The 230686-nt window shown below is 62.4% G+C and carries 212 protein-coding genes, 8 tRNA genes and 1 riboswitch (1 of these 221 cut by a window edge); of the genes, 134 read left to right on the plus strand and 86 right to left on the minus strand.

Features of this window, described 5'->3' with window-relative positions:
• Window positions 1-100 precede the first annotated feature (100 nt).
• Window positions 101-2017: a molecular chaperone HtpG gene (gene htpG, locus LZ012_RS08495; protein ID WP_275709692.1), complete on the plus strand. Its 1917-nt coding sequence runs from the start codon at window positions 101-103 to the stop codon at window positions 2015-2017.
• A 129-nt stretch (window positions 2018-2146) separates the two neighbouring features.
• Here htpG and LZ012_RS08500 read toward each other — a convergent pair whose 3' ends face one another.
• Entirely contained in the window at window positions 2147-2686 is a 540-nt protein-coding gene (locus tag LZ012_RS08500) for a YgjP-like metallopeptidase domain-containing protein (protein ID WP_275709695.1), read from the minus strand.
• Between the two features lie 109 nt (window positions 2687-2795).
• Here LZ012_RS08500 and LZ012_RS08505 point away from each other — a divergent pair, with 109 nt between their 5' ends.
• The 3 genes from LZ012_RS08505 to tfpB are packed head-to-tail and all read left to right on the plus strand — an operon-like array spanning window position 2796 to window position 5983.
• Window positions 2796-3965: an MFS transporter gene (locus LZ012_RS08505; protein ID WP_275709697.1), complete on the plus strand. Its 1170-nt coding sequence runs from the start codon at window positions 2796-2798 to the stop codon at window positions 3963-3965.
• Window positions 3962-4174 carry a DUF3820 family protein gene (locus LZ012_RS08510; RefSeq protein WP_275709699.1) on the plus strand — a complete coding sequence of 71 codons (213 nt, stop codon included), beginning with the start codon at window positions 3962-3964 and terminating at the stop codon, window positions 4172-4174. Before LZ012_RS08505 ends, LZ012_RS08510 begins: the two co-directional genes overlap by 4 nt.
• Before the next feature lie 24 nt (window positions 4175-4198).
• Window positions 4199-5983: a type IV pilus assembly ATPase TfpB gene (gene tfpB, locus LZ012_RS08515; protein ID WP_275709701.1), complete on the plus strand. Its 1785-nt coding sequence runs from the start codon at window positions 4199-4201 to the stop codon at window positions 5981-5983.
• Window positions 5984-6034: 51 nt separating this feature from the next.
• On the opposite strand, the gene LZ012_RS08520 is transcribed toward tfpB, so the two are convergent.
• From LZ012_RS08520 to nth, 3 genes are read right to left on the minus strand one after another with little or no spacing between them, the layout of a single operon-like run.
• A complete protein-coding gene (locus LZ012_RS08520; protein ID WP_275709703.1) occupies window positions 6035-6466 on the minus strand; it encodes a DUF1841 family protein in 432 nt (143 codons plus the stop codon).
• Window positions 6459-7475, minus strand: coding sequence for an FIST C-terminal domain-containing protein (locus LZ012_RS08525; protein WP_275709705.1), 1017 nt, complete (start codon window positions 7473-7475; stop codon window positions 6459-6461). Before LZ012_RS08525 ends, LZ012_RS08520 begins: the two co-directional genes overlap by 8 nt.
• Window positions 7472-8104, minus strand: coding sequence for an endonuclease III (gene nth, locus LZ012_RS08530; RefSeq protein WP_275709707.1), 633 nt, complete (start codon window positions 8102-8104; stop codon window positions 7472-7474). The genes LZ012_RS08525 and nth overlap by 4 nt, the downstream gene beginning before the upstream one ends.
• A gap of 92 nt (window positions 8105-8196) precedes the next feature.
• On the opposite strand from nth, the gene LZ012_RS08535 reads away from it, so the two are divergent.
• The gene (locus LZ012_RS08535) at window positions 8197-9597 is read left to right on the plus strand and encodes a sensor domain-containing diguanylate cyclase (RefSeq protein ID WP_275709709.1); all 1401 of its coding nucleotides are present in this window, start codon (window positions 8197-8199) and stop codon (window positions 9595-9597) included.
• Here LZ012_RS08535 and LZ012_RS08540 read toward each other — a convergent pair.
• The 8 genes from LZ012_RS08540 to LZ012_RS08575 form a co-directional block, all read right to left on the minus strand.
• On the minus strand, window positions 9586-10653 hold the full coding sequence (locus LZ012_RS08540) for an RNA methyltransferase (protein ID WP_275709711.1): 1068 nt from the start codon (window positions 10651-10653) through the stop codon (window positions 9586-9588). The two genes, LZ012_RS08535 and LZ012_RS08540, sit on opposite strands and share 12 nt — an antisense overlap.
• Before the next feature lie 41 nt (window positions 10654-10694).
• Window positions 10695-11387 (minus strand): electron transport complex subunit E, encoded by a 693-nt coding sequence (locus LZ012_RS08545; RefSeq protein ID WP_275709713.1) that lies wholly within the window; start codon window positions 11385-11387, stop codon window positions 10695-10697.
• Window positions 11388-11391: 4 nt separating this feature from the next.
• The gene (gene rsxG, locus LZ012_RS08550) at window positions 11392-12060 is read right to left on the minus strand and encodes an electron transport complex subunit RsxG (protein WP_275709715.1); all 669 of its coding nucleotides are present in this window, start codon (window positions 12058-12060) and stop codon (window positions 11392-11394) included.
• A 1-nt stretch (window position 12061) separates the two neighbouring features.
• Complete coding sequence (locus tag LZ012_RS08555; RefSeq protein WP_275709717.1) at window positions 12062-13078, minus strand: RnfABCDGE type electron transport complex subunit D; 1017 nt, start codon at window positions 13076-13078, stop codon at window positions 12062-12064.
• A 3-nt stretch (window positions 13079-13081) separates the two neighbouring features.
• A complete protein-coding gene (gene rsxC / locus LZ012_RS08560) occupies window positions 13082-14800 on the minus strand; it encodes an electron transport complex subunit RsxC (RefSeq protein ID WP_275709719.1) in 1719 nt (572 codons plus the stop codon).
• Complete coding sequence (gene rsxB, locus LZ012_RS08565; protein ID WP_275709722.1) at window positions 14800-15342, minus strand: electron transport complex subunit RsxB; 543 nt, start codon at window positions 15340-15342, stop codon at window positions 14800-14802. The genes rsxC and rsxB overlap by 1 nt, the downstream gene beginning before the upstream one ends.
• Window positions 15339-15923, minus strand: coding sequence for an electron transport complex subunit RsxA (rsxA, locus tag LZ012_RS08570; protein ID WP_275709724.1), 585 nt, complete (start codon window positions 15921-15923; stop codon window positions 15339-15341). Before rsxA ends, rsxB begins: the two co-directional genes overlap by 4 nt.
• Window positions 15924-15995: 72 nt before the next feature.
• Entirely contained in the window at window positions 15996-17024 is a 1029-nt protein-coding gene (locus tag LZ012_RS08575; protein ID WP_275709726.1) for a quinone-dependent dihydroorotate dehydrogenase, read from the minus strand.
• 236 nt (window positions 17025-17260) lie between these two features.
• On the opposite strand from LZ012_RS08575, the gene LZ012_RS08580 reads away from it, so the two are divergent.
• From LZ012_RS08580 to LZ012_RS08600, 5 genes are read left to right on the plus strand one after another with little or no spacing between them, the layout of a single operon-like run.
• Window positions 17261-18586 (plus strand): TolC family protein, encoded by a 1326-nt coding sequence (locus tag LZ012_RS08580; protein ID WP_275709728.1) that lies wholly within the window; start codon window positions 17261-17263, stop codon window positions 18584-18586.
• Window positions 18583-19806, plus strand: a complete 1224-nt coding sequence (locus tag LZ012_RS08585; RefSeq protein ID WP_275709730.1) for an efflux RND transporter periplasmic adaptor subunit — start codon at window positions 18583-18585, stop codon at window positions 19804-19806. Before LZ012_RS08580 ends, LZ012_RS08585 begins: the two co-directional genes overlap by 4 nt.
• Window positions 19806-20507 carry an ABC transporter ATP-binding protein gene (locus tag LZ012_RS08590; RefSeq protein ID WP_275709732.1) on the plus strand — a complete coding sequence of 234 codons (702 nt, stop codon included), beginning with the start codon at window positions 19806-19808 and terminating at the stop codon, window positions 20505-20507. The genes LZ012_RS08585 and LZ012_RS08590 overlap by 1 nt, the downstream gene beginning before the upstream one ends.
• A gap of 22 nt (window positions 20508-20529) precedes the next feature.
• Window positions 20530-21750, plus strand: a complete 1221-nt coding sequence (locus LZ012_RS08595; RefSeq protein WP_275709734.1) for an ABC transporter permease — start codon at window positions 20530-20532, stop codon at window positions 21748-21750.
• Window positions 21747-23003, plus strand: coding sequence for an FAD-dependent oxidoreductase (locus LZ012_RS08600; protein ID WP_275709736.1), 1257 nt, complete (start codon window positions 21747-21749; stop codon window positions 23001-23003). The genes LZ012_RS08595 and LZ012_RS08600 overlap by 4 nt, the downstream gene beginning before the upstream one ends.
• Before the next feature lie 41 nt (window positions 23004-23044).
• Here LZ012_RS08600 and LZ012_RS08605 read toward each other — a convergent pair whose 3' ends face one another.
• Together LZ012_RS08605 and LZ012_RS08610 are read right to left on the minus strand one after the other, a co-directional pair.
• On the minus strand, window positions 23045-23539 hold the full coding sequence (locus LZ012_RS08605) for a DUF411 domain-containing protein (RefSeq protein ID WP_275709738.1): 495 nt from the start codon (window positions 23537-23539) through the stop codon (window positions 23045-23047).
• On the minus strand, window positions 23533-24006 hold the full coding sequence (locus LZ012_RS08610) for an ankyrin repeat domain-containing protein (RefSeq protein WP_275709740.1): 474 nt from the start codon (window positions 24004-24006) through the stop codon (window positions 23533-23535). Before LZ012_RS08610 ends, LZ012_RS08605 begins: the two co-directional genes overlap by 7 nt.
• 176 nt (window positions 24007-24182) lie before the next feature.
• On the opposite strand from LZ012_RS08610, the gene LZ012_RS08615 reads away from it, so the two are divergent.
• Window positions 24183-24449 (plus strand): acylphosphatase, encoded by a 267-nt coding sequence (locus LZ012_RS08615; RefSeq protein WP_275709742.1) that lies wholly within the window; start codon window positions 24183-24185, stop codon window positions 24447-24449.
• 14 nt (window positions 24450-24463) lie between these two features.
• Here LZ012_RS08615 and LZ012_RS08620 read toward each other — a convergent pair whose 3' ends face one another.
• From LZ012_RS08620 to LZ012_RS08655, 8 genes are all read right to left on the minus strand, one after another.
• Window positions 24464-24913, minus strand: a complete 450-nt coding sequence (locus LZ012_RS08620) for a MaoC family dehydratase (RefSeq protein ID WP_275709744.1) — start codon at window positions 24911-24913, stop codon at window positions 24464-24466.
• 87 nt (window positions 24914-25000) lie between these two features.
• Window positions 25001-25969, minus strand: a complete 969-nt coding sequence (locus tag LZ012_RS08625; protein ID WP_275709746.1) for a CapA family protein — start codon at window positions 25967-25969, stop codon at window positions 25001-25003.
• A 5-nt stretch (window positions 25970-25974) separates the two neighbouring features.
• Window positions 25975-26370 (minus strand): hypothetical protein, encoded by a 396-nt coding sequence (locus LZ012_RS08630; RefSeq protein ID WP_275709748.1) that lies wholly within the window; start codon window positions 26368-26370, stop codon window positions 25975-25977.
• Window positions 26371-26374: 4 nt separating this feature from the next.
• On the minus strand, window positions 26375-27049 hold the full coding sequence (locus tag LZ012_RS08635) for a YbaY family lipoprotein (RefSeq protein ID WP_275709750.1): 675 nt from the start codon (window positions 27047-27049) through the stop codon (window positions 26375-26377).
• Window positions 27046-27789, minus strand: a complete 744-nt coding sequence (locus LZ012_RS08640; protein ID WP_275709752.1) for an arginyltransferase — start codon at window positions 27787-27789, stop codon at window positions 27046-27048. The genes LZ012_RS08635 and LZ012_RS08640 overlap by 4 nt, the downstream gene beginning before the upstream one ends.
• Before the next feature lie 2 nt (window positions 27790-27791).
• Window positions 27792-28496 carry a leucyl/phenylalanyl-tRNA--protein transferase gene (aat, locus tag LZ012_RS08645; RefSeq protein WP_275709754.1) on the minus strand — a complete coding sequence of 235 codons (705 nt, stop codon included), beginning with the start codon at window positions 28494-28496 and terminating at the stop codon, window positions 27792-27794.
• Window positions 28493-29575, minus strand: a complete 1083-nt coding sequence (locus LZ012_RS08650; RefSeq protein WP_275709756.1) for an ABC transporter ATP-binding protein — start codon at window positions 29573-29575, stop codon at window positions 28493-28495. Before LZ012_RS08650 ends, aat begins: the two co-directional genes overlap by 4 nt.
• 110 nt (window positions 29576-29685) lie before the next feature.
• Window positions 29686-30366, minus strand: a complete 681-nt coding sequence (locus LZ012_RS08655; RefSeq protein ID WP_275709758.1) for an alpha/beta hydrolase — start codon at window positions 30364-30366, stop codon at window positions 29686-29688.
• Window positions 30367-30694: 328 nt separating this feature from the next.
• On the opposite strand from LZ012_RS08655, the gene LZ012_RS08660 reads away from it, so the two are divergent.
• The gene (locus tag LZ012_RS08660; protein WP_275709760.1) at window positions 30695-32332 is read left to right on the plus strand and encodes an ABC transporter permease; all 1638 of its coding nucleotides are present in this window, start codon (window positions 30695-30697) and stop codon (window positions 32330-32332) included.
• An 11-nt stretch (window positions 32333-32343) separates the two neighbouring features.
• On the opposite strand, the gene LZ012_RS08665 is transcribed toward LZ012_RS08660, so the two are convergent.
• Window positions 32344-32907 carry an ankyrin repeat domain-containing protein gene (locus tag LZ012_RS08665; protein WP_275709762.1) on the minus strand — a complete coding sequence of 188 codons (564 nt, stop codon included), beginning with the start codon at window positions 32905-32907 and terminating at the stop codon, window positions 32344-32346.
• 184 nt (window positions 32908-33091) lie between these two features.
• Window positions 33092-33586 (minus strand): C40 family peptidase, encoded by a 495-nt coding sequence (locus LZ012_RS08670; protein ID WP_275709764.1) that lies wholly within the window; start codon window positions 33584-33586, stop codon window positions 33092-33094.
• Window positions 33587-33718: 132 nt separating this feature from the next.
• Here LZ012_RS08670 and LZ012_RS08675 point away from each other — a divergent pair, with 132 nt between their 5' ends.
• The 8 genes from LZ012_RS08675 to LZ012_RS08710 all read left to right on the plus strand — a co-directional run bounded on the left by LZ012_RS08675 (window position 33719) and on the right by LZ012_RS08710 (window position 42803).
• Entirely contained in the window at window positions 33719-34714 is a 996-nt protein-coding gene (locus LZ012_RS08675) for an oxidoreductase (protein WP_275709766.1), read from the plus strand.
• A 1-nt stretch (window position 34715) separates the two neighbouring features.
• Entirely contained in the window at window positions 34716-35831 is a 1116-nt protein-coding gene (locus LZ012_RS08680) for a GGDEF domain-containing response regulator (protein WP_275709768.1), read from the plus strand.
• A 47-nt stretch (window positions 35832-35878) separates the two neighbouring features.
• Window positions 35879-37771 carry a propionate--CoA ligase gene (locus LZ012_RS08685; protein WP_275709770.1) on the plus strand — a complete coding sequence of 631 codons (1893 nt, stop codon included), beginning with the start codon at window positions 35879-35881 and terminating at the stop codon, window positions 37769-37771.
• 132 nt (window positions 37772-37903) lie between these two features.
• Entirely contained in the window at window positions 37904-39406 is a 1503-nt protein-coding gene (gene ppx / locus LZ012_RS08690; protein WP_275709772.1) for an exopolyphosphatase, read from the plus strand.
• Entirely contained in the window at window positions 39403-40509 is a 1107-nt protein-coding gene (locus LZ012_RS08695; protein WP_275709774.1) for an ABC transporter permease, read from the plus strand. Before ppx ends, LZ012_RS08695 begins: the two co-directional genes overlap by 4 nt.
• Window positions 40506-41261 (plus strand): ABC transporter ATP-binding protein, encoded by a 756-nt coding sequence (locus LZ012_RS08700; RefSeq protein WP_275709776.1) that lies wholly within the window; start codon window positions 40506-40508, stop codon window positions 41259-41261. Before LZ012_RS08695 ends, LZ012_RS08700 begins: the two co-directional genes overlap by 4 nt.
• A 9-nt stretch (window positions 41262-41270) precedes the next feature.
• Window positions 41271-42197, plus strand: a complete 927-nt coding sequence (locus LZ012_RS08705; protein ID WP_275709778.1) for an MlaD family protein — start codon at window positions 41271-41273, stop codon at window positions 42195-42197.
• Entirely contained in the window at window positions 42198-42803 is a 606-nt protein-coding gene (locus LZ012_RS08710) for an ABC-type transport auxiliary lipoprotein family protein (protein WP_275709780.1), read from the plus strand. It begins immediately after the preceding gene.
• Here LZ012_RS08710 and LZ012_RS08715 read toward each other — a convergent pair.
• On the minus strand, window positions 42800-43423 hold the full coding sequence (locus LZ012_RS08715) for a TetR/AcrR family transcriptional regulator (RefSeq protein ID WP_275709782.1): 624 nt from the start codon (window positions 43421-43423) through the stop codon (window positions 42800-42802). The two genes, LZ012_RS08710 and LZ012_RS08715, sit on opposite strands and share 4 nt — an antisense overlap.
• 117 nt (window positions 43424-43540) lie before the next feature.
• Here LZ012_RS08715 and LZ012_RS08720 point away from each other — a divergent pair, with 117 nt between their 5' ends.
• The 10 genes from LZ012_RS08720 (at window position 43541) to dnaB (ending at window position 52543) form a co-directional block, all read left to right on the plus strand.
• The gene (locus tag LZ012_RS08720; RefSeq protein WP_275709784.1) at window positions 43541-44290 is read left to right on the plus strand and encodes an electron transfer flavoprotein subunit beta/FixA family protein; all 750 of its coding nucleotides are present in this window, start codon (window positions 43541-43543) and stop codon (window positions 44288-44290) included.
• Between the two features lie 2 nt (window positions 44291-44292).
• Complete coding sequence (locus LZ012_RS08725) at window positions 44293-45225, plus strand: electron transfer flavoprotein subunit alpha/FixB family protein (RefSeq protein WP_275709786.1); 933 nt, start codon at window positions 44293-44295, stop codon at window positions 45223-45225.
• Between the two features lie 36 nt (window positions 45226-45261).
• Window positions 45262-45927 (plus strand): energy-coupling factor ABC transporter permease, encoded by a 666-nt coding sequence (locus LZ012_RS08730; protein ID WP_275709788.1) that lies wholly within the window; start codon window positions 45262-45264, stop codon window positions 45925-45927.
• A 124-nt stretch (window positions 45928-46051) separates the two neighbouring features.
• On the plus strand, window positions 46052-47728 hold the full coding sequence (locus tag LZ012_RS08735; protein ID WP_275709790.1) for a type IV pilus assembly protein FimV: 1677 nt from the start codon (window positions 46052-46054) through the stop codon (window positions 47726-47728).
• A gap of 5 nt (window positions 47729-47733) precedes the next feature.
• Window positions 47734-49515 (plus strand): acyl-CoA dehydrogenase, encoded by a 1782-nt coding sequence (locus LZ012_RS08740; RefSeq protein ID WP_275709792.1) that lies wholly within the window; start codon window positions 47734-47736, stop codon window positions 49513-49515.
• A gap of 114 nt (window positions 49516-49629) precedes the next feature.
• Complete coding sequence (rpsF, locus tag LZ012_RS08745) at window positions 49630-50004, plus strand: 30S ribosomal protein S6 (protein ID WP_275709794.1); 375 nt, start codon at window positions 49630-49632, stop codon at window positions 50002-50004.
• Window positions 50005-50041: 37 nt separating this feature from the next.
• Complete coding sequence (gene priB, locus LZ012_RS08750) at window positions 50042-50356, plus strand: primosomal replication protein N (protein WP_275711750.1); 315 nt, start codon at window positions 50042-50044, stop codon at window positions 50354-50356.
• Window positions 50328-50603, plus strand: coding sequence for a 30S ribosomal protein S18 (rpsR, locus tag LZ012_RS08755; RefSeq protein ID WP_275709796.1), 276 nt, complete (start codon window positions 50328-50330; stop codon window positions 50601-50603). The genes priB and rpsR overlap by 29 nt, the downstream gene beginning before the upstream one ends.
• Before the next feature lie 18 nt (window positions 50604-50621).
• Entirely contained in the window at window positions 50622-51068 is a 447-nt protein-coding gene (gene rplI / locus LZ012_RS08760) for a 50S ribosomal protein L9 (protein ID WP_275709798.1), read from the plus strand.
• A gap of 65 nt (window positions 51069-51133) precedes the next feature.
• The gene (gene dnaB, locus LZ012_RS08765) at window positions 51134-52543 is read left to right on the plus strand and encodes a replicative DNA helicase (protein ID WP_275709800.1); all 1410 of its coding nucleotides are present in this window, start codon (window positions 51134-51136) and stop codon (window positions 52541-52543) included.
• 3 nt (window positions 52544-52546) lie between these two features.
• Here dnaB and LZ012_RS08770 read toward each other — a convergent pair whose 3' ends face one another.
• The 3 genes from LZ012_RS08770 to LZ012_RS08780 form a co-directional block, all read right to left on the minus strand.
• The gene (locus LZ012_RS08770; protein ID WP_275709802.1) at window positions 52547-53812 is read right to left on the minus strand and encodes a transglutaminase-like domain-containing protein; all 1266 of its coding nucleotides are present in this window, start codon (window positions 53810-53812) and stop codon (window positions 52547-52549) included.
• A gap of 83 nt (window positions 53813-53895) precedes the next feature.
• On the minus strand, window positions 53896-55320 hold the full coding sequence (locus LZ012_RS08775; protein WP_275709804.1) for a PhoH family protein: 1425 nt from the start codon (window positions 55318-55320) through the stop codon (window positions 53896-53898).
• Between the two features lie 28 nt (window positions 55321-55348).
• Window positions 55349-55804, minus strand: coding sequence for a peroxiredoxin (locus LZ012_RS08780; protein ID WP_275709806.1), 456 nt, complete (start codon window positions 55802-55804; stop codon window positions 55349-55351).
• A 77-nt stretch (window positions 55805-55881) separates the two neighbouring features.
• Here LZ012_RS08780 and LZ012_RS08785 point away from each other — a divergent pair, with 77 nt between their 5' ends.
• Together LZ012_RS08785 and LZ012_RS08790 are read left to right on the plus strand one after the other, a co-directional pair.
• Window positions 55882-58026, plus strand: a complete 2145-nt coding sequence (locus LZ012_RS08785) for an ABC transporter substrate-binding protein (RefSeq protein WP_275709808.1) — start codon at window positions 55882-55884, stop codon at window positions 58024-58026.
• Complete coding sequence (locus LZ012_RS08790) at window positions 58023-59198, plus strand: methyltransferase (protein ID WP_275709810.1); 1176 nt, start codon at window positions 58023-58025, stop codon at window positions 59196-59198. Before LZ012_RS08785 ends, LZ012_RS08790 begins: the two co-directional genes overlap by 4 nt.
• Here LZ012_RS08790 and LZ012_RS08795 read toward each other — a convergent pair.
• The 4 genes from LZ012_RS08795 to LZ012_RS08810 form a co-directional block, all read right to left on the minus strand.
• Entirely contained in the window at window positions 59176-59844 is a 669-nt protein-coding gene (locus LZ012_RS08795; RefSeq protein ID WP_275709812.1) for an HAD family hydrolase, read from the minus strand. The two genes, LZ012_RS08790 and LZ012_RS08795, sit on opposite strands and share 23 nt — an antisense overlap.
• Complete coding sequence (gene ubiG, locus LZ012_RS08800; protein ID WP_275709815.1) at window positions 59837-60535, minus strand: bifunctional 2-polyprenyl-6-hydroxyphenol methylase/3-demethylubiquinol 3-O-methyltransferase UbiG; 699 nt, start codon at window positions 60533-60535, stop codon at window positions 59837-59839. Before ubiG ends, LZ012_RS08795 begins: the two co-directional genes overlap by 8 nt.
• A gap of 70 nt (window positions 60536-60605) precedes the next feature.
• Entirely contained in the window at window positions 60606-61271 is a 666-nt protein-coding gene (locus LZ012_RS08805; RefSeq protein WP_275709816.1) for an OmpA family protein, read from the minus strand.
• A 56-nt stretch (window positions 61272-61327) separates the two neighbouring features.
• Window positions 61328-62662, minus strand: coding sequence for a TRZ/ATZ family hydrolase (locus LZ012_RS08810; protein ID WP_420839502.1), 1335 nt, complete (start codon window positions 62660-62662; stop codon window positions 61328-61330).
• Between the two features lie 98 nt (window positions 62663-62760).
• Between LZ012_RS08810 and gyrA the strand changes: the two genes are divergently transcribed.
• The 30 genes from gyrA to LZ012_RS08960 all read left to right on the plus strand — a co-directional run bounded on the left by gyrA (window position 62761) and on the right by LZ012_RS08960 (window position 96145).
• The gene (gene gyrA, locus LZ012_RS08815) at window positions 62761-65397 is read left to right on the plus strand and encodes a DNA gyrase subunit A (protein ID WP_275709818.1); all 2637 of its coding nucleotides are present in this window, start codon (window positions 62761-62763) and stop codon (window positions 65395-65397) included.
• Complete coding sequence (gene serC / locus LZ012_RS08820; RefSeq protein ID WP_275709821.1) at window positions 65397-66482, plus strand: 3-phosphoserine/phosphohydroxythreonine transaminase; 1086 nt, start codon at window positions 65397-65399, stop codon at window positions 66480-66482. Before gyrA ends, serC begins: the two co-directional genes overlap by 1 nt.
• 28 nt (window positions 66483-66510) lie before the next feature.
• Complete coding sequence (gene pheA / locus LZ012_RS08825) at window positions 66511-67590, plus strand: prephenate dehydratase (RefSeq protein ID WP_476728688.1); 1080 nt, start codon at window positions 66511-66513, stop codon at window positions 67588-67590.
• Between the two features lie 10 nt (window positions 67591-67600).
• Window positions 67601-68689 (plus strand): histidinol-phosphate transaminase, encoded by a 1089-nt coding sequence (hisC, locus tag LZ012_RS08830; RefSeq protein WP_275709825.1) that lies wholly within the window; start codon window positions 67601-67603, stop codon window positions 68687-68689.
• Window positions 68690-69571: a prephenate dehydrogenase gene (locus LZ012_RS08835; RefSeq protein ID WP_275709827.1), complete on the plus strand. Its 882-nt coding sequence runs from the start codon at window positions 68690-68692 to the stop codon at window positions 69569-69571.
• Window positions 69572-69612: 41 nt separating this feature from the next.
• A complete protein-coding gene (gene galE / locus LZ012_RS08840) occupies window positions 69613-70620 on the plus strand; it encodes a UDP-glucose 4-epimerase GalE (RefSeq protein WP_275709829.1) in 1008 nt (335 codons plus the stop codon).
• A 74-nt stretch (window positions 70621-70694) separates the two neighbouring features.
• Entirely contained in the window at window positions 70695-72116 is a 1422-nt protein-coding gene (locus tag LZ012_RS08845) for an oligosaccharide flippase family protein (protein ID WP_275709831.1), read from the plus strand.
• Window positions 72117-72141: 25 nt separating this feature from the next.
• Entirely contained in the window at window positions 72142-72837 is a 696-nt protein-coding gene (locus LZ012_RS08850; RefSeq protein WP_275709834.1) for a class I SAM-dependent methyltransferase, read from the plus strand.
• A gap of 19 nt (window positions 72838-72856) precedes the next feature.
• Complete coding sequence (locus LZ012_RS08855) at window positions 72857-73975, plus strand: glycosyltransferase family 4 protein (RefSeq protein ID WP_275709836.1); 1119 nt, start codon at window positions 72857-72859, stop codon at window positions 73973-73975.
• Between the two features lie 12 nt (window positions 73976-73987).
• Window positions 73988-75127 carry a glycosyltransferase gene (locus tag LZ012_RS08860; protein ID WP_275711752.1) on the plus strand — a complete coding sequence of 380 codons (1140 nt, stop codon included), beginning with the start codon at window positions 73988-73990 and terminating at the stop codon, window positions 75125-75127.
• On the plus strand, window positions 75115-77070 hold the full coding sequence (asnB, locus tag LZ012_RS08865) for an asparagine synthase (glutamine-hydrolyzing) (protein WP_275709838.1): 1956 nt from the start codon (window positions 75115-75117) through the stop codon (window positions 77068-77070). The genes LZ012_RS08860 and asnB overlap by 13 nt, the downstream gene beginning before the upstream one ends.
• A gap of 144 nt (window positions 77071-77214) precedes the next feature.
• The gene (locus LZ012_RS08870; RefSeq protein ID WP_275709840.1) at window positions 77215-78330 is read left to right on the plus strand and encodes a glycosyltransferase family 4 protein; all 1116 of its coding nucleotides are present in this window, start codon (window positions 77215-77217) and stop codon (window positions 78328-78330) included.
• A complete protein-coding gene (locus LZ012_RS08875) occupies window positions 78327-78935 on the plus strand; it encodes a sugar transferase (RefSeq protein ID WP_275709842.1) in 609 nt (202 codons plus the stop codon). Before LZ012_RS08870 ends, LZ012_RS08875 begins: the two co-directional genes overlap by 4 nt.
• Entirely contained in the window at window positions 78932-79591 is a 660-nt protein-coding gene (locus LZ012_RS08880; RefSeq protein ID WP_275709844.1) for an acetyltransferase, read from the plus strand. The genes LZ012_RS08875 and LZ012_RS08880 overlap by 4 nt, the downstream gene beginning before the upstream one ends.
• A gap of 4 nt (window positions 79592-79595) precedes the next feature.
• A complete protein-coding gene (locus LZ012_RS08885) occupies window positions 79596-80771 on the plus strand; it encodes a DegT/DnrJ/EryC1/StrS family aminotransferase (RefSeq protein ID WP_275709846.1) in 1176 nt (391 codons plus the stop codon).
• Window positions 80772-80817: 46 nt separating this feature from the next.
• On the plus strand, window positions 80818-82650 hold the full coding sequence (locus LZ012_RS08890; protein ID WP_275709848.1) for a polysaccharide biosynthesis protein: 1833 nt from the start codon (window positions 80818-80820) through the stop codon (window positions 82648-82650).
• 68 nt (window positions 82651-82718) lie between these two features.
• Window positions 82719-84650 (plus strand): bifunctional 3-phosphoshikimate 1-carboxyvinyltransferase/cytidylate kinase, encoded by a 1932-nt coding sequence (locus tag LZ012_RS08895; protein WP_275709850.1) that lies wholly within the window; start codon window positions 82719-82721, stop codon window positions 84648-84650.
• A 100-nt stretch (window positions 84651-84750) separates the two neighbouring features.
• Entirely contained in the window at window positions 84751-86430 is a 1680-nt protein-coding gene (gene rpsA, locus LZ012_RS08900) for a 30S ribosomal protein S1 (protein ID WP_275709852.1), read from the plus strand.
• 12 nt (window positions 86431-86442) lie between these two features.
• Complete coding sequence (locus LZ012_RS08905; protein ID WP_150430159.1) at window positions 86443-86727, plus strand: integration host factor subunit beta; 285 nt, start codon at window positions 86443-86445, stop codon at window positions 86725-86727.
• Window positions 86728-86797: 70 nt separating this feature from the next.
• Window positions 86798-87079 carry a LapA family protein gene (locus tag LZ012_RS08910; protein WP_275709854.1) on the plus strand — a complete coding sequence of 94 codons (282 nt, stop codon included), beginning with the start codon at window positions 86798-86800 and terminating at the stop codon, window positions 87077-87079.
• Window positions 87076-88248 (plus strand): lipopolysaccharide assembly protein LapB, encoded by a 1173-nt coding sequence (gene lapB, locus LZ012_RS08915; RefSeq protein WP_275709856.1) that lies wholly within the window; start codon window positions 87076-87078, stop codon window positions 88246-88248. The genes LZ012_RS08910 and lapB overlap by 4 nt, the downstream gene beginning before the upstream one ends.
• A gap of 8 nt (window positions 88249-88256) precedes the next feature.
• Window positions 88257-89576: a UDP-glucose dehydrogenase family protein gene (locus tag LZ012_RS08920; protein WP_275709858.1), complete on the plus strand. Its 1320-nt coding sequence runs from the start codon at window positions 88257-88259 to the stop codon at window positions 89574-89576.
• Between the two features lie 12 nt (window positions 89577-89588).
• Window positions 89589-90512, plus strand: a complete 924-nt coding sequence (gene rfaE1 / locus LZ012_RS08925) for a D-glycero-beta-D-manno-heptose-7-phosphate kinase (protein WP_275709860.1) — start codon at window positions 89589-89591, stop codon at window positions 90510-90512.
• 10 nt (window positions 90513-90522) lie between these two features.
• A complete protein-coding gene (rfaD, locus tag LZ012_RS08930; RefSeq protein WP_275709862.1) occupies window positions 90523-91521 on the plus strand; it encodes an ADP-glyceromanno-heptose 6-epimerase in 999 nt (332 codons plus the stop codon).
• Window positions 91514-92413, plus strand: a complete 900-nt coding sequence (cysM, locus tag LZ012_RS08935; protein ID WP_275709864.1) for a cysteine synthase CysM — start codon at window positions 91514-91516, stop codon at window positions 92411-92413. The genes rfaD and cysM overlap by 8 nt, the downstream gene beginning before the upstream one ends.
• Entirely contained in the window at window positions 92410-93195 is a 786-nt protein-coding gene (locus tag LZ012_RS08940) for a 3'-5' exonuclease (protein WP_275709866.1), read from the plus strand. Before cysM ends, LZ012_RS08940 begins: the two co-directional genes overlap by 4 nt.
• Before the next feature lie 62 nt (window positions 93196-93257).
• Window positions 93258-93794, plus strand: a complete 537-nt coding sequence (gene ppa / locus LZ012_RS08945; RefSeq protein WP_275709868.1) for an inorganic diphosphatase — start codon at window positions 93258-93260, stop codon at window positions 93792-93794.
• 9 nt (window positions 93795-93803) lie between these two features.
• Complete coding sequence (locus LZ012_RS08950; protein ID WP_275709870.1) at window positions 93804-95420, plus strand: NAD+ synthase; 1617 nt, start codon at window positions 93804-93806, stop codon at window positions 95418-95420.
• 23 nt (window positions 95421-95443) lie between these two features.
• Window positions 95444-95782 (plus strand): P-II family nitrogen regulator, encoded by a 339-nt coding sequence (locus LZ012_RS08955; RefSeq protein WP_275709872.1) that lies wholly within the window; start codon window positions 95444-95446, stop codon window positions 95780-95782.
• An 18-nt stretch (window positions 95783-95800) separates the two neighbouring features.
• Window positions 95801-96145 (plus strand): hypothetical protein, encoded by a 345-nt coding sequence (locus tag LZ012_RS08960; protein ID WP_275709874.1) that lies wholly within the window; start codon window positions 95801-95803, stop codon window positions 96143-96145.
• Between the two features lie 47 nt (window positions 96146-96192).
• Here the strand turns inward: LZ012_RS08960 and LZ012_RS08965 are convergent, their stop codons facing one another.
• Both LZ012_RS08965 and trxB read right to left on the minus strand, forming a co-directional pair.
• On the minus strand, window positions 96193-96771 hold the full coding sequence (locus LZ012_RS08965; RefSeq protein ID WP_275709876.1) for a Smr/MutS family protein: 579 nt from the start codon (window positions 96769-96771) through the stop codon (window positions 96193-96195).
• A gap of 179 nt (window positions 96772-96950) precedes the next feature.
• A complete protein-coding gene (gene trxB, locus LZ012_RS08970) occupies window positions 96951-97913 on the minus strand; it encodes a thioredoxin-disulfide reductase (RefSeq protein ID WP_275709878.1) in 963 nt (320 codons plus the stop codon).
• A gap of 129 nt (window positions 97914-98042) precedes the next feature.
• Here trxB and LZ012_RS08975 point away from each other — a divergent pair, with 129 nt between their 5' ends.
• The 3 genes from LZ012_RS08975 to lolA all read left to right on the plus strand — a co-directional run bounded on the left by LZ012_RS08975 (window position 98043) and on the right by lolA (window position 101698).
• A complete protein-coding gene (locus LZ012_RS08975; protein WP_275709880.1) occupies window positions 98043-98705 on the plus strand; it encodes a Crp/Fnr family transcriptional regulator in 663 nt (220 codons plus the stop codon).
• Between the two features lie 11 nt (window positions 98706-98716).
• Window positions 98717-101014: a DNA translocase FtsK gene (locus LZ012_RS08980; protein WP_275711753.1), complete on the plus strand. Its 2298-nt coding sequence runs from the start codon at window positions 98717-98719 to the stop codon at window positions 101012-101014.
• Window positions 101015-101077: 63 nt separating this feature from the next.
• Complete coding sequence (gene lolA / locus LZ012_RS08985) at window positions 101078-101698, plus strand: outer membrane lipoprotein periplasmic chaperone LolA (RefSeq protein WP_275709882.1); 621 nt, start codon at window positions 101078-101080, stop codon at window positions 101696-101698.
• Window positions 101699-101710: 12 nt separating this feature from the next.
• Here the strand turns inward: lolA and LZ012_RS08990 are convergent, their stop codons facing one another.
• The 3 genes from LZ012_RS08990 to LZ012_RS09000 form a co-directional block, all read right to left on the minus strand.
• Window positions 101711-102610, minus strand: a complete 900-nt coding sequence (locus LZ012_RS08990) for a dienelactone hydrolase family protein (protein ID WP_275709885.1) — start codon at window positions 102608-102610, stop codon at window positions 101711-101713.
• Window positions 102611-102743: 133 nt separating this feature from the next.
• Window positions 102744-103631: a class I SAM-dependent methyltransferase gene (locus LZ012_RS08995; protein ID WP_275709887.1), complete on the minus strand. Its 888-nt coding sequence runs from the start codon at window positions 103629-103631 to the stop codon at window positions 102744-102746.
• Between the two features lie 315 nt (window positions 103632-103946).
• Window positions 103947-104492: a DUF4256 domain-containing protein gene (locus LZ012_RS09000; protein WP_275709889.1), complete on the minus strand. Its 546-nt coding sequence runs from the start codon at window positions 104490-104492 to the stop codon at window positions 103947-103949.
• A gap of 240 nt (window positions 104493-104732) precedes the next feature.
• Here LZ012_RS09000 and LZ012_RS09005 point away from each other — a divergent pair, with 240 nt between their 5' ends.
• On the plus strand, window positions 104733-106049 hold the full coding sequence (locus LZ012_RS09005) for a replication-associated recombination protein A (protein WP_275709891.1): 1317 nt from the start codon (window positions 104733-104735) through the stop codon (window positions 106047-106049).
• A gap of 118 nt (window positions 106050-106167) precedes the next feature.
• Window positions 106168-106758 (plus strand): DUF4126 domain-containing protein, encoded by a 591-nt coding sequence (locus LZ012_RS09010; RefSeq protein WP_275709893.1) that lies wholly within the window; start codon window positions 106168-106170, stop codon window positions 106756-106758.
• Here the strand turns inward: LZ012_RS09010 and LZ012_RS09015 are convergent.
• The gene (locus LZ012_RS09015) at window positions 106655-108901 is read right to left on the minus strand and encodes a 4Fe-4S binding protein (RefSeq protein WP_275709895.1); all 2247 of its coding nucleotides are present in this window, start codon (window positions 108899-108901) and stop codon (window positions 106655-106657) included. The two genes, LZ012_RS09010 and LZ012_RS09015, sit on opposite strands and share 104 nt — an antisense overlap.
• A gap of 178 nt (window positions 108902-109079) precedes the next feature.
• On the opposite strand from LZ012_RS09015, the gene serS reads away from it, so the two are divergent.
• The gene (gene serS / locus LZ012_RS09020; protein ID WP_275709897.1) at window positions 109080-110363 is read left to right on the plus strand and encodes a serine--tRNA ligase; all 1284 of its coding nucleotides are present in this window, start codon (window positions 109080-109082) and stop codon (window positions 110361-110363) included.
• Window positions 110364-110430: 67 nt separating this feature from the next.
• On the opposite strand, the gene mltF is transcribed toward serS, so the two are convergent.
• Window positions 110431-111945, minus strand: coding sequence for a membrane-bound lytic murein transglycosylase MltF (mltF, locus tag LZ012_RS09025; protein ID WP_275709900.1), 1515 nt, complete (start codon window positions 111943-111945; stop codon window positions 110431-110433).
• Window positions 111946-111971: 26 nt separating this feature from the next.
• On the opposite strand from mltF, the gene LZ012_RS09030 reads away from it, so the two are divergent.
• A tRNA-Ser gene (locus LZ012_RS09030) sits at window positions 111972-112059 on the plus strand.
• Window positions 112060-112338: 279 nt separating this feature from the next.
• On the opposite strand, the gene bioB is transcribed toward LZ012_RS09030, so the two are convergent.
• From bioB to LZ012_RS09050, 4 genes are all read right to left on the minus strand, one after another.
• On the minus strand, window positions 112339-113313 hold the full coding sequence (gene bioB / locus LZ012_RS09035; RefSeq protein WP_275709903.1) for a biotin synthase BioB: 975 nt from the start codon (window positions 113311-113313) through the stop codon (window positions 112339-112341).
• A gap of 196 nt (window positions 113314-113509) precedes the next feature.
• On the minus strand, window positions 113510-113809 hold the full coding sequence (locus LZ012_RS09040; protein ID WP_275709906.1) for an EF-hand domain-containing protein: 300 nt from the start codon (window positions 113807-113809) through the stop codon (window positions 113510-113512).
• Window positions 113806-114231, minus strand: a complete 426-nt coding sequence (locus LZ012_RS09045; protein ID WP_275709909.1) for a bacteriohemerythrin — start codon at window positions 114229-114231, stop codon at window positions 113806-113808. Before LZ012_RS09045 ends, LZ012_RS09040 begins: the two co-directional genes overlap by 4 nt.
• Window positions 114232-114241: 10 nt before the next feature.
• Window positions 114242-114487, minus strand: coding sequence for a hypothetical protein (locus LZ012_RS09050; protein WP_275709911.1), 246 nt, complete (start codon window positions 114485-114487; stop codon window positions 114242-114244).
• 136 nt (window positions 114488-114623) lie between these two features.
• On the opposite strand from LZ012_RS09050, the gene LZ012_RS09055 reads away from it, so the two are divergent.
• The gene (locus LZ012_RS09055) at window positions 114624-116591 is read left to right on the plus strand and encodes an ATP-binding protein (protein WP_275709914.1); all 1968 of its coding nucleotides are present in this window, start codon (window positions 114624-114626) and stop codon (window positions 116589-116591) included.
• 83 nt (window positions 116592-116674) lie between these two features.
• Here the strand turns inward: LZ012_RS09055 and LZ012_RS09060 are convergent, their stop codons facing one another.
• Window positions 116675-118165 (minus strand): SPASM domain-containing protein, encoded by a 1491-nt coding sequence (locus LZ012_RS09060; protein ID WP_275709917.1) that lies wholly within the window; start codon window positions 118163-118165, stop codon window positions 116675-116677.
• Window positions 118166-118410: 245 nt separating this feature from the next.
• A complete protein-coding gene (locus tag LZ012_RS09065; RefSeq protein ID WP_275709919.1) occupies window positions 118411-118653 on the minus strand; it encodes a high-potential iron-sulfur protein in 243 nt (80 codons plus the stop codon).
• Window positions 118654-118893: 240 nt separating this feature from the next.
• Between LZ012_RS09065 and LZ012_RS09070 the strand changes: the two genes are divergently transcribed.
• On the plus strand, window positions 118894-121326 hold the full coding sequence (locus LZ012_RS09070) for an EAL domain-containing protein (RefSeq protein ID WP_275709921.1): 2433 nt from the start codon (window positions 118894-118896) through the stop codon (window positions 121324-121326).
• Window positions 121327-121356: 30 nt separating this feature from the next.
• On the opposite strand, the gene LZ012_RS09075 is transcribed toward LZ012_RS09070, so the two are convergent.
• The 3 genes from LZ012_RS09075 to LZ012_RS09085 are packed head-to-tail and all read right to left on the minus strand — an operon-like array spanning window position 121357 to window position 124573.
• Window positions 121357-121992 carry a c(7)-type cytochrome triheme domain-containing protein gene (locus LZ012_RS09075; protein WP_275709923.1) on the minus strand — a complete coding sequence of 212 codons (636 nt, stop codon included), beginning with the start codon at window positions 121990-121992 and terminating at the stop codon, window positions 121357-121359.
• Entirely contained in the window at window positions 121983-123020 is a 1038-nt protein-coding gene (locus tag LZ012_RS09080) for a response regulator (RefSeq protein WP_275709925.1), read from the minus strand. Before LZ012_RS09080 ends, LZ012_RS09075 begins: the two co-directional genes overlap by 10 nt.
• Window positions 123021-123037: 17 nt before the next feature.
• Complete coding sequence (locus LZ012_RS09085) at window positions 123038-124573, minus strand: sensor histidine kinase (protein ID WP_275709928.1); 1536 nt, start codon at window positions 124571-124573, stop codon at window positions 123038-123040.
• A 118-nt stretch (window positions 124574-124691) separates the two neighbouring features.
• Here LZ012_RS09085 and LZ012_RS09090 point away from each other — a divergent pair, with 118 nt between their 5' ends.
• Entirely contained in the window at window positions 124692-125567 is an 876-nt protein-coding gene (locus LZ012_RS09090) for a CHASE domain-containing protein (protein ID WP_275709930.1), read from the plus strand.
• On the opposite strand, the gene LZ012_RS09095 is transcribed toward LZ012_RS09090, so the two are convergent.
• From LZ012_RS09095 to LZ012_RS09105, 3 genes are all read right to left on the minus strand, one after another.
• Window positions 125547-129473 carry a sensor domain-containing protein gene (locus LZ012_RS09095; RefSeq protein ID WP_275709932.1) on the minus strand — a complete coding sequence of 1309 codons (3927 nt, stop codon included), beginning with the start codon at window positions 129471-129473 and terminating at the stop codon, window positions 125547-125549. The genes LZ012_RS09090 and LZ012_RS09095 overlap by 21 nt on opposite strands.
• Before the next feature lie 96 nt (window positions 129474-129569).
• Entirely contained in the window at window positions 129570-130553 is a 984-nt protein-coding gene (locus tag LZ012_RS09100) for a c-type cytochrome (protein WP_275709935.1), read from the minus strand.
• Between the two features lie 16 nt (window positions 130554-130569).
• The gene (locus LZ012_RS09105; protein WP_275709937.1) at window positions 130570-131601 is read right to left on the minus strand and encodes a cytochrome c; all 1032 of its coding nucleotides are present in this window, start codon (window positions 131599-131601) and stop codon (window positions 130570-130572) included.
• Between the two features lie 154 nt (window positions 131602-131755).
• Between LZ012_RS09105 and LZ012_RS09110 the strand changes: the two genes are divergently transcribed.
• The 26 genes from LZ012_RS09110 to LZ012_RS09235 all read left to right on the plus strand — a co-directional run bounded on the left by LZ012_RS09110 (window position 131756) and on the right by LZ012_RS09235 (window position 157443).
• Window positions 131756-132097 carry a c-type cytochrome gene (locus LZ012_RS09110; protein ID WP_275709939.1) on the plus strand — a complete coding sequence of 114 codons (342 nt, stop codon included), beginning with the start codon at window positions 131756-131758 and terminating at the stop codon, window positions 132095-132097.
• A 113-nt stretch (window positions 132098-132210) separates the two neighbouring features.
• On the plus strand, window positions 132211-132948 hold the full coding sequence (locus tag LZ012_RS09115) for a cytochrome c3 family protein (RefSeq protein ID WP_275709941.1): 738 nt from the start codon (window positions 132211-132213) through the stop codon (window positions 132946-132948).
• A gap of 19 nt (window positions 132949-132967) precedes the next feature.
• Window positions 132968-134083 carry an NHL repeat-containing protein gene (locus tag LZ012_RS09120; protein ID WP_275709943.1) on the plus strand — a complete coding sequence of 372 codons (1116 nt, stop codon included), beginning with the start codon at window positions 132968-132970 and terminating at the stop codon, window positions 134081-134083.
• 248 nt (window positions 134084-134331) lie between these two features.
• Window positions 134332-135210, plus strand: coding sequence for a cytochrome c3 family protein (locus LZ012_RS09125; RefSeq protein ID WP_275709945.1), 879 nt, complete (start codon window positions 134332-134334; stop codon window positions 135208-135210).
• Between the two features lie 86 nt (window positions 135211-135296).
• On the plus strand, window positions 135297-136352 hold the full coding sequence (locus tag LZ012_RS09130; protein ID WP_275709947.1) for a peptidylprolyl isomerase: 1056 nt from the start codon (window positions 135297-135299) through the stop codon (window positions 136350-136352).
• A gap of 68 nt (window positions 136353-136420) precedes the next feature.
• Complete coding sequence (locus LZ012_RS09135; protein ID WP_275709949.1) at window positions 136421-138757, plus strand: hypothetical protein; 2337 nt, start codon at window positions 136421-136423, stop codon at window positions 138755-138757.
• A gap of 54 nt (window positions 138758-138811) precedes the next feature.
• Window positions 138812-139228 carry a c(7)-type cytochrome triheme domain-containing protein gene (locus tag LZ012_RS09140; RefSeq protein ID WP_275709952.1) on the plus strand — a complete coding sequence of 139 codons (417 nt, stop codon included), beginning with the start codon at window positions 138812-138814 and terminating at the stop codon, window positions 139226-139228.
• 11 nt (window positions 139229-139239) lie between these two features.
• Window positions 139240-140268 (plus strand): c(7)-type cytochrome triheme domain-containing protein, encoded by a 1029-nt coding sequence (locus LZ012_RS09145; protein ID WP_275709954.1) that lies wholly within the window; start codon window positions 139240-139242, stop codon window positions 140266-140268.
• A 52-nt stretch (window positions 140269-140320) separates the two neighbouring features.
• The gene (locus tag LZ012_RS09150) at window positions 140321-141238 is read left to right on the plus strand and encodes a hypothetical protein (RefSeq protein WP_275709956.1); all 918 of its coding nucleotides are present in this window, start codon (window positions 140321-140323) and stop codon (window positions 141236-141238) included.
• Between the two features lie 52 nt (window positions 141239-141290).
• Entirely contained in the window at window positions 141291-141848 is a 558-nt protein-coding gene (locus LZ012_RS09155; RefSeq protein WP_275709958.1) for a c(7)-type cytochrome triheme domain-containing protein, read from the plus strand.
• Entirely contained in the window at window positions 141845-142243 is a 399-nt protein-coding gene (locus LZ012_RS09160) for a c(7)-type cytochrome triheme domain-containing protein (protein ID WP_275709960.1), read from the plus strand. Before LZ012_RS09155 ends, LZ012_RS09160 begins: the two co-directional genes overlap by 4 nt.
• Before the next feature lie 22 nt (window positions 142244-142265).
• The gene (locus LZ012_RS09165; protein WP_275709962.1) at window positions 142266-143207 is read left to right on the plus strand and encodes an NHL repeat-containing protein; all 942 of its coding nucleotides are present in this window, start codon (window positions 142266-142268) and stop codon (window positions 143205-143207) included.
• Window positions 143204-144286: a 6-bladed beta-propeller gene (locus tag LZ012_RS09170; RefSeq protein ID WP_275709964.1), complete on the plus strand. Its 1083-nt coding sequence runs from the start codon at window positions 143204-143206 to the stop codon at window positions 144284-144286. Before LZ012_RS09165 ends, LZ012_RS09170 begins: the two co-directional genes overlap by 4 nt.
• Window positions 144279-147047: a cytochrome c3 family protein gene (locus LZ012_RS09175; RefSeq protein ID WP_275709966.1), complete on the plus strand. Its 2769-nt coding sequence runs from the start codon at window positions 144279-144281 to the stop codon at window positions 147045-147047. The genes LZ012_RS09170 and LZ012_RS09175 overlap by 8 nt, the downstream gene beginning before the upstream one ends.
• Complete coding sequence (locus LZ012_RS09180) at window positions 147026-148027, plus strand: hypothetical protein (protein WP_275709968.1); 1002 nt, start codon at window positions 147026-147028, stop codon at window positions 148025-148027. The genes LZ012_RS09175 and LZ012_RS09180 overlap by 22 nt, the downstream gene beginning before the upstream one ends.
• Before the next feature lie 80 nt (window positions 148028-148107).
• Window positions 148108-148926: a cytochrome c biogenesis protein CcsA gene (gene ccsA / locus LZ012_RS09185; RefSeq protein ID WP_275709970.1), complete on the plus strand. Its 819-nt coding sequence runs from the start codon at window positions 148108-148110 to the stop codon at window positions 148924-148926.
• Between the two features lie 4 nt (window positions 148927-148930).
• Window positions 148931-150319, plus strand: a complete 1389-nt coding sequence (locus LZ012_RS09190; RefSeq protein WP_275709973.1) for a heme-copper oxidase family protein — start codon at window positions 148931-148933, stop codon at window positions 150317-150319.
• Entirely contained in the window at window positions 150320-150934 is a 615-nt protein-coding gene (locus LZ012_RS09195) for a tetratricopeptide repeat protein (RefSeq protein WP_275709976.1), read from the plus strand.
• A complete protein-coding gene (ccmC, locus tag LZ012_RS09200; protein ID WP_275709978.1) occupies window positions 150931-151665 on the plus strand; it encodes a heme ABC transporter permease CcmC in 735 nt (244 codons plus the stop codon). Before LZ012_RS09195 ends, ccmC begins: the two co-directional genes overlap by 4 nt.
• On the plus strand, window positions 151662-151847 hold the full coding sequence (gene ccmD / locus LZ012_RS09205) for a heme exporter protein CcmD (protein WP_275709980.1): 186 nt from the start codon (window positions 151662-151664) through the stop codon (window positions 151845-151847). Before ccmC ends, ccmD begins: the two co-directional genes overlap by 4 nt.
• Before the next feature lie 202 nt (window positions 151848-152049).
• Window positions 152050-154023: a heme lyase CcmF/NrfE family subunit gene (locus LZ012_RS09210; protein WP_275709982.1), complete on the plus strand. Its 1974-nt coding sequence runs from the start codon at window positions 152050-152052 to the stop codon at window positions 154021-154023.
• Between the two features lie 13 nt (window positions 154024-154036).
• Entirely contained in the window at window positions 154037-154564 is a 528-nt protein-coding gene (locus tag LZ012_RS09215) for a DsbE family thiol:disulfide interchange protein (RefSeq protein WP_275709984.1), read from the plus strand.
• On the plus strand, window positions 154557-155006 hold the full coding sequence (locus LZ012_RS09220) for a cytochrome c-type biogenesis protein (RefSeq protein ID WP_275709986.1): 450 nt from the start codon (window positions 154557-154559) through the stop codon (window positions 155004-155006). Before LZ012_RS09215 ends, LZ012_RS09220 begins: the two co-directional genes overlap by 8 nt.
• 15 nt (window positions 155007-155021) lie before the next feature.
• The gene (gene ccmI / locus LZ012_RS09225; RefSeq protein ID WP_275709988.1) at window positions 155022-156275 is read left to right on the plus strand and encodes a c-type cytochrome biogenesis protein CcmI; all 1254 of its coding nucleotides are present in this window, start codon (window positions 155022-155024) and stop codon (window positions 156273-156275) included.
• Window positions 156276-156341: 66 nt separating this feature from the next.
• Window positions 156342-156923 (plus strand): Tll0287-like domain-containing protein, encoded by a 582-nt coding sequence (locus LZ012_RS09230; protein WP_275709990.1) that lies wholly within the window; start codon window positions 156342-156344, stop codon window positions 156921-156923.
• 103 nt (window positions 156924-157026) lie between these two features.
• A complete protein-coding gene (locus LZ012_RS09235) occupies window positions 157027-157443 on the plus strand; it encodes a TlpA family protein disulfide reductase (RefSeq protein ID WP_275709992.1) in 417 nt (138 codons plus the stop codon).
• Window positions 157444-157452: 9 nt separating this feature from the next.
• On the opposite strand, the gene LZ012_RS09240 is transcribed toward LZ012_RS09235, so the two are convergent.
• Window positions 157453-158223, minus strand: a complete 771-nt coding sequence (locus LZ012_RS09240) for a tetratricopeptide repeat protein (RefSeq protein WP_275709995.1) — start codon at window positions 158221-158223, stop codon at window positions 157453-157455.
• Between LZ012_RS09240 and LZ012_RS09245 the strand changes: the two genes are divergently transcribed.
• The 6 genes from LZ012_RS09245 to LZ012_RS09270 are packed head-to-tail and all read left to right on the plus strand — an operon-like array spanning window position 158213 to window position 164341.
• Entirely contained in the window at window positions 158213-159619 is a 1407-nt protein-coding gene (locus tag LZ012_RS09245; protein WP_275709997.1) for a sensor histidine kinase, read from the plus strand. The genes LZ012_RS09240 and LZ012_RS09245 overlap by 11 nt on opposite strands.
• A 43-nt stretch (window positions 159620-159662) precedes the next feature.
• Complete coding sequence (locus tag LZ012_RS09250; protein ID WP_275709999.1) at window positions 159663-161027, plus strand: sigma-54-dependent transcriptional regulator; 1365 nt, start codon at window positions 159663-159665, stop codon at window positions 161025-161027.
• A gap of 22 nt (window positions 161028-161049) precedes the next feature.
• A complete protein-coding gene (locus tag LZ012_RS09255; RefSeq protein WP_275710002.1) occupies window positions 161050-161694 on the plus strand; it encodes a tetratricopeptide repeat protein in 645 nt (214 codons plus the stop codon).
• Between the two features lie 28 nt (window positions 161695-161722).
• Window positions 161723-162031 carry a c-type cytochrome gene (locus LZ012_RS09260; RefSeq protein ID WP_275710004.1) on the plus strand — a complete coding sequence of 103 codons (309 nt, stop codon included), beginning with the start codon at window positions 161723-161725 and terminating at the stop codon, window positions 162029-162031.
• Window positions 162028-163092 (plus strand): ligand-binding sensor domain-containing protein, encoded by a 1065-nt coding sequence (locus tag LZ012_RS09265; RefSeq protein WP_275710006.1) that lies wholly within the window; start codon window positions 162028-162030, stop codon window positions 163090-163092. Before LZ012_RS09260 ends, LZ012_RS09265 begins: the two co-directional genes overlap by 4 nt.
• A gap of 22 nt (window positions 163093-163114) precedes the next feature.
• The gene (locus tag LZ012_RS09270) at window positions 163115-164341 is read left to right on the plus strand and encodes a ligand-binding sensor domain-containing protein (protein WP_275710008.1); all 1227 of its coding nucleotides are present in this window, start codon (window positions 163115-163117) and stop codon (window positions 164339-164341) included.
• 39 nt (window positions 164342-164380) lie between these two features.
• Here the strand turns inward: LZ012_RS09270 and LZ012_RS09275 are convergent, their stop codons facing one another.
• The 3 genes from LZ012_RS09275 to LZ012_RS09285 all read right to left on the minus strand — a co-directional run bounded on the left by LZ012_RS09275 (window position 164381) and on the right by LZ012_RS09285 (window position 167486).
• Window positions 164381-165274 carry a hypothetical protein gene (locus LZ012_RS09275; protein ID WP_275710010.1) on the minus strand — a complete coding sequence of 298 codons (894 nt, stop codon included), beginning with the start codon at window positions 165272-165274 and terminating at the stop codon, window positions 164381-164383.
• 112 nt (window positions 165275-165386) lie between these two features.
• Window positions 165387-166424 carry a hypothetical protein gene (locus tag LZ012_RS09280; protein ID WP_275710012.1) on the minus strand — a complete coding sequence of 346 codons (1038 nt, stop codon included), beginning with the start codon at window positions 166422-166424 and terminating at the stop codon, window positions 165387-165389.
• A 12-nt stretch (window positions 166425-166436) separates the two neighbouring features.
• Complete coding sequence (locus LZ012_RS09285; protein WP_275710014.1) at window positions 166437-167486, minus strand: ABC transporter substrate-binding protein; 1050 nt, start codon at window positions 167484-167486, stop codon at window positions 166437-166439.
• 153 nt (window positions 167487-167639) lie between these two features.
• Here LZ012_RS09285 and LZ012_RS09290 point away from each other — a divergent pair, with 153 nt between their 5' ends.
• From LZ012_RS09290 to LZ012_RS09300, 3 genes are all read left to right on the plus strand, one after another.
• Window positions 167640-168617: an ABC transporter permease gene (locus tag LZ012_RS09290; RefSeq protein ID WP_275710016.1), complete on the plus strand. Its 978-nt coding sequence runs from the start codon at window positions 167640-167642 to the stop codon at window positions 168615-168617.
• Window positions 168617-170017 carry an ABC transporter permease gene (locus LZ012_RS09295; protein WP_275711754.1) on the plus strand — a complete coding sequence of 467 codons (1401 nt, stop codon included), beginning with the start codon at window positions 168617-168619 and terminating at the stop codon, window positions 170015-170017. The genes LZ012_RS09290 and LZ012_RS09295 overlap by 1 nt, the downstream gene beginning before the upstream one ends.
• 108 nt (window positions 170018-170125) lie before the next feature.
• Complete coding sequence (locus tag LZ012_RS09300) at window positions 170126-172099, plus strand: ABC transporter ATP-binding protein (RefSeq protein WP_275710018.1); 1974 nt, start codon at window positions 170126-170128, stop codon at window positions 172097-172099.
• A gap of 1 nt (window position 172100) precedes the next feature.
• Here LZ012_RS09300 and LZ012_RS09305 read toward each other — a convergent pair whose 3' ends face one another.
• The 8 genes from LZ012_RS09305 to gltX all read right to left on the minus strand — a co-directional run bounded on the left by LZ012_RS09305 (window position 172101) and on the right by gltX (window position 175814).
• Window positions 172101-173600: a transglycosylase SLT domain-containing protein gene (locus LZ012_RS09305; RefSeq protein ID WP_275710020.1), complete on the minus strand. Its 1500-nt coding sequence runs from the start codon at window positions 173598-173600 to the stop codon at window positions 172101-172103.
• A gap of 114 nt (window positions 173601-173714) precedes the next feature.
• A tRNA-Asp gene (locus tag LZ012_RS09310) sits at window positions 173715-173791 on the minus strand.
• A gap of 27 nt (window positions 173792-173818) precedes the next feature.
• A tRNA-Glu gene (locus tag LZ012_RS09315) sits at window positions 173819-173894 on the minus strand.
• 35 nt (window positions 173895-173929) lie between these two features.
• A tRNA-Ala gene (locus LZ012_RS09320) sits at window positions 173930-174005 on the minus strand.
• A gap of 71 nt (window positions 174006-174076) precedes the next feature.
• Window positions 174077-174153 (minus strand) — tRNA-Asp (locus tag LZ012_RS09325).
• A 27-nt stretch (window positions 174154-174180) separates the two neighbouring features.
• Window positions 174181-174256, minus strand: a tRNA-Glu gene (locus LZ012_RS09330).
• 23 nt (window positions 174257-174279) lie between these two features.
• Window positions 174280-174355: transfer RNA gene (locus LZ012_RS09335), tRNA-Ala, on the minus strand.
• A gap of 64 nt (window positions 174356-174419) precedes the next feature.
• Window positions 174420-175814, minus strand: a complete 1395-nt coding sequence (gene gltX, locus LZ012_RS09340; protein WP_275710022.1) for a glutamate--tRNA ligase — start codon at window positions 175812-175814, stop codon at window positions 174420-174422.
• 95 nt (window positions 175815-175909) lie between these two features.
• On the opposite strand from gltX, the gene LZ012_RS09345 reads away from it, so the two are divergent.
• A tRNA-Val gene (locus tag LZ012_RS09345) sits at window positions 175910-175984 on the plus strand.
• A gap of 93 nt (window positions 175985-176077) precedes the next feature.
• Here the strand turns inward: LZ012_RS09345 and LZ012_RS09350 are convergent.
• Entirely contained in the window at window positions 176078-177025 is a 948-nt protein-coding gene (locus LZ012_RS09350; RefSeq protein WP_275710024.1) for a LysR family transcriptional regulator, read from the minus strand.
• Between the two features lie 230 nt (window positions 177026-177255).
• On the opposite strand from LZ012_RS09350, the gene LZ012_RS09355 reads away from it, so the two are divergent.
• Complete coding sequence (locus LZ012_RS09355; RefSeq protein WP_275710026.1) at window positions 177256-178227, plus strand: aldo/keto reductase; 972 nt, start codon at window positions 177256-177258, stop codon at window positions 178225-178227.
• Window positions 178228-178337: 110 nt separating this feature from the next.
• Here LZ012_RS09355 and LZ012_RS09360 read toward each other — a convergent pair whose 3' ends face one another.
• The 5 genes from LZ012_RS09360 to benA form a co-directional block, all read right to left on the minus strand.
• Window positions 178338-179306, minus strand: coding sequence for an AraC family transcriptional regulator (locus tag LZ012_RS09360; RefSeq protein WP_275710028.1), 969 nt, complete (start codon window positions 179304-179306; stop codon window positions 178338-178340).
• A 268-nt stretch (window positions 179307-179574) separates the two neighbouring features.
• Window positions 179575-180351, minus strand: a complete 777-nt coding sequence (locus LZ012_RS09365; protein ID WP_275710030.1) for a 1,6-dihydroxycyclohexa-2,4-diene-1-carboxylate dehydrogenase — start codon at window positions 180349-180351, stop codon at window positions 179575-179577.
• A 20-nt stretch (window positions 180352-180371) separates the two neighbouring features.
• On the minus strand, window positions 180372-181382 hold the full coding sequence (gene benC / locus LZ012_RS09370) for a benzoate 1,2-dioxygenase electron transfer component BenC (protein ID WP_275710032.1): 1011 nt from the start codon (window positions 181380-181382) through the stop codon (window positions 180372-180374).
• A 78-nt stretch (window positions 181383-181460) separates the two neighbouring features.
• Entirely contained in the window at window positions 181461-181949 is a 489-nt protein-coding gene (gene benB, locus LZ012_RS09375; RefSeq protein WP_275710034.1) for a benzoate 1,2-dioxygenase small subunit, read from the minus strand.
• A 15-nt stretch (window positions 181950-181964) separates the two neighbouring features.
• Window positions 181965-183302: a benzoate 1,2-dioxygenase large subunit gene (gene benA / locus LZ012_RS09380; protein ID WP_275710036.1), complete on the minus strand. Its 1338-nt coding sequence runs from the start codon at window positions 183300-183302 to the stop codon at window positions 181965-181967.
• Window positions 183303-183550: 248 nt separating this feature from the next.
• Between benA and LZ012_RS09385 the strand changes: the two genes are divergently transcribed.
• From LZ012_RS09385 to LZ012_RS09470, 18 genes are all read left to right on the plus strand, one after another.
• A complete protein-coding gene (locus tag LZ012_RS09385; protein WP_275710039.1) occupies window positions 183551-187105 on the plus strand; it encodes an indolepyruvate ferredoxin oxidoreductase family protein in 3555 nt (1184 codons plus the stop codon).
• A gap of 17 nt (window positions 187106-187122) precedes the next feature.
• Window positions 187123-187452 (plus strand): 2Fe-2S iron-sulfur cluster-binding protein, encoded by a 330-nt coding sequence (locus LZ012_RS09390; protein ID WP_275710042.1) that lies wholly within the window; start codon window positions 187123-187125, stop codon window positions 187450-187452.
• A gap of 64 nt (window positions 187453-187516) precedes the next feature.
• Window positions 187517-188446, plus strand: coding sequence for a catechol 2,3-dioxygenase (locus LZ012_RS09395; RefSeq protein WP_275710045.1), 930 nt, complete (start codon window positions 187517-187519; stop codon window positions 188444-188446).
• A 55-nt stretch (window positions 188447-188501) separates the two neighbouring features.
• The gene (locus LZ012_RS09400; RefSeq protein ID WP_275710047.1) at window positions 188502-189962 is read left to right on the plus strand and encodes a 2-hydroxymuconic semialdehyde dehydrogenase; all 1461 of its coding nucleotides are present in this window, start codon (window positions 188502-188504) and stop codon (window positions 189960-189962) included.
• Window positions 189963-189990: 28 nt separating this feature from the next.
• On the plus strand, window positions 189991-190773 hold the full coding sequence (gene dmpE, locus LZ012_RS09405; RefSeq protein WP_275710050.1) for a 2-oxopent-4-enoate hydratase: 783 nt from the start codon (window positions 189991-189993) through the stop codon (window positions 190771-190773).
• Window positions 190774-190788: 15 nt separating this feature from the next.
• Entirely contained in the window at window positions 190789-191577 is a 789-nt protein-coding gene (gene dmpH, locus LZ012_RS09410; RefSeq protein ID WP_275710052.1) for a 2-oxo-3-hexenedioate decarboxylase, read from the plus strand.
• A 116-nt stretch (window positions 191578-191693) separates the two neighbouring features.
• The gene (locus LZ012_RS09415) at window positions 191694-192866 is read left to right on the plus strand and encodes an ABC transporter substrate-binding protein (protein ID WP_275710054.1); all 1173 of its coding nucleotides are present in this window, start codon (window positions 191694-191696) and stop codon (window positions 192864-192866) included.
• 73 nt (window positions 192867-192939) lie between these two features.
• Window positions 192940-193806 (plus strand): branched-chain amino acid ABC transporter permease, encoded by an 867-nt coding sequence (locus LZ012_RS09420; protein WP_275710056.1) that lies wholly within the window; start codon window positions 192940-192942, stop codon window positions 193804-193806.
• A 4-nt stretch (window positions 193807-193810) separates the two neighbouring features.
• Window positions 193811-194779, plus strand: coding sequence for a branched-chain amino acid ABC transporter permease (locus LZ012_RS09425; protein ID WP_275710058.1), 969 nt, complete (start codon window positions 193811-193813; stop codon window positions 194777-194779).
• Window positions 194772-195581: an ABC transporter ATP-binding protein gene (locus tag LZ012_RS09430; protein ID WP_275710061.1), complete on the plus strand. Its 810-nt coding sequence runs from the start codon at window positions 194772-194774 to the stop codon at window positions 195579-195581. The genes LZ012_RS09425 and LZ012_RS09430 overlap by 8 nt, the downstream gene beginning before the upstream one ends.
• Window positions 195574-196287 (plus strand): ABC transporter ATP-binding protein, encoded by a 714-nt coding sequence (locus LZ012_RS09435; RefSeq protein WP_275710063.1) that lies wholly within the window; start codon window positions 195574-195576, stop codon window positions 196285-196287. Before LZ012_RS09430 ends, LZ012_RS09435 begins: the two co-directional genes overlap by 8 nt.
• A 29-nt stretch (window positions 196288-196316) precedes the next feature.
• Window positions 196317-196886: a hemerythrin domain-containing protein gene (locus LZ012_RS09440; RefSeq protein WP_275710065.1), complete on the plus strand. Its 570-nt coding sequence runs from the start codon at window positions 196317-196319 to the stop codon at window positions 196884-196886.
• A gap of 34 nt (window positions 196887-196920) precedes the next feature.
• Complete coding sequence (locus LZ012_RS09445) at window positions 196921-197784, plus strand: DMT family transporter (RefSeq protein ID WP_275710067.1); 864 nt, start codon at window positions 196921-196923, stop codon at window positions 197782-197784.
• A 494-nt stretch (window positions 197785-198278) separates the two neighbouring features.
• Window positions 198279-198803 (plus strand): methyl-accepting chemotaxis protein, encoded by a 525-nt coding sequence (locus LZ012_RS19795; RefSeq protein WP_420839535.1) that lies wholly within the window; start codon window positions 198279-198281, stop codon window positions 198801-198803.
• A gap of 43 nt (window positions 198804-198846) precedes the next feature.
• On the plus strand, window positions 198847-199287 hold the full coding sequence (locus tag LZ012_RS09455) for a bacteriohemerythrin (protein WP_275710071.1): 441 nt from the start codon (window positions 198847-198849) through the stop codon (window positions 199285-199287).
• A 181-nt stretch (window positions 199288-199468) separates the two neighbouring features.
• A complete protein-coding gene (locus LZ012_RS09460; RefSeq protein ID WP_275710074.1) occupies window positions 199469-200707 on the plus strand; it encodes a benzoate/H(+) symporter BenE family transporter in 1239 nt (412 codons plus the stop codon).
• Between the two features lie 77 nt (window positions 200708-200784).
• Window positions 200785-200879, plus strand: a riboswitch (glycine riboswitch).
• A gap of 158 nt (window positions 200880-201037) precedes the next feature.
• Window positions 201038-201706, plus strand: a complete 669-nt coding sequence (locus LZ012_RS09465) for a trimeric intracellular cation channel family protein (RefSeq protein WP_275710076.1) — start codon at window positions 201038-201040, stop codon at window positions 201704-201706.
• A gap of 126 nt (window positions 201707-201832) precedes the next feature.
• Window positions 201833-204517, plus strand: coding sequence for a bifunctional acetate--CoA ligase family protein/GNAT family N-acetyltransferase (locus LZ012_RS09470; protein WP_275710078.1), 2685 nt, complete (start codon window positions 201833-201835; stop codon window positions 204515-204517).
• Between the two features lie 59 nt (window positions 204518-204576).
• Here the strand turns inward: LZ012_RS09470 and ccoG are convergent, their stop codons facing one another.
• On the minus strand, window positions 204577-205983 hold the full coding sequence (ccoG, locus tag LZ012_RS09475) for a cytochrome c oxidase accessory protein CcoG (RefSeq protein ID WP_275710080.1): 1407 nt from the start codon (window positions 205981-205983) through the stop codon (window positions 204577-204579).
• Between the two features lie 127 nt (window positions 205984-206110).
• Here ccoG and LZ012_RS09480 point away from each other — a divergent pair, with 127 nt between their 5' ends.
• Window positions 206111-206560: an RrF2 family transcriptional regulator gene (locus tag LZ012_RS09480; RefSeq protein ID WP_275710082.1), complete on the plus strand. Its 450-nt coding sequence runs from the start codon at window positions 206111-206113 to the stop codon at window positions 206558-206560.
• 12 nt (window positions 206561-206572) lie between these two features.
• Window positions 206573-206986 (plus strand): PAS domain-containing protein, encoded by a 414-nt coding sequence (locus LZ012_RS09485; RefSeq protein WP_275710084.1) that lies wholly within the window; start codon window positions 206573-206575, stop codon window positions 206984-206986.
• A 45-nt stretch (window positions 206987-207031) separates the two neighbouring features.
• Here LZ012_RS09485 and LZ012_RS09490 read toward each other — a convergent pair whose 3' ends face one another.
• The 3 genes from LZ012_RS09490 to LZ012_RS09500 form a co-directional block, all read right to left on the minus strand.
• Window positions 207032-207259, minus strand: a complete 228-nt coding sequence (locus LZ012_RS09490; protein ID WP_275711755.1) for a DUF3079 domain-containing protein — start codon at window positions 207257-207259, stop codon at window positions 207032-207034.
• A gap of 146 nt (window positions 207260-207405) precedes the next feature.
• Window positions 207406-208353: an AEC family transporter gene (locus LZ012_RS09495; protein ID WP_275710086.1), complete on the minus strand. Its 948-nt coding sequence runs from the start codon at window positions 208351-208353 to the stop codon at window positions 207406-207408.
• 10 nt (window positions 208354-208363) lie between these two features.
• Window positions 208364-209452, minus strand: coding sequence for a tartrate dehydrogenase (locus LZ012_RS09500; protein WP_275710088.1), 1089 nt, complete (start codon window positions 209450-209452; stop codon window positions 208364-208366).
• A gap of 104 nt (window positions 209453-209556) precedes the next feature.
• Between LZ012_RS09500 and LZ012_RS09505 the strand changes: the two genes are divergently transcribed.
• Window positions 209557-210468 carry a LysR family transcriptional regulator gene (locus LZ012_RS09505; protein ID WP_275710090.1) on the plus strand — a complete coding sequence of 304 codons (912 nt, stop codon included), beginning with the start codon at window positions 209557-209559 and terminating at the stop codon, window positions 210466-210468.
• Window positions 210469-210556: 88 nt separating this feature from the next.
• On the opposite strand, the gene LZ012_RS09510 is transcribed toward LZ012_RS09505, so the two are convergent.
• Complete coding sequence (locus tag LZ012_RS09510; protein ID WP_275710092.1) at window positions 210557-210991, minus strand: bacteriohemerythrin; 435 nt, start codon at window positions 210989-210991, stop codon at window positions 210557-210559.
• A gap of 262 nt (window positions 210992-211253) precedes the next feature.
• Here LZ012_RS09510 and LZ012_RS09515 point away from each other — a divergent pair, with 262 nt between their 5' ends.
• Window positions 211254-212093 (plus strand): mechanosensitive ion channel family protein, encoded by an 840-nt coding sequence (locus tag LZ012_RS09515; RefSeq protein WP_275710095.1) that lies wholly within the window; start codon window positions 211254-211256, stop codon window positions 212091-212093.
• On the opposite strand, the gene LZ012_RS09520 is transcribed toward LZ012_RS09515, so the two are convergent.
• The gene (locus tag LZ012_RS09520) at window positions 212090-214117 is read right to left on the minus strand and encodes a methyl-accepting chemotaxis protein (protein WP_275710097.1); all 2028 of its coding nucleotides are present in this window, start codon (window positions 214115-214117) and stop codon (window positions 212090-212092) included. The genes LZ012_RS09515 and LZ012_RS09520 overlap by 4 nt on opposite strands.
• 345 nt (window positions 214118-214462) lie before the next feature.
• On the opposite strand from LZ012_RS09520, the gene LZ012_RS09525 reads away from it, so the two are divergent.
• Complete coding sequence (locus LZ012_RS09525; RefSeq protein ID WP_275710099.1) at window positions 214463-216799, plus strand: penicillin-binding protein 1A; 2337 nt, start codon at window positions 214463-214465, stop codon at window positions 216797-216799.
• 103 nt (window positions 216800-216902) lie between these two features.
• Window positions 216903-219110 carry an OsmC domain/YcaO domain-containing protein gene (locus LZ012_RS09530; protein WP_275710101.1) on the plus strand — a complete coding sequence of 736 codons (2208 nt, stop codon included), beginning with the start codon at window positions 216903-216905 and terminating at the stop codon, window positions 219108-219110.
• A gap of 27 nt (window positions 219111-219137) precedes the next feature.
• On the opposite strand, the gene LZ012_RS09535 is transcribed toward LZ012_RS09530, so the two are convergent.
• The 6 genes from LZ012_RS09535 to LZ012_RS09560 all read right to left on the minus strand — a co-directional run bounded on the left by LZ012_RS09535 (window position 219138) and on the right by LZ012_RS09560 (window position 224723).
• Window positions 219138-220217: an ADP-ribosylglycohydrolase family protein gene (locus LZ012_RS09535; RefSeq protein WP_275710103.1), complete on the minus strand. Its 1080-nt coding sequence runs from the start codon at window positions 220215-220217 to the stop codon at window positions 219138-219140.
• 30 nt (window positions 220218-220247) lie between these two features.
• Complete coding sequence (yghU, locus tag LZ012_RS09540) at window positions 220248-221123, minus strand: glutathione-dependent disulfide-bond oxidoreductase (protein WP_275710106.1); 876 nt, start codon at window positions 221121-221123, stop codon at window positions 220248-220250.
• Window positions 221124-221163: 40 nt separating this feature from the next.
• Window positions 221164-221811 (minus strand): protocatechuate 3,4-dioxygenase, encoded by a 648-nt coding sequence (locus tag LZ012_RS09545; protein WP_275710108.1) that lies wholly within the window; start codon window positions 221809-221811, stop codon window positions 221164-221166.
• Between the two features lie 174 nt (window positions 221812-221985).
• On the minus strand, window positions 221986-222777 hold the full coding sequence (gene eutC, locus LZ012_RS09550; protein ID WP_275710110.1) for an ethanolamine ammonia-lyase subunit EutC: 792 nt from the start codon (window positions 222775-222777) through the stop codon (window positions 221986-221988).
• Between the two features lies 1 nt (window position 222778).
• Window positions 222779-224185 carry an ethanolamine ammonia-lyase subunit EutB gene (locus LZ012_RS09555; protein ID WP_275710112.1) on the minus strand — a complete coding sequence of 469 codons (1407 nt, stop codon included), beginning with the start codon at window positions 224183-224185 and terminating at the stop codon, window positions 222779-222781.
• A 100-nt stretch (window positions 224186-224285) separates the two neighbouring features.
• Window positions 224286-224723: a winged helix-turn-helix transcriptional regulator gene (locus tag LZ012_RS09560; protein WP_275710114.1), complete on the minus strand. Its 438-nt coding sequence runs from the start codon at window positions 224721-224723 to the stop codon at window positions 224286-224288.
• Between the two features lie 90 nt (window positions 224724-224813).
• Between LZ012_RS09560 and LZ012_RS09565 the strand changes: the two genes are divergently transcribed.
• Entirely contained in the window at window positions 224814-225665 is an 852-nt protein-coding gene (locus tag LZ012_RS09565) for an SDR family oxidoreductase (RefSeq protein ID WP_275710116.1), read from the plus strand.
• Window positions 225666-225748: 83 nt separating this feature from the next.
• Here the strand turns inward: LZ012_RS09565 and LZ012_RS09570 are convergent, their stop codons facing one another.
• The 5 genes from LZ012_RS09570 to LZ012_RS09590 all read right to left on the minus strand — a co-directional run.
• On the minus strand, window positions 225749-226408 hold the full coding sequence (locus LZ012_RS09570; RefSeq protein ID WP_275710118.1) for a DUF2894 domain-containing protein: 660 nt from the start codon (window positions 226406-226408) through the stop codon (window positions 225749-225751).
• Window positions 226401-227045: an OmpA family protein gene (locus LZ012_RS09575; RefSeq protein WP_275710120.1), complete on the minus strand. Its 645-nt coding sequence runs from the start codon at window positions 227043-227045 to the stop codon at window positions 226401-226403. Before LZ012_RS09575 ends, LZ012_RS09570 begins: the two co-directional genes overlap by 8 nt.
• A gap of 2 nt (window positions 227046-227047) precedes the next feature.
• On the minus strand, window positions 227048-229531 hold the full coding sequence (locus LZ012_RS09580; RefSeq protein ID WP_275710122.1) for a DUF802 domain-containing protein: 2484 nt from the start codon (window positions 229529-229531) through the stop codon (window positions 227048-227050).
• Complete coding sequence (locus tag LZ012_RS09585; protein WP_275710125.1) at window positions 229528-230304, minus strand: DUF3348 domain-containing protein; 777 nt, start codon at window positions 230302-230304, stop codon at window positions 229528-229530. The genes LZ012_RS09580 and LZ012_RS09585 overlap by 4 nt, the downstream gene beginning before the upstream one ends.
• Before the next feature lie 113 nt (window positions 230305-230417).
• Window positions 230418-230686 carry the end of a phytochelatin synthase family protein gene (locus tag LZ012_RS09590; RefSeq protein WP_275710127.1) on the minus strand. It continues 532 nt past the right edge of the window, so only the last 269 of its 801 coding nucleotides appear in the window; its start codon lies beyond the right edge, outside the window — the gene reads right to left on this strand; the stop codon is at window positions 230418-230420.

Below are 230686 nucleotides of genomic sequence, written 5' to 3' on the forward strand. Positions count from 1 at the left end.
TAAGTCGGAAAACTTGCAGACAAAATTAAGGCCTTGAATTCGAGGTGCTTGCCCCCATATCCAAACCTACGTTTTGTTTTGAATGATGGGAGTTTCACGCATGTCCGAGTCTGCAACCGCAAACCGCGAAACGCTCGGCTTCCAGACGGAAGTCAAGCAACTGCTGCACCTGATGATCCATTCCTTGTACAGCAACAAGGAAATCTTCTTGCGCGAACTGGTATCGAATGCCTCCGATGCCTGCGACAAGTTGCGCTTCGAGGCACTGAACAATGCGGCGCTCTACGGTGACGACTCGGAGTTGAAAATCCGTGTCGCCTTCGATAAGGCCGCCCGCACGGTGACCATTTCCGACAATGGCATCGGTCTGAGCCGTGATGAGGCGGTCGCCCACCTCGGAACCATTGCCAAGTCCGGTACCAAGGAATTCTTTTCCGCGCTGACCGGCGATCAGGCCAAGGACGCGCATTTGATCGGCCAGTTCGGCGTCGGCTTCTACTCGTCGTTTATCGTTGCCGACAAGGTGACGGTGATTTCCCGCCGGGCCGGGATCGAGTCAAACCAGGCGGTACGCTGGGAATCGGCCGGCGAGGGCGAATACACCGTCGAAATGGTCGAGAAGGCTGGGCGCGGCACCGATGTCATCCTGCATCTGCGTGACGGCGAGGACGATTTCCTGGGCGGCTGGAAGCTGAAGTCGATTATCCGCAAGTACTCCGACCATATCACCCTTCCCATCGTGATGAAGAAGGAGGAATGGAAGGACGGCGAGCAGGTCGAGACCGACGAAGACGAGACGGTCAATCAGGCCAATGCGCTGTGGGTGCGCAGCAAGTCGGATATCACCGACGAGCAATACACCGAGTTCTACAAGCACGTCGCCCACGACTTCGAAGATCCGCTGTGCTGGACCCACGCCCGCGTCGAAGGCAAGCAGGAATACACGCAGTTGCTCTACATTCCGGCCCGCGCGCCGTTCGACATGTGGGACCGCAACGCCCGCCACGGCATCAAGCTCTATGTACGCCGCGTCTTCATCATGGATGATGCCGAGCAGCTGATGCCGCTGTACCTGCGCTTTGTGCGCGGGGTGGTCGATTCGGCCGACCTGCCGCTCAACGTTTCGCGCGAGATACTGCAGCAGAGCAAGGATATCGACAACATTCGCAGCGGTTGTACGCGCAAGGTGTTGTCCATGCTGGAAGGTATTGCCAACAGCGATGAAGCGGCTGACAAGGAAAAGTACGCCAAATTCTGGGAAGCCTTCGGTGCCGTGCTCAAGGAAGGCGTTGGCGAGGACCACGCCAACAAGGACAAGATTGCCGGCTTGATCCGCTTCGCTTCGACACAGGGCGATGGCGACAAACAGGTTGTCTCGCTGGCCGACTACATCGCGCGCATGAAGGATGGCCAGGAGAAAATCTATTACGTGACGGCCGACAGCTTTAATGCGGCCAAGAACAGCCCGCATCTCGAAATCTTCAAGAAGAAGGGCATCGAGGTTCTGTTGCTGTCCGATCGCGTGGATGAGTGGGTGGTCGGCCACCTGACCGAATTCGAGGGCAAGCAGCTGCAATCCGTCGCCAAGGGCGGGCTTGATCTCGGCAAGCTGGAGGATGAAGCCGAGAAGCAGGAAGCCGAGAAGGCGGCGGACGAATACAAGGAATTGCTCGAGAAGGTAAAAACCGCGCTGGGTGACCGGGTCAAGGACGTGCGCGTGACCTATCGCCTGACCGATTCGCCGTCCTGTCTGGTTTCCGACGAGCACGATCCGTCCGGCAACCTGGCTCGCCTGCTGAAGGCGGCTGGCCAGAAGGCGCCGGACGTCAAACCGATTCTGGAAATCAATCCGCAGCATCCGGCGGTGATGCGCCTGAAGTACGAAGAGGCGCGCTTCGACGACTGGGCGGCTTTGCTGTTCGAGCAGGCAACCCTGGCTGAAGGCGGGCAGCTGGATGACCCGGCTGGCTTCGTCAAGCGTATCAACGATCTGATGATGGCTCTGTCGGTAAAATAAACCTGCCGTACCGTGGCCATGAATGAATTCGTGGCTATCGAAGGCCGCCTGCTTGGGCGGCCTTTTTTATGCATCTCGAAGGCGATGACTTCATTGTTATGAGGCCACGCTCCGTTGCCCTGCTGTAGCTTATTCGGCGCTGGACGCGGGCACGGCCCACAGTGTTTCGCCACCGGCGTCCAGATAGCTGAGATAAGACCGCAGATCGAATTCCAGCTGGAAATAGTCAGCTTCCATGTGCTGGCAGAGTTGGTAGAAGCTTTTGTTGTGCTCGGACTCTTTCAAGTGGGCCAATTCATGCACGACGATCATGCGCAGGAACTCGCCCGGCATGTCACGAAACAGGCCGGCGACGCGGATTTCTCGCTTGGCCTTGATCTTCCCGCCCTGTACCCGGCCGATCGTGCTGTGCGTGCCGAGGGCTTTTTGCAGCGTTTGCAACTTGCTGTCGTAGGCCACCTTGCTGACCACGGCGGTGTTTTTCAGATGGCGGCTGCGAAGGGTCTGGACGTAGTCGTACAGCGCCTTGTCGGTACGTATGTCATGTGCCTGCGGATACTTGCCGAGCAGGACGCCGGCCAGCTTCCCCTGGGTAATGGCGTAGCGCACCGAGTCGACCAGATGGGCCGGGTAGCCGGCGAGATAATTGGGTGGTGGGTTGGGGCGCATGCAAAGGTAGTGTGAGCGTATCCCCGAATTTTACCGAAGTGCCGCAGTGCTTGAGGAATTGGCGGGCTTAGACGGTATGCTTGCGATTTGCTCATTTCAACCTCGCATTATGCAGAATCCCGTTCCCGTCATTGTCATCGCTCAGCTGTTCGGTACCTCGTTATGGTTCTCGGCGAATAGCGCGGCTGATGATTTGATTCGTGCCTGGGGTATCGTTCCGGCCGACATCGGAACTTTGACCAATGCCGTTCAACTCGGCTTCATTCTCGGTACCTTGAGCTTCGCCATTTCCGGCCTGGCCGACCGCTTCCAGGCCAGCCGGATTTTCGCAGTCTGTGCCGTACTTGGAGCGGCTTGCAACGCGGCCTTTGCCGGCCTGGCCGATGGTCTGGCCTGGGCGGTGCCCCTGCGCTTTGCCGTCGGCTTCTGTCTGGCCGGTGTCTATCCGCTGGGGATGAAGCTGGTGGTCAGCTGGGTGCCGGAGCGGGCCGGAGCGGCGCTGGCCCAACTGGTCGGCATGCTGACCCTGGGAACCGCCTTGCCGCATGGCATCCGGCTGGCGGGGACCGGCTGGTCATGGCGGGCCACCATCCTGGTTTCCTCGGGGCTGGCGCTGCTGGCGGCCGTCATGATTTTCCGGCTGGGCGACGGTCCGCATCTCAAGCGTCGGCACGGCGCGCCACCGCTGCGTTTGGGGCGGGTCTTCCACGCCTTTTCGGTATGCGAGTTTCGCGCATCCGCACTCGGTTATTTCGGTCACCAGTGGGAGTTGTACGCCTTCTGGACGCTGACGCCGGCGCTGATCGTCCTCAGCGGCCTGGCGATACCGGGTAGCAGTGATCTCTCCGGCCTGGCCTTTGCCGTCATCGGCATCGGGGCGTTGGGTTGCCTCTTCGGAGGCTGGTGGAGCCAGCGCATCGGCAGCGCCCGGGTGGCCGCTACGGCACTGGCGCTTTCGGCCGCGTGCTGTGCCATATTTCCGTTTGCCGGCGAATGGACGCCGTGGGCCAAGATTCTGTTGCTGCTCGTCTGGGGCGCGACGGTAGTGGCGGACTCCCCGCATTTTTCAGCGCTGTCCGCCAAGGCCTGCGCTCCGGAGATCGTCGGCAGTGCCCTGGCCTTTCAGAACTCCATCGGTTTTGCTATCACGATGGTCTCGATCCAGCTGGGGACGGCCTGGATCGGCAACTGGGGAACCAACATCGCGTGGCTGCTGCTGCCTGGTCCGGTGTTGGGCCTGCTCGGGCTCTATCCCTTATGGCGAGGCGTGCGTCGATGAACCCCGACGATCTGCTCCTGCTGGTCACCCGCACGATGCCTTTCGGCAAGCACAAGGGCACGCTGATCGCCGATTTGCCGGGGAACTACCTGAACTGGTTTGCCCGTGAAGGTTTTCCGCCGGGGGAGATCGGCCGTTTGCTGGCCTTGATGCAGGAGATCGACCACAACGGCCTGTCCGATCTTCTGAAGCCGCTGCGGCGGCGCTAGTCAGCCGCATGCTATATTGCCGCGATGAATGACAGGAACGTAGGCGAACACCGCCTAACTCTCGCCGAGGTCGTCGACTGGATGGTCGAGGACGGCCTCGTCGGTCGCGAGGCGGCCGACGCCCTGAAGAGCGAGCGCCGTCTGCATGGCGGCAAGCTCCATCCGCTGATCGTTATTGCCGACCAGAAATGGAAGAGCGCCAAGGCGCCGGCCCGGCTTCTCAACCTGGACAACCTGACCGAATGGCTGGCCGGGCGGACGGGCCTCGATTACCTGCATATCGATCCGCTGAAGATCGATTTCACCGGCGTCGCCGAGGTGATGTCCAGCGCTTATGCGGCGCGTTTCGGCATCCTGCCGGTGCAGGTGACGACGCGGGAAGTGGTGATCGCCACGGCTGAGCCTTTCATCCGCGAATGGGTGGCCGAACTGCAGCACATCCTGCGCAAGGAAATCCGCCGGGTGATGGCCAACCCGGACGATATCGGCCGCTATCTGGTCGAATTCTTCAATCTGGCCAAGTCGGTCAAGAAGGCGGCGGCGCGCGGCGAGGTGACGAGCGGCCTGTCGAGCTTCGAACAACTGGTCGAACTGGGCAAGGGCAACCGGACCTTCGATGCCAATGACCAGCACATCGTCCATATCGTCGACTGGTTGTGGCAATACGCCTTCGACCAGCGCGCCTCGGACATCCATATCGAGCCGCGGCGCGATCTGGGCATCGTCCGTTTCCGCATCGACGGCGTGTTGCACCAGGTGTACCAGATTCCGATGGCAGTAATGAATGCCATGACCAGCCGAATCAAGCTGCTCGGCCGCATGGACGTCATCGAGAAGCGCCGGCCGCAGGATGGCCGGATCAAGACGCGGACGCCGACCGGACAGGAAGTCGAATTGCGGCTGTCGACCCTGCCGACGGCCTTCGGCGAAAAGCTGGTCATGCGCATTTTCGATCCGGAAGTGCTGGTTCGGGATTTCCGTTCGCTCGGCTTTTCCGATGACGACCAGTCGCGCTGGAAGCAGATGACCGCTTCGCCAAACGGCATCGTCCTGGTCACCGGCCCGACCGGTTCCGGCAAGACGACGACGCTGTACACCACGCTCAAGCAGCTGGCGACGCCGGAAGTCAATGTAAGCACCATCGAGGACCCGATCGAAATGGTCGAGTCGGCTTTCAACCAAATGCAGGTCAATCGCGCTATCGACCTCGGTTTCGCCGACGGTGTGCGCGCCTTGATGCGCCAGGACCCGGATATCGTGATGATCGGCGAAATCCGCGATCTGGAAACGGCGGAAATGGCCATCCAGGCAGCGTTGACCGGGCATTTAGTGTTGTCGACCTTGCACACCAACGATGCGCCATCGGCGATCACCCGCCTGCTCGACCTCGGTGTGCCGGCCTATCTGATCAACTCGACCCTGCTCGGGGTGATGGCCCAACGCCTGGTGCGGACGCTGTGCCCGCATTGCAAGAAGGCGACACCGATCACCGAGGACCAGCAGGCGGCCTGGCGTTCCCTGGTGGCGCCGTGGAAATCGGCCGAGCCGGTGCAGTTATGGCAGCCGGTCGGCTGCCTGGAATGCCGGATGACCGGCTACACCGGGCGGGTCGGCATCTATGAAGTGCTGCTCAATTCACCGGAAATCCGCCGGCAGATCAAGCCGGTCACCGAAATACCGAAGCTGCGCGAACAGGCTTTCCGCGAAGGGATGCGGCCCCTGCGTATTTCCGGGGCATTGAAGGTGGCACAGGGGCAAACCTCCCTTGAAGAAGTCATCAAGGTAGCGCCGCCTTCGGACGACGGCTAAAGGTAGTTGCTAGTTTCTAGTCATGAGTCGCTAGCCACTCATGACCAATAACTAAATCAGGCTGGCCTTGCGCCGTACGGCGTCCACATAGGCCATGGCGTCCATCGCCTGGCCGTTGCGCTGGGCCTGCCAGATCGTTTCGCCCAGGCATTCGAGCAGGACGTGCTCGGCGTCGTGCGGGTCCATGCGTGCCCGCAATTGCTCGAAAGCCAGGCGGATGCCGGGTGGCTGGTCGATACTGACCTGTTCGTGGATGGCCAGGTGCAACGACAAGTGAAGGAAGGGATTCATCTCGCCGCCTTCCGGCACCCAATCCCTGTTCACGGCCGAATCGGCATCGGCCAGCAGGACGTGGTATTCGGGATGGCGGGCGGCGATATCGGCGGCGGTGACTTCGGCACCGACCAGCGGCAGGCGGTCGATATGTTTTTTCCAGGCGTCGCAGAAGAAACGGCGCACCTGTTCGCGGGACGGATTAAACATGGGAGCTTTCGAAGAGCAGTGTCAGTACGGCATTGTGGTACAGGCGATTGTTCCCGGCAGCGGGAATGATCTGGCCGGTACCGTAGGCGCCGAGCAGCGGCGTATCGGGGAAAACCTCGCGGAAGACCTGCAGGTCGCGGTCGTCGTCGCCATAGAACAGCGGCCCGCGGCCGATACACGAGAACATCAGCGCAAAATCGGGGTGCGGATTGGTTAGGGCCAGGCTGTCCAAGGATTTGCGCGTCTGTTGTTCGGCCGTCAGCGGCTGGCGGATGGCCCAGGTGATCGAGTCGCCATTTTCCAGGCTATCGGCCAGCATCAGCGAGCCATCGCCATTGGCGGACAGGATGGCGATCCCCGGTTCGTCCGGGTGGCGCACCAGGGCGATCTGGTGGAGCGGGGGGTATTGCCGCAATTCGGCCGGCAGTGCGCGGTACAGGCTGTCGATGGCGCGGTGGCCGCCGACGCGGCCGAGTTCATAGCCGCGGCATTGGTCAACCGTCTGTGGATCACCGAGCAGACGCAGGCCGGTGGATATGGCCAGATGGGAACGCACCCCGGGAAGACGCAGTTCGGCGCAGCCGCTATCGGTAACCCGGCCGTGCGCCCAGGTGACGCCATCAGAATCGAGAAAGCCGGCGCGCCGGGTATCGGCTTGCCAGTCGAAGGGCAGCCGGCCGTGCGAGGAGAAGGAGAGCAGCGCTTCGTCCGCTCCTTCGGTCGATTCGCGCGAGGCCAGTATCATGGCCGCAGCGGCTGCCTGATCGAGTTGCCAGCCGCGTTCGGTAAACAGGCCGCTGGCCGTACTGCCGCACACCGACAGGCAACCGGCGGCGCGTGCCGCGGCGATGACGGCTGGTCGCGGATTGCGGGCGTAGTCGCGGCTCAGGAAGAGCAGGACATGGTCGGCGCGTGTCACGCCGGCATTAGCGAGCGCCTGGCGGATGGCCTCCTGAGCCAGTTCGGCCACCGGCCGCGGGCCGGTCACCAGGCTGCTCGCCGCTTTCATACGGTTTTGCCCTTGTAGGCGCACAGGTCGATGACGACGCAGCGCGCGCATTCCGGTTTGCGCGCCTTGCAGACATAGCGGCCGTGCAGAATCAGCCAGTGATGGGCATCCTTCTTGAATTCGTCCGGCGTGACACGGAGTAGTTTCTGCTCGACTTCGTTGACCGTCTTGCCGGGCGCCAGGCCCGTCCGGTTGCCGACCCGGAAGATATGGGTATCGACGGCGATGGTCGGGTGTCCGAAGGCCGTGTTGAGCACGACGTTGGCTGTCTTGCGGCCGACACCGGGCAGGGCTTCGAGGGCGGCGCGATCTTCGGGGACCTCGCCGCCATGATGTTCGACCAGCATGCGGCAGGTAGCGATCACGTTCTTGGCCTTGGTGCGGAACAGGCCGATGGTCTTGATGTAATCGATCAATCCTTCTTCACCGAGCGCAAGCATGATTTCCGGGGTCGGTGCGACCGGAAACAAGCGGGCGGTAGCCTTGTTTACCCCGACATCGGTGGCCTGAGCCGACAGAATGACGGCAATCAACAACTGGAATGGCGTCGAATAATGCAATTCGGTCGTTGGCGCGGGATTTGCTTCGCGTAAACGGGCGAAGAATTGCTCGACTTGGTTTTTTTTCACGTAAGGTTAGGGAAGATCATTGTTGTCTGCGGCCGCTTGCGCCACCATATCGGTAACTATAAATTCTACCTGACAGAGAAGGCAGTTTTTTCATGCAGCAATCCAGCGATATTGCGCTGACCCAATTGGTCGAGGGCAATCCGGTGGCGACGATCGTCATCGACGCGAACCATAGGGTGACGCACTGGAATCGTGCGTGTGCCGCGCTGACCGGTGTGCCGGCGGCCGAGATGATCGGCCGCTCGGAGCAATGGCGCGCTTTCTACGACTCGGCTCGGCCGCTGCTCGCCGACCTGGTGGTGGATGGTGTCGCCGAAGCTGCCATCGACCATTACTATCACGGCAAGTTTTCCCGTTCGGCCTTGGGCGAGGATTCCTACGAGGCGGAAGATTTCTTTCCCGCTTTTGGCGATGGCGGGCGCTGGCTGTTCTTTACCGCCGCGGCGCTGCGCAATGCCAAGGGTGAGGTGGTCGGCGCCATCGAGACTTTGCAGGACGTCACCGAGCGCTGGCGTGCCGAATCAGCCTTGCGCAACAAGGAAGTCTATCTCGCTCAGATCGTCGATGGTTCCCCGGTGCCGACCATGGTGATCGGCGCCCAGCATCGCGTCACCCACTGGAATCGTGCCTGCGAAGCGTTGACCGGCATGCTGGCCAAGGATGTCATCGGTACCGACGATCATTGGAAAAGTTTTTACGGCACCAAGCGCCCCTTGCTGGCGGACCTTATCATCGACCAGACCGGTGAAAAAAGCATCGATCGCCTGTATCACGGACGTTTTCGCGCCTCTTCGCTGATTCCCGGGGCCTACGAGGCCGAGGATTTCTTTCCACACGTCGGGGAGGGCGGACGTTGGTTGTTCTTTACCGCCGCTCCCTTGCGCAATGCCGAAGGCGAGGTGATCGGCGCCATCGAAACCCTGCAGGATGTGTCAGGGCGCCGGCGCGCCGAGGAGGCTCTGCGTGACAGCGAAGAGCGCTATCGACTGCTCAGCCAGACCGATTCGCTGACCGGCTTGTACAACTCGCGCCATCTGCAGGAGCAGTTGCCGGCCGAAATCGGGCGCGTGCGGCGTTATGCCCGGCCGCTCGCCCTGCTGGTTCTCGACTGCGACCGTTTCAAGTCGGTGAATGACCGCTATGGGCATCTCGGTGGTGACCGTGTGCTACAGAATTTGGCCCACTCCATTACGCAATGCCTGCGTTCTTCGGACGTCGCCTTCCGCTACGGCGGCGAGGAATTCGTCGTCATGTTGCCGGAAACCGATGCGCCTTCCGCGCTGGCCATCGCCGAACGCCTGCGTCTGCTGTTCGGTAGCCTGAAGACAGTGGCGCCGTCGGGAGAGGCGGTGCAGTGCACGGTCAGTATCGGGGTGGCGGTCTGTCGGCCTGAGGACGAGGAGTGGTCGCTGATACGGCGCGCCGACGAAGCCTGCTATCGGGCCAAGCAGGGCGGCAGAAACCGGGTGGTTCTGGCAGATTCAGGCAGCTGACGAGGGGCGCGCCGGGCTCTGCCTGAGCAAGACCTTCTCTCGTCGTCCGCCGGCTGCATCGAGATTACGGGCGCGTAGCTGTCCGCAGCCGCCATCGACATCCTGTCCCGCCGAATTGCGCACCGTGGTCCGGATGCCGCGGGCGTGCAGATATCGGGCCAGCGCCGTTACCCGTTCCGGGCTCGGTCGCCGATAGTCCAGCGCCGCGGTCGTGTTGTACGGAATCAGGTTCATCAGCGCATACTTGCCGGTGAGCAAGCGGACGATGCCGTCCATCTCTTCCTCGCTGTCATTGACGCCATCGATCAGGGTCCATTGATACTGGATCGGATAGCCGGTCGTCCGGGCGTAGGTCTCGGCCAGCTCGACCAGCTCGGCCGGTGCGATGACCGGCGCCTTGGGCAGCAGGGCGGTCCGCAGTTCGGGGCGGGTCGTGTGCAGCGATATGGCCAGGGCAGGGCGGACCCGTTCCTTAGGCAGACGCTCGAAGACGCGGCGATCGCCCACAGTCGAGAAAACCAGGTTCTTGTGCCCGATGCCGCCATAGGTACCCAGCGTGGCGATGGTTTCCAGCACGTTATCCATGTTGTGCGAAGGTTCGCCCATGCCCATGAAGACGACCCGGCTGACCTTGCGCCGGCGGCGAGCGAGAACGACCTGAGCGACCATCTCGCCGCTGTCGACCTGGCGCAGCAGGCCGTCGCGTCCGGTCATGCAGAACGTGCAACCGACCGCGCAGCCGACCTGGGTAGAGATGCACAGCCCGTCGCGAGGCAACAGAACGCTCTCGACCAACTGGCCATCGGCCAGTTCGACCAGCAGACGCGAGCCGTCGGTGCCCGTATGTTCGGAGCGCAGGCGGGCCAGGCCGTTCAGTTCAAGTTCGAGGGTGGGCAGGGCGTTGCGCAGGGCTAGCGGCAGGCAGTTTTCCGCCTGGTGGCGCCGGGCACCGCTGGTCAGCGGCTTGCCCTGTGTCCAGGCGCGCAATACGCGGTCGACGTGGCCGTCCTTGGCGCCGAGTGAACGCAAGGTCTGGCCGATCGCTTCGATGCGCATCCGGGTACTTTTCTCAGGCGCCCGTCGGGCGATAGTGAGGCTTAGTGGCAGCCGCCGGCGGCAATCGGGGCGGGCGGCGGCATCTGGGCGCGCTGGGCGGCGCGGGTGACGACCCAGTTGCGCCAGGCGACCAAACAGCCCAGGCAGATGAAGGCACCGGGCGGCAGGATGGCGACCAGGAAGCCCGGGTAGTCGGCCGGCAGAACCTGCAGCGCCGAGGTGCCGGGAATGACTAGTTCGATGCCGCCGAGCACGGTACCGGCGCCGATGAATTCGCGGATGCCGCCGAGCAGGCCGAGCGTCCAGATCATGCCGACACCCATCATGGCGCCGTCGAGGCCGGCGCCGAGGGGGCCGTTCTTGGCGGCGAAGGCTTCGATACGACCGAGCACCAGGCAGTTGGTGATGATCAGCGGAATGAAGATGCCCAGGACGTTGTACAAGTCGTGCATGTAGGCGTTCATGCCAAGGTCGATGACGGTAACCACGAAGGCGGCGACCAGGATGAAGACCGGGATGCGGATTTCGTAGGGAATCAGGTTGCGCAGGCAGGCGACCAAGAAATTGGAGAAGGCCATGACCAGCAGCGTGGCGAACGACAGCATAACGCCGTTGACCAGCGTCGTCGTGATGGCGAGCAGCGGGCACATGCCGAGAATCTGGACCAGACTGCTGTTCTGCTTCCAGACGCCGTTGAGGGAAATTTGTTTGATTTCGCTGAGCGTGATCAACATGGCTCTACTCCTTGGCGCCCTGCGGCGCGAACAGGCGTTCGCGATTTTCGGTCGCGAATTTCACGGCTTTGTACACGGCCTTGACGACGGCGCGCGGGGTGACGGTGGCGCCGGCAATCGAATCGAAGTGACCGCCATCCTTCTTGACCTTCCATTCGTTGGCGGTCGGCATCTTGTCCAGCGACAGGCCGTTGAATTGCATGATCCACGGATGGGCCTTGTTCTTGTCCTTCTTCGGCTCGATGTAATCGCCCAGCCCCGGGGTTTCCTTGTGCAGGGTGACGCGCACGCCGGCCACTTCGCCATTGGCGCGAATGGCCAGCAGCATGCGGATCTTGCCGGCATAGCCATCCGGCGCCACGGCTTCGAGCACGAGCGTCGACGCTTCGCCCTTGAGGCGGCCGCGATAGACGGTCGATTCGTCGTCCTGGCCCAGTTCCGGGGTGGCCGGGATGGTCAGGGTATCGGCCAGCAGGTCATTGTCGTACAGATCGCCGGGCAGGACCTCGTTGATCGTCCGCATTTTCTCTTCGGCCGCCGACGCGTCGATGGCCGGTTTGGTCATCGTGTAGACGATGGCCAGGGCGGCGGTGAAGGCGGCGACGAAAAACACCAGGATGATCGCGGTGCGCGTCGCCATGCTGGAGGCGGTGGGTTCCTTGATCGTCACCATGTCACTGGTCCTTCATGCCGAAAACTGGGGGCTGGGTGTACATGTCGATCAACGGGACACAGATGTTGAGAAGCAGGACGGCGAATGCGACGCCGTCGGGATAGCCGCCGAAGACGCGGATCAGGTAGGCGAGCAGGCCGATGCCGGCGGCGAAAACCAGTTTGCCGCGCGGCGTCGTGGCGCCGGTGACCGGGTCGGTCACGATGAAGAAGGCACCGAGCATGGCGCCGCCACTCAGCAGGTGGAACAGCGGGCTGGCATAGGCGTCCGGTTGCCACAGCCAGAGCGGTGCGGCGATCAGGGTCATGCCGACGATGAAGGCCGTCGGCATGTGCCAGGTGATGATGCGCTGCTGGATGAGCCACAGGCCGCCCACCAGGTAGCCGAGAGCAATCCATTCCCAGCCGCGGCCGCCGAGCAGGCCGAAGATTTCCGGGTTGGCGCGGATGCTGCCCACCGTCGCCGTATGCGAATCGCCGGCCAGCATCAGGGCCGTTTTCAGCGCGTCGAGCGGCGTTGCCGAGGTCAGGCCGTCCACCCGCGGCGCCAACCCGAAAATAACCTGCAGCTGGCTGGCGAAGTGACCGTCGGTCCCCGGCCATTGCGACATCAGGGCCGGGAAGGAGACGATGGAAATGGCGTAGGCGATCATCGCCGGGTTGAACGGGTTCTGGCCGAGGCCGCCGTACAGTTGCTTGGCGATGACGATGGCGAACAGGGTCGCCGTCACCGTCAGCCACCACGGCGCCAGTGGCGGGAAGGTCAGGGCGATCAGCCAGGCGGTGACGATGGCCGACAGATCGCTCAGGAACATGCCGACCGGGCGGCCGCGAACCTTCAGCATCACGGCTTCGGCGACCAGGGCGGTGACCGTGGTCAGAGCGATGTGCACCAGGATAGCCGGGCCGAACAGCCAGACATAGGCGGCGACGCCCGGCAGCAGGGCGAGCAGGACCTTGAGCATGACCCGCTGGACTGAGGCTTCCTTGAGCAGGTAGGGAGAGGTATTGAATTCCATGATTTAGCTGTTCTTCTCGCCATCCGGTGACGGCGTTTCCGCAGTCCCGAAAGCCTGGGCGTGACGGGCATCGATATCGGCGATTTCCTTCTCGACGGCCGGAGGCAGGTGATCCACATTCTTCGGCTGGGCCGCGGCGCGTTGGGCGCGAGCCCGTTCCATCGCGGCCTCGATCGTGGCTTTCTTGGCGGCTTCGGCGGCATCCGCCGGAGCAGGAGCGGACTCGGTGGCAGTGGCGTCGGCGGCGCTCGCCGCAGCCAGGGCTTCCGCTGCCTTCTTGGCCGCCTGGGCGGCTGCGGCCTTGGCCAGTTTTTCGGCCTTGTCGGCCTTCTCGCGCTCTTCGCGCACCTGCTTGAACTCGAAACGGCCCTTGGCGCTGTCGGCGGCCTGCTTGTCGCGTTCGCGCGCCCAGATTTCGCTCTTGGCGAAGCGGAAGTACTGGACCAGCGGGATGCGCGACGGACAGACGTAGGAACAGCAGCCGCATTCGATGCAGTCGAAGATGGCGTATTCCTGGGTCTTGCCGAAATTCTTGGCGCGCGAGAACCAGTACATCTCGAAGGGCTGCAGTTCGTGCGGGCAGGCACGGGCGCACTCGCCGCAGCGGATGCACGGCATTTCGGGCGGCTTGGGCGGGAACAGTTCGGGCGAATGGGCGATCAGGCAGTTGGTGGCCTTGACCACCGGTGCGGTCTGGTCGGGCACCAGGAAGCCCATCATCGGGCCGCCCATGATGATGCCGTCGGTGTTCGCCTTGGGTTGGCCGATGCGCAGCAGTTCATCCATCGGCGTGCCGATCAGCACTTCCCAGTTGCGCGGTTCGCCGACGTTGCCGGTGACCGTGACCAGCCGGGAAATCACCGGCTCGCCATAGGCGACGGCGCGCCACGCGGTATAGGCGGTGGCGACGTTGAAGCACTGGACGCCGAGGTCGGTCGAGCGCTTGGAGGCCGGGACTTCCTTGCCGGTCAGCACGCGGATCAGCTGCTTGGCACCGCCGGCCGGATAGCGGGTCGGCACGGCGATCACTTCGAATTCCTTGAAGGCGTCGCCCAGCGCCTTGACGGCGGCGGTCATGGCGGCGACGGCTTCCGGCTTGTTGTCCTCGATGCCGATCAGCACTTTTTTCGGCTTGAGCAGATCGCGGAAAACGCCGGCGCCGCGTACCACTTCCTCGGCGCGTTCGCGCATCAGCAGGTCGTCGCAGGTGATGTAGGGCTCGCATTCGGCGCCGTTGATGACCATTTCTTCCATGGGCACGGTCTTCGACGCGGTCAGCTTGCCATGGGTCGGGAAAACGGCACCGCCCAGGCCGACGACACCGGCCTCGCGGAGCAGCTCGCGTACGGCTTCCGGTTCGAGTGCTGCGTAATCGATGGGCTGGCGGTCGATCCAGCAATCCTCGCCATCCGGTTCGATGACCACGGCGGCGGCGGTCAGGCCGGACGGGTGGGCGGCCGGGTAGAGGCCGACCTCGATCACGGTACCGGAAGTCGGGGCATGGACGGCGGCGGAAATCCAGCCGTCGGCCTCGCCGATCTTCTGGCCCTTGAACACCTTGTCGCCGACGGCGACGATGGGCCGCGGCGTACCGCCGATGCTCTGGTGCAGCGGCACGGCTAGCCGGGAAGGCAGCGGCGCCGTGGCGATCGGCAAGGTGACGGACTGGACTTTATTGGTGGCCGGTTTGACGCCACCCTTGAACTTGAATAATTGCAGCATCAGGCAACTTTCCTGATTTCGGTAACCGGATATTTCCACTTCCAGTTATCCACGGTTTCCGGAACGGTGACCATGGAAATACATTCGACAGGGCAGGGCGGCAGGCAGAGTTCGCAGCCGGTGCACTGCTTTTCGATAATGACGTGTAGTTGCTTGGCGGCGCCGACGATGGCGTCGACCGGGCAGGCCTGGATGCACAGCGTGCAGCCGATGCAGGTGTTCTCATCGATGACTGCCACCTGCTTCGGCTTTTCCTCGGCGTCCAGCGGCTTGACTTCGCGGCCGAGCAGGTCGGCCAGCTTGCGCACGCCTTCTTCGCCGCCCGGCGGGCACAGGTTGATCTCGGCCTCGCCCTTGGCGATGGCTTCGGCATAGGGATGGCAGCCGGGGTAGCCGCATTGGCCGCATTGGGTCTGCGGCAGCAAACCTTCGATTTTCTCGACCAGCGGATTGCCGTGAACCTTGAACTTGATCGAGGCAAAGCCCAGGGCGGCACCGAGAACGATGGCCCCAAGGGCCATGATGGCAAGGGCGCTGATCATTGGTATTTGTCCAGTCCGGCGAAGCCCATGAAGGCCAGCGACATCAGGCCGCCGGTGACGAGCGCGATGGCGGTGCCCTTGAAGTAGGTCGGGATGTCGGCTCCTTCGATGCGTTCGCGGATGCCGGCAAACAGGATCAGGGCCAGCGAGAAGCCGACGGAGCTGCCGGCGCCGAAGAGCAGGGCTTCGACGAAGTTGTACTTGGCGCTTAGGGCCAGCAGCGGGACGCCGAGCACGGCGCAATTGGTGGTGATCAGCGGCAGGTAGATGCCCAGCGTCTGGTGCAGCATCGGGCTGGTCTTCTGGATGACCAGTTCGGTTAGCTGGACGAAGGCGGCGATGGTGACGATGAAGGCGATGATGCGCAGATACATCAGATCGAAGGGGGCCAGCAGGTAGTGGTCGATGATCCAGCTGGCGCCGGTCCCCACAGTGAGCACGAAGGTCGTGGCGGCTCCCATGCCGTAGGCCGTTTCCAGTTTCTTGGACACGCCCATGAAGGGGCACAGGCCGAGAATTCTGACCAACACCACGTTGTTGACCAGCACGGTGCCGATGAGGATAAAGATGTAGTGGCTCATAGTATTAACCAGCGTGAAGAGCGAATTATCGGGCTTTGTTGCAGTGCAAACAACCGCGCGCTGCTTATGGCTTTATTTGGTTTTCCGCATGACGTGGGCCAAGGTTTCCGCTACTTCGGCAACCAGGTCGGGGCCGCGATAGATGAAACCGCTGTAGAACTGCACCAGCCTGGCGCCGGCCCGGATCTTCTCGGCCGCGTCCTCGCCGCCCATGATGCCGCCGACGCCAATGATGGGCAGTTCGCCGGCCAGGGCGATGGAGAGCTTCTTCTGCACGGCGGTCGATTTCAGGAATACCGGCTTGCCGGACAGGCCGCCGGTTTCGGCGGCGTTGGCCATGCCCTCGACGCCTTCGCGCGACAGCGTGGTGTTGGTCGCGATCACCGCGTCGAAACGATGGCGGCGCAAGGCGTCGGCAATGGCGGTGATCTGCTCGTCGTCGAGATCGGGGGCGATCTTCAGGGCCATCGGCACGTATTTGCCGTGGTGGTCGGCCAGTTGCAGCTGTTTGGCTTTCAGTTGCGCCAGCAGGTCGTCGAGCGCCTCGTCCTTCTGCAGTTCGCGCAGGTTCTTGGTGTTCGGCGACGAGATATTGACGGTGACGTAGCTGGCGTCGTTATAGACCTTGTCGAGGCAGATCAGGTAATCGTCGGCCGCCTTCTCGATCGGTGTCGTGGCGTTTTTGCCGATATTGATGCCGAGGATGCCACCCTTCTTGGGAAATTCGGCGGCGCGGACGTTTTCCAGTAGCTTGTCGACGCCGGCGTTGTTGAACCCCATCCGGTTGATGATGCCCTGCGCTTCCGGGATGCGGAACAGGCGCGGCTTCGGGTTGCCATCCTGCGGGCGCGGCGTGATGGTGCCGATCTCGATGAAGCCGAAGCCCAGCTTGGCCAGGCCGTCGATATGGTCGCCGTTCTTGTCCAGACCGGCGGCAAGGCCGACCGGATTCGGGAACTTCAGGCCCATGACCTCGACCGGGCAGGGGGCGACCGGCTTGGCCATCAGGCAGGCGGCGCGGTCGATGCCCAGCATGCCGATACCGTGCGCAGTTTCGGCGTCGAGGGAGAAGAAAAATTTGCGGATGAGTGGATAGAGCATAACCCGGCATTTTACCGTATCGTCGCCATAATTCGGCTGAAAATCGCGGTATTAAACTGCCCGCATAACGATCATTGCGAAGTGATCCCCAGCGGAACTCGCCGATGGCCGAGTACAAGCTAATAAACAATCAGTAACAACTTTTTGCGGGCAGCGACGCTAAACTGCTGGCCATGCGAAATTTTGGCCGATTTTTACTGATCACCGTGGCGACATTGCCGGCTTGGGCCAGCGATTTGACTGATCCTTTCGCCACGGCTGACATGCTGCCGTTGAAGCCCTCGCCGAGCTTGATGGCGCGGGTGGGCGAGGCGCCTTGCGCCACCGCCCTGCCCGGAACGCCCTTGACCGCCGTCGATGCGGTCGACCTGATGCTGTGCAACCATCCGCAGACCCGTGAAGCCTGGGCGGCGGCCCGGGCGCAGGCGGCGCTGGTCGGGGTCGCCAAGGCTGGCTGGTTGCCGACCGTGACCGGAACGGCCAGTGCGACCCGTTTCGAATACCAGAACAACGCCTTCACCCGTGATACGGCGGCGATCACACTGTCCTGGCTGCTCTACGACTTCGGCCAGCGCTCGGCCAATGTCGAGAACGCCCAGCAATTGCTGAGTGCGGCGGCGGCAACCCAGGATGCGACGGTACAGACGCTGTTTCTCAGCGCCTTGCAAGCCTATTACTCGGCGCAGGCGACACAGGCGGCGGTGACCTCGGCGCTGGAGGCGGAGCGTTCGGCCCGCGAGAGTTTCCAGGCGGCCGAGGCGCGCTATAGCGTCGGCGTCGCCACACCGGCCGATCGCCTGCAGGCGCAGACCGCGCTGTCGCAAGCCGCGCTGAACCGCATTCGGGCCGAGGGCGATGCCCGCAATGCGCTGGGTACCCTGGCCAACGCGCTCGGTTTCGACGCCCAGCAGCGCATCGTGCTTGCCGAGCTGCCCGCATTGCCAGCCGGCATCAGTTTTCAGAAGGAAGTCGATGCGCTGATCGCTGACGCCGTCGTCCGGCGTCCGGATCTGCGGGCGGCTGAGGCGCAGCTCAAGGCGGCGCAGGCCAGCATCGATCTGGCCCGGGCCCAGGGCCGGCCGACCATTTCGCTGGGGGTCGGACCGACCTGGCAGGAATCGGCGGGAGTTACCCAGCAGGGGGCCACCTTCGGCCTGACCCTGAATGTGCCGATCTTTTCCGGTTTCGATACCACCTACCGCGTGCGCGCGGCCTCGGCGCAGGCCGACGTGCGTGCCGCGCAACGCGACCGTATCCGCAGCCAGGTGGCCCTCGATGTGTGGAAGGCCTACCAGAGCCTGACCACGGCCACGCAGAGCCTGCAGACGACAGCAGACCTGGTGGCCAGCGCCGAGCAGTCCGAACGGGTTGCGCTGGGCCGCTACAAGGCCGGCGTCGGCACCATCCTCGATGTATTGTCGGCCCAGTCGGCCCTGGCCAGCGCGCGTCTGCAACGCATCCAGGCCCAACTCGACTGGAACGTCTATCGCGCCACGCTGGCCCAGTCCGTCGGCGCACTCGATTACACGCTGCTGCAACCGGCAGCGCAAGGAAGACCATGAAACATCTCGGCAAGACTTTGATTGGCGCCGCCGTCGTCGCGGCCCTGGCAGGCGGCGGTTACTGGTATGTCCAGCAGCGCGCCGCGCAGAATCCGGAAACGCGCTACAAGTTCGCGTCCGCCGACAAGGGCGACGTCACGCAGACCGTGTCGGCCAACGGCACGCTGACCCCGCTGGTGCTGGTCAACGTCGGCACCCAGGTGTCGGGCACGGTGAAGAAGCTGTACGTCGATTTCAATTCCAAGGTCAGCGCCGGCCAGAAGCTGGTCGAACTCGATCAGTCGCTGCTGCAGACCGTGGCGCGGCAGAGCCGGGCGAACGTGGTGAATGTCCAGGCGTCCTACGACCTGGCCAAGGCCAGCGAGGCCCGGATGCGCGCCTTGCTCGACAAGGAGTACATCTCCCGTCAGGACTACGATCAGTCACTGCAGAACCTCAAGTCGGCGCAGGCCCAACTGGTGCAGGCCCGGGCGGCGGCCGACAAGGACGAAGTGAATCTCGGTTATTCGGTCATTACCTCGCCGGTTTCGGGCGTGGTGGTGGCGCGGCTGGTCGATATCGGGCAGACCGTGGCGGCCAGCTTCCAGACGCCGACGCTGATCCAGATCGCCCAGGACCTGACCAAGATGGCCATCGACACCAGCTTTGCCGAGGCCGACATCGGTAACATCAAGGAGGGCATGCCGGTGCGCTTCACCGTCGATGCCTTCCCAAATCGCAGTTTCCAGGGCGTCGTGCAGCAGATTCGCCTGAATCCAACCAACCAGCAGAACGTCGTCACCTACAACGTGCGCATCAACGTCGATAACCCGGAACTGATCCTGCTGCCGGGCATGACGGCCTATGTCAGCATCGGCGTGCAGAAGCGGCCGGGCGCCTTGCTGGTGCCCAATGCGGCACTGCGCTTCAAGCCGGCGGATGCGGGCAAGAAGGAAGGCGATGCCGGCAAGCCGGCGGCGGGCGGACCGGGCCAGGGCAACGGCGGGCCGGGCGGCGGAGCGCCGGGCGGTGGCAAGGGCAAGAAGCGCGACAGCCAGAGCGGCACGGTCTATGTGCTGGCCGGCGGCGAGATCAAGCCGGTCGCCGTGCAGATCGGCATCACCGACAACCGGAATACCGAAATCGTCAGCGGCGACCTGAAGGAAGGCGATCGCGTCGTTACCGGCGAAAATGCGTCGTCCGACAAGAAGCCGTCGTCGGTCGGCATGCGGATGTTCTGATGGCCGAGCCGGTAATCCGCGTCGTCGGCCTGGGCAAGTCCTATGAAACGGCGGCCGGCCTGTTTCCGGCGCTGAAAGGCGTCGATCTCGACATCCGGCCGGGCGAGTTCATCGCCATCATGGGGCCGTCGGGCTCGGGCAAGTCGACCTTCATGAATCTGCTCGGCTGCCTCGATACGCCGACGGTTGGCGACTATTTCCTGACCGGCGAAAACGTCGCGCAAATGGACAAGGACGCCCTTGCCCTGCTGCGCAACCGGACCCTGGGCTTCGTCTTCCAGGGCTTCAACTTGCTGCCGCGCATGAGCCTGCAGGACAACGTGGCGCTGCCCCTGGTCTATGCCGGTGCCGACCGCGAGACGCGGCGCGAAAAAGCCCGCGAACTGCTTGCCAAGGTGGGCCTCGGCAACTATGCCGACTCGCTGCCCAACCGCATTTCCGGCGGCCAGCAGCAGCGCGTGGCGATTGCCCGGGCGCTGGTCAACGAACCGCGCCTGATCCTCGCCGACGAGCCGACCGGCAACCTCGACAGCCACACCAGCGAGGAAATCATGCGCCTGTTCAAGGAACTGAACGCCGAGGGCATCACCATCGTGCTGGTCACCCACGAGCCCGATATCGCCGAACACTGCAAGCGCCAAGTGCGCTTCCGCGACGGGGTGATCGTCAGCGATACGTTGACAAGTGAGGCAGCGGCATGAGCAGGAAGCAGGGGGCAGCAGCATGATTCATCCGATGCTCGGCGAAGCCTGGTCGGCCATGGGGGCCAACCGCCTGCGCACGGCGCTGACCATGCTCGGCATGGTCATCGGCGTTGCCGCGGTGGTCATCATGATGGCTATCGGGCAGGGCGCCCAGTACGCCGTGCAGCAGACCATCAGTACCATGGGTTCCAACCTGTTCATTGTGCTTTCCGGTTCGTTTACCACGGCTGGCGTGCGCAGCGGCTCGGCTGGCGCGCCGACGCTCAACGTGGCGGATTCCGACGCCATCGGCGAACTCGATGGCGTGGTCAATGTGGCGCCGACCCATCAGGGCACGCGGCAACTGGTCTATGGCTCGCAGAACTGGAGCACGCAGGTGATCGGCACGACGCCGGCCTATCTCGATGCACGGGCCTGGAACATCGTCAACGGCGCCGGCTTTGGCGATTCAGATGTGCGTTCGGCGACGCGGGTGGCGATCATCGGCAAGACGGTAGCGGAAAACCTGTTCGGCGACGACGATCCGGTCGGCAAGACCATGCGCATCCAGCAGAACCCGTTCATCGTCATCGGCGTGCTCGGCAGCAAGGGGCAGAACCTCGACGGCCGCGACCAGGACGACACCGTGATCATTCCGCTCAGTACCGCCCAGCGCAAGGTATTCGGCACGCCCTTCCTGGGCTCGGTGCGCATGATCATGGTGCAGGCCGATTCGGCTGAAACCATGCAGCGTACGATGGATAACGTCACCGGCCTGCTGCGCCAGCGTCATCGCCTGCGCGAGGGTATGCCGGATGACTTCTTTATGCGCAACCTGTCGGCGGCGGCCGAGTCGGAAGCGGAAACGACGCGCACCATGTCCATCCTGCTCGGCGCCATCGCCTCCATTTCACTGCTCGTCGGCGGTATCGGCATCATGAACATCATGCTGGTGTCGGTCACCGAGCGGACCCGCGAAATCGGCATCCGCATGGCCATCGGCGCCCGCCAGAAGGACATCCTCAGCCAGTTCCTGCTCGAGGCGGTGATGATTTCCTTTGCCGGCTGCCTGCTCGGCCTGGTCCTCGGTCTCGGCATCGCGCTGGCGGTCAATGCCTTTACCGGCATGGTCATCGTCATTTCCGGCAGCTCGGCGCTGATCGCCTTTGCCGTGGCGGCCGGGGTCGGCATCTTCTTCGGCTGGTATCCGGCGCAGAAGGCGGCCCGGCTGGACCCCATCGAGGCCTTGCGCTACCAATGACCAATCGTCGCCATTTCCTGATCGCCGCCGGGTTGATGCCCTTGCTGCATCCGGCCTTTGCCGCCAACCGGCGCGTCGTCGTGGTCGGCGGCGGCTGGGGCGGGCTGGCCGCGGCCCGTCATCTGCGCCAACTGGCGCCCGAACTGGACGTCACGCTGGTCGACCGCCAGCCGGCCTTCATGTCCTTCGCCCTGAGCAACCGCTGGCTGGTTGAACCGGGGGCGGCGTCTTGGGCGCGCCACGATTACGCCCGGATCGCCCGCGACTTCGGCTACCGCTTCGTGCAGGCCGAGGTCGACGGTATCGACCTCGCGCAGCGCAGCGTGGCGACCAAGGCTGGCGCCTTGCCCTACGACTGGCTGGTCCTGGCGCCGGGCATACGCGAAGACTGGTCGGCCTGGCAGACGAACGATCCGCAGGCGCTAGCCGAAGTGCGCCGCCGCCATTCCGGCGCCATGGTGTCGGCGGCTGATCTGCCGGCGCTCAGGCAGCGCCTGACCAATTTCAAGGGCGGCGATCTGCTGATGACCATCCCGCCGGCGCCGTACCGCTGCCCGCCGGCGCCCTACGAGCGGGCGATGCTGATTGCCTGGTGGCTGCAGAAGCAGAAGATTCCGGGCAAGCTGGTCATCGTCGATCCCAATCCGATCATGCCGGCATTCCGCAACATCCTGCTCGACCGCTTCAAGGCGCAGGTCTCCTATTTCGACCACGCCAAGGTTCGCAGCATCGATCCGCTGCGCAAGACGGTCAGCACCGATATCGACGACATCCGTTTCGACGAGGCCTTGCTCTGCCCGCCGCAACAGGCCGCCGACCTGCTCTGGCAAGGCGGGCTGATCCGTCCAGAGGAAGGCGGCAAGCCCAGCGGCTGGGCCGCCCTCGGGCCGACCGATTTCCGCAGCGCGGCCGACGGGCGGGTTTTCGTCATTGGCGATGCGGCCGGACTGGTCTCCACGCAATTCGGCTACTTCCCGAAGACCGGCCAGGTCGCCTGCCGCATGGGGCAGGCGGTGGCCCGCCAGATCGCGGCGCAGGCCACCGGTCAGGCTCAAGCACCACTCCTGCCAGAGAGCGTCTGCCATGTGACGACCAGCGTCGATCCGCTGGAAAGCACGGGCATCGACACCACCTATAAAGACCGAGGTGACGGCTTCCTGGTACAGACCGTCAAGCAGACGCGCAACCCGAACCCGAACGGCGAGGATGCCGCCTGGGCCGAGGCCATGTATCGTGATTTTCTGCTGCCCTGAGCGGGCATCCGGGGCAATGCCGGGTGCTCGGTGGCGGGCGTTCAGTGCCGGGCGTAGACCGAGGTCTTGCCGTCCTTCTTGACGAGCAGGGTTTCGTAGAATTCGCGGCGAACCCGCGGCGCTACCTCGCTGTCCTTGTCGAGCATGGTGCAGGCAGTTTCGCAGGTCGGGCTGGAGAATTCGCGGCCCGGAGCGCCGAGCGGCAGGCCGGGCACGGCCAGACCCCGGGCCTTCGGCTTCTCGGCCAGCAATTCCTTGATCTGGTCGGCATGGACGTGGCCTTCGATGAAGTAGCCGGCGACCAGTCCGGTGGGGACAGCCTCGAGGTCCTTGGGAATTTTCAGGCGGCGCTTGACCGCTTCCATGTCGTCGGTCTGCGTCACCTTGACGGTAAAACCGTTCTGCCGCAGATGTTCCGTCCATTCGATGCAGGCCAGGCAGACGGTGGGCGTATACACCTCGATCACCGGCAGCGACTGGGCGACCGCCGCCTTGACGGCGAGCGCGGTGAGCAGCACGACGAAGCGCTTCAGCATGGCTTGCCGGCCTTGCAGCCCTTCAGGATCCACAGCGACAGGACACCGGCCGTTTCATCAGCCTTGACCTTGCGCGCCATCGAGCCGGCATCGCGGCCGTTGTCGGTCTTGGCCAGCGGATCGGCGCCGGCTTCGAGCAGTAGTTGCACATGCACCGGGCGGCTGGCGTAGGCGGCCATGTGCAGCGGCGTGGCGCCTTCGTTGTCGCGGGCGTTGGGGTCGGCCTTGGCGGCGATCAATGCCTTCAGGGCGCTGGTGTCGGGGTTCATGGCCGCCAGGTGCAGCGGTGTCGAACCGAGTTCGGTGCGTACGTCGCGCTGCTTGGGGTCGGCCTTGAGCAGCTTGCGCACATCGTCGCCGTTGCCGGTGCGGGCGGCATCGTGGATAGGACGATCGTAACTGGTCGTCTGGGCGCCGGCCGTCAGGCTCAGCAGGATGGCAAACAGGGCGGGAAACAGTCTTTTCATCGAGTGGCCTTTAGCGTCGAGAATCTCATTGTCCGGGCAGTGTATTCGACAATCCTTGATCTATGGCAGTTTCGCTGTTCTCTAATATAATGATTTCATTGCATAAATCCTGGCTTGGCGCGGCGTTTCCGGGGCGCCCGAGCCGGTTTTGAGAAAGGATAGCTATGGGCACCATCGTGCGTCATCTACTCATCGAAGGGCGGGTTCAGGGCGTGAGCTATCGCTGGTCCATGGTCGAGCAGGCCAACCTGCTTGGCGTCACCGGCTGGGTACGCAATCTCGCTAATGGCAGCGTCGAAGCCATGCTGGCCGGCGAAGAGGCGGCGGTCCTCAAGCTGATCGTCTGGGCTCAGCGTGGCCCGACACATGCCCAGGTCGATCGCGTCAATGTGACCCTCGGCGACGGCAGTTTCAGTGGCTTCGAGCAACGGCCCAACGCCTGAGTCCGCAAGCCTGCCTAACCCGGCCGGCGGCGTAGCAGGTGATTGACGATGAAACCCAGCACCACTTCGCCGCGCTGATTGACGGCGTGATATTTCAGGCGGGCGATGCCGCGGTCGGGCTTGGAGTTCGACGGCCGCACTTCCAGCACCTCGATCTCGCTGTGCAGCGTATCGCCCGGCCGCACCGGGGCCAGCCAGCGCAGTTCGTCGATGCCCGACGATCCCAGACTGGCCCCGGCAAGGATTCCGGACTGGATGAACAGGCGGAAGCAGATGGCCAGGCTCTGGAAGCCGCTGGCGATCAAGCCGCCGTACGGTGAATCGGCCGCCGCGTTGGCGTCGAGGTGAAAGGATTGCGGATCGTAGCGCCAGGCGAAGTCTATGATTTCCGCTTCGGTCAGGGTCAGGCCCGGGGTCTTGAAGCGCTGGCCGGGTGTGAGATCGTCGAGGTAACGGGTGTCCATGGGGGCTATCCGGAATGCAGAAGCGGAGATGTTGCCACAAGCTGCCGGCGGACACCGCCTATCCGCAGCCCTCGGGCTGGGCTGAAATCAGGGGTTGATGCACTGGGCGACGGTGACGTCGCCGCGACTGCCGCAGGGCGTGGCCTGACCGGGCATTGGGTAGGGCGTACCGTCCGGATCGATGTGCGCGGCGAGCGTTTCCCAGTGCTGTATGCCGTCGCGGTCGATGTGCAGGCGCAGCAGCCAGCCGCGGCGGCCGTCTTCGTAATCGAAGCCGTCGAAGACGAAGTTGCCGAGGCTGTACACGATCGGTTTGCCGTGGTAGATATCGGCCCCTTGTGTGACGTGCGGGTGGCTGCCGATGACGGCGCTGGCGCCTTCGTCGATCATGCGGCGGGCGAAGCTGCGTTGCCGGTCGTCGGGCTGCGTCGATGTTTCCCAACCCCAGTGCATGAAGGGGATGACGTGGTCGGCGCCGGCCCCCTTGGCGGCGCGGATGTCGGTAATGACCTGCTCGTCCTCGCTCCAGGCTATGCCCGGCGTCTGCGGCCCGGCTTCGAAGCGGCGCGGCTTGTATTCGTTGTAGCCGAGGATGGCGATCTTCAGGCCCTTTTGGGCTATCCATAGCGGGTGGTGGGCTTCGGCCAGATTGCCCCCGCCACCGAAGCGGGCGATGCCGGCAGCGTCGAGGTGCTGCGTAGTCTCGACGAAGGCGGCCTGGCCGTAGTCGCCGGAATGATTGTTGGCCAGCGATACGGCGTCGAAGCGGCCCTCAAGGATTTTCAGTGTCTCGGGCCGGGCGCGGAAGGACCAGACCTTGGAGGCTTGGGCTTTTCCCCCGGTGGCGACGGCGCATTCGAGGTTGCCGATGCGATAGTCAGCGGCGGCAAGAATGGAGGCAAAGGGGGCGAGCGGATCGCCGCCGGCCGCGATGACACGGCTGGGACCGTCGGCTAGCATGATGTCGCCGGCAAAGATCAGGGTCAGCGGTTCGCCGCCGATTGCGTTGTTGAGCCAGCCGGCGAGCAGGGCGGCGCACAGGGGTTTCGGGTTCATGGCCGTCAGGCGCCTCGCATCTCGCACCAGTATTGCAGTTCGCTTTCGTGCTTGGGTTCGTAGACACGCTGCAGGCCGGTGAAGCCATAGCGCCCGTGGTTGCTGACCGGGTAAGGATAGCTGGCATGCTGCACCGGGGTCGGTGCTTCACCGAACTCGGCATGGGCGTACACGTACAGGTTGATGCGGGCCAGATCGGCCGGTTCGCGCACGAAGATTATGCGGAACAGGAAGAAGGAACCGATGGCGGTCGGTGTGCCAGCGTAAGGCGAGGCGAGCGGGGCGCTTTCGATGACTTGCGTCTCGCCGCCGTAGGTCAGGTGGCAGGCCACCGTCTCGGCCAGCACGGGGGACGCCGCCGCCAGCGCAATGACCACGGCGGCAACGACCATAGCGCGCATGGCTTCAGCGCGCCGTCGGGCTGAAGGGCTTGAGAACGATCTCGGCCGGCACCGGCTGGCCATTGTGCAGCACCGGGTAAGGCTTGTCGCTGACCAGGCGCAGCTTGCCGCGATGATCGATACGGGCGCTGACGGTAGCGTTGGCCTGCTTGCCGAGCAGGTCGCGGTCGAGCGTGGTGGAGAACGGGATGGGTACCTGGGCGCCGTTCAGCTCGTAGCGTTGTTCGGCCAGCGTACGCCCGCCGGAGCGGACGCGGAGGGTCAGGATGGCGTCGGGGGGCAGGGCGATGCGCGCCGGGTAGGTGACGCTGCCGCTAATGTCGATGAAGCTGCTCGCCGCGGCGGGCGGGGCCGGCCGGGCAGCGGCTGGGGCGGGTGGCGGAGCGTTGCCGTGCAGACAGCGGCGCCGATTGCTCTTGCCGTCCTCGAAAATGGCTACGTCGTCCTGGGTGTGCAGGCGAATATCGCCCCGGCGGTAGAGCGTGCCCGCAGGCGACGGCACCATGGGCAGGACCATCGTCTCGTCGGCAAAGTGCAACGTCGCCTGCGGCCGGCCGTCGGCATCGGCGGTGAAGGAAATGTCGAGACGATTGCCGTTGTCGCAGGTGTAGGGCTGCCGATCCTCGGCGGCGTGGGCGGAAAGCGCACACAGCAGGGGTAGGAGATAGCGGATTTTCATTCTTGTTCGGTTTCGGGAAGCGTGACCCAGCGTCCGTCGATGAGACCTTCGATGGGCCGGAAAGCTGCTTTATAGGCCATCTTGCGGCTTTCGGCTATCCAGTAACCGAGATACAGGTAAGGCAGGCCGAGTGCCTTGGCCTGTGCGGCCTGCCACATGATGTTGTAGGTGCCGTAGCTGGTGGCCGGGACGTCGGGGTCATAGAAGGTGTAGACCGAGGACAGGCCGTCGTCGAGAACGTCGATCAGGCTAACCATGCGGATCGCCTGTTCGTCGCGGAATTCTATCAGCCGCGTATCGACGCGGCTTTGCAGCAGGAATTGGGCGTATTGCTCATGGCTGTCCTCGTCCATGCCGCCGCCGGGATGCCGGGATTGCTGGTAGCGGTTGTAGAGCGCGTAGTGTTCATCGAGGTACACCAGCGGCAGTTCGCGCGCCCGCAGGTCGGCATGCCGCTTCATGGCGCGGCGCTGGCTGCGGTTGGGCTGCAGATCGGCGACCGGCAGGCGCACCGGGACGCAGGCCTTGCAATTATCGCAATGGGGGCGGTAGGTGAAGATGCCGCTACGCCGGAAGCCGGCCCGGACCAGCGAACTGTAGATTTCGCCATCGATCAGGTGGGCTGGCGTGGCGACCTGTGAACGGGCCTCGCGATCGGGCAGGTAACTGCACGGATAGGGCGACGTCGCGTAATAGAGCAGCAGCGAGAAGGGTAGTTCGGCGTCGTCGGGCTGGGCCATGGCTAAGCCTCGGAGTCCGGCCGGTCGGTTGCCCACACGGTGCGCGGACTGTCCGTCGCGACCAGGGAGGAAAGGCGGGCCAGGAAGGACGCACGAGGAATCTGGCGGCCGCCGAGCGAGGCGAGGTGGTCGGTGTACATCTGGCAGTCAATCATCCCGAATCGGTTGGCGACAAGAAAACGAATCAAGTGGGCGAAGGCGACCTTCGATCCGTCCGTGCGCCGGGAAAACATCGACTCGCCGTAGAACATGCGACCGATCGCCAATCCATACAGACCGCCGACCAGTTCGCCATCTTCGTAGGTTTCGACCGAATGCGCCCAGCCGAGTTCATGCAGGCGGGTATAGGCGTCGTGCATTTCCGTGGTGATCCAGGTGCCGTTCTGGCCGGGGCGCGGCATCGCGGCGCAGGCGCCGATCACACCGCGAAAATCGGTGTCGAAGCGGACTTCGAAACGGTCGGAACGCACGACCTTGGCCAGCGAACGGGTCAGGCGGAATTCTTCGGGAAAGAGCACCATACGTGGATCGGGGCTGTACCACAGGGGATGCCCCTCGACGGTGCCCCACGGGAAGATGCCATGCCGGTAGGCGTCGAGTATCCGTTCCGGCAACAGACTGCCGCCGACGGCGAGCAGGCCGTCCATATCCTTGCGCGCCGATTCGACGGCCGGAAAGGGGTCGAACGGGCCAAGGAAGGGTATCACGCGTGGTCGTGATGCGGCTGTTTTTTGAAGGCGATAACGTGGTCGGCGTCGAGGCGGATGCCGATCTTCTCGCCGATGGCGTGGTTGTGGTGCGAGGGGACGAGCGATAGCACCTCGGCGCCGCTGGCTAGGCGCAGCGTGTACAGGATGTCGGCGCCGCGGAAAGCCTTGTGCAGCACTTCGGCCTGCAAGGCGCTTCGGTCGTCGTGCACCACGTCGTCCGGGCGGAGCAGGACATCGACGTCGCAGCCGTCGTCACAGTTGGCGCAGGTTTCGCTGCATTCGACCGGAATGTCGGAAATCAGGCGGCCGAGTTCCATCTCGACATTGGTGCCGCCGGCGACGACGCCCGGTAGCAGGACACCCTGGCCGATGAAGTCGGCGACGAAGCGGTTGGCCGGGCGGTGGTAGAGGTTGTACGGCACGTCCCACTGCTGGATGCGTCCTTCGTACATGATGCCGATTTCGTCGGCCATGGCGAAGGCTTCGTGCTGGTCGTGGGTGACCATGATCGCCGTCGACCCCTCGCGCTTCAGGATGTCGCGCACCTCGACCGAAAGCCGCTCGCGCAGGCCAACATCAAGGTTGGAGAAGGGTTCGTCGAGGAGGATCAGTTCGGGGCGGGGGGCCAGCGCCCGGGCCAGGGCGACGCGCTGCTGCTGGCCGCCGGATAGTTCGTGCGGGTACTTGCCGCCCTGGCCGTGCAGGCCGACGGTGGCCAGCAACTGGCGCACGCGCAGGTGGGCATCCTCGGCCGGCTTGCGGCCGAGTCCGAAAGCGACGTTCTGCTCGACGGTGAGGTGCGGGAACAGCGCGTAGTCCTGGAACACCATGCCGATGCGCCGCTTCTCGGGCGGCGTGGATAGGCCGGCCCGGCTGACCACTGCGCCGTGCAGCCGGATTTCGCCATCGGCGATATCCTCGAAGCCGGCAATGCAGCGCAACAGGGTGGTCTTGCCGCATCCGGACGGACCGAGCAGGCAGGCGATGCTGCCGGCTTCGAGTTGGAAGTCGACGCCGGCGACGACGGTGTGCTTGCCATAGCGCTGAACCACGCCATTGAGTTCAAGTTGAGCCATAGCGGACGATTATAGTTCGCATTAACGAATGGCGACTATTTGTGCCGCATGAATGGCGGTTCTGCACTATTTGAATCAAATGGTTAAGAGAGAATTGGCGAACACGAACCTCAGTCGTCTAACTGCTGCAAGCGGTCAGCGAGCCAGGCCCCGATGTCTTGAATCTCTTCCTGGCACACGGCGTGGGGCATAGCGTAGGCGTGCCATTCCGGGGCGAGGCCCAGCGTCTTCACCAGCGCGAGTGCTTGCTCGCCCAGTCCGAGGGAAACCACATCGTCGTCCGTGCCGTGGGCCACGAAGAGCGGCAGGTGATGATTCGCATCAGAGCGTTCGGCGGTGATCAGCTTCGGGCTGGGAATATAGGTCGACAGCGCAATCACCCCCGCCAACCGTTCCGGGTGGGTGAGGGCGCTCAGATACGCGACGGCGCCACCCTGGGAAAATCCGGCCAGAAAGACGCGATGGCTCGGGATGCCTCTGGCGGCTTCCCGGGCAATGAGCTGGCGCACGATTTTACGCGATTCCAGGAAGCCGGCCTCGTCGATCTCGCGGCTCTCTGGTGCGAGCGAGATGATGTCGTACCAGGCGCGCATGACATAGCCGCCGTTGCAGGTCACCGGACGATGCGGCGCGTTGGGAAAAATGAAACGGATGCCCGGCGCCGCGGGCAGGCCGAGCTCCGGAACGATGGGCTCGAAGTCCGTGCCGTCAGCCCCCAGGCCATGCATCCAGATGACGGCGACCGACGGCTGGGAAGCGGTTTCGACTTCAATAAGAGAGATTTCCGACATCGAGAACCTTTCAATTCTGTGCAAACAAATTCCCGGCACTTAGCGGGAATCGCCGACCCGTGTGGCGGTGGCTGGTGCTGCGCTGTTTTACTTCTCGAGATCAACGACGAATTCGGCCGTTTCCCGGCTTGCCTAGCCGAGCTGAAGGAACTGGAATGCTACTTCACCCTTGGATACTTGATACCCACGCGACAATGATGGCCCAGTAATCCATTGGGTTGTGCCATCCGGTAGGCGGCAATCCAGGTGGGCATAGCAAAATTCCAAAGGCTGAAAATCCTTGTCGATAGGGGGTGAGGCTGAGCGCGTATAATTCGCATTCACAAATATGCGCATTGCCTCTTCTTCCCCCCTGCTCATTGTCGGCTTCGTGGTCGCCCTGCTGGCCGGATTGCCGGTCGCCAGCGTCGGGCTCAATCTATTCGCCGGGGGAACCAGTGAAACCTGGGCGCATCTGTCCGCAACGGTACTCCCCGAGTACATCGCCAATTCGCTGTGGTTGTGCCTGGGCGTCGGTCTCGGCGTCGGCATCGTCGGCGTGACCACCGCCTGGCTGACCGCGATGCACGAATTCCCCGGTCGCCGTTTCTTCGAATGGGCCCTGGTCCTGCCGCTCGCCGTACCGGCCTATGTCATGGCCTACGTCTATACCGATTTCCTGCAATTCGTCGGCCCGGTGCAGACCTTCCTGCGCGATACCTTCGGCTGGGCGCACGGCGACTACTGGTTCCCGGATATCCGCACGCTGCCCGGGGCCGTCCTGATGTTCGTCTGCGTGCTGTATCCCTATGTTTATCTGCTGGCGCGGACAGCCTTCCTGGAGCGGGCGAGCGGCATGCTGGAAGCAGCGCGGACGATGGGTCTCGGGCCGTGGCGCGCCTTCTTCGCTGTTTCCCTGCCGCTGGCGCGGCCGGCCATCGTCGCCGGCGTCGCCCTGGCCTTGATGGAGACGCTGGCCGATTACGGCACGGTGGCCTATTTCGCGGTCAATACCTTCACCACCGGCATCTACCGCGCCTGGTTTTCGCTGGGCGACCGCATCGCCGCGGCGCAACTGGCCGCCATGCTGCTGGCTTTCGTGCTGTTCCTGCTGATGGCCGAGCGGGTTTCCCGCGGCCGGGCGCGCTATCACAATACCACTGGGCGCAATCGGCCGATGGCCGGCGCCCGCTTGTCCGGGCTGGCCGCCGGGCTGGCCGTGGTCGCTTGCCTGTTGCCCTTGCTGCTCGGCTTCCTGCTGCCGGCCGGCCTGCTGCTCAAGATGGCGCTGACCGAGGGCGACGCCCAGTTTGGCCAGCGTTTCCTGACCCTGTCCCGCAACAGCTTCGTGCTGGCAGGTGCGACGGCGGCCATCGGCGTGCTGCTTGCCCTGCTGCTGGCCTACGGTGCCCGCCTGGCAAAAACGCAGTTGGCCCATGCCCTGAACCGGCTGGTCGGCCTCGGCTATGCCGTACCGGGGGCGGTCATCGCCGTCGGCGTATTGATTCCGGTGACCCGCGTCGATAACTGGCTGGCTGGGCAATGGCAGCTGTGGTTCGGCCACAACCCGGGTTTGTTGCTGACCGGCGGTATCGCCGCGCTGATCTATGCCTACCTCGTCCGTTTCCTGGCGGTGGCTCTGCATACGGTTGAATCGAGCCTGGGCAAGATTACGCCGAGCATGGACGATGCGGCGCGCAGCATGGGCCTCGGGCAGGGCGAGACGATGCGCCGCGTGCATGTGCCGATGCTGCGCGGCAGCTTGCTGACCGCCGGTTTGCTGGTCTTCGTCGATGTGATGAAGGAATTGCCGGCCACCTTGGTCATGCGCCCTTTCAATTTCGATACCCTGGCCACCCAGGCCTATACCCTGGCCTCCGACGAACGGCTGGCTGAGGCCTCGACGGCTGCCCTGGCCATCGTTGTCGTCGGCTTGCTGCCCTTGGTCGCGCTGTCCCGGCAAATTTCGGCGGCTCGCCGGCAGTAGCCGGCCGGCGGTCACTTGGAGTCGGGGCGCGCCTTCCAGTCGATGGCGGGTACTTCGTCGTCTTCCAGAAAAAGCAGGTCGGCCGACAGCGCGTTCGTTTCGGTACCGAAGATGTCCAGCGCTTCGCTGTCGTTCGCTGCACTGCAGCGGAAGTTGGACGGGGTGAATTCGATCAGGTTGTCGGCTGGCTTGCCGGCCGGCGGGGCGCTCGGTTCGGGCTGCGCGCGGCTTGCCGGGACAAGTTCGGGGTCGACGGCCAGGCCGTCGGGAATGCTGGCCCCGTGCTGCAGCAGCAGACCGGCGATGTCCTGGTGGCCGCAGCGCAAAGCCAGGCGCAGGGCGGCGCCGGGGCCGTCGCTTGCCGCAACGTCGGGATTGGCCCCGTGCCGCAGCAGCTCGCGGACGACGGCCAGATCGCCCATGAAGCAGGCGGTGCGCAGCGGCAGGCCAGCGAAGCCGTGCATGTCCGCTTCATTGACATCCGCTCCCGCGGCCAGCGCCGCCAACACCTTGCCCGGTTGGGCGGTGCGGATGGCAGCAATCAGTTTGTTCGGGGAGGGGGCTTTGGCGGTCATGACTTGGCAATAACGAGTAGACCGCGAATTGTAGGCAAACGCCGTAGTTTTTTCGAGGCCTGCTTGCTGTGACCTACGCCGCAACGAGCGCGGCCTACCGGCCGCAATGGGCCATGCAAATGAGGATGGCTGTCGCCAATTGCTGCAGTCGGGCGTAAAAAAGCGGCTTCCGCCGCTTGATCGATCAGTTGCCTTCGAGAATCCGCCGGGCGCCGTTGTAGCGCTGCATCCAGTAACTGCTTTCCATGCTTTCGACCCGCACTTCGGCGCCGGTACGCGGTGCGTGCATGAAGTGGTTGTCGCCGAGATAAATGCCGACATGCGAGAAGGTGCGGCGCATGGTGTTGAAGAACACCAGATCACCCGGTTTGAGCTGACTGGCATCGATCTGCTGGCCAACTTCACTCATTTCCTTGGCCGTGCGCGGCAGGGAGGCGCCGATACTGTCCTTGAACACCAGGCGGACGAAACCGCTGCAATCGAGACCGCTGTCCTCGTTGTTGCCGCCGAAGCGATAACGGACGCCTACCAACTTGAGGCCTTGCAGAATGACATCCTGTGCGGCGTTGGTGTAACGTTCCAGAAAAGACGGTTGCTCGTCCTTGCGGACCTGCTCGGCGGCCGCGGATGCACCAATCCCGCCGGCGAGCAGCGAAACGGACAGGAGCAGGGAGGCCAATACTTTATGCATAGCCCTGAAATGTATTTGAAAAACGGTTGGCTGTAAAGGCGCGGTAAAAATTCACGGAGTACAGGCTTTGTTCATTCCGTAATTATGAATACAATTTATTTTCCAAGGAGCAGGAGAACTATGGATTCCTTCAAGGCACTGTTGATCGAAGAACGCGATGGCAAGGTGGTCAACGGCTTCGTTCGCCTGAACGAAAGCCAGTTGGATGCCGGCGACGTCACGATCCGCGTGGCCTATTCGAGCGTCAATTACAAGGATGCCCTGGCGGCGACCGGGGCCGGCAAGATCATTCGGCGTTTTCCTTGTGTCGGCGGCATCGACTTGTCCGGCACCGTCATCGCCAGCGGCGATACGCGCTTCAAGCCCGGCGATGCGGTCATCGCCACCAGCTTCGACATCGGCGTCGCCCACCATGGCGGTTATGCCGAAATCGCCCGCGTGCCGGGCGACTGGGTCGTTCCGTTGCCGGCCGGCTTGTCGCTGTACGACGCTATGGCCCTCGGTACGGCCGGCTTCACGGCGGCACTCGGCGTCGTGCGCATGGAAGAAAACGGCCTGCGTCCCGACAAGGGCCCGGTCATCGTGACCGGGGCGACGGGCGGCGTCGGCAGCCTGGCAGTTGACATGCTGGCCAAGGTCGGTTATCACGTCGTCGCGCTGACCGGCAAGGAAAGCGAAAGCGAGTATCTGCGCAGCCTGGGGGCGGCGGAGATCATGCTGCGCCAGAGTATCGACCTGACCAAGATCCGGCCGCTCGACCGCGGTCGGTGGGCCGGTGCGGTGGACAACCTGGGCGGTGACGTGCTGGCCTGGATCGCCAGTACCATGGAGCAGGGCGGAACAATCGCCAGTATCGGTCTCGCCGCCAGCCATAAGCTCAATACGACGGTCATGCCCTTCATCCTGCGCGGCGTGTCGCTGCTGGGCATCGATTCCGGCTATATTCGCGAGCCGTACCGCCGTGGCGTCTGGCAACGCCTGGCGACCGATCTGCGGCCGCCGCACTTGGCCGCGATGTCGCGCCGGATTGCCTTCGCTGACTTGCCGGCAATTTTTGACGAATACATCGCCGGGCATGCCAAGGGCCGCGTCGTAGTGGAAGTGGCCGGAGGCTGACATGGCCGACTTGCCCCACATTCTGGTCGTCGATGATTCGCGGGTGGTCAGGGTGTCGCTCATCAATCATCTCAAGAACCATTACGAGGTCCGGGAGGAGAGCGACGGCGAGGCTGCCTGGCAGACGCTGGTGGTCGACCATTCGATCAAGGCAGTAATTTCCGACCTGCAGATGCCCAAGCTGAACGGCTACGAATTGCTGGAGCGGGTGCGCACCTCCAAGCTCCGGCGTCTGCAGCAGCTGCCCTTCATCCTGGTTTCCGGCGAGGAAACCGAAGAGGAAAGGGCGAAAGCCAAGGAAATGGGGGTTTCCGATTTCGTCACCAAGGGGGCGGGCGTTACGGAACTGCTGACCCGCCTGAACAACCTGATGAGCTTGACCAGTGCCCAGGAGAACCTGGCGGCGGAGCGCGAGCATCTGGTTCAGGACCCGGCGAGCGGCCTGTTCACCCGCAAATATCTGGAACTGCAGATGGCCCAGGCGCTGTCGCATGCGGCCCGGCACCATCTGGACGTCAGCGTCATGGTCCTCGGGTTCGACGGTTTCGATGGGTTGTGTCAGCGTTTGGGCGCGCAGGTGGCCGAAGAGATCTGCAATCGATTCGCCAAGATGCTGGCCGGCAAGATGCGCCACGAGGACAGTCTGGGCCATTACGGCGTGGGGCAGTTCGCCATCGTCTCGCCGGGGACAGCGCCCGCTTTCTGCGCCACCTTCGCCCAGCGGGTGCGCGAAGCGGTCGAGGTGGCCAAGCTGACCATCCATGGTCAGACCGTGGCCCTGACCGTCAGTATCGGCCTGGCCAGCGTGCCAACCGACCAGGTAGCCACGGCGGCGGCCTTGCTCGACATGGCGGGCGAGCGCATGCGTATCGCCATGGGCAACGGCGGGAATCGTACCGAATCGGGCGGCATTCTGCCGGCGACGCGGCCGATATCGATCAATCATGCGCTGGAACTGCTGGGGGCCAATCGGCCTGAACCGGTCGTTCCGCATCTGCCGTCGCTGGGCGTGCGGCTGATGCCCTTGCTGCAATTGATGAATCAGGAATTGGGGTTGGATCTGCCCTTGGCAGAAATCGAACGCCGTTTGAGTGAACGGAAACCTCATAAAAACTAGTCCGTTCAGTATTTTGTAACGCAGGAAAATTTATTTAGAGGGACTTTATGGCGACGTACAAGGAGTTTCACCAGTATTCCATCGAAAAGCCGAACGAGTTCTGGACCGAACAGGCCCAGCTCATCGACTGGAAGGAGCCGTTCACCCAGGTGTGCGATTATTCCCGCCCGCCGTTTTCGAAGTGGTTTGTCGGGGGCAAAACCAATCTGTGCCATAACGCGGTTGACCGTCACGCGGCCAAGCGTCCGGACGCCAATGCGCTGATTTTCGTGTCGACCGAAACCGACGAGGAAAAGGTCTATAGCTTTGCCGAACTGCAGCGCGAAGTCGAACGCATGGCGGCGATCTACCAAAGCCTCGGCGTCAAGCGCGGCGATCGCGTGCTGATCTACATGCCGATGATCGCCCAGGCCTGCTTCGCCATCCTGGCCGCCACCCGTATCGGCGCCATCCACTCGGTGGTGTTCGGCGGTTTCGCTTCCGGCTCCCTGGCCACCCGTATCGACGACGCCAAGCCGGTGCTGATCGTTTCCTCCGATGCCGGCATGCGCGGCGGCAAGGCGGTTCCCTACAAGCACCTGCTCGACGAAGCCATCGAGCTGTCGGAAAACAAGCCGGCCAAGGTGCTGATGATCGACCGCGGCCTGGACAAGGGCTACAACAAGGTGGCCGGTCGTGACGTCGATTACGCCACGCTGCGCGCCCAGTTCATGGATGCCAAGGTGCCGTGCGAATGGATGGAATCCAACGAGCCGTCCTACATCCTGTACACCTCGGGCACGACCGGCAAGCCGAAGGGCGTGCAGCGCGATACCGGCGGTTACGCCGTGGCGCTGGCCTCGACCATGAAGCACATCTACTGCGGCGGCGAGGGTGAAACCTTCTTCTCGACCTCCGACATCGGCTGGGTGGTCGGCCACTCCTACATCATCTACGGCCCGCTGATCGCCGGCATGGCCACGATCATGTACGAAGGCACGCCGCTGCGTCCGGATGCCGGCATCTGGTGGCAGATCGTCGAGAAGTACAAGGTCAACGTCATGTTCTCGGCGCCGACCGCCGCCCGCGTCCTGAAGAAGCAGGACCCGGCCTACATGCACAAGTACGACCTGTCGTCGCTCAAGCACATCTTCATGGCCGGTGAGCCGCTCGACCAGCCGACGCACGAGTGGTTCATGGGCGAACTGGGCATTCCGGTCATCGACAACTACTGGCAGACCGAAACCGGCTGGCCGATGCTTGCTGCGCTGCCGGGTGTCGAGAAGACCCCGATCAAGTACGGCTCGCCGTCCTTTCCGGTGTACGGCTACAACCTGCAGATCTTCCGCGAGGATGGCTCGGTGTGCGGCCCCAACGAAAAGGGCATCGCCGCCGTCATCCCGCCGCTGCCGCCGGGCTGCCTGTCCACCGTCTGGGGCCAGGACGACCGCTTCGTTTCCACCTACTTCACGCTGTTCAAGGAGCCGCTGGTTTATTCCTCCTACGACTGGGCGATCAAGGACGAGGACGGCTACTTCACCATCCTCGGCCGTACCGACGACGTGATCAACGTTGCCGGCCACCGTCTGGGCACCCGTGAAATCGAGGAAGCGATCCAGGCCCATGCCGCCATCGCCGAAGTCGCCGTGGTCGGTGTCGAGGACAAGCTGAAGGGGCAGATGCCGATGGCCTTCGCCGTCGTCAAGGATGCTTCCAAGGTGGCGACGCCGGAAATGGTCAAGGCGCTGGAGAAGGAAGTGTTCGGCACGGTCGACAGCATCCTCGGCGCCATCGCTCGCCCGGCCCGCGTGCATTTCGTGACTGGTCTGCCGAAGACCCGTTCCGGCAAGATGCTGCGCCGTTCGCTGCAGGCGCTGGCCGAAGGCCGCGACCCGGGTGATCTGACCACCATCGAGGATCCATCTACGCTGGAGCAGATCAAGAACGCCCTGGCCGGCTGAGCTTCGCCGCCTGCGTTGCACAGAACCCGCCGATGCAAGTCGGCGGGTTTTTTTATTGCCGGACGGTAAGAATGGGGTCTCATGGTGGATGGTAGAATCCCCGGCAATCCTTGCTACCTGCCGTTTTTACCGATGATTTACGAGACCGTCGCTGCCGTCGACCTGGGGTCAAACAGTTTCCGTCTGCAAGTCGGGCGGGTGGTCGACGACCAGATTTACATCCTGGACTCGATGAAAGAGCCCGTGCGCCTGGCCTCCGGTCTGACGCCGGACAAGCGGCTCGATGCGGCGGCGCAGGACAGGGCGCTGGACGGGCTACGCCGTTTCGGCGAGCGCCTGCGCGGGCTGGATGGCGGGGCGGTGCGTGCCGTCGCCACCAACACTTTGCGCGTTGCCAAGAATGCTGGCGAATTTCTGCCGCTGGCCGAAGAGGCGCTCGGCTTTCCGATCGAAGTCATCGCCGGGCGCGAAGAAGCCCGCCTAATCTATATCGGCGCGTCGCATTCCCTACCCATGGCGGCCCACAAGCGGCTGGTCGTCGATATCGGCGGCGGGTCGACCGAGTTCATCATTGGCAAGCGCCACGAGCCGCAGTTGATGGAATCGCTTTATATGGGCTGCGTCAGCTACACGCTGCGCTTCTTCCCGGACCGGAAGATCGACCGCAAACGCCTGCGCGAGGCGCAGATTGCGGCAGCCAAGGAAATCGAACTGATCGCCCACGACTACCAGCGCATGGGCTGGAAGGAGGCGGTCGGCTCGTCGGGTTCGGCGCGGGCGATTGCCGATGTGCTGGAGCTAAACGGACTCAATCCGAACGGCGAAAGCGGCATTACGCGGGTCGGCCTCGACAAGCTGTGCGCCCTGCTCATCAAGGCCGGTTCGGCCGAGGCGCTGGACCTGCCGGGCATCAAGGGCGACCGCCTGCCGGTGTTCCCGGGCGGCGTCGCCATCATGTCGGCCATTTTCGAAGAGCTGGGCATCGAGCGGATGTCCTATGCCGACGGCGCGCTGCGCCTGGGCGTCCTCTACGATCTGCTCGGCCGCTTCCATCACCACGACATGCGCGACGCGACCGTCACGCAGTTTCGCCGCCGCTACCAGGTCGAGGGCGATCAGGTCGAACGGGTCGAAGCGACCGCGCTGTCGGCCTTGACACAAACCAATGGCGGCGCGCCCTCCGAAGCCGATGTCCAGTTCCTGTCCTGGGCCTGTCGCCTGCACGAGATCGGCATTTCGGTGGCGCACAATGCCTATCACAAGCATGGTGCCTACATCCTGACCTATGCCGACATGCCGGGCTTTTCGAAGAAGGATCAGGCGCGGCTGGCCATGTTGGTCCTCGGCCATCGCGGCAAGCTGGAGAAACTGGGCGGCATCCCGGCCACCGACAGTGCCTGGAACCTGATCTTCTGCCTGCGCCTGGCCGTCCTCCTGCATCGCACGCGCGATGATCGCGCCTTGCCGGCCTGGCGGGTGGAACGCACCGCCAACGGCTACCTGCTCGATCTCCCGGCCGACTGGCTGGCCGCCAATCCGTGGACGGCCGCGGCGTTCGGCGAGGAAGCCACGGTCTGGAAAGCCCTGGGCCGCGACTATCTCGTCAAGTCCAAACCGGCGAGGAAACTGGCGTGAGCGACGCTCCCCGCTTGCATGTCGAGTCGGGGAGGGTGGTCTTGTCCGGCGCCTGGACGCTGGCGGAAATGCTGCCCATGCTGGAGTCGTTGCAAGCCGGTTTGGCCGGCTTGTCTGCGGCCGAGCGACATTGGGATCTGGTGGCGCTGACCCGGCTCGATAGCGCCGCCGCCGTCCTGCTCTGGCGCACCTGGCACGGCGCCTGGCCGGCCAGGCTGGACATTGGCGACGTGCACCGTCAGGTCATTGCCCGGGTCGCCGAATTGCCGCAGGAAATGCCGCTGCTGCCCGTAGCCCGGGTGCATCTGCCGGAATTCCTCGGACGTTTGCTGCTCAAGGCCGCTGCCAACCTGCGCGGCATGATTGCCCTGTACGGCCAATTGCTGCTCGATTGCCGTTACCTGGCCAGTCATCCGCGCGACATTCCATGGCGCGAATTTACCGCCAACGTCTACAAGGCCGGCATGCTGGCCTTGCCGGTCACCGCCCTAGTCGGCTTTCTGATTGGGGTTACCATCAGCTACCTGTCGGCCCTGCAATTGAAGAGCTTCGGCGCCGATCTGTTCATCGTCAATATCCTCGGCATCTCGGTCATCCGCGAACTGGGGCCGGTACTGGTCGCTGTGTTGGTCGCCGGTCGCTCGGGATCGGCGATGACGGCGCAGATCGGCGTGATGCGGGTGACCGAGGAAATTGACGCCCTGTCGACGATGGGCATTTCGCGCAGCATACGTGTCGTGTTGCCCAAGGTGGTCGGGCTGACCGTGGCGATGCCGCTGCTGGTGCTATGGACGTCGGCGGTCGCCTTGCTCGGCGGCATGCTGGCGGCGCTGTTGCAGCTGGATTTGTCGCTGGTCTATTTCCTCGACAACCTGCCGCGGGCGGTGCCGGTCGCCAACCTGCTGATCGGCCTGGGCAAGGGCTTGGTTTTCGGGTTCGTCATCGCACTCGTCGCCTGCCATTTCGGCCTGCACGTGAAGCCCAATACCGAGAGCCTGTCGGCCAATACGACCAGTGCCGTGGTGACGGCGATCACCTCAGTCATTCTGGTCGATGCCATCTTCGCCATTTTCACCCGGCAGATTGGGGTGCCGCAGCTATGAGCCTGCCGCCGGTCATCGAGCTGGAAGGGGTATGCACCAGCTTTCGCGGCACTGCGGTGCATCGCGACCTGGCCTTGCGGATCGATGAAGGGCAGATCGTTGGCCTGCTCGGTGGTTCGGGCAGCGGCAAGACCACTTTGCTGCGCGAAATCCTCGGCCTGCACCGGCCGGATGCCGGTGTTGTCCGCCTGTTCGGCGTCGATCTGAACGAGCCGGACGTCCAGTTGCAGCGCAATCTGCGCCGCCGGCTCGGCATGCTGTTCCAGCACGGCGCCTTGTTCTCGGCCCTGTCCGTTTTCGACAACATCGCCTTCCCGTTGCGCGAATTGCGCTGTCTCGACGGCGACTGGATACGCCGCCTGGTGCATCTCAAGCTGGCGATGGTCGGCCTGGGTGCCGAGCACGGCAAGCTGATGCCGGCCGAGCTGTCCGGCGGTATGGTCAAGCGCGTCGCACTGGCCCGCGCCCTGGCGCTCGAACCCGAGTTGCTGCTGCTCGACGAGCCGACGGCCGGCCTCGACCCGGATCGCAGCCAGAATTTCGTCGAACTGATCGGCGATCTGCAGCGCGAGCTGGGCCTGACTGTGGTCATGGTCACCCACGACCTGAATACCCTGGCCGGGCTGGCCACGCACGTCGCTGTGCTGGCCGATCAGCACATCATGGCCTACGGGACGCGGGCCGAGATCATGACCGTCGATCATCCCTTCGTCACCGGGTTTTTTGGCGGAGATCGCCGGAAGCTGCTTTAATTGCCGAACATGGAAAACAAGTCGCATGCCTTCGCCGCCGGACTCTTCGCCTTGCTTCTCGGGCTGGCCGCGATCCTGGCCGTGTATTGGCTGGGGGGCGGTCGCGAAGAGGCGCATGACTACATCGTCGTCACCAAGCAGAACATCGGTGGCCTGAACCCGCAGGCGCAAGTGCGCTATCGCGGCATCCGGGTTGGCAAGGTCAGCGACATCCGGCTCGATCCGGACGATTACAGCAACATCCTGATCACCATTTCGGTGAACGACAACGTGCCCCTGACCACAGGAACGGTGGCCAAGCTCAATTACCAGGGGGTGACCGGGCTGGCTCACATCCTGTTGCTGGAAACCGGCAAGGACAGTTCGCCGCTCGAACCCAACGACGATGCGCCGCCGCGCATCACGATGATTCCGTCGCTGCTTGATGAGTTGGGCGAAACGGGGGCGGCCACGTTGAAGCAGGCGAGGCAGTTGATGATCAGCGCCAATGCCTTGCTCAACGAGGAAAACCGGGCGCATCTGACGGCCACTCTGGCCAATCTCGATAGCGCTTCGGCCAATTTGAAACCGGCGCTGGAAAACCTCAATGCCACGCTGGTCCAGGTCCGCAAGGTGCTCGACGATCGCAACGTCAAACACCTGTCGCAGGCGGCCGGTGAAGTCGGGCCGCTGCTGGCCGAATCGCGCGTCCTGATCGGCAAGATGCAGACGGCAACCGACAAGCTCGACCTCGCCATTGGCGATGCCTCGGCGGGCGGCACTTCGGCGCTGATGCCGCGGCTCAACGAACTGGCCCAGGATTTTTCGCTGACCTCGCGCCAGCTGAGCAGGGTCCTGCGCATTCTTGAAGATACGCCGCAGGGCCTGGTCTTCGGTGCGCCGTCGCAGGCACCGGGTCCGGGCGAGGCCGGCTTCAATCCGGCGGGAGGGCAGTGAATGCGCTGGCTGAGCGGGTTCCTGTGCTGTCTGCTTCTCGCCGGATGCTTTACCGCCGGCAAGCGTGGTGGCGATGCGTCGCCAATAATCTACGATTTCGGTCCGGCGCCGGCCAGCCTGCTGCCGGCACCGCGCAAGACGCCGCTGGCGCTCGAGGTCAGGGCGCCGCTATGGTTTGACAGCATGGGCATCGGTTACCGACTGGCCTATGTCGATGCGGCGCGCCTGCGCGAATACGCCAAGGCCCGCTGGGCCGGTCCGCCCGCCCAGTTGCTGCAGCAGCGCCTAGTGCAGCAGTTGGGGCTGTCGCCTTCGGGGCAGGGGCAGTCGCGTTGCCTGATGCGTATCGACATGACCGAATTCAGTCACATTTTCGCGGCGCCGGATCGCAGTCGCGGGGTGCTGCAGGGCCGAGTAGTGTTGCTCGACCGCGCGCGGCGCCAGCTGGCGGAATTGCCGGTCAATCTGGAAAAGCCGGCAGCATCGCCGGATGCCCGAGGCGGGGTGGGGGCTTTGACCGCTGCCGCCGATCAGCTGGCCGCCGATCTCGCGGGCTGGGAAAGACAGCTGGCCGGCAATACGGCGGCCGGGGGCTGTTTCAACTAGTTGGAGACGATGCGCTCGGCGATGCGCTGCTTGAGATTGGACAGATTATCGTCGAAATGCGTGTAGTGCATCAGCGACAGGCCGAAAACGCAGGCGTAGAGCAACAGGCTGCGGCTCTTGGCCTCGGCGTCCGACATGCCAGCGGCGACGAACAGCTTGCGCGTGCATTCCAGACGGTAGAGGTCGACTTCCTCGACCACTGCCGCGGCCTGCGGGTCATGCCGCGCCCAGTCGCGGACGGCCAGTTCGATCGACATCCCCTTGCGGTTGCGGCTGGCGCCGTAGACTTCGATGGCGTAGTGCAACTGGTTCCGTTCGTTGCCCGGGGTCACGGAAGTGGTTTTTTCGATGTCGCGAATGCGCCCGATTTTCCATTGTCCAAGTACGGCGTCGAGCAGCGCCTGCCGATCCTTGAAGTGCCAGTAGAAACTGCCCTTGGTGACGCCGCAGCGCTTGGCCAGCACTTCGACGCGCAGGCCGGTGACGCCTTCCTTGGCGAGGACGTCGATAGCCGCATCCACCCAGCGTTCCGGGTCGAGTTGGGTGCGCGCCGGCGTCGCCCGGCTACGGGCTTTGGCTGGCGAAGTTTTGATCGAGGACTTGACAGGTTTGTTTTCCATACGCTACCGTATGCTTTTCCATACGACACAGTATGGTCATTGTGCTGATTGAGTGGACGTCTGTCAAACAGGCGATTAGCTTGAACAATAATCTAACCGAGTTAAAGGAGAAGGCTTGTGAAGATTCTGGTTCCCGTGAAGCGGGTCGTTGATTACAACGTGAAGGTCCGGGTCAAGGCTGACGGATCGGGTGTCGATCTGGCCAACGTCAAGATGAGCATGAACCCGTTTGACGAAATCGCCGTCGAAGAGGCCGTTCGCCTGAAGGAAGCCGGCGTCGCCACCGAAGTCATCGCCGTCTCCTGCGGTGTCGCCGCCTGCCAGGAAACCCTGCGCACGGCCATGGCCATCGGCGCTGACCGTGGCATCCTGGTCGAAACCGACGCCGACCTCCAGCCGCTGGCCGTCGCCAAGCTCCTCAAGGCCCTGTGCGACAAGGAACAGCCGCAAGTCGTCATCTGCGGCAAGCAAGCCATCGACGACGATGCCAACCAGACCGGCCAGATGCTCGCCGCGCTGCAGAACTGGCCGCAAGCCACCTTCGCCTCCAAGGTCGTCATCGCCGACGGCAAGGCCACCGTCACCCGCGAAATCGACGGCGGTCTGGAAACCCTGGCCATCACCCTGCCGGCCGTGGTGTCCACCGACCTGCGCCTGAACGAACCGCGCTACGCCACGCTGCCCAATATCATGAAGGCCAAGAAGAAACCGCTCGACACCGTCAAGCCGGCCGATCTCGGCGTCGATGTCGCGCCGCGCCTGACCACGCTGAAAGTCAGCGAGCCGCCCAAGCGTAGCGCCGGCATCAAGGTGGCCGATGTGGCCGAACTGGTGAACAAACTCAAGAACGAAGCGAAGGTGATCTGATCATGACCATTCTCGTCATTGCCGAACACGACAACAACGCCCTTAAGGCGGCTACCCTGAACACCGTGGCTGCCGCCCAGAAGATCGGTGGCGAACTCCACGTCCTGGTCGCCGGTGCCAACTGTGCTGCCGCCGCCCAGCAAGCCGCTGGCCTGCAAGGTGTTGCCAAGGTCAAGGTGGCCGACGCCGCCCACTACGACGCGCAGACTGCCGAAAACCTGACCGCCCTGGTCGTTGCGAACGCCGGGGGCTACAGCCACATCCTGGCTCCGGCCACCACCTTCGGCAAGAACCTCGCCCCGCGCGTCGCGGCCTTGCTCGACGTTGCCCAGATTTCCGACATCATCGCCGTCGAAGCGGCAGACACCTTCGTTCGCCCGATCTACGCCGGCAACGCCCTGGCCACCGTCAAGAGTGCCGATGCCGTCAAGGTCATCACCGTGCGCACTACCGCCTTCGATCCGGTTGCTGCCGGTGGTTCCGCCGCTGTCGAAAGCATCGCCGCGACCGCCGATACCGCCCAGACCCAGCTCCAGAATCGCGAACTGACTAAGTCCGAGCGTCCGGAACTCGGTGCCGCCAAGATCATCGTCTCCGGTGGCCGTGGCCTGGGTAGCGGCGAGAACTACCACAAGCTGCTCGAACCGCTCGCCGACAAGCTCGGCGCCGCCCTCGGCGCCTCGCGTGCCGCGGTCGATGCCGGTTTCGTGCCGAACGACTACCAGGTCGGCCAGACCGGCAAGATCGTCGCGCCGCAGCTCTACATCGCCGTCGGCATCTCCGGTGCCATCCAGCATCTGGCCGGCATGAAGGAGTCCAAGGTCATTGTCGCTATCAACAAGGATCCGGATGCGCCGATCTTCCAGGTGGCGGATTATGGTCTGGTTGGCGATCTGTTCGAGGTGGTGCCGCAACTGGCAGGTTCCGTCGGCTGATGTCACAGAATCACGGGCTGGCACTAGAATAGCCCTGTGAATCTGACCGATACATTGCTGGGCGAAGGTTGGTACTGGGCGGCGTGGGCCGTCTGGTTGCCGCTCTTCGCCCGCAGCGTTTGGCGGGCGCCGTGGGCGCGGCTCAAGGATTCGGAGCAGTTGAATGTCTGGCTTGGCATGATCGTGCTACTGACCCTGATCTGGAGCCTGAAGGCGGGGATCAAGCCGGGGCTGGGCTTTCATCTGCTCGGCGCTACCGTATTCACGCTGAGCTTCGGGCCGGCGTTGGCCTTTATTGGACTATCGCTGGTGACGCTGGCGATCACGCTGGACGGCGCCGCCGGCCCCTTGGCCTATGCTCTGAACGCCATGCTGCTGGCCGGGGTAGGGGTGGTCCTGAGTCAAGGCTTCTTCCGCTTATTTTTCTTCATATTGCCGCGGCATTTTTTTGTTTACATCTTCATCAACGGCTTTCTCGGCAGCGCATTGACCATTATCGGCGTCGGCTTGGTGGCGAGCCTGCTGTTGGCAGCGGCCGGAGCTTATTCCTGGGATTACCTGGTCACCGACTATTTCCCCTATTTCCTGCTCCTCGGTTTTGCCGAAGCTTCGCTATCCGGAATGGTTATGACCCTTTTCGTGGTTTACCGGCCCCATTGGGTACTCACCTTCGACGACTCGCGCTATCTGGCAGGGAAATAAGGGCTACAATTTCGATACTTTCGTCATTGGGGAGCGCTTTTTGGATCGCGTGCTGGGCCGAGCTTCGATTTTGCTGTTGGTATTGCTTCTGTGCGGAAGCGCATCGGCTGTTGGCCTGGGCGAATTGCGCGGTCAACCGGTCCTCGGCGAAGGACTGCGCGTTGAGGTGATCCTCCTCGGCATGGAGCAGCAGCGTCTGGATGCGTCGTGCTTCCGTCTCGTGCAGCCAACCGCGACCGATGATCTGCCGTGGCTGCGCAAGGCCAGCCTGGGCGTGCGTCGAGGTGCCGAAACGGTGCTGGAAATCCGCTCCGAAGTCCCGTTGCGCGAACCGATCATGCAGATGCGAGTAGTGCTCGGTTGCGGCCATGAAATTTCCCGCGATTACGTGCTGATGGCCTCGCCGGCGCGCGTGGCGGCTGCACCGGCCGCTCCGGCGCGCCAGGACTACGTCGGCAGCGAGCCGCCGGCCAGCCCTGTTGAGCGGCGTCCGCCCCGCGTGCGGCCAGCCGCTCCGCCGGCTGCTGACGAGGCTCCGTTCCGCCTGGCGCCGCGCCGAACCGAAAAGCGCCGTGCCGCATCCGATATACCAGATCGGCTGCTCCTGTCCGGAGCCGATGGAGGGACGGTTGGCGAACCGTCCCTGCGCCTGGCCACCGAGTTGCTGAGCGCCACGGTCGCCAAGGAAACGCAGCGCGACATCCTGCGTCTCGAATACCGAATGCTGATGGCACTGCATGAGCAGGCGGCTTCGCAGATGGCGACGGCCGAAAAACTGCGCGACATGGAAGGGACGTTGGCCGAATTGCAGGCGCGCACCGCCGAATTTGCACAGCGCGTGGAAAAGGAAGCTTCGGCTCCGGCGCCAGCGCAGCCGGCTTCCCCCGCTCCGGTTGGGGTGGCGCCAGGCGAGGCGCCGGTGGCCTCGGCGGGCAATCCGCAGCCGAAACCTTTCCGGGTCAATGAGTCAGCCGGAGACACTGCGTGGAGCCTCTATGGCCTGGCGGCCGGCATGCTGTTCGGGCTTGCCGCCTGGTTCGGATGGCGCAGGTATCGCGAGGCCAGGGACGCCGATGCGGATAGCGATCCGTTCGCCGCGATCCCCGAAGTGCGCGTCGACCCGCAGCGGCATGACGAGTACGCCGGCGCGGGCGCGGTCGATCTGCATTTTGAACCCGCTGCGGCCATGCCGATGTCGGTCGATGTCGAACTCGACGATAAGGCTCTCCACCCGCCGCTCGAGTTCAATGTTCAGGAAAGCGCGCCACCGGTGTCGGCGCCGGATTCGGTGCTGTCGATCAGCACCACCACGCTGAGCGAGCAATCCGAGGTCAATCCCGTCATGGAACTGGCCGACATCATGCTGTCCTTCGGTCGGGTCAAGGGGGCGGCGCAGGCGCTGCAGGAGTTCATCGACCACAATCCCGAGGAAGCCCTGCTGCCGTGGATCCGCTTGATGGATGTCTATCGCATGGCCGGCATGCGCGCCGAATTCGAGAGCGTCGCCAGCAATCTTAACCAGCATTTCAACGTCGAAGTCCAGAACTGGGATGCGGAAGCCGTCCGGGCGCCGGGCGGCGAGGACACGGATGCCATAGCGCCGCGTCCGCAATCGCTCGAAGACATGCCGCGCCTGATGGGTGTCATTGCCGACCTGTGGGAGTCCGGCGATGTGGTCGGCTACTTGTACCAGTTGCTGCGCGATAACCGCGGCGGCCAACGCCAGGGCTTTGCCATGCCGGTGGTCGACGACATCCTGTTCCTGATTGAACTGAAAGAAACTGCCAACCGCATGGAGTAAGGCTGATGAGTGAATATGTTGCCCCGCTGAAGGATATCCGTTTTGCCATGCAGGAGCTGGCCGGCCTCGATCAGGTCGTGGCGCTGCCTGCGTGCGAGGAGGCCACGCCGGACGTGGTCGATGCCATCCTCGAGGAAGCCGCTCGGTTCGCCGGCGAAGTGCTGTCGCCGCTCAATCGCGTCGGCGATACGAATGGCGCCAAGTGGCAGGACAAGGCGGTCAAGACTTCGCCGGGCTTCAAGGAGGCCTATCGCCAGTTCGTGGACAACGGTTGGAACGGTCTCGGCTGCGATCCGGAATTCGGTGGGCAGGGTTTGCCTAAGCTGCTGTCCACGGCGGTCAGCGAAATGTGGAAGGCGGCCAACCATGCCTTCTCGCTGTGCCCGATGCTGACCCAGGGCGCCATTGAGGCGCTGATGATCGCCGGCACCGACGAACAGAAGGCGGCCTATCTGCCGAATCTGGTGTCCGGCGAATGGACCGGCACCATGAACCTGACCGAGCCGTCGGCCGGCTCCGACCTGGCCGCCGTCCGCTCGCGTGCCGAACCGGTCGGCGACGGCACCTACAAGATTTTCGGGCAGAAGATCTTCATCACCTACGGCGAGCACGACATGACGGACAACATCGTCCATCTCGTTCTCGCTCGCACGCCGAATGCGCTGGAAGGCGTCAAGGGCATCTCGCTGTTCGTCGTGCCCAAGTTCCTGCTCAAGGCCGACGGCACGCCGGGCGAACGCAACGATGTTTATTGCGTGTCGATCGAACACAAGCTGGGCATCCACGGTAGCCCGACGGCGGTGCTCGCCTTCGGCGACAACGGTGGTGCCATCGGCACGCTGGTCGGCGAGGAGAACCGCGGCCTGGAATACATGTTCATCATGATGAACGCAGCACGTTTCAACGTCGGCCTGGAAGGCCTCGGAGATGCCGAGCGCGCCTACCAGCGGGCCGTCGTCTATGCCAAGGAGCGCATCCAGGGGGGCGAACTGGGCGTCAAGGGCGGTCCGAAAGTGCCGATCATTAAGCATCCGGACGTGCGCCGTATGCTGATGTCCATGCGTTCGCGCATCGAAGCGATGCGGGCCTTGGCTTATGTTACGGCCGCTGCGCAGGACAATGCCCATGGCAACCCGGACGAAGCGGCGCGCAAGCAAGGCCAGGCGTTCGCCGACCTGATGATTCCGGTAATCAAAGGCTGGAGCACCGAAAGCGCCATCGACATCGCCTCCCTCGGCGTCCAGGTCCATGGCGGCATGGGCTTCATCGAGGAAACCGGCGCCGCCCAGCATCTGCGCGATGCCCGGATCACGGCCATCTACGAAGGTACGACCGCCATCCAGGCGAACGACCTGATCGGCCGCAAGATTGCCCGCGAGCAGGGCGCCACCATCAAGGCGGTGATCGCCGAGATGCGGGCCGGCGCCGCCAAGCTTGATGGCGAACTGGCCGGTATCGGAGCCCGCCAACAGGCCGGCATCGACGCCGTGGACAAGGCGGTCGACTGGATCGTCGCCAATTTCAAGGGCGATCCCAAGGCAACCCATGCCGGCGCCGTGCCCTTCCTCTTCCTGCTTGGCGTCGTGGCCGGCGGCTGGCAGATGGGGCGGGCGGCAGTCATCGCCCGGAGCAAGATTGCGGCAGGTGACGCGGACCCGTTCTGGGCGGCCAAGCTGACGACGACCCGCTTCTTCGCCGATCATTTCCTGACCCAAGCTGCCGGCCTGGCCGAGTCCGTGGTGGCCGGCGCGCCCGGTGCGCTGGAGATCGCCGACGACAGCTTCTGAAAATAAGTCGCTACTGTTCGATCGAAAGCCCGGGATTGTTGTTATAATCTTGGGCTTTTCAACCTTGCCCTACCGCAAACGCATGGCGGAGGGTTCATCCCAAAAGGAGTTTGCATGCGCCATTACGAAATCTGCTTTATCGTCCATCCGGACCAAAGCGAACAAGTGCCCGGCATGGTCGAGCGCTATCGCTCCATCGTAACCGCCAAGGGCGGTTCGATCCATCGTCTGGAAGACTGGGGTCGCCGTCAGCTGGCTTACCCGATCCAGAAGATCCACAAGGCCCACTACGTTCTGATGAACATCGAGTGCGACGGCGAGACGCTGAACGAACTCGAGCATTCGTTCAAGTTCAACGATGCCGTTCTGCGTCATCTGACCGTCAAGATGAAGGCTGCCGTGACCTCTCCGTCCCCGATGATGAAGGAAGAGAAGTCCAAGTCCCTGCTCGGTGGCGATGCTGCCCCGGTAGAACAGGCTGCTGCCTAAGCATATTGGTACGGGCTGACTGCTGAACTGCATCACCATCTCCGGGCAACTGGCCGAGCGCAAAGCCTTGCGCTACACGCCAGCCGGGATTCCGGTCAGTGAAGGACGTTTGCAACACAACTCCTCGCTGATCGAAAACGGTGCGCAGCGTCTGGTAGAAGTCGAAATTGCTGTCGTGGCCCTGGGCGACAACGCCCGCTGGCTGCAAGCTGCTCCGCTTGGCGGGCAACTCAAGGTGACAGGATTTCTCGCTGCCAGAGGACGCAACAGTCGGACACCCGTACTGCATGTGAATACACTCGAATATTTGGAAGGAAACGAAAATGGCTCGATTCTTCAAGAAGAAGGATGACGACAAGAAAAAGAAGCGCGGTGGCGGCCTGTTCAAGCGTCGCAAGTTCTGCCGCTTCACGGCTGAAAAGGTCGAACAGATTGACTACAAGGATGTTGAAGTCCTGAAGGAATACATCCAGGAAAACGCCAAGATCATGCCGGCTCGTCTGACCGGTACCAAGGCCGGCTATCAGCGCCAGCTGGGCAGCGCTATCAAGCGCGCCCGCTTCCTGGCCCTGCTGCCGTACACCGACAACCATCAATAATTCTCGGGGAGACGAAACATGCAAATCATTCTGCTCGAAAAGGTTGTCAACCTGGGTAACCTCGGCGATGTCGTCAAGGTCAAGGACGGCTACGCCCGTAACTTCCTGATTCCGCAACGCATGGCCAAGCGCGCCACGCCGGCTGCCATGGCCGAGTTCGAAGCTCGCCGCGCCGAACTGGAAAAGGCCGCCGCTGAAAAGCTGGCTGCTGCCCAGGCTGTTGCCGACAAGATGAACGGCACCGCCGTGACCGTTGCCCGCAAGGCCGGCATGGATGGCCGTCTGTTCGGTTCCGTCGGTAACGCCGACATCGCCGAAGCCCTGAAGGCTGCCGGTTTCGACGTCGACAAGGCTGCTGTCCGCATGCCGGAAGGCCCGCTCAAGGCGATCGGCGAGTTCCCGCTCGATGTCGCCCTGCACACCGACGTGCTGGCCAACATCACCGTGACCGTCGCTGCCGAGTAATTCGGTTTAGCTGTCACCAAAAAGGCCCCGCAGTTGCGGGGCCTTTTTAATTTAAACTGTCCGCCATGAATCAGCGCCCATTCAAACCCAAAGTCACCGACGCCACCCTGGACACCCTGCGGGTGCCGCCGCATTCCATCGAAGCCGAGCAATCGGTGCTTGGCGGCCTGCTGCTCGACAATCAGGCCTGGGACCGGATGGGCGATCTGGTCACCGATACCGATTTCTACCGCGACGAGCACCGGCGCATTTTCCGGCAGATCCGCAGCCTGCTCGAGCGGGCCAAGCCGGCCGACGTGGTGACGGTGGCCGAGGCGCTGGATGGCGCCGGCGAGGGCGACCAGACCGGCGGCCTGGCCTACCTCGGCGAGTTGGCGGCCAACACGCCGTCGGCGGCGAACATCAAGCGCTACGCCGAAATCGTCCGCGAGCGCGCCGTGCTGCGCCAACTGGTGGCAACGGCCGACGAGATCGCTGCCGATGCGCTGAACCCGCTCGGGCGCGATGCCGAAACCCTGCTCGACGAAGCCGAATCGAAGATTTTCAAGATTGCCGAAGCGGGGGCCGGGCACAACGAAGGTTTCGTGCATATCAATCCCTTGCTGACGCAGGTCGTCGAGCGCATCCAGGAATTGCACGACCGCGACAATCCGTCGGATATCACCGGCGTACCGACCGGCTTTCTCGATCTGGACCAGAAGACCTCGGGTTTTCAGCCGGGCGACCTGATTATCGTCGCCGGGCGCCCGTCGATGGGCAAGACGGCGTTTGCACTGAACATCGCCGAAAACGTGGCAGTCGATTCGGGCCTGCCGGTTGGCGTGTTCTCGATGGAAATGGGCGGCGCCCAATTGGCGACGCGTATGCTGGCCTCGATCGGCCGCCTGAATTCGCAGAGCCTGCGTACCGGCCGGATGAGCGACGACGAGTGGTCGAAGCTGTCATTCGCGCTCGGCAAGTTGCATGAGGCGCCGATCTACATCGACGAAACCGGCGGCCTGAGCCCGGCCAACCTGCGCGCCCGTGCTCGTCGCCTGGCCCGCCAGTACGGCGGCAAGCTCGGCCTGCTGGTCATCGACTACATCCAGCTCATGTCGGGTAACAAGCAGGGCGAGAACCGGGCGACCGAAGTGTCGGAAATTTCCCGTTCGATCAAGTCGCTGGCCAAGGAACTGCAGGTCCCCATCGTTGCCCTGTCCCAGCTGTCGCGTAAGGTCGAGGAGCGCACCGACAAGCGGCCGATGATGTCCGACTTGCGCGAATCGGGCGCTATCGAACAGGATGCCGACGTGATCCTGATGATGTACCGCGACGAGTACTACAACAAGGACAGCCAGGACAACAAAGGCATGGCCGAGGTCATCATCGGCAAGCAGCGTAACGGCCCGACCGGTACCGTGCGCCTGGCCTTCCTCGGCGAATACACGCGCTTCGAGAACCTCGCCAGCGGCGGGTTCGTCGATTCGCCCAACTGATCCTTACAGCACGACCTGGCGGGTCTTGATGGTGTATTGAGCAGCGTCATCGACGCTGCGGCCGCCGATTTCCATTTGCGGATGGAGCAGGAAGGGGATGGCCGAGTTCTTGCCGGGCAGGGTCACATCGGTACCCAGGTTGAAGGCGATCCAGTTCATTTCCCAGACACCGAACAATATCTTGCGCAGCGAGATCAGCTTGCTGTCGCGGTCGGATAGGACGTCCATGGCGATGGCCCGGCGCACGTCGCTGGGATCGACCGGAATCCAGCTGTAGCCGGGGACGTAGAATTCGGCCCGGACGTGCTGTCCACGCGTCACGTCGTCGCCCGGGATGCCGAGGCTGCGGAATAGGCGCGACGGGCCGGTACGCAGTCCATAGACGCAGCGGGCCGGAATGCCGATGGCGCGGCAGATGCTGACGAACAGCCCGTTGATGTCGGCCGATCGCCCGCCATACTGACCGCTGATCAATTGCCGGCGTACGTCGCCGGTGCCGCAGCCGGGCAGGGTGGGGTCGTAGGTGGTGTTGTCGACGACCCAGTCGTAGATGGCCTTGGCTTGCGCCACCGGGTCCTTGATGCGGCCCAGGATGCGTTCCCCGAGCTGGAAGGCGAGCCCGTCGTTGGGGATCAGCTGGGAGGCCTGCAGATTGCGGCGCAGGATGTCTTCGCGCTCCGGTGCAACGGTGCGCTTGGTGACGTCGAAATGGCGGTCGGCGGTGGTTACCAGCGTCGTCAGTTGCAAGCGGGCATCGCCGCCCTCCGGCCATTCGCAATGGAAAACCTCGAGATCGCCGTCCGGCAGGCGGCGCATGCTGAGATTGGCCGGGTTGCCGGTCCACGAGTGGCCAAGCGTGCGCTGATAGAGGGTGTCCTGATTCAGCGGCAGGGGCAGCCAGAAGCGGGTCGGGCCGTTTTTGCCCTTGAGGTTGACGGTGGTCGTGATTTCGTAGGTCCGCCACTCGTTGGGCGGCTCGGGCGCCTTGACCGGCGGCAGCCGCGAGGCGGTAGTTCCCTGCGGCGGGCGTTCGATGACAGGATCGTCGGCGGTGTGCACGACCGGCTGTTGCGGCTTGTACGACATGGCCGGTTTGCCGCGCACGCCGCGGCCGGCAGCCGGTTTTGCCGCGCGGGCGCCGGGTTTGGCCTTGGCTGCACCGGCCGGCTTGGCACCGGCGGCTGGTTTGGTTTGTTTTTTGGCGGCCCAGGCTTCGGAAGCAAACAGGGACAACGCGGCGGCTGACGCCAGAAAATCGCGACGTTTCAAAAGGCTCCTCCGGCGGAAACTATCCGTGGCTGAAACGAAAGGGCCGTGTCACTGACACGGCCCCTTTATTTGTGTGGAGCGGATTATAGCACTTCGGCCGCGTGGTCAGCCAGACGCGAGCGTTCGCCGCGTTGTAACGTGATGTGACCGGAGTGCGTCCAGCCCTTGAAGCGATCGACGACGTAGGTCAGGCCGGAACTGCCTTCAGTCAGGTAAGGCGTGTCGATCTGCGCGATATTGCCCAGGCAGATCACCTTGGTGCCGGGGCCGGCGCGGGTGACCAGGGTCTTCATCTGCTTCGGTGTCAGGTTCTGCGCTTCGTCGATGATCAGATACTTCTTCAGGAAGGTCCGGCCGCGCATGAAGTTGAGCGACTTGACCTTGATCTTGGAACGGACGATGTCGTTGGTCGCCGCCTTGCCCCAATCGCCGCCATAGGGGCTGCTGCTGTCGTCGGAATGGGTGAGGACTTCGAGGTTGTCCTCGAGGGCGCCCATCCACGGTGCCATCTTCTCTTCCTCGCTGCCGGGCAGGAAGCCGATATCCTCGCCGACCGGGACGGTGACGCGGGTCATGATGATTTCGGCGAAATGCTTGCTTTCCAGGGTCTGGGTCAGGCCGGCGGCCAGGGTCAGCAAGGTCTTGCCGGTGCCGGCCTGGCCGAGCAGGGTAACGAAGTCGATGTCTGGGTTCATCAGCAGGTTCATCGCGAAATTCTGTTCGCGGTTGCGCGCAGTGATGCCCCAGATGGCGTTCTTCGGGTGGGTGTAATCGATCAGCGTTTCCAGCACGGCGGTCTTGCCGGCGGTTTCCTTGACGATGGCGGCGAAGCCGTCGCTTTCCAGCCAGACGAATTCATTGACCAGCAGCTGCGGACAGAGCGGGCCGGTGACCTTGTAATAGGTCTTGCTCTCCTTCTTCCACGACTCCATGCCCTTGCTGTGCTTGTCCCAGAAATCCTCGGGCATCAGGCGGGTGCCGGAATAGAGGATGTCGGTGTCTTCCAGCACTTTGTCGTTGAAGTAGTCCTCGGCCAGCAGGTTGAGGGCGCGCGACTTGATGCGCATGTTGATGTCTTTCGACACCAGGATGACCGGGCGCTTAGGGAATTTCTTCTGCAGGTGGATGACCACCGACAGGATCTGGTTGTCGACCTTGGAGGTCGGCAGGCCCTGCGGCAATTCGCCGCTAATGGCCTCGGTCTGCAGGTAGAGGCGGCCGCTGGCCAGCTTGCTGGACGGGCCGTAGAGGTCGATGCCTTCGTCGATATCGACTTCGTCGTGGGCCAGCATTTCGTCCAGCATGCGCGAGGTCTGGCGGGCATTGCGGGCAATTTCGGTCATGCCCTTCTTGTGGTTGTCGAGTTCCTCCAGCGTCATGATCGGGATGAAAATATCGTGTTCCTCGAAGCGGAACAGGCTGCTGGGGTCGTGCATCAGCACGTTGGTGTCGAGAACGAAGATCTTGGTAACGGCGGGCTTCTTTGCGGCAGCGGGTTTGCGCGGCATGAGGGGGCCTTTGGTCAGGGGTTGGAAATCAGAGCGTTTTGACGAAATCGAGCACTTCCTGCACGTGGCCCGGCACCTTGACGCCCCGCCATTCGCGGCGCAGGACGCCCTGGCCGTCGATGACGAAGGTGCTGCGTTCGATGCCGCGTACCTGCTTGCCGTACATCATCTTCTGCTTGATGACGCCGAACAGGTTGCAGACGGCTTCGTCGGCATCGGAGCCGAGTTCGAAGGGGAAAGCCTGCTTGGCTTTGAAGTTCTCGTGCGATTTCAGGCTGTCGCGGGAGATGCCCAGCACGACGGCGTTGGCGGCCTGAAACTCGGCATGCAGGTCGCGGAAATTCTGGCCCTGCGTGGTACAGCCCGGTGTGCTGTCCTTGGGGTAGAAGTAGATGACGACGATTTTGCCGGCCTGGCCGGCCAGGCTGAAGGTGGTGCCGCTGGTGGCGGGGAGGGAGAAGTCGGGGATTTTTGTATCGAGCATGTTCTGCCTCTATGTTGTTGGTTTGAGCCATTGTGGGCAATGGGCAGGTGGGCGGTCAAGTTGTTACACTGCGGGTCATGCGAAAAATCTTGGCCTGCCTTGCTCTTGCCACAGCCTTGTCCGGATGCGGGCAGAGCTGGAACGATCCGTATCCGGCAGCCGATGCCGGACGGAATATCCTGTACACGGCATTTACCGAACGTCCCAAGCACCTCGATCCGGCCCAGTCCTACACCGAGGATGAGATCACCTTCACGGCGCAGATCTACCAGCCGCCGCTCCAGTACCACTACCTGAAACGCCCTTATGAGCTGATTCCAGCCACCCTTGAACAGGTGCCGGTTCCCCGCTTCTACGATGCCGCAGGGCGGGAGTTGGCGCACGATGCGCCGGTCGAGCAGATCGCCGAGAGCGTCTATGAACTGAAGCTGAAGCCGGGTATTAAATTCCAGCCGCACCCGGCTTTCGCTGTCGATGCGCAAGGCCAGCCGGAATACGTCGGTCCGGGCATCGCCGATGGCCGGCAGAAAGTCAGCGATTTTCCCAAGCTGGGCAGCCGCGAACTGAATGCCGACGACTACATCTACCAGATCAAACGCCTGGCCCATCCGCGCCTGCATTCGCCCATTTTCGGCATGATGGCGGACAAGATCGTCGGCCTCAAGGAACTGGGCGACAGCCTGCAGAAGGCCGCCAAGGACAAGCCGGCCGACGAGTGGCTCGACCTCGACGCCTTCGCCCTGACCGGGGTCGAGAAGGTCGATGTCCACACCTGGCGCATCCGCATCAAGGGCAAATACCCGCAATTCGCCTACTGGCTGGCCATGCCCTTCTTCGCGCCGGTGCCGCGCGAGGCCGACCGCTTCTTCGCCCAGCCCGGCATGGCAGCCAAGAACCTGACCCTCGACTGGTGGCCGGTCGGCACCGGGCCGTACATGCTGTCGGAAAACGATCCGAACCGGCGCATGGTGCTGTCGCGCAACCCGAATTTCCATGGCCAAGCCTATCCCTGCGAGGGCGAAGCGGGAGATCGCGAGGCCGGTCTGCTGGACGATTGCGGCAAGGCCCTGCCATTCATCGACCAAGCGGTGTTCACCCGTGAGAAGGAGGCGATTCCCTACTGGAACAAGTTCCTGCAGGGCTACTACGATGCCTCGGGGATTTCTTCGGACAGCTTCGACCAGGCGGTGCGCGTCAATGTCGGCGGCGACGTGGCGCTGACCGACGAAATGCGCGACAAGGGCATACGCTTGCTGACCTCGGTCAAGCCTTCGACTTTCTACATGGGTTTCAACCTGCTCGATCCAGTGATCGGCGGCCTGGGCGCCCGCGGAACCAAGCTGCGCCAGGCCATCTCCATCGCCATCGACGAGGAGGAGTTCATCTCCATTTTCCAGAACGGGCGCGGCATTGCGGCGCAGAGTCCGCTGCCGCCGGGCATCTTCGGCTACGAGCCGGGCGAGCTGGGCGTTAACGGCGTGGTCTACGACTGGGTCGATGGCAAGCCCCGGCGCAAGCCGATCGAGGCAGCCAAGAAGCTGGTGGCAGAAGCCGGGTATCCGAATGGTCGCGACGAAAAGAGCGGCGAACCGCTGGTCGTCTATCTCGACACCACCGGCGGCGGCATGGGCGAAAAGTCCCGCCTCGACTGGCTGACCCGCCAATTCGCCCGGATCGACATCCAGCTCGTCATCCGCTCGACCGACTTCAACCGTTTCCAGGACAAGCTGCGCAAGGGCAATGTCCAGCTCTATTACCTGGGCTGGAATGCCGATTACCCCGATCCGGAAAACTTCTTTTTCCTGCTGCACGGCGAAGAGTCGCGCGTCGCCCGGGGCGGCGAGAATTCGTCGAATTACGCCAATCCGGAATTCGATCGGCTGTTCACCAAAATGAAGAACATGGATAACACGCCGGAGCGGCTGAGCATCGTCCGTCAGATGAATCGCCTGCTGCAGCACGATGCGCCCTGGGTCTTCGGCCTGCATCCGAAAAGCTATACCCTCGGCCACCGCTGGCTGAAGAACCGCAAGCCCAACGACGTCGGCAACAACATCCTGAAATACCAGCGTATCGATGCGGCCGAACGTGCGGCAGCCCGCCGGGAATGGAACAAGCCGCTCCTCTGGCCGCTGGCGGTTGGCTTCCTGGTCATCGTGCTGGCCGTCGTCCCGGCCATGGTGGGCTATCGGCGCCGCGAGCGGCGGGCAGCCTTGCGGTGAATCTCTCTGATCGCCGGCAGCGCCTGGACGGGCTGCTCCAGTTCTTTCATCCGCTCTGGCACGCCCAGCCTTTCCGCGAGGCGCGGCCGGCATGGTGCGAGCAGTGGCCGGCCCTGGCCGCCGAATTGCTGGCCTTGCCGGATGATGCTGTCGCCCTGCTGAACAACGACAGTGCGGCAGCCTTGGCGCTGCTTGCAAGGCATCTCCCCGAGGTCGCCGACGTGCTGGCCTTGACCGAGGTTCCGGCGTATCCGGTAAGCGCCGCCCGAGATCACGGAACGCGTTGGGCCTGGGAGATTCCCGGGCGCAAGCAAAGCCAGATCGAAGCCTTCGCCTCGGCCAGCCGTCCGGGCGGCAGCAGCGTGCTCGACTGGTGCGGCGGCAAGGGGCACCTCGGGCGCCGGCTGGCGCTGGAGTGGGGGCTGCCGGTGCACACCCTGGAAATCGATACGGCCTTGTGCGACGAAGGCGAGAAGCTGGCGCACAAGGCGGCCGTCGATCAACGTTTCTGGCGTCGCGATGCGCTGGCGGTGGCCGACTGGCCCCGGGCGGGGCAGCATGCCATTGCGCTGCATGCCTGCGGGGATCTGCACCGCCGCTTGCTGACCCAGGGTTGCGCGGCCGGCGTCAGCCATTTCGATGTCGCCCCGTGCTGCTATTACCGCGGCGTGGACCAGACCTATGTCCCGCTCCACGACCAGGGCGGACTGACGCTGACCCGAGATGACCTGCGCCTGGCCGTTACCGAGACGGTTACCGCTTCACCGCGGCTGGCGCGGCAGCGGGATCGCGAAATGGCCTGGAAACTGGGGTTCGACGCCTTCCGCCGCGAAAAATCCGGCGCTGCCTACAAGACTTTCAAGCCGGTGCCGGCGGCCTGGTTTCGCCAGGGCTTCGGCGAGTTTCTACAGCAGATGTCGGTGCGCGAAGGCTTGCCGGCGGAGATGGCTGCACGGTCGGCGGAGCGGGCCGAAGCGCTGGGCTGGCAGCGTCAGGGCGAGGTCATGCGCCTGTCCATCGTCCGCCATGCCTTTCGGCGGGCGCTGGAAATCTGGCTGGTGCTCGATCTGGCCTGTTATCTGGAAAGCCGGGGATATACCGTGGATGTCGGTACTTTCTGCCCGCGCCAGCTGACGCCGCGCAATCTGCTTATTTCGGCGCGACGCGCGTAGCGATGTAGCGGGCCAGCTCGTCCGGGTGATCGATGATTAGGTCGGCGCCCCAAGTGTGCAGCGGGCCGCTGTCGCCAAGATAGCCGTAGCTGACGGCAACGGTCAGGCAGCCGGCGGCCTTGCCGGCGATGATGTCGCGCCGGTCGTCGCCGACGTACAGCGTGCGTTCGGGCTGGCAGTCGAGCAGCCGGCAGGCGTGCAGGATGGGTAGCGGCGAAGGCTTGGCCTCGGGCGTGGTGTCGCCGCTGACCACGCAAGTCGTGCGCGGGGCCAAACCCAGTTGGGCGACCAGCGGATCGGTGAAGCGCATCCGCTTGTTGGTGACGATGCCCCAGCCGAGTTGGTGTGCTTCCAGCGCGTCGAGTAGTTCCGGGATGCCGTCGAACAGGCGGGTCGCCTGGCACAGCCGCTCAAGATAAAGCTCTAGGAAGCGCTGCGAACGATGGGCATAGGTCGGGTGCGTGCTGTCGATATCGAAGCCGGCCTTGAGCAGGCCGCGCACGCCCTGGGAGGTGTAGGGGCGCAGGGTGTCGAGGGGTTTTGGCGCGTATCCTTCTTCCTGGAGCAGCACATTGACCGACTCACCCAGGTCGGGCGCCGTGTCGGCCAACGTGCCGTCGAGGTCGAAGAGGACGGCTTCAAGCATGGCGCACGGCGCGCATCAGGTAATTGACGCTGGTGTCCCGGCCCAGGCTGTATTGCCGGCTGAGCGGGTTGTAGCTCATGCCGACCAGTTCGGCCGGTTCCAGATTGGCCAGCTTGGCCCAGCGCGCCAGCTCGGAGGGCTTGATGAACTTGGCGTAGTCGTGCGTGCCCTTGGGCAGCATCTGCAGGACGTATTCTGCGCCGACCACCGCCAGCAGGTAGGACTTCGGATTGCGGTTCAGCGTCGACAGGAAGACCTGGCCGCCCGGCTTGACCAGTCGCGCACAGGCGGTGATCACGCTGGACGGATTGGGAACGTGTTCGAGCATCTCGAGGCAGGTCACGGCATCGAAGGCGCCGGGCATCTCGTCGGCCAGCTCCTCGACGGAAATCTTGCGGTAATCGACCTTCTGGCCGCTTTCCAGCAGATGCAGCTTGGCAACGCCCAGCGGCTTTTCCGACAGGTCGATACCCGTCACGTTGGCGCCGCGGACCGCCATGCCTTCGGAGAGCAGGCCGCCGCCGCAGCCGACATCGAGAATACGCTTGCCGGCCAGACTGATCGCGCTGTCGATCCAGTGCAGGCGGAGCGGGTTGATGTCGTGCAGCGGCTTGAATTCGCTGTTCGGGTCCCACCAGCGGTGGGCGAGTTCTCCAAATTTATCGAGTTCGGCTTGGTTGGCGTTTAGCATGATGTCGTGAAAGCTGAGAGAAAAGAAAAAGCCCTGCCGAGGCAGGGCTTTTCGCTGAAGCGTAGTCGGCTTACTTGGTGCCGATGACTTCGATGTCGACGCGACGATCCGGCTGCAGGCAGTCGATCAGGGCCTTGGTCTTGGCATTGCCCTTGCACTTGTCGCCGGTGACCGGCTGCTTCTCGCCCTTGCCTTCGGTGTAGACGCGGTTGGCTTCGATACCCTTGGCAACCAGGTATTCCTTGACGGCGGCAGCGCGCTTCTCGGACAGCTTCTGGTTGTAGGCATCGCCACCGAGGCGGTCGGTGTGGCCAACGGCCAGAATCACTTCCAGCTTGATGGCCTGGGCCTTGGAGACCAGCTCGTCGAGCTTCTGCTTGCCGGCCGGACGCAGGACAGCCTTGTTGAAGTCGAACAGGGCGTCGGCGGCGACGGTGATCTTTTCGCCGGACGGCTTGACGCCGGTGGCAGCCGGAGCGGCAGCAGCCGGAGCGGCAGCAGCGGCCGGGGCGCAAGCGGAAGCCGGCAGCAGGTCCTTGTCGCATTCGCAACCGGCCTTGTCGGCAGCGGCAGCGGCCGGGGTCCAGTAGCCATCGCGCCAGCACAGGCCGAAGCCGCTCTTGGCGACGACGTCACGGCCGTCGATCAGGTAAACGCGCTCTTGCGCAACAGCAGAGAAACCGATACCGGCCAGCAGGGCCAGAACCAGGGACTTCTTGGCGATGTTTTTGATCATTGTTTTCCCTCGTTGAAGAAAATGTCGGAAATCTTTTAACCCGTACGACAACCGAATCACGGCTGTTGGCGGAATTCCAAACTATTCTGCCATAGCGCTACAGCAGATTCCAAGTCATTTTGCGGGTGATTCGGTAAAGTTTTGTTGTCTACGCAACACTTTCCGGCCACCCACACATGCGTGATGTGCTCGCGGCCGGCCACATTGACAATGTGCGATACCGGATCGAAGCAGGGACGGGTTTCCAGGGGGCTCAGGCTGACGGCGCACAGGTCGGCATACTTGCCCGGCGTGATGGAGCCGATCTTGTCGGCCAATCCAAGTGCGCGGGCGGCGTCGAGCGTTGCCATGCGCAGGACTTCGCCGGCCGGAAGGGCTTGCGCATTGCCGCTGACACCCTTGGCCAGCAGGGCGGCCAGGCGCATTTCGGCAAACATGTCGAGGCGGTTGTTGCTGGCAGCGCCGTCGGTGCCGAAACCGACATTAATGCCCATCTGTCGCATTTTTGCCACGGGGGCAAAACCGCTGGCCAGTTTCAGGTTCGAGGTCGGGCAGTGGGCAATGTTGCTGCTCGTGGTGGCCAGCAATTCAAGGTCATCGTCATTTAGATGAACGGCATGCACGCCAATCAGGTTGGGGCCGAGCAGGCCGAGTTTGCGCAGCCGCTGCAGGGGGCGTTGCCCATGCTGTTGCAGGCTGTCTGCGATTTCCTGGGCGGTCTCGTGGATGTGGCAATGGATGGGCAGGTTAAGCTGCTCGGACAGTGTGAGGATGCGCTCGAAGGTTGCGTCAGACACGGTGTAGGGCGCATGCGGGGCGAGGCAGAACTCGATCAGCGGGTTGCCCAGCCAGTCCTGGCGGACGGCCAGGCCCTTGCTGATGTAATCGGCCGCGTCGCTGGCGTAGGGGGTGGGGAATTCCAGCGTGGTGATGCCCAGCGTGGCGCGCATGCCGAATTCGCTGGCGGCGCTGGCGGCGGCATCAGGATAGAAATACATGTCGTTGAAACAGGTGATGCCGCCCTTGAGCATCTCTGCGCAGGCCAGGCGGGTGCCGTCGTACACGAACTGCGGCGACATGTGGGTGCCTTCGATCGGCCAGATGTGCTTCTGCAGCCAGTCCATCAGCGGCAGGTCGTCGGCGATGCCGCGCATCAGGGTCATCGCGGCGTGGGTGTGCAGGTTGATCAGGCCGGGAATGAGGATGTGGCCCGGCAGTTTGACGTGCCGTGCCGGCGCGAACCGGGCGCGCGCCTCGCGGGTGGGCAGCACGGCGACGATACGCTCGTTGTGTACTGCGACGGCGTGGTTGTTCAGGGTGGTGTCCGAATCGACCGTGGCGATCCAGCGGGCTTCGATCAACAGGTCGATGGCTTCTGGTATTGTTGTCATGAAAAACGGGGTCTGTGCGTTGAGAGGGGCGTGTTAAAATAGCAAATTACGCTCGATTCAACCAACAAAGTGCCGCTTAGCCGGTGCGGATGTGAGACATGGACCAATTCGCCAAAGAAACATTGCCGATCAGCCTCGAAGACGAGATGCGGCGTTCCTATCTCGATTACGCGATGAGCGTGATCGTCGGCCGGGCGCTGCCGGATGCGCGCGACGGCCTGAAGCCGGTGCATCGCCGCGTGCTGTACGCGATGCACGAGCTGAACAACGACTGGAACAAGGCGTACAAGAAGTCGGCCCGTATCGTTGGCGACGTGATCGGTAAGTACCACCCGCACGGCGATACCGCGGTGTACGACACCATCGTCCGCATGGCGCAGGATTTCTCGCTGCGCTACATGCTGGTCGACGGCCAGGGCAACTTCGGATCGGTCGACGGCGACAACGCCGCCGCCATGCGTTACACCGAAGTGCGCATGGCCAAGATCGGCCATCAACTGCTGGAAGACCTGGACAAGGAAACGGTCGATTTCGGGCCCAACTACGACGGTTCAGAGCAGGAGCCGCTGGTCATGCCGGCGCGCATTCCGAACCTGTTGATCAACGGTTCGTCGGGTATCGCGGTCGGCATGGCGACCAATATTCCGCCGCACAACCTGAACGAAGTCATTGCCGGCTGCCTGGCCCTGCTGGAAAACCCGGCCATCAGCATCGAGGACCTGATCCGCTTCATCCCGGCGCCGGACTTTCCGACCGCCGGCCTGATCTACGGCGTGATGGGCGTGCGCGAGGGTTATCAGACAGGTCGCGGCCGCGTCGTGATGCGCGCCCGCACCCATTTCGAGGACATCGGCAAGGGCGATCGCCAGGCGCTGATCGTCGACGAAATCCCGTATCAGGTGAACAAGAAGTCGCTGATCGAGAAGATTGCCGAGCTGGTCAACGAGAAGAAGATCGAAGGCATCTCGGATATCCGCGACGAGTCCGACAAGTCGGGCATGCGTATCGTCATCGAACTGAAGCGCGGCGAGGTCGGCGAGGTCATCCTCAACAACCTGTACAAGCAGACGCAATTGCAGGATACCTTCGGCATGAACATGGTGGCACTGGTCGACGGCCAGCCGCGCCTGCTCAACCTGAAGCAGATGCTCGAATGCTTCCTGTCGCATCGCCGCGAAGTGGTGACCCGGCGCACCGTCTACGAACTGCGCAAGGCGCGCGAACGCGGCCACATCCTCGAAGGCCTGGCCGTCGCGCTGTCCAACGTCGATGAAATCATCACCCTGATCAAGGCGGCGCCGACGCCGCCGGACGCCAAGCGCAGCCTGATGGAGCGCACCTGGCGCAGCCCGGTGGTCGAGGAGATGCTGGTCCGTGCCGCCTCCGACGCCTCGCGCCCGGAAGGTCTGGCCCCCGAGTTCGGCCTGTCGGCCCAGGGCTATCGCCTCTCCGACGCCCAGGCACAAGCCATCCTCGAACTGCGCCTGCAGCGCCTGACCGGCCTCGAGCAGGACAAGATCGTCGGCGAGTACCGCGACGTGATGGCCAAGATTCTCGATCTGCTCGACATTCTGGCCAAGCCGGCCCGTATCACCGAAATCATCGTCGGCGAACTGACGGCCATCCGCGACCAGTTCGGCGACGAGCGCCGTTCTGAAATCGTGCTGCACACGCAGGAACTGGGCATCGAGGACTTCATCACGCCGATGGACATGGTCGTTACCCTGTCGCACGGCGGCTACGTCAAGGCCCAGCCGCTGGCCGACTACCGCGCCCAGCGCCGCGGCGGTCGCGGCAAGCAGGCGGCGGCGATCAAGGACGAGGATTTCGTCGATCACCTGTTCGTCGCCAACACGCACGACTACATCCTGTGCTTCTCGAACCGTGGCCGCTGCTACTGGCTCAAGGTTTACGAAGCGCCGCAGGGCAGCCGCAACAGCCGCGGCAAGCCGATCGTCAATCTCTTCCCGCTGGAAGAGGGCGAACGCATCAACGCCGTGCTGCCGGTCAAGGAATTCGCCGACGACAAATTCATCTTCATGGCCACCCGCGACGGCACGGTCAAGAAGACGCCGTTGTCCGATTTCTCCAACCCGCGCAAGGCCGGCATCATCGCCGTCGACTTGCTCGATGACGACTACCTGATCGGCGTCGAATTGACCACCGGCCAGAGCGACATCGTGCTGGTGTCCGACGCCGGCAAGGCGGTCTGGTTCGACGAAGAAGACGTTCGTCCGATGGGCCGCGGTGCCCGCGGTGTGCGCGGCATGAAGCTGCAGGAAGGGCAGACCGTCATTTCACTGCTCGTCGCCGAAAGCGACCAGCAGACCGTGCTGGTCGCCACCGAAAACGGCTTCGGCAAGCGCACCGTACTTGCCGACTTCCGCCACTCCGGCCGCGGCACGCAGGGCGTCAAAGCGATTGCCGACAGCGAGCGCAACGGTATCGTCATCGGCGCCAAGCTGGTCAATGACGAAGACGAAGTGATGCTGATCACCACCGGCGGCGTGCTGATCCGCACCCGCGTCGCGGAAATCCGCGGCATGGGCCGGGCGACGCAGGGCGTCACCTTGATTTCCCTCGACGACGGCGAGAAACTGGCCGGGCTGGAAAAGGTGGCCGAGTCGGTCGCCGAGGTGGAAGCTGAAGTTGAAGGTGGCGGCGTTGCATCCGATGCCGCCGATGCCGCACCGACCGACAATGCAGCCGACAACAACGAAGGTGGAGAGTCCTGATGAGCCGTATCTGGAATTTCAGCGCCGGTCCGGCTGCACTTCCCGAAGAAGTCCTTCAGCAGGCCCAGGCGGAACTGCTTGATTGGCACGGTGCCGGCTGCAGCGTGATGGAGATGAGCCATCGCGGCAAGGAGTTCATGTCCATCCTCGACCAGGCCGAAGCCGATCTGCGTGAATTGATGGGCATCCCCGAGCAGTACAAGGTGCTCTTCCTGCAGGGTGGGGCGACGCAGCAGTTCGCGCAGATTCCGATGAACCTGCTGGCCGGCCGCTCGGCCGACTACATCGTGACCGGCTCGTGGTCGAAAAAAGCTTTCAAGGAAGCACAGCGCGTCGGCAACGTGCGCTGCGCGGCGACCACCGAGAGCAGCGGCTTCACCCGCCTGCCGGTGGCCGAGGAAATCAGGCTCGACCCGTTCGCCGCCTACCTGCACGTGTGCACCAATGAGACCATCCACGGCGTCGAGATTCCCGCCCACCGCATCGCCGATACCGGCGTGCCGCTGGTCGTCGACATGTCGTCGCACATCCTGTCGCGGCCGGTCAATGTCGAGAAATTCGGCCTGATCTACGCCGGTGCCCAGAAGAATATCGGCCCTTCCGGCCTGACTCTGGTCATCGTTCACCGTGACCTGCTCGGCATGGCACCGCTGACCATCCCGACGGTCATGGATTATGCGGTGATGGCCGAAAACGGCTCGATGCTCAATACGCCGCCGACCTACGGCATCTACATTGCCGGCCTGGTCTTCCAGTGGCTGAAGCGCCAGGGCGGTCTGGAAGGCATGGCCGCGATCAACGACGCCAAGGCCCGCCTGTTGTACGACTGCATCGACCAGTCCGGCGGTTTTTACACCAACCCGGTCGATCCGGATTGCCGCTCGGCGATGAACGTGCCTTTCGTGCTGGCCGATGCGGAACTCGATGCCAAATTCCTGGCCGAATCCAAGGCGGCGGGTCTGGCTTCGCTGAAAGGCCACAAGTCGGTGGGCGGCATGCGCGCTTCGATCTACAACGCCGTACCGCTGGCCGGCGTGCAGGCGCTGGTCGATTTCATGAACGATTTCGCCAAACGCAACGGGTAAGCGCATGAGCGACCAGACACAAAACGACTTGCAGAAGGCGCTGTCCGGCGTGCGTGCCGACATCGACCGCATCGACGGCGAACTGCTCAAGCTGCTCAACGAGCGGGCGCGTTGCGCGCAGAAGGTCGGTGAGATCAAGGCCGAACACGGCGAGGCCGGGCATATCTACCGTCCGGAGCGTGAGGCGCAGGTGCTGCGCCGCCTGCAGGACACCAATCCAGGTCCCTTGCCCGGCGAGAACATCACCTTCTTCTTCCGCGAAGTGATGTCGGCCTGTCTGGCGCTCGAAGAGCCGCTGGGCATCGCTTTCCTCGGGCCGCTCGGCACTTTCTCGGAATCGGCGGCGACCAAGCATTTCGGCCACGCTGCCCGTCTGCTGCCGCAGGGCGCAATTGATGATGTTTTCCGTGAAGTCGAATCCGGTCACGCCCATTACGCCGTCGTTCCGGTCGAAAATTCGACCGAGGGGGCCGTCGGGCGCACCATGGATCTGCTGCTGTCGACGCCGCTGAAAATCTGCGGTGAGGTCGTGCTGCGCATCCACCAGAACCTGCTCTCCAACGAAACCGATTTCAGCAAGATCACCAAGGTCTATTCGCACGCCCAGTCGCTGGCGCAGTGCCATGAATGGCTGAACCGCATGCTGCCCAAGGCGCAGCGGATTTCGGTCGGCAGCAACGCCCAGGCCGCCCAGAAGGCGGCTGATGAGCCGGGTACGGCGGCCATCGCTGGCGAAGCGGCAGCGGCGCGCTATAGCCTGCCCAAGCTGGTCGAGAACATCGAGGACGAACCGAACAACACGACCCGCTTCCTGGTCCTCGGCAAGCACGACGCCGGCGCCTCGGGGCGCGACAAGACTTCGCTGATCATGTCGGCTCCCAACCGCACCGGCGCGCTGCATGAGTTGCTGCAGCCGCTGTCGCTGGCCGGCGTGTCGATGTGCCGTCTGGAGTCGCGCCCGGCGCGCAACGCCTTGTGGGAATACGTTTTCTACGTCGATATCGAAGGGCATCGCGACGAACCGGCCATCAAGGCCGCGCTCGACAAGTTGGCCGCTTCCGCCGCCTACCTGAAAATCCTCGGGTCCTACCCGGTCGCCGTCTATTGAGGAACGCTTCATGAGTCTTGCCGAGCAAGCCCTATCCTACGTCCGCGCCATTTCGCCCTATCAGCCGGGCAAGCCGATCACCGAACTGGCCCGCGAGATGGGCATTCCGGTCGACAGCATCGTCAAGCTGGCCTCCAACGAAAATCCGCTGGGCATGAGCCCGAAGGCGCGCGTGGCCGTGGAAAAGGCGATCAGCGGCGTCGAACGCTATCCTGACCAGTTCGACCTGATCGCCAAGGTCGCCAAACGCTGCGCAGTCGGCCAGAATCAGGTGGTTCTGGGCAACGGCTCGAACGACGTGCTCGACCTGATCGCCCGCGTTTTCCTGGCGCCGGGGCGTTCCGCCGTCTTTGCTCAGCATGCTTTCGCCGTTTATCCGCTGGCCACCTTGTCCACCGGTGCCGAGCTGATCGTCACGCCGGCCAAGAACTACGGTCATGACCTCGATGCCATGCGTGCCGCCATCCGCCCGGATACCCGCATTGTGTGGATCGCCAACCCGAACAACCCGACCGGCAATTTCCTGCCTTACGCCGAGGTGCGTGCCTTCCTCGAAAGCGTCCCTAAGGATGTGGTGGTCGTCCTCGACGAGGCCTACAACGAGTACATTCCGGCGGCCGAGCGCGTCGATACGGCTGGCTGGCTCAAGGATCTCCCGAATCTGCTGATCTGCCGCACCCTTTCCAAGATATATGGACTGGCCGGCCTGCGTATCGGCTACGGCCTGGCCTCGCCTGAGGTGGCCGATCTGATGAACCGGGTTCGCCAGCCGTTCAACGTCAATAACCTGGCTCTGGCCGGTGCGCTGGCGGCACTGGACGATCACGAATTCCTCAATGCCAGCTACGAACTAAACCGTCGCGGCATGGAGCAACTGGTCGCTGCCTTGAAACGACTGAATCTCGAATACATCCCGTCTTGCGGCAACTTCGTGACATTCCGCGCTGGCGATGCCGCTACGGTGAATCAGAAGCTGCTCAAGCAGGGTGTCATCGTCCGTCCGATCGGCGGTTACGGCTTGCCCGAATGGCTGCGTGTCACCATCGGCACCGAGGTGGAGAATGTCCGCTTCATCGAGGCCCTGGAAAAGGCTCTGTAAATGGACGCCGGTCTGCCCGAATTCGGCAAGGTTGTCATCTTCGGCACCGGCCTGATCGGCGGCTCGTTTGCGCTCGGCCTCAAGGAGGCGGGCGCGGTGGAAGAGGTGGTCGGTTTCGGTCGGACGCCGGCGACACTGCGCAAGGCGCAGGAACTCGGCGTGATCGACCGGGCCGGGATCAATCCGGCACACGAGATCGGTGACGCCGACATCGTTCTAGTGGCGACCCCGGTGGCCCAGATGCCGGAAATTTTCGAGCGCATCGCACCTTACCTCGGCCCTAACACCATCGTCACCGACGGCGGGTCGACCAAGGGCGATGTCGTTGCCGCCGCACGCGCTGCTTTCAGGGGGCATATCGGCAAGTTCGTCCCGGCACACCCGATTGCCGGCGCCGAAAACAGCGGGCCCGCTGCGGCGCGCTGGGATCTTTACCAGGGGAAGAAGGTCGTCGTCACGCCTCTGCAGGAAAACAACGATGACCGCCTCGACCGAATCAAGCGCGCCTGGTCGCTGTGCGGGGCGGACATCTATGAACTGACGCCGACAATGCACGACCGGGTGTTCGCTGCTGTCAGCCATCTGCCGCATCTGTTGTCCTTTGCGCTGGTACATGACCTCGCTGTGCGCGACGACGCCGACCTGTTCTTCACCTTCGCCGCCTCAGGATTCCGCGATTTCACGCGCATCGCCGCCAGTCATCCCGAAATGTGGCGGGATATCTGCCTGGCCAATCGTGAGGCGCTGCTGGGCGAACTCGACTCCTATCGGGCGCAGCTGGATCAACTCCGCGTTGCCCTCGCCAACAATGACGGCGATTCGCTCGAGCAGACCTTCAATATCGCGCGACAGGCGCGGCGCAATTGGGCGGGCGAGCAATGATGCCGCACTCTGCTCATGGCGCGGATAAAGGGGGGGCGTCGATGATTCTTGTTACCGGCGGGGCAGGCTACATCGGTTCCCATACCTGCGTCGAACTGCTCAACGCGGGACACGAAGTCGTTGTCTTCGACAACTTTTCGAACAGTCATCCGGAGGCCTTGAAGCGCGTCCAGACCATCACCGGCAAGACCTTGCAGCTTGTCAAAGGGGATATCCGCGATCAAGAGGCGTTGGAGGATACGATTCGCAGCTTCGGCTGCTCGTCGGTCATCCACTTTGCCGGTCTGAAGGCAGTTGGAGAATCGGTTGAAAAGCCGCTCGAGTACTACGACAACAATGTCGTCGGTACGCATCGTCTGCTGCGGGCCATGGGCAACTGCGGGGTCAAGACCCTGGTTTTCAGTTCATCGGCAACAGTCTATGGCGAACCTCAATTCCTGCCGCTGACCGAAGATCACCCGCTGTCGGCAACCAATCCGTACGGGCGCACCAAACTGGTCATCGAAGACATGCTGCGCGACCTGTATCATTCGGACCCCTCGTGGCAGATCGGCATCCTACGCTACTTCAATCCGGTAGGGGCGCATGAAAGCGGACTCATCGGCGAGGATCCGCAGGGTATTCCGAACAACTTGATGCCTTTCGTCGCACAGGTGGCTGTTGGGCGTCGGGAGTGTCTCAAGATTTGGGGGGGCGATTATCCGACGCCGGATGGTACAGGTGTGCGTGATTATATTCATGTCGTAGATTTGGCTGTTGGGCATTTAAAAGCGCTGCATTGTTTAAAGGCTTCGCAATGTTTTGAGGCTAATTTGGGAACTGGTAATGGCTATAGCGTGCTTGACGTAATAAAAGCTTTTAGAGCTGTTAGCGGCAGGGCAATTCCCTATCAACTTACTCAGCGCCGTGCAGGAGATGTAGCTGAGTGTTATGCAGCGACTGAGTATGCATCCAAACTTCTTGGTTGGCACGCTAAACGTAACCTAATGTCGATGTGTGCTGATGCATGGCGTTGGCAGCAAGCAAATCCCAATGGATTCAACGATTGAGTGCATTTAATATCAATGTAGAGACACTCCATTGTGAATTTTATTATTTCGTTGATCTTCAGGCATAGATTACTTTGCTGATTCGACACGGTTTCTACTACCTATTGGCTCGAGGAGGGCCAGGGGCGTTGAATTTTTGCGCTCTTATCATTTTCTCCCGTTTATTGTCGGTAGAAGAATATGGACTCTATTCAGTCGCTGTTGCGGCAATTGGACTGATCAACGTGTTAGCTTTTCAATGGCTTCAATTGGTGCTTGCACGTTTTTTACCAATAGCAGGTGAAGATGTTTTAGTTACCAAGGCCAATGTACTTGCCCTATTCGTGACCTTGTCGACTGTGGTTGGTATTCTTGCGATGGGGTTTGTGTTATTTGGCAATACCGATTTCTCGCCGGTATTTGGCATACTTGCGTTGCTGCTTGCATTATATATGTCTTGGACTGAAATGACATTGGCTACTATGTCAGTGCTGTTCCAGCATGGGCTGTATGGCAAGCTTCTTGGTTTGCGTAGTGCGGTCTCACTAATTGTTGGATGGGGGTTGGCTTATAATGGTTGGGGGGCAACGGCGCCAATGCTGGGGCTATTGGCAGGTTTCTTTTTTGCAGATCGAATATTTGGTATTCGAGTGTGGCGTGGAGTTCGTCTTCAATGGCCTGCTAAAGAGAAACTTCGGCAATATTCGTTCTATGGCTTACCTCTGGCGGCCACATTTGCACTGAATTGGGTTATTTCGAGTTCTGATCGTCTAATTATCGCAGCGATGCTGGGAGAGGCGACGACTGGAATCTATAGCGTTGGTTACGATCTTTCTCAGCAAACGCTTGGGTTAATATTTACCATTATTCACACGGCAGCTTATCCACTCTTGCTTAGGGCATTAGAAAATAAGGGTAAAGAAGCTGCCGTGCACCAATTGCGTAGCAATGGGGAGATGATTATTACTATTGCTATGGTTTCTTCGGCCACCTTTCTGGCAATTTCTTCTCCGATGGTAGATCTTCTGGTCGGTGACGAGTTTCGTCTTGGCGTCAAGGAATTGATGCCGCTTATTATCCCGGCCGCGGCAATGGCTGGGATGAAATCATTTTACTTTGACCTACCGTTTCATTTAGTCAAGCGTTCATCCTGGCTGGTTTCAATCGCGCTATTGACCGCATTTATCAATGTGGTTTTTAACTTCATTTTGATTCCTGAATACGGTATGGCGGGAGCTGCTTGGGCGACCTTGGTCGCCTATGCGGTTGCGACATTTGCTAGCGCCCTGTTCGCACCTAGATGTTTTCCCATGCCAGGCGTCGTCACGATACTAATGAAGTCCAGTATTTGCGCTGTTGCCGTCGGGCTGGGGGGCTACATAGCGCGAAGCATGGTGCAGGAGGTATTGCCTCAAATTTTTATGGGAATATTCGCGTCATTTGTGATTTTTGCGGTGTTTTCTGTTTTTTTTAATTTATTCGACGTGAGAAAAAGCGTAGTTAAATTATTCGCTTAAATACCGAATTGGGAAGGCACGACAAATGCAGCAAAAGAAAATATGGGATTATCTTCAGAGTGAAGGGGTGGCTGAGGATAGTTTTCCTGAAGCAAGACAGCGCTTTATGTTGAAGTACCTTGCTTCCGGACAAAATGTTCTCAATATCGGTGTTGGGAATGGCAGTCTAGAGCGCCTTGGTGCGAAAAAAGGTGTTTGTATGTATTCGCTTGATCCCAGCGAGGGTGCAATTGAGCGCTTGCGTAAGCAGTGTGCTGCGGGGGAACGGGCTAAGTGCGGATTGGCGCAAGATATTCCTTTCTCGTCAGATACTTTTGATGTTGTTGTAATGTCTGAGGTACTTGAGCATCTTAATGATTCGACACTTGCTGCTGCTTTGAGTGAGGTTGGTCGTGTCTTAAGACCTGGCGGATTTCTGCTGGCCTCCACTCCTTACCGAGAAATTCTTGATGGTAATCGAGCAGTTTGTCCTGATTGTGGTTCCGTCTTTCATCGCTATGGTCACGTTCAGAGTTTTGATAAAGAGGGTATGCGGGTATTGCTAACAGGCAATGGTTTTGAAGTTAAAAATCTATATGTAACTACCTTCTTAGACTGGCAACGTTCCGGGGTGAAAAATTTGCTGAAATCCATATTCCGTTGGCTAATGGCTAAGGCAGGTGAAGGGATTGCGGATCCACATCTGGTCGCAATTGCCTATAAGAGAAAAGTAAAACGCTAGTGGCATTGGAGTGGGAGGCGTGAATATTGTTTTCATGGTTAGCACCATGCATACTGGTGGCGCCGAGAGAGTAGCTGCAAATCTGGTCAATAACTGGAGCAAGCAGGGCCATCACGTAACTCTAGTGGCCACCTATTCTGGGCGCGGTGAGTGCCACTATGTGATTGAATCAGGCGTCAAAATGGTTTATCTCAGCGATCTAGTTGTGGAAGGACCATTTATTTACCTACGGCGTTTTATCGCATTACGTCGATTTATTATTGGCTGTAAGCCAGACATTGTTGTTTCATTTCTTCCAAACGTAAATGTGGCTGCTATTTTGGCATCTTTCGGTTTAAATATTCCTGTGGTTGTCTCTGAGCGAATTCATCCTCCACAGATGCCAATTGGTTGGTTTTGGGGGCTGTTGAGGCGGATTACCTATCCGCTTGCCAAGCAGGTTGTGGTACAAAGTCGGGAGACTCTTGGTTGGTTGAGAGCATCTATTCCCCGTGCAGAAGGTGTCATAATTCAGAATCCCATTGATTTTCCATTGATTTTTTCTGAGCCTGAGGTCGCGGTTGAAAAATACATTCCCCCAGGTAGAAAGATGCTGCTTGCTGTTGGACGCTTGGATCCCCAAAAACAATTCAAATGTTTGATCTCGGCCTTTGCTCGATTGGCAGATAAGTTTCCGGATTGGGTGCTCATTATTTTAGGTGAGGGCCATGAGCACGATTCTCTGGCCAAGCTTGTATTGAGTCTCGGCTTGGATAACCGGGTTTTTTTCCCTGGACGAGTTGGTAATGTTGGTTCCTGGTATCAGTCTGCTGATATATATGTCATGAGTTCGCGCTTTGAGGGATTTCCGAATACCCTTCTGGAAGCAATGGCATATGGTTGCCCTGTCGTAAGTTTTGATTGCGATACTGGGCCTCGCGATTTAATTATTGATGAGATTAATGGCTTATTGGTGAAGCCAGTGGGTGACGAAACAGCTCTGTTAGGTGCTCTTGATAGGTTGATGGGTGACTCAGGTCTACGCGTCCGTTTAGGAGAAGCCGCGACTGAGGTTCAGGGGGCCTTCAAACTTGAGAGAATTTCTGAGCAGTGGTTGGCATTGTTTCATCGACTAGTTTTGGTCACATCCAAGAGGTAGATTTTGCGTATTGTGTTCATAATCACCGGGTTGGCCACAGGTGGTGCTGAAGGCATGTTGTATAAGTTGCTATGCCATGTAGATAGGTCGCGCTTTGTTCCTTTCGTTGTTTCGTTAACATCAGAGGGGGAATATGGTTCCCGAATTGCTGCTCTTGATATTCAGGTGCATGCAATGCAGATGAGTCCGGGTTTACCAAATCCCGTGATTTTCCTAAAACTGGCTCATGTAATACATAGATTAAACCCCGATGTTGTTCAGTGTTGGATGTACCATGCCGATCTTCTTGGTGGGTTGGCAGCAAGATTTGCGGGAGTAAAGGCGATATCTTGGGGTATCCGGAATACTAATTTTTCCCGAGAGGTTACAAAGTTATCTACTCGCACGGTAATTCGGGCTTGCGCTTTCCTTTCGAATTGGCTACCCAAAAAGATTGTCACCTGTTCGGAACAGGCTCGCAGCGCTCATATAGCTATCGGTTATCGGGCCGATAAATTTGCTGTAGTTCCGAACGGTTTCGACTTATCCCAGTTTTGTCCGGATGCTTCCGCGCGGGCATCAGTTAGATCTGAGTTGGGTTTATTGTCTAGGCATAAAATTGTCGGTTTGGTGGCGCGTTACGATCCAATCAAAAACCATCTCGGATTTTTGGAGGCAGTGGAGCACATTCTTCAATGTGAGCCGGACGTTCATTTTGTGCTAGTTGGCCAAAATGTGGACTGGTCCAACAGCGTACTAACGGATGCTATCGAAAAACGTGGTTTGCGAGAGCGTTGCCATCTACTGGGGCGGCGAACGGATATTCCTCGCCTGATGGCCAGCTTTGATGTGCTTGCCTCTTCGTCAGTTGGAGAGGCATTTCCGAATGTTCTTGGCGAGGCAATGGCTTGTGGAGTTCTATGCGTGGTAACGGATGTTGGTGATTGTGCTGAGATTGTTGGCCAAACTGGGGTGGTAGCTCCAAATGGCGATATGGCGGGGCTGGCTGACGGCATAGTTCGGCTACTTGCTCTTTCCCCGGGTGAGCGCTCGGAACGAGGCGAGATAGCCCGTTTGCGCGTAAGTGCTAACTACGAGATTGGCAGCGTTACGCGTCGCTATGAATCTTATTTTGAATCGCTGTGTCCGGAGATCAATCGATGTGCGGTTTAACAGGCTTCTTTTCCGCTTCGAGCCGCTCCATTTCGGTAGACAGCCATGCAGTCCTTACTCGTATGGCGGAAACGATACTAAGTCGGGGCCCGGATGACCAAGGTATTTGGTTCGATTCTTCGTCGGGTATTGGGCTTGCGCATCGCCGCTTGTCCATCTTAGACCTTTCAGAAGCAGGCCACCAACCAATGGAGTCGGCATCTGGTCGTTTCGTCATCGCCTTTAATGGTGAGATATACAACCATCAAATGCTTCGGGACGAACTAGGTGCAAATGGGATGGCCCCCGCATGGAGAGGGCATTCAGATACTGAGACAATTCTTGCTGGATGCGAAAGTTGGGGGATTCGCCAAACGCTAGAGCGTTGCATCGGAATGTTTGCGTTTGCGCTTTGGGATAAGGTTACTCGTACCCTAACGCTAGCTCGTGACCGCTTGGGCGAGAAACCTCTTTACTACGGTTGGGTGGCAAACCGATCGGTGTTTCTCTTTGGCTCCGAATTAAAGGCATTGCGTGCCCACCCAGCCTTTGATGCTGAAATTGACAGGGGCGCCCTGGCGCTCTACATGCGGCATAACTACATTCCGGCCCCATATTCCATCTTTCGCGGCGTGCGTAAGCTATTACCCGGTACGCTGATAACGCTCGGGAATAACGCTGTGGAGCCGGTAGTGCAACCCTACTGGTCACTGGCCGAAGTGGCGCGCACAGGGGCTCGCTGTCCTTTCGTAGGGACGCCAGAGGATGCTGTAGACGAATTGGAGCGGTTGCTGAGGTCTGCCGTTCGCCAACAGATGGTGGCAGACGTTCCGCTTGGTGCATTTCTTTCAGGAGGTATTGATTCATCCACTGTTGTTGCATTGATGCAGGCTCAGTCCGTGCGGCCAGTTAAGACATTTACTATCGGCTTTGACGAGGGAGGGTACAACGAGGCTGTTCATGCTAAAGCGGTAGCACAACACCTTGGTACTGAGCATACCGAGTTGTACGTCACTCCCGCACAGGCGCTTGAGGTCATTCCGCGGTTGCCTGAACTCTATTGCGAGCCTTTTGCTGACTCGTCGCAGGTGCCGACTTTCCTAGTCTCCCAGTTGGCACGTCGCCACGTTACTGTTTCTCTTTCTGGTGATGCAGGGGACGAGCTTTTTGCTGGATACAACCGTTATGTTCTAGGGAATCGTCTTTGGGGAACGTTGTCTCGTTTGCCTAGAATTGCACGACGCGGAGCGGTTGGGATGATCAAGGCGCTCTCTCCTAGTGCTTGGAATACTTTGCTTCGGCCAGTCGAAACTTTGTTGCCTCGTTCTCTGCGGCAAACAAACATAGGCGATAAGTTGCACAAAGGGGCTGGTGTATTGGAGTCCCCACAACTGGAGCAGTTGTATCTTGGACTGGTAACCCATTGGTTGCCTTCAGATGTCGTGCTGAATACTGAAGAACCCCCAACATTTTTACAGGGAAACGTACCTGACGTCAGTGGGCTGGACGATATCCAAAAGATGATGGTGCTCGACGCGTTGAGCTATTTGCCAGACGATATCTTGACAAAGGTGGATCGGGCTGGAATGGGAGTTTCGCTAGAAGGTAGAGTCCCCTTTCTGGATCATCGTGTGGTTGAGTTTGCTTGGCGCTTACCTCAGTCTATGAAATTACGTGAGGGTGTTGGTAAGTGGGCGTTACGCCAAGTGCTATACAGACACGTGCCGCAAGCGCTGATCGATAGACCCAAAATGGGTTTTGGTATCCCGATTGATAGCTGGTTACGTGGTTCGTTACGTGACTGGGCAGAATCTCTTCTTGATGAAGGGCGCTTACGCAGAGAAGGATATTTCTCCCATGCCGCTGTGAGGGAGCGCTGGGAGGAGCATCTTTCTGGGAGGCGCAATTGGTCGTACCACTTGTGGGATGTCTTGATGTTCCAGGCTTGGCTGGAACGGCAGTAAGAATTTTGCTGTTTGTTGTTAGTGGCGTGCAAAGGCTTCTTTATGCCAGTCTGCTGAGCGTGGGTTGAGCATTGCCCCAGAAAACCTAACTGAATACCTTATTGTTGAAATGCCCTCCGATTTTGGGCATGGATTGAGTGCCGAATGAAGTTCCTTCTTATAGCAGGTTTCGCAGAATCGATACTTCAATTTAGAGGCCCATTGATTCTGTCGCTTCAAAAAAAGGGGCTCGAAGTCCATGTTGCTGCTCCTCAGCTGACATCCAATTCCCCTGTAGGCTCCAGATTGATGGAACTTGGGGTTGTCGTACACGATATTCCTTTACGCCGTACTGGAATGAATCCATTTGCCGACTTTTATGCACTATGGGGTTTGTTATGCCTCATGTGCGATATATCTCCGGACTATGTGATGTCATATACCGTTAAGCCGGTGATTTATGGATCGATTGCTGCATTTCTGACAAGGGTTCCTAGACGCTTTGCTCTCATTACTGGACTTGGGTATGCGTTCCAGGGTGAAGGCCAGCGTCGCTTACTACGACTTGTCGTGGAAGGTATGTATAGGCAAGCCTTGCGTTGTGTGAACCATGTATTCTTTCAGAATCCTGACGACGAGGCGCTTTTCCGCGCCCGAAGGATTCTGGCTGGCGAGCAAAAATCAGTTGTGGTAAATGGTTCAGGTATTGATATAGCCGAATTTTCGGTGGTTACCCCATCCGCGCAGCCAAATTTTTTGTTGATTGCACGCCTGTTGGGCGATAAGGGGGTGCGTGAATATGCGGGTGCCGCAGCAATTCTCAAGAGTAAATACCCTGGCTCGAAATTTGTTTTGGTTGGCTGGATTGATGACAATCCTGATGCCATTCGAAAAGAGGAACTGGAGCAGTGGGTGGCTGCAGGTACTTTGACGTACTTGGGGCGGATGAATGATGTACGGCCAGCCATTGCAGAGGCGGGAGTGTATGTCTTGCCGTCCTACCGTGAGGGAACGCCGCGTACGGTGCTCGAAGCTATGGCAATGGGTCGAGCTATCGTCACGACAGATGCACCGGGGTGTCGGGAAACGGTAGCTGAAGGAGAGAATGGTTTTTTGGTCCCGGTAAAGTCAGTGGATGGATTAGTTTCTGCCATGGAGAGATTTATTCTTGAGCCTAAGTTAGCGCTGGCTATGGGAAAGCGCTCACGAGAGATTGCTTGCGAAAAATTTGATGTGAATAAAGTTAATGCTGCAATGCTTGCTGAGATGGGTATTGCATGACTAAGCGCATGTTTGATTTTCTCGTGGCGCTTATTGCTTTACTTGTTTTTCTGCCGCTGTTGCTGGTCATTGCTTGGCAAGTGCGTCGCAATCTCGGTTCGCCTGTACTTTTCCGTCAGATTCGACCCGGTTGGCATGGGCATCAATTTCAGCTGATCAAGTTCCGTACGATGCGGGATGTGCAGGGGGAAGATGGTCGTCAGTTACACGATGCCGAGCGGCTGACGGCATTTGGGAACTTTTTGCGTTCAACAAGCCTTGATGAGTTGCCGGAACTGTGGAACGTATTGAAAGGGGAGATGAGCCTGGTCGGACCTCGTCCGTTGCTGATGGAATATCTTTCTCTTTATTCTCCCGAGCAGGCTCGACGGCATGAAGTGCGGCCGGGAGTTACCGGTTGGGCTCAGGTGAACGGCCGCAATGCCCTAAGTTGGGAAGATAAGTTCAGGCTGGATGTATGGTACGTCGAACACCGCTCCCTTTGGCTGGATTTGAAAATACTATTACTTACTGTGAAGAAGGTATTTGCCCGAGAGGGGATTAGTGCAGCGGGAGAGGCGACGATGCCCAAATTCACCGGCTCAAAATCTAGAGAAAAGAGATGATTCAACCTTTGTATGCTGTGTTTGGTGCAAGTGGCTGCGGCCGGGGTGTGATGCCGCTGGCGCGTGAGCAATTGCGGCAAACGGGGCTTCCCCCTGATCGACTTGTATTTGTTGACGACAATCCCGAGGTGCCAGTTGTGAATGGTCACCGTGTTATCAGTTATCAGGACTACCTCGAAATTTCTGCGAGCGAACGGTATGTCGCGTTGGCTGTCGCGAATAGTGCAATCAGGGAACGTCTGGCTTGGCGTTGTGCTGCGAATGGGGTGCGCCCATGGTCCGTAACTGCGGTCAATGCCATTGTTATGGATGACGTTCAAGTCGGCGAAGGGGCAATTCTCTGTCCCTTTGTCACGCTAACATCCAATATTCGTATTGGTCGGTATTTTCATGCCAATTTATACAGCTATGTCGAGCATGATTGTGTGATCGGCGACTTCGTTACGTTTGCACCTTCAGTAAGGTGCAACGGAAATATCGTTATAGAGGATCATGCCTATATTGGTGCAGGTGCGCTCATTAAGCAAGGCAAGCTAGGGAGGCCGCTGGTTATTGGTAGGGGGGCAACGATAGGTATGGGGGCAGTGGTAACGAAAGATGTAGCGCCAGGAGTGACTGTGGTTGGTAACCCGGCAAGGCCACTGACTAAGGATTGATGTAATGCTAAATACGCCGTTTTCTTCATGGCCGAATTTCACCGAGGAAGAAGCCAACGCGGCCCGTGACGTCATCTTGTCAAATCGGGTCAATTACTGGACTGGGGAGGAGTGCCGGAAATTTGAGAAAGAGTTTGCGGCGTGGAGCGGAGTGAGGTACGGGATTGCCTTGGCAAATGGCACGCTGGCATTGGATCTGGCGCTCAAGGCTATTGATATTGGTCCTGGTGATGAGGTGGTCGTGACACCGCGCACTTTTATTGCCTCCATCTCATGTGTGGTAAATGCAGGGGCTACACCGGTCTTTGCAGATGTGGACATGGATAGCGGTAACCTTTCAGGGCGCTCTGTTGAAGCTGTTTTGACGCAGAAGACAAAGGCTGTGATTTGCGTACACCTTGCGGGATGGCCGTGCGATATGGATTCAATCATGTCGTTGGCTGATAAATACGGGTTAAAGGTTATTGAGGACTGTGCGCAAGCCCATGGCGCTCGTTACCGGGGGCGTAGCGTTGGCAGCATTGGACACGTAGGCGCTTGGTCGTTCTGCCAGGACAAGATTATGACAACTGGCGGTGAAGGAGGGATGGTTACCACAAACGATCGGGCTTTGTGGTCCAAGATGTGGGCGTTCAAGGATCATGGTAAAAGTTGGGAAGCTGTATATGAACGCCAGCATCCACCAGGGTTTCGATGGCTTCACGAGACAATCGGTACGAATTTTCGAATGCTTGAGGTACAGGCAGCAATTGGAAGGATTCAGTTGCAACGAATGGAGGAGTGGCACACCGCTCGTCTTACAAATGCGAAAAGAATATGGGCTTGTGCGAGCCAATTGAAAGGGGTCCGGGTGCCACTGTTGCCAGAAGAGATCGAACACGGGGCCTACAAGTGTTACCTCTATATAGAGCCGGAAGTCCTACATCATGGATGGTGCCGGGACAGGATCATCAATGAAATTGTTGCTGAAGGTGTTCCTTGTTATTCGGGGTCATGTTCCGAGGTATATCTTGAGCGTGCATTTGACAACACGGGGTGGCGCCCTGCAGATCGTTTGCCGAATGCTCGTGCTTTGGGGGAAAACAGTCTGATGTTTCTGGTTCACCCTACATTACTTCCTGACGAAATAGATAAGACTTGCTCCGTACTTTCGAAAGTTATGCATCGGGCCGTGATCTGATTTCGTCCTGAATTTTCCTACCTTAGTTGCAGTTTTCCATTGGTTTATGAGCCTGAAGGTAAATCCTCGAATATTGGCAGCATTGGTGCACGATATGGTCGCTGCCCTGATTGCATGGATGCTGGCTTTTGCGCTACGTTTCAATTTCGATATTCCAGCGACTTTTCTAATTATTTCGCTGGATGCGCTAGTGTGGGTCTTGCCACTGTTCGCCTGTAGTTTTTATGTTTTCGGTCTGTATCGCGGCTTGTGGCGTTTCGCGAGTATTGCAGATCTTCAGCACCTTATCGCGGCAGTAGCGGTTGGTGCTTTGCTTACGACAGCTGCTGTCGCGTTTTTCCACTTGGGGTCGATTCCTCGGTCGGTTTTGGTACTCCATCCCTTGCTGCTGATCTTGGTTATGGGGGGAAGCCGCTTTGCGTATCGTAGCTGGAAAGAGCATCGCTTGTATGGCCCGGCAAAGCTGCGAGGTCAGCCTGTATTGATCGTTGGTGCTGGTGAAGCGGCCGACTCTTTGCTTAGAGAAATAAATAGGAGTGGGCAGTGGTATGCGGTAGCGATCTTGGATGGTAATCCGGGAAAGTCAGGGCGACGTTTGAGGGGCTTGCCCATCTTTTCACCCATTGAGGAAATGGGTGCTGTTGCAGATAGATTGGGGGCTAAACATGCCATTATTGCCATGCCGGACTCTCGTTCTGCAGAACGCCGTCGGGCTGCGGAACTCGCTTCAATGGCAGGACTGACCGTCATGACCGTCCCCTCGTACGACGACCTGCTGTCCGGACGGCTGTCGGTATCCAGCATCCGCAAAGTCGAACTGGAAGACCTGCTGGGCCGCGAAGCGGTGTCGCTGGACGATAACGGCGTACATGAGTTGCTGGGGGGTAATGTGGTTCTGGTGACCGGGGCCGGTGGTTCCATCGGTTCCGAGCTTTGTCGTCAGATTGCCCGTTTCAAGCCGTCGCGACTGGTGTTGGTCGATTCTTCCGAATTTGCGCTATACACCATAGGGGAGGAGTTGAGTGTCAGCCATACATCGCTGCATTGCCGGTCATGGGCTGCCGATGTCCGTGACAAGGAGCGGGTTGGGGAGATTTTTGCCCAAGAACAGCCGGTTGTCGTTTTCCATGCCGCTGCCTACAAGCATGTGCCCCTAATGGAAAGCGTCAATGCTTGGCAGGCCGTGCGTACCAATGCCTTGGGTACGCTCACCGTAGCCAGGGCGGCCCAGGAGGCGCAGGTTCGCAAATTCGTGCTGATCTCCACGGACAAGGCGGTCAATCCGACCAATGTCATGGGCGCCACCAAGCGGCTGGCCGAACGGCTTTGCCTGGCCGTCAACAATCGGGGCGTGACGCGTTTTGTGATTGTCCGTTTTGGCAACGTGCTGGGCAGCAACGGTAGCGTCATCCCGAAATTCCGCGAGCAGATTGCCCAGGGCGGCCCGGTGACCGTGACACATCCGGAGATCGTCCGTTATTTCATGACCATTCCGGAGGCTGCTCAATTGGTGCTGCAGGCTGGCCTGATGGGGCAGGGCGGCGAGATTTTTGTTCTGGAAATGGGCGATCCGGTCCGGATTGTCGATCTGGCACGCGACATGATCCGCCTTTCAGGATTTTCGGAGGACGAGGTGAAAATCGAATTCACCGGTCTGCGGCCGGGCGAGAAACTCTACGAAGAGTTGCTGGCTGACGATGAGGCTACGCTGCAGACACCTCATCCCAAGCTGCGGATAGCGCGGCTTTCGGATGAATTGCCGGGTTCCGAGTACGAGGAACTGCTGGGCTGGCTGCACTCGTCGATTCGTCCATCGCCTGAGGTGAAGTCCGGTTTGAAGAAATATGTGCCGGAATATGTCGCCGATTTGAGCAACTGAGGAAGTGGCGGGTTTCTGACTTGGCCGGACCCGGGTAAACTTCACGGTTTTTCAGCGGTTATCCGGACATGGATTTTCTCGATCTTCCCCAGTTGTCTTCTGCCGGCGGCAGCGTTCGCCTGCCCGGCTCGAAGAGTATTTCCAATCGCGTTCTGTTACTGGCTGCCCTGTCTGATGGGGTGACTGATGTTCGCGACCTGCTGGCTTCCGACGACACCGAGCGCATGCTCGATGCACTCAAGGCGCTGGGCCTCGGGGTTGCCCATCTCGGAGGGGAGAACTGGCGAATCACCGGGGGCGGCGGGCAGTTCCCCGTCAAACAGGCAGAACTCTTCCTCGGCAACGCCGGTACGGCTTTTCGTCCGCTGACTGCGGCTTTGGCGCTGGCCGGTGGCGATTACACGCTGAAGGGGGTTGCCCGCATGCACGAGCGCCCGATTGGCGATCTGGTCGATGGCTTGCGCCAGCTGGGGGCGGACATCACCTATCTCGGCAATGAGGGCTATCCGCCGCTGCATCTGATGCCCGCTACAATCCAGCCGGGTGGCGTGGTCCAGGTGCGTGGCGATGTCTCCAGCCAGTTTCTGACCGGTCTGCTGATGGCCTTGCCATTGACCGGGGAAACGGTGGTCGTCGAAGTAGTCGGCGAACTGATTTCCAAGCCCTACATCGAGATCACGCTGGCCACCATGGCCCGCTTCGGCGTCATCGTCGAACGCGACGGTTGGCAGCGTTTCACGATCATGGCGGGCAGCCGCTACGTTTCGCCGGGAACGATCTATGTCGAGGGTGATGCATCGTCCGCTTCCTATTTTCTTGCCCTCGGTGCCATTGGCGGCGGGCCGGTACGCGTCGAAGGCGTCGGTCAGGATTCGATCCAGGGCGACGTCAAATTCGCCGAGGCGCTGGCCAAAATGGGTGCCCATATCGAGATGGGGCCAAACTGGATGGAGGCGCGGGCGCCGGAGGGCGGGCTGGTCGCCGTCGATCTCGATTGCAACCACATTCCTGATGCGGCGATGACCCTGGCCACGGCGGCCTTGTTCGCCAAAGGTACGACGACCTTGCGCAATATCGCCAGCTGGCGGGTCAAGGAAACCGACCGCATCGCAGCGATGGCGATCGAATTGCGTAAGCTGGGCGCCGAAGTCGAAGAGGGGGCGGACTATATTCGCGTGACGCCAGCCGCCCTGCATCCGGCCGCCATCGACACCTACGACGATCATCGCATGGCGATGTGCTTCTCGTTGGCCGCATTCGGTACGCCGTTGCGCATCAATGATCCGAAGTGCGTTGCCAAGACATTCCCGGATTATTTTGAGCGTTTCGCTGCGGTGACGAAGGCGGCCCCGGTGATCGCCATCGACGGACCGTCGGCTTCCGGTAAAGGAACCGTGGCGGGGCGTGTTGCCCAGGCGCTGGGCTACGCCTATCTGGATTCTGGCGCCCTGTACCGCCTGACGGCCCTGGCCGCGAAGCAGGCCGGCGTCGATTGGGCTGACGAAAGCAGCGTTGCCAAACTGGCAGCGGTGCTCGACGTCGAGTTTTCCGGGAACGACATCCGCCTCAACGGTACCCTGGTTGGCGATGCCATCCGTACCGAGGAAATGTCGGCCGGAGCCTCGAAAGTAGCCGCCCTGCCGGCCGTGCGCGAGGCTCTGCTGTTCCGTCAGCGAGCCTTCAATACGCTGCCCGGCTTGGTGGGCGACGGGCGGGATATGGGCTCGGTGATCTTCCCGAAAGCACCGCTCAAGGTCTTCCTGACGGCAAGCGCCGAAGCGCGCGCTGAACGGCGCTATAAGCAGTTGATCGAAAAAGGATTCTCTGCTAATCTCCCGGACCTTCTAGCTGATCTGCAGCAACGTGACGCGCGCGATTCGCAGCGCAGCGTGGCGCCGCTCAGGCAGGAGGCTGATGCAAGGCTGCTCGACACCACGCATCTCACCATCGAACAGGCGGTGAATCAGGTGCTGGCGTGGAGCAGGGAAGTGTCGCTGTAACGGTGTTGCCGGCTGCAATGGTCGGCGCATTTTATTAACCTCAACCCGCTGCTTTTCGTACCGATCCTGGCTCGATTCGTGGCATGAAAGTCTGTCCGTAATGGAATCTTTTGCTCAACTTTTTGAAGAATCCCTGGCTCGCCAGGAAATGCGTCAAGGCGAAGTCATCACTGCCGAAGTGGTGGCCATCGATCACAACTTCGTCGTGGTCAATGCCGGCCTGAAATCGGAATCCTATGTTCCGCTCGAAGAATTCCTGAATGATCAGGGCGAGATCGAAGTCAAGGAAGGCGACTTCGTTCAAGTTGCCATCGAAATGCTGGAAGACGGCTACGGCGCCACGCGCCTGTCGCGCGATCGCGCCAAGCGCATCGCCGCCTGGAACTTCCTGGAGCAGGCCCTGAACGACAACACCCTGGTCACCGGCACCATCACCGGCAAGGTCAAGGGCGGCCTCACCGTCATGTCCAACGGCGTCCGTGCGTTCCTGCCGGGTTCCCTGGTCGACATGCGTCCGGTCAAGGACACCACCCCGTACGAAGGCAAGACCCTCGAATTCAAGGTCATCAAGCTGGATCGCAAGCGCAACAACGTCGTGATGTCCCGCCGTGCCGTGCTCGAAGCCACCGCTGACAAGGATCGCGAAAAGCTCCTCGAGAACCTCAAGGAGGGCACCACCGTCAAGGGTATCGTCAAGAACATCACCGACTACGGCGCATTCGTCGACCTGGGCGGCATCGATGGCCTGCTGCACATCACCGACCTGGCCTGGCGCCGTGTCCGTCACCCGAGCGAAGTGCTCAACGTTGGTGACGAAGTTACCGCCAAGATCCTCAAGTTCGACGCCGAGAAGAACCGCGTCTCCCTGGGTATGAAGCAACTGGGCGACGATCCGTGGGTTGGTATCGCCCGCCGTTACCCGGCCGGCACCCGCCTGTTCGGTAAGGTCACCAACCTGACCGACTACGGTTCCTTCGTCGAAATCGAACAAGGCATCGAAGGCCTGGTGCACGTTTCCGAAATGGACTGGACCAACAAGAACGTTCATCCGTCCAAGGTTGTTTCCCTGGGTGACGAAGTTGAAGTCATGATCCTGGAAATCGACGAAGAGCGTCGTCGTATCTCCCTGGGCATGAAGCAGTGCCTGCCGAATCCGTGGGACGACTTCGCCATGAACCACAAGAAGGGCGACAAGGTCCGTGGTGCCATCAAGTCGATCACCGACTTCGGTATCTTCATCGGCCTGCCTGGCGGCATCGATGGTCTGGTTCACCTGTCCGACCTGTCCTGGTCGGCGACCGGTGAAGAAGCCATCCGCAACTTCAAGAAGGGCGACGAAGTCGAGGCAGTCGTGCTCGGCATCGACGTCGAGAAGGAGCGTATCTCCCTGGGTATCAAGCAGCTCGAAGGCGACCCGTACACCAACTTCATCGCTACCCACGAGAAGAACAGCATCGTGCGCGCTACCGTCAAGACGGTGGATGCCCGCGGCGCCGTGCTGACCCTGGATGGTGAGAACGAAGGTTACCTGCGTGCTTCCGAGTTCTCGCGTGATCGTATCGACGACCTGTCGCAACACCTGAAGGTGGGCGATGAAGTTGAAGCCATGATCATCAACGTGGATCGCAAGACCCGTGGTATCAACCTGTCCATCAAGGCCAAGGACAATGCCGAACAGCACGAAGCAATGCAGAAGCTGGCTTCTGACTCTGCCTCCGCTGCTTCCGGTACGACCAACCTGGGTGCCCTGCTGAAGGCCAAGCTCAACCAACAAGGCTGATAAGGCACTAGCATGACCAAATCCGAGCTCATCGCCCGGCTCGCGGAGCGTTTTCCGCAGCTGGTAGCGAAGGATGCTGATTTCGCGGTCAAGATGATTCTCGATGCGATGTCCGAAGCGCTGGTGCGTGGGGATCGGATCGAGATCCGTGGATTCGGCAGTTTTGCGCTCAACTACCGGCCGCCGCGTGTTGGACGCAACCCCAAATCGGGGGAGAAGGTCAGCGTTCCGGCCAAATGGGTTCCCCATTTCAAGGCCGGAAAAGAGTTGCGCGAACGGGTCGATCAGATGATCTGACGCCGGGCTTGGCTCAATGTGGTAGATTCGGGGCGGTGAATGATTTCACTGCCCCTTTTTATTGAATGTCATGACAGCATTGACTTGGGCCCTGCGGCTCATCATTTTCGTGTTGCTGGTGGTTTTTGCCGCCCAGAACACCGATCCGGTCAGCCTGAGGCTGCTGCCCGGCAAAATCTGGCAGGCTCCGCTGATTCTCGCCTTGCTCGCTTTCTTTGTCGGCGGCGTAATCCTCGGGGCGCTGTCGCTGCTCGGCGTGCTCTTCCGGCAGCGGCGCGAAATCTCGCGCCTGAAGAAAGAAGCGACGCGTAAGGCGCCCGTAGCGAACGTCGAAGTGCCGCCTGCCGTATGAGCGAAATTGTCGATTACTGGCAGCTTTTGCTTATTCCGGTCTTTTTTGGCCTCGGTTGGGCAGCTGCCCGCGTCGATATGCGCCAGGTGGTGCATGAATCCCGGACATTGCCGCGTTCGTATTTCCAGGGCTTGAATTTCCTGCTCAACGAACAGCCGGACAAGGCGATCGACTCCTTCCTGGAAGTTGCCAAGGTCGATTCGCAAACCGTCGAACTGCATTTTGCGCTGGGCAATCTCTTTCGGCGGCGCGGCGAAACCGAACGTGCCATCCGCATGCACCAGAACCTGATCGACCTGCCTGATCTCGATGACAAGGTCCGCCTGCAGGCCCTGTCCGAGCTGGGTCAGGATTACCTGAAGGCAGGCTTGCTCGACCGCGCCGAGGAAATCTTCAACCGGCTGTTGGGTTCTTCGTTCGAAGAAGAGGCCAAGCGCAACCTGCTGGAAATCTATCAAGTCGAGAAGGAGTGGCTGAAAGCCGTCGAGATCGCCCGCGAGTTGCCGGATGTCGCCTCGCATCGCGAAATCGCGGAGTATTACTGCGAGTTGGCGGCCAACGAAATCATGCGTTCGCGTCCCGATGAGGCGCGCCAGTACCTCGATGTCGCCATGCAGGAAAATCGCAAGTGCGTACGGGCCAGCCTGTTGCAAGGCGATTTGCTGCTGCAGGAAGGTAAGCCGCTGGAGGCGATCGAGGCCTGGCAGCGCATCGAGCAGCAGGATCCGGCCTACTTGGCACTGGTCGCCCAGCGCTTGCTGGAAACCTATCGCAAGCTGGAGCGTGTAGCCGAAGGCATCGCCCTGTTGAGCGGTTACCTGGAGCGCTATCCGTCGCTCGACCTCCTCGAGGTGGTCTATCAGCTGGTGTTGGAAAGCGAAGGGACCGAAGCGGCCTATCGCCTAGTACGGGCTGAACTGCAGCGCAATCCGACCCTGCTCGGCCTCGAGAAACTGATGAGCGCACGCCTGCCGCTGGCGGCGCCGGAAGTCAGGCCGGACGTCGAACTGGCCAAGACCATTGTCCAGGGCTATACCAAGCGTCTGTCGCGCTATCGGTGCGATAATTGCGGTTTCAAGGCGCGCCAGTTCTATTGGCGCTGTCCGGCCTGTGGCGGCTGGGAAACCTATCCGCCGCGCCGCGGCGAAGAATTCGATCAATCCCTGTAGGAAGTCTTATGAAAATTACTGTTGTCGGTACCGGTTATGTCGGTCTGGTCAGTGGTACCTGTCTGGCCGAAGTGGGCAACGATGTCCTGTGTCTGGACGTCGATCCGGAAAAGATCCGCATCCTCGAGGAAGGCGGCATCCCGATCTACGAACCGGGCTTGCAGGACATGGTTCGCCGCAACGTTGCGGCCGGCCGCCTGCATTTTACGACCGATATCGAAAAGGCCGTCCAGCATGGCACCGTCCAGTTCATCGCGGTCGGCACCCCGCCCGATGAAGACGGTTCGGCCGACCTGCAGTATGTGCTGGGCGCCGCCCGCAACATCGGCCGCCTGATGACCGACTACAAGGTCGTCGTCGACAAGAGCACGGTGCCGGTCGGCACCGGTGCCAAGGTGCACGCCGCCATTGCCGACGAGCTGCAGAAGCGTGGCGTCAACACGCCGTACAGCGTCGTGTCGAATCCGGAGTTCCTCAAAGAAGGGGCTGCTGTCGAAGACTTCATGCGTCCCGACCGCATCGTCGTCGGTGCCGAGGACGAGCAGGCTATCCATCTGATGCGTGCCCTGTATGCGCCGTTCCAACGCAACCATGAGCGCCTGATCGTCACCGATATCAAGAGCGCCGAGCTGACCAAGTACGCCGCCAACGCCATGCTGGCGACGCGTATCAGCTTCATGAACGAACTGGCCAACCTGGCTGAAGTGCTCGGTGCCGACATCGAAATGGTTCGCCAGGGTATCGGTTCCGATCCGCGCATCGGCTACCACTTCCTGTACCCGGGCTGCGGCTACGGCGGCTCCTGCTTCCCCAAGGACGTCAAGGCGCTGATCAAGACCGCCCAGGACGATGCCGACATCAGCCTCAAGGTGCTGACCGCCGTCGAGGAAGCCAACGACGCGCAGAAGCACGTGCTGACCGGCAAGATCAAATCCCGTTTCGGCGACCTCAAGGGCAAGCACTTCGCCTTGTGGGGCCTGGCTTTCAAGCCGAATACCGACGACATGCGCGAAGCGCCGAGCCGCGAGCTGATCGCCGACCTGTTCGCCGCTGGTGCCACCGTCTCGGCCTACGATCCGGTCGCCATGCACGAGACGCAACGCATCTTCGGTGACGAGTCGCGTCTGAAATACGCCGACAGCCCGATGGGCGCGCTGGAAGGGGCCGATGCGCTGGTCATCGTGACCGAATGGAAGGAATTCCGCAGCCCGGATTTCGAAGCGATCAAGGCGACGCTGAAGAACCCGGTCATTTTCGATGGCCGCAACCTGTACGACCCGAAGTTCGTGCGCAATTCGGGCATCGACTATTTCGCCATCGGACGCTGAGAGACGGACAACATGCTGGAAAAGGTTTCGCAGGTTCGCCTGCTGGTCGTTGGCGATGTGATGCTGGACCGCTACTGGTTCGGCGACGTCAGCCGGATTTCGCCGGAAGCGCCGGTGCCGGTGGTCAAGGTCGAGCGCCAGGAAGAACGCCTGGGCGGCGCCGCCAACGTGGCGCGCAATGCCGCCTCGCTCGGCGCCACTACTGCGCTGCTGTCGGTCGTCGGCGACGACGACGCCGGCCGTTCCCTGGGGCGGCTGCTCGAAGACGGGCAGATCGATGCCGGCCTGCATGTCGACAAGGATATCGACACCATCGTCAAGCTGCGCGTCATCGGGCGCCAGCAGCAGTTGCTGCGCATCGATTTCGAAACGCCGCCGTCGCACGAAATCCTGCAGGCCAAGCTGGCCGATTTCGAGCGCCGGGTGGCCGATGCCGACGTGATCATCCTGTCCGACTACGGCAAGGGCGGCCTGACGCACATTTCCGACATGATCCGCATCGCCCGCGCCGCCGACAAGCTGGTGCTGGTCGATCCCAAGGGCGACGAGTGGGGCAAGTACGCCGGGGCCACGGTGATCACGCCGAACCGCTCGGAACTGAAGCAGGTGGTCGGCAGCTGGAAGAGCGAGGAAGAACTCGCCGCCAAGGCGCGCAAGCTGCGCGGCGAACTGGGGCTGGAAGCCTTGCTCGTCACCCGTAGCGAGGAGGGCATGACCCTGTTCGCCGACGAAGTCCATCATCAACCGGCCCTGGCGCGCGAGGTGTTCGACGTGTCGGGTGCCGGCGATACCGTCATCGCCACGCTGGCCGTCATGCTGGCCGCCGGCGCCGCCTGGGGCGAAGCCATCCGGGTCGCCAACATCGCAGCCGGCATCGTTGTCGGCAAACTGGGTACGGCGGTCGTTACCCGCCAGGAACTCATCGCCGCCCTGTAAGGAGAATTCCATGTACTACGTCGTTACCGGCGCAGCCGGCTTTATCGGCTCCAATATCGTCAAGGCCCTGAACGAGCGCGGCATCACCAATATCATCGCGGTCGACAACCTCACCAAGGCCGACAAGTTCAAGAACCTGATCGACTGCGAAATCGCCGATTATCTCGACAAGCACGATTTCATCGAGCGCATCCAGGCCGGCCATTACGACGGCGAAATCGAGGCCATCCTGCATGAAGGCGCCTGCTCCGACACCATGGAGACCGACGGTCGCTACATGATGGAGAATAACTACCGCTATTCGCTGATCCTGCTCGACTGGTGCCAAGACCAGGACGTGCAGTTCCTGTACGCCTCGTCGGCCGCCACCTACGGCGCCAGCAACGTGTTCAAGGAGGAGCGCCAGTACGAAGGTCCGCTCAACGTCTACGGCTATTCCAAGTTCCTGTTCGACCAGATCGTCCGTCAGCGCCTGGAAAAGAACCCGTCGTCGCAGATCGTCGGCTTCCGCTACTTCAACGTCTATGGTCCGCGTGAGACGCACAAGGGGCGCATGGCTTCGGTCGCCTTCCACAACTACAACCAGTTCAAGGCCGAAGGCAAGGTCAAGCTGTTCGAAGGCTCGCACGGCTACGAGAACGGTGGCCAGATGCGCGATTTCGTCTTCGTCGGCGATGTTGCCAAGGTCAATCTGTTCTTCCTCGATCACCCTGAGAAGTCCGGTATTTTCAACCTCGGCTCCGGTCGGGCGCAGAGCTTCAACGACGTCGCCGTCGCTGCCGCCAATGGCTGCCGTAAGGCCAAGGGCGAGCCCCCGTTGTCGCTGGCGGAACTGCGGGCACAGGGTTTGCTCGAATACATTGCTTTCCCTGAAGCGCTGAAGGGCAAGTACCAGGCCTTCACGCAGGGTGATCTGACCAAACTGCGCGAAGCCGGCTACGAAGCCCCGATGGCCACGGTGGAGGAAGGCGTCTCACAATATATCGAGTGGCTGCATCGCAATGTATAAAACCCTGCAGGATTTTGTCGGAAACACGCCGTTGGTCCGTCTGGTGCGCATTCCCGGCTCCGACAACGAGCGGCGCGGCAACGTCATCCTGGCCAAGCTGGAAGGCAACAACCCGGCCGGTTCGGTGAAGGACCGGCCGGCTCTGTCGATGATCATGCGCGCCGAGGCACGCGGCGACATCAAGCCGGGCGATACGCTAATCGAAGCGACCTCCGGCAATACCGGCATCGCACTGGCCATGGCGGCAGCGATGAAGGGCTACCGGATGATCCTGGTCATGCCCGAGAACCAGAGCGTCGAACGCCGCCAGAGCATGCGCGCTTTTGGCGCCGAGTTGGTGCTGACGCCCAAGGATGGCGGCATGGAACTGTGCCGCGACGTTGCCGAGAAAATGCGCAATGAAGGCCAGGGCATCATCCTCGACCAGTTCGGTAACCCGGACAATCCGCTGGCTCACTACGAAGGCACCGGCCCGGAAATCTGGCGCGATACCGAAGGCAAGATCACCCATTTCGTTTCCAGCATGGGAACGACCGGCACCATCATGGGCACCAGCCGCTTCCTGAAGGAAAAGAATCCGGCCATCCAGATCGTCGGCTGCCAGCCGGAAGAAGGCAGCCAGATTCCCGGCATCCGCAAGTGGCCGGAAGCCTACCTGCCGAAGATTTACGACAAGACCAATGTCGACCGCATCGAATATGTCAGCCAGGCCGATGCCGAGGCGATGACCCGCCGTCTGGCCATGGATGAGGGGATCTTCGCCGGCATTTCCTCGGGCGGCGCGCTGGCCGTGGCGCTGCGCCTGTCGCAGCAGCTGGATAATGCGGTGATCGTGTCGATCATTTGCGACCGCGGCGACCGTTACCTGTCGACAGGTGTTTTCCCGGCATGAAACCGGTTCTCGTCTTCGATATCGAGACCATTCCCGATGTGCCCGGCCTGCGCCGGCTCAACGACCTGCCAGGCGAACTGTCGGACGATGAGGTTGCCGAACTCGCCTTTCAGCAACGCCGTGCCCGCACCGGCAACGATTTCCTGCAACTGCATCTGCAGCGGGTGGTAACAATCTCATGCGTGCTGCGCACCAGCGAAGGGCTGAAGGTCTGGTCTCTGTCCGAGCCCGACCTCAGCGAGGGCGCCATCATCCAGCGCTTCTTCGACGGCATCGAGAAATTCACGCCGCAGATCGTGTCGTGGAACGGCGGCGGCTTCGACCTGCCGGTGCTGCACTACCGCGGCATGCTGCACGGCGTGTCGGCGCCGCGCTACTGGGACATGGGCGACGGCGACTATGCCGATTCCCGTGACTTCAAGTGGAACAACTACATCAGCCGCTACCACACCCGTCACCTCGACCTGATGGACCTGCTGGCGCTGTACAACGGCCGCGCCAATGCGCCGCTCGACGATCTGGCCAAGCTGTTCGGCTTTCCCGGCAAGCTCGGCATGGATGGCGGCAAGGTGTGGGAGGCCTGGCAGGCTGGACTGATTGCCGATATTCGCGACTATTGCGAAACCGATGTCATCAATACCTACCTGGTCTATAACCGCTTCCGGCGCCTGCGTGGCGAACTAACCGCCGAGGAGGAAGTGGCCGAAGGCGAGTTCGTCAAGGCACAACTGGCCAAGATCGGTGCGCCGCACTGGCAGGAGTTTCTCGCCGCCTGGGGCTGATGTCGGCCCGGGGCGGCGTTATAATCGCAAGTTCTCAAAACCTGAACGCAGAGAGATAAAACATGGCACTTAACAACGTTCCTTCCGGCAAGTCCCTCCCCGACGATTTCAACGTCATCATTGAAATCACCGCGCATTCCGATCCGATCAAGTACGAAGTGGACAAGGAATCCGGCGCCATCTTCGTCGACCGCTTCATGGGAACGGCCATGCACTATCCGTGCAACTATGGCTACATCAACAACACCATCGCCGGTGATGGCGACCCGGTCGACGTGCTGGTCGTCGCCCCGTTTGGCCTGCCGCCGGGCGTCGTCGTCCGTTGCCGCGCCATCGGTATGCTGGCCATGGAAGACGAAGGCGGCCAGGATGCCAAGCTGCTGGCCGTGCCGGTGCCGAAGCTGATCCAGACCTACAACGACGTCAAGACCTTTGAAGACGTTCCGCAGATCCTGCGCGACCAGATCAGCCACTTCTTCGAGCACTACAAGGATCTGGAAAAGGGCAAATGGGTCAAGGTGCTGGGCTGGCAAGGCATCGAAGCCGCCCACAAGGAAATCATGGAAGGCGTTGCCCGTTACGAGGCTCAGGCCAAGTAAGCGTTGCCCATGCTGCGTATCGCCGTTGCCCAGTTCAACGCTACCGTCGGTGACCTGACGGGCAACGTCGAACGCATCATCCAGTGCGCCGCCGCGGCCAAGGCCCGCGGCGCCCATGTGCTGCTGACGCCGGAGCTGGCGTTGTGCGGCTATCCGCCGGAAGACCTGTTGCTGCGCCCGGATTTTTACCGGGCGTGCAACCGGGCTCTCGACGACCTGGCTTCCCGCATCGACGGCATTGCCGTCATCGTCGGGCACCCGGAAGAACACGACGGCACCTGCCACAACGCGGCAACCATCATTGAAAACGGCCAGCGCACCGCGACCTATCGCAAGATGCGCCTGCCGAACTACGAAGTTTTCGACGAGAAGCGCTATTTCGAGCCGGGTAGCGAACCCTGCGTCGTCACGCTGAACGGCGTGCGCTGCGGCATCAACATCTGTGCCGACATCTGGGAAGAGGGCGCTGCCGAGCTTTCCCGGCAGGCTGGTGCCGAACTGCTGCTCGTCCTCAATGCCTCGCCGTGCCACCTAGACAAGACGCAGGAGCGGGTCCAGGTGCTGGCCGACAGGGTCGAGGCGACCGGTATCCCGGCTATCTATTGCAATCTGGTCGGTGGTCAGGATGAACTGGTTTTCGACGGCGACTCCTTCGCTCTCGATGCTGGTAAAAAGGTTTGTATGCGTTTGCCTCAGTTCGAGGAAGCGCTCGGCATTGCAGATTTCGAGGCCGGGCGCCTGACTTCGGACGACCTGTGCCACGAATTGCCGCTCGAGGCCGAGGCCTACAACGCGCTGGTTCTCGGAGTGCGCGACTACATCGGCAAGACCGGCTTCAAGGGTGCGATCATCGGTCTGTCCGGCGGCATCGACTCAGCCCTGACCCTGTGCGTCGCCGTTGATGCGCTGGGCGCCGACAAGGTGCATGCCGTCATGATGCCGTCGCCCTACACGGCACAGATGAGCCTCGACGACTCGCGCGAGATGATCCGCCAGCTGGGCTGTTCATACGACGAAATCGCCATTGCGCCGGCCATGGAAACCTACGCGGCCATGCTCGATCCACTGTTCGCCGGTCTGCCGGCCGATACGACCGAAGAGAATATCCAGGCCCGCATCCGCGGCAACATCCTGATGGCACTCTCCAACAAGACCGGCAAGCTGGTGCTGACCACCGGCAACAAGTCGGAAATGGCGGTTGGCTACTGCACGCTGTACGGCGACATGGCCGGCGGCTTCGCGGTGATCAAGGATGTTTACAAGACCCTGGTCTATCGCCTGTCGCGCTACCGCAATACGCTGTGCCAGGGCGACCCGGTGATTCCGGAAAACATCATCGTCCGGCCGCCGTCCGCCGAGCTGAAGCCGGACCAGAAGGACCAGGATTCGTTGCCTGAATACGAAGTACTGGATGCCATTGTCCGCGCCTACATGGAAGAGGATCGCAGCCCGCGGGAAATCATCGCTGCCGGACTGCCCGAGGCCGACGTTCGCCGCGTCGTCCGCCTGCTGCGCATTGCCGAGTACAAGCGCCGTCAGGCGCCGGTCGGCATCCGCATCACGCCGCGTGGCTTTGGCAAGGATTGGCGGTATCCTATTACCAACCGTTATGTCGACGAATTTTAAGAACTTGTAGAGAGGATCAACCCATGAAGAAAATCGAAGCCATCATCAAGCCGTTCAAGCTGGACGAGGTGCGCGAGGCCCTGTCGGAAATCGGTATCAGCGGCCTGACGGTGACCGAGGTCAAGGGCTTCGGTCGTCAGAAGGGTCATACCGAACTGTATCGCGGCGCCGAGTACGTCGTCGACTTCCTGCCCAAGATCAAGATCGAGATCGTCGTCAATACCGACCACGTCGATTCCGCCATCGAAGCCATCATCAAGGCGGCGCGCACGGGCAAGATCGGCGACGGCAAGATCTTCGTCATGCCGGTTGAGCAGGTCGTGCGTATCCGTACTGGTGAGACCAACGAATCGGCCATCTGACGGTCGGGGAAGAGGGCCATGGAAGAGTACACCGCAGCTGAAATTGCCGCCTGGCGAGAGCAACTGATGGGCCTGCTCGGCAGCGACGCGCAACACTATCCAAAACGCATCGAGGCCACCTTCCCGCGCATTCTCGGCAAAATCGTCAGTTTATGGGGCAAGCCCGACCTGGATGCCTATCTGGACGGACTGATGGTCTCCGACCGCCCCGGCCGCCAGGGTTTTCCTGGCGACGTGGCGATGGAGATTTTCCATCTGTCGACCATCCATGCCGGCCTGCACCTCTCCGATGAGGCTACTGGCACCGGCTGGGCCGGCATCCAGGATCCTGAACTCTATCGCAAGGCGCTGAAGAAGGAATAAGGCTGGTTTTTGTCCAGCAGGCAAAGGGGCGGCTCAGGCCGCCTTTTTCATTTTTTGGTGGCGCGCAGCAGGACGATCAGCGCCCCTTCGCCACCATCGTGCGGCCTGGCCTGGCAGTAGGCCAGTATTTCCTGGCGCTGGGCCAACCAGCCCCGCACCAGTTGGCGAAGGACTGACAGCTTTTGCGGTGATCCGTGCCCCTTGCCGTGGATGACCCGCACGCAACGCTGGCCGTGGTGCAGGCACTCGGCCAGGAAGGTGGCCAGTTGCTGCCGCGCGTCGTCCCGGTTCAGACCATGCAGGTCCAGTTCGGCCTGGATGACCCAGCGGCCGCGCCGCAGGTCGCGCAGGACGCTGGCGGCCAATCCGTCGCGCAGGTAATGCGGCTCATCGCCACCTTCGAGGCGATCCTGCAAGCCGATCTGGCCGTGCAGACTCTCGTGCAGGGCGGCACGCTCGTCGTTGATGAATTGCAGCGGGCGGGGCGGCGGCGTCGGGCCACCGAGTTGGGCACGGTTGGTGGAGGGGATGGGCTGCACGCCGGCCATCGCGGCGTGGAAAGCCTGTTGCTCCGGATCGCTATGAACGGGGCGGCTATCGCCGGCAGCATGCCAGTGTGCCGGCAAGGCTGCATCGTCGCGGTTTTTGTGTGCTACGGCCCCAGGAGTGGAAGCAGCCGGTTGAGGCGGCCTTGCGACTGCTGGCCGCGGCTTGGTGATCTCGACGCGGTTGACCGGCGGCAATGGCTGAACAGCGGCCACCGCCGCCCGGAAGGCGGCAAGGTCTTCCGCGTCGCTCAAGCCGGTCAGGCGTGGCCGAGGTTGTCCAGGTAGCGCTCGGCATCGAGCGCCGCCATACAACCGGTGCCGGCCGAGATGCAGGCCTGCTTGTAGATCTGGTCGGCGACGTCGCCCGCTGCGTAGACGCCCGGGATGCTGGTTTGCGTCGCATTGCCGGTGCGGCCGGCCTGGGTGATCAGGTAGCCGCCGTCCATTTCCAGTTGGCCGGCGAAGAGGTCGGTGTTCGGTTTGTGGCCGATGGCGATGAAGACGCCGTGCACGTCGAGGTTTTGCGTGGTGCCGTCCTGTGTGTTCTTGACGCGTAGGCCGGTGACGCCGGAGTCGTCGCCGAGCACTTCGTCCACGGCGTGGTTGTAGAGGATGCTGATCTTGCCGGCCTTTTCCTTCTCGAACAGCTTGTCCTGCATGATCTTCTCGGCGCGGAACTTGTCGCGGCGGTGGATCAGTGTCACATGGCTGGCAATATTGGCCAGGTACAGTGCTTCCTCGACGGCCGTGTCGCCACCGCCGACCACGGCCACCGGCTTGTTGCGGTAGAAGAAGCCGTCGCAGGTGGCACAGGCCGACACGCCCTTGCCCTGGAACTTTTCTTCGGAAGGCAGGCCCAGATACATGGCGGAGGCGCCGGTGGCGATGATGAGCGCGTCGCAGGTGTAGGTGCCGGCGTCGCCGATCAGCGTGAAGGGCTTTTCGGTCAGTTTGGCGGTATGGATGTGGTCGAAGACGATTTCAGTGTCGAAGCGGCGCGCATGGGCTTCGAAATTGGCCATCAGTTCGGGGCCCTGAATGCCGTCGGCGGCAGCCGGCCAGTTATCGACGTCGGTCGTGGTCATCAACTGGCCACCCTGGGCCATGCCGGTGATCAGCACCGGCTTGAGGTTGGCGCGGGCGGCATAGACGGCGGCGGTGTAGCCGGCCGGGCCGGAACCGAGGATGATGAGCGGAGTATGGCGGGCATTCTGGGACATGATGATCCTCTTGGGTGACTGATCCGAAAATTATAGCGTTGTCTGAGCTTTCAATTTTCCCGAAGTTCCTATGTAATTTGGGAATCAGGTTTATAATCATTTCGTAACTCTATGAACGGAAACTGATTTATGGTCGCTACTCCCGTCGGTTTTAGTCTGGTGGTCCTGCGCAACGTGGCGTTGTTTTCAGGACTGGATGACCTCGAACTGGAAAAGCTCTCCAAGGTGTCCGGTCGAAAACGGGTCGAGCGGGGTGCATTCGTTGTCCGGGCGGGCGAAAGCACGGATTCGCTCTATGTGCTGCTGGCCGGTCGGGCCAAAGTGACCAATACCGACGAAGACGGGCGGGAAATCATCCTGGCCTGGTTGGGGCCGGGCGAGTTCTTCGGCGAAATGGGCCTGATCGACGGTAGCCCGCGTTCGGCCAACGTCGTCGCCGCCGAGGCCTGCGAACTGCTGTTCCTGAGCAAGGACGCCTTCCAGCGTTGCCTGCAGGACAATTTCCAGGTTGCCCAGAAGTTGATGAAAACGCTGGTGCTGCGCCTGCGCGAGGCCGATCGGAAGATCGAAAGCCTGGCCTTGCTCGATGTTTATGGCAGGGTTGCCCGCTTGTTGCTGGATATGTCGGAAGTCGTCGAAGGACGGCGTGTGGTGAAGAAAAAGATGTCGAAACAGGATATGGCGAAAATGATAGGTGCGTCGCGCGAAATGGTCAGCAAGGTGATGCGCGATCTGGAATTGAGCGGTTATGTCCGCTACGAGGATGACCTGCTGATCATCCCGGGAGCTTGAGCATGGCCAGAATGGCGAGGGCAGCAACGGCGCCCAGTCCGCTTCCGGAGAAGATCGGTAATCTGCTGCAAGAGTCGCGCTGGTTGGGCGTTGGCGCGATTGCGTTGTTCCTGACTATGGCCTTGTGGGGCTTCAACAAGGCAGATCCGGGCTGGTCGCATGCGGTCGTTTCTTCGACCCTGCATAACCCGACCGGTCGGGCCGGCGCCTGGATCGCCGACCTGATGCTCTACCTGTTCGGGCTCTCCGCCTGGTGGTGGATCGTCCTGTTCGGCATGTTCGTGTGGTGGGGCGTGCGCAAATTCAATGCGCCGGAAGAGCACAAGCAGCATCCGCTGTTCATCGCCCTGATCGGCTTCACTTTCCTGCTGCTTGGCAGTTCGTCGCTCGAAGCCTTGCGTTTCTACTCCATGCACGCCCAGTTGCCGCTGGCGCCGGGGGGCATGCTCGGTGGCGAACTCGGGCGGCTGCTGGCCACCCAGTTGGGCTACACCGGTTCGACGCTGTGCCTGTTGGCGGCGATGGCCGCCGGCTGGAGCATCTTTTCCGGCATGTCCTGGCTGTGGGCTTTCGAGAAACTCGGTTTGCTGCTTGAAGCCTTCGTCGGCTTTTTCTACGGCCGTGTTGATACCTGGCGCGACCGCCAGATTGGCAAGGAAGTGGCGCAGCAGCGCGAAGTGGTGGTCGAGGAAGAAAAGCGCCGCGTCGAGCTGCACGAACCCATCATCATCGAAACGCCGGCACCGCCCGCCGTACCGGTGTCCAAGAAGGCCGAAGCCCGCGTCGAGCGCGAAAAGCAGGCCATGCTGTTCCCGGAAGCCATCGTCGGCGGCCAGTTGCCGCCGCTGCACCTGCTCGACCCGGCGCCGCCGGCCACCGAGACAGTCAGTGCCGAAACGCTGGAATACACCTCGCGCCTGATTGAGCGCAAGCTGGCCGACTTCGGCGTGCAGGTCAAGGTGCTGGCTGCCATGCCCGGTCCGGTCATCACCCGCTACGAAATCGAGCCGGCGGTTGGCGTCAAGGGCGCGCAGATCGTCAACCTGGCTCGGGACCTGGCGCGTGCGCTGGCCATGGTGTCGATCCGCGTCGTCGAAACGGTGCCCGGCAAGTCGTGCATGGCACTCGAACTGCCCAATCCCAAGCGGCAGACGGTCAAGCTGTCCGAGATCATCTCCAGCAAGCCGTACAACGACATGCACAGCCCGCTCACCGTCTGCCTCGGCAAGGACATCGGCGGCCTGCCGGTGGTCGCCGACCTGGCCAAGACGCCGCACCTGCTGGTCGCCGGTACCACCGGCTCCGGCAAGTCGGTGGGCGTCAATGCCATGATTCTGTCCATGCTCTACAAGTCCGAGCCGGACAACGTGCGCCTGATCATGGTCGACCCCAAGATGCTCGAACTGTCGATCTACGAAGGCATCCCGCACCTGCTGGCGCCGGTCGTCACCGACATGAAGCAGGCGGCCAACGCGTTGCACTGGTGCGTCACCGAGATGGAAAAGCGCTACAAGCTGATGTCGGCCATGGGGGTGCGCAACATTGCCGGCCTCAACACCAAGATCAAGGACGCCGAAAAGCGCGGCGAGCATATCCCCAATCCGCTGACCCTGACCCCGGAAACGCCGGAGCCGCTGAAGACCATGCCCTTCATCGTCGTCATCATCGACGAGCTGGCCGACCTGATGATGGTCGTCGGCAAGAAGGTCGAGGAGCAGATCGCCCGTCTGGCGCAGAAAGCCCGCGCCGCCGGCATCCACCTCGTTCTCGCCACGCAGCGCCCGAGCGTCGACGTGATTACCGGTCTGATCAAGGCCAACATCCCGACGCGCTTGTCCTTCCAGGTGTCGAGCAAGATCGACTCGCGCACCATTCTCGACCAGATGGGCGCCGAAGCGCTGCTCGGCCAGGGCGACATGCTCTACCTCGCGCCCGGTACCGGCTACCCGACCCGTGTGCACGGTGCCTTCGTTTCCGACGATGAGGTGCATCGCGTCGTTGAGCACCTGAAGGCGACCGGCGCCCCGGAATACGTCGAGGACATCCTGACCGGCGCCGGTGGCGACGACGAGGAGGGTGGCGAAGGCGGCGAGGGTGGCGGCGATGCCGAGAGCGACCCACTCTACGACCAGGCTGTCGATATCGTGCTGAAGAACCAGCGCGCCTCGATTTCGCTGGTTCAGCGCCACCTGCGCATCGGCTACAACCGCTCGGCGCGGCTCATCGAAGCCATGGAAAAGGCCGGCCTGGTCTCGGCCATGGACGGCCGTGGCGGGCGCGAAGTGCTGATGAAGAAGCCCGCCGAATAGGTGACTTGCAAACCGTTACACCCTGAAACATCGCGCCGGAAAACGGCGCGGTAAGCTACGCGCATGAATCTCACCCAAAGAATCCTGTCGGTCGCCGCTGTTGCCTTGTTCCCTGTCCTGTCCCATGCCGGCGCGGTCGATCAGTTGCACGACTTCCTCAAAAACACCAAGACGCTGAAGGCCGAATTCGCCCAGGCCGTCATCGCCAAGAGCGGGCGCAAGCCGCAGCAATCCTCCGGTGTCGTCGCCATCTCGCGCCCGGGCAAGCTGCGCTGGGAAATCCAGAAGCCCTATCCGCAACTGGTGGTCGGCGACGGCGAAAAAATCTGGATTCATGACCCGGAACTGCAGCAGGTCACCGTGCGCAAAGCCGGGCAGGCCATCGGCGGTTCGCCGGCGGCGCTGCTTTCCGGCAGCAACGAACTGGAAAAGAACTTCACCCTCAAGGACGTTGGCGAGGCCGAAGGCTTGAACTGGGTCGAGGCGACGCCCAAAGTCAGCGATAGCGGTTTCGAGCGGGTCCGCCTCGGCTTTTCCGGTGGTGACCTGAAGGCGATGGAACTGCTCGACAGCTTCGGCCAGACCACGCTGATCCGTTTTTCGAAGATGGAGCGTAATCCGTCGCTGCCGGCGACCACCTTCAAGTTCACGCCGCCGGCCGGTGCCGACGTGGTGGGCGAGTGAAGGGCTGACGCCTTATTGGCGGAGTGCGGAAACGCCTTCGCGGGGCGGCGGGAGCTGGAATCCGACATCCCGGAGAAAGGCTTCGAATGCCGGCTTCCATGAATCGGGATTGCCCGTAAAGATGCCGTGGCCGTTGTCCTTGTACGGCGGCAGTTGTACGAACTGCCCCTTCCCGCCGGCATCGACAAAGCCCTTGAACCACTTTCTGGGCAGTTCGGCACCCCAATAGCGATCGTTTTCGCTGTAAAGCCACAGCGTAGGGACCTTGGCGGCGGCACCATAGTCGCTGTACAAGGTTGCGAGACGGTGAGCGCTGCACGGGTTTTCCGGATGCTCGCTAGGATTGCCGCCGTCACCACCCGCGAAGTTCACAGCACCGATGAGCCCGGGCACGTCCAGTGTGGCAAGCGTGATCGAGGTCATGCCGCCGAACGACTGCCCGACCGCGATGCCGCGCGACAGATCGACATGAGGCAGGCCGGTGGCTGCTTCCAGGACGGCGATCGTCTGCTCGGCGGCCGCGGCGTAGACCGGAGCAAAATTTCGACTGTTGCAGCGGCCGGAATATTCGACGTCCAGCCCGCCGGACTCGCCGTAGCCGACGCGGGTGGGCACCAGCACCGCGAAACCGAGCCAGACGAAATACGCCGAGTTCTCGGCAAACCGTTGCCGCTTCATCTTGAAGAAATCCGTCTCGCTGGCCGGCCGACCATGATTCAACACCAGGTACGGCGCCTTTTCCCGCTGATCGTCCCGGAAGAGGGTGACCTTGATGGTCTGGTTGGCTTCCTGTCCGTAGATGGTTTTGACCCTGACCGGCACGTCGATAACTTCCTCCACCACGGCCGCATAGGACAGGGCGGATGCGCAAAGGCAGGCGAAACCCGCGACAGAGTAAGGGAGGCGGTTCATGCGTTCCTTGAAAACGAATTTACGGCACCACAAATACGAGATTCATGCCAACGTATTTGCGGTTGAATTGGCCGGAAGTGTATTCGAAATCGCCGTCGTGAAACCCAGGTGAACGGAAACAAGTACCAAGGGGCTACCTCGGCCCCGTGGCGGCCTCTGCCGGAAGTTGCTGGCTTCTGATGAAAACGTAGAAGCTTACATCGGCGAACCAGCGGCTGACGCGTCGCAGACCCAGAGCATAGAAACACCGGTGCAAGAAATCGCTGAGGCGGATCGAAAAGTTTTCGGAAAACAGCTTGTGGCCGGCAATGGCTACCGGCCCATAGCCCAAGCCGTCGAAATCAACAAGGGTATAGCCGCGCTCCGTTACGCCCTTGATCAGGCGGGCTGGCGCCTCGTAGATTTCGATGCGAAAGCCATCGTCTCCTACCGGAAGTCCGCTGGCCGGGCGGGAGGGCTGGATGGCCTGGGCGATGCGTTTCGCCACTGCACGCAGCGGCCGAAAAGGATGCTTGGTCAGTTGCAGCAGATCGAATATCTGATGGGTGTTCCGGTTGCGCACGCTGAGGATCAGCGTGCCGCCCGGCTTGAGCACCCGTCCGATTTCCTGCAAGGCGCGAGTCACTTCGTCGAAATATCCGAACATGCCGAGGCAGACCACCAGATCGAACTCGCCATCGGCGAATGGCAAGTCCAGGCAATTGGCTTGGCAATGCCGGCGCGCCGCCTCCGGAAAGCGCTTGAGCCGCTCGCGCGACAATTTGACCATGTCCGGCGAGGCATCGGCGGCGGTCACGCGATAGCCGAATTCCAGCAGTTTTTCACTGAGTACCCCGGCGCCGCAGCCGAGGTCGAGTAGGGCTGCGTCAGTATCGAAGTGGGAGCGGATGTAGGCCGCCGCATGATCCCGCCGCAAGCACATGTGGTGCTCGAAAAGCGTTGCCGGATGGCTATAGAGCTCGTTCCAGTAATTCGCTTTCTGCGAGAAAGTGAATAGTCCGTCGCCGGTTCGGTCGCTCATGGCCGCCATCTCCTCCGTCAATGTCCGAGGGCATTGTTCGCCTCGAGGATGTGGCGAGTCGGTGGCTAGCCTGCATCGGATGGACTACCTATGGCGGCCCAACTCGATCGGGTGGTTTGTGCTTCATTGGCGCATGCGTTTGATGGTTGAAGCTGATGGACTCAGCACAACTCGAGGCGGCGCGTTCTTTTGAAGAAATAAGTGGCTGGCTTGCCAGCCGGCTATGTAAGGCTGGTCATGTGGCATTGGGCGGTCTCGAAGGGCTGTCCCCAGTGGCCGAGAGTCAGGTATCACTGGCAGCCACTCGCGTGGTGCTCACACTGCAAGTAATCCGCGGAAACCTCTTGAAGCGTAGTACGACTGAGCGCCATTGTGATACACGAACACCTTGCCATAGCGTCTGTCGCAGAAGAGGGCTCCGCCGAGCGCTCTCACTTCAGACGGCGTTTTAACCCAGCTCGATGTCTTGGTATCAAAATGGCCTAGCTGTTGTAGCTCCCGGTATTGTTCCTCTGTTAGAAGATCGATCCCCATCGCGGCAGCCATTTCGACTGCGCTACTCTCCGGCCTGTTCTCCTTCCTGGACTCAAGCCCTTCACGGTCATAGCAGGTGCTCCTGCGGCCACTCGGACTCTCCACCGAGCAATCGCAGAAAATGTAGCGTCCCGTGTCTCCGTCCTGAGCAATGACATCAGGCTCGCCGCCGGTGGCCTCCATTTCCCGAAGTGATCTCAATGCATCGGAATTGCCTTCGAGCCGACTTCGGACATCGGCCCACGCGATTTCCTTGTGCCGATGCTGATTCTTTTCAAAGCGAACCTTCAGCGTCAGGAGAAGCTCTTCCCGTTCTTGCGTCTTCATGGTTGCCCTTTGGTATGCCTTTCTCAGATTTGGATAAAAATCTCCTGACATCGTCATGGCTACTTGGGTTCCCACATTACAGATCTCTGGACCTGTAATCGCTTGAATTGAATGTGCTCAACCGGGGTGGAGGAGGCGGTGGTTTCGCTTCTGGATCGTGTTTGATTTGGGCAGGGCGGAGCAGGGCGGTAAACTCACGACTTTGAGGATCAGGCCTTTGCTGCCGGACAGGAATTTCCATTGAGCGATTTGTTTTCCCCGAACTCCGTTGATCGTGCCGCCCCACTGGCCGAGCAGTTGCGCCCGCAGACGCCGGATGAGGTGATTGGGCAGCAGCACCTGCTCGGGCCGGGCAAGCCGCTACGTCTGGCTTTCGAGTCCGGGCAGCCGCATTCGATGATCCTGTGGGGGCCGCCGGGCGTCGGCAAGACGACGCTGGCGCGGATGATGGCGACGCAGTTCAACTGCGAGTTCATTGCGCTGTCGGCAGTCTTTTCCGGCATCAAGGAGGTGCGCGAGGCGGTGGCGCAGGCCGAGATGTGGCGGGGGCAGGGGCGGCGGACCATCCTGTTCGTCGATGAAATCCACCGCTTCAATAAGGCGCAGCAGGACGGCTTCCTGCCTTTTGTCGAGAGCGGGCTGTTCACTTTCATCGGCGCGACGACGGAAAATCCGTCGTTCGAAGTCAATTCGGCCTTGCTGTCTCGGGCTTCGGTCTATGTGCTGAAGTCGCTCGACGAGGCGGAGATGGGCGCCTTGTTCGACCGTGCCCGCGAGCGGGCGTTGGCCGATCTGGATTTCGACGACGAGGCCCGGACACGCCTGATCGGGTTGGCCGACGGCGACGCGCGGCGTCTGCTCAATCTGCTCGAACAGGTACGCACGGCAGCCCACGCGGCGAAGCACGCGGCGGTCGATGGCGCTTTCATTGAGGCGACCATGGCGCAGAATCTTCGCCGCTTCGACAAGGGCGGCGATGCTTTCTACGACCAGATCTCGGCCCTGCACAAGTCGGTGCGCGGTTCGAATCCGGATGGTGCGCTGTACTGGTTCTGCCGCATGCTCGACGGCGGCGCCGATCCGCGCTACCTGGCCCGGCGCATCGTACGCATGGCCTGGGAGGACATCGGGCTGGCCGACCCGCGCGCCATGCAGATTGCCAACGATGCGGCCAACACCTTCGAACGCCTCGGTTCGCCGGAGGGCGAACTGGCGCTGGGCCAGGCGGTGATCTATCTGGCCGTCGCCGCCAAGTCGAATGCCGGCTACATGGCCTACAACGCGGCGCGGGCCTTCGTGAAGCAGGATGGTTCGCGGGCGGTGCCGGTGCATCTGCGCAACGCACCGACCAAGTTGATGAAGGAACTGGGCTACGGCAAGGAATACCGCTACGCCCACGACGAGCCGGAAGCCTACGCGGCCGGCGAGACCTACCTGCCGGACGGCATGGCGGAGCCGCACTGGTACGAACCGACGCCGCGCGGGCTGGAAGGCAAGATCGGCGAAAAGCTGGCCCACCTGCGCGAGCTGGATCGCAAGGCGGGGAAAAAGGGGTGAGTTCTCACGGTCATTCCCACGTCCTGCCGGGGCTTTCTTCGGTCGTGGGTGGGAATCCGGGAATAACACTTGGGGTTTCATTGGATTCCCGCCGGCGCGGGAACGACGGCGGGTAGACGTGGACGCCCTGCAGACCATCGCGCTATCGGCCGGCCTGGCCTGGGCGAGCGGTTTGCGACTCTATCTGGTGGTTTTCCTGGCCGGCGTGCTCGGCCATTTCGGCTATCTGCAGTTGCCGTCCCCCTTGACCGTCCTGCAACACTCGCTGGTCATTGGAGTTGCCGGACTGATGGCATTGGCCGAGCTGGTGGCCGACAAGGTGCCGGTGTTCGATTCGTTGTGGGACAGTTTCCAGACGCTGATTCGCATCCCGGCCGGCGCGCTGCTCGCCGCCTTCGCGCTGGGTGAGGTCGATCCGGCATGGAGCGTGGCGGCCGGCTTGATCGGCGGGACGATCACGGCCGGCACCCACTTTGCCAAGGCCGGCAGCCGGCTGGCCATCAACTCGTCGCCGGAACCGTTTTCCAACTGGCTCGCCTCCTTTAGCGAAGATGGGCTGGTCGTCGGCGGGCTGTGGGCGATGCTGGCCGCCCCCTGGCTCTTTCTCAGTGTGCTGGCAATTTTTCTGATTCTGGCCGGCTACCTGCTGGTTCGCTTCTGGTCTTTGCTGAGCCGTCTTGGTCGGCCCGGACGACGCCGGTCGGGATGAAAATTTCCCCCTTCTTTTTGTAGATCAGCACCGGGCAGCGTTTGTTGTCGTGGTAGATGCCCACGCAATCGAGGCACTGGAAGCAGGCGTCGTAGCGGATTTCCCCCGTCGGCTCGATGGCGTCGTAGGCGCATTTGGCCTTGCAGCTCTGGCACGGCTTGCCGCAGACGTCGTAGCGCTTCAGCCAGGCGAAGCGGCGCAGGCGGCCGCCCAGCGACATGGCGCTGCCCAGCGGGCAGATGAAGCGGCAAAAGAACTTGTAGTAGAACGCTCCGGCCAGCAACAGCCCGGCAGCGTAGGCGACGAAGGGCCAACTGCGGTCGAAGCCGACGGTGATCGCCGTCTTGAACGGTTCGATCTCGTTCAGCGTCTCGCCTTGCCGGGGAAGCAGGAAGGCGGCACCGACCAGCAGGGCGAAGGTGACGTGGCGTCCCCATTCCAGTTTCTTGGCCAGCTTCTGCGGGATACGCAGGCGAGGCAGGCGCAGGCGGCGGGCGAGCAGGCCGATGAATTCCTGCAGGGCGCCGAACGGACACAGCCAGCCGCAGAAGGTGCCGCGCCCCCAGATGACGAAGCTGACCAGCGTGAAGGCGATGAGCAGCAGGGAAATCGGGTCGTACAGGTAGCTGGTGAGCCCCTGACCGGCTTTCAGCGATTTGATGGCGCCGGTGATCTGGACCATGGAGAGCTGACCCTGGGCATACCAGCCGAGGTAGAGCAGGGTGAAGGCCAGGAAGCCCAGGCGGAAGACTTTCAGCCGGCGGGGATTGACGGAAATCCAGCGCGGCCGGGCGAGGACGACGGTGAGCAGGACGAGGGCGGCGCCGATGATGGCGAGTTCCAGCCAACGCGCCTTCCACGCGAGCAGCCATTCCGGCGTCGGCTCCGGCGGGTAGGCGAAGAGGCGCTGCGGTGGGGCATAGGAAAGCTTGGCCTGCGTGTGGGTGAGGAGGGGCAGGATCATGCCCTTGGCGCGGGTGATGGTGAGCGCCAGTTCGAGCGGGCGGGCCGGGTCGAGGCCGGCTTCGGCATAGACCCCGAACAGGCGGGAGGCGTTGAGTTCGGGCGGGCCGGCAATGTCCTTGGGGTCGAAGCCCTGGTCGCGCAATTCGAGGAACAGGCCGTCCTGGGCCATGGTCAGGCGGGGCGACTGGGCGCCGGGCGTGAAATTGTCGTCAAGGATGGCATAGCGCCCGGCCGAGGCGATCCACCAAAGGTGGCGATTTTCGAAATTGCGTGCCATCGCCGCCTTGTACTGGCTGTCGCCAAGAATGGCGCGGCCGATGGTCGGCGCGTTCAGGTAGGCGATGTAGAGATCGACGAACACCTTGTCGGGCTTGGCCAGGGCTTCGTCATCGACGCCCGCCCCATCTGTGCCGGCGAACATCTTTTCAACGTCGGCATTGGTCAGCCGCAGGCGGCCGACCATGCCGTTCTTCAGCATCTCGGCAAAGGTGGTCGGGTCGTAGACGTCGGGCAGCACATGGGCGGCCGGCCCGCGTTGCTTGCGGTCGGCAAAGCCGAGCTTGGCGCGGGCCACTTCGAGGGCGGCACCGAGCACGCTCTGGTTGACGATGCGCACCGAGGCGGTGGCCTTGCTCACGCCGTCCAGCGTCGTCTGGAAGCCCTGGTTGGCCGACGGGCCGGTGCGGTTGCGCGCAGCGTCCAGCGCGATCAGGAATTGCTGCTTGATGTTGCGGCCGGCGTACTGGGTGATGAATTCGCGCAGCGGCGCCTCGCCCAGGCCGCCGAGAAAGACCGGTTCGTGCTGGCGCAGCAGTTCGACGCCGAGAAAGTTGCCCTTGCGGTCGATCGACACCAGGAAATTCATCGGCGTCCCCTCGAAGCCAGGGATGGGTGCCAGGTCGATGGATTCGAAAACGTAGCCGACCGGTCCGCCTTCCGGTTCGAGTTCGCTGGTCAGCGGCCAGGCCGGGATGTCGGAGAGCTTTTCCTGTACGTGCAGGGGCGGGCCGAAACGGCGCTCGATTTCCGGCTTGCTCAGCTGGCCGGCCCAAGTGGGCAGGCTGAGCAGGTTCAAGCCGATGAAAGCGGCCAGTGCAACGACGAGGTTCAGCAGGCGGGTGACGTGCGGGTTTGCCCGCAAGCATGCACACACCGCCGCTGGAAGCTTTGATTCCATGGGTGTCTCCGGGGTGCGCGGGCAACGCTGATTTATATTTATGGCAGGCATGTTACCCAAAATGCCAGGCAGTGACTACCGCCCGAGGCAGGCGGGCTCGATGCCTCGCGTATAATGCCGTTTTTTGCCGACCGGCCGGTTGCTCGCAGGCAGGCCCGGTCCGTTTTCAGGAAATTCCATGCTCGACATCCAACAACTCCGCACCAACCTCGACGCCGTGGCTGAAGGCCTTGCCAAGCGCGGCAAACCGATCGATTTCACCGAATTCAAGGCCATGGAAGCCGAGCGCAAGACGCTGCAGACCCGTACGCAGGATTTGCAGGCGCAGCGTAACACGCTATCCAAGCAGATCGGCATGCTCAAAGGCAAGGGCGAGGACGCTTCGGCGGTCATGGCCCAGGTCGGTGCCCTCGGCGACGAGCTGAAGGCTTCGGAAGCACGCTTGGGCGAACTGCTGGACAAGTTCAACGCCTTGCTGGCCACCCTGCCCAATGTGCCGGACGACAGCGTGCCGGTCGGCGCCGACGAAACCGCCAACGTCGAGCAGAAGCGCTGGGGTACCCCGAAGACCTTCGATTTCGCGGTCAAGGACCATACCGATATCGGCGAAGGTCTCGGCCAGCTCGATTTCGGCACGGCGGCCAAGATTTCCGGCGCCCGCTTCTCGCTGCTCAAGGGCGGCATCGCCCGCCTGCACCGGGCGCTCGCCCAGTTCATGCTCGACACGCATACCGAAAAGCACGGCTACACCGAGGTCTATGCCCCATACCTGGTCAATGCCGCCAGCCTGTTCGGCACCGGCCAGCTGCCCAAGTTCGAGGAAGACCTGTTCAAGGTGCTGCGCGGCGACCAGGACCCGCTGTACCTGATCCCGACCGCCGAAGTGCCGGTGACCAACATCGTGCGCGACGAAATCCTAGCCGCCGAGGCGCTGCCGCTCAAGCTGGTCTGCCATACGCCGTGCTTCCGTTCCGAAGCCGGTTCCGGCGGCCGCGACGTGCGCGGCATGATCCGCCAGCACCAGTTCGACAAGGTCGAGTTGGTGCAGATCGTCCATCCGGATATGTCGGCCGCCGCCCACGAGGAACTGACCTGCCACGCCGAAGCCATCCTCGAAGCGCTGGAACTGCCGTATCGCCGTGTCGCGCTGTGCTCGGGCGACATGGGCTTCTCCGCCGCCAAGACCTACGACCTCGAAGTCTGGCTGCCGGCACAGGACACCTACCGCGAGATTTCGTCCTGCTCCAACTTCGGCGCCTTCCAGGCCCGCCGCATGCAGGCCCGTTTCCGTAACGACAAGAACAAGCCCGAGCTGTGTCATACGCTGAACGGTTCCGGTCTCGCTGTCGGCCGTACGCTGGTGGCGATTCTGGAGAACAACCAGCAGGCTGATGGCAGCGTGGTCGTGCCGGCTGCTTTGCGCTCGTATATGGGCGGTCTGGAAGTTATCGTACCGCGCTGATGGGTTGCGCTTCCGCTGACTGAAATCTGAAAATGCCCGCCTGAAAAGGCGGGCATTTTTGTTTGTGTCAGCTGCTGCCGCCGGCGTCGATGGTCGGTAGCCGGAGCGGGCGGTTGTTCGACGCCTCTTCGGTTTCGCCGATGGCCTTGGCGTTCGCCAGGCGCCGGGCGTAGGCCTTGCGCCGCTCCTCGACTTCCATGACCAGGCGTTTCAGGCTTTCGGCGGCCTTGGGCGTCGGGCCGAAGGGGGCGGCGTTGCGCTGCAGGATGTCGTAGTAGCTGCGGATGTTCTCGACCAGGATGACCGCCTCGCCGCCGCGCGCCTTGCCGATCTTGAGCTGTTGGGCGATCTTCGGTTGCGACAGCATGGGCAGGATGCGCTTCATCTCGTACCACGCGTTGGGGTCGGCCTTTAGCTGGCGGGCGAGGGTCCGGGCGGCGTTGAAGTGGCCGGGGCCGATGTTGTAGGCGGCCAGGGCGAGCCAGGTGCGGTCCGGTTCCTCGGCGTCTTCGACCTGTTGTTCCTTGAGCAGGTTGATGTAGCGGGCGCCGGCCAGGATGCTTTCGCTCGGGTCGAGGCGGTTGCCGACCTGCAGGCGGTCGGCGGTGTCTTCGGTGAGCATCATGATGCCGCGCACGTTGGTGTAGCTGGTCGCGTTGGGGTCCCATTGCGACTCGTGATAGGCCACCGCGGCGATCAGGCGCCAGTCGATGCCGGTCAGCAACTGCGCGGCCTGGAAGTATTTGCGGAACTTGGGCAGGGTCGCTTCGATGGCGCCGAGGAACTTGACGATGTCGGCCTGTTCGAGGCGACGAACGTGGCCTAGGTAACGGTCTTCCAGGCGGGCCAGCGTGCCGTCGTGCTGCACGCGCTCGACAAAGGCATCGAGGCGGGCCTTCAGTTCGGCATTGGGATGCCGGCCCAGGGCCCAGACCACCGGCTGGCTGGCGCTCAAGGTCAGCGACGAGCGCAGGTTGGGCACATGCTGGTTCGCGAGGTCCTCCAGACTTTCGTCGAGCGCCACGTATTCGATGCGGCGGTCGCCCAGCTGTTCCAGCAATTCGAGGATGTCGGCGCCATTGAACTCGACGATTCTGATATCCGGGATTTCCTTCGCCAGCTTGCGTAGCGTGGCTGCCTGGCGCGAACCGGCCATTACATGCACGGTGTTGCCGCTCAATTGTGCCGTGCTGGTCAGTGGCAGGGTGGCTTCGTGCTGGAGCAGGATGTCGCGGGTCTGGAATATCGGCGGGGTGGTGGGCAGGGCCGGGCCGTTGCCGGGGGACAGCCAGGCGGCGGCCAGATGGTAGCGGCTTGCGGCGAGCTGCGATTCCAGGGTTTCCGGTTCGGCCACGACATACTTCACGCCGACGCCCAGTTCCTGGGCAAAAGCCTGCGTCAGGTCGTATTCGAGGCCGCCCGGGTTGCCGTTCTCGTCGCTGGTGTAGGTCAGCTGGCCGGGGCGGATGAGGACCACCAGGTCGTGCTGGGCGGGGGTGGGGAAGGGCAGGCGCGAGCCGTCCTCGCAGGCGGCGATAAAAAAAACGACGATTAGCAGTAACAGGCGTGCAATCCGGCGCATGTCTTGTGCTATTATTTCGCTCCCGCGGAGAGGTGGCAGAGTGGTCGAATGTACCTGATTCGAAATCAGGCGTACTGCAAGGTACCGTGGGTTCGAATCCCACCCTCTCCGCCAGGTCGAATCAAGCCCTGTTTTTCCTTGTCTTTCCAAGACTCGCGAACGACAGGGTTTTTTCGTTAACCACCTACGTAACCCCCGGCATTCCGGTCGCGCCGTTTGGCGCGGGGGTGGAATATCTCACAACTTTCCTGAATTGTCTGGGCGTTTGTCACGCCGGGGGCGCTGTCGTAGGCATGCCTTGGCCTGCCATTGGCTTCATGGCGACGGCTGGCAGCAGGAAGCGCGGGATGTAGGGCGCTTCCTGCCGGCATCGGTGATCCGGATCGGCCGGGCTTAGGCCGGGATCAGCCCCAAGCGCTGAAACAAGGCATCGTCTTCGGCGGGCGAATAGTTGCCGGTGGTCAGCAACTCGCTGCCATAGAAGATGGAATTAGCGCCGGCCAGGAAGCACAGGGCCTGGAGTTCGTCGCTCATTTCCTGGCGGCCGGCCGACAGCCGGACATAGGATTTCGGCATCAGTATCCGCGCCACGGCGATGGTGCGCACGAACTCGAAGCTGTCGAGCTTGGGCAGGTCGGCCAGCGGGCTGCCGGGAATGGCCACCAGATGGTTGATCGGAACCGACTCCGGGGGGCGGGGCATGTTGGCGAACTGGGCGAGCAGTCCGGCCCGATGGCGTTGCGTCTCGCCCATGCCGACAATACCGCCCGAGCAGATCTTGATGCCGGCGGCACGTACCTGGTCGAGGGTGTCCAGCCGGTCGGCGTAGCAATGCGTCGAGACGATTTCGGCGTAATGCTCGGGGGCGGTATCCAGATTGTGGTTGTAGAAGTCGAGGCCGGCTTCCTTCAGGCGCTCGGCTTGCCCCGGTTTGAGCATGCCCAGCGTCAGGCAGGTTTCCAGGCCGAGTGCCTTGACGGCATGCACCATCTCGAGCACGGCGTCGAGATCCTTGTCTTTCGGGTTTCGCCAGGCGGCCCCCATGCAGAAGCGCGAAGCGCCTTTTTCCTTGGCTTCATGGGCGGCGGCGAGAACCTGGGCCAGCGGCTTCAGCGGTTCGCGTTCGACGGCCGTGTTGTGGCGGGCGGATTGCGAGCAGTATTTGCAGTCTTCGGAACAGCCACCGGTCTTGATCGAAAACAGTGCCGAGCGTTGGACGTGATTGGCATCGAAATGAATGCGATGCACTAGCTGGGCTTGCCAGAGCAGGTCCATGAAGGGTTTCTCGAACAATTCCAGCGTTTCTTCGACGCTCCATTGCCGGCGGGACAGCGGGGCGACAGGAGCGGCACAGGTTTGGGTGTGCATCGTGGCAGGGCCTTTGTGGATGGATGGCGACAGGGCGGCTGCCGAACAGGTGCGCGCCGGTGTGGCCGGAGGTCAGTCGTTGCCAGGCCGGAGCCTGGCGCGTTAAGTCAGCCGGGCAGGCATTTGCCGAGCATGCCGCCGGACGCATGGCAAGTCGGTCGGGGAAGAGTTCAGCGCAGCGAAAGCCGCGGCGCCCTCATTTTTCCCAGCGATTGTGGCCAACGTATTCTTCCCAGCTCAAGAAGCCGTCGTGGTTGGTGTCGCGCTCGGAAAATTTTTCGGCCAGGTAGGGCGAGTCCTGTTCGACTTCGGACGGCGACAGACGGCCGTCCTTGTCCTTGTCGGCGGCGTTGAAGCGCTCCAGCGCCTTTTGCCGGGCCTGGCGGGCGACATCTCCCTTGCGGCCTTCCTGGTCGAGCTTGGGCACCATCGTCTGCGCCATGGCCGCATTGATCAGCGTCGCGCAGAGGAGGGCGCAGAGTCCGGCCCGGATCATGACGTCACCGCCGCTTTGGCCAGCAGGTAGGGCTTGTATTTCATGTCTTCGAACAGGATGTGATTGCGCCACCAGCGCGTCAGATAGCTGAACAATTCCTTGGCGGTGAGTACGCCTAGCGTTGCCCCGAAGCAGATTTCGGCGATGACTTCGGAAAAATGCATGTGTTCCTGGCGATGATTTTCCAGTTCGGCATAGTCGACTTCCGCCATCAGTTCCTCTTCGTGGCGGAAGTGATATTCCGTATAGGCGATGAGGGCGGAAAGGATGTTGGCGACCTCTTCGGAATTCAGATCGTCGGCTTGGTGGCTGTCCAATTGATTGATCAGATGCGCCAGGTGCTGGTGATGCATGTCCAGCGCATGGATGCCGACGCTATACGATTCGTTCCAGAATATCTTGGGGGCTTGTTGGTCTGTCATGTCGCCTTCCTTAACGGGATGCACCGGCGACATTCTCATTGTCGAGAGGCCTATTCCGCAAATCGGGACACTGATACCGATGATTCAAGGCTGCCATGGCACGCAGGGCGGCGGCGGCGCGCCCCAGGCTGCGTTCGCTGCCGCGCTGGTTGGCCGCGATGGTGGCGAGTTTTTCGGACAGTCGGCCGACTCCGGCGACGTAAGTGGCCAGGTGGTCGGCTTCGGTAAGGCAGGGAGAGAGAACAGCGTTGGTCATCGCGTGGCTTCGTTTTGTGGCTATGACCTTAGCCATAGCAAAACATAGACCACCCGATTTGACGACTCGGGAAAAATAAGGCCGATCTGGAAGCATGGTTTTAATGGCTCGGCGTGGGATTTGCTTGTGATCCTGCATGAATGCCTTGCCCGACCCGACCACCTTCCCGCCGACTCCGGATACTGTCCATGCGGCGGAAGAAACGTCACCCGCCTTGCTGCGCCAGCTCTACCTGAAAGTCCTGCTGGTGCCGGCCATTTGCCTGCTGCTCGGGGGGCTGGGCATTTTCTGGGTCGATCGACTGGAGGTGGCTCAGCGCAAGCAGGAGGCGCACGCCGCGGCATCGGTGCATGGGCACCTGCTCGAACAGCAGCTGACCCGCTCGCTGTCTGCCACCTACGCGCTGGCCGCCGTACTGCGCCAGGGCAATGGGCAGGTCGAGGATTTCGAAGCCCTGGCTGGCCAGATGCTGGACATGTATGGCGGAGTGAGTTCTCTGCAACTGGCGCCCAACGGCGTGATCCGCCATGTCGTTCCGCGGCGGGGGAATGAAGCGGCGCTCGGGCACAATCTGCTCGACGATCCGGAGCGCAACAAGGAGGCGTTTCTCGCCCTGAAGTCGCGGACCCTGACCCTGGCCGGGCCGTTCGAGCTGCGCCAGGGAGGGCAGGCCGTGGTCGGTCGCCTGCCGGTGTTTCTCGATGTCGGCAAGCCGGACGAGCATTTCTGGGGCTTTACCACGGCGCTGATCCGCATTCCCGACTTGCTGCGGGCCAGCGCCCTGTCCGGGGAGCGGGCGCAGGGCCTCGACTTCGTGTTGACCCGGCCGCTGCCGGGTACCGGCGAAGCGCAAACCATCTGGCAGTCCACGGCAGAACCCATGGTCGACCCGGTGAGCATCCCGGTACGCGTTCCCAATGGTGAATGGACCTTGAGCGCTGCGCGCAGTGGCGGTTGGCATATGCCGACGCTGATCCTGCTCGGGCTGGGGCTGGCCGTCATCGCCATCAGCACCTTGTCGGCGTTTCTCGCCTTTCATCTGCTGCACCAGCCGATGCTGCTGTCGCAGCAAGTCGCATCGCGTACGGCGGCGCTCAACCAGGCGAACGAAAGCCTGCAAACCGAAATCTTCCAGCATTGGCAGGCCGAACTTGCCTTGCGCGAAAGCGAACGCCAGCTCGAGCAGCGCGTGCAGGAGCGGACGCAGGAGCTGGAGCAGGCCAATGCCGCCCTGCAAGAGGAGCAGGCCGAGCAGAAACGTCTGATCGACAAGCTGGCCGATACCCGCAGCCAGCTGGTGCAATCGGAAATGATGGCGGCGGTCGGCCAGCTGGCGGCCGGGGTGGCGCACGAGATCAACAATCCGCTCGGGTTCATCGTTTCCAATATCGCGGTCATGCAGCGCTATGTCGAGTCGCTGCTCGACGCGCTGGGGCGCCAGGGCGATGTGCTGGCTCCGTGGCTGGCGGACGATCCCGAACTGTCCGAAAAGCTGAAGCTGGTCGAAGAGGAAATCGATCTGCCGTTCATTCGCGACGACTTTCCTCCCCTGATCCGCGATTCGCTGGACGGCCTGGCCCGGGTCAGACAGATCGTCCAGGACTTGCGCGAATTTTCATGCGTCGACCGCAAGGACTGGCAGGCGGTCGATCTGAACCGTTGCCTGCAGAGTACGCTGGCCATCATGGCCAACGATTTCGGCGAGCGGATATCGATTTTCTGCGATTTTGGCGAACTGCCGGCGGTGACCTGCAATGCCCCGCAGTTGAATCAGGTTTTCCGGAATCTGCTGCTCAATGCGGTCCAGGCCATCGCGGACCGCGGGGAAATCAGCCTGTCGACACGCTTGTCCGGCAATGCGGTGGAAATCGCCATTGCCGACAGCGGCCACGGCATTGCGCCGGAGAATCTGGATCGCGTGTTCGAACCCTTCTTTTCCACCCGCTGCGTCGGCCAGGGCATGGGACTCGGCCTGGCCGTCGCCTATCACCTGCTCAAGCGCCACGGTGGCAGCATTGCGGTCAGTAGCGAAGTCGGCAAGGGCTCGCGCTTCGTGCTCAGCCTGCCGATTGCCGGCGAGGCGGCGGAGGATATGGCTGCCTGAGGCTCCTTGAGGCCCTGTGAGGCGATGGCGCTGACCGGGCTGCCCGCTTTATCGGGCAAACCCGGGGCAACCCGGCGCTGGGTTCATTGGCTGTTCGGAGGGGTGTGGTGCGGGCAGATTTCGCAGAGCCGGCCGGCCTGTTCGCCGCGGGCGACGCGCTGGCGGACCATGCGGTACGCCTGTCCCTGCCAGGCATCGGTGAAACTGGTATGGGTCAGGTCGGCGGTAAAGGAATAGCCGGAATGATCCATGGCGCAGGCCACCAGATGTCCGTTGGTGCGTACGTGGGCTTCGATGAACGGTGACAGGCAGTGGCACTGGCCGCGTGCCGCGACATCCTTGGCCCTGATCCCGGGCGGCAGCAGGACTTCGTCGTAGGCGACGAGGCCGGGTAGGTGGTCGAGATCGTGGAAATAGGTCGCCATGGCATGGCTGGCGCGATGCGCCGTACTGGCCACCGAGATCTCGCAGCGCCGGCCGGTGGCGGCCTGGTACTGGTCGCGGAAGGCGACCAGGCGGCCGATTTCGCGGCGGAAGTAATCGGGGTCCGTGGCGCTGAGCTGCTGCGCCTGCGCCCGCCATTTGCCGCTGGCCTGGTTGAGGTAGATCACCAGATGTCCGATGCCTTCCTGCATGCATTGGCAGAGCAGGTTTTCCGGCGCGCTGAGCAAGTCGACCTGGAGAACAAGCTTGGTGAACTGGCATTGCGTCCGGGCGAAGCGGATGCCGCTGGGCAGCCAGGCGCATTGCGTGCTGTCGCCCAGGCTGGAGAGCACCAGCTGTCCGATGTGGTTATTGCTCAACTCCTTGGCCAGGCAGCGGAACAGGCCGCCGTCCATGGTTCCGCCGGGCTCGAATCCGGCACGCGCCGAACGCAGGGCGGTGGGCGTCGTGATGTCGAGCCGCACGGCCTGCGGCAGTGGCGGGCGTTCGGTGATGAACGGGACGAGTTTGAGTGAGGGCTCGCGATGCCGGTGTTCGGTCTTCGGTTTGTGCTGCTTCAGCGAAAAGATCTGGTTGATGGTCGCGTTCGGCTTGTGGGTGGCGGCGTCGACGCTGGCGTGGGAGACGTGGTGCGCCCACACGTCGTCGGCGCTATTGCTGTGGCCGAGCGCCATCTGGTCGCCCTTGGAAATCAGGTCGACGGCCTCGCCCAGGCTGACGCCGAGCAGCGGCGCCGCTTCCTGGGCGCGCAGGACCAGGTTGGTCCGCGACAGGAAGATCAGTTCCCGCGCCACGCCAAACGGAAAACCGGCCCGCTCGCCGTCGCGCGAGTCCATCAGCAGGCAGGCGATGAAGGTATTCAGGTCGCGGCTGTTCCACAGCGCCTGAATCTTGTGCAGCAGGTGCGGCATGCTTTCCAGGGCGGCGGTTGCGTCGATGGGCGCGTCGCTCTTGAGCTTGCGCGGCGGCGGCGCGTCATCGACAAAAGATGGATCGATGGTCGGCAGGGGAACATGGAAGCCCTGGCCGGTCACTGCGGGGCTGCCCGACGGCGACTGCACATCCGAAAGGGGGAGGGAAGTGGGTCGTTCGAACAAGGCATCCTCGAATCTGAGCACGTTGGATTTCACAAAAGTACTCCTTCACGCAGTGCCGCCAGGGATTTCCGAACCTTCGATGGTGCTGTGGTGCTGGTTGCGGTACTGCAAAGCATAGGGACGGCTGATTTACTTTTCGTGTCGACCGGCGGGTGTTCGGGTGCGGACATCAAACCCGGTCAGTCGGCAAAATTCCTGAAAATGGTAAAAATGTCTCCTTTTTCCCGATTCCGGTAGAACGAGGCGCTTCCCGCCCCGCTCCCGGAATGCGGCCCGCCTTACTTCTTGACCCAGGCGACGCAGTAGCCTTTCGGGGAAATCTCGGTGTCGCCCGGGAAAACCTTGCAGGCATTCGGTGCCACGAACTGGACGCAGCCGGAGCATTCCTTGTCACCTTCCGGCGAGTCCTTGTACTTCATGCTGGAACGCATGCCGTCGTTTTTGGCGGCCAGGGCGACGACGGGGATCATGGCGAGAGAAAGGCCACCGTACTTGAGCAGATTGCGGCGAGACGGATTCATGTTGTTTCAACTCCTTGGCTACCCCGCTTGGGGTGAAGATTAAATCGGTGCTTGTCGATCAACGCACCGCCGGCAGGCTGCGTCCGGGATCTGCATCCAGTCGGGCACAGCTACTGCTTCCTTTTTAGCAAGCAGCGGGCCAGCTGCCGCAAGGAGCTGGCACCTTGCTTGCCTAGGGATGGTAAAGAGTTGCATCATGGTCAAACCATGCCCATTCCTGCATAGAGCAGCAGCGATCGAATGAAAAGAACGAAAATCTGGGTTCGCCTGGTGATCTCCATATTGATCGCCGTCCTCGCCTCGGGCGCCGGCCTGATCCACTGGGCAACGCTGGAACAGAAGAACCTCGCCATCGAGCAGTCGAAGGATTTCGCCATGAGCGTGCATCAGATGACGCTGGCGGGGCTGACCGGGATGATGATCACCGGCACGGTCGGCCTGCGGACCATCTTCCTCGACCAGATCAAGGAAACGAACCATATCGAAGCGCTCAAGGTCATGCGCGGCGACGGGGTCATCAAGCAGTACGGGCTGGGCTTCGACGGTGAGTCGGCCAGCGATGCCCTGGAAACGCGCGTGCTGGTCACTGGCGACGCCTATTTCAACGTGATCCGCAACAAGGACGGCGAGGAACGCCTGAAGGCCATCATTCCGGTCAAGGCCGCCGAAAACTATCTGGGCAAGAACTGCCTGTTCTGCCACGAGGTCCCGGCCGGTACGGTGCTCGGCGCGGTCAGCATGGAGGTGTCACTGTCGCGGGCCGACGAAACCGCGCGCAGTTTCGGGCGGCGCGCCTTGCTGGTCGGGGCGCTGGTCTGCATCCCGCTGGCCGCTTTCATCTGGCTATTCATCTCGCGGCTGGTCACCCGGCCGCTCAAGGAAATGACCGACGGCCTGAACCGCGTTGCCGACGAGGACATCGAGCAGGCCAGGCCGCTGCCGGTGCTGCGCGCCGATGAAGTGGGCGACGCCACCACGGCCTTCAACCGCGTCATGGACAAGTCCGGGGAGCTGTTCCGGCAGCAGCGCATGGCGCGTATTGTTTTCGAGAATTCGCTGGAGGGCATCACCGTCACCGATGCCCAGTCGCGCATCCAGCTGGTCAACAAGGCCTTTGCCGATACCACCGGCTATTCGGCCGACGAAGTCATCGGCAAAACGCCGGGTATTCTCAAGTCCGGGAAACAAGGCGACGATTTCTACGCCGCCTTCTGGGCGGCCCTCCAGCGCGACGGCGAATGGCGCGGCGAAATCTGGAACAAGCGCAAGAACGGCTCGGTGTACGCCGAGTGGCTCAACGTCAGCGCCGTGCGCAACCGGGCCGGCGAAGTCGAGCACTACGTCGCCATTTTTTCCGACATCACCGAACGCAAGGAACGCGAGGAGGCCATTACCTTCCAGGCTTTCCACGATGCCCTGACCGGACTGCCCAACCGCCTGCTCTACAAGGACCGCCTGGACCAGGCGCTGTCGCAGGCCAAGCGGACGAAGGGACGGAAGCCGGTGGTGATGTTCCTCGATCTCGACAAGTTCAAGCAGATCAACGACCAGCTCGGGCATGACGTCGGCGATCTGCTGCTCAAGGAAGTCGCCGCCCGCCTGAAGGGCTGCGTGCGCTCGGCGGATACCGTTGCCCGCTTTGCCGGCGACGAATTCACCGTGCTGCTGCCCGAGGCGAGCGGTGTCGGAGATGCTCAGGTCGTGGCCGACAAGATACTCGCCGCCATGCAGGAGCCCATCAAGCTGGGCAGCGAGGAGCGGGTCGTGACGACCAGTATCGGGATCAGCCTTTTCCCGGACGATGGCCGCGATGGCGAAACCCTGATGAAGGCGGCTGATGCGGCCATGTACCAGGTCAAGCGCGCGGGGCGTGCCGGTTGCTGTTTCTTCACCGCCGACATGATCGATTCGCCCACCCGCCGGGCCGACCTGGAGGCCCGCCTGAAGGATGCCTTCATTAACCGCGAATTCGTGCTGCACTACCAGCCGATCATCGACCTGCAGACCGGCATCGTGCACGGCAAGGAAGCCCTGCTGCGCTGGCAGGACAGCTCCGGCCAGTTGCTGATGCCGGACGACTTCATTGGCCCGGCCGAAGAGGTCGGGCTGATGACCAAGCTGGGCGAGTGGGTGCTCGAAAAGGCCTGTATCCAGGCGCGCATGTGGCAGCTGGAGGAGCATCCGGTCCGCGTCGCCGTCAATCTGTCAGCGAGCGAGTTCAAGCGTCCCGATCTGGTTGCCGTGGTGCGTGATACCTTGCGCCGCGCCGGCCTGTCGCCCGCCTTGCTCGAACTGGAAGTGGCCGAATCGATCGTCATGCAGGACGCCGATTATTCGCGGCGGACCTTCCGCGGCCTGGCCGACCTCGGCGTGATGCTCAGCCTCGGTAATTTCGGCACCGGTTATCTCAGCCTCGGCTTGCTGCGCCACCTGCCGATCCACACCGTCAAGGTCGACCGTAGCCTGATCCGCGAACATCTGAACGAATCCGGCGACAAGCGGGTACTCGATGCCATTTTCGGACTGGCCAATGCGCTCGGCCTGAAGGCGGTCGCCGAGGGCCTGGAAAGCATAGACCAGCTGGTCCTGCTGCACAGTTACCCGTGCGACCGGGCACAGGGCTTTGCCATTGCCCGGCCCGAACCGGACAGCGAGCCGGGCCAGTCGGCATGACCGCTCACGTGCCGCTGTGCCGCCCCGCGCTCAGGGCGGCGGTGCTTTCGGGGGATTTTGCGGCTGGCTGTGGCAGCGGTCGCACGAGAAGAAGGTGACGAAAGCGACCCGATCATGGCACTTGCCGCAGAACTGGCCGCGGAAGATGTTGACCATGCGGATTTGCGAAGCGCCGGCCTTTGTCGGGAACGGATCGGGGTGGCAGTTGGCACAGGCCAGCCATTCGGTGTGCGAGCGGTGCGGGAATTTCACGAAGGGCATTTCCTTCGTGTTGCGCATCACGATATCGAGATCGAGGACCTCCATCTTGTCCTTGCCGTTCAGGCTGGCGCGCGGCTTGATCAGCCCCGTGTTGAGGGCCTTCATCCAGTCGGGAAAACCGTTGGCGTCGTAAGGCAGGTGGCGGGTCGCTTCGTCGATGCGTTGCAGGCGGTTGCGGTCCGGATTGTTGTCGTCGAGGAACTCGACGGTGTCGATGGCGCGGCGTGCCGGCGGAACTTCCCGTTCGCTATGGACGTAGGTCGGCGCCTCGTCCTCGGATTGAGGGACGGCGGCGCGCAGATGGGCGAGCTGCATGACGTAGCCGGCAGCTGGTGCGGGCGGACAGAACAGGTGGGCGGCGAGCAGCAGGCCGCCGAGTCGGGACAGGCGGATTTTCAGCTCCACAGCAGGCGGCGAAACAGCCTGCCGAGCGCGGAAGAGGCGGCCGATGCGGAGGCGCAGCCCTCCGTGTGGCCGGAGGGGGACCTGCCGGTCGCGACGGAGGCCGCTTCGGCGGCGTGCCGCGCGCAGCTCTCTTCGCAGGCCGGTACGGCGACCTGGTGGCGCTCGGCCAGTTGCGGGGCATTGAGCAGTTCGTTGCGCTTGGCGATGGCCGATTTGAGCGCGAGGCGTAGATTGCCGGCCTTGAGCGGCTTGGGAATGAAGCGATGGATCTGGCCCTCGTTGATCATGCGGCAGATCAGGTTGCTGTCTTCCGAGTCGGTAATGACCAGGCTGACGATCTGCGGATGCTTGCGCTTCAGCAGGCACAGCAGGTGGGTCAGGTCCATGGTGCCGAGCGTGCGCTCGGACAGGATGATGCCGATTTCCTCGTCCTCGAGCATCTTGAAGGCATCGACCGGGCTGGTCACATGAACGATCTGGGCCAGGTCGCCGGCGCTCATTTCGGTGACCGAATGGGTGGCTTCATCCTCGTCGAGCACCAGGATCTTCGGCAGGCGCTGGCCGGTGACTTCCGGATGCGTCGCCTTGGGCGGCGGCGGAGCCAGCTCCTGGCGGCGGGCGATGGCCGCGGCCTGGGCGACGATCAGCGGCAGTTCGACGACATCCCATGGCTTGCTGACGAAACGAAACACCTCGGATTCATTGACCGACTGGATCACCGCCTGCATGTCGGAGTAGCCGGTGAGCAGGATGCGCATGGCGCGCGGCGCCAGCACCTTGACCTGGCTGAGGAAATCGACACCGCTCATTTCCGGCATCCGGTGGTCGCTGATGACGACATCGAATTCGCCGCCGCTGACTAGTCCCAGCGCGTCCTCGGCGCTGTCCGCGGTGACCACCTGGAAATCCTTGCGCAACAGCCAGGACAGCGCGCGCAGGATGTTCGGCTCGTCATCGACGCAAAGGACGCGGCCCTTGAAACGGTCCGCGGAATGGGAGGGAGGTATGCTGAGTGTGCTGGCGTTCATGGCGATGGGTTCGGAGACTAGAGTGCCAGGATGGTGTCGGCCGCCTGGAAGGGAAGCTTGATGCAGAAGGTGCTGCCCTGACCGGGCTGGCTGCTGACCGTGATTCGGCCGCCGTGGTTGTCGATGATGTCGCGGGCGATGGACAGACCGAGCCCGGTACCGATGCCGCGCGGTTTGGTGGTGTAGAAGCTTTCGAATATGCGGGGCAGCACATCGGGCGAAATGCCGGTTCCGGTGTCGGCGATTTCAATGCCGATCTCGTTGGCTTCCGCCCAGCTGCGGACGACGATGCGCCCCTGTTCGGGGATGGCCTGCGCGGCGTTGGTGATCAGATTGAGGAATACCTGGTTCAGTTGCGACAGGTTGCATGGGAATTTTGGTAATTTGCCATATTTCTCAATTATCTGTATGCGCGGCGGAATCGAGCTGCGGGCGATGTAGATGACCGTTTTCAGTGCGGCATTGAGGTCGGCATCGGCCACCTTGCTGCGGTCGAGGCGGGTGAAGTCCCGCAGATTGCCGACCAGCTCGCGCATTTGCTCGAGGCCGGCGAGAACGTCCTCGAGCATCAGGATCAGGTCCTTGATCTCGTCGCCGCGAAAGGACAGCTGGCGGAGCGCCGCGCAGGAATGGCCGAGGTCGAGGGTGACCCGGCCCCGTTCGGGCGGCAGTTTCTTGACCAGTTCGCTCAGGCGGGCGGCCACCAGCAGGGGCGTGGCCAGCTCCTTCAGGTAGGAAATGGTCAGGTTGATGTTGCTGTGCGAAAAACCGATCGGCGTGTTGAGCTGGTGCGTGACACCGGCGACGAGTTGGCCCAGTTCGGCCATCTTTTCGGTTTGCGCGAGTTGCTGCTGGGCGCTCAGTTTTTCCTGCGATTGCTGCTGGATGATGTTCTGGGCGCGGCGAACGATGAGGTACAGGGCGCCGAAGAGCAGGGCGAGCGCGCCGCCGACCATCAGTGCGAGCTGAATCTCGGTACGCCGCAGTTCGGCCAGAAAGGGCGTGGCATCGGAATAGATTTCGAAGACGCCGGCCGGTGTGCCCCGATTGGCATCATATTGCGGGATGTAGCTCTGGATCAGGTCGCGATTCTCGACCTCTTGCTCGAAGGTGCTGAAGCGCGCCTTGTGCACCAGTTCGGTTCGCGTCTGCCCGGACATGGCGCCGACAAATCCGGGATTGCCGCTCTTGTCCTCGCCGATCTGCTCCAGTTCGGACGAATAGACGGTGCGGCCGGCCGGGTCGTAGACCTTGATCTTGTAGGTGGCGCTGCCACGCATCAGCGCCACGACATCGCCGTGAATTTCCCAGATACGGGAATTGTTTTTCAGATCCTGAGAGTCTTTTCCGTCGGACTCGTTCAGCAAGGCCGAAAAATGACGCCGCCACAGCGCGTTGGCAAACACCGTGCTGAGATTGGTGTTGCCGGCTTCCTGCTGCTGCAACATGCGGGAAAGCGCCATGTCGCGATAGTAGTAGCCCAAGGCTCCGCCGACCGCGACGAAAAAAACGAGGCTGGTCAGAGTAAAGTGACGGACAAGAGGAAAGGGCATCGGCAAATAAAAAAAATAAGAGAACTAAAAAATACGTCTTTAGTCATAGATAATGATATGCATCGTTTGTGCCAGTTTTTTGGCGATGCTGTTCAGCTGTCAGGCAAAGGGGGGCAACATGAGGTCCATACGGCTGCAGGCCTTTATTGCGGGGGGCATGCTTCTGCTGTTGCTGCTGCCCATCTGTGTCATGAAGAACATCGAGCATCAGCGGCGCTACGAGGCTCGGGATATTGCCCAGGCTTTTGCCTTTCGGCTCACGGCGCGTTTCAACGAGGCGGCCGGCGCGGTCTATCTGGTGTCGGTCGCCGTCGACCGTCGCTCGGGACAGATCAATCGATTCGATGAGGTGGCCGAAGAGTTGCTCGGCGAGTTTCCGCTGCTCAGGGCGCTGGAACTCGCTCCCGGCGGCGTGATCAGGCACGTTTACCCGATCCGCGGCAACGAGGTGATCATCGGGCACGACCTGCTGGTGGACAAGACCCGCAACCGCGAGGTGCATCTGGCGCATGCCCGCCGGCAGATGACCGTGGCCGGACCCCTGGCCCTGCGCCAGGGCGGTACCGGGGTGTTGGCGCGCTATCCGCTCTATCAGGCCGGCAGCGACGGCCGTCCGCGTTTCTGGGGCTTGTCGATCGGCGTCATCGATTATCCCGGCCTGATCCAGAGCGCCGGCGATTCGGAATTCGAGCGCCGGGGTTTCAATTATCAGATCTGCTGGATACCGATCGGCGAGACCCAGTGCAAGGAGGCGAGCGGCGAGCCGGTCGCCCTCGACGATCGGGCGATCAGCCTGAAGATCGGGCCGGCCCAGGCCGACTGGCGGCTGCTCGTGACGCGGCGCGACGGCTGGCTGTCCCGTTTTGAAATCCTGCTCATGCTGCTGGCCATGCTGCCGCCGGCCATCCTGCTCGGCCGCTGGGTGTGGCATACCGTCCGGGCGACGAGTGTGGCCGATGCCGATAGCAACAGCTCATCGGCGCCGGCCGGATAGATTGATCAGCTGGCTGCCGCTCGCGGTGGGAAGCTGCTCGGGGAGCGCATAGGCCGGGGTACGGGCGACCAGTTCCTCGAATTCGATGGCCGGGATGGGGCGCGAGAAGTAATAGCCCTGCAGGATGTCGACGCCGTTGTCGCGGAGCAGGGCGAGTTGCGCCGTATCCTCGACACCTTCGGCGATGATCTCGAAGCCCAGGGTATGGCCCATGGCGACGATGGCCTTGATGATGGCCTGGGCGTTCTGGTCGGCCGCCGCATTCATCACGAAGCTGCGGTCGATCTTCAGGGTATCGAGCGGGAAGCTGTTCAGGTAGCTCAGGCTGGAGTAGCCGGTACCGAAATCGTCGATCGATAGGCGGATGCCGAGATCCTTGAGCCGGTTCAAGGTGCGGATGCCGAGTTCGCTGTCGTGCATGATCGAGCTTTCGGTCAGCTCGATTTCCAGGTAGCGCGGGTCGCAGCCGGTTGCTTCGAGGATCTGGCGGATGTCGTTGACCAGGTTGTCGTCGGCCAACTGGACGGCGGACAGATTGACGGCGACGAACATGTCGCGGCCGGTCCGCTTGCGCCACAGCTTGTTTTCCAGGCAGGCCTTGCGCAACACCCATTTGCCGACATGGCGGATGAGCTGGGTGTCTTCGAGCAGTGGCACGAATACGCTCGGGCCGACGGCGCCCAGTTCTTCGTTGTGCCAGCGGAGCAGGGCTTCGGCGCCCTTGATCTCGCCGCTCCGGGCGCTGACCAGAGGCTGGAAGAAAACCGAGAATTCGCCGCGTTCCAGCGCATGGTGGAGCAGCGACTCGATACGCATGCGTTCGGCCGAACGGGCGTTCATTTCTGCCTGGAAGAAGCGGAAGGTGTTGCCGCCGTGTTCGATGGCCGAGTACATCGCCGAGTCGGCGCAGCTGACCAGGCCTTCGACGCTTTGCGCATCGTCCGGGAAGATGCTGATGCCGATGCTGGCCGACAGGTGGATTTCGTGCTCGTTGATGTGGATGGCCTTGCGCAGCCGGGTCTGGCAGACGACGGCAATGGCCGACGCGTCGCTGTTCGATTCGATGTGGTTCAGGATGATGGCAAACTCGTCGCCACCCAGCCGGCACAGCGTGTCGCCCGGCGTCAGGCTGCCCTTGAGGCGGGTCGCCACTTCGATCAGGATGCTGTCGCCGGCGTCGTGGCCCAGGCTGTCGTTGATCAGCTGGAAACGGTCGATGTCCAGGGTGAGCAGGGCAAGTTTGGAATGCCGGCCGGCATCCGCCGCGATGGCCCGTTCCAGCTGATCGTGGAAATGCGCCCGGTTGGGCAGGGCGGTCAGCGTGTCGAAATGCGACAGGAACTGGATGCGGTTCTCGATTTCCTTGCGATTGGTCAGGTCGGAGAACACCGCCACGTAGTTGCTGATCGAACCGTCGGGCTGGCGGACGACGCTGATGTTCAGCCATTCCGGATACAGTTCGCCATCCTTGCGCCGGTTTTCGATTTCGCCATGCCATTCGCCGGTCTTGTGCAGCGATTCCCACATCGACTTGTAGAACGCGCCGCCCTGGCGCCCGGAGCTGAGCAGGTTGGGATTCTGGCCGATTACTTCGCCCGGCGCGTATTGCGTGACGTTGGAGAAGGTCTTGTTGACCAGCAGGATGCGGTTGTTGGCATCGGTGATCATGATGCCTTCGGCGCTGTTCTCGAAGACCCGGGCGGCCAGTTCGAGCTGTTCGGCGGCGGCGCGTTTCTGGGCCTCGGCCTCGATCCGTTCGAGCGCCTGCGCGACGTTGTTGGCGAGGTCTTCCAGGAGCTGCTTTTCCTGGTTCGACAGGCCGTCTTCCTGGCCGTCGAGCAGGCCGATCCGGGCATCGGTGCCGTTCAGGTGGCCGATGGGCAGGATCGCGATGTTGTGCAGCTGGCGGCTGCGCAGCTGGTCCTGCAGGCCGATCTCCAGCGTATCGCCGTTGCCGTAGAACGCGGTGCCGGGCGTCGTTTCCGGCGGCAGTCCGGCCATGATGCCGCGCGCTAGAGCCTCGTCTTCCTCGCAGCGCTCGCACATCAGTGGCGGGACGCCGCTGCCCAGCTGTATCCACGACACCGGAAAATTGCCGCTGGAACAGAGCAGTTCGGTCACCTTGTCGAGCAGCAGCCGGGGTTCCTGCGTCCGGACGATGGCTTCATTGACGTCGCTGAGCACGGTCAGGAAGCGGTTCAGGCGGGCGACCTGCAATTCGACCTGCTTGCGCTCGGTAATGTCGAGCATGATGCCGACGATGCCGCCCTTGTCGCCGTCGGTCTGGTGGAAGACGGCCTTGTGGAACATCACGTCGCGCTCGCGCCCGGCGGCGTCCTTGACCACCGTTTCGTAAACCTGGCTGCCGCCCTTGGCCAGCAGCTCCATGTCGGCACGGTTGTACATGCGGGCCATGGCTGGCGCGGCGATGTCGAAAATGGTCTTGCCGGTGATTTCCTCGCGGGCGATGCCGATGTAGCGCTCGAAGGCATGGTTGACGCTGAGGTAGCGGCCTTTCGAATCCTTGAAGAAGAGCGGGCTGGGGATGGCGTCGACCAGTTGTTCGAGGAAGTGCAGGTGCTCGCGCAGACGCAGGTCGAGCTGTTCCTGCTCGGTGACGTCGCTGCCGAATTCGAGGATGTATTCCGGCTGCCGGTCCTCGCCGCGCAGCACCGTCTTGCGCACGCTGATCCAGCGCGGCGACTGTCCGGGCATCACGTATTGCTCGACCGGCAACTCGATCGGGTCGCCGGAGGCGAGAACTTCGCTGTCGGAATTGTTCAGCCGGGTGGCGAGATTGGGGTCGTAGATCTCATCGTTGGAGCGCCCGATCAGGGTGTGCCGGCTGCGCGACAACAAGTCTTCGCCGGAGCGGTTGATGCGGACGATGCGCCGGTCGCTGGCCCGTTTCAGGATGATCATGCCGGGAATGTGCTCGAAGATGCTGTCGAGCAGCCGGTGCGAGCGTTCAAGCATTTTCTCGGCTTCGAGACGGACCTCGATTTCGCGTTTCAAGGCATATTTCTCGTCCTCGAGAAGCTGGTTGGCGATGCGGATGCGTTGCTGCAGCACGGCCGGGCGCTTCTGGGCGAAAAGCACCAGCGAGAAGAGGGCGACGCTGGCCATCAGCAGGAAAATCAGGTCGCTGCCGATGGCCCGGGAGGCGCCTCGGGAGGCGATCTCGAAATGGAGCTGGGCTGTCCCGGGCAGATGGATTGTCTTGTGGGCGAGTTCGGCGACTCCGTCGTGCAGGGAGTCGAAGAGGAGGGTGCCGGCGTCGCTGCCGGCGGTCTGGTATTTGACCCGGATGGCGAAGGATTCCGAGGCCAGCTGGTTGAGCTGGGCGCTCTTGGCCAGGGCGGAAAAGGGCTGGCCGATGACGACGTAGCCCCAGAAGCGGGTGCGTCCCTCCGGCGAGCGATTGACCAGCGCCTGGGTGACGACGATCTGTTGATCATGGACGCTGACCACCGGATCGCCGAGCGGGACCGGCGCTTTCCAGGTTTCGCCGCTACCGGCTGACGGGATGGCGAACTGGCTCGGCGGCGCGTTGTGGGCGGCGATCAGCACCGGCCGGCCGCCTTCCGGCTTGATTTCCATGTGGGCGCTGGAGCCGATGATGCGCAGGATGTTCGACGAGGTGCGCGACAGCAGTTCGGCGTTGCCCTGGTCGAATCCGTCGGCCAGCACGGCGGTGGCGGTGACCGTCTGGTCGAGGGCGCGGGCCACCGAATTGGCCACCGCTTCGACGCGCAGCGTGGCCAGTTCGCGCGCGGCGCCGGCGGCATCTTCGCGCTGGATGTACAGGTTGAGCGCAACCGGTGCGGCAAAGCCCAGCGTGATCAAGGCTGCTGTCAGGTGGCTTGCTTCCTTGGCCCGGACAAGCAGGCGCTGCCATCCACTCATTGAATTCCCCCGAATGATTCCGGCATTTCCGGAAACTAGTCGGGAGTACTCAGCAAAAACAGCGCCAGCTCGTGCTGATGCCGGCTGGTTAAAGCCTCAGCGCTTGGCCGGTTCTTCCGCCACCGGATGCATGGCGCGGTTGATGTACGAAATGATGGCCTGGATGTCGCTCTCCTTGAGCACCGATTTCCATGCCGGCATCGACGTGTTGGGCAGCCCTTCGCGGATGGCGTGGGCCAGGGTGGAGCGGGTGGCGGTGCGCATGAAGGCCGGGTCGCGCAGGTTGCGCGGATGCGGCTCCATGAACTTGCCGATCCAGTTCTGGCCGCTGCCGTCGGCACCATGGCAGAAGGCGCAGTTGAGCTGGAACAGTTTTTCGCCCCGGCGTTCCTGCGGCTTCATGCCGGCCACCTTGGGCGGGATGTCATGCAGCGCGTAAGGGCTGGCGCTGGTCATGGCATCGATCTTCGGCGCCGGGGCGGCCAGCGAGAAATTGTTGCGCGGGTAGGACAACGGGCGGGAGTCCCAGGCGATGTCGTCGTCGGTCGGTGCACCGCGGTCATGGCAGCTGACGCAACTGGCCAAATAGAGCCGCTTGCCCTCCGATTCCCGTTCGCTCAAATTTTCCCAAGGTCGGGAAAGCGGAATCTCGCCTTTGGCAAAAGGAAAGGCGTCCTTGTAGCGTTCGTGGTCGGGCCAGCCGTTTTCGACGGTGTGGTAGCGGGTGTTCTCGGCCTTGCGGCGGACGAACTCGTCGACCACGAATTCGGCGACGGCGCGCATCTCCCGGTCGGAGATGATGCCGGCGAAGGGTTTCATCGCGGTCCCCGGCTTGCCGGCCTGAAGCACGGCGACGACGCGTTCGGCGGTGAGGGTGGCGGGATCGGCCTGCTGGAAATTGGTCGGTTTCGGCGCCAGGTAGGTGGCCGCCAAGGTCTGCCCATTTCCGGAATAGCCGTGACAGAAATAGCAGCGGAAATTGTAGACGGCGCGGCCTTCCTCGATCTGCGGGGAAGCGGCACCGGCCGGCCCCCACAGGGAGATGCCGGCCAGCAGGATGGTCAGTGAGCGAATGGACATGCGGCGGGGAAATGCGTTATTTGGCGGAGGCTCCACGTCCCTGGACGAAGCGGCGGAAGACGAATTCGCTGACGTCGGTCATTTCCTGGTCGCTCAGCACCTTGCTCCAGGCCGGCATTTCGGCACCCAGGCGGCCGTCGTGCACGGCGGTGTAGATGGCCGGACGATTGAAGGCCAGGCGGAAATTCTTGTCGATGAAATTGCGCGGCTTGGGATTGATGAAGTAGGCGCGCGGTCCCTTGCCGTCGCCCTTGGCGCCGTGGCAGGTGGCGCAATTGGCCATGTAGAACTTCTCGCCGCGGGCGGCGTCCCCGGTCAGGCCGTTGGCAAAGGGCATGCTCATGCCTTCGCCGGCCTGCTCGCCGCTGCGTCCGGCATGGGCGTTCGTTCCCGAAATGCCGCCGGTCGACGGCAGCATCAGGCCAGCCCGCACGTAATCGACGACCGCTTCGATGTCGGTAGCCGGCAGGCGATTGGCAAAAGCGGCCATGGCCGTGTTGGGGCGGCCCTGGGTAACGGCGTTGATCATGCGTTCGCGCGTCAGCTCGACGCGTGCCTGCGGCGTCGTGAAATCGCGGGCCGGGATCAGGCCCGCGGCACCGGCCGCGCCCTGGCCCCGTTCGCCATGGCAGACCATGCAGTTCTGGGCATAGACGACGCGGCCGCGCTGCAGTTTCGGATCGAGCGAAACCTGCATGAAGGTGCTGCGGATGTAGTCGGCCAGGGCGGCGATTTCCTTGTCTTCGAGCTGGGTTTTCCAGCCCATCATCGCCGTACCCGGTTTGCCGTGCGTGATGATGGTGATCATCGTGTCGCGGGTCAGTTCCGGGGCGCGCGTGAAGTCTTTGGGCGGCGGAACCAGGCTGTTCTTGGCGCGGCTGTTGCCGTCGCCGCGGTCGCCGTGGCAGACCGAACAGTAGTTGTGGTACAGCACGTCGGGCTTGGAGGCGCCGCCCTTCAGTGGACGCTCGCCGGCCGAAGCAGCGGGGGCGAGCGAAATGAGGAAGGCAAGTAGCAGTGTGCTGGCAAAAGGTAGGTGCCGAGTCATCGTGTCACGTTCTCCGAAGCGCTTGGATGGTAAATGGTTTGGTCGGGATTGACTAGCAATATTCAGGCCGGATTCGGCCCGATATGGCACGTCACTTGCTAGGTCCTAACGGAACGAATTTGTTGCCTCATATTCGATAACTGGCTGGGAATGCATGAATCAAACCGTGGTGCTCGCGATGGCGTTGACACTGTCCCTGTGCTGGGAGGTTCATGCCGCGGATGCGAAAAACCTGGCGATGGGTGCCAGCCAGCCGTTGAAGGGGCGAGAAGTCTATATGCAGTCGTGTGCGATGTGTCATAGCCCGGGGATTGGCGGTGCGCCACGGCCGGGCGTCAGTGAAGATTGGGCCGAACGGGCCAAGAAAGGACCTGCCGAATTGATGGTTTCCGTGTTGCGGGGCAAGGGGGCGATGCCGCCGAAAGGCGGAAACGCCTCGCTGAGCCGGGGTGAAGCCTATCTGGCTCTCGACTTCATGCTGAACGGAGATAAATAGTTTTCCAGACGGGCTGCCGGGCAAAGTACCCTCCCAAGTACTTTCATCACCTCCCTGAACGATTGTTCCGGTAGCCATTTGCCCGCAACCCGAGAAATCGGGTTGCGTTTTTTTTGGAGTACAGTCTGTCGCTACGTAGTGCCCTGTTGATGGTGCTCATGGTCGTTGGCCTGCTGCCTGATGGATATCTGCGGGCGGCAGACATACGAACGACCCCGCACAACCTTACGCGCCAGGGGGCCCAGGTCGAGCCTGAGGAGGTCTGCGTCTTCTGCCATACCCCGCAGCTGACGCCGAGCGACCTGTCGCGCAGCAATATCGCCATGCAGCCCATGTGGCAGCCGTCGCTGTCCAACCAGCATTCCTACGTGATGTACGACGATATCGGCCGCCTGCAGTTCGGCGACAAGCCGGCCGTCGGCTCGCAGTCCATCGCCTGCCTGTCCTGCCACGATGCCAACCAGGCCTTTTCGGTCCAGTCGGCCGAGACCGATCACCCCTTCGGCATTCCGTATCGCGGTTATTCCCGCGGCCGGGAACGCACCCCGGCGGAGCTGGCGGCCGGCGAAGGCATGCCGTCCCGGGCGGCGAAGGAACTGAAGGCGCTGGACGATTTCCGCCTGCCCAGCCGCGGCGTGGTCGATAACCGGACGGTATGGTGGGTTTCGGCATCGGGCGTGACGCCGTTCCGGACGCGGGCCGATCTGCCGCTCTATGCGCGCCCGGCCGCAAACGGCGAGATTCCTTTCGTCGAATGCAGCAGTTGCCACGACCCGCATATATCCACCCGTTTGTTTCTCCGGGTTGATAATGCCGGCAGCCGTTTGTGCCTGACGTGCCATGACAAGTAATTTTGAAAGAGGTGGGTAGATGAATACTCCATATCGAAAATTCGCAAATCTGGGAAAGATCTTTCTGGTTGCTGCGATTGCCGCCATCGCCGGCTGTGCGCCGGTGCAGGAACGTGCCGACGCCGACAAGCCCAGCTTGCTGATCTATCCGCCGCCGCCGGACGAGCCGCGCTACGCCTACGAACGGACGATCTACGGCAGCGCCGACGTGACGCCGCGAAAGAACGATGCTGCCTTGAAGCGCGCATTGACCGGCGAACTGGAGCGCTCCGAAGGCCTGGTCAAGCCGTATGCCGTGGCCGTGCATCGCGGCCGGATCTTCGTCAGCGATTCGGCGGACCGTTTCGTCAAGGTCTTCGATGTCCCCGAGGGGCGCTATTTCAAGATCGGCGACGACGAACTCGGCCCGCTGACCAAGCCGCTCGGCGTCGACGTCGATACCCAGGGCAACCTGTTCGTGGCGGACGGAACGGCCCGGGCGATCATGGTGTACAGCCGGGACGGCAAATTCCTGCGCAAGATCGGCGGACCCAATGTATTCGAGCGGCTGTCCAGCGTGACGGTCGATAGTCCGGGGCAGCGGGTGTTCGTCACCGATATCGGCGGCGTATCGTCGGACCAGCACAAGATCAAGGTTTTCGATTCGAACAACGGCACGCACCTGTTCGATCTCGGCAAGCGGGGCATCGGCCCCGGCGAGTTCAACCTGCCGCGCGACGTGGCCATCGGCATCAATGGCCAGATCTACGTCGTCGATGGCGGCAATTTCCGGGTCCAGGTTTTCGACCGGACGGGGCGTTTCCTCAGCAGCTTCGGCTCGGTGGGCAAGCAGATGGGCAACTTTGCCCGGCCCAAGGAGATCGCCACCGACGCGTCCGGCAATGTCTATGTGGTCGACGCGGCATTCGGCAACTTCCAGATATTCAATGCGGACGGCGACCTGCTGATGTTCATCGGCGAGCGTTCCGAGCGGGACGGGCCGGCGCACTACATGCTGCCGTCCGGTATCTACGTCGATGAGGACGGCCGTGTTTACATGGTCGACCAGTGGTTCAAGAAAATCGACGTCTTCCGGCCGCACGCGCTGGGTGCCGACACCGGTTTCCTCGCCAAGCGGGCCGCTCCGATCAAGTAGGCATGGCTCCACCATCCGCAGCGCGCTCTTCCCGGCGGTGAGAAGGTGCGCTTCCTAAGAACGGGAAATCCCCTTTTACGAAAGGGGATTATTTCGCGAAATTGGCCGATTTTTGCGTCCCGTGGTTTTGTAAGTGATTGATTGATATATCTACGATGTTCATGGCATGCCATGTGCTTTGAATTGATCGTCCGGGCCTTCTGGCTCGCAAAACTTGATCAATTTCTTAAAGGGTCGGGAGTCAAACTATGTTCAAGCACACCACGGAAAAGCGAAATCTTTCCGGGCGCGTTGCCAAGCTGATTGCGGTTGCCGCACTCGCGCTTGGTGCGGTCGGGGCGCACGCGGGTATTGCCAACACCAAGCACAACCTTGGCGCCAACAATGCCGTCAATGAAAACTACATGACGACGGGTACCACCGAAATCTGCGTTTTCTGCCATACGCCGCACGCCTCGAATACCAACGTCAAGGCGCCGCTGTGGAACAAACCGGTGGCTGCCGGCAGCACCTACACCACCTACACCACCGCCGTGTCGGCCACCATCGACGGCTCGGTCGACATGTCCGGCATCTCGCTGGCCTGCCTGTCCTGCCACGACGGCACGCAAGCCATGGACACCATGATCAACAAGCCGGGTTCGGGCGGTTACAACGCCGCGGGCTCGACCATCACCGGCGGCGCCTGGACCGGCACCCACCAGGATGGCACCGGCAAGATGATCAACACCGGTGAATTCATCGCCATGCTCGGCACCGACCTGACCAACGATCACCCGGTCGGTATCCAGTATTGCGGTGGCGGTGTCAGCACCGGCGGTGCCTCGACCACCGCTGCTTCGACCGGTAGCTGCCGCGACACTGACTTCGTCGCCCCGCAGAACGGCCTGATCGGTGGCGCCCGTACCTGGTGGGTGGATAACTCGGTCGGTGCCGCCGGTACCCGTCAGAAGACCGACATGATCCTCTACGCTCGTGCTCCGACCCTGACCGGCGATGCCACCTCCGGCATGTACCAGCCGTTCGTCGAATGCGCCAGCTGCCATGATCCCCACTCCGAAAACGCCACCTTCCTGCGTATTCCGAACACCCAGAGCGCAGTCTGTCTGACATGTCATAACAAGTAAGGGGCCGCGGTCTACCGCAAGTGTCCTTGCAAGCGGGCCGACACGCAGTGTGTTCGGCCCGTTTTTCTTTTCAGGAGAATGGTCCAGTGAAAACAACATCCCGAGCCAGCGTTTGCCATGTACTTGCCCTGATGGCCGGCTTGTCCGGCTTGCCCCTGGCATGGGCCCAGGCCGCCACCAACCCCGCTGCCACCCCGGAGGTCGAGCAGACCAAACCGGTAGCCGCCAAGGATCTGCACGATCGCGTCTTTGCCGTGATCAACGGGCGAGCGATTCCGACTTCCGACTATGAGGGCGCATTTACCGCCCTGATCCGTCAGCGGTTTTATCACGGCCAGATTCCGGAAAACGAACTGGCCGGTGTTCGCGAAGAGATCAAGAGCAAGCTGGTCCAGCGGGTCGTCCTGCTCGAAGAGGCCGAGCGCCGCAATATCACGCCGGAGCAGGCGCAGATCGACGAAGTCCTGGCTGGCTATGAAAAGCGCTACACCAACAGCCCGCAGTGGCAACAGAACCGCGAAATGCTGCTGCCCGGGCTGATCAAGCAGCTCTCCGAGCAGAGCCTGATCGCCCAGCTCGACAAGCAGGTGCGCGATGTGCCGCAACCGTCGGATGCCGAGGTGCGCGCCTTCTACGACAAGAATCGCAACCTCTTTACCGAACCTGAGAAAATCCGCTTGGCGGTGATCCTGCTGGCGGTCGATCCCTCATCTCCGGCGACGGCCTGGCAGGCGACTCGTGACGAGGCGCGGGCCATCTACGCCCGTCTGCAGAACGGCGCCGACTTCGAAGAGGCGGCCCGCCTGCACTCCAGCGTCTATGCCGAGAAGAGCGGCGATATGGGCTACCTGCATCGCGGCATGCTGCCGGAGAACATCCAGTCCAAGGTCGACCAGTTCGAACTCAACAAGGTCAACGAACCGATCGACACTCTGGAAGGGGTGGCGATCTTCCGCCTGGTCGATCGTCTCGCCGCGACGCCGCGGGATTTTGCCGATGTCGCGACGCGAGCACGAGATTTGCTGGTACGTGAACGTCAGGACGCCGCCTGGAAAGAACTGATCGACCGATTGGTCGCCAAGGCGGACGTCAAGTTCATGCATGCTGTCTCAACGGAGCAGCGTGAAGGTGCAAAAAAATAGTCAATTTGGTCGTCTAGAAGGTGGGAAAACCCGGTACTCGCGCGCGTCCGTCCGGTTCCAGAATCCTGTTGGCAGGTCTGGCCGGCGGGGCGTTGACCTTTTCCCCCTATAGCCTGGCGCTTGAAGGAGCCGGGCCGGAGGCGCTGCCGCCGGTGCGCGAGACCGTGATGGTCGGCGCCGTCCAGGCGGCGCTGGCCGATATCGGCCAGGGCGGCGAGGGCGGCGGTTTCCCGCTGCGCCGCAGCGACTTGCTGTCGGGTTTGCCGGCCGGGAGCAATCTCCAGCCGGTAATCGACGTTCCGGACGACGGCCTGCCGCTACGGATGACCTCGATGCTTGGCGCCGCGCGCCAGGAATGGCCGGCCGACGTCGAACTGCCGTTGCGGCTTAGCCAGATGGTGTCGACGCCGCAACCCGGCGCCAAGGAACCGCTGTGGATGACGGTGCCGGACCAGCCGGGACAACTTCGCCAATCGCGGGAACTCTCCTTGCCGCTGCCAGGGGCGGCGGGTATCGGCCAGCCGGCACGGGCCGGGCAAGCATTTCCCGGGAGCGGCACAGCGCCCATGGCCGCGGGCTCGGGCGCCACCGGGTCGCCTGCCTCTGGTGGTGGGCAGGGTAGTGGCCAAGGCACCTCCGACTCAAGCTCTTTTGGTGCCTTCGGCTGGGAAATCCCGCCCATCCGCTGGGGCGGCAGCCTCGGCTACGGCCTGCAGAAGACCACCACCAATACGGGGTATTCATCGACTTCCAACAACGTATTCGCCAATCTTTCGGCGTCCAGCTACATCTATGCGCCGTGGCTGGCCCGGGTCAGCGGCCGTATCGGCCTGACCACGACTTCGACGAGCAGCCAGAGCCCGGGGTTGTCAGGCGAGGACTCCAATCGCAGTGCCAACGTGGTCGGTGGCGGCGAAGTGAACATGTTCTCCAGCAGCCGCTATCCGTTCCGGGCCTATTTCGACCGTACGGATAGCCGGGCCAGCGGCACGATCGTCACCAACGATTACGTCAATAACCGCTACGGCATGAGCCAGAATTTCCGTTCGGAAGACGGTATCAGTGGCGGCAACGTTATTTTCGACCGCAGCGAGATCAATTCGTCCAACGGGCGCCGCGACGAGGTGACGGCGCTTTCCGGCGGCTATTCGACGCAGACCGGGATCGTCCAGAACACCCTCAACGGGCGCTACTCGCTGGGGCAGCGCAGCGGAACGGATGACCGCGTGCGCCTGATCGGCCTGAATTCGGCGCATATCGCCAACGTCAGCGACACCCTGAACCTCGGCGCGACGATGAACTACACCGATAGCGACATCCGCACGGCATCGGGATTCGGCGACTCCGCGACCAATCGCGGGCAATACCTGCAGCTCTATACCTACGGTTCCTGGCTGCCGGACTTCGAGGATCTCGACGACCTGCCGCTGACCTTGAACGGCGGCTTGCGCTATACCTCGCAGGAAAACCAGTTCGGCGGCGAAGGATTCTCCGCCCAGTCGATCGGCGGCAACCTGTCCGGCATGTATCGTTTCTCGAACAATCTGTCGATGTCGGCGAACGGCTCGATGAACCAGCTGACCCAGTCGAAGGGACCCAGCCAGACGCTGACCCAACTCGGCTCGTCGATCAACTACACCGGCAACCCTCTCACTTTTGGGAAATTTTCCTATAATTGGAATACGGGGGCCAACGCCAACTGGCAAAGTGCGGTCGCGACGACGCCGTCCAACACCATGACCAGCGGCCAGGCGAGTCATAACCTGTCGCGCATCTACACGCTGGGCGAGGGGCAAACCCTGGCCTTCAACGGTTCGCAGTCCCTCAACGTGGTCAACAGCGCACTGGTGGGCACCACGCAGTCCCTGACCCACACCGTTTCGGCCAATCTCGGGCTGAGCGCGGCCGAGCGTTTCTCCGGTTCGTTGAGCACCATGGTTTCCGATGTTCGGACCACCGGCTATCTCGAGCAGCACTATCAGGTGCTGAATGTCGGTTTCTTCGGCCAGGGGCAGCTTTCCCAGGTTTCGTCGGCCAATATCAACCTGATGTTCAACTGGTCCGATCAGAGCTTCAAGACCGTCGATTCCTTCGGTATCCCGGTCACCCAGAACGCCCAGCACATGACGCTCAACGGCTCGGCCGCCTACAGCCACATGCGCTTCGCCGGCGTCCGCGGCCTGCGCTACACCCTGAACTTCGCGGCCGACACCCGTCTGCGCGACGACCGTCTCTACGGCAACGTCAATGGCGAGGTCGATCGCGCCCGCTTCGCGCTGACCAATCGCCTCGAATATCGCATCGGTTTGCTCGACTTCCGTCTCTCGCTGACCAACAACGAGGTGGGTGGCAAGAAAAATGCATTGCTCTTTTTCCAGGTGTCCCGGCAAATCGGTTCGTACTGATTCCGCTGAGCCGGGCTGGCTGATTCAGTGCATAAAAAACCAAGAGGTCGTGTAATGAAAATACTCTCGAAACTGAGGGCAAGTATCGCAGTCGCTGCGGTCCTGGTGTTGTCCACAGTCATGTTCGTGGATATCAACGATGCCCAGGCCGAATACGGCGACGTGGTCATCAACAACTATTCGGACGGCGCCGGCATGCGTCCGGTGGTTTTCCCTCACTGGTTCCACCGCGTTCGTTTCCGCTGCAAGGTGTGCCACGCCGACCTCGGCTTCAAGTTCCAGGCGGGCGGCAACGAAATCAACATGGTCAAGATCATCGACGGCCAGTTCTGCGGCGCCTGCCATAACGGCGACATCGCCTGGTCCGTCGAAAACTGCAACCTGTGCCACTCCGCCAAGCCGAATACGCCGACGCAGGTTCATGAAAGCACCGTTCAGAAACTGGCGCAGCCCTCTGGCGCGAAGAAGTGAGGGAGACAGCCATGAAAATCTCGAATCGTATTACCGCCATCGTCGCCGGTCTGTGTCTCGCCCTGCCGGTACTCGCCCAGCAATCCGGCAAGGACGTCTACACCAAGGTCTGCTCGACCTGCCACGCCACCGGCCTGGCCGGTTCGCCGCGCCTGGGCAATGCGGCCGACTGGGGGCCGCGCGCCGCGAAGGGCTTGGCCAGCCTCTACCAAAGCGCCCTGACCGGCACGCCGAAGGGCATGCCGGCCAAGGGCGGCCACATGACCCTGCCCGATGCGGAAGTCAAGGCGGCGGTGGATTACATGCTGGCCTCGGCCAACGTGAAGCCGGCCAAGCCGGAAGCCGAGCCCAAGAAGGAAGAGCCGAAGAAGGCTGAAGCCAAGAAGGAAGAGCCGAAGAGAGAGGAAGCGAAGAAGGCTGAAGCCAAGGCCGCGCCGGCCCCCGCGGCGGCTCCCGCACCTGCTCCGGTGGCGGCTAGCGCACCGGTGGTGCCGGTTGCCGCAACCGAGGTTTCGGCCGCCGACATCAACTCCTTCAACCGTCTGCTGAAGCCGGCGAGCAAGCGCAACCTGCCGCCGCCCGAGGACGGCATCCACGATCCGGCGAATGACGGCACGCATGCCCTGCAGCCGCCGCTGGCCGCCTTCGGCGCGCTGCCCAAGGCACCGTCCGGCAATCGGGTGAACTGGGTTGAAGCCATCGGGCAGAAGAAGATCAATCCGCGTTACGACCGGCTTGATCCGAAGGCCGAGCCGATCGTGATGGATCTGAACATCGTCCGCGAAGTGAAGGGCTCGATGCCGGATGTGGTCTATCCGCACAAGCAGCACACCGAGTGGCTGGATTGCTCGAACTGCCATCCGGCCATCTTCGTGCCGCAGAAGGGTGCCAACGCCATCAGCATGGCTTCCATCCTGCTCGGCGAGAAATGCGGCGTCTGCCATGGCAAGGTGGCTTTCCCGGTTTCCGAGTGCCGCAACTGCCACTCGAAGAAGAAGGATATTGCGAAGGCGCCGACCCCGGTCGCCGCTACCAAGTGATTTGATCGGCGGGGAGTGCGGTTCGCGCTCCCCCTGGAAGGGAAAGAAACCAATGGAAAAATTCATGCTCAAGGCCGGGCTGGTTGCCGCGGCACTGACCGCCGGCCAGGGCCTCATGGCTCCGGCTGCCGTCGCCCAGGAAAGCGCCGCGACCCGTTTGTCGGCTGGCAAGATCGACAAGGATCAGCTGCTCTTCAATATGGAATCGGTCGGCAAGCTGCTCGAGTCGTCGTCGGCCGCCCGCCAGGTCGAAAGCAGCAAGGCGCCGGAGGCATTGGCCCGTCGCGACCGCGCTCGCGAAATCTACAAGTCGGCCAAGGCATCGCTCAATGCCGGCGATCTGGAAAAGGCCAACAGCCAGCTGGCCGAAGTGCGTGCCGCCTTCTTCGAAGCCGTGCGCCTGGCTGCACCGGAAGAGGTGACGGCCAAGAAGCTGGAAGCCGACTACCGGGCGCGTCTCGACAGCGTCAATGCCTTGCTCGGCGCCTACCGTCGCGTCGCCAGCGAAAAGGGCAGCGCCTCCAAGACCGTCAGCGAAACCGTGGCCCAGATCGACAAGTCGGTGGCCGAGGCCGCGCGTCTGGCGCAGGGCGGCAAGTACAAGGAAGGGCGCGCCGAACTCGATCGCGCCTACCTGGTTGCCAAGGCCGGGATCAGCTCGCTGCGCAGTGGCGACACCCTGGTGCGTTCGCTCAACTTTGCCAACAAGGAAGAGGAATACCAGTACGAGATCGACCGCAACGATACGCACCAGATGCTGATCAAGGTTCTGGTCGAGGAAAAGCGGGCCGGCAATCCCATGCTCGACCAGCAGGTCCAGGGCTTCGTCGCCAGGGCCAAGGAATTGCGCTCGTCGGCCGAAGCGGCCGCCGCCAAGCGCGACCATGCTCAGGCGGTCAAGCTGCTCGAGGAGTCGACCGTCGAACTGGTCAGAGCGATCCGCAATGCCGGTATCTATATTCCGGGTTGAGTTTCTTCGATCCGTACTAGGCCTGGCCCGGGGTGTCACAAGCCCCGGGCTTGTGCTTTTTTTGCTGTTTTTTTTGCTGTTGCGCAGTGCCGGGGCTGGCGAATGGCTGCCGCTGAACAACGACGGCATCCACGACCCGCGCTCGCGGGCCGTCAAAATCCTGCAGCAGCCGCGCGAGGCGCTGCAAGGACTGACTCCCGACCACGCCGGCAACCAGGTGCGCTGGGTGCAGGTGCTGGACAAGGGCGAAATCCGGCCGCGTGAAAAACTGTTTCCGCAGACCGTCGTCCAGAAGCTGGATCTCGACGTCATCCTGGACGCCAAGGGCGGCATGCCGGCCGTGCGTTTTCCCCATCGCCCGCATACCGAATGGCTGGATTGCGTCAATTGCCATGACGGCCTGTTCGCCAAACGGGCGGGGGGGAGCAAGATTTCGATGTTCAAGATCCTGCAGGGGGAGCAATGCGGGGTCTGCCACGGCGCCGTCGCCTTCCCGCTAACCGAATGCGCCCGCTGCCACAGCATTCCGCGCCCTGGGCACACCCAGCCGGTCATCCCGCCCGGTATCGATCCGCGTATCCACCAGGCCGTCGGGCAGGGGCAGAAATGAGCCACGTCTATGCCGTGCTGCGCAAGATCGGGATACTGTCCCTGGTGCTGCTCTCGCTGATGGTGGTGCCGGGGACGACGCAGGCCGAATATGCCGACGTGGTGATCAATCGCCAGGCCGAAAAGAACGGCATGCGCCCGGTGGTTTTCCCGCACTGGTTCCACCGCATCCGATTCCGCTGCAAGGTCTGCCATGCTGAGCTAGGATTCAAAATGCGCGCTGGCAGCAATACCATCACGATGACCGACATCATCGAGGGGAAATTCTGCGGTGCCTGTCACAATAACGATATCGCCTGGTCTCCCGAGAATTGCGACCTCTGCCATTCGGGAAAGCCGGGCCTGCCGACGGGGGTATTTGGTGGACATGAGACTTCTGGACCAGGGCGCTGGTAAATCCGTAGGGTCGAGCCAGGCGGTGAGCGATACGTTAAACCACACCCGGCGGACCCTGCTCAAGGCATTGCTGACCGGGGCCGCATGCGGGCTGTCGCCGATGGCTTTTGCCGAAAAAAGCCGGCATCTGGTCGCCGGCCAGTCGTATCAGGGCGGGCGCATCACCCAGCGCGCCAACGAAGCCGGCTTCCCCGACCCCAACATGGGCGGTATGGGGGCGATGACCCTGTTCGTTTTTCCGGTGGCGGTGGCGGTCACGCCGATGCGCGACATTTTCATCGCCGATGCCGGTCTGCAGGCCATTTTCCGCTACGACCCGATGCTCGACGCCATGAACACGATCCGCGGCGTGCGGGTGACCCAGCAGACCCGCCTGGCCGCCGCACCCGACGGCACGATCGCCGTCGCCAATGGCATGAGCGCGCCTATGGTCCGGGTCAGCCGCACCGGGCGCCTGTTGCAGACTATCGACGCGCAGCTCGGCGGCGGCGTGTTCTATGACGAGGTCGTCGTCGATGCGGGCAGTGGCCGCTATTACGGCCTCGACAAGGTGCAGCGTCGTCTCGAGGAAATCATGCCACACGGCCGGGGCGGCGTCGTCATGCCGCAGGGCCTGATCCCGGAACAGCCGACGGCCATGGCCATGGATGGTCCGAACATCTACATTGCCGGACGGGCGTGCCAGTGCATCGCCGCCATCGACACTTTCGGTTCGCGCAACATGGAAGTGATGGCCGAGGATATCGGCCAGGCCACGGCGCTGGCCGCCGGCGACGGCTGGCTGGCCGTCGCCGACATGCGCGAACGCGAGATTCGCTTGTGGCGGCAGGGGGCTTTGCTGGCCGAAGCCGATTTCGCCTCGCTCGGCCTGAACGATCCGCGCGGCATGTCCATTGCCCAGCAGACCCTCTATGTGGCCGACGGTGCCGGTCGTCGGGTGGCCTCCTTCCGGCTGCGGGCATGAGGTTAGTCGCTGCCGTATTGCTCGCTCTATTGCTGGCCGGGTGCGCTTCCGAGCCGCTGGTCATGCGTTTCGATCCCGGGCAGGTGACGGCCGGCAAGAAAATCTATTTTCCGCCGCTCAGCGATGAAGAGGTGCCGCGTTACGTCTATGTCGGCGAGCTGACCGGCGAGCAGAATTTCGTCGAGCGCGAGGGCAAGAAGAAAAACGTCTTCATCGAAGCCTTGAAGTGGATCGCCGGCCTGTTCGAAGGGCAGGAGGCGGTCGTCCTGCAACGTCCGCAATCCGGCGTGGTCGACGAAAACGGCCGGATCCTGATCACCGATGTCAGCCGTGCGGCGGTTTTCGTGTTCGACCCGGCCAACGGTCGCCTCGATGTCTGGGAATTCGCCAAGGGCTACCGCCGCTTTGCGTCGCCGACCGGCATCGCCCTCGGCCCGGCGGGAAGGGTGTTTGTCGCCGATGCCGACCTCAAGCAGGTCTTTTCCCTCGATCCGCAGGGCAACGGTACGGTGGTCATCGACTCCGGCGTGCTCGAGCGTCCCACCGGCCTGGCCTGGGACGCCAAGGAAGGCCTGCTCTACGTTTCGGATACCCAGGCCCACCAGATCAAGGTCTTCGACATGACCGGCCGGCAGGTGAGGACCATAGGCAGAAGGGGCGAGGGGCCGGGCGAATTCAATTTCCCGACCTTCCTGTCCCTGTCGCGCGACCGCCTGGTCGTTTCGGACACGATGAATGCGCGGGTCCAGCTGATTCCGCTGGACGGAAACGGCACGCCGGAAATCGTCGGCGAGCGCGGCACCATGATGGGCAATCTGGTGCGCCCCAAGGGCGTCGCCGTCGATTCCGAGAACAATCTCTATGTCATCGAATCGTATTACGACCATCTGCTGATTTTCGATGAGCGGGCGCGGTTTCTGCTTCCGATTGGGGGCGCAGGCAAGACGGCAGGCAGTTTCTACCTGCCTGGCGGCGTTTGGATAGACCGGGGCAACCGGGTTTTTGTGGCAGATACCTTCAATGGGCGAATTTCCGTGTTTCAGTTTCTGGGGGGCGTAGGGGAGCATGGCGATGAGTGAGCGTCGGCTGTCATCGCGCGCGGCGCAGTTGGCGCTGTATTTCTGCGTTGCCGTCTTGGTGCTGTTCCGCTACGGCCTGGATACAGTGCAGGCGGCACGCATTTCCGACATCCGGGGGACCAAGCACAATCTGTCCGCGGCTACCGACAATTCCGCCTACACCAATCCGACCGCCGGGGCCGGTTCGGTGCCGACCCGCAACATCAAGGCCAGCACCGAAACGCAGATTTGCGTGTTCTGCCATACGCCGCACGGCGGTTCGACATCGCGCGCGCCGTTGTGGAACCGCAAGGCGGCCGGTGCCGGGTATACGCAGAGCTACGTGATGTACGACTCCAGTACGCTCGATGCCAAGCAGGTCCAGAACACCATGAACCAGCCGGGCGGCAGTTCCAAGCTCTGTTTGTCCTGCCACGACGGCACGGTCGCCGTCGGCAACGTCAATGTGCTCAACGGGCTGGACAAGAGCGGGCAGGCGCAAGGGACGGCCGTGATTGCGACGTCCGGCGGCACCACCATGCCGACCGGTTCCGGGACGGATTCCGGCTTTACCCGCTACCTCGGCACCGACCTGACCAACGACCATCCGATTTCCATTTCCTACAATGACACGCTGGCGGCGCGCGATGGCGAACTGCGCACCCCGAGCCTGAACCCGACCCTGATCGGGGTGCGGACCACGACGTCGAAGCCGAAGCTCAAGCTGGAAACGACCGGCGAGGCCGGCGCCAATCTGGCCCAGATTCAGTGTGCGACCTGCCACGATCCGCACATCCGGGAGACCGACACGACGGTGGGCAACCAGAAATTCCTGCGCCTGAATCGCTTCCAGCATCAGGATCCGCCGAGCGTCAGCGGCTACAACACGACCGACAACGCCGGCGACATCATCTGTCTGGCTTGCCATGACAAGGGCGGTTCGGCGTGGGCCTTCTCGGCGCATGCCAATTCGCTGGTGGCCAACGAGTTGTACAGCGACACCCATGCCGATCGCCGCGAATTCCCGCGCAATCTGCCGGTCTGGAAGGCCGCCTGCCTGAATTGCCACGATACCCATTCGGTCGCCGGCACGCGCCGCCTGTTGCGCGAAGGCACCAACGAGGGGGTGTTGACCAGCGCCGCCGCGAAGCCGGGCGGGAGCAATACCGCAGCGCTGGAGGAAACCTGCTACCAGTGCCACGACGGCGGCACCAACGGCACGCTGCAGGCCAACGTGACCGTGCCCAATATCCGCTCGGATTTCCTGCTCGCCCGCCGCATGCCGATCACTACCGCGGCGCAAGGCACCACCGGCGGTGGCGGCGGCAATGCATCCGAGCCGCACGACATCAACAGCAATTTCAGCAACGACTCAGCCTTCATCGACTGCTCGACGGCCGGCTCGAAGTGCGGCAAGGACTTCATCGAGCCGCGCAGCAAGCTCGGGCTGGGCAATCTGAACAACCGCCATGTCGAATGCACCGACTGCCACAATCCGCATCGCGTCATCAAGGCCCAGAACGGCCTGCCCGGGGCGCTTGGCGTGGGCAATACCAACGATACGGTGGCCGGCCGGAATACCGGGGGCGGCGCCCACAAACACACCAATGCCGCCGGGTACACGCACAGCAACATCATTTCCGGCGTGCTGCGCGGCTCCTGGGGGGTCGAGCCGAGCTACGGCAGTGCCTCCTTCCACGCCCTGCCCACCGGTTATACGGTCAAGCGCGGTGATCCGGGGGCCAGCAGCAGTACCTTGGTCAGCGAAACCTATGTGACGCGGGAATACCAGATCTGCCTCAAGTGCCACTCCGATTACGGTTACACCGACAACAACAGCCATGTCAGCACCGGCGGCAACCGTCCCATCCTGAATTCCGCCAGTGGCGGTACGCCGACGACGACCAATGGGCTGACGATGTACACCAACATGGCCAAGGAGTTCCAGGCACCGATTGCCCATGCCGGCGAACCCTTGAACGTCGGCACTGACGGCGGCTGTGTCGATGCGAACTGCAACAACAATAATCACCGTTCGTGGCATCCGGTGATGGCCGCCACCGGGCGCACGACCGCGGCGCGCGGCATGACCGGCAACCCCTGGCTGACCCCGTGGAGCAATGCGGTGGGCACCCAGACCATGTACTGTACCGACTGCCACGGTTCCGGCGTCGCGGCGAACCAGTCGGTCATCCCGGACAACAACAATCCGTGGGGGCCGCATGGCTCCAACAACAACTTCATCCTGAAAGGCGTGTGGGGCAACGGCATGGGGGCGACCGGGCGCGATAGCGGCGAGACGGCCAACATGCTGTGCTTCAAGTGCCACGACTCGAGCAACTACACGACGCGCAACGATACCGGGCGCAAGTCCGGCTTCTACGGCGGCGGCAAGGGCAACCTGCACAACTACCATATCGACCGCATCCAGAAGCTGTACTGCACCTGGTGCCACGTCGCCGTCCCGCATGGCTGGAAGAACAAGGCCCTGCTGGTCAATCTGAACGACGTGGGCGAGGAGGCCGGTCTCGGAGCCGGCAGCAGCAAGGAGGTGGCGATCAACGGCAACGGCTCCTACTATTTGAAAGAGCCGTACTACCTGTATTCCAAGCTGAAAGTGAACACCTTTGCCGCCAGCGGCAGCTGGTCGGATACCAATTGCGGTTCGCGCAGCAAATCCGGAGCGAACCTGATTACCAGCGCCAATGGCGCCAGCGCTTCGAATACGACCGGTACCGGCAAGAACTGGATGACCAGCACGTGCAGCGGACCCAGCAACTGAAGCTCGGCGAGCGGGGCTTCCTGCCCATGCTGGCTTCGCTCAAGCTGACCTTGATCATCTTCGTTTTTCTCGGGGGCAGCATCGTGCTGGCTTATTTCAACGAGGTGCGGACCAGCCCCTGGTTGATCATTTCGCTGTCCCTGCTGTCGATCAACCTGCTGGCGGCGATTGCCACCAATCGCCATTTTCGCCGGCAGGCGCCATTGATGATCTTCCATCTCGCCTTGCTGGCGATCGTGATCCTGATCGCCGTCGGCCGGCTGACCTATTTCAAGGGGCGGGCCGAGGTGGTCGAGGGAGAATCGTTTACCGGCGAGTTCGTCGAGGTCGATGCCGGCCCTTGGCACCCGCTGGGCGTCGATCAGGCCGCCTTCACCAACCTGGGAACCCGTATCCGTTACGCCCCGGGGCCGGTCCGCCTGGGTACCGAAAACCGTGTCGGCTGGATGGACGAGAACGGGAAGGTGCAGCAGGCGGTGATCGGCGACCATACGCCGCTGATCCGCAACCATTACCGTTTTTACGCCAACTGGACCAAGGGTTTTGCCCTGATGTTCGGCTGGCAGCCGGAGCGGGGCGAGCCCATGCGCGGTTCGGTCAATCTGCCGAGCTACCCGGCCAATGCACTGACCCAGGCGCGGCAGTGGTCGCTGCCGGGGAGCGCCGAGCCGGTGTGGGCCGCATTGCAGTTCGACGATGAGCCGGTGCCCGAAGCGGGGGGCGAGTTCCGCCTGCCGGCCCGTTACGTTGTGGTCGTCCGCCAAGGCCAGCAGCGCTGGGAAATTCCCGGCGATCAGGGTATCGTCCATCTCGATTTGCCGGGCGGGCGCCTGACTTATCTGGGTTTGCGCACCTGGATGGGCTATCAGGTGGCTTGGGATCGGACCATGCACTGGTTGCTGGGCGCCGCGGCTATTGCCGTGCTGGCTTTGGCCTGGCATTTCTGGCGGAAGTTTACCGCCCGTCCCTGGAACGCCTGAGCCGAGATCGGCTTGGGATAAGGCTGGCATCGGGCTTGCATGGATTGTCCTGTTTTTGAGAATTTTTCCAGGAGTGGGAATTGGATTTGATCGGAGAGTTGCGCATCCTGTGGGTCGCGGTCGTTGCCTATGTCCTGGCCGGCAGCATTGCGATCTTCGGGGTGCTGTTGAAGAAAAGGCCGGAGCGCACGGTGCTCGGCCTGATGGTGGTCGGGCTGGTCCTGCACACCGTGGCTATCGGGCTGCGCTGGCAGCGCCTCGATCACGGCCCGTTCGTGACGATGTTCGAAATTCTGTCGAGCAACGTGTGGAGCCTGATGCTCGCCTTTTCGATCGCCTACTGGCGTTTGCCGGCCATACGCCCGGTGGCGGCCATCGTGATGCCCATCCTGTTCACCATGATGGGCTGGCTGATGACGGTCAGTCCCGGTGAAACCCATCTGCCGCCGACCTATCACACGGTCTGGCTGTTCATCCATATCGGCTTCGGCAAGGTGTTCCTGGGGGCCGTGCTGGTCGCCGTCGGCTTGTCCGGTGTCATCCTGATCCGCCGCGACGGTCGTCCCGACGCCTGGTTTCATCGCCTGCCGGAGAGCGCTCGCCTGAGCGAGCTGTCGTATCGCTGCATGGCCATCGGCTTCGTTTTCGAGACCCTGATGCTGATCGCCGGGGCGATCTGGGCGCAGGACGCCTGGGGCCGTTACTGGGACTGGGACCCGCTGGAAACCTGGGCCTTCATCACCTGGCTCATTGTCGGCATCTCGCTGCATGCCCGGCTCACCTTCAACCTGTCGCCGCGGCTGGGCGCCTGGCTGGTGATCGGGGTGTTCGTCGCCGCCTTCCTGACCTTCTTCGGCGTTCCCTTCCTGTCCCAGACGCCGCATCAAGGAGCGGTGTGACCTGATGCGCGCCACCGTCTCCTGCACACAGGCCGCGATTTCCCCGGCCTTCGAAGCCGCCGAACGCCAGGGCGCGGTTTCCGGGGCGTTGTCGGCGGCCTGGTGGTTGCTGGCCTTGCTCGCCCTTGGGGCGTCGACGCTATGTGCCGTGGTGCTGGTCGTCGCCCGCACGCCGTTTCTCGGACTGGGGGCGGAATTTTTCCGTAGTGCACTGGTGCTCCACGTCGATTTGGCTGTCGTTGTCTGGTTCCTGGCCGTGGCCGCCGGTTTGTGGCTGACCGCGATGCCGGCGGGCGGCGGCGTGCTGTCGCGGATGGCGCGCGCCGGCGTCTGGCTGGCCGGACTCGGGGTGCTGGCGATGGTGCTGTCGCCGCTGGACGGGCAGGGCGTGCCGGTTCTGGCCAACTATGTTCCAGTGCTTGATACCCCGTCGTTTTACATCGGCCTGGGGACTTTCCTGTCCGGCGTCGGCTTTACCGGCGTGGCCTGCCTGCTCGCGCTGGCCGGCGAGGCCATGGGCAGCGCCCGCCGCCCACCGTCCGACGGCGGACGCTGGGTTATGGCGGCGGCCATCGTGGCCTTCCTGTCCGCCCTGGTGATTTTCGTGTTGGCCGCGCGCGGCGGTGCCGGCGAGGTGTCGCTCGATACGCGCCTGTGGGGCGGCGGCCATCTGCTGCAGATCGTCCATACCCTGATGTTGATGGCCGCCTGGCTGCATCTCGGGCGTCCGGCGCTGGGCCGGGTGTCCTTTCCGCGGCGTTGGGTATTCTGGCTGATCGCGATGGAATTGCTCGCCGTAGTGGCCGATCTGCTCATTGCCCTGGCCTTTCCGGTAGATAGCCTTGCCTATCGCCGCGGCTTCACGCTGGTCATGCGCTGGCTGACCTGGCCGGCGCCGCTGGCCTTGGCGGTGTGGCTCGTCTTCGGCTATGCCCGCCTGGCTCGCCGAGATGGCTTGCGCTCACAGGATTTCTGCCTGCTCGGCTCGATCGCGCTATTCGTCCTCGGTTGTCTGGTCGGTGCCGCCATCCGAGGCGAAACGACGACGGTCCCGGCGCATTATCACGGCACGGTCGGCGCCGTGACGCTGGCCTACATGACCTGGGCGCAAAGCCGGCTGTCGGGCATCGCCAGGGGGTACTGGACGAGCCGCCTGTGGCGCTGGCAGCCCCTGGTCTATGGTCTGGGCATCGGCCTGATGGTGGTCGGCCTGACCTGGGCGGGAACCTTGGGGGTGCCCCGCAAGTCGCCGCATGCCGAAACGGTCATGGCCGACGGTGTGCATCATGTGGCCATGGGGCTGGCCGGTACCGGCGGCCTGCTGGCGACGGTCGGCGCGGCGGTGTTCGTGGCAGCCATACTGCTGGCCCTGGGCCGGAAGCGGATCACTTGAATGGGAACAGACGCATTGCTCGATCAAAAATCATTCCTGGCCGGTGAGCGCTGGGTAGTCGCCTTGCTTGGTGCTGTCGCGGCGCTTGTCGCACTGGCGCTGTTTTTCGGTTGGGAAAAATCTCCGTTGAGCGGCAAGCTGCAGCCCGAGCAGCACGTCGAACGCAAGGTCAAGGACGAACTGGACCGGCGCTTCCGCGACGGCGTCGCCTTGCTCCAGGCCAAACATTACGACCAGGCGCTGACTGCCTTCCATCGCGTGCAGCAGCTCAACCCGCAAATGCCCGAGGCTCACGTGAACGCCGGCTTTGCCTTGCTCGGGATGGGCCAGTACAAGGCGGCTGCAGACTTTTTCGATTCGGCGACGACCTTGCGGCCGGACCAGATGAATGCCTATTACGGACTGGGCGCCGCGTTGCAGGAAATGGGCGACAAGTACGGGGCTTTGCAGGCGATGGAAACCTATCTGCACCGCAGCCCGCCCAATGACCCGTTCCGCCGCAAGGCGGAGTCGGCGATCTGGGAACTGCGCGAGGAACTGGCCAAGGAGCGGCCGCCGGTCCAGACCGAGCAGGTTCCGCATCGCCGCAGCAAGGAAGCGGATAGCAAGCCATGAGGTTCTATCATTTCGCGTCGCCCGCCACCTTCTACCCGCTGGCCGGCAAGCTGATTCCCTGGTTCGCCGCCGCATCGCTCGTCTTCGGCCTGGCCGGCCTCTACCTCGGCATGCTGGTCGCCCCTACCGACTTCCAGCAGGGCGAGGGCTACCGCATCATCTTCATCCACGTCCCGGCTTCCTGGATGTCGATGTTCATCTACCTGGTCATGGCCTTCTGGGCTGCCATCGGACTCGCTTTCAACACCCGGCTATCGGGCATGATGGCCCAGGCCCTGGCGCCGACCGGCGCCCTGATGGCCTTCCTGTCGCTCTGGACCGGCGCCCTGTGGGGGAAGCCGATGTGGGGTGCCTGGTGGGTGTGGGATGCCCGTCTCACCTCCGAACTGATCCTGCTCTTCCTGTACATCGGCTACATGGCGCTGACTGCCGCCATCGACGACCCGCGCCGCGCCGACAAGGCCGGTGGCCTGTTGCTGCTGGTCGGCGTGGTCAATGTCCCCATCATCTATTTTTCGGTCAAGTGGTGGAACACCCTGCACCAGGGCTCCAGCGTCAACCTGACCAAGTCGTCGATGGCCACCACCATGCTCTACGGCATGCTGCTCATGGCCCTGTGCTTCTGGATGTATTCGGTCGCCGTCGCCTTCATGCGTGTGCGCACCATCATGCTCGAACGCGAGCGGCACACCGACTGGGTCAAGGCCGAACTGGAAGGGGCCGCCCGATGATCTACTGGAACAGCCTGTCCGACTTCCTGGCCATGGGCGGCTATGGTCTCTACGTCTGGGGCTCCTTCGGCGTCAATGTGCTGATCATGGCCGTTGAACCGATCGTCGTCGCCCGCAATCAAAAGGCCACCAAGGCCCGTCTGAAGCGCCAGATCCGCGCAGAAAGTAGAAGCGGCGACTGAGCCGGCGTACTTGGGGAGGCTTTCCCGATTTCGGGAAACTCTCCCGGGATTGGTAGCGGATCCAGTACGCTACGGTCGGATGCATCGGCCAGGGTGTCCGAAAATTCCTACCCAGTTGTGCCTTTCCAAGGCCACGCCGGGAAGTGGACTAACTTGGAACTGATCTTGCTTGAATGGGAATAATTCCATTTGGAGCAGATTCATGATTCCAGAGTTGGGGCATCTTGCCTTGATCGTTGCGTTGTTTGTGGCTGTCGTTCTCGGCGTATTGCCGCTGGCCGGCGTCCTGCTGCGCAACAGTCGCCTGATGGCGCTGGCGCGCCCGGCCGCCTTCGCCCAGTTTGCCGCGGTGGCCTTTTCCTATGCCTGTCTGCTGCAAGCTTTCCTGAACAACGATTTCTCGGTGCGCTATGTCGCCGAGCATTCCAACACCCTGTTGCCGACCTTCTACAAGGTGGCGGCGGTGTGGGGCGGCCATGAAGGTTCGATGCTGCTGTGGGTTCTGATTCTCACCGTGTGGACCGTCGGCGTGGCGATTTTCAGCCGCCGCCTGCCCGACGACATGGTGACCACCGTACTGTCGGTGATGGGCCTGATCGGCATCGGTTTTCTCGCCTTCCTGCTATTCGCCTCGAATCCCTTCGAGCGCCTGCTGCCGGCCGTCGGCGAAGGCCGCGATCTGAATCCGCTGCTCCAGGACCCGGGCATGGCCTTCCATCCGCCCATGCTGTACATGGGCTACGTCGGCTTCTCGGTGGCCTTCGCCTTTTCCATCGCCGCGCTGATCTCCGGCAAGCTCGATGCGGCCTGGGCGCGCTGGTCGCGGCCGTGGACCACGGTGGCCTGGGTGTTCCTGACCCTCGGTATCGCGCTGGGTTCGTGGTGGGCCTATTACGAACTGGGCTGGGGCGGCTGGTGGTTCTGGGACCCGGTCGAGAACGCCTCGTTCATGCCCTGGCTGGTCGGCACGGCACTGATCCACTCGCTGGCGGTCACTGAAAAGCGCGGCTGCTTCAAGAACTGGACGGTAATGCTGGCGATCATGGCTTTCTCGCTGTCGCTGCTCGGCACCTTCCTGGTCCGCTCCGGGGTGCTGACCTCGGTGCATGCCTTCGCCACCGATCCCAAGCGCGGCATTTTCGTGCTGATGTTCCTGGCCATCGTCGTCGGCGCCTCGCTGCTGCTGTTCGCCTGGCGGGCGCCGAAAGTCGGTCTGGGCGGCGCTTTCCACATGTTCTCGCGCGAGTCGCTGTTGTTGGTCAATAACGTGCTGCTCACCGTGGCCGGCGCAGCAGTTCTGATCGGCACGCTGTATCCGCTGTTCCTTGATGCGCTCGACCTGGGCAAGATTTCGGTCGGCGCCCCGTATTTCGAAAGTATTTTCGTGCCGCTGATGGCGCCCATGGTGCTGCTCATGGGGCTGGCGCCGTTCGCCCGCTGGAAGGCGGCGTCGCGCAGCGATTTCCCGCTGACCCTGTGGGTCGGAGCCTTCGTTGCGCTGGCGGCGGCCATCGCCGTGCCGATGATCATGGGTCAGTGGTCCATTCTCGCCGCCTTCGGCGTCTTCCTCGGCACCTGGGCCATTACGGCCAGCCTGCTCGTGCTGTGGGCGCGGGCCGGTTCCCTTAACGGAGCAGGGCTGTCCCGGCTGGCCGGCATGACCCTGGCCCAGTGGGGCATGGTCATGGCCCATGTCGGGGTCGGCGTGTTCATCCTCGGCGTCACCTTCGTCAAGGCCTACGAGACCAACAGCGACGTCAAGATGAGCGTCGGCGATACGACCACTGTCGGCGGTTATGTCTTCGCCTTCCGCGGCATCAACGAAGTCAAGGGGCCGAACTACATCGCTGCCCGGGCGCGTATCGAAGTCAGCCGCAACGGCCGCATCGACCGCATGATGGAGCCCGAAAAGCGCATCTACACTGTGCAGCGCATGCCGATGACCGAAGCGGCCATCGATACCGGCCTGTTCCGCGACCTGTATGTCTCGCTTGGCGAACCGATCGACATGGACACCTGGGTCGTCCGCGTCCAGTACAAGCCACTGGTCGACTGGATCTGGTGGGGTTGCCTGCTGATGGCGCTGGGTGGTGTCCTGGCCGCTGCCGACCGTCGCTATCGCCTGTCGACCAAGGTCAAGGCCGCCGACCTCGCGTTCTCGTCGGCCAAGGCATGAGGATGGCCTGAGCATGCGCAGATTTCTTCTTCCGCTGATTGTGTTCGTCGTGCTGGTCGGTTTTCTCGCCGTCGGCCTGCGCCTCAATCCGCGCGAGGTGCCGTCGCCGTTCATCGGCAAGCCGGCGCCGCAATTCACGCTGAGCCAGCTGCACCAGGCGGAGAGCAATTTTTCTCCCAAGGACTTGCAGGGGCAGGTGTGGCTACTCAATGTCTGGGCCTCGTGGTGCGTCTCCTGCCGCCAGGAGCATCCGGTGCTGGTTGAATTGTCGAGGCATAACATCGCGCCGATCATCGGCCTCGACTACAAGGACGAGCGCGAGCCGGCCAAGGCCTGGCTGGCCGAAAACGGCGACCCCTACCGGTTTTCCATCTGGGACCGCGAAGGGAAAGTCGGTATTGACTATGGCGTTTATGGCGTGCCGGAAACCTTTGTCATCGACAAGGCCGGCGTGGTCCGCATGAAACACATCGGACCGCTGACCCAGACCGTGGTCAGCCAGAAGATCATTCCGTTGGTGAAGGAGTTGAACGGTGCGTAAATTAATAGCTGTTGCCCTGCTGATCTTCAGCTGTGCCTTTTCCACCGCAGGGGAAGCGCAGCGGATCGGCGAAGATCCGGTCCTCGAAGCAAAGGTCCAGTCCCTGGCCGAGGTTCTCCGTTGTCTGGTCTGCCAGAACCAGAATCTGGCCGACTCGCATGCCGATCTGGCCATCGACCTAAAGAACCAGGTGCGCGATATGCTGCGCCAGGGAAAGAGCGAGAAGGAGATCATCAATTACATGGTGGAGCGTTATGGCGACTTCGTGCTGTATCGTCCGCCTTTGAAGACGACGACCTGGCTGCTGTGGGGTGGCCCATTCATGCTGTTCTTCGGCGGCCTCGGCGGTCTTTTCATCTTCCTCCGACGCCGTCGGGGACAGACCGAAGCGCCGCTGGATGATGCCCAACGGTCGACGGCGGCCCGTCTACTGCAAGGTTAATTTCGAGAGAGTCCAATGAGTCTGTTTCTGGTAGTTGGCGGCCTGTTGCTGGTCGGTGTTCTGGGGGCACTGCTTTATCCCTTGCTCAAGCGTCAGCCGGGGGATCGCGACGGTACGACCGGGCAGAACGAGCTCAACCTGATCGTGCTGCGCGAGCAACTGGCTGAACTCGATCGCGATCTCAAGGAAGGGCGCATCACCGAGGAAAGCGGCCGCCAGGCGCGCGACGAGCTGGAGCGCCGGGTACTCGATTACACCGCCGACGCGCCGGCAGTGGCAAGCAGCGGCGGCCGCAAGGTCAAGCTGGCCGTCGCCCTGGCGGTGGCCTTCCCGATTGTGGTCGGTGCCTTGTACTGGACCTTGGGCGCGCCGGACTCCGTGGTTCCGGGCAACAAGGTCGCTGCCGGCAAGGATGGCCAGCACGCCTTGTCGCCTGAGCAGATTACCGCCATGGTCGAACGCCTGTCCCTGCGCCTGCAGGAAAACCCGAACGACGGCGGCGGCTGGTTGATGCTCGCCCGCTCCTATGCCGTGCTCGGGCGTTATCCGGAATCGTCGGCCGCCTTCGGCCGCGCAGTGTCGCTGCTGCCTCCCGATGCGCAGAACTTCGCCGATTACGCCGACATCATCGCCATGTCGCAAGGGAAGCGCCTGGCCGGTGAGCCTGAAAAGCTGGTCCAGCGCGCGCTGGAAATCGATCCGCGCAACGTCAAGGCGCTGGCCCTGTCCGGCACCATCGCTTTCGACCGCCAGGATTACGGCCAGGCGATCCAGGTCTGGCGGAAAGTGCTCGCCCTGGTGCCCGAAGAGTCGGCCGCTGCGGCCGGGATTCAGGGCAGCATCCGCGATGCCGAGAATCGCCTGGCGATCTCCGGCAAGCAGGCGGCCGAAAGCGCCAAGCCGGTCGGCGACACGCCGGCCGCTACGGCCAAGATCGGCGGTACGGTCGAACTCGATCCCAAGCTGCGGGCGGCGATTAAGCCGGGCGACACCTTGTTCGTCTTTGCCCGGGCGGTGAATGGTCCGAAGATGCCGGTGGCCATGCTGCGCGCCAAGGCAGGCGAGATGCCGATGACTTTCGCCCTCGACGACAGCATGGCGATGGCGCCGCAGTTCAAGCTGTCGACCGTTGGCCAGGTCGTGGTCGGTGCCCGGATTTCAAAGAGCGGGGACGCACTGGCGCGGGCCGGCGACCTCGAAGGAATGTCGCCCCCGGTTTCGGCTGGGGCCGGCAATGTTAAGATCGTCATCAATTCCATCGTGCAGTAACGGCGCCTGATGTAGATCCGTTCGTCTTCCGGGGCGTTTCCTGCTGGTGGGTGTGGAGTCCATGACATGTCAGGGAAATGTACGGTTTTGGTCGCGCTGCTGCTTGCTGCCGGCGGCTCCGCGGCGCTGGCCCAGAACGCCAACAAGGCACTGCTCGACGAAAGCCGGACGGCGGCGAATCAGATCGTTAGCCAGGTGCGCAGCGAATTGATGAAGGAACTGGAACGGACCGGCCCGGTCCGCGCCATCACAGTATGCAAGTACAGCGTGCCGGAAATCACCTCCAATATTTCCCGGCAAACCGGCATGCGCGTGACCCGGGTCGCGCTGCGTCCGCGTAACCGCGCCCTGGGTGAACCGGATGTCTGGGAGCAGCGCGTTCTTCTTGATTTCGAGAATCGTGTGGCCAAGGGTGAGAAAGCTGATGGCCTGGAATACCACGAAGTGGTCGAGGAACCGGCCGGGCGGGTATTCCGCTACATGAAAGCATTGCCCATGGTGCAGCCGTGCCTGCTTTGCCACGGGCCAAGCAACCAGATATCGGAAGGCGTGCGGACCTTATTGGCTACGGAGTATCCGAGCGACAAGGCAGTCGAATACAACCTCGGGCAGGTGCGCGGTGCCGTTTCGGTCAAAAAAGCCTTCTGACCCATCTTTCGTCTCCCGCCGTCGATTTTGCCTGCAGGCCTGGCTGCTGCCGCTGCTCGCCGCCTGCGGCAGGGCGGGGCGCAGTCCCGGGCCGCAGCCCGGGATGGCCTTACCGGCCGTCGAACTGCCTCTGCTGAATGGCGGGAATTATCTTTTTACGGAAAAATCAGCCCCCTGCCTGATCAACTTCTGGGCGACGTGGTGTCCACCCTGTCGGGCGGAAATGGCCGCTCTGAACCGCCTGTACGCCGATTACGCTGGGCGCGGCCTGGGCGTGATTGCCGTTTCGGTCGATGAAGACGCCCATCTGGTCCGCGAATTCGTCAGGACGGAGGGGCTGGCCTTGCCGATCCTGCTCGACCGGGGAAGCAGGCTGGCGTCATCGGCCTTTGGCGTCAGCGCTTACCCGACCAGCTTGCTGGTCAATGGCCAGGCGCGCGTCAGCGCGGTCTGGCTGGGCGAGAGGGACTGGGACGCGGCCGGGGTGCGCACCGCGATCGTTCAGTCACTGGGGGGCTGATGGCCTGCCTTATTTGCCGGATTCGATGATGCTGAGGGCTTTCTTGGCTTCCGGATGGCCTTGGGCGGCGGCCTTGCGCATCCAGCGGGCGGCTTCGGTCCGGCTGTCGATCACGCCCTTGCCGGCCAGGAACAGCAGCCCGAGATGATACTGGGCGTCGGCATGCCCGGCACTGGCGGCCTGGAAGTACCAGGTGGCCGCTTCACGGTCAGGATCGGGTACGGTTCTTGCGGCTTGGTTGCCGAAAAGATAAGCAGACCCCAAATGAAACATTGCATCGGCAGAACCCTGGCTGGCCGCCTTTTTCCAGTAGAAAATCGCCTGCTTCTCATCTTCGGGAACACCCTGTCCCATATAGTAGAGCATGCCCAGGCGATACTGAGCGGTGGTGTTGCCGGCAGCGGCCAAAGGCATCAGCAATTGTGCGGCCTGTTTCGGTTGTCCGGCATCGATGGCCTTGATGGCGTCGGCCAGCGAATCTGCAGCGGCGGTGTGCGAAAGCGTGACAAGCAGTGCGAAGATAAAGGTACGTACCCACATAGTCAGTTCAATGGCTGTTTTTCTATCGTTTGGTTGAAGATTGCACTGCAGCATTTCAGGTTCGATACAGTCCAATCTGGGTGTCGAATGTTTTGAGCAAGAATCAGGCCGTATTTTGCGGAAGGTCGGGAAAGTGGCAGAAAAGGTTCCGATGATAGAGCGCAGGAAGCACCGGGAAAGCTTGCCCCTGCTCAATTCCTTGAGAGGGAAGGGGTGGCTGTTTACCTTCTTGCTGGCCATTTACTTCTCCATTGTCACCTTGGTCATCGCCTTCGAGCGTAAGACGATGCTCGATTCCGTTGCGTTGCTGCAGAGCATCAATGCGCGCGAGGAATACTTGGTCGGACTCAATTACGCCGTTTCGCGCGCCGTCATTTCCGTCAATGAAAACTATTTTGCCCCGGATGTCGAGGCTTCGGGGAAGATGCTGGCCCTCGAAGTCGAGGCCCTGCTGCCCGGCTTGTCCCGGCTGCAGAGCGCCTACCCTGAACTGACCGAGTCGCGGGTCACGCTTGAACGCATGGTCAGGGAATTGGTCGAGGAGCCGTCGCGGGCCTCCATTGCCGATCTGCGCGCCGCCATGCACCGGATGGTGCTGGCCCTGGACCGGGTCACGGTAGACGTGGCGGCCAAGAAGACCATGTTCGCCGAGCAATATCACAGTTCCTTCGAGCGCCTGACCACGGAGTGGCTGTCCTTCGGCGGCCTGGCGCTGATTCTGGTGGCCGTAGTGTTCAAGGTGTTTTTCCGGGGCCTGGCCCTCGATGTCGAACGGGTGCGCCGGCACGCCACCCGCGTTCTGCGCGGCGAGCCCAGTTCGAAACTGGTGCATAAGCGCAAGGATGAGCTGGGCCTGCTGATGGATGCGGTGAATTCGATGCAGGACGAACTGGCCCGTCGGGAAAGCGAACTGGAGCTGACGCGCCAGCAGAGCTTCCACAAGGAGAAAATGGCGGCAGTCGGCTCCCTGGCAGCTGCGGTGGCGCATGAAATCAACAATCCACTGTCGGCCATCGTCGGCGTCGCACAGGCCATGAACAGCGAATGCCAGGATACCGGCTGTTCGCGCTACGGCGAGCAGTGCCACCCCGAAATGATTCTCGAGCAGGCGACACGGGTCATGCATATCACCCGTCAGATCAGTGAATTTTCGGTGCCGCAGTCGCAGGATGCGGAATTGACCGATCTGAACAGCCTGCTGCGCAGCACCGCCAATTTCGTGAAATTCGATCGCCGCTTCCGGCGCATCGATCTGGTGCTGGAGCTCGACGGCAACCTGCCGGCCGTCGTCCTGGTCGCCGATCACATGGTGCAGGTGGCGATGAATTTGCTTATCAATGCAGCTGACGCACTGGGCAGCATCGAAGGGCGTTCGCCACAGATCCGCCTGGTGACCAGTTGCGACGAGCAGTGGGTGTCGGCGAAGGTGATCGACGACGGTACCGGTATCCCGGCGGAAACCTTGCCGCACGTTTTCGAGGAACGGTTCACCACCAAGGGCAAGGGCAGAGGGAGTGGTCTGGGTCTGTCGGTATGCCGCTCGCTGATCATGAAGGCGGGCGGGACGATAGAGATCAGATCCGAAGAAGGGGTCGGTACCGAAGTGGAAATAAGGCTGCCCGCACCGGTTCTCTAGGGGCGCCCAGTTGTTGGGACAATAACAGGAAGAGGCAAGAGCGATGCATGTACTGGTAATCGATGACGAGGCGGCGATCCGCCAGATTCTGGCTTCGGCGCTGACCAAGGCCGGCCATTCGGTCGACACGGCCTCCGGCGTCAAGGAGGCATCGGCCAAACTGGTGCGCGGCGATGTCGATGTCGCCTTGTGCGACATCATGATGCCCGACGGCAATGGCGTGGAACTGGTGCGCAGTTTCCGGGGCAGCGGTATCGATACGCAGTTCGTCATGGTGACGGCCTTCGCTTCGATGGAAACGGCGGTCGAGGCGCTGCGCGCCGGGGCGACCGACTACATGGTCAAGCCGATACGCAACGAGGAGTTGCTGCACCGCATCGAGCAAATCGGCTCCATGCGCGGCCTGAAGGCGGAAAACCAGGCACTGCGCCAGATGGTGGCCCGCGAGCGCGGCGTTTTCCACTTCGGCTCGCGCTCCATGGTCGAGATGGAGCGGCTGGTGTCCAAGGTGGCGGTCACCGACAGCACCGTCTTGGTGACCGGCGAGAGCGGTACCGGCAAGGGGGTGACGGCGCGCAATATCCACGAAATGAGTCCGCGCAGCGAGTTTCCGTTCATTCCGGTGAACTGCGGCGCCATTCCGGAAAACCTGCTCGAAAGTGAGTTCTTCGGCCATGCCAAGGGCGCCTTCACCGGCGCCGACCGGGCGCGCAAGGGCTTGTTCACGCAGGCCGACCGCGGCACGCTGTTTCTCGACGAAATCGGCGAATTGCCGCTGCACATGCAGACCAAGCTGCTCCACGTCATCGAGGACAAGGAAGTTCGCCCCTTGGGCGGCGAGCAGGTGCGCCGGGTCGATGTCCGCATCGTCGCGGCGACCAACCGCAATTTGGCCGAAATGGTCAAGGAAGGGCGCTTCCGCGAGGATCTCTACTTCCGCCTGGCGATGTTCCATATCCACATCCCGCCGCTGCGTGACCGCAAGGAGGACATTGCCCGCCTGATCCATTTCGTGTTGCAGAACCTGGCGGCCGGTCACGGCAAGAAGGCGCTGGAACTGGATCCGATCGCCGAGGAAATCCTCGTCGAGTTTGGCTGGCCGGGCAACGTGCGCGAGCTGGAAAACGTCATCAACCGCGCACATATCTTGGCCGACGGCGAGCGGATAACATTAATGGACTTGCCGCCGGACATCGCGCGCTCGGTGCAAAAGCGCGAGAGTCCGGGCATCGAAATTGCTTCGAATGTCGGACTGCGTGAGCAATTGCGCCGACTGGAGTCGGAAATCATTGCCCGGGCATTGCGCGATGCGGGCGGCGATCGTCGTCTTGCCGCGCAGAAACTTGATATTGGACTGTCCAGCCTGTATCGGAAGCTGGAAGAAATGGAAGCGAACAGTGTCGGATAAAGCGGTGATCGGAAAGTCGCCCATGATGGTTCTCCGGGCTTGGTGCCTGGCGGCGGGCGCCTGCTTGCTGGCCGGCGGGGCGGTCGCCGGGCCGGAGGACGATTACCAGGCCGGCCTGAAGAGCTATCGCAACGGCGACATCGTCGGCGCGATGACCCCGCTGCGCCAGGCATCTCTGGAGGGACACGCCAAGGCGCAGGCTTTGCTGGCCGAGATTCTCGACCGCACCGATTTTGACGACGATGCCATTGCGCTGTATCGCAAATCGGCCGCACAGGGCGATCTGGACGGCATGTTCGGGCTCGGCGTGATGACCGTTTCCGGCGAAGGGACCAAGAAGGACGTGCTGGGTGGCCGCACCTGGATATTGAAGGCCGCCGAATCGGGGCATGTCCTGGCCATCAACGCCATGGCCCAAGGCTATCTGAAGGGCGAACTCGGCTTAACCGAGGCGGACCGCAATACGCCGGACGCGCTGCGCTGGATTAAACGGGCCGCCGAGAACGATTATCTGCCGGCGATCGACGCGCTGGCTGCGGCCTATTCCAGCGGAAATGCCTTCGGCCTGCCGGTCGACCGCGCCTTGTCGGAGCAATACCAGGCCCAGGCGAATCGCATCCGCAACGTCGATCCCGGCAAGGGCAAGAAAAAACAGCGGCGGATCTAGCAAGCGGCAAACGGGTCAGGAGGCCATGATGAGAAAAACGATGCGAATGATGTTGGTCGCAGTGCTGGTGACGGGGGCCGCCGGGACAGTCTCGGCCGCCAACTTCGTCCAGGGGCAGCAGCTCTACCAGATGCATTGCGCAGCCTGCCACGGCGGGCGCGGCGAGGGCGTCATGCCGGATGCACCGAAATTCCGCATGGGCGAGCGGCTCGATCAGCCGGATATGATCCTGATGCAGTCGGTAAAATCCGGCAAGAAAACCATGCCGCCATTCTTCGGCATACTGCAGGACGCACAGATCCTTGATGTACTGGCTTACGTGAGAACTCTACGATGAAATTGAAACAACTGTTGTGCGCTACTGCCGTCCTGGTACACGGGGCCTTCCACCCGGTGCTGGCCGCCGAAAAAACGGGCGTGCGGGTGGTCGATTCCTTCGAGGTCGGCGACAACGTTTACGTTCGGGCGTTGACCGTCGAAAAGGGTAGCAACACCCTGTGGGTGGGCACCTCGGTCGGCGCGCACGAGATCGACCTGAAGACGAGCAAGCCGCGCAACACCTTTACCCGCCAGCAGGGGCTTGCCAACGAGTACGTCTTCGCCGTCGGCATCGATACCGAGGGCTACAAATGGTTCGGCACCAATGCCGGCGGCGCCTCGCGCTACAAGGACGGCAAGTGGAAAACCTATTTCCCGATGCACGGGCTGGCCGACTACTGGATCTATTCCTTCGCCAACGACAAGGCGGGCAACCTGTGGATCGGCACCTGGGCCGGCGTCAATCACTACAACGTCAAGACCGGCAAGTTCAAGACCTACGTCAAGGAGCTGATCAACGAGTGGGTCTATGGCCTGTCCGTCGATAACGACGGAAAGGTCTGGTTCGGCACCGAAGGCGGCGTGTCGATGTACGACGGCAAGCGCTGGCGCTCGTGGACGCACAAGGACGGCCTGGGCGCCGACAACGTCAATAACCTGCAGGCCAGCGCCAATACCGGTCTCGGAACCCGTTCGCGGCATGACCTGACCACTCAGGTCGAAGGCCTTTCCTCCTATAACCCGAACTACACCTTTTCCATCCATGCCGCGCCGGATGGCGTCATCTGGGCCGGAACCTGGGGCGGCGGCGTGTCGCGTTATGACGGCAAGCGGTGGACCAACCTGACCACCCAGGACGGACTTGCCGGCAACATCGTTTATTCCATGGCGCAGGACGACAAGGGCGTGTTCTGGTTCGGGACCGACAAGGGGCTGTCACGCTATGACGGCAAGACCTGGAAGAACCTGGGCAAGGCCGACGGCCTCTTTGATACGCACGTCTATGCGGTGACGGTGGCGCCCAACGGCGATATCTGGGCCGGTACGAAACGAGGCGTGGTGCGTGTAGCCCCGCAATGATCATGCAGCAGAAAGGCAAGCAATGACTATTTACCCAGCGCTGAGAAAGCTCGGCCCGATCGCCGCCGGCATCGCCATCTTCGTTCAGGCCGGACTGGCCGCAGCCGGCCCGGCGACGCCGGCCGCTCCCGTCCATCCACCGATGAGCGGCGCGGCCCAGCATCCGCCCATTGCGCCGCAGCCGCAGGAACGCGAAGGCAAGGTGACGGTCGATCCGGCCGCCAAATTCACTCATTTCCGCGTGGGCAACAAGAACGTCAAGGCGATTTACCTCGAAGGCAGCGTGGTCTGGGTCGGTACCTCGGGCGGCGTGGTCCGCTACGACACCAAGGACGACAGCTTCAAGCTCTTCGACGCCCGCAACGGCTTGCTGTCCAACGGCATGTTCTACGTCGGCCGGCTCAAAGGCATGCTGGCGGTCGGCACTTACGGCGGCGGGCTGTCGCTGCTCGACGAGAAGACCGGCCAGTGGAAGAACTACAACATTCCGGACGGCCTGGGCGACGCCTTTGTCTATGACGTGATCACCGCCACGAACGGCGATATCTGGATCGCCACCTGGTCGGGCGTGAACCGCATCCGCGGCGGCAATCTGGACGATCGCAGCAAGTGGGATCTGTATACCGTCGAGAATACCAAGGGCGGCGTCCCCAACGACTGGATCTACGGTCTGGCCGAAGGCAAGAACGGGGATATCTGGCTGGCGACCGAAGGCGGCATGGCTCGCTTCGCCAACAACAAGTGGGAAAACTGGAACCACGCCAAGGGCCTGGGTGCGCCGTACGCCAAGGTCAAGGACGCGATTGCGTTCAAGAACGATCCGGGCAAGCAGTCGACCCACCACGCCAAGCAGAAACAGGAAATGGGCCTGCAAAACGTCGACGTGGCCTATAACCCGAACTACGTCGTGTCGCTGGAAGTCGATAAGCAGGGCACCGTCTGGGCGGGGACCTGGGGCGGCGGCCTGGCCCGTTTCGACGGCAAGCGGTGGACCAATTACACGACCCTCGAGGGCCTGCCCGGCAATCACATCTTCATGCTGCACGTCGATAACACGGGCAAGCTATGGATCGGCACCAACAACGGCCTGACCTCCTATGTGCCGGAGACCGGGAAGTTCGCCAAGGCGATGACCACGGCCGACGGCTTGTTCGCCAACAACGTCTTCGCCATGGGTTCATCGGCGAAGGGCGATCTGTGGGTCGGCAGCTTCGGCGGCGTGGCCCACTTGCGTTCCGGCCAGAAATAACTGCCCGGCCTGCGCCGGTGGGCTCCGCCTGCCGGCGATTCAGAACACCGGAACGCCCATCATTTGCAGGGCCCGGTTCAGTTGCTGATTGGCTTTTTCCATTTCTTTGACCGCGGCGGGATAGTCGCTGGCGCTGGCCTTGGCTAATGCTTCCGACTTCACGCTATTGGCGGCGTCGACATAGGCGTCGACCTGTTTCCGGGCATCGCCCGTCGCCCGTTCTTCGCGGATCAGCATGCCGACCAGGATTTCATTCGAGTAGTAACGCTTCTGTTCGTAGTCGAACTCTTCGCGCGGCGAATTGAACTGCAGGCGCATGACGACTTCCTGGCCATCGCGTAGCCGTGAAATTTCCTCGACGGCCAGCTTGTAGGCAGCGGCCATCCGCTTGTTGGCTTCCTCGTGCCGGCCGGCGTCGAACAGCTTGCGGCCCTCCGTGCTCATGGCGTCGATGCGGACGATCAACTGGCGCGCTGCCGCTGCCGTTTGGGGCGTGCTGGTCATTTCCTGCAGCGTGCGGCGGTAACTCTCGATCTGGCTGGCGTGGTTGTCGAACTGCTTCTTTTGCGCGCCGACACCGCTGCTGCCATCGGCAGTCAGCAGGCTGCTGGCTTTCGACAGGTTGCGCAGGGCCTCGTCCAGTTGCTCGATGGCCTCTTCCGGATGGGCCGCGCTGATCGCGCTGTTGGCCTGCGCCAGCAGGGTCCGGCTTTGCGCCAGCCAGTTGGCGACTTCGGGATTTTTCCCATCCTGCGCCGCCTTCATGGCCGGCGTATTGATCAGCGTTTCGAGCAATTTGGCTTTTTGCTGCGCCAAGGTCATTTTCGGATTGGGGTCGGCTGCCGCGGGGGCGGCACAGAACGCCAGGCCGGCGAACAGCATTGCCAGTCCGAGGCGGCGTATCTTGAGGTGTGGATTCTTATCTGCAATCACTGTCTGCATCCGTATCGTTGGGGTTCGCTACGCTGCGGAGTGGCGGGCGGATAGTTGTCCGCCCAGGGCCTGGTCGCAGCGATCGCTGAATAACGGCGAGACGAAGCAGGAATCAGGCCGAGCTGCTGTCGGTAGTCGATGAGGTGGTGGCGGCCGGCGTTCCACTCGCACGCATGCGCAGTTCCAGCGACGTGGCCAGGGAGCGGGCGCTCTCAATCGGCCCGGTCTGGGCGGTACGCAGATCGTCAACGACTGCATCGTCGATGGTGTTGAGCGCTTTGTAGCGCTGGTCGGCCTGCAGCAGCGCGTCCAGCTGGCGCGAAGCCCGCAGCCACAGTCCGGAGAAGCCGACGGTGACGGCAATGAGCAGTATGAAGAAAACCAGCATGATGGGGCGGGCGATGCTGCCGATGCCGATCAGCTCGCTGGCCAGTGGCTCGATCAGCAGTTTTGGCGAGGTCTCGCTTTCCGGACCCGACCACGTCAGGTAGGCATTGGCACTGCCGGCTTCCGGGGTGGGAAAAGCCGTGGCGGTCTTTTGCAGGCCTTCATCGCCGTCGGAGGAGGCGACCGGCTTGCCCTTGAACCACAGGCTGAGACGGGTGCCGGGATAGGTGATCTGGGTGAGCAGCGCGTGATCCATGGGCTTGAGCAGCACCAGATAACCGTTTTCCTTGCCCAGCCAGATGAATTGGCGGATGACCAGGTAGAGGCTGCCGTCCTTGGGATTCTGCGCCCAGGCGTTGGTCTGGCCGGGCAGGAATTTGACGCTGGTATCGATGTGGCTGGCGTAGTCGTAGGCGGCGATCAGTTCACCGTGCGTCGTTTCGATTCTCAAGGACGGAAATTCGATGCTGTTGCCCTGGGAAATCAGGTACACCATCAGTTTTTCCTTGCGCAGCTCTGGGTTGGCCAGGATTTCCTGCGCTTCGAGCCGTGTCTTCAGGTTGAAGGCCTCGCGCCCCCAGCGGCGGTCTAGATCGGCCAGCACCGCAGCATAGTGCTCGCGGGCATTCGCCAGTTGCGTCGCCTTGGCCTTGTCATTGACCAATTCCTTCATCCAGATGCCCTGAACGGACAGGCAGAGCAGGATCAGCAGCAGGATGCCGCCCAGGCGAAGGGCCAGTTGTGAGTTCAGGGTGCGCAGCATGGTCCGGGCCAATCAGTCCTTTTTGCCCACCCAGCGGGCGTCGATCATGGTGTCGATACGGAAACTCTCGGCCGCCGGATTGCCGGCCTGAGAGTCGATGAAGAATATTTCCGTTTCCCGCAACTGGGCGTTGGAGAAGGCGGCGTCCTTGCTGTACTGGCGGGGGTATTTCCGGAGCACGGCGATCAGCTTCTGCTTTTCGTCCGCATCGGCAATGCCCAGCGCATTGGCGAATTCCTCCGGGGTGTGGGTGGCGATCCAGGTCAGGGTCCGCTTGATGATGCGTATCATCGTCTCGGCCTTGGCCGTGTCCTTTTCCAGCTTGTCCGAGCGGCCGATCAGGGCCCCGCGCAGAAAACCGGCGCCGGCGTATTGACGCGCCGTTTGGGCGTCGCCGAGGTGCACCAGCGGGAAGGCAATCTTGCTGTTGGCCATGTGCGTGGCGTGCGGCTCGTCGCCGATCACGGCGTCGACCGCACCGGATTTCAGCATCAGGGACTCCGACTCCCAGCGCCGTCCGATGCCGACCACATGGTAGCTGCCGGGCGGCACGCCGCCCCGGCGGAACATCAGTTCGAGAACCTGCTGCGAAGTGCTCTTGTTGGCCGTCGAATTGCTGTGCAGCCCGATCGTCCGTCCCTTGAGGTCGGCGATGCTTTTCACTTCGCCCTTCAATCCCTGGCGGACGAGCAGGACATAGAGCGGCAGGTCGTTGATGGCGGCCAGGGCCACGACGCGCTTGTCCTTCAGGCGAACCGACATGGCGGCCGGCAAGCCGACAACGGCGAAATCGACGTTGTTGTGCATCATGTCGTCAATGGCCGCCGGGCCGCCGGGCGAAAAGACCACGCGGAGAGTGGCACCTTCCGCCTTGTCTGCGCCAATCTTTGAAATCAGTTCGACCGGGTAATACGAGGCGGCATTCGGTCCGGGAACGCTTACCGACAGTTGCATCACCTCGCCGCAGGCCATTATCGGGATCAGGGCAAAGGCCAGCAAGGCGGCGACCCGGCGCATGAAGGGCAGGCCGGATGGCTTGCGGAACAAGGTGTTCGCTATCATTTTTCTATGATGCCGTAGGGCGTTACGCGATGGGTGACAGGCGATGGTCACAACATTTGTCATTTTGCACTACTTTGGTGATGGTTACGTCATGCATCGATCAATTCTGCGACTCTTGACCCATGCCGGCCGGCTCTTGGCATAATCGCGGCAATGCTCGCTTACATCGTTCGCCGCCTTCTCTACGCGCTGCCCATCCTGATCGGGGTGAATCTCGTCACCTTTGCGCTGTTCTTCGTGGTCAACACGCCCGACGACATGGCGCGCATGCAGCTGGGCGTCAAGCGCGTGACGCCGGAGGCGATCCAAAAATGGAAAGCCGAGCGCGGTTACGACAAGCCCTTGCTGCTAAATGCCGAGGCAGGCGGCCTGGCGACGCTGACCGATACCGTCTTCTTTCAGAAATCGATCCGCATGTTCGTCGGCGATTTCGGGCGTGCCGAGGACGGCCGCGACATCGCCCGCGAGATCGGCAGCCGCATGGGGCCGTCGCTCGCCATCGCGCTGCCCACCTTCATCCTGGGCCTGTTCGTGACGGTGACTTTCGCCCTGACGCTGGCCTTCTTCCGTGCCACCGCCTTCGATTTCTGGGGTGTCGTGCTGTGCGTGGCGATGATGTCGATTTCCGGGCTGTTCTACATCATCGGTGGCCAGTACCTGATCAGCAAGGTGTGGCGGCTGGTGCCGATTTCGGGCTTCGGCACCGGGCTGGAGGCGTGGCGGTTCCTGATCCTGCCGGTGCTGATCGGCGTCATTTCGGGAGTCGGCTCGTCGACGCGCTGGTACCGCACCATCTTTCTCGAAGAGGTCACCAAAGACTACGTGCGCACCGCCCGCGCCAAGGGGCTGCCGGAAACCCTGGTCTTCTTCCGCCATATCCTGCGCAATGCGCTGATCCCCATCCTGACCGGCGTGGTCGTGGTCATCCCGCTGCTCTTCATGGGTTCGCTGCTGACTGAGTCCTTCTTCGGCATCCCAGGGCTGGGCAGCTACACCATCGACGCCATCAACGCCCAGGACTTCGCCGTGGTGCGCTCCATGGTCTTCATCGGTTCGGTGCTCTACATCGTCGGCCTGATCCTGACCGACATTTCCTATACCCTGGTCGATCCGCGGATACGTTTCGAATGATGGGCTTCCAGATCGTCATCCTGTGGTCCGACCTGCTGATCTGGCTGCTCGTTGTAGCCGGCATCGGCGTCGGCGTGTTGATCGCCAAGGATCCGCCCCTGCTCTCGGCGTGGCGGCGGGTCGGCGCCAGCCGGGTCGGCATGGCGTCGGCCACCGTGCTGCTCGCCTTCGTGCTGATCGGCCTGCTCGATTCCCTGCATTACCGGGCGGCGCTGGAGGGCAAGCCGGGCCAGAAGGTGCAGTACGCCGTCGAGGTGCTGTCGGTACTCGACGCCGTGGTGACGCCGTTGCGCACCCGCAGCGAGAAAACCTATTCCGAGCCGTTCGCCACCCGCCTGTACGCCAAGGAAACCCTAGACGTGCCCGGACAGGGCTCGGTGCGCGAATACCCGCGCCTGAAACATGCCGGAATGCATCTCGGGGAGCACGAGGATGAAGTGGTGGCCGATGCCGCCTTCACGGCCTTCCGCGCCGGGGCGCTGGCTTTCGTCGGCTGGCTGGCGCTGGTCGGGGTCGCCGTGGCCGCCGTCGGGCACAGCGAAGCGGCGGCTGTGGGATGGCAGAAAATCTGGCGCGGCGAAACGGCTTTCGCCTGGAACGCGGTGCTGGTCACGCTCGGCCTGATGTTGCTGGTGGTGGTGCCGTTGTTCTGGCTGTCCGGCCAGTACCACGTGTTCGGCACCGACAAGGTGGGGCAGGACGTGCTCTACCAAGTGCTGAAAAGCGTGCGCACCGGCCTGATCATTGGCCTGGTGACGACCCTGGTCATGCTGCCCATGGCTGTGCTGCTCGGCATCGTCGCCGGCTATTTCCGGGGCTGGATCGATGACGCGATCCAGTACGTCTATACCGTGCTCAACTCGATCCCCGGCGTGCTACTCATTGCCGCCGCGGTGCTGATGATGCAGGTGGTCATCGACACCCATCCGCAGTGGTTCTCGACTGCCGCCGAGCGCGCCGACCTGCGCCTCTTGGCGCTCTGCTTCATTCTCGGCATCACCAGCTGGACCGGGTTGTGCCGGCTGCTGCGCGGCGAGACGCTGAAGTTGCGCGAACTCGAATACATCCAGGCGGCGCAGGCCTTCGGGGTGTCGAGCTGGCGGATCATCGTCCGCCACATCCTGCCCAACCTGATGCACATCGTGATCATCGCGCTGGTCATGGACTTCTCCGGGCTGGTGCTGGCCGAGGCCGTACTGTCCTACGTCGGCATCGGCGTCGATCCGACCATGATCAGCTTCGGCACCATGATCAACAATGCCCGCATGGAACTGGGCCGCGAGCCGGTGGTCTGGTGGTCTTTGGCGGCAGCCTTTGCCGTGATGTTCATCCTGGTGCTCGCTGCCAACCTGTTTGCCGACTCCGTGCGCGACGCGTTTGATCCGAGGGCTGTCGCATGAGCAACCAAGCCGGGGCCCCGCTTGGCGGGGATGCGAGCAAGGCGAATGCGACACGCCAGGCCGCTGAGCCGCATTTGATCAATCGAGGTGTTATGGAGGCCTGGTGCGATGCTGCGCGTTGAAAATCTCCGCCTCGGTTTCACCTCCGGCAAGACCGCGCTGGCGGCCGTGGACGGCATTTCGTTCTCCATAGCCAAGGGTGAAACCTTCGCCCTACTCGGCGAGTCGGGCTGCGGCAAGTCGGCCACTGCGCAGGGCATCATGCGCCTGCTGCCGGCGGCCGGGCGCATCCTCGACGGCCGGGTGTCGCTCGACGGGGAGAACCTGCTCGCCTTGTCCGAAGCCGACATGCGCGCCTACCGTGGCGGCCGGATGGCGATGATCTTCCAGGAGCCAGCGACCAGCCTGAACCCGGTGCTCACCGTCGGCCAGCAGATCGGCGAAGTGCTGTGGCGCCACCTCGGGCTGGCCGGTGCCGAAGCGACCGCCCGCATGGTCGATCTGTTGCGCCAGGTCGGCATCGCCGATCCGGAGCGCCGCCTGAACGAATATCCCTTCCAGTTTTCCGGCGGCATGAAACAGCGGGTGATGATCGCCATCGCGCTGGCCGGCGAACCGGAACTGCTGATCGCCGACGAACCGACGACGGCCCTCGACGTCACCGTCCAGGCGCAGATTCTCGATCTGCTGGCCAGCCTGCAGGCCCAGCGCGGCATGGCCATCCTGCTCATCACCCACGATCTGGGCGTCGTCGCCCGCATGGCGCATCGCATCGGCGTCATGTACGCCGGTGAACTGGTCGAAGTGGCCAGCCGCGAGGAGTTCTTCAGCCGGCCCCATCACCCCTACACGCAGGCGCTGTTCGAGGCGCTGCCCGACATATCGCGGCGCGGCCAGCGCCTGACCACCATCCCCGGCCAGGTGCCGTCGCTCGCCGCCATGCCGCCTGCCTGTCGTTTCGCCGACCGCTGCGGCCATGTCATGGCGGTCTGTCGCGAGCAATGGCCGCCCTGGCGCGGTGCGGGCGAACACACCGTACGTTGCCACTGGCACGGTGAAGCGTCGGCGACGGATGCGGTGCATCATGACATTACGGAACTCGGCGTCGCCACCGGCAGGGATTTCCTGGCGGTCGACGACCTAAAAGTGCATTTTCCCATCCGCAAGGGCTTGCTGCAGCGCACGGTTGGCCATGTGCGGGCGGTCGATGGCGTGTCGCTGGCCATTGCACCGGGGCGGACGCTGGCGCTGGTCGGCGAGTCCGGGTGCGGCAAGACGACGGTGGGCAAGGCACTGTTGCAGCTGATCGCGCCGACCGCCGGTTCAGTCCGCCTGGGCGGCCACGAGTGGGTCGGCCTCAAGGGTGAGCGTCTGCGCGCGGCGCGTCGCCACATGCAGATGATTTTTCAGGATCCCTTCGCTTCGCTGAATCCCCGCCTGCGGGTCGGCGAGATCATTGCCGAAGGGATGGAGGCCCTGGGCGTGGCGGGCGACGCGGCTTCGCGGCGCGCCACCGTGGTGGCGCTGCTCGGCCAGGTCGGCTTGCCGGACGAGGCAGTCGATCGCTTTCCGCACGAGTTTTCCGGTGGCCAGCGCCAGCGCATCGCCGTCGCCAGGGCCTTGGCCGTGCAACCGGAGCTGCTGATTTGCGACGAACCGACTTCGGCTCTCGATGTGTCGGTACAGGCCCAGATCCTCAATCTGCTGAAAAAGCTGCAGAGCGAGCTGGGAATCGCCTACCTGTTCATCACGCACAATTTCGCCGTGGTCGAATACCTGGCGCACGATGTGGCGGTGATGTACCTCGGGCGCATCGTCGAGCGGGGCAGGGCGGAGGAGGTGTTGCGCAGCCCGCAGCATCCCTACACGCAGGCCTTGCTGTCGGCGGTGCCGGTACCGCGTCTGGAGGGCGCTGCGGCGGTTATCCGCCTGCCTGGCGAAACGCCGTCGCCGGCCAATCCGCCGGCCGGCTGTCATTTCCATCCGCGCTGCCCGCACGCCATGGAGGTGTGCCGGAGCCGCTATCCCGAGGTCACCGAGGTTTCAGCGACGCACGCGGCGAACTGCCACCTGCTGAGCTGAATTACTTGTGTTTCTTGGGTGCCGGCTTGGCACCCTTGGCCGGGCCGGCGGCCGGCTTGGCGGCGGGTTTGCTGCCGGCGGCCTTGGGCTGGGTCTTGGCAGCACCACCGGCGGCGACCTTCTCGTTCTTGGCCAATGTGGCTTTACTTGCCTTACCGCCTTTGGCCGTTGCGGGTTCGTCGCGCGTGGCGCACGGTTTGGCGCCGCGTTTGGCCGATTTGCCGCAGGCGCGGGCAACGCGTTCCGGTTCGATGATGTGTTGCGGGGCCGGGGCGTTGAGCAGCGAGGTCAGGCCCGACGTGCTGCCGTTGCCGGGAACCAGCAGGGTCGATCCGGCGCCGAGGCGGACTTTTTCGGAAAGGCCGTTGACGCGGGCGAGTTCGGCCGTTGTCGTGTCGAAACGCGCGGCGATGTGCTCGAGGCGTTCCGCCGAAGTCACGGTATAGGCCTGCCACTGGGTCAGCGGCACCTTGCTGTTGTGCAGGTTGCTGCGGAAGGTGTCGAGCTTGTCGGCCGGGATGACGACCGGCGTGTCGGGCTTGATGATCGGCCGGTTGTGCGACGGGTTCAGGCGCTGGAATTCCTCGATCGTCATGTTGGCCAGTTGCGCGGCGGTCTTCACGTCGATCGGCTTGGGGCTTTCCAGCGTCGCGAAATACGGCTCGTTCGGGATGAAGGGCAGGCCGAGGCGGGCGATCAGCGCCGGGTTGCCGAAAATGTTCTTCAGCGCCTGCAGTTTCGGGACGTAGTGCCGGGTTTCGTTCGGCATGTTCAGGCTGGGGTAGTCGGTGGGCAGCCCGCGCGATTCGTTCTTGACGATGGCCTTCTTGACCGCGCCTTCGCCCCAGTTGTACGAGGCCAGCGCCAGATGCCAGTCGCCGTGCATCTCGTAGATGGTCTGCAGGTAGTCGAGCGCGGCGTTGGTCGAGGCGACGATGTCGCGGCGTTCGTCGCGCCACCAGTTCTGCTCGAGATTGAAGCGCTTGCCGGTGGCCGGGATGAACTGCCACAGGCCGGAGGCATGCGCGCGCGAATAGGCGTTGGGGTTGAACGAGCTTTCCACCATGGGGAGCAGGGCCAGTTCGGTCGGCATGCCGCGCGCTTCCAGTTCCTCGACGATGTGGTGGAGGTAGGGGCGGCTGCGTTCGACCATACGGCGCAAGGCGTCCGGGCGATTCTGGTACCACTGCTGGTAATGCAGGACCAGGTCGTCGTTCAGGTCGGCCATTGCGAAGCCGTTACGGATGCGGTCCCACAGGTTGTTTTCGCTGATGGTCAGGTCGATGCTGAGCGGCAGTTGCGGCGCGCCCTTGATTTCCTGCACGGTCAGCGTGTCGTCGCCCAGGCTGGGCGCTTCCAGCGCCGACGGCATGAGCAGGGACTTGAATATCGACTGGTCTTCCAGTTGGGCCAGGGCCGGTGTTGCCAGCAGGCTGAGCGCAATGGATAGGGCGGTTTGGCGAATCTTGAGCAGAGGCGAGGAAATGGTACGGTGCAGCATGGGTGGCGTGCCTGGCTCGCTCGATTCGAAAGGCGGCAATTATACCTTGGAGCCTGTAGCTTCCTTTTTGGCAGCGGCAATAAAAAAACCAGCCGAAGCTGGTTTTCTTATGACTGGCGGAGTGGACGGGACTCGAACCCGCGACCCCCGGCGTGACAGGCCGGTATTCTAACCGACTGAACTACCACTCCGCACTTTAACCTGCACTACCAAATTCTTGGCGTCCCCATGGGGATTCGAACCCCAGTTACCGCCGTGAAAGGGCGGTGTCCTAGGCCTCTAGACGATGGGGACCCGGACAAAACTGCTATTTTCGTAGTCTGGTCGCTTGGTGGAGGTAAGCGGGATCGAACCGCTGACCTCTTGCATGCCATGCAAGCGCTCTCCCAGCTGAGCTATACCCCCACAAGGAGACAGCCAAACTACGGTTTCGGTCTGGCGACCCGGAGTACAGATTTCTCTGCAACCCGTAAAACTGGCGGAGTGGACGGGACTCGAACCCGCGACCCCCGGCGTGACAGGCCGGTATTCTAACCGACTGAACTACCACTCCGCACTTTAACCTGCGCTACCAAATTCTTGGCGTCCCCATGGGGATTCGAACCCCAGTTACCGCCGTGAAAGGGCGGTGTCCTAGGCCTCTAGACGATGGGGACCCGGACTTTTTCTTTCGCGCTTTTGGTGGAGGTAAGCGGGATCGAACCGCTGACCTCTTGCATGCCATGCAAGCGCTCTCCCAGCTGAGCTATACCCCCGCCGCGAAAGAAGGCCGCATTATAGGGACCTCATTGGTCCTTGTAAAGGGCTTTTCGCGTTTTTTTAGAGATAAGCCGACAGGACCGTTGCCACCTTGTCACGGCCGATCAGGCAGATCACCGCATCGACGGCGGGGGTCTGCGCCTGGCCGGTCAGGATGACGCGCAGCGGCATGGCCAGCTTGGGCATCTTCAGGCCATGCTTGGTCACGGTTTCCTTGATCAGCGCATTGATCGCCGGGGCTTCCCAGGCGACGCTGGCGATGCCGGCGGCGAATTCGGCCAGGGCTGGACGCGCTTCGTCGGCCAGGTGCTGGGCCAGCAACTCGGGATTCGGTGTGACGTGGGCGTAGAAGACCTCCACGGCGTCGGCCAGCAGGTTCAGCGTATTGCAGCGGTCGACATACAGGGTGACGGCCTTTTCCAGGTCGGGGCCGCGGTCGGTATCGATGCCGCGAGCGGCCAGGCGAGCCTTGGCCTTGGCCGCCAGTTCGGCCAGCGGCAGTTGCTTCATGTAGTGCTGGTTCAGCCACAGCAGCTTTTCGGTATTGAACTGCGCGGCCGAGGCGGTGATGTGATCGAGATCGAACCATTCGACGAACTGCTGGCGCGAGAATACTTCGTCGTCGCCGTGCGACCAGCCGAGGCGGGCGAGGTAGTTGATCACCGCTTCGGTCAGGAAGCCGTCTTCGTCGTATTGCATGACGGACACGGCGCCGTGGCGCTTCGACAGCTTGGCGCCGTCGTCGCCGAGGATCATCGACAGGTGGGCGTAGGTCGGCACCTCGGCACCCAGCGCCCGGAGGATGTTGATCTGGCGCGGCGTGTTATTGACGTGGTCGTCGCCGCGGATGACGTGGGTGATGCCCATGTCCCAGTCGTCGACGCAGACGCAGAAGTTGTAGGTCGGCGTGCCGTCGGCACGGGCGATGATCAGGTCGTCCAGTTCGCCATTGGCGATCTCGATGCGGCCCTTGACCTGGTCGTCCCAGGCGACGACGCCATCCTTGGGGTTCTTGAAGCGGATGACCGGGTCGATGCCGGCCGGCGGCGTCGGCAGGGTCTTGCCGTCTTCCGGGCGCCAGCGGCCGTCGTAGCGCGGCTTGATCTTCTGCGCTTCCTGCTCGGCGCGCAGGGCATCCAGTTCTTCCTTGCTGGTATAGCACTGGTAGGCGTGACCGGAAGCCAGCATCTGCTGGATCACTTCCTTGTAGCGATCCATGCGCTGCATCTGGTAGAACGGGCCTTCGTCGTGTTCGAGCCCCAGCCACTGCATGCCGTCGAGAATGGCCTGGACGGCTTCCGGCGTCGAGCGGGCGACGTCCGTATCCTCGATGCGCAGGATGAAGGTGCCGCCATGGCGACGGGCATAGGCCCAGGAGAACAGCGCGGTGCGGGCGCCGCCGATATGCAAGTAACCGGTGGGGCTGGGAGCGAAACGAGTGCGGACGGGCTTCATGGAATCCAGAATCTAGTGAAAGCAAAGGGCGATATTCTAGCCGACCGGCGTTTGACCCGGCTGACCGATTGTGGTTAAATGCGCGCCTCTTGTGAGGGCGGTTAGCTCAGCGGTAGAGCACTGCCTTCACACGGCAGGGGTCACTGGTTCGATCCCAGTACCGCCCACCACGTAAGTGGCCCTCACAAGAAAACGAAAACCCGCTCAGCGAAAGGCTCGGCGGGTTTTTTGTTTTTGCTCTAAACGCTTGCCCTGTCTATCGACTAGAGAAGGCGTGACTTTTCTGTGACTGATGATGGGGCTGAACGCCCCGGGCCATCCGGACGCGCAAATAGTTCGACCAGCCAATCGACAAAAACGCGAACCTTGCTTGATAGATGCCGTCCCGGAAGATAGAGGACACTCAGCGGCAAGGCTGGCGGTCGATGCTGGGGGAGGATTTCGCAGAGACTGCCGCTGCGCAGCGCGTCGGCGACAAATGCATAGGGAATCTGGATCAGGCCAAAACCGGCGCTGCAAGCGGCGAGGTAGCAGTCGCCGTTATTCAGCGCAATATTCGCCGGCAAGTTGCGGGTAATCAATTTATCCCCGTCCATGAATTCAAAGGGAATCGTCTTGCCGCTGGTGCCGGAAAAATAATCGACGGCGTGGTGGCGGGACAGTTCTTCCAGAGTCGCCGGAAGCCCATGCCGGGCAACATAATCGGCGCTGGCGCAGGTGATTTGCTGCAGAACGCTCAGGCGCCGCGCGACCAGCGGAATGTCGCGCAGTTCGCCCGCCCGCAGCACGCAATCGACCCCTTCCCGGATGACATCGATGGGGCGATCGGTCACGCTGATCTCCAGCCGGATGCGCGGATAGCGCGCCATGAACTCGGGCAGGGCGGGCAAGAGGACATTGCGGCACATGCTGGCCGACAGATCGACCCGTATTCGCCCTTCCGGGTCGTGCGTCGTCTGCATGAAGTAGGCTTCCGTGTCGTCGAGATCACCCAATATCCCGACGCAGCGTTCGTAGTACGCCATGCCGTCGGCTGTGGGCGTCACTTGCCTGGTTGTCCTGGCCAGCAGGCGAACGCCGAGATGTTCCTCCAGTTGCTTGATCGTCTGGGTGGCTGCCGTTCGATGAATGCCCAGTTGCTCGGCGGCACGGCTGAAATTACCCAGGTCGACAATGCGAGTGAAAAGCCGCATGGCCAGAAGACGATCCATTATTGTTTATCCATGATCAACAGTGTTGTTAGATTAGGCCTGTTTATTTCAAAAATATACACAGCGATAATGAAAAAACTGAAGGCTTTCCATAGACGCCCGCTCTCCAGTGTTTTGGGTCAATGGATGCCTTCTCGTGTCACTTTCATCGTTACTTCGCTTCGCGACAGGATGGCGCGCTTTCGTTCGGAAATGGCGCGAACGACCTGACTTTTACAGGGATTGCACTTATGGATTACGTTCAATTCGGTCACACCGGGCTTCGCGTTTCGCGGCTGGCACTGGGCGGCATGACTTATGGTTCGCCTGACTGGCGCCCTTGGGTTCTTGACGAGGCGACCAGCCGCCCCTTCATCAAGCAGGCGCTTGAGTTGGGCATCAACTTCTTCGATACCGCCGACATGTATTCGCTCGGTGCCGGCGAGGAGGTCATGGGGCGTGCCTTGCGCGACTTTGCCAAGCGTGAAGAGGTGGTCATCGCCACCAAGGTGTTTTACCCGATGAGCGACAAGCCGAACGACCGGGGGCTTTCCCGCAAGCACATCCTGTCCAGTATCGACGCTTCCCTCCGGCGTCTGGGCACCGACTACGTCGACCTCTACATCGCTCACCGCTTCGATCCGCACACCCCCATCGACGAGACGCTGGAAGCTTTCGACACGATCGTGCGCAGTGGCAAGGCGCGTTACATCGGGGCGTCGTCCATGTATTCCTGGCAATTCATGAGCATGCTGGCTCGGCAGCGCGAACTGGGCCTGGCGCGCTTTGTATCGATGCAGAACCACTACAACCTGATCTATCGCGAAGAAGAGCGCGAGATGCTGCCGCTATGCCGGCATGAAAAGATCGCCATCACCCCGTGGTCGCCGCTCGCTCGTGGCCGCTTGTCCAAGCCGTTGCAGGAGAAAACCCAGCGCGCCGAAACCGATAATCTGGCCCAGCAATGGTACGACCAGGCGGTCATGGAAGAAGCCATCGTCAATGCGGTCGATCGGGTCGCCAAGGCGCGGGGCGTGCCGATGACCCAAGTTGCCATCGCCTGGGCCGCATCGCGCCCGGGGATTACCGCACCCATCGTCGGCGCGTCGAAGCCGCATCATTTGCCGGATGCGGTTGCCGGCATCCAGTTGGAACTGACAGCGGACGAAATCGCCGAGCTGGAGAGGCCGTATCGACCGCGCGCAGTGGCCGGACATGAATGAGGCACTATGCGCCAACGGCAACCGTGGCAATCGCGATGTCCTGCGCCGTCTGCCACGGTGTCTCTTTGGCTGGCCTGGCGGTTGAAACGCTAGAAAGCCGGGCAGGGTAGTCAGCTACGCAAGTCGGATCTGGAGCGCAGTGTCACTGAAGGCAGGCAACCGAAGCGTGCTTTGTAAAGCTCGGAAAAGCGCCCCAAGTGCGTGAATCCGTAATCCAGAGCGACTGCCGTGACGTTGGCGATCTGGCTCGCCGGGTTCATCAAGGTGCTGTAGATGTGCTCAAGCTTCTTCTGGCGGATGAAATTCTTCGGCGTCGTCTTGGCATTCTTCTCGAACAGCAGATAGAGCGAGCGCAGGCTGAGATGGGAGTGCTTGGCCAGGTGCTCGGCCGTAATGTCGCTCTTGATGTTGTCTTCGATGTACTGGACCAGCCGCTCGAACGAAACCGATTGCAACGTGGGCGTTTCCAGGCTGACGTTATGTTCGAGCATGGTCATCAGCTTGCTGGTGACCACCCGGTTGTAGTGCTGCAGCATCTGGGGTGTGGCAGTCGTGGATTCTGCTTCCTGGCACAGGAGGTTGAGCAGGTAGAGCAGGCTTTCCAGTTCCTCGAACTTGTAGGGCACCTGATTGAACTTGATGCACTCGTTCGGCTTGAACCAGCGATGCTCGATGCAGGCTTCATCAAACAGCGGCGCCGGAATCTTGACGATGAATTTTTCGCAATCGGCAGAGTAGGTCAGATCGATCGGCTCTTCCGGATTCATCAGCAGGATGTGTCCGGCCGACAGGCTGAGCGACTCGCGGTATTGCTCGTAGCGGCAATGTCCGCGCAGGATGAACTGGAGATGGTAGATGTCGGGCAGGCCGGGCGAGACGACCCGGGCTTGCGCGCCGTAACTCAGGCGGCAGAGATCGAGACTGCCGGCTTTGCGATGGCTCAGCGAGGCGTGCGTCTGGCCATGTCCCGAGAGTTGCAGGCCGTGGTTGCCGACGTGCTGGTTGACGTAATCCGATACTTCGAAAGGATCGGCGCCCGAATAAACCTGGCTCTGGCCATTGAGAAAACCGGTCAGCATCTCAGTGTCTCCGCCATTCTGCCGATGCCAAACCTTGCATTGCTGCTGCGTTGTTCATCTTATCTTTCGCCTCCGGGGGTAATGCTCTGCTGCCTGTTCCGGTCTTTTGCGCCGGTTTATAAAATATCGAGAAATTTCATAATATCGATTTTACGATAAGCGGAACGATTTTACTATAGCCCGAGTAAGGTCTTTTTCAGAGCCCAATAAAAAAAGCCGCCGGTTTTTACACGCGGCGGCAAGAGGAGGGTCAGGGGTAGGGCAAAAATCAGCCTTGGTCTCCGCCGCCGACCGGAATGACCGTGCCGGTCATGTAACCGGACTCGTCGGAGGCCAGGAAGAGAATCGGATCGGCCTGTTCGTCCAGGGTGCCGTAGCGTTTCATCTGGCTGCTGTCGAGCGACTGGGTGTAGATCTGCTTGTACCAGCCTTGTTCCTGCTCGCTTTGCTGGGCCGTATTGCGCGGGATGATGCGCGGCGGGGCTTCCGTGGCGCCGGGTGCAGTGGCATTGACACGGATGCCGCGCGCGCCGTTTTCGAAAGCCAGGCAGGCGGTCAGTGCATTGACCCCGCCCTTGGCCGCGCCGTAGGGCACACGATTGACGCCGCGGGTGGCAATCGACGAGACATTGACGATCGAACCTTTACCCTTTTCGAGCATGTAGGGCAGGGCGGCGCGGCAGCACCACAGGGTCGGGAACAGCGAGCGGCGGACTTCGGCCTCGATCTCGTTTTCCGCGTAATGCTCGTAGGGCTTGGTCCAGATCGTCCCGCCGACGTTGTTGACCAGGATGTCGATGCGGCCGAAGCGTTGGACCGTGGCGGCCATGACGCGCTCGCACTCGGCAAACTTCTCGAGGTCGGCGGTCAGGCTGATGACTTGGGTCTTGGCGCTCAGTGCCTCGGCCACGCCGTGCACGATCTCGGCGCGGTCGACGAGAACCAGGAGGCCGTCTTCCTCGGCCATCCGTTCGGCCACGCGTTTGCCAATACCTTGTGCGGCGCCGGTGATGACGGCGACTTTGTTCGTGAAGCGATTGTTCATGAAGTTTCTCCGAAGACGGTTCAGACGCTGGCCGCGAATTTTTCGTAATGGAAGCTGGCCGGCTGGATGGCGCGCTCGCGCAGGTTCTGGGCGACGGCTTCGACCATCGGCGGCGGACCGCACAGGTAGATGTCGACATCGCCGTCATTCAGCTGGGCTGGCTCGATGTGCTGGGTGACGTAGCCCTTTTTCGGCTGGGCGCTGTCGGCGGCGACGACGACCAGGGCGTAGGTGAAGTTGGGCAGCGCGGCGGCGAAGGCGGCCAGTTTGTCGAGTTCGACCAGATCGGTGTCGGTATTGACGCCGTAGATCAGGTGGATCGGCTGGCTGCTGCCGCCGTCGGCGACGACCTTGTCGAGCATGGCGAGGAAGGGGGCGAGGCCTGTGCCGCCGGCCAGCATGAGGACCGGGCGCTTGATTTCGCGCAGGTAGAAACTGCCCAGCGGGCCGGCCATGGTGATGCTGTCGCCGGCCTTGGCCTGTTCGCGCAGGTAGCCGCTCATCAAACCGCCCGGGACGTTGCGGATCAGGAAGGACACCTTGCCATCGGCGGGCATCGAGCTGTACGAATAGGCGCGGTGCTGCGGGGTGCCGGGCACGGCGAGATTGGCGTACTGGCCGGGCAGGAAGGCCAGCTTGTTCAGGGCTTCGCCGGCCAGGGTCAGGCTGATCGTGCTGTCGGAAAGCTGGCGCAGGTCGGCGATGGTGGCGCTGAAGCTGGCCTGCTTGGTCTTGCAGACATCGGACGACGCCGGAACGCGCACCACGCAGTCGCCCTGCGGATACATCTGGCAGGTGAGGACCATGCCGGCATCGGCTTCCGACTGGCTCAGCGCATCGTCGATATAGTCGCCGAGGCGGAAGGAGCCGGATTCGCAGGAGCACTTGCAGGCACCGCAGGCGCCGTCGCGGCAGTCGATGGGAACATTGATGCTTTGACGATAGGCGGCATCGGCCACGGTTTCGGTCGGCTTGCAGTCGATGAAACGGGTGACGCCGTCTTCGAAATTCAGGGCGATTCTGTAAGTCATGGTTGTCTCCGTATGGGGCGGTCGATGCCGCTTTCCGGGCGTGCCGTCTGTGGCGGCACGCCCGGGCAGTCCCTGTTGTTAGATGTGATAAACGTCGATGACGTGACGGATGTAATCCGTCTTCAACACAACCTTCTTGTCCTTGATGATCGGGCTCGGGCCGGAGGTGTCGAGGGTGTAGAAGCTGGTGCCGCAGAAGTGATCCGTGTGGTTGTAACGGATGCTCATGGTGTGCCAGTTGAAGCGCAGCTTCAGCGTGCTGCCGGCCTGTTCGACGATCTCGACATTGGTGATGTTGTGCGAGGTGCGGGTGTCCGGAATGGTCGCGCTGGAGCGCTCGGTGCGGATGCGGTAGACGCGGTCTTCGAGGCCGGCGCGGCGGCCGTACCAGATCAGCGAGATTTCGCTTTGCGGATCTTCGGTCAGTTCGCCGTCGTCATCCCAGGCCGGCATCCAGAAGGTGCAGTTCTCGTCGTACAGGGCCAGCCAGCTGTCCCAGTCGCGCTCGTCGAGGAAGCGGGCTTCCTGGAACAGGAAGGCACAAACGTTTTCGTAGGAAAGGCTCATTGCAGTGGTCTCCGGTTATTGGGCTTGTTCGGCCTGTAGGGCTTTGTGCATCTGCTCCAGCCAGTAGGTGTGCTGGGCGACGTAGAGGCCTTCGTCTTCGGTCTTGATGCCGGACAGGATGGGCTTGAGGTCGATCTTGTCGGCTTCGGCATCCGGTCCTTCGACCCAGTGCTCGGCACCGCGCGACATGTCGTTCCATTCGGAATAGCCGGATTCGAAGCCTTCCTGGCAGGCGCGGAATTCCTCGAGGTCGTCCGGGGTGGCCATGCCGGAGGCGTTGAAGAAGTCCTCGTACTGGCGGATGCGGCGGGCGCGGGCTTCCGGCGACTCGCCCTTGGGGGCGATGCAGTAGATGGTGACTTCGGTCTTGTTCGGGGCCAGCGGGCGGAAAACGCGGATCTGCGAGCTGAACTGGTCCATCAGGAAGACGTTCGGGTACAGGCAGAGGTTGCGCGAGTTCTCGATCATCCAGTCGGCCTTGGCTTTGCCGAATTCGCTGACCAGACGGTCGCGCTGTTCCATCAGCGGACGGTCTTCCGGGTTGTCCCAGCGCGTCCACAACAGCAGGTGGCCATTCTCGAAGGAGTAGGAGCCGCCGCCCTTCTTTGCCCAGCCGCCAGCGCTCATGGCGTTGATGTCGTCGCCCGAGTCGCGCTGCTTGCGCTGCGCCTGGGTGGCGGCGTAGTTCCAGTGGGTGGCGGTGACGTGGTAGCCGTCGGCGCCGTTCTCGGCCTGCAGCTTCCAGTTGCCTTCATAGACATAGGTGGACGAGCCGCGCAGCACTTCGAGGCCGTCTGCCGACTGGTCGACGATCATGTCGATGATCTTCTTCGATTCGCCGAGGTATTCCTCGAGCGGCTGCACGTCCGCGTTCAGGCTGCCGAACAGGAAACCCTTGTAGGACTCGAAGCGGGCGACCTTCTTCAGGTCGTGCGAACCGTCGCAATTGAAGGTGCTCGGATAGCCCGTGCCTTCCGGGTCCTTGATCTTGAGCAGCTTGCCGGAGTTGTTGAAGGTCCAGCCGTGGAACGGGCAGGTATAGGTGGCCTTGTTGCCGTGCTTGAAGCGGGCCAGCGTGGCGCCGCGGTGGGCGCAGCTGTTGATGAAGCAGTTGAGCTCTTTGTCCTTGTTGCGGGTGATGAAGACGGACTGACGACCGATCTTGGTCGTGTAGTAATCATTGACCTTGCCGACCTGGCTTTCATGCGCCAGGTAGATCCAGTTGCCTTCGAAGATGTGCTTCATTTCCAGGTCGAACAGCTCCTGGTTGGTAAACATTTCGCGCTTGCAGCGGAAGAGGCCTTTGGCCTTGTCCTTCTGGATCAGGGTGTCCAGGTAATCCTTGGTGATCATTGCAGTCTCCAGTGTTATGTGCTCGGAGACTCCATGTTAGGGACGCGTTCGAACCCGAAATATCCAGTTTCTGCAGTATCGATATCCGAATTCTGCATCGTTTAATCGATTGCATGAAATGGATACAAGTCCTGCAGAAACTGGATATTGCTGAAGCAGCCACCCCCCTAATCTACGCTCCAGAGCAGTTCCGGAAGGCGCCCGCCACATACGGAACTGCCAACACAAACCAACGGAGACAAGCGGGTATGGCTGCTGCAAATGAATCGTCGAAGCAAGAGATCGTCAATGTGTTCACCCAGGAATCGGGTGACATCCATTTGGGCGGTATCGATGCGCTCGTTCGCCTGAGTCTTGATCAGGTTCGTACCGATGCCCGCCGCGGCCTGAAGACCGGCATGTTCGTCTCCGGCTATCGCGGATCGCCGGTCGGCATGCTGGATGCGGCACTGATCAAGCAACAGAAGACCCTGCTCGCCCACAACATCCACTTTGTCGACGGCATCAACGAAGACCTCGCCGCCACCGCCGTGTGGGGAACGCAGATGCTGCACACCGTCGGCCAGCAGAAATTCGATGGCGTCACCGGCATGTGGTACGGCAAGGCCCCCGGCGTGGATCGCTCCGGCGATGCGCTGAAGCACGCCAACTACACCGGTATCGGCAAGAACGGCGGCGTGCTGGCCATTGCCGGCGACGATCCGAGCTGCAAGAGTTCGTCGCTGTGCTCGCAGTCCGAGCCCATGCTGTTCCACGTCGGCATGCCGTCGCTGTATCCGGCCAACGTCCAGGAAATCCTCGACCTTGGCCTGCATGGCTACAACATGTCGCGCCTGTCCGGTCTGTGGGTCGGCATGAAGATCGTCACCAACGTCGCCGACGGCAGCGGCACCGCCGACATCAACCCCGAGCGCCTCCGTTTCGTGACGCCGGACCTGACGTTCGACGGCAAGCCCTTCGTGCCGAACATGAATCTCGGCATGAACGTGCGCGCCGAGGCGCTGGAGATGGAGCAATCCCTCTACACCCGCCGCCTCGAAGTGGCCCGTCGCTACGCCCGCGCCAACAACCTCAACAACGTCGTCTTCCCGAATCCGGACGCCTGGCTGGGCATCATCACCGCCGGAAAGACCTACAACGACCTCAACCAGGCCTTCCTGGAAATGGGGCTGGGCGAGGCCGAACTGCGCCGATATGGCATCCGCATCCTGAAGATAGGCATGCTGTGGCCGATGGAGCCGACTGTCGTGCGCGAGTTTGCGCAAGGCCTGGAGGAAATCTTCGTCATCGAGGAAAAGCGTCCCTTCCTCGAAATGTTCGCCAAGCAGGTGCTCTACGGGCAGGTCAATGCGCCGCGCATCGTCGGTAAGTTCGACGAGGAAGACAAGGAGCTGCTGCCGCACTACGGCGAATTCGAGTCCGACACCCTCGTCCGTGCCCTGCTGAAACGCCTGTCGCGGAAGGTGCGTGTCGAATCGGCCGAAAACTGGCTCAAGCGTCTCGACGAAATCCACTCCCGCAACAAGCTGCCGACCGCCACGCGTACCGCCTGGTATTGCTCCGGCTGCCCGCACAACAGCTCCACCGTGGCGCCGGAAGGCAGCCTCGTTTCCGCCGGTATCGGCTGTCACACCATGGCCATGTGGATGGGCCGCAACGTTGTGATGGGCACCCACATGGGGGCCGAAGGCACCCAGTGGATCGGCATGGCGCCCTTCACCGAGGCGCAGCATATCTTCCAGAACATGGGCGACGGCACCTACGCCCACTCGGGCAGCCTGGCCATCCGCTATGCCGCCTCGACCGGCGTCAACATCACCTTCAAGCTGCTGCGCAACGCCCACACCTCGATGACCGGCGGCCAGGCCATCCAGGGCGAAGTGCCGGTACAGAACATGGTCAACGACCTGCTGGCCAACGGCGTGAAAAAGATCATCGTCACCACCGACGACCCGTCGCGCTTCGCCGCCATCACCCTGCCGGGCGATACCGAGGTCTGGCATCGCGACCGCCTCGACGAGGCGCAGAAGGTGCTGGCGGCCACGCCGGGCACTACCGTGTTGCTGCACGATCAGGAATGCGCCGCCGAACTGCGCCGTTCCCGCAGCCGCGGCCAGGCCGAAGAACCGGCCGAAGTCGTCGTCATCAACGAGCGCGTCTGCGAAGGCTGCGGCGATTGCGGCGAGAAATCGAACTGCATGAGCGTCGAGCCGGTGGAAACCGAATTCGGCCGCAAGACCCGCATCCATCAGTCCTCCTGCAACAAGGACTATAGCTGCGTGAAGGGCTTCTGCCCGTCCTTCCTGACCGTCACGCCGAATCCGGCCCCGGCCAGCGAAGGCAAGAAGCCGAGGAAGGGCCGCATTCCGGCGCTCGACCGCGAACTGCCGGCGCCGGTCAACAAGATCGACGATTCCATTGGCGTCGGCATCCACGTCATGGGCATTGGCGGTACTGGTTCGGTGACCGTCGTCGCCACCCTGGCCAACGCCGCCCGCCTCGAAGGCAAGCATGTCATCGGCCTCGATCAGACCGGCCTGGCCCAGAAGGGCGGGGCGGTGATCTCCGACATCAAGATCACCCACGCGCCGTTCAAGGGGTCCAACAAGATTTCCGACGGTCGCGCCGACCTCTACCTCGGCTTCGATATCCTGAATGCGACGGACCCGAAGAACCTCGACAAGTGCGGCAAGGAACGCACCATCGCCGTCGTGTCGACGACCCAGACGCCGACCGGCCAGATGGTGACCAACCGCCGCAACCATTTCCCGGCCATCAATGGCCTGGTCGCCGGCATCAACCGGGTCAGCCGCGAAAGCGACAACGTCTTCCTCGACGGCCAGGCGATGGCCGAGGGCCTGTTCGGCGATGCCATGGCGACCAACAACTTCATGGTCGGCGTTGCCTTCCAGGCCGGCACCATTCCGCTCAAGGCCGAATCGATCGAGCAGGCTATCCAGAATTCCGGCGTGGCGGTGGCAATGAGCCTGGCTGCCTTCCGCTGGGGACGCATGGCGGTGGTCGACCGCGCCTTCGTCGAAGCCGAGATCGCCCAGCACAAGGCGGGCGGTTCGGTGATCAAGTTCCACAAGGCGCCGCAACTCTCCGTCGCCACCCGCGCCATCGTCGACGCCATCGGCGCCCAGGGCGAGGTCAAGCGTCTGGCCGAGATTCGCGTGCCGGAACTGATCGCCTACCAGGACGAAGACTACGCCAAGCGCTACGCCACCGTGATCCGCCGCGTCGTTGCCGCCGAACAGCGCATCGGTACCGACGGCAAGTTGGCCGCCGCGGCTGCCCGCTACCTGTACAAACTGATGGCCTACAAGGACGAGTACGAAGTGGCCCGCCTGCATACCGATCCGGCCTTCCTGGCCGAACTCGACGCGCAGTTCCCGCACGGCTACAGCGTCAAGTACAACCTGGCGCCGCCGTTGCTGGCCGAGCGCGATGCGCAGACCGGGCACCTGACCAAGAAGCAATACGGCGGCTGGATGTTCAAGGCTTTCCAGAAGCTGGCCGGCTTCAAGGGCTTGCGCGGCGGGGCACTAGACCTGTTCGGCAAGACCGAGGAGCGTCGGATGGAGCGTCGCCTGGTAGAGGACTACATCAAGACCCTGGACGAGATCGTCGCCAAGCTGACGCCGGCCAATCAGGCTGCCGCCGTCGCCTTGGCCAGCGTACCGGACGAGATTCGCGGCTACGGGCATGTGAAGGAAAAGAGCCTCGCGCTTGCCAAGACGCTGGAGGCAGCGCGGCACAAAGACTTCCTGACAGCCGAAGCCGGCCAGCAGGTCGCCTGAAGCGGATAGCCGGCGCCATGACCAGCACCTTCGAGATCACCCTGGAAGACACCGGCGAGCGCTATCGCTGCAAGCCGGACGAATCCCTGCTGGCCGGCATGGAGCGCCTCGGCAAGCGCGGCATTCCGGTTGGCTGCCGGGGCGGGGGTTGCGGCGTGTGCAAGGTCAGGGTGGTTGCTGGCAGTTATCGCAAGCGGGTGATGAGCCGGGCCTGCCTGTCGGTGGAAGAGGAAGCGGAAGGCGTCGTGCTGGCCTGCCGCGTGTGGCCGAGCAGCGACATGCGACTGCTGGTGCTGGGAAAGATGAAGCAAGGCGTCTGTGCGACGGGAAACCGGCGGCAGGCGTAGCAGCAACGAGATGCCCACGGGCATGGATTTACCGAGACAACAGAGAGAAACGAGGAGCAAACCAATGGCAACAACTGGCGTAATGCGTCCCGGCCACGTTCAAGTACGCGTGCTGGACATCGAAGAGAGCATTCATTTCTACAAGAATGTCCTGGGGCTGGTCGAAACCGGCCGCGATGCCGCCGGGCGCGTCTATTTCAAGGCCTGGGACGAACATGACCACAACAGCGTGATCCTGCGCCAGGCCGACTCGGCCGGCATGGATTTCATGGGCTTCAAGGTGCGCGACAAGGCCACCCTGGACAAGCTCGATGCCGACCTGCAGGCCTATGGCGTCAAGACCGACCGCATCCCGGCCGGCGACATGCTGGAAACCGGCGAGCGCGTGCGCTTCGTCATCCCCAGCGGCCACGTCATGGAGCTGTACGCCGAGAAAACCTGCGTCGGCAACAGCCAGGACAACCTGAATCCGGACCCCTGGACGCCCGAGTCCGAACACGGCATCGCGCCGACCCGTTTCGACCATTGCCTGCTCTACGGTCCGGATATCGAGAAGAACCTCGCCTTGTTCACCGAGGTGCTCGGCTTCTATCTCGTCGAGCAGGTCATGCTGCCGGACGGCAAGGACCAGCTGGCCATCTTCATCTCCTGCGGCCACAAGGCGCATGACCTGGCGTTTGTCCGCCATCCGGAGCCGAACAAGCTGCACCACATTTCCTTCCTGCTGCCGACCTGGGAAAAGGTGCTGCGCGCCGCCGACCTGATGTCGATGAACCGCGTGTCCATCGACATCGGCCCGACCCGCCACGGCATCACCCGCGGCCAGACGATCTACGCCTTCGACCCCTCGGGCAACCGCTTCGAGACCTTTGCTCAGGGCTACGAAACCTACCCGGATTACCCGGTCAAGACCTGGTCCTTCGAGGAAGTCGGCACCGGCATCTTCTATCACGACCGCGTGCTCAACGAGCGTTTCCTGAGCGTCGTGACCTGATCCGCCGCGCACTGCGCAGACCTACCGGACAACAGCCCCAACAAAGGACAACAAAATGCTTCAAGACAAGATACTCAATTTCATCAACGGCGAATTCGTCTCGACCAACAAGTGGTTCGAGAACCGCACGCCGATTTCCAATGCCGTGATCGGCCAAGTAGCCGAAGCCGGCAAGGCCGAAGTCGACGCTGCCGTCGCCGCCGCCCAGGCTGCATTGAAAGGTCCGTGGGGCAAGATGACCCTGGCCAAGCGCGTCGAACTGCTCGAAGCCCTGGTCGCCGAAATCAACAACCGCTTCGACGAATTCCTCGAAGCCGAATGTGCCGACACCGGCAAGCCGAAGAGCCTGGCCTCGCACATCGACATCCCGCGCGGCGCTGCTAACTTCAAGGTCTTCGCCGATGTGATCAAGAACGTGCCGGGCGAGTTTTTCGACATGGCCACCCCGGACGGCAGCACCGCCATCAACTACACCTACCGTTCGCCGGTCGGCGTGGTCGGCGTCATCTGCCCGTGGAACCTGCCGCTGTTGCTCATGACCTGGAAGGTCGGCCCGGCACTGGCCTGCGGCAACACCGTGGTCGTCAAGCCGTCCGAGGAAACGCCGCGCACCGCCGCACTGCTCGGCGAAGTCATGAACAAGGTCGGCATTCCCAAGGGCGTCTATAACGTCGTGCATGGTTTCGGCCCGAACTCGGCCGGTGAATTCCTGACCACCCATCCGGACGTCGACGCCATCACCTTCACCGGCGAAACGCGCACCGGCGAAATCATCAACCGCGCCGCCTCGGTCGGTTCGCGCCCGGTGTCGCTGGAAATGGGCGGCAAGAACGCCGCCATCGTCTTTGCCGACTGCGATTTCGACGCTGCCATCGAAGGCACGCTGCGTTCCGCCTTCGCCAATTGCGGCCAGGTTTGCCTGGGCACCGAGCGCGTCTATGTCGAGCGTCCGATTTTCGAGAAGTTCGTCGCCGCCATGAAGGCCGGTGCCGAGAAGCTCAAGATCGGCGTCCCGAACGATCTGGCTACCGGCATGGGGCCGCTGATCAGCAAGGAGCACCAGAACAAGGTGTTGTCCTACTTCCAGATCGCCAAGGAAGAGGGCGCCACCATCGTCACCGGCGGCGGCGTGCCCGACATGCCGGGCGAGCTGCAGGACGGTTGCTGGGTGCAGCCGACCATCTGGACCGGCCTGCCGGAGACCGCCCGCGTCATCAAGGAAGAAATCTTCGGGCCGTGCTGCCACATCGCGCCGTTCGATAGCGAAGAGGAAGTGCTCAAGAAGGCCAACGACAACATCTACGGCTTGGCTACCGCGATCTGGACCAAGGACGTGTCGCGCGCCAACCGCGTCGCCCAGCAGATGGAAGTCGGCATCGCCTGGGTCAACAGCTGGTTCCTGCGCGACCTGCGCACGGCCTTCGGTGGCGCCAAGCAGTCCGGCATCGGCCGCGAAGGCGGCGTGCATTCGCTCGAGTTCTACACCGAGCTGAAGAACATCTGCATCAAGTTGTAAGCCAGCCAACCACAACCGGAAAACAACAATGGACCAACACACAATAGAGAAACTGGGCGACACGCTGTACGAAGCGCTGGTCGCCCGCCAGCCGGTGGCACCGCTGACCGCCAGCCACCCGGACATGACCATCGAGGACGCCTACCACGTCCAGCAGCACATGATTTCGCGCCGCCTGGCGAACGGTGAGCGGGTCGTCGGCAAGAAGATCGGCGTCACCAGCAAGGCGGTGATGAACATGCTCGGCGTGCATCAGCCGGACTTCGGCTACCTGCTGGACGGCATGGTGTACAACGAAGGCGAATCCATCGAGATGGCCGACCTGATCCAGCCCAAGGCCGAGGGCGAAATCGCCTTCCTGCTCAAGAAGGACCTGCAGGGCCCGGGCGTTACGGCAGCCGATGTGCTGGCCGCCACCGAAGGTGTCATGGCCTGCTTCGAAATCGTCGATTCACGCATCGAGAACTGGAAAATCAAGATCCAGGACACGGTGGCCGACAACGCCTCGTGCGGCGTCTTCGTCCTCGGCGACCAGCTGGTCGACATCGCAGACGTCGATCTCGCCCTGTGCGGCATGGTGCTGGAGAAGAACGGCGAGATCGTCGTCACCGGCGCCGGCGCCGCGACCATGGCCCACCCGGTGAATGCCATGGTGTGGCTGGCCAACACCCTCGGCAAGCTCGGCATCGCCCTCAAGGCGGGCGACATCGTGCTGTCCGGCGCCATGGGCGCCATGGTCCCGGTGGTCAAGGGCGACAACCTGCGCATGACCATCGGCGGCATCGGCGGCTGTTCCGTCCGCTTCGTCTAATTACAAGGATTCCCCATGAACCTCAATCAGAACACCATTGCTGGCCTGGCCGAGCTGCTCGAAACTGCCGAATTGCAGGCGCACGAAGTCGTCAAGATCACCGAAGCCTATCCCGAAATGGATTGGGACGATGCCTACGCCATCCAGAACGAAATCCTGCGCCGCAAGCTGGCGCGCGGGGCCAAGGTTGTCGGCCTCAAGGCCGGCCTGACCTCGCACGGCAAGATGAAGCAGATGGGCGTCAGCACCCCGGTCTTCGGCTGGCTGGTGGACTACTTCAGTGTCGCCGACGGCGGCGAAATCAAGCACAGCGAGCTGATCCACCCCAAGGTCGAGCCGGAAATCGTCTTCGTCACCAAGAAGGCGCTCAAGGGGCCGGGCTGCCACATCGGCGCCGTGCTCGCCGCCACCGACTTCGTGATGCCCGGCATCGAGATCATCGATTCCCGCTACAAGGACTTCAAGTTCGACCTGAAGAGCGTCATCGCCGACAACTGCTCGTCGACGCGCTTCGTGCTCGGCGGCCAGGCCACGCCGGTTGCCGGTCTCGACCTGCGCACTCTGGGCGTGGTCATGGAGAAGAACGGCGAGCCGGTCGCCATCGGCGCCGGTGCTGCCGTCCTCGGCCATCCGGCTGCTGCCATCGCGGCGCTGGCCAACCACCTCGGCGCTCGCGGCGAGGAGATTCCGGCCGGCACGATGATCCTCTCCGGTGGCGTCACCGAAGCGGTCGCCGTCGAACCAGGCGACCACGTCACGCTGCGCATCCAGTCGCTGGGCAGCGTCAGCACCCGTTTCATCTGAGCAAGGCAGGACTGGCGGGGTTTCCTCTAGTAACCGGAAATCTCGCCGGATTTTCAAAACACGTGATTTCAAAAACGACGTTCATCGCTTTCATACCCACTAGAGGAAGAGACAAAATGGCAACCACGTTCAAGCACATCCGCAACATCGCACTCGCCACAGCCTTTGCCACCGCCGGCCTGACCGGCGCGCAGGCCGCTGACAAGATCAAGGTCGGCTTCATGCTGCCTTACACCGGCACCTACGCCTCGCTCGGCAACGCCATCACCAACGGTTTCAAGCAATACGTCGCCGAAAACGGCGGCAAGCTGGGCGGGCGCGAGATCGAGTACTACACCGTCGATGACGAATCCGATCCGGCCAAGGCCACCGAAAACGCCAACAAGCTGGTCAAGCGCGACAAGGTAGACCTGCTGGTCGGCACCGTGCACTCCGGCGTCGCCCTGGCCATGGCCAAGGTCGCCCGCGAGAACAAGACCCTGCTCATCGTACCGAACGCCGGTGCTGACGAAATCACCGGCCCCCTCTGTGCGCCGAACGTCTTCCGCTCCTCCTTCTCGGCCTGGCAGCCGTCCTACGCCATGGGCGAGGTGATGGCCAAGAAGGGCATCAAGAAGGTCGTCACCGTGACCTGGAAATACTCCTTCGGCCTGCAGTCGGTCGACGGCTTCAAGGAAGCCTTCGCCAAGGCCGGCGGCAAGGTGGAAAAGGACATGACGCTACCCTTCCCGAACGTCGAGTTCCAGCCTTTCCTCACCGAAATCGCCTCGATCAAGCCGGATGCAGTCTTCGTCTTCTTCGCCGGCGCCGGTGCCGCCAAGTTCGTCAAGGATTACGCCGCGGCCGGCCTGAACAAGACCATTCCGCTCTACGGCCCGGGCTTCCTGACCGATGGCAACCTCGATGCCATGGGCGACGCCGGCAAGGGCGTGCAGACCACGCTGCACTACGCCGACAGCCTGGACAACAAGAAGGACCAGGCCTTCCGCCTGGCCTACGTCAAGGCCTACAAGTCGCAGCCGGACGTCTATGCCGTCCAGGGCTACGACGCCGCCCAGCTCTACCAGGCCGGCCTCAATGCCGCCGGTGGCGATGCTAGCAAGCAGGATGTCGTGATCAAGGGCATGGAAGCCGCCAAGATTGATAGCCCGCGCGGCGCTTTCACCTTGTCCAAGGCGCACAACCCGGTTCAGGACATCTACCTGCGCGAAGTGCAGGGCGGTCAGAACAAGGTGGTCAGCACGCCCGTCAAGGGCCTCGCTGATCCGGCCCGCGGCTGCAAGCTCTAAGCCACAGACGCCTTTTTCCCTCCTTGGTATTTAGCAGTCCGGCAGGCTCATGCCTGCCGGTCAGGGGACTCTCATGGATTTCGCTTCTTTCCTGATCCAGACGCTGAACTCGCTGCAGTACGGTTTGCTCCTTTTCCTGGTGGCAAGCGGTCTGACGCTGGTGTTCGGCATCATGGGCATCATCAATCTGGCGCACGGCAGTTTCTACATGATCGGCGCCTACCTGGCCTTCGTGCTGACCAGTGCCACGGGTAGCCTGTTCATGGCCATCCTGCTGGGCATTCCGCTGGCCCTGATCTTCGGCGCCTTGCTCGAATTGGCGCTGTTTTCGTATCTCTACAAGCGCGACCACCTCGAACAGGTCTTGCTGACCTACGGCCTGATCCTGATTTTCGAGGAGGTGCGTAGCCTGCTGGTCGGCGACGAGGTGCATGGTGTCGATATTCCGGCCATCTTCAGCGCCTCGATTCCGCTCTCCGACGTGCTGAGCTACCCGGTCTACCGCCTGGTCATCTCGGCGGTCTGCATCGTGCTCGCCATTGCGCTGTATTTCCTGATCCAGCGCACCCGCCTCGGCATGATGATCCGCGCCGGCAACCACGACCGGACCATGGTCGAGGCGCTGGGCATCAACATCAACATGATCTATCGCGTCGTCTTCGCCCTCGGTGTCGCCCTGGCGGCACTGGCCGGGATGATGGCGTCGCCGATATCGTCGGTCTTCCCGAACATGGGCAGCCATGTGCTGATCATTTCCTTCGTGGTTGTCGTCATCGGCGGCATCGGGTCGGTGTGGGGCGCGCTCGCCGCCGCGCTGATCGTCGGTTTCGCCGACACCTTCGGCAAGGTTCTGCTGCCGGAAATCTCCGGGATGATCGTCTATCTGGTCATGGCCGTCGTCCTGCTCTGGCGCCCCGAAGGCATCTTCAAGAAAGGCTGAGAAAATGAACAACACACTTTCTCTCGTGCTCAAGCTGGTGGCGCTGGCGATCATCGCCTGTGTTCCGCTGACCGGCGAATCCTTCTACATCGAACTGATCGCCAAGATGCTGGTGCTGTCCATCTTCGCGATGAGCCTCGACCTGCTGATCGGCTTCACCGGCCTGGTCAGCTTTGGCCACGCCGCCTACTTCGGCGTCGCAGCCTATGCCGTGGCGCTGCTCAGCCCGAAATACGAGGCGGCCAGCCTGTGGTATGTGCTGCCGGCCTCGGTGGGTCTGTCGGCTCTGGTCGCCCTGGTCGTCGGCCTGTTCGTGCTGCGCACCAAGGGCATCTACTTCATCATGGTCACCCTGGCTTTCGCGCAGCTGGCGTTCTTCGTCTTCCACGACACCCCACTTGGCGGCGGTTCGGACGGCATCTACCTGAACGTCAAGCCGTCGGCCGCCATCGGCAGCTGGATGCCCTTCGACCTCGACAACGGCACGCACCTCTACTACTTCATCCTGGCCATGCTGGTTCTGGTCTACCTGTTCCTCGGCCGGGTGTTGCAGTCGCCGTTCGGTCGGGCGCTGGTCGGCATCAAGAGCAACGAGCACCGCATGCAGTCGATGGGCTATATCACCTTCCGCTACAAGCTGGCCGCCTTCGCGCTGGCCGGTGGCCTCGGTGGCATCGCCGGTTTCCTGTATTCGGTGGTCTTCGGCTTTGTGACGCCCGAGCTGCTGTCCTGGCACCAGTCCGGCAACGTCCTGCTGATGGTCATCCTTGGCGGTATGGGCAATCTGGTCGGCGCCATCGCCGGAGCCTTCTTCTTCACCGGCATGCAGGAAGTCTTCGCCACTTGGACCAAGCACTGGCAACTGGCGATGGGCACCATGATCGTTCTCGCCGTGCTGTTCCTGCCCGGTGGCCTGGCCGCCATTCCGGGGCGTATCAAGCGTTCGTTGCAGGGAGGAGGTTCCAATGACTGAAGTCACCAATGCGGCCCTGATGGCCGCCGCCAAGGAAATGTCAGGCGAGGTGCTGCTGGTCGCCGACAAGATCACCCGTCGCTTCGGCGGTCTGGTCGCCAACCAGGATATCTGCGTCACGCTCAAGCGCGGCGACGTGCATGTGCTGCTCGGCCCGAATGGCGCCGGCAAGTCCACCTGCATCAACATGCTGTCCGGCGACCTGGCGCCCTCGGAGGGCAAGATCAGCTTCCAGGGCCGCGACATCACCAAGCTGAGCGCGGCACAGCGTTCGCTGGTCGGCATTGGCCGCAGTTACCAGCGCACCAACATCTTCCCGAAATTCTCGGTGCTGGAGAACGTCCGCCTGGCGGCGCAATCGCGCAACCAGCAACCGTGGCGCATCTTCAGCAAGGCGCAGGAACAGAAGTGGGCGCTGGAGAAGGCGCGTGCCTGCATCGAGGAGGCCGGTCTGGGCAAGAAGGTGGACTGGATCTCCGGTGTCCTCAGCCACGGCGAACAGCGCCAACTCGAAATCGCCATGGTGCTGGCCACCGACGCGCAGGTCATGCTGCTCGACGAGCCGCTGGCCGGCATGGGTTCGGAAGAGTCGGCGAAGATGGTCGACGTCCTCAAGCGCCTCAAGCAGAGCCGCGCCATCCTGCTCGTCGAGCACGACATGGATGCGGTGTTCGCGGTGGCCGACACCATTACCGTGATGGTCAACGGGCAGATGCTGGAATCCGGGCCGCCGGCCCAGATCAAGGCCTCGGTCGCCGTTCAGCAAGCCTACCTGGGTTCGGAGGATAGCTTCCATGTCTAACATGCTGCTCGAAGCCAAGGAGCTTCATACCTACTACGGTGCCAGCCACATCCTGCACGGCATCGACTTCAACATCCGCCAGGGCGAGGGCATCGCGCTGATGGGCCGCAACGGCATGGGCAAATCGACGCTGATCAAGTCCATGCTCGGTATCGTCCGTCCCAAGCACGGCCGCGTGCTGGTGCGCGGCGACGATTTCAGCAAGGCGCCGACCTATCGCACCGCCCAGCGCGGCATCGCCTACGTGCCGGAAGGGCGGGGCATCTTCCCCAACCTGTCGGTGCGCGAGAACCTGCAGATGTCGGCACGCTGCGGTGTCGACGGCCAGCGCAACTGGACCTTCGACCGCGTCATGGAGACCTTTCCACGTCTCGGCGAGCGAATCAACAACGGCGGCTGGCAGCTGTCGGGCGGCGAGCAGCAGATGCTGACCATCGGCCGCGCGCTGATGACCAATCCCGACCTGCTGATTCTCGACGAGGCGACCGAAGGGCTGGCACCGCTGATCGCCATGGAAATCTGGCGCATCGTCAAACAAATCCGCAAGACCGGCATCGCCACCGTGATCGTGGACAAGAACCACGGTGCCGTCACCTCGATCTGCGACCGGGCGATGATCCTGGTCAAGGGCGAGGTGGTGTTCAGCGGCAGCAGCGACGAAGTGCGTGCCAATCCCGAGTTGATCCAGAAACACCTGGGCGTTTGATCGCCCGGGGTTTTTAGCAAGGAAAAATCATGAACAAATCTCTCGACATCATCCACGACGAACACCGGGCACTCGCCGCGATGCTCGGCGGCATGCGCACGCTGGTCGCCAACATCGAGGCCGGGCGCCTGAAGCCCGATTTCGATCTGTTCGCGTCGATGATCCGCTACGTCGACGAAGTGCCGGAAAGGGTGCACCACCCGAAGGAAGACCGCTACCTCTTCGCCAAGCTGCGGCTGCGCAGCCCGGAAGCATTGCCCTATATCGAGCAGCTGGAAGCCGAGCACAGGCAGGGCGAAGCGCGCATCGCCCTGCTGCGCAATGCGCTCAACACCTATCGCCAGGCCGGCGCTGCCGGTTTGGCCGGCTTCAAGATGGCACTGACCGTCTATCTCGAGCACGAGTGGCATCACATGAATACCGAGGAACACAAGATCTTCCCGTTGGCCAAGGCCCATTTGACGGCTGACGACTGGCTCGAGATCGATTCGGCTTTCCTGGCCAACGACAATCCCTGGGAAGGGGCGGTCGGGGAATACGCGGCACTGTTTTCGAGAATCGTGAACATCGCGCCGGCACCGGTCGGTCTCGGCGGCTGAGCCTCCGCGGCGACCCGGACTTTCGGATCTCTTCATGCTTTCACGCAACCTGCTGGCGACCCTCGCGCCGGGCCTCTTCGTCTTCCTGTGGAGTACCGGCTTCATCGGTGCCAAATTCGGCCTGCCCTATGCCGAACCGCTGACCTTCATGGTCATCCGGTTCAGCATGGTGATCGTCCTGATGGCGCTGCTGGCCTGGATGACGCAGGCGCCCTGGCCAAGCGATGCCAGGCTCTGGCTGCGCATCGGCATCTCCGGCCTGCTCGTGCATGCCTTCTACCTGGGGGGCGTTTACGAAGCCATCGTCGAGGGTTTGCCGGTCGGGGTCGTCAGCCTGATCGTCGGGCTGCAGCCGGTGTTGTCCGCGGTCGGGGCGGCCTTGTTGCTCGGTGAAAGCATAGACCGCCGGCAGTGGCTGGGGTTCGCGCTCGGCCTGGGCGGCATGGCGCTGGTGCTGTCGGATCGCATCCATGGCGGTTTCGGGGTAGGCGGCCTGGCGCCGGCCATCGCGGCGCTGGTCGGCATCACCGCCGGCACGCTTTACCAGAAGCGTTTCTGTCCGCACTTCGATTATCGCAGTGGCGCCGTGCTGCAGTTCGTACCGGCCGCTTTGCTGGCTTTGCTTGGCGCTGCGACCTTCGAGGATTTCCGGGTGGAGTGGAGCCACTCGTTTTTGTTTGCGCTGGGCTGGCTGACGCTGGTGCTCTCGTTGGGGGCGGTCAGCCTGCTCAATTACCTGATTCGCTCGGGAACGGCGACCAACATGGCCAGCCTGTTCTACATGGTGCCGCCCTGTACCGCGCTGATCGCCTGGCTGGTTTTCGACGAAGGCCTGACCGGAGCGGCCATGGTTGGCATGCCGCTGGTGGTTGGCGGTGTCTTTCTGGCCCGGAAATGAGGCGGCGGGCGGGGCGCGACCTTCAATAATTTCACGAGAAAAGTTAATCAATGAAATTCAACTTTTGGCTGATGGGCTTCCTGGCGAGCGGGGCGCTGACGGCATCGGGTTTGCTGCTCTCCGGCTGGCCTGGCGTTTTATGTGTCGCCGGGGGAAGCGTCGCTGGCGTAGCCCTGGCGGTGAGTTGCTGGCTGGTGGCAATACGCCCGCTGTCGCATCGGGTTGCTGTCCTGGAGAGCGAACTGCTGGCCCGCATGGAGCGTGAGGCCGATCTGCAGAGCGTGCACGAACAGCGCGCCAGCGATGTTGCGGATGCCTCGGCGGCGCACCAGGAGTTCGCCGATCGCCTGCTGTCGATCCGGCAAGCGCTGCAATCCACGCTGGGCTTGAGCGATGAACTGATCGTCGTAGTCGACCAGGCCTTGAACGATATGGGGGTGGCCAATGGCTACGCCCGGGCTAGTGGCGCCAAGGTGGTCGAAGGCTACGAGCTGATGCAAAAGGCCAATCACGAGATCGCTCGGCTGGGTAGCAGCCTGCAGCGGGCGCAGGCCGATCTCGCCCTGCTGTCCAGCCAGTCGGAAAAGATCAATGGACTCGTCGCCTCCATCACGCAGATTTCCGAACAGACCAATCTGCTGGCCCTGAACGCGGCCATCGAAGCGGCACGCGCCGGCGATGCCGGACGGGGTTTTGCCGTCGTCGCCGACGAAGTGCGCAAACTGGCTGAGCAGGCCAGGACGGCGAGCGAACAGATAGGCGGCATTGCCGGACAGCTGACCAGCACGTCCCGCGATGCGGCGATGGCCATGCGGGAAACCGACGGCGTGGTGGCTTCGGGGCTGGAAGTGGCCTCTAGCGCCCAGGCGGCCATGGAGGAGATTCAAAAAGGGGCGCATCAACGCGTCGAGATCGTCGGCCAGATCACCGACGCAATCCGCAAAAAACGGGAGATCGGGACGCAGATCGCCTCGCTGCTGACCCAGACCCGCGAAACGTGCGCTGTCGAGGCCGCCTGATGCCCGATTTTTCTACCCGGCAATGCTCCGGAAAGGATGATTCATGGATGAACTACAAGGTTTTGCCTGGGATGACCGCTATCTCCTCGGTCATGCCGTGATGGACGACACGCATCGCGAGTTCGTGGAACTGGTGGATGCCTTGCTGACGGTTGATGCCGAACAGCTGGAATCCGCGCTGGACGCCTTTGCCCGCCACGCCGAGGCCCATTTCGAGCAGGAAAACCGCTGGATGGAAATGGATGGCTTCCCGGCACGCGATTGCCATGTCGACGAACACAACAAGGTACTCGCCTCGGTGCGCGACGTGCAGGACGAACTCGCCAACGGCAATGTCCAGTTGGTCCGCGATCTGGCCGTGGCCTTGATGGAATGGTTTCCGGCCCATGCGGATTACATGGACTCTGCCTTGTCGACCTGGCTGGTCAAGCACAGCCATGGCGGCCGGCCGCTCGTTTTCCGGCGGAGCGGCAGTCAGGCATAGGCCTGCTACAGGCTTTGTCAGGATCGGATGTCTCTCCCGAAACCGCTTTCAGTCGTGGTTGCTTTCCGGATTTTCTCTGCGTTTTTCCGGAAAGGTTTCGGGCTTTTTGGCTCGCCTTGGCGAGCCACTTTTTTTATGGCGGGCTGAGGCTGGGCCGGCCGGCATCATCAGGGGCAAATAATTGCTGTCAAATCTGGAACGTTCCCCGTTCGCATGGGCCGGACTGCGCCGAGTCATCGCTGACTTGAGTCCCGGCTACGTCACCAACGGCTTCATTGGCTTCATCTTCGCGGCGACCGGCCCGGTGGCCATCATCCTGTCGGTCGGCACGCGCGGCGGCTTGAGCCAGGCCGAACTGGCGTCGTGGATCTTCGGTATTTTCTTCATCAACGGGCTGATCACCCTGGCGCTCAGTTGGCGATACCGGATGCCGCTCGGCTTTGCCTGGACCATTCCGGGCACCGTTCTGGTCGGCCCTGCCTTGCAGCACCTGACTTTTCCCGAAGTGATCGGCGCCTACTACGCGACGGGCGTCTTTATCGTCGTCATGGGGGCCAGCGGTTGGGTCAAGCGCCTGATGTCCGGTTTGCCCATGCCTATCGTGATGGGCATGGTGGCTGGCGTATTCCTGCGCTTCGGCCTCGATCTGGTGCGGGCGCTGCACAGCGACGTCGCCATCGCGCTCCCCATGGTCATCGCCTTCCTGCTGTTGTCGGCCATTCCGGCCTGGGGCAAGCGGATGCCGCCGGTGATCGGGGCGCTGCTGGCCGGCGCCCTGGCGATTGCCGTATTGGGCCGCATCGATACCGCGGTTCTGGGCAGTTTTGCCCTGGCGCAACCGGTGGTTCAAGCCCCGGTCTGGTCGCTGGGCGCCTTGGTCGAACTGGTCGTGCCGCTCGCCATCACGGTGCTGGTCGTCCAAAATGGGCAGGGCGTGGCCGTTTTGAAATCGGCCGGGCATGAGCCGCCGGTCAACACGATTGCCTTCGCGTCTGGAATCGGCGGCTTACTGAGTGCCACGGTCGGCGCCGTCACCACCTGCCTGACCGGCCCGACCAACGCTTTGCTCACGTCCTCCGGCGAACTGACGCGCCAATACACGGCCGGCCTGGCTTTCGGCCTGTTCGCCGTGCTCTTCGGCCTGATGGCGCCGACCTTCACCGGCCTGATGCTGGCCGCACCCCGGGAGTACATCATGGTGCTCGGCGGGCTGGCCATGCTGCGCGTCCTGCAAGGCGCTTTTGTCGCTTCCTTCGGCGGCGGAAAGTTCACCCTGGGCGCCTTGGTCAGCCTGCTGGTGACTGTTGCCGACATCGGGATGCTCAACATCGGAGCTTCCTTTTGGGCCTTGGTTGCGGGGTTTGCGGTGTCCTGGCTGATGGAGAAGCGCGATTTCGTCGTTTTGGCCAATGGCAACTAGCGTGGCCAAAGTAGCAATTCGCCCCAACTTGACGTTCTGCAATTCATTGACAGGCCGTCCTCTGGGTCAAGATAATCCAACAATCTGCAGGAGAGAGAGCCGTGGATTTCCACGCTCCGCCGAAGGCGCAAACTCCCATAATCGCTCAGGCATACCGAACTGCAGAAATGATTCGCCGGCTGGAGAGTAGTTGCGAGCACCTTGTTGCTTGGCAGCTCACCGAAGGGGCAGGCTCTGGTCGAGCCGAAACTCTCAGGTAAATGGACAGGGGGAGAGGCGTCACGGAAGCACTCGATTCGAGTCTTCCGATTTTTGACGGAGTCCCTCCCGATGTTCGATAGTCTCGCCCTCGTTTTTCAGCCTCTCGCCAGCAAGCAATTCAACCTGCTGCTTGTCGTCTATCTGGTCGCCATCACCGCCGAAGCCATGTCCGGTGCGCTCGCTGCCGGCCGGCGCAACATGGATTTCTTTGGCGTGGCGGTAATTGCCTTCGTGACTGCCCTGGGCGGGGGAACCATCCGGGATGTCGTTCTCGGCAATTTCCCGATTGGCTGGACGCAACATCCGGAATACGTGTACCTGGTCATTCTGGCCGGCTTGGCGACGACTGTGCTCGCCAAATTCATGCACCACCTGAAAGGCATCTTCCTGATGCTGGATGCGCTCGGCCTGGTTGCCTTTTCGCTCATTGGCTGCAATGTGGCTCTGCAACTGGATTACCCCGTCGTTGTCATCATCATGGCCGGCATGCTGACCGGGATATGCGGCGGCGTTCTGCGCGATGTGCTGTGCAATCAGGTGCCCGTGATTTTTTGCCGGGAGCTGTATGCCAGCGTGTCACTCTTCGTTTGCGCGCTGTTTCTCGTCTTGCGGTCGTCCGGCATCGACACCGATCTCAACACGGTGGTGTGTTTCATTGCCGGTTTCGGTTTCCGCATGCTGGCGCTGCGCTTTAGCTGGAAGCTCCCGACCTTCTCCTACCAGCAGCGATGGGATTAGTACCGAAAAAGCCTGTTGGGGTGGAGGCGGGATGCCCTAGGGCCGGATGATGTAATTGCGTTACAAAAATTATAAAAATTTACAAAAAATGGTATCGTAACTGAACCACTGTTACCGGCCCCGACCATGCTGCGTACCCACTATCTCCATTCCCTGCTCGAACCGAAATCGCTGGCGATCATCGGTGCCTCCGAGAAGGAAGGCTCCATCGGCCATGTGATACTCCGCAATATTCTAGCCAACGGTTTCAAGGGCAAAGTGTGGGCGGTCAATCCCCGGCATGACCAGATACTTGGCCAAGCCTGCGTGCCGGCGGTCGATCAGATCGGCAGCCGCGTCGATCTGGCCATCGTCACGACTGCGCCGCGCACCATTCCGCTGATCATCGAGCAATGCAGCAAAGCGGGGGTGCAGAATCTGATCGTGGTTTCCAACCCGGCGAGTGCAGCGGGAAGCAGCGCGACGCTGGAAAGGCGGATCAGGGATGCGGCCCGCAACTTCGGCGTGCGCATACTCGGGCCCAAATCCCTGGGCATACTGCGCCCCTGCATTTCCCTGAATGCAACCTTCACCGAGATTGCCGCCTTGCCCGGCGACCTGGCCCTGGTCACCCAATCCGGCGCGATGTGCGCCGCAGTGCTGGATTGGGCCACCATGAACAAGATCGGCGTGTCATCGGCGGTCGCCCTCGGCGCGGCCATGGATGTGGATTTCGGGGAAATTCTCGACTACCTGGTATCCGACGAGCGGACCCGCTACATCCTTCTCCATGTCGAGCGGGTCAGGAATGCGCGCAAATTCATGAGTGCCCTGCGTTCCGCCGCACGCGTCAAACCGGTCATCCTGTTCAAGTCGGGGAACCACGGGGCGGATCCGTTCATCGAACCGGCCACTGAGCGGGCCGAACTCGACGACGCGGTGTTCGACGCCGCAGTGAGCCGTGCCGGCGTGGTCCGCGTGCAGAGCATCAGCCAGCTGTTCCATGCCGCCCAGGCGCTTGCTTCTGGCTTTCACCCGCGCGGCAACCAGCTCGCCATCATCAGCAACGGCACCGGGCCGGCGGCCATGGCGGCCGATTGCGCCCGCAGCCTGGATATCCCCTTGCCTGAACTGGCGCCGGATACCGTTTCGGCCATGAAGAAGTTCGTGCCGCACGACTGGGCCGGTCGCGTGCCTATCGATCTGGGCGGCGACGCCACGCCGGAGCGCTATCTGCAAGCCATTCAGGCGCTGGCCCAGGACCCCAGCGTCGATGCCATTCTCGTCGTGCTGTCCCCCATCGCCATGGCGCAACCCAAGGCGGTCGCCGCCGGGATCGTGGACCTGGTGCGCAATCAGCGCATCACGCTGTGCTGCTGTTTCATGGGCGGCGGGCAGGTGACCGAAGCACGCAGGATTCTCGAAGACGCCGGCATTCCCGTATTCCTGACGCCGGACACGGTGATCGAGCTGTTTCACAGTATTTCCAAGTACTACCAGAACCAGAAGCTGCTGCTCCAGACCCCCGGCGCCAGCCACGACCTGGAGCGTGCCGGTGCGAACAACGCCAAGCCCTTGATGGATGCGCTGCTCGGCGAGCATCGGCAGGTGCTGTCCGGGATGGAAACCCGGACCCTGCTGCACTCCTTCGGCATTTCCGTGCCGCCGGCCATGGTCGCCCATAACGCCACCGAAGCCATGTTCATCACCGAGCAGATCGGCTTGCCGGTGGATATGAAAGTCGATGCGCCCAACCTGCCATTCGCGGCCGAGGACGGCGGCAGCTGGCTCAATATCGCCAGCATCGACGCGGTGCGCCTGGCCTTTCAGGACGTGGTCGATACCGCGCGCCGGCGATTCCTGGATGCGCCGGTCAACGGCGTCGCCATCGAAGCCCATCGCAGCCGGCCGCAGGGCAGGGAATTGATGATCCGCGTTTTTCGCGATCCGGTGTTCGGTCCGGTCATCTCCTTTGGTGCCGGCGGCCAGCACCGGGAGGTCTTTCGCGACCGGGCGGTGGCGCTGCCGCCCCTCAATCGCTTCCTGGCCCGCAACCTGATCGACTCCACCCGCGTTGCGAAAACCTTGCATGAATTCCACGGTTTGCCGGCCGCCGATGTGCACTCCGTGGAGAACACACTGCTCGGCGTCTCGAACATGATCTGCGAGCTGCCGTGGATCAAGGAGCTGGAAATCAATCCACTGATCGTGGACGAGAACGGTGCCGTGGCCGCCCATGCCCGGATGGCCATCGACCACACCCTCGATGCCGGCCGGGGCCGCTATGCCCACATGGCCATCCACCCGTATCCCGCCCATCTGTGCCGCGAGTGGCCGATGCGCGACGGAACGGTGATCACCGTCCGCCCGGTGCGGCCGGAAGACGCCACGCTGAAGCAGGAATTCGTCAACGGCCTGTCCGACGAGGCGCGCTATTTCCGCTTTATGGATTCCACCCGCGAATTGCCGCCCAGCTTGATCGTGCGCTTCACCCAGGTCGATTACGACCGGGAAATGGTCCTCCTCGCCACCGTTCGACAGGATGGGAAGGAGCGGCAGGTCGGCAGCGCCCGCTACACGCAGACGCCGGATGGCGAATCGGTGGAGTTTGCCCTGGCGATCGACGATCGCTGGCAGAAGTGCGGCCTGGGCCGGCGTTTGATGGGCGCGATCATGGATTGCGCCCGGGAAAAGTCCTACCGCACTATGGTCGGCGATGTCTTGTCCGACAACCAGAAAATGCTGCGTTTGATGACCAGCCTGGGCTTTTCAGTCCTGCCGCATCCGGAAGGCACCTCGATGAAACGGGTAGTCAAGCAGCTGCAGGAGTGAGCGAGGCGGCAGGCTGCGGGCGGACGATGCCCTTGCGGACATCGTCCTTCGCTTGGCCGTTACGGCATCCAGAACTTCGAGCGTTCGGTGACGGCGACGCTGCTATCCGCCACGTCGGCGACGTCGAAGGTGATAGCGGTGGCGCCGCTGGCCGTTGCCCCGGCATCGGCCTTGACCACCGCCGTCTGGGTGCCGATTTCGCCACCGGCGATGGTGACCTGATCGTCGCCTTCCAGCCGGATGCCGTCGATGCCGCCGATCTTGATGCGGAAGGTCCGCTTCTGATCGCCGGTGTTCATGATCTGCAGGCGATAGATGTTCTCGATTGAGCCGTCATCGGCCTCCCGCGACAGTACGTTGCGGTCCTTCAGGATATTGACCTTCAGCGGGATGCGGGTGGCCAGCGACCAAGCGGTGGCGGCGGTGAGCAGGGTCAGGATGGCGGTATAGATGATGACGCGCGGCCGGGCGGCGCGGCGCAGGATCTCCATCGGCGTGTAGCGCATGCTGACCGCGTTTTCGGTCGAGTAGCGGATCAGGCCGCGCGGGTAGTTCATCTTGTCCATGACCTGGTCACAGGCGTCGATACAGGCGGCGCAGCCGATGCATTCGTTCTGCAGGCCGTTGCGGATGTCGATGCCGGTCGGGCAGACCTGGACGCAGATGCCGCAGTCCACGCAATCGCCCAGGCCGAGGGCACGCGGATCGGCGCCCTTGGAGCGGGTGCCGCGCGATTCGCCGCGCACCGTGTCGTAGGCGATGATCAGCGTGTCCGGGTCGAGCATCACGAACTGGAAGCGGGCGTACGGACAGATCTGCCGACACATCTGGTCGCGCAGGAAGCCGGCGTTGCCGTAGGTGGCGAAAGCGTAGAACACCATCCAGAAAGCCGACCAGGCGCCGAGCGACAAGGTGACGATGTCGTGCATCAGTTCGCGGATCGGCATGAAATAGCCGACGAAGGTGATGCCGGTCCACAGCGAGAACAGCCCCCAGGTCGCGTGCTTGGCGCTCTTGATCGCCAGCTTGCGGGCCGACCACGGCGCGGCGTCGAGCTTGATCCGCTGCGGCCGTTCGCCTTCGATCATCTTCTCGAACCACAGGAAGATTTCGGTGTATACGGTTTGTGGGCACGCGTAGCCGCACCATAATCGCCCGGCGATGGCGGTGAACAGGAAGAGCGCCAGCGCGCCGAGGATCATCAGCAGGACGAGGTAGATGGTGTCCTGCGGCCACAGCACGAGGTCGAAGAAATAGAACTTGCGGTTGTCGATGTCGAACAACACCGCCTGCCGGCCATGCCACTGCAGCCAGCACACGCCGTAGAAGACGATCTGGGTCAGCCAGACGCAAACCCAGCGCCAGCGGGTGTACGGGCCGCTGATCGAACGTGGATAAACCTTGGAATCCGGGTCGGTGACTTGCTTGATTTCAATGACTTTTCTGGGGGCAGACGGCTTCGACATTGGGGCGATCATGGCAATCCGCACTGGTTGCACCGGGCGTCGGCCATAAGTTATAAATGGAATGGGTCTTGATCCTAACAAGCTCCTCGGTTATAAGCAATATATTAAATGTATCTTATAAACCCTCATGCGCTTGAGTACGTTTTCTGACTACAGCCTGCGTGTCCTGATGTACCTCGGGGCACGCCCGGACCGCCTGGCCACGATTGCCGAGATCGCGGCCGGTCATGGCATTTCCGAAAGCCACCTGATGAAGGTCGTCCATCAACTAGGGCGCAGCGGCTTTATCGAGACGGTGCGCGGTAAGGGCGGAGGGATGCGGCTGGCCCTGGCGGCGCAGGACATCGTGCTCGGCGATGTGATCCGCCATACCGAAAGCGATTTCACCCTGGTCGACTGTCGGTCCGGCGACGCGCCGTGCCGGATTCGGGGTGCGTGCTCTCTGAGCGGCATTCTCGACGAGGCGGTCAAAGCCCTGTTCCTAGTGCTGGACGGCTACACGCTGGCCGATCTGCTGGCGAATCCGCAAGGGCTCGTTCCGGCGATGCGCGTCGAGCAGCCCTTGGTCAGGATGTGATGGGAGGAAACCATGGATAGCCAGCCACTCGCCCAACTCGGTGATCTGATTGTCGAACAGGTAGCCGATGCGGTCATCTATTCCAACCGCGACGGCGTGATCGAGCGCTGGAACGCCGCGGCTACCGCCATGTTCGGCTATGCCGCCGATGAAGCGCTCGGCCAGAGCCTGGACATCATCATCCCCGAACGCCTGCGCGCGGCGCACTGGCGCGGTTTCGACGCTGCCATGGCGAGCGGCACAACGCGCCTGCACGGCCGTCCAACCCTGACCCGGGCCGAGCACAAGGCGGGCAGCAAGCTATACGTCGAAATGAGCTTCGCCGTGGTTGTCGATGCGGCGGGAACAACGCTCGGCTCGGTGGCGATGGCCCGCGATGTGACCGAGCGCATCGAGCGGGAAAGGGCGGCTGCCCAGGGCGGGTAGGCCGACACCGGCAGCGCCGGCGTAACTAGCGGTAGTCTGCGGATTTCAACTTCCGCTAGCCGCGTCTGCATCCTTGGCCGGCTCGGCCGATTCAGCGTCTGGGGCGATACCCCAATCTCCCCACTGGTACCAGTCGTCGCCGAGCATTTCGGCGGGGTGCTGGGTGCGGCCGGAGCCGTTGCCGCATTGCAGGGAATTCACCGAGCAGTACTTGTCGCAGCCCCAGCAGGTGCGTTCTGGGTGCTTGGGGTGCAAGGGAAACTTCTTCGCCATGTCCGAAGATTTGAAGAATGTCGGTTTCTCACTCATTGCCATCACCTTGCTGTCAGCGGCCCCAATTTGCCGGCTAATGTTGAGTGTAATACTAGGTTATTCGGCGGCGATTTGATCTGGCTCAGGAAGCGATGCAGGAAACTGCGTCAAAGCCAGCCGTGAGCCGTGATCGCCAGCAACAGCGGCGTCGTGACCGCCGAACAGATGGTGGAAATGATCAATGCGCCGGCGATGCCGCCTTCCACCGCCTTGAATTGCTTGGCCATCAGGAAGACGTTGGCGCCCAGGCCGATGGAGCCGAGCAGCACGACGACCTGGGTTTCCAGCGCCGGCAGGCCGATCAGTTTGGCCAGGCCGAGCACCACTAGCGGCAGAAGCAGCAGCTTGGGCAGGGCGATGGCTAGGCTGAGCCGCCATTCGGACTTCAGGTCGTAGTCGGCCAGGCTCATGCCAAGGGCGACGAGGGCGAGCGGCATGCCGGTCCCGCCGAGCATCTTGAGCGGGCTGTCGATGATTTCCGGCAGGCTGGCGCCGGTCAGCCCGAAGGCGCTGCCGGCCAGGATGGCGAGGATAATCGGGTTGCGCAGCACGCCCCTCAGCGTGTCGCGGAAGCCCTTGAACGACAGGCTGCCGTGGCGGTGCCATTCAACTGACAAGCTCACCAGGCTCCACAGGATCAGCGCGTTGAAGACGAGGACGAGGGCGACCGACGGAATGGCGCGGTCGCCCAGCGAGGCCTTGGCCAGCGGCAGGCCGAGCATGATGTTGTTGGAGAAGATGCAGCCGACGCCGAACACCGACTGCCCGATGCCATCCAGCCCGAAGGCTTTCCACGCAATCAGCCGGCCGACCGCGAAAACGATCAGCCCGGCGCCGAAGAAGGCGATCAGCAGCCGGCCGTCCACCGGCGGCAGTTGCGACAGGTCGCTCATCATCCGGAACAGCATGGCCGGCAGGCCGACGCTGAACACGAAGGTGGTCAGGTGCTGCGCCATGGCTTTCGGCCAGCCGCCGACGCGCATCAGCAGGTAGCCGGTGAGAATGAGGGCGAAGAGCGGGGCGCCGAGCGCCAGGTGATGCAGGAAGGCGTTCATCGGCCGGCGGTCAGGCTCCGCTGGCCAGCACGGCGGCAATCGCCTGGCCGAGGTCGGCGGTGTTCGACGTGCCGCCCATGTCCGGCGTGCGCGGGCCGGCCACCAGGACGTGTTCGATGGCCTGCATGATGGCATCGTGGGCGGCCTTGTAGCGGGCATCGCCGTTGCCGAGGAAGTCGAGCATCATGGCCCCCGACCAGGTCATGGCGATGGGGTTGGCGATGCCTTGGCCGGCAATGTCGGGCGCCGAGCCGTGCACCGGCTCGAACAGCGACGGGAAGGTGCGTTCCGGATTGAGGTTGGCCGACGGTGCGATGCCGATGGTGCCGGTGCACGCCGGGCCGAGGTCGGACAGGATGTCGCCGAACAGGTTGGAGGCGACGACCACGTCGAAGCGTTCCGGGCTGAGCACGAAACGGGCGGTCAGGATGTCGATGTGGTACTTGTCCCAGCGCACCTCGGGATAATGCCCGGCCATCGCTTCCAGGCGCTCGTCCCAGTAGGGCATGCTGATGGCGATGCCGTTCGACTTGGTGGCCGAGGTGACATGCTTTTTCGGCCGCGTCTGCGCCAGGTCGAAGGCGAATTTCAGGATGCGGTCGGTGCCGTGGCGGGTGAAGATCGATTCCTGGATCACCGTTTCGCGCTCGGTGCCTTCGAAGATGCGGCCGCCGATGGACGAGTATTCGCCTTCCGTGTTCTCGCGGATGACGTAAAAATCGATGTCGCCGACCTGCTTGTTGGCCAGCGGGCAGGGGATGCCGGGCATCAGGCGCACCGGGCGGACGTTGGCGTACTGGTCGAACTCGCGGCGGAACTTGAGCAGCGAACCCCACAGCGAGATGTGGTCGGGCACCGTGGTCGGCCAGCCGACGGCGCCGAAATAGATGGCATCGAAATCCTTCAGTTGCGCGTACCAGTCGTCCGGCATCATCTGGCCGTGCTGCAGGTAGTAGTTGCAGTGCGCCCAGTCGAAATGGGTGAATTCGAGCCCGAGGTCGTAGCGGCGGGCGGCGGCCTCGAGCACGCGCAAGCCTTCGGGCATCACTTCCTGGCCGATGCCGTCGCCGGCGATGACGGCGATGCGATGTGTCTTCATGGGAATCTCCGGGTGAGCATTGACGGGTGAGGGCATGCCGGAAAGAATACTGGCTACGAATAAATAAACAATTACCGAAAATGTAGCCATTACGGACACGAATCGTGAACATAAAACCGCAACTGGAAGACCTTCGCCTGTTCTGTACCGTAGTCCGCCTCGGCAGCTTCGCCGCCTCGGCCCGCGAGCTGGGCATTTCCAAGGCCGTGGTCAGCAAGCGCATGGCCCTGCTCGAAGTGGCGGTGCACGCCACCTTGCTGCACCGCACGACGCGCCGCGTCACGCTCACTGCCCAGGGCGACATCGTGCACCAGTGGGCGCAGCGCATCCTCGACGACGTCGACCAGATGGGCGAGGCCCTGTCATTGGAACGCGCCGCCCCGGCCGGCTTGCTGCGCATCTGCAGCAGCCTCGGCTTCGGCCGCAACCGGCTGGCCCCGGCGCTCTCCGCCCTGGCCCGGCAATACCCGGCGCTGGAAATCCAGGTCGAACTGTTCGATCGCCCGGTAGACCTGGTGGAAGAGGGCTTTCAGCTCGACGTGCGGTTGGGGGCGGTGAGCGAAGGCAATGTCATGGCCCGGCGCATCGCCCGCAACCATCGCATTCTGTGCGCGGCCCCGGCCTACCTTGCCGAGCGGGGAACGCCGGTTCGCCTGGATGAGCTGAAGGCCCACCACTGCATCGCCATCCGCGAGCGGGACCAGGAATTCGGCCGCTGGAACCTGAGCGGACCGCAGGGCATGGAGACCATCCGCGTCGGCGGCCCGCTTTCCGCCAACAACGGCGAAATCGTCCGCCAGTGGGCGGTGGACGGCCACGGCATCATCCTGCGCTCGCTGTGGGATGCCGCCGCCGACATCGCCAGCGGCCGCCTCGTCCGCATCCTGCCGGACTACGTGCAGGAGGCTGATGTGTGGGCGGTCTATCCGTCCCGGCTATCGACCTCGGCCCGGCTGCGGGTTTGCGTCGAGTTCCTCGAGGGATGGTTTGCCGGGGAGGCGGGCGGGGCGGGCTGATGTTCGGCCAAACCAGCCGTTGGGACGCCGCTCAAGCCGGCCTGCTTGGACGTTTCCGTAAGGCCATGGCGATCCGGAATTCGGATCGTTAAAGAAGCAGCGAACCTTCCTTAGGCCTATGCTTCACTTGGGTGGTGCCAGTCTGCACATCTTCAATGTATTTGACTGCTCGCATATCTTCATTATTGACGTGGTCGACGATCCAGTGGCTGATCACAGGAATCAGTCGCTTCATATCAACGTTTCCAGTAGCGAGTTTGTCGCGCAAGGTATTGATTTGATCGATGATGGCCCGGTGCTCGGCGACATGATCGATTTGCCAAGGGTACTTTGCCCGCTCTAACAATCTTTCTTCAAAGGTAAAATGCCAATCGGCATAGTCATGTAGTGCTTCTAGAGAAACCAGCAAGGCTGCATTGTCGCAAGGTCCATCAAGATGGGCTGCCAGATCGGACAAGCAGTCCTGCATTACCGAATGTTGTTCATCGACTTGGCTATTGCCTGTCTTCAATAAGGTGACCATATATTGGACGGTAGTCTGTTGGTATAAAGCTGCCGTGGTGTTTAAGCAAATTTCATGCCATCTCGACGTATCCGCTAAGGCCGGAGATTTTCAATACCGAATGCCGGTTTTGCTCTCAGCTTCGGGAAGATTTGGAAAATCGATGTTTACGTTTTTCTCAAAACTGATACCTCCGAGTCTGTCGTTGAGCCCCTGCGTTGCCAGTGGCCGGTGTGAGTTGCGGCCAGTCACTCGAACTGCTCTAAAGTAAAGGAACCCTGCCATGGACACTTCACTACAGTCGCTCGATCAGATCAGGGCATCCGCCCTGGATATGGCCGTGCGCTTCGGCCCGAAACTCGTCGTCGCCGTGCTCATCATGTGTGCCGGATACATGGTCGGGCGCTGGGTGGGGCGTGTTCTCGAGCGTCTGCTGCTGCGCCTGAAGCTCGAGATTCCGGTGCGCTCGCTGCTCGTGCGCATCGCCCAGATTTGCGTCCTGGCCGTTTTCGCCATCATGGCCTTGCAGAATCTGGGGATCGAGCTGTTGCCGCTGATTGCCGGCCTGGGCGTGGCGGGGGCCGGTGTCGCATTGGCCATGCAGGGGATACTCGGCAATATCGTGGCAGGGCTGAGCATCATCTTTACCCGGCCCTTCCATGTCGGCGATTACATCTCCATCGCCAAGGAGGAGGGGGAAGTCCTCGACATCAGCCTGTTCAGCACCACGCTGGGCCACCCCGATCTGTCGCGGGTGGTGATTCCCAACCGCAAGATCGTCGGCGAGATTCTGCACAATTACGGGCAGATCAGGCGACCCAATATTGCCGTGGGCATTTCTTACCGCGCCGATGTCGATGCCGCCCTGGCCTTGATCGGCGAAATCCTGAGCGCCAATCCCCGGATTCTGCAGGACCCGGCGCCCAGCGTCGGGGTTAGTCGATTGTCCGAATCCAGCGTGAACATCAGCGTTTGCCCCTGGGTCAAGGTGCCGGATTACGATGCGGCGATCAGCGAGGTCAACAAGGCGATCCTTGATCTGTTCTCGGCGAAGAACATCGCCCTGGCTCTGCCGCAATACGAGGTCAGGATGCTGGGCGGCGCGGCGGAAGGCCGGACTTAGTCCAGCCTGAACAGATCGATATCGTTTTCCAGCCGGCTGGCCAAGTCTTTCAGGTGGTGCGCCGTCTGCGCGGTGATCTGCGACGTGGCGCTGTTTTCTTCGGCCATCTGGGCGATCCCCTCGACGCGCTGCGCAATTTCGGTGCTGGCCGCACTTTGCTCGCGAAGGGCGTCACTGATCTCATTGATCGCATCGACCGTACGCCCCGAGCCGCTACGAATCTGCTCGATCGCTTCACCGGCCTGACCGGCGCGCAGCACGCCTTCGCTGACCCGATCCACGCCTTCGGCCATGGCCATCACGGCCTGTTTGGAACTGTCCTGGATCCCGCCGATCATGCTGGCAATTTCCTGGGTCGAGTGCGTCGTGCGTTCGGCAAGTTTGCGCACTTCATCGGCCACGACGGCAAATCCTCGGCCTTGTTCGCCGGCGCGGGCGGCCTCGATGGCGGCATTCAGCGCCAGCAGATTCGTCTGGTCGGCGATGTCCTTGATCGTCCCGACGATCGTCGAAATCTGGGCCGAGTGATCCCCCAGGCTGCGGATGATCGCGGCTGAGCGCTGCACTACGTCGGAAATCCGGTTGATGTCCTCGATGGTTTCGCGCATGACTTCGCCGCCCTCTGTCGAAAGCCGGCCGGCGGTACTGGCCTCGCCCTGCGCCTCCTGCGCATTGACCGAGATATGGTTGATGCCCACGGTCATCTGTTCGACTGCCGCAGCCATGGCCGATGCGGCATCGCTCTGGCTCGACGAGCTTTGCGCCACCTCGCCGGAGGAAACGGCGAGATGATCCGCCGCGGTCGACAGTTCATCGGCAGTCTTGCGGGTATTTTTCAACAGCGACGCAATCGATTCGCGCATTTGATTGAATGCATTGGCCACTCTAGCCAGTTCATCCTGGGTTGCCAGGGATACACGGACAGTGAGATCGCCCTGCGCAATTTGCTCGGCGCTGCGCGCCAGATTCGTCACGGCGCCGCCGATTGCGGAAGAAACCGCGGCCAGCAGATACATGATCAGCAAGGCCACGCCGACGGCGATCATCACGGTGACGGAGAAAGTGCGCATCAAACGGGCTTCGCGAGACGCCATCAGGTTATCCAGCTCGGGCAGGAACTGCTCGAACGCATTGCGATACATCGCGTCGATGGTGGCGGTCGACTGTGAAAACCACTCCTCGGCGGGCGTCTGGTATTTCCCGGAAAGAATGTCCCGCCGCGCGGTTTGCATCAGCCAGGTGAGTTTCGGACCCGTATCCTGCTCCAGCTGGCTGACGCTGGCCGCCACTGCGGCCCGGTTGGCGCCGGCTCTCTTGAGTGCCCGGATGACGTTTTGATAGCGCGCCTCGCTGGTCACCACGAGGGCCATCAAATCCTCCCTGTCCTGATCCGATGCATCCTTTTTGCTCAGCATCTGGTTTCCCGTGGCGCGCATTTTTCCGATGCGCTCGATCAAATCAGGCAAGCGGACCAGGGTGGCGTCGATCATGTAGTAGCCATCCGCCTCGCTGTCCAGCAGCAGGCCGGATTCGTTGACGACGTCATCAATGTAATCCAGCAGATGCTCGATGACGATACGATGCCCCTTGCGATTCTCTGTGGCGTCCATGCTGTGGCCATTGGCGACCAGTTGCTCCCATTCGGTGCGGATTTCCTTCCATTTTGCGGCGGTCGGCTTTAACACCGGATTGCCATTCAAAACGAATTCGGCCTTGTCCATCCATTGTTTGACTTGATTGGCTGCAGCGTCCGCCTGGCTTTTCAATTCGCTTTTGCCGGACAGAACGCCGACCATCAAGCCGCGATGCCGTTGTACCTCCTGCAAGGCGTGCAATGTCGGTTGCAGGAGCGCCAGGCCGGCTTGCTCGTTGCGCGTCGCCCGGACCTCATCCCAGAGTTTCGAGCCGAGCGACGTACCAAGGAAAATGAGCGCCAATACGACGCAGACACTGATAACCGAAAATTTTCCCCGAAAGCTGAGGCGATTCAGCAGGGCAATGGCCGGGGCGAGAAGGGCGTTCATGAAAATTATCTCCGGTGGCTTCTGGCGGCAGTGCCTTCGTTAGCAAATGCAAAAGGTGCGGAAATAACCGACAACATGGAAACCCGGCAAACGCGAGCGAAAGATTCCATAATCCCCCCTTCATTGTTGCGGGATTAGATTGCGCTATCGATTTTCGGTTCCCTGGCCGCATCTGCCATACAACCCGGTGGTGCGCATCTGCGAATGGGCCCGGCCTCGACCTCGCTGCAAGGTGGTCTTGGTGGCAGCTTTCTCGTCGCCGTTGCGACTAAACTACGCATTTTTGGTGACTGGCCAGCCAGCGCCTCAATCGCCCAACGTGGCGCTTCAGCCAGGATTTAGCGCGTGAGTTTCATTTCGACAGTCGTCAACTTTCTTGCCTTGCCCTTTGCCACCGCCAGTTACCGCAAGGACCTGCGGCGTACCCTGCTGGCGCTGGGCGCCGATGGCGCGCTGGCGGTGCTGGTGCTGATCATCGCCATGTTGCTGACCGTCCTGCCCAGCCTGCCCTCATTCGACGTCGTGACCGACTATCGCCCGAAGATTCCCTTGCGGGTTTATACCGCCGACGGTGCGCTGCTCGGCGAGTTTGGCGACGAACACCGGGACTTCACGCCGATCAAGGAAATTCCCCCGGTCCTGAAGGATGCCTTGCTGTCAATCGAGGATTCGCGCTTCTACGAGCATAGCGGCGTTGATTACCGCGGCGTCCTGCGCGCGCTGGTCGCCGATCTGACCGGCGGCTTCCGCCAGGGCGCGTCGACCATCACCATGCAGGTGGCGCGCGCTTTCTTCCTGTCGCAGGAAAAGACCGTCAGGCGCAAATTGACCGAGGTGGTGCTGGCCTATCGCATCGAATCGGCCTTGAGCAAGGACCAGATCCTCGAGTTGTACATGAACCAGATCTACCTCGGCCAGCGCACGCATGGCTTTGCCGCCGCGGCCCGAACCTATTTCAACAAGCGTCTCCCGGAGCTGACCCTGGCCGAAGCGGCCATGCTGGCCGGCATCCCGCAGAACCCGGCCAAGCGCAATCCGGCGGTCAACCCGGTACGCGCCAAGGCCCGTCAGGAACTCGTCCTGAAGCGCATGTTGCAACTGGGCAAGATCACCCAGGCGCAATACGCCGAGGCCGCCAACCAGCCGCTCAAGATCAGCCGCAGCCTGCAATTCGAGGCCCATGCCGACTATGTCGCCGAACTGGTCCGCCAGCAGCTCTATGCGCAATACAAGGGCGATGCCTACACCCAGGGTTTGAACGTTTACACCACGCTCGACAAGGCCGAACAGAACGCGGCCTACGACTCGGTGCGGCGCAATGTGCTGGCCTACGACCAGCGCCACGGCTACCGTGGGCCGGAAGGTTTCGTTGACCTGCCGTCCGATGCCGACGAGCAGGAAGATGCCATCGACCGTATCCTGGCCAAGCATCCGAGCAGCGACAACCTGATTTCCGCCGTCGTTACCGAAGTCTCACCCAAACTGGTCCGGGCCGAACCCGCCTCCGGCGACACCATCGAAATCAAGGGCGAAGGGCTGCGTTTTGCCGCCCGCGCCCTGCAGCCGAACGCCAAGGTCGATGCCAAAATCCGCGTCGGTTCGGTGATCCGCGCCAGCCAGGACGGCAAAGGCCGGTGGTCTATCAGCCAGATGCCGGAAGTCGATGCCGCCTTCGTCGCCTTGAATGCCGAGGATGGTTCCTACCGGGCCATGGTCGGCGGCTTCGATTTTTCCCGCAACCAGTTCAACCACGTCACCAACGCCTGGCGCCAGCCGGGGTCGAGCATCAAGCCCTTCGTCTATTCGGCGGCGCTGGAGAAGGGCTTTTCGCCGGCCACCCTGATGAACGACGCGCCGCTGTCGCTGCCCGGCGGCGAAAACGGCCAGCCCTGGGAGCCGAAAAACGATGACGGCTTCGACGGCGCGATGACCCTGCGCCAGGCCCTGGCACGCTCGAAGAACGTGGTTGCCGTCCGCCTGCTGCAAGCCATTTCGCCCAACTATGCGCGCGACTATCTGCAGCGCTTCGGCTTCGATGCCGCCAAGCATCCGGCCAATCTGACCATGACCCTGGGCAGCGGCTCGGTCACCCCGCTGCAGATGGCTGGCGCCTACGCGGTCTTCGCCAATGGCGGCTACCGGGTCACGCCCCGGCTGGTCCAGAAAATCACCGATGCTCGCGGCAATGTGCTGTGGGAGGCGCCACCGCCGCCGGCCCGGGAGGACGAGCAACGCGCCATCGACCCGCGCAACGCTTTCATCATGGACAGCATGCTGCGCGAGGTGGTCAGGAGCGGCACCGGCGCCGCGGCCAGCCAGCGCCTGGGGCGGTACGACCTGGCGGGCAAGACCGGCACCACCAGCAATGCGGTCGACGGCTGGTTTGCCGGCTATTCCGGCAACGTCGTGGCGGTGTCGTGGATGGGGCACGACCAGCCCAAATCGCTGGGCGGCCGCGAATTCGGCGCCACCCTGGCCTTGCCGATCTGGATCGACTACATGCGCCAGGCGCTGTCCGGTAAGCCGCCCAACGAAAGAAAGCCGCCGCCGGGTGTCTCCTTTGTCGACGGCGACTGGCTGTACGACGAATTCAAGGGCGACGAGGGGGTCAAGGCGCTGGATGTCGAAGAATCGCCGCTCAAATCGATTTTCGACACGCTCAAGAAGGTGTTTGGCGGCTGAAGCGTCGCTTGTTTCCTTGAGCTGCTGGGAAGCACGGTTTTTCCGTCGGGAAAAACCGATAATAGCGGCCGTTTTGTTTTGAACGCTATTTTGGAAGTCCCGCATGGAAATCAAGGTCAATTTTCTCGACAAGCTGCGTCTCGAGGCCAAGTTCGACGACTTCACGGTCATCGCCGATCAGCCCATCCGCTACAAGGGCGACGGCTCGGCGCCGGGGCCGTTCGACTACTTCCTGGCGTCGTCGGCCTTGTGCGCGGCCTACTTCGTGAAGCTGTACTGCACCACGCGCAACATCCCGACAGACAACATCCGCCTGTCGCAAAACAACATCGTCGATCCGGAAAACCGCTACCAGCAGATTTTCAAGATCCAGGTCGAGCTGCCGGAGGATATTTCGGCCAAGGACCGCGAGGGCATCCTGCGTTCCATCGACCGGTGCACAGTGAAAAAAGTGGTGCAGACCGGGCCCGAGTTCGTGATCGAGGAAGTCGAGAATCTCGATGCCGACGCGCAGGCCCTGCTGACCCTGAATCCGGATTCGAAAGCGCAGACCTATATCGCCGGCAAGGACCTGCCGCTGGAGCAGACCATCGCCAATATGTCGGGCTTTCTGGCCGGCCTCGGCATCAAGATTGAGATCGCCTCGTGGCGCAATCTGGTGCCCAACGTCTGGTCGCTGCATATTCGCGATGCGCACTCGCCAATGTGCTTCACCAACGGCAAGGGATCGACCAAGGAAAGCGCGCTGGCCTCGGCGCTGGGCGAATACATCGAGCGCCTGAACTGCAACCATTTCTACAACGACCAGTTCTGGGGCGAGGAAATCGGCAACGCGGCCTTCGTGCATTACCCGGAAGAACGCTGGTTCAAGCCGGGCAAGAAGGATGCGCTGCCCAAGGGCCTGCTCGACGACTATTGCCTGGAAATCTACAACCCGGACGGCGAGCTGCGCGCTTCGCACCTCTACGACACCAACTCCGGCAATACCGAGCGCGGCATCTGCACGCTGCCCTATGTCCGCCAGTCGGACGGCGAAACGGTTTATTTTCCGACCAACCTGATCGACAACCTGTTCCTCAGCAACGGCATGAGCGCCGGCAATACCTTGCCTGAAGCGCAGGTGCAGTGCCTGTCGGAAATTTTCGAGCGCGCGGTCAAACGCGAAATCCTCGAAGGCGAAATCGCGCTGCCCGACGTGCCGGCCGAGGTGCTGGCCAAATACCCCGGCATCGTCGCCGGCATAGCGGAACTGGAAAAGCAGGGCTTCCCGGTGCTGGTCAAGGACGCCTCGCTGGGCGGCGAATTCCCGGTGATGTGCGTGACCCTGATGAACCCGCGCACCGGCGGCGTGTTTGCCTCCTTCGGCGCGCATCCCAGCCCGGAGGTGGCGCTCGAGCGCAGCCTGACCGAGCTGCTGCAGGGGCGCAGTTTCGAGGGGCTCAACGACCTGCCGCGGCCGACCTTCGAGAGCAACGCCGTCACCGAGCCGAACAACTTCGTCGAACACTTCATCGATTCCAGCGGCGTGGTGTCGTGGCGCTTTTTCAGCGCCAAGGCCGATTACGACTTCGTCGAGTGGGACTTTTCCGGCCACGGCGAAAACTCCAATGCCGACGAGGCCGCCGCCTTGTTCGGCATCCTCGCCGGCATGGGCAAGGAAGCGTACATGGCGGTCTATGACCAGCTCGGCGCTACGGCCTGCCGCATCCTGGTACCCGGTTATTCGGAAATCTATCCGGTGGAGGACCTGATCTGGGACAACACCAACAAGGCGTTGCACTTCCGCGCCGACATCCTGAATCTGCACAGCCTGGACGATAACGCCCTGGAAGCGCTGCTCGAACGGCTGGAAGACAGCGAGCTGGACGACTACACCGACATCATCACGCTGATCGGCGTCGAGTTTGACGAGAACACCGACTGGGGCCAATTGACCATTCTGGAGTTGAAGCTGCTGATCAATCTCGCCTTGCAGGAATTCGAAGCGGCGCAGGAACTGGTCAAAGCCTACCTGCAATACAACGAGAATACCGTCGAGCGCGGCCTGTTCTACCAGGCCCTGGACGTGGTGCTCGAGGTGGTGCTCGACGACGAGCTGGAACTGGCCGATTACGAGACCAACTTCCGCCGCATGTTCGGTGATCCCCGCATGGACGCGGCGATAGGATCGGTGGACGGCAGTGTGCGCTTCTTCGGCCTGACGCCGACCAGCCTGAAACTGGAAGGGCTGGACCGGCACCAACGCCTGATCGACAGCTACCGGAAGGTGCACCAGGCGCGGGCCAAGGCCGCTTCAACGGTCGATAACTGAGACGGCAGACGAGTTTCCGGTGACTGGCTAATGGACCATCTGTTCAGCCAGTCGCCTGGCCAGATCCAGCAACTCTCCGCTGTTTTCCAGACCCTCCAGGAAGCGTTGGGGAACTCCCGAAAGACCGGTTTGCGCGCCGGCCAGGGCGCCAGTGAGGATGGCACGTGCCTGGTTCTGCCCCCCGCCGTTCACCGCATTCAGCACGGCGGACTCGAAGTCGTCATGAAAGCGTGCGGCCAGATAGTAAGCGGCGGGAAACTGGTGATAGACCGCGCAGGGCAGGCCATAAACCAGCGAAACCTTCCAGGCCGGCTCGATGCGGATATCGGGATCGATCGCCGCAGTGGCGATCGCCGACGGGCCAAGCAGGGCATCCGGCGACGGAAAAAGCCCGGCTCTGGATGGTTCCGCCTGTCCGGGTTGCGGCGCTTGCAAATCGCCGCTGGTGACGGCGTGGAAAGGCAGTTCCCCCGATTTGACCCGCGCCATTAGTTTGCGCGAGATGCCGGAATCCAGGGTCTGCCCTTCGACCAGCATGCCGAGCAGCGCGCCGTAGGCCACGGTCATCGCCACCACCGTCCCATCCGTCTGTGTCAGCTGTGTGTTCCGGGTAACGGCCGACGCCAGTTCGGCCGGCCGTAGCGCGTAACGGATCGCAATGGCCAGAATGCGCTCGGCGGCTTCGGTGGTGTCCGCGTTGCCCGCTACCTGCCCCCACGGCAATCCGGCTTTCACCCGCTTATGCCACGCCGCCCGGATGGACTGGCTGGTGTAGCCGCCCGGCCCGTTCATCGGTGTCCCGTCGAGCAGCGGGAACAGTTCGGTATCCAGGCGATGGCAAAAGTCGGCTTCGTCGTACCCGCCGCAATCGACCAGCGACTGCACGGTCAGCCGCAGCAGGATACCCGCTTGCGAAGCCTGTCCCGCCTTCCGGCCGGCGTGATAGCGCCCCGGCTTGGGTGCGGTGTAGTCGCTGATCCACGGGCCGTAATCGGCCCGCATCTGGTCCAGGTCGTAGTACCAGTGGGGGCCGAGGGCGAGGGCGTCGCCAATGAAGCCACCCATCAAGGCGCCCATGGCGCGATCTTCGGGCGAGTGTGCGGGCATCTTAATCTTCCATGGAGCGGCTACCGGCAATCATGATTGCGGCTGCAGCTTGTCTTGCGTTCGGTTGGCGAAATCGCTCGCGTCGTGGCGCTCGTGCAGCTGGCTGTCGAGCGGCCCCGACACCCGGTTGACCATCCGGCCCCGGTGCACTGCCGGGCGTTCGGCAATTTCATCGGCCCAGCGAACCACATGCGTATAGTCCTTCACCTGCAGGAATTCACCGGCCTCATAGAGCTGGCCTCTGGCCAACGCACCGTACCACGGCCAGATGGCGATATCGGCGATGGTGTACTCGTTGCCGGCGACGTAGGGGTTCTCCGCCAGCCGCCGGTTGAGGACGTCCAGTTGGCGCTTGACCTCCATGGCGAAGCGGTCGATGGCGTATTCGATCTTGCTCGGCGCATAGACGTAAAAGTGGCCGAAGCCGCCACCGAGGAAGGGCGTGCTGCCCATCTGCCAGAACAGCCACGACAGGCATTCGGCGCGCCGGACTGGATCGGTCGGCAGCAAGGCGCCAAATTTCTCGGCCAGGTAGAGCAGGATCGATCCGGACTCGAACACCCGCACCGGCTGCGGACCGCTGCAGTCCAGCAGGGCAGGGATCTTGGAATTCGGGTTCACTTCGATGAACCCGCTGCCGAACTGATCGCCCTCGTTGATGCGGATCAGCCAGGCATCGTATTCGGCGCCGCTATGGCCGAGGGCCAGCAATTCTTCCAGCATCACCGACACCTTGACGCCGTTGGGCGTGGCCAGCGAATACAACTGCAGCGGGTGCTTGCCGCGCGGCAGCGTTTTTTCGTGGGTTGCCCCGGCGATCGGGCGATTGATGTTGGCGAAGTGCCCGCCGTTGGCCTTGTCCCAGGTCCAGATTTTGGGCGGGGTGTAAGTGTTCGATTCGGGCATGGGAGTCCTGTCGGTGGAAGGTGATTCGAAGGGAGTTCGCTCAGGCGACGACGATGGAAAAGCGGGCCCGCAAGACGCCGTTGTCCGGAACGAAAGGAACGGTCAAGGCGGCCCGCTCGTCGGCGCTCAAACGACGCCACAGAAAATCGCGTGGATTGCCGGGATCGCCGTCGACATACAGCTGGGTGGTCAGCAACTCCCGCTCGCCGAGCCGGACTTTGACATGGATATGCGGTGTGCGGCCGCTGTAGGGAGCGGGCCGCATGGTGCGAAAGCGGTACTGGCCGTCGGGCGCAACGGTAAACCGGCCAAAACCTTGAAATCGATTGTCCGCCCGGCCACCATCACCGGGGTGGTGGTAATGGCCGGCATGGTCGCATTGCCAAATCTCGACCTGCGCTCCAGCCACCGGCCGGCCGGCGAGGTCGCTGACAGTTCCTTCGAGCCAGACGGCTTGGCCCTCCGGATAGCTAAAGGCACCGTTGCGCAGCAAGTCGTTATCGCTGTCCTTGGGAAAGACCACCGGGTAGAACGGACCTTCGGTCTGGGCCGGTGTGGCTCGCCGATTGGCTGCCGGCTGGGGCGAAACCCCCAGGCACCAGGCCGGCGCGCCGGCCAGCAGAGCGGCGACCAAGCGGCGGCGCGTGCGCTCATGGCGCGTTGAAGCAGGCGAAATGACAAGTGGCATAAGAAACCTCCAATCGTGTGGTTGGAGATGACAGCCGTGATCTGGTTCCGGATTTCTTGCTCGGCAATGCTTCGAGAATCGGCTTATCGAGAGCGGGCACTGACGGCGGGATACATTTCCCGCAGAAATAGCGAAATGTGCCTAGGGTGAATCGGGGGCATGATCAGTGGCGGACTATTCTTCAGTCTGCTGACCGGCGGCCGGCGCCGCAGCATCCGCGATGGCCGCCATTTCGCTCTCGTCCTTGAGTGCCACGCCGGTCGTCCCTCGCTGCAAGGCCGCTTCCACCAGCCAGACGAGGCGCGCCGCCGCTGCGTCACAGGGCAGTCCTTCGGGGCGCACATTCGAGATGCAGTTGCGCTCGCCGTCCGTTCTGCCGCGCTGCGGGCCGTAAGTGAGATAGACGCCCAGGCTGTCGGGCGAGGATAAACCGGGCCGCTCGCCGATCAGGACCACGACCAGCCGCGCCCGCAGACATTCTCCCACTTCGTCGCCGAGCGCCACGCGGCCTTGCTCGGCGATGACCACCGGCGGCGTTGTCCAGCGTCCGGCACTGCGCGCGTGGAAAGCCTGCAGGAGCGGCACGGCATGGCTTTGCACGGCCTGGGCGGAAAGGCCGTCGGCGATGACGAAGCACACATCGGCCGGGGATGATGCCGCCGCCAGTAGCGTTTCGCGGTCGTCCGCCCGCAACTGCCGCCCGAGGTCGGGGCGCAACAGGTAAGTGCGCCGGTCGGGGGCGGCGCTATGGACGCGCCGGCTGGCGAAGCCAGCGGCGGTCAGTTCGGCTTCAAGGCGGGCGATATCGAGCGGCAGATGGACCGCATCGCGCGCCTGGGCATGGGCCAGTCCGAAGCGCAGCACTTCGCCGGTCGGCAAGGCGCAGCCGGCACGCCCGAGCGCAATGCGCGCCGGGGTCAACACCCGCAGGGCCTGCCAGTTGTCGGATGTCGTGAGCTTGCCCATGCTACTGGCCTCCCCGTTGCCCAGCCTGCGCCAGTTCGCCGAGGAACGGCAGCAACTGGGGCGCCGGCTTGTCCAGCAGTTGTCCATCCGTACCGGCAATCTGCATGCGTTCGAGCCAGGCCTCGAATTCCGGTGCATGGCGCAGGCCCAGCACGTTGCGAACATAGAGCGCATCGTGGAAGGACGTGCTCTGGTAATTGAGCATCACATCGTCGGAGCCCGGCACGCCCATGACGTAGCTGACGCCGGCGACCGCCAGCAGCGTCAGCAGGTTGTCCATGTCGTCCTGGTCCGCCTCGGCGTGATTGGTATAGCAGATGTCGCAGCCCAGCGGCACGCCGAGGAGCTTGCCGCAGAAGTGGTCTTCCAGGCCGGCGCGGGTGATCTGCTTGCCGTCGTACAGGTACTCGGGGCCGATGAAACCGACGACGCTATTGACCAGGAGCGGCGAGTAGGCGCGCGCCACGCCGTAGGCCCGAGCTTCGCAAGTCTGCTGGTCGACGCCGTGGTGCGCATCAGCCGACAGGGCGCTGCCCTGGCCGGTCTCGAAATACATGACGTTGTTGCCGACCGTGCCGCGCCCCAGCGACAAGGCTGCTTGCTGCGCCTCGCGGAGCAGGGCGAGGCTGACGCCGAAGGAACGGTTGGCCTGCTCGGTGCCGGCTATGGACTGGAAAATCAGATCGACCGGCGCTCCCTGCTCGATGCCCCGAATCTGGCTGGTGACGTGGGTGAGGACACAGGACTGGGTCGGAATGGTGTGGCGCTGGATCAGTTCGTCGAGCATGTGCCACAGGCGCATGAAGACGGACAGGTTGTCGGAAGCCGGATTGATGCCGATCACCGCGTCGCCGCAGCCGTAGAGCAGCCCGTCGAAGATGGAAGCCGCGATGCCGCGGGCGTCGTCGGTCGGATGGTTGGGCTGCAGGCGCACCGCAAGCCGCCCGGGCAAGCCGATGGTGTCGCGAAAGCGCGTCACCACCCGGCACTTGCGGGCGACGGCGATCAGATCCTGGTTGCGCATCAGCTTCGACACGGCGGCCGCCATCTCCGGCGTGATGCCGGGGGCGACGCGAGCCAGCACCGTGGCGTCCGTTTCCGGCAACAGGAGCCAGTTACGGAAATCGCCGACGGTCAGGTGCGAGATTTCGGAAAACGCCGTCTGGTCGTGGGTGTCGACGATGAGGCGGGTGACTTCATCCGTTTCGTAGGGAATCAGCGCTTCGGCCAGGAAGATGCCGAGCGGCAGGTCGGCCAGACAACAGCGGGCTGCCATGCCTTCCTCGGCGGTCGCGGCGGCCAGGCCGGCGAGCATGTCGCCCGAGCGGAGCGGGCTCGCCTTGGCCAGCACTTCCCTCAAATTGGCAAAATGGTAGGTGCGTGTGCCGAGCCTATGCGAATAGGGCATGCTGCCTCTCCTCTACGCCGCCAGTGTCATGACTGACATTATGGGCGCGGACAGGTTTCATGCGACAGCTGCACGAGACGCCAATGCCAGGAAATCGATACTAGGCAATCCGGTCGGCGCTACCCGCGGCGTTGCCCTGGTTGCCGCGATCATTGAGCCGTTGCGCAGCGAGAATTTCCGGCAGCTTGACCTCGATCCAGTCGGCCAGCGCCTCGACCTTGAGGCCGATTTCCAGGCCCAGAGGGGTCAGCCGGTATTCGACATGGGGTGGCACGACGGGGTAGGAGATGCGTTCGACGAAGCCGTCGCCTTCCAGCCATTGCAGGGTCTGGGCCAGCATTTTTTCGCTGATCCCGTTCACCTTGCGCCGCAGGTCGCTGAAGCGCTGGGTGCCGCCGAGCAGGGCGACGAGCAACAGCACGCCCCAGCGGCTGGTGACGTGTTTCAGGACCTCGCGGGACGGACATTTTTCCGAGAACAGTTCGCCGCGCCGCATGAGGTCGGAAAGCCTAGGAGTGGTTTCATCGCTGTTATGCATTTTGAGCTTACCTTTTGGTGCGTACTTACTAAAAGTTAGCGTTGTCGTTATTCTGCAGCTTCCCTTCTCCGAAATAAAGGAATTTCAATCATGATCGTCGTTACTGGAGCATCCGGCCAACTCGGCCGACTGGTTATCGAAGCCCTGCTGAACAAAGTGCCGGCCGGCGAAATCGTCGCCGCCGTGCGCAATCCCGGGAAAGTGGCCGATCTGGCGGCGCGTGGCGTCCAGGTTCGCCAGGCCGATTACGATCAGCCGGCCAGTCTGGCGGCGGCCTTCAAAGGGGCAGACAAGCTGCTGCTGATTTCGGCCAGCGAGGTTGGCCGCCGCGTGCCGCAACACCGTGCCGCGATCGATGCGGCCAAGGCGGCCGGCGTCGGTCTGCTGGCCTACACCAGCCTGCTGCATGCCGATACCTCGCCCCTGCCGCTGGCGGCCGAGCACAAGGAAACGGAAAGCCTGATCCGCGCTTCCGGTCTGCCCGCGGTCATCCTGCGCAACGGCTGGTATACCGAGAACTACACGGCCGGGGTACCGACCGCGCTGCAATACGGCGTGGTGCTGGGCAGCGCCGGGCAGGGCAGGATTGCCTCGGCGGCGCGGGCCGATTACGCCGCAGCGGCGGCCGCCGTGCTGACCCAGGAAAACCAGGCCGGGCGCATTTACGAACTGGCCGGCGACGACTCTTACACCCTGACCGAACTGGCCGCCGAAATTGCCCACCAATCCGGCAAGGCCGTGGCTTACCAAAATTTGCCGGAAAGCGAATTCAAGGCCGCCTTGCTCGGCGCCGGCTTGCCGGATTTCCTGGCGACGCTGCTCGCCGAGTCCGATGTCGGTGCCTCAAAGGGCGGCTTGTTCGATGACAGCCGGCAATTGAGCGCCCTGATCAGGCGGCCGACCACGCCGCTGGCCGAATCGGTCAAGCTGGCGCTGGGGTGATCTCTGAACGGCGGGTTGCTGGACAGCAATGTACCGGCAATCCGCCGACGGGAATGGTCGAACAGTAGTCAGCCGCTCCCGCCTCAGCCGCGCTTCGTCGTTTTCGCCTTTTTCTCGCCTTCACCGGTCGCCGGTTTCATCGGCGACGCATTCTCCAGCCAGATCAGCGTATCGATGTAGGACATGAAGCCCTGCAGGTAGTCCGGGGCGTGATCGCGCATGGCGCTCAGGGAGCGCAGCACGAGGTGCTGGGAGTTCATCGGGCCGGCGTTTTCCGGGGCCTGGGCCAGCGTCTGCGCCAGTTGCTGCTCGGTGCTGAGCTTGGACCAGGTGGCGCGGAAGTAGGCGACGGATTTCAGTTCGCTGGCCTGTTTGTGCCGGGTTTGGGCTGCCGGATGCGGTGCCGGGCGGGCGCTAGGTGCCGGCTGACTGGCTGGCGGTGCAGCGAGGGCGTGCTCGCCGATGTAGGCAAGCAGTTCGGCGAGCGGGCTTGGGGCTGGGGGCTTGGTTTTCCCGGTTTTCGCAGCCGTCGGTTGGGGGTGCCGGGCGGCTAGTGCATCGGCCTCGCGGGCGATCTTGGTGCTCAGCACGCGGCGGATCGCTTCCGGTTGCTCCGCCGCGCGGCGGGCCAGCGCATCGAGGTAGGCGAAGCGGACCGGGGCCAAACGGTCGGCGCCGCTTTCGCGCAGGGCAGCCAGCTTGCTGCCCGGTTCGGCGCTGCTGTCGGCCGGCAACTCAGCCATTGCCGTCCTTCTTGGCTGGCGCCGACTTGGGAACCGGCGCCATTTCGACCCGCCGGTTGCGAGCGCGGCCTTCGGCGTCGGCATTGTCGGCGACCGGCTGTTGCGAGCCGAAGGCGGCGGCGAAGATGGCGGAGGAGGGGATGCCGTCCTCGATCAGCGTGCGCGTGACGGTCAGCGCCCGTTGCGCCGAGAGTTCCCAGTTGTCGGCGAATTGGCTGTTGCTGCCGCGTACCGGCATGTCGTCGGTAAAGCCGCTGACCATCAGCATCTGCTCGCTGGCCGCCAGGTAGGCGCCGATGGGCTGGGCCAGTCCCTTGAGCAGTTGCCGGCCTTCCGGCTGCAATCGGTCGGAGTTGAGCGCGAAGAGCACGTTGCCGCTGATCCCGATCTTGCCGTTGGCTAGCGTCACGCGGCCCGAAGCGAGCGGGCCGGCCAGCGCCTTTTCGAGCGCCATGCGGCGTTGTTCTTCCTGCTGGCGCTTCTGGATTTCGGCCTCCAGGCTGCTGACCAATTCCAGTTGCACACCGAGCACGCCGACCAGGATCAGCACGAAGGCGCCGAGCAGGCCGGACATCAGGTCGCCGAAAACGGCCCAGATGGGCGTGGCGTGTTCGACGCCGGCGTCGTTCTCGTCCATGCTCAACCTTCGGCCGCTTGCCCGACGGCACGCTGCAGATCATCGACGATCTGCTTCTGCGACATGATGCTGAGGTCGATGATCTCGCGCGCCTGGGCGACGTAGTAGGCGAGCTGTTCGTCGCTGCGCGTCAGCGACTTGGCGAGGACGCCTTCGATGCGTTGCAGGGCGGCCATCATCTTGTCGTTGGAGGCGGTGAACAGGCCGACGGCGTGGCCGAAGGCTTCGCTCAGGCTGGCCACTTCGAGCGCTCCGCCGGCGATGCCGGCGCCGATGTCGACCAGCTTGCCGGCCTCGCTCTCGACCTTGGCGGCAAACTGGCCGCCGGTGCGTTCGAGCAATTCGGCCGACGAGGCGACCAGCGCGTCGATAGCGCTGCGCTGCTCGGTCGAGGCATGGTTGATGGCGTCGAGCAGGGCACCGAGGGTTTCCATGATGCGGCTGCGTTCTTCGAGCAGGCTGTTGTCGCGGGCCATGCTGGCGGTCAGTTCGTGGCGTAGCTGGCCGATGACTTCGGCGGCGGCCTTGGGCGCTTCGGCCGCCGTCTGCATCAGGCGGGTGACTTCGGCGATGGTGGTTTCGGCCTGGCGCTGCGTGGCGGCGACCAGTTCGCGGGCGGTGTCGCCGAGCGACTGTGTGAGCTGTTGCTGTTGCGCCAGCGTGGCATCGCCGGCCTGCTGCCATTGCGCTTCCAGCTTGCCGGCCATCGCTGCCAGGGCGTCGGCGAAGGTGGCCTGGCGCGCCTGTTCGCCGGCAGCCCATTCGTTCTGCCAATCCGCTTGCAGGCCGCGCATTTCGGCGAGCAGGCCGGCGGTGCGTTCGGCGAAGGTGGCTGCAAGGGCGGTCTGCGTCTGGTCGAGGGCGCTGGTCAGGCGTTCGCTGGCCTGCTCATGCCGGGCGAGGGCGCTGCTCCAGGTGTCGGCGACGGCACTGACAGCACCGTCGAAACGGGTGGCGATGCCGTCGAGCTGGGTGGCCACCTGCTGCGTCAACGCGGCCTGCTGGTCCTGCGTGGTTTGGGCGAAGGCGGCGTGGGCGGCGGTCAGTTCGCCGGTCAGGGCGGCGTGGTTGCTGTCGACCGCGTCGAGCAGCGCCTGTGAGCGCTGGCCGAAGGTGTCGGCAAAGGCGGTCAGCGTTGTTTGCAGCCCCTGGTTCAGGGATACGCTGGTCTCCGCATGCTGAGCCAGTGCGCCTTGCCAGGTTTCGGCAACCTGGGCGACGGCCTGGTCCAGCCGGCCAGCGACGCTGTCGAGCTGGGAGGTGATGGTGTTCGCCAACTGCTGCTGGGTGTCGTGCGTGGTCTGCAACTGCGTGGCGTTGTGCTGCGCTGCGTCGGCCCGGAGGGTGGCATGCGCGGTTTCCACCGAGGCGAGGAGGGCGGCCGAGCGCTGCTCGAAGCTGTCGGTATAGCCCTGCAAGGCCGTCTGCAGGTGGCGGTGTTGGGCGTCGGTGGCTTCTTCGTGGCGGATGAGCGCCTGATTCCAGCTTTCGCCGACGGCGGAAGCGCTTTGGGCAAACTGGCGGGAAATTCCGTCCAGTTCGGTGTGCACGCTGCCGAACAACTTGTCGTGCAGGGCGCGGGTTTCGCCGGCGATGCCGTTCATGGTCGCCGTCACCACCGGCTGGATGGTTTCGGCGGCCAGCCGTGCGCTGTCCTTGAGACTGGCCTTCAGCGACTGATCGACCGATTGCGCCAGTTCGCTATAGATGCCCTTGGCTTCCTGGTGGAAACTTTGCTGGCCGGCCAGCAGGTGGTCGCCCAACTGGCGGTTCTGTTCGGCCATCTGGGTCATCAGGGCGTCGAGCTTGCCGACCAGGTCGGGCAGGGTCTGGGCCTGTGATTGCAGTGCCTTGAAGGTTTCCTGGCGCTGGTGGACGAGGGAGAAGTCGCGCAGGACGCTGGCGATCTTGCTGTCGAGCAGTTGCCCGACGACCAGGCGCTCGCGCCGACAGAGCGCCGAAATCAGGCCGAGCATGGCCGAGGCGGCGACGCCGGCCACCGAGGTGCCGAAGGCGACGCCCAGGCCCTTGACCGGCGCGGCCAGCGCGGAGCGGATGGTCTGCAGGTCGGTCGTGCTTTCCAGAGCCAGCACGGCGCCGTTCAGCGTCACCACCATGCCGAGGAAGGTGCCGAGCATGCCGAGCAGGACGAGCAGGCCGACCAGGTAGGGTGTGACGCTGGGGCCGGGCAGGGCGACGCGCTCGCCTTCGATGCGCAGGCGGACGGTGTTCTGCAAGGCGGGTGGCACCTGCTGCAGCCATTCGCCGAGGTGGGCGAGGTCGTCCGGAATCTGGCGCAGGGCGCTGGCCAGCTCGGCGGTGTTGCCGTGGTAGCGGCGCATCTCGACGGCGCCGGCCAGGTACACCACGGCGATGGCGCAGGAGACGGCGAAGGCGATGCCATGGCCGCCGATGTAACCGGCGGCGACCCAGATCACGGCCACCAGGCCGAGGAGGAAAGCGGAAATACTGATATTGCGGTTCATTGCTTGCTTGTTTCGGTTGATTCGCCCGGGGCGCCGAGGGCGGCGATCAGGCCGGCCACGGGTTTCAGGCGCAGTTCGAGTTCGGAGAGCAGGACGGCCTGGGCGTCGCGGCAGAAGGCTTCAAGCCAGCGGCCCGGTTGCGTCCACAGGGCGGGATCGTCGGCGGCGGCTTCGCTCAGGCTGTCCCTGTGCTCCTGGTAGCGCTGCGCGAAGCGCTTGGCGAGCAGCATGGGGATCGTGCCCAGCAGGGTGCGCTCGCGTGCAGCGAGGATTTTTTCGAAACTGGCGTCCACTTCGGCCAGTTGGCGCAGGGGTGGCGAGTGGTCGGCCAGGGCCTTGCGCGCATTGGCCCGCAGGGCGCCGATGGCCGCGCTCATGTCGCGCTGGTGAGCCAGGTAGTAGCGATGGTAGGGCGTGAAATCCGCGGCGCTTTCCGCCGTCGCCTGCGGCAATGGGGTCGGGAAGCGGATGCGGGCCGTTTCGGCGCTGAAAACGCCGTCGTTGAGGATGGAGTCGGACAAATTGCGGCGCACCCGCGCCAATTGGTCATGCAGCGGCCGGACGGCCGGATTGGCGTTTGCACCGGCGACAGAGGTCGCCCCGCCACCGCTGTTCAGTGCCGAGTACAGTGCCAGTGCGTCCGCGAAATCCAGCCATTGCCCGAGCCGTTCGCCGAGGTCGTATTTGGGATCGATGGCGTCCGGGATGGTTTCGGACAGGATGCGGACGAGACCGGAGCGATTGAATGTGGCGTGCGACAAACCACCTGTCATGCGCGAATCCGAGGTCGATGTGCGAAAGGAGCGCAAGGCTACTATAAGTTTGCGATGCGGTCAGCGGATTACTGAACCGATAGTCTACGCCACCTGGCGCCGACGGGATGCGCTCAACGGGAGCGAACCAGGATGTAGCCCCTGTTCTCGGCCATATCGCGGGTTTTCATCCCCTGGATCAGGGTCGCCAACGGCATCCAGCCCCAGAGGTGCAGGCTGGGGTTCACATCGAGGACGAGTACCGAATCGCTTGCCTCGTCGTAGGCGGCGAGCGGCGAAATATGCCCGCCCCCCGATTGGCCGATGGTCGGGCGGTGGTAATTGACGATGACGAAATCCTGCGCGCGGTTGAGGTTGTCGATCAGGTCCTGGCGGATATCGG

This window comes from Dechloromonas hankyongensis, from assembly GCF_022012295.1.
Lineage (GTDB): Bacteria > Pseudomonadota > Gammaproteobacteria > Burkholderiales > Rhodocyclaceae > Azonexus > Azonexus hankyongensis.

Coding starts and splice junctions, on each gene's coding strand:
- htpG (WP_275709692.1), top strand. CDS start 101: ATGTCCGAGTCTGCAACCGCAAACCGCGAAACGCTCGGCTTCCAGACG.
- LZ012_RS08500 (WP_275709695.1), bottom strand. CDS start 2,686: ATGCGCCCCAACCCACCACCCAATTATCTCGCCGGCTACCCGGCCCAT.
- LZ012_RS08505 (WP_275709697.1), top strand. CDS start 2,796: ATGCAGAATCCCGTTCCCGTCATTGTCATCGCTCAGCTGTTCGGTACC.
- LZ012_RS08510 (WP_275709699.1), top strand. CDS start 3,962: ATGAACCCCGACGATCTGCTCCTGCTGGTCACCCGCACGATGCCTTTC.
- tfpB (WP_275709701.1), top strand. CDS start 4,199: ATGAATGACAGGAACGTAGGCGAACACCGCCTAACTCTCGCCGAGGTC.
- LZ012_RS08520 (WP_275709703.1), bottom strand. CDS start 6,466: ATGTTTAATCCGTCCCGCGAACAGGTGCGCCGTTTCTTCTGCGACGCC.
- LZ012_RS08525 (WP_275709705.1), bottom strand. CDS start 7,475: ATGAAAGCGGCGAGCAGCCTGGTGACCGGCCCGCGGCCGGTGGCCGAA.
- LZ012_RS08535 (WP_275709709.1), top strand. CDS start 8,197: ATGCAGCAATCCAGCGATATTGCGCTGACCCAATTGGTCGAGGGCAAT.
- LZ012_RS08540 (WP_275709711.1), bottom strand. CDS start 10,653: ATGCGCATCGAAGCGATCGGCCAGACCTTGCGTTCACTCGGCGCCAAG.
- LZ012_RS08545 (WP_275709713.1), bottom strand. CDS start 11,387: ATGTTGATCACGCTCAGCGAAATCAAACAAATTTCCCTCAACGGCGTC.
- rsxG (WP_275709715.1), bottom strand. CDS start 12,060: ATGGTGACGATCAAGGAACCCACCGCCTCCAGCATGGCGACGCGCACC.
- LZ012_RS08555 (WP_275709717.1), bottom strand. CDS start 13,078: ATGGAATTCAATACCTCTCCCTACCTGCTCAAGGAAGCCTCAGTCCAG.
- rsxC (WP_275709719.1), bottom strand. CDS start 14,800: ATGCTGCAATTATTCAAGTTCAAGGGTGGCGTCAAACCGGCCACCAAT.
- rsxB (WP_275709722.1), bottom strand. CDS start 15,342: ATGATCAGCGCCCTTGCCATCATGGCCCTTGGGGCCATCGTTCTCGGT.
- rsxA (WP_275709724.1), bottom strand. CDS start 15,923: ATGAGCCACTACATCTTTATCCTCATCGGCACCGTGCTGGTCAACAAC.
- LZ012_RS08575 (WP_275709726.1), bottom strand. CDS start 17,024: ATGCTCTATCCACTCATCCGCAAATTTTTCTTCTCCCTCGACGCCGAA.
- LZ012_RS08585 (WP_275709730.1), top strand. CDS start 18,583: ATGAAACATCTCGGCAAGACTTTGATTGGCGCCGCCGTCGTCGCGGCC.
- LZ012_RS08590 (WP_275709732.1), top strand. CDS start 19,806: ATGGCCGAGCCGGTAATCCGCGTCGTCGGCCTGGGCAAGTCCTATGAA.
- LZ012_RS08595 (WP_275709734.1), top strand. CDS start 20,530: ATGATTCATCCGATGCTCGGCGAAGCCTGGTCGGCCATGGGGGCCAAC.
- LZ012_RS08600 (WP_275709736.1), top strand. CDS start 21,747: ATGACCAATCGTCGCCATTTCCTGATCGCCGCCGGGTTGATGCCCTTG.
- LZ012_RS08605 (WP_275709738.1), bottom strand. CDS start 23,539: ATGCTGAAGCGCTTCGTCGTGCTGCTCACCGCGCTCGCCGTCAAGGCG.
- LZ012_RS08610 (WP_275709740.1), bottom strand. CDS start 24,006: ATGAAAAGACTGTTTCCCGCCCTGTTTGCCATCCTGCTGAGCCTGACG.
- LZ012_RS08620 (WP_275709744.1), bottom strand. CDS start 24,913: ATGGACACCCGTTACCTCGACGATCTCACACCCGGCCAGCGCTTCAAG.
- LZ012_RS08625 (WP_275709746.1), bottom strand. CDS start 25,969: ATGAACCCGAAACCCCTGTGCGCCGCCCTGCTCGCCGGCTGGCTCAAC.
- LZ012_RS08630 (WP_275709748.1), bottom strand. CDS start 26,370: ATGCGCGCTATGGTCGTTGCCGCCGTGGTCATTGCGCTGGCGGCGGCG.
- LZ012_RS08635 (WP_275709750.1), bottom strand. CDS start 27,049: ATGAAAATCCGCTATCTCCTACCCCTGCTGTGTGCGCTTTCCGCCCAC.
- LZ012_RS08640 (WP_275709752.1), bottom strand. CDS start 27,789: ATGGCCCAGCCCGACGACGCCGAACTACCCTTCTCGCTGCTGCTCTAT.
- LZ012_RS08650 (WP_275709756.1), bottom strand. CDS start 29,575: ATGGCTCAACTTGAACTCAATGGCGTGGTTCAGCGCTATGGCAAGCAC.
- LZ012_RS08655 (WP_275709758.1), bottom strand. CDS start 30,366: ATGTCGGAAATCTCTCTTATTGAAGTCGAAACCGCTTCCCAGCCGTCG.
- LZ012_RS08660 (WP_275709760.1), top strand. CDS start 30,695: ATGCGCATTGCCTCTTCTTCCCCCCTGCTCATTGTCGGCTTCGTGGTC.
- LZ012_RS08665 (WP_275709762.1), bottom strand. CDS start 32,907: ATGACCGCCAAAGCCCCCTCCCCGAACAAACTGATTGCTGCCATCCGC.
- LZ012_RS08675 (WP_275709766.1), top strand. CDS start 33,719: ATGGATTCCTTCAAGGCACTGTTGATCGAAGAACGCGATGGCAAGGTG.
- LZ012_RS08680 (WP_275709768.1), top strand. CDS start 34,716: ATGGCCGACTTGCCCCACATTCTGGTCGTCGATGATTCGCGGGTGGTC.
- LZ012_RS08685 (WP_275709770.1), top strand. CDS start 35,879: ATGGCGACGTACAAGGAGTTTCACCAGTATTCCATCGAAAAGCCGAAC.
- ppx (WP_275709772.1), top strand. CDS start 37,904: ATGATTTACGAGACCGTCGCTGCCGTCGACCTGGGGTCAAACAGTTTC.
- LZ012_RS08700 (WP_275709776.1), top strand. CDS start 40,506: ATGAGCCTGCCGCCGGTCATCGAGCTGGAAGGGGTATGCACCAGCTTT.
- LZ012_RS08705 (WP_275709778.1), top strand. CDS start 41,271: ATGGAAAACAAGTCGCATGCCTTCGCCGCCGGACTCTTCGCCTTGCTT.
- LZ012_RS08710 (WP_275709780.1), top strand. CDS start 42,198: ATGCGCTGGCTGAGCGGGTTCCTGTGCTGTCTGCTTCTCGCCGGATGC.
- LZ012_RS08715 (WP_275709782.1), bottom strand. CDS start 43,423: ATGGAAAACAAACCTGTCAAGTCCTCGATCAAAACTTCGCCAGCCAAA.
- LZ012_RS08725 (WP_275709786.1), top strand. CDS start 44,293: ATGACCATTCTCGTCATTGCCGAACACGACAACAACGCCCTTAAGGCG.
- LZ012_RS08740 (WP_275709792.1), top strand. CDS start 47,734: ATGAGTGAATATGTTGCCCCGCTGAAGGATATCCGTTTTGCCATGCAG.
- rpsF (WP_275709794.1), top strand. CDS start 49,630: ATGCGCCATTACGAAATCTGCTTTATCGTCCATCCGGACCAAAGCGAA.
- rpsR (WP_275709796.1), top strand. CDS start 50,328: ATGGCTCGATTCTTCAAGAAGAAGGATGACGACAAGAAAAAGAAGCGC.
- rplI (WP_275709798.1), top strand. CDS start 50,622: ATGCAAATCATTCTGCTCGAAAAGGTTGTCAACCTGGGTAACCTCGGC.
- dnaB (WP_275709800.1), top strand. CDS start 51,134: ATGAATCAGCGCCCATTCAAACCCAAAGTCACCGACGCCACCCTGGAC.
- LZ012_RS08775 (WP_275709804.1), bottom strand. CDS start 55,320: ATGCCGCGCAAACCCGCTGCCGCAAAGAAGCCCGCCGTTACCAAGATC.
- LZ012_RS08780 (WP_275709806.1), bottom strand. CDS start 55,804: ATGCTCGATACAAAAATCCCCGACTTCTCCCTCCCCGCCACCAGCGGC.
- LZ012_RS08785 (WP_275709808.1), top strand. CDS start 55,882: ATGCGAAAAATCTTGGCCTGCCTTGCTCTTGCCACAGCCTTGTCCGGA.
- LZ012_RS08795 (WP_275709812.1), bottom strand. CDS start 59,844: ATGCTTGAAGCCGTCCTCTTCGACCTCGACGGCACGTTGGCCGACACG.
- ubiG (WP_275709815.1), bottom strand. CDS start 60,535: ATGCTAAACGCCAACCAAGCCGAACTCGATAAATTTGGAGAACTCGCC.
- LZ012_RS08805 (WP_275709816.1), bottom strand. CDS start 61,271: ATGATCAAAAACATCGCCAAGAAGTCCCTGGTTCTGGCCCTGCTGGCC.
- LZ012_RS08810 (WP_420839502.1), bottom strand. CDS start 62,662: ATGACAACAATACCAGAAGCCATCGACCTGTTGATCGAAGCCCGCTGG.
- gyrA (WP_275709818.1), top strand. CDS start 62,761: ATGGACCAATTCGCCAAAGAAACATTGCCGATCAGCCTCGAAGACGAG.
- serC (WP_275709821.1), top strand. CDS start 65,397: ATGAGCCGTATCTGGAATTTCAGCGCCGGTCCGGCTGCACTTCCCGAA.
- hisC (WP_275709825.1), top strand. CDS start 67,601: ATGAGTCTTGCCGAGCAAGCCCTATCCTACGTCCGCGCCATTTCGCCC.
- LZ012_RS08835 (WP_275709827.1), top strand. CDS start 68,690: ATGGACGCCGGTCTGCCCGAATTCGGCAAGGTTGTCATCTTCGGCACC.
- galE (WP_275709829.1), top strand. CDS start 69,613: ATGATTCTTGTTACCGGCGGGGCAGGCTACATCGGTTCCCATACCTGC.
- LZ012_RS08850 (WP_275709834.1), top strand. CDS start 72,142: ATGCAGCAAAAGAAAATATGGGATTATCTTCAGAGTGAAGGGGTGGCT.
- asnB (WP_275709838.1), top strand. CDS start 75,115: ATGTGCGGTTTAACAGGCTTCTTTTCCGCTTCGAGCCGCTCCATTTCG.
- LZ012_RS08870 (WP_275709840.1), top strand. CDS start 77,215: ATGAAGTTCCTTCTTATAGCAGGTTTCGCAGAATCGATACTTCAATTT.
- LZ012_RS08875 (WP_275709842.1), top strand. CDS start 78,327: ATGACTAAGCGCATGTTTGATTTTCTCGTGGCGCTTATTGCTTTACTT.
- LZ012_RS08880 (WP_275709844.1), top strand. CDS start 78,932: ATGATTCAACCTTTGTATGCTGTGTTTGGTGCAAGTGGCTGCGGCCGG.
- LZ012_RS08885 (WP_275709846.1), top strand. CDS start 79,596: ATGCTAAATACGCCGTTTTCTTCATGGCCGAATTTCACCGAGGAAGAA.
- LZ012_RS08890 (WP_275709848.1), top strand. CDS start 80,818: ATGAGCCTGAAGGTAAATCCTCGAATATTGGCAGCATTGGTGCACGAT.
- LZ012_RS08895 (WP_275709850.1), top strand. CDS start 82,719: ATGGATTTTCTCGATCTTCCCCAGTTGTCTTCTGCCGGCGGCAGCGTT.
- rpsA (WP_275709852.1), top strand. CDS start 84,751: ATGGAATCTTTTGCTCAACTTTTTGAAGAATCCCTGGCTCGCCAGGAA.
- LZ012_RS08905 (WP_150430159.1), top strand. CDS start 86,443: ATGACCAAATCCGAGCTCATCGCCCGGCTCGCGGAGCGTTTTCCGCAG.
- LZ012_RS08910 (WP_275709854.1), top strand. CDS start 86,798: ATGACAGCATTGACTTGGGCCCTGCGGCTCATCATTTTCGTGTTGCTG.
- lapB (WP_275709856.1), top strand. CDS start 87,076: ATGAGCGAAATTGTCGATTACTGGCAGCTTTTGCTTATTCCGGTCTTT.
- LZ012_RS08920 (WP_275709858.1), top strand. CDS start 88,257: ATGAAAATTACTGTTGTCGGTACCGGTTATGTCGGTCTGGTCAGTGGT.
- rfaE1 (WP_275709860.1), top strand. CDS start 89,589: ATGCTGGAAAAGGTTTCGCAGGTTCGCCTGCTGGTCGTTGGCGATGTG.
- rfaD (WP_275709862.1), top strand. CDS start 90,523: ATGTACTACGTCGTTACCGGCGCAGCCGGCTTTATCGGCTCCAATATC.
- cysM (WP_275709864.1), top strand. CDS start 91,514: ATGTATAAAACCCTGCAGGATTTTGTCGGAAACACGCCGTTGGTCCGT.
- LZ012_RS08940 (WP_275709866.1), top strand. CDS start 92,410: ATGAAACCGGTTCTCGTCTTCGATATCGAGACCATTCCCGATGTGCCC.
- ppa (WP_275709868.1), top strand. CDS start 93,258: ATGGCACTTAACAACGTTCCTTCCGGCAAGTCCCTCCCCGACGATTTC.
- LZ012_RS08950 (WP_275709870.1), top strand. CDS start 93,804: ATGCTGCGTATCGCCGTTGCCCAGTTCAACGCTACCGTCGGTGACCTG.
- LZ012_RS08955 (WP_275709872.1), top strand. CDS start 95,444: ATGAAGAAAATCGAAGCCATCATCAAGCCGTTCAAGCTGGACGAGGTG.
- LZ012_RS08960 (WP_275709874.1), top strand. CDS start 95,801: ATGGAAGAGTACACCGCAGCTGAAATTGCCGCCTGGCGAGAGCAACTG.
- trxB (WP_275709878.1), bottom strand. CDS start 97,913: ATGTCCCAGAATGCCCGCCATACTCCGCTCATCATCCTCGGTTCCGGC.
- LZ012_RS08975 (WP_275709880.1), top strand. CDS start 98,043: ATGGTCGCTACTCCCGTCGGTTTTAGTCTGGTGGTCCTGCGCAACGTG.
- LZ012_RS08980 (WP_275711753.1), top strand. CDS start 98,717: ATGGCGAGGGCAGCAACGGCGCCCAGTCCGCTTCCGGAGAAGATCGGT.
- lolA (WP_275709882.1), top strand. CDS start 101,078: ATGAATCTCACCCAAAGAATCCTGTCGGTCGCCGCTGTTGCCTTGTTC.
- LZ012_RS08990 (WP_275709885.1), bottom strand. CDS start 102,610: ATGAACCGCCTCCCTTACTCTGTCGCGGGTTTCGCCTGCCTTTGCGCA.
- LZ012_RS08995 (WP_275709887.1), bottom strand. CDS start 103,631: ATGAGCGACCGAACCGGCGACGGACTATTCACTTTCTCGCAGAAAGCG.
- LZ012_RS09000 (WP_275709889.1), bottom strand. CDS start 104,492: ATGAAGACGCAAGAACGGGAAGAGCTTCTCCTGACGCTGAAGGTTCGC.
- LZ012_RS09015 (WP_275709895.1), bottom strand. CDS start 108,901: ATGGAATCAAAGCTTCCAGCGGCGGTGTGTGCATGCTTGCGGGCAAAC.
- serS (WP_275709897.1), top strand. CDS start 109,080: ATGCTCGACATCCAACAACTCCGCACCAACCTCGACGCCGTGGCTGAA.
- mltF (WP_275709900.1), bottom strand. CDS start 111,945: ATGCGCCGGATTGCACGCCTGTTACTGCTAATCGTCGTTTTTTTTATC.
- bioB (WP_275709903.1), bottom strand. CDS start 113,313: ATGCACACCCAAACCTGTGCCGCTCCTGTCGCCCCGCTGTCCCGCCGG.
- LZ012_RS09040 (WP_275709906.1), bottom strand. CDS start 113,809: ATGATCCGGGCCGGACTCTGCGCCCTCCTCTGCGCGACGCTGATCAAT.
- LZ012_RS09045 (WP_275709909.1), bottom strand. CDS start 114,231: ATGACAGACCAACAAGCCCCCAAGATATTCTGGAACGAATCGTATAGC.
- LZ012_RS09050 (WP_275709911.1), bottom strand. CDS start 114,487: ATGACCAACGCTGTTCTCTCTCCCTGCCTTACCGAAGCCGACCACCTG.
- LZ012_RS09055 (WP_275709914.1), top strand. CDS start 114,624: ATGAATGCCTTGCCCGACCCGACCACCTTCCCGCCGACTCCGGATACT.
- LZ012_RS09065 (WP_275709919.1), bottom strand. CDS start 118,653: ATGAATCCGTCTCGCCGCAATCTGCTCAAGTACGGTGGCCTTTCTCTC.
- LZ012_RS09070 (WP_275709921.1), top strand. CDS start 118,894: ATGAAAAGAACGAAAATCTGGGTTCGCCTGGTGATCTCCATATTGATC.
- LZ012_RS09080 (WP_275709925.1), bottom strand. CDS start 123,020: ATGAACGCCAGCACACTCAGCATACCTCCCTCCCATTCCGCGGACCGT.
- LZ012_RS09085 (WP_275709928.1), bottom strand. CDS start 124,573: ATGCCCTTTCCTCTTGTCCGTCACTTTACTCTGACCAGCCTCGTTTTT.
- LZ012_RS09090 (WP_275709930.1), top strand. CDS start 124,692: ATGAGGTCCATACGGCTGCAGGCCTTTATTGCGGGGGGCATGCTTCTG.
- LZ012_RS09095 (WP_275709932.1), bottom strand. CDS start 129,473: ATGAGTGGATGGCAGCGCCTGCTTGTCCGGGCCAAGGAAGCAAGCCAC.
- LZ012_RS09100 (WP_275709935.1), bottom strand. CDS start 130,553: ATGTCCATTCGCTCACTGACCATCCTGCTGGCCGGCATCTCCCTGTGG.
- LZ012_RS09105 (WP_275709937.1), bottom strand. CDS start 131,601: ATGACTCGGCACCTACCTTTTGCCAGCACACTGCTACTTGCCTTCCTC.
- LZ012_RS09110 (WP_275709939.1), top strand. CDS start 131,756: ATGAATCAAACCGTGGTGCTCGCGATGGCGTTGACACTGTCCCTGTGC.
- LZ012_RS09120 (WP_275709943.1), top strand. CDS start 132,968: ATGAATACTCCATATCGAAAATTCGCAAATCTGGGAAAGATCTTTCTG.
- LZ012_RS09125 (WP_275709945.1), top strand. CDS start 134,332: ATGTTCAAGCACACCACGGAAAAGCGAAATCTTTCCGGGCGCGTTGCC.
- LZ012_RS09140 (WP_275709952.1), top strand. CDS start 138,812: ATGAAAATACTCTCGAAACTGAGGGCAAGTATCGCAGTCGCTGCGGTC.
- LZ012_RS09145 (WP_275709954.1), top strand. CDS start 139,240: ATGAAAATCTCGAATCGTATTACCGCCATCGTCGCCGGTCTGTGTCTC.
- LZ012_RS09150 (WP_275709956.1), top strand. CDS start 140,321: ATGGAAAAATTCATGCTCAAGGCCGGGCTGGTTGCCGCGGCACTGACC.
- LZ012_RS09160 (WP_275709960.1), top strand. CDS start 141,845: ATGAGCCACGTCTATGCCGTGCTGCGCAAGATCGGGATACTGTCCCTG.
- LZ012_RS09170 (WP_275709964.1), top strand. CDS start 143,204: ATGAGGTTAGTCGCTGCCGTATTGCTCGCTCTATTGCTGGCCGGGTGC.
- LZ012_RS09175 (WP_275709966.1), top strand. CDS start 144,279: ATGAGTGAGCGTCGGCTGTCATCGCGCGCGGCGCAGTTGGCGCTGTAT.
- LZ012_RS09190 (WP_275709973.1), top strand. CDS start 148,931: ATGCGCGCCACCGTCTCCTGCACACAGGCCGCGATTTCCCCGGCCTTC.
- LZ012_RS09195 (WP_275709976.1), top strand. CDS start 150,320: ATGGGAACAGACGCATTGCTCGATCAAAAATCATTCCTGGCCGGTGAG.
- ccmC (WP_275709978.1), top strand. CDS start 150,931: ATGAGGTTCTATCATTTCGCGTCGCCCGCCACCTTCTACCCGCTGGCC.
- ccmD (WP_275709980.1), top strand. CDS start 151,662: ATGATCTACTGGAACAGCCTGTCCGACTTCCTGGCCATGGGCGGCTAT.
- LZ012_RS09210 (WP_275709982.1), top strand. CDS start 152,050: ATGATTCCAGAGTTGGGGCATCTTGCCTTGATCGTTGCGTTGTTTGTG.
- LZ012_RS09215 (WP_275709984.1), top strand. CDS start 154,037: ATGCGCAGATTTCTTCTTCCGCTGATTGTGTTCGTCGTGCTGGTCGGT.
- ccmI (WP_275709988.1), top strand. CDS start 155,022: ATGAGTCTGTTTCTGGTAGTTGGCGGCCTGTTGCTGGTCGGTGTTCTG.
- LZ012_RS09230 (WP_275709990.1), top strand. CDS start 156,342: ATGTCAGGGAAATGTACGGTTTTGGTCGCGCTGCTGCTTGCTGCCGGC.
- LZ012_RS09235 (WP_275709992.1), top strand. CDS start 157,027: ATGGCCTTACCGGCCGTCGAACTGCCTCTGCTGAATGGCGGGAATTAT.
- LZ012_RS09240 (WP_275709995.1), bottom strand. CDS start 158,223: ATGGCCAGCAAGAAGGTAAACAGCCACCCCTTCCCTCTCAAGGAATTG.
- LZ012_RS09250 (WP_275709999.1), top strand. CDS start 159,663: ATGCATGTACTGGTAATCGATGACGAGGCGGCGATCCGCCAGATTCTG.
- LZ012_RS09255 (WP_275710002.1), top strand. CDS start 161,050: ATGATGGTTCTCCGGGCTTGGTGCCTGGCGGCGGGCGCCTGCTTGCTG.
- LZ012_RS09260 (WP_275710004.1), top strand. CDS start 161,723: ATGAGAAAAACGATGCGAATGATGTTGGTCGCAGTGCTGGTGACGGGG.
- LZ012_RS09265 (WP_275710006.1), top strand. CDS start 162,028: ATGAAATTGAAACAACTGTTGTGCGCTACTGCCGTCCTGGTACACGGG.
- LZ012_RS09270 (WP_275710008.1), top strand. CDS start 163,115: ATGACTATTTACCCAGCGCTGAGAAAGCTCGGCCCGATCGCCGCCGGC.
- LZ012_RS09280 (WP_275710012.1), bottom strand. CDS start 166,424: ATGCTGCGCACCCTGAACTCACAACTGGCCCTTCGCCTGGGCGGCATC.
- LZ012_RS09285 (WP_275710014.1), bottom strand. CDS start 167,486: ATGATAGCGAACACCTTGTTCCGCAAGCCATCCGGCCTGCCCTTCATG.
- LZ012_RS09290 (WP_275710016.1), top strand. CDS start 167,640: ATGCTCGCTTACATCGTTCGCCGCCTTCTCTACGCGCTGCCCATCCTG.
- LZ012_RS09295 (WP_275711754.1), top strand. CDS start 168,617: ATGGGCTTCCAGATCGTCATCCTGTGGTCCGACCTGCTGATCTGGCTG.
- LZ012_RS09300 (WP_275710018.1), top strand. CDS start 170,126: ATGCTGCGCGTTGAAAATCTCCGCCTCGGTTTCACCTCCGGCAAGACC.
- LZ012_RS09305 (WP_275710020.1), bottom strand. CDS start 173,600: ATGCTGCACCGTACCATTTCCTCGCCTCTGCTCAAGATTCGCCAAACC.
- gltX (WP_275710022.1), bottom strand. CDS start 175,814: ATGAAGCCCGTCCGCACTCGTTTCGCTCCCAGCCCCACCGGTTACTTG.
- LZ012_RS09350 (WP_275710024.1), bottom strand. CDS start 177,025: ATGGATCGTCTTCTGGCCATGCGGCTTTTCACTCGCATTGTCGACCTG.
- LZ012_RS09355 (WP_275710026.1), top strand. CDS start 177,256: ATGGATTACGTTCAATTCGGTCACACCGGGCTTCGCGTTTCGCGGCTG.
- LZ012_RS09360 (WP_275710028.1), bottom strand. CDS start 179,306: ATGCTGACCGGTTTTCTCAATGGCCAGAGCCAGGTTTATTCGGGCGCC.
- LZ012_RS09365 (WP_275710030.1), bottom strand. CDS start 180,351: ATGAACAATCGCTTCACGAACAAAGTCGCCGTCATCACCGGCGCCGCA.
- benC (WP_275710032.1), bottom strand. CDS start 181,382: ATGACTTACAGAATCGCCCTGAATTTCGAAGACGGCGTCACCCGTTTC.
- benB (WP_275710034.1), bottom strand. CDS start 181,949: ATGAGCCTTTCCTACGAAAACGTTTGTGCCTTCCTGTTCCAGGAAGCC.
- benA (WP_275710036.1), bottom strand. CDS start 183,302: ATGATCACCAAGGATTACCTGGACACCCTGATCCAGAAGGACAAGGCC.
- LZ012_RS09385 (WP_275710039.1), top strand. CDS start 183,551: ATGGCTGCTGCAAATGAATCGTCGAAGCAAGAGATCGTCAATGTGTTC.
- LZ012_RS09390 (WP_275710042.1), top strand. CDS start 187,123: ATGACCAGCACCTTCGAGATCACCCTGGAAGACACCGGCGAGCGCTAT.
- LZ012_RS09395 (WP_275710045.1), top strand. CDS start 187,517: ATGGCAACAACTGGCGTAATGCGTCCCGGCCACGTTCAAGTACGCGTG.
- LZ012_RS09400 (WP_275710047.1), top strand. CDS start 188,502: ATGCTTCAAGACAAGATACTCAATTTCATCAACGGCGAATTCGTCTCG.
- dmpE (WP_275710050.1), top strand. CDS start 189,991: ATGGACCAACACACAATAGAGAAACTGGGCGACACGCTGTACGAAGCG.
- dmpH (WP_275710052.1), top strand. CDS start 190,789: ATGAACCTCAATCAGAACACCATTGCTGGCCTGGCCGAGCTGCTCGAA.
- LZ012_RS09415 (WP_275710054.1), top strand. CDS start 191,694: ATGGCAACCACGTTCAAGCACATCCGCAACATCGCACTCGCCACAGCC.
- LZ012_RS09420 (WP_275710056.1), top strand. CDS start 192,940: ATGGATTTCGCTTCTTTCCTGATCCAGACGCTGAACTCGCTGCAGTAC.
- LZ012_RS09425 (WP_275710058.1), top strand. CDS start 193,811: ATGAACAACACACTTTCTCTCGTGCTCAAGCTGGTGGCGCTGGCGATC.
- LZ012_RS09430 (WP_275710061.1), top strand. CDS start 194,772: ATGACTGAAGTCACCAATGCGGCCCTGATGGCCGCCGCCAAGGAAATG.
- LZ012_RS09435 (WP_275710063.1), top strand. CDS start 195,574: ATGTCTAACATGCTGCTCGAAGCCAAGGAGCTTCATACCTACTACGGT.
- LZ012_RS09440 (WP_275710065.1), top strand. CDS start 196,317: ATGAACAAATCTCTCGACATCATCCACGACGAACACCGGGCACTCGCC.
- LZ012_RS09445 (WP_275710067.1), top strand. CDS start 196,921: ATGCTTTCACGCAACCTGCTGGCGACCCTCGCGCCGGGCCTCTTCGTC.
- LZ012_RS19795 (WP_420839535.1), top strand. CDS start 198,279: ATGCAAAAGGCCAATCACGAGATCGCTCGGCTGGGTAGCAGCCTGCAG.
- LZ012_RS09455 (WP_275710071.1), top strand. CDS start 198,847: ATGGATGAACTACAAGGTTTTGCCTGGGATGACCGCTATCTCCTCGGT.
- LZ012_RS09465 (WP_275710076.1), top strand. CDS start 201,038: ATGTTCGATAGTCTCGCCCTCGTTTTTCAGCCTCTCGCCAGCAAGCAA.
- LZ012_RS09470 (WP_275710078.1), top strand. CDS start 201,833: ATGCTGCGTACCCACTATCTCCATTCCCTGCTCGAACCGAAATCGCTG.
- ccoG (WP_275710080.1), bottom strand. CDS start 205,983: ATGTCGAAGCCGTCTGCCCCCAGAAAAGTCATTGAAATCAAGCAAGTC.
- LZ012_RS09480 (WP_275710082.1), top strand. CDS start 206,111: ATGCGCTTGAGTACGTTTTCTGACTACAGCCTGCGTGTCCTGATGTAC.
- LZ012_RS09485 (WP_275710084.1), top strand. CDS start 206,573: ATGGATAGCCAGCCACTCGCCCAACTCGGTGATCTGATTGTCGAACAG.
- LZ012_RS09490 (WP_275711755.1), bottom strand. CDS start 207,259: ATGGCGAAGAAGTTTCCCTTGCACCCCAAGCACCCAGAACGCACCTGC.
- LZ012_RS09495 (WP_275710086.1), bottom strand. CDS start 208,353: ATGAACGCCTTCCTGCATCACCTGGCGCTCGGCGCCCCGCTCTTCGCC.
- LZ012_RS09500 (WP_275710088.1), bottom strand. CDS start 209,452: ATGAAGACACATCGCATCGCCGTCATCGCCGGCGACGGCATCGGCCAG.
- LZ012_RS09510 (WP_275710092.1), bottom strand. CDS start 210,991: ATGGTCACCTTATTGAAGACAGGCAATAGCCAAGTCGATGAACAACAT.
- LZ012_RS09515 (WP_275710095.1), top strand. CDS start 211,254: ATGGACACTTCACTACAGTCGCTCGATCAGATCAGGGCATCCGCCCTG.
- LZ012_RS09520 (WP_275710097.1), bottom strand. CDS start 214,117: ATGAACGCCCTTCTCGCCCCGGCCATTGCCCTGCTGAATCGCCTCAGC.
- LZ012_RS09530 (WP_275710101.1), top strand. CDS start 216,903: ATGGAAATCAAGGTCAATTTTCTCGACAAGCTGCGTCTCGAGGCCAAG.
- LZ012_RS09535 (WP_275710103.1), bottom strand. CDS start 220,217: ATGCCCGCACACTCGCCCGAAGATCGCGCCATGGGCGCCTTGATGGGT.
- yghU (WP_275710106.1), bottom strand. CDS start 221,123: ATGCCCGAATCGAACACTTACACCCCGCCCAAAATCTGGACCTGGGAC.
- LZ012_RS09545 (WP_275710108.1), bottom strand. CDS start 221,811: ATGCCACTTGTCATTTCGCCTGCTTCAACGCGCCATGAGCGCACGCGC.
- eutC (WP_275710110.1), bottom strand. CDS start 222,777: ATGGGCAAGCTCACGACATCCGACAACTGGCAGGCCCTGCGGGTGTTG.
- LZ012_RS09555 (WP_275710112.1), bottom strand. CDS start 224,185: ATGCCCTATTCGCATAGGCTCGGCACACGCACCTACCATTTTGCCAAT.
- LZ012_RS09560 (WP_275710114.1), bottom strand. CDS start 224,723: ATGCATAACAGCGATGAAACCACTCCTAGGCTTTCCGACCTCATGCGG.
- LZ012_RS09565 (WP_275710116.1), top strand. CDS start 224,814: ATGATCGTCGTTACTGGAGCATCCGGCCAACTCGGCCGACTGGTTATC.
- LZ012_RS09570 (WP_275710118.1), bottom strand. CDS start 226,408: ATGGCTGAGTTGCCGGCCGACAGCAGCGCCGAACCGGGCAGCAAGCTG.
- LZ012_RS09575 (WP_275710120.1), bottom strand. CDS start 227,045: ATGGACGAGAACGACGCCGGCGTCGAACACGCCACGCCCATCTGGGCC.
- LZ012_RS09580 (WP_275710122.1), bottom strand. CDS start 229,531: ATGAACCGCAATATCAGTATTTCCGCTTTCCTCCTCGGCCTGGTGGCC.
- LZ012_RS09585 (WP_275710125.1), bottom strand. CDS start 230,304: ATGACAGGTGGTTTGTCGCACGCCACATTCAATCGCTCCGGTCTCGTC.